Annotated in this window: 205 protein-coding genes and 3 pseudogenes (2 of these 208 only partly in view); 96 read left to right on the top strand and 112 right to left on the bottom strand. The window is 42.9% G+C overall.

Annotated elements, in window-relative coordinates:
* The 12 genes from trpS to pilM form a co-directional block, all read right to left on the bottom strand.
* Positions 1 to 836 carry the 5' portion of a tryptophan--tRNA ligase gene (trpS, locus tag MCT08_RS03030; RefSeq protein WP_274677874.1) on the bottom strand. Its footprint begins 181 nt before the window's first position, so 836 of the gene's 1,017 nt are visible here — the first part of the coding sequence; it begins with the start codon at positions 834 to 836; its stop codon lies beyond the left edge, outside the window.
* Positions 837 to 974: 138 nt separating this feature from the next.
* Positions 975 to 1,661 carry a phosphoglycolate phosphatase gene (locus MCT08_RS03025; RefSeq protein WP_168786512.1) on the bottom strand — a complete coding sequence of 229 codons (687 nt, stop codon included), beginning with the start codon at positions 1,659 to 1,661 and terminating at the stop codon, positions 975 to 977.
* Between the two features lie 80 nt (positions 1,662 to 1,741).
* A complete protein-coding gene (gene rpe, locus MCT08_RS03020; RefSeq protein ID WP_053309559.1) occupies positions 1,742 to 2,413 on the bottom strand; it encodes a ribulose-phosphate 3-epimerase in 672 nt (223 codons plus the stop codon).
* Between the two features lie 113 nt (positions 2,414 to 2,526).
* The gene (locus MCT08_RS03015; RefSeq protein WP_274677873.1) at positions 2,527 to 3,354 is read right to left on the bottom strand and encodes a Dam family site-specific DNA-(adenine-N6)-methyltransferase; all 828 of its coding nucleotides are present in this window, start codon (positions 3,352 to 3,354) and stop codon (positions 2,527 to 2,529) included.
* 69 nt (positions 3,355 to 3,423) lie between these two features.
* Positions 3,424 to 4,923, bottom strand: coding sequence for an SPOR domain-containing protein (locus tag MCT08_RS03010; protein ID WP_274677872.1), 1,500 nt, complete (start codon positions 4,921 to 4,923; stop codon positions 3,424 to 3,426).
* Positions 4,924 to 4,971: 48 nt separating this feature from the next.
* Positions 4,972 to 6,060, bottom strand: a complete 1,089-nt coding sequence (aroB, locus tag MCT08_RS03005) for a 3-dehydroquinate synthase (RefSeq protein WP_171979780.1) — start codon at positions 6,058 to 6,060, stop codon at positions 4,972 to 4,974.
* Between the two features lie 24 nt (positions 6,061 to 6,084).
* On the bottom strand, positions 6,085 to 6,606 hold the full coding sequence (aroK, locus tag MCT08_RS03000) for a shikimate kinase AroK (RefSeq protein ID WP_053309563.1): 522 nt from the start codon (positions 6,604 to 6,606) through the stop codon (positions 6,085 to 6,087).
* Positions 6,607 to 6,792: 186 nt separating this feature from the next.
* Positions 6,793 to 8,439, bottom strand: coding sequence for a type IV pilus secretin PilQ (locus tag MCT08_RS02995; protein WP_420911159.1), 1,647 nt, complete (start codon positions 8,437 to 8,439; stop codon positions 6,793 to 6,795).
* A gap of 89 nt (positions 8,440 to 8,528) precedes the next feature.
* Positions 8,529 to 9,047 carry a pilus assembly protein PilP gene (locus tag MCT08_RS02990; protein WP_261927586.1) on the bottom strand — a complete coding sequence of 173 codons (519 nt, stop codon included), beginning with the start codon at positions 9,045 to 9,047 and terminating at the stop codon, positions 8,529 to 8,531.
* Entirely contained in the window at positions 9,034 to 9,627 is a 594-nt protein-coding gene (locus MCT08_RS02985; RefSeq protein ID WP_168520835.1) for a type IV pilus inner membrane component PilO, read from the bottom strand. The genes MCT08_RS02990 and MCT08_RS02985 overlap by 14 nt, the downstream gene beginning before the upstream one ends.
* Positions 9,620 to 10,222 carry a PilN domain-containing protein gene (locus MCT08_RS02980; protein ID WP_274677871.1) on the bottom strand — a complete coding sequence of 201 codons (603 nt, stop codon included), beginning with the start codon at positions 10,220 to 10,222 and terminating at the stop codon, positions 9,620 to 9,622. The genes MCT08_RS02985 and MCT08_RS02980 overlap by 8 nt, the downstream gene beginning before the upstream one ends.
* Complete coding sequence (pilM, locus tag MCT08_RS02975) at positions 10,206 to 11,222, bottom strand: type IV pilus assembly protein PilM (RefSeq protein WP_274677870.1); 1,017 nt, start codon at positions 11,220 to 11,222, stop codon at positions 10,206 to 10,208. The genes MCT08_RS02980 and pilM overlap by 17 nt, the downstream gene beginning before the upstream one ends.
* Positions 11,223 to 11,365: 143 nt before the next feature.
* Here pilM and MCT08_RS02970 point away from each other — a divergent pair, with 143 nt between their 5' ends.
* Positions 11,366 to 13,885: a penicillin-binding protein 1A gene (locus tag MCT08_RS02970; RefSeq protein ID WP_261915063.1), complete on the top strand. Its 2,520-nt coding sequence runs from the start codon at positions 11,366 to 11,368 to the stop codon at positions 13,883 to 13,885.
* Between the two features lie 59 nt (positions 13,886 to 13,944).
* On the opposite strand, the gene oxyR is transcribed toward MCT08_RS02970, so the two are convergent.
* A complete protein-coding gene (gene oxyR / locus MCT08_RS02965) occupies positions 13,945 to 14,835 on the bottom strand; it encodes a DNA-binding transcriptional regulator OxyR (RefSeq protein WP_274677869.1) in 891 nt (296 codons plus the stop codon).
* Between the two features lie 158 nt (positions 14,836 to 14,993).
* Here oxyR and MCT08_RS02960 point away from each other — a divergent pair, with 158 nt between their 5' ends.
* The 3 genes from MCT08_RS02960 (at position 14,994) to MCT08_RS02950 (ending at position 17,678) form a co-directional block, all read left to right on the top strand.
* Positions 14,994 to 15,722, top strand: coding sequence for a redoxin family protein (locus tag MCT08_RS02960; RefSeq protein WP_168520824.1), 729 nt, complete (start codon positions 14,994 to 14,996; stop codon positions 15,720 to 15,722).
* Between the two features lie 81 nt (positions 15,723 to 15,803).
* Complete coding sequence (locus MCT08_RS02955) at positions 15,804 to 17,276, top strand: dihydrolipoyl dehydrogenase (protein ID WP_274677868.1); 1,473 nt, start codon at positions 15,804 to 15,806, stop codon at positions 17,274 to 17,276.
* 141 nt (positions 17,277 to 17,417) lie between these two features.
* Complete coding sequence (locus MCT08_RS02950) at positions 17,418 to 17,678, top strand: DUF3624 domain-containing protein (protein ID WP_053309573.1); 261 nt, start codon at positions 17,418 to 17,420, stop codon at positions 17,676 to 17,678.
* 200 nt (positions 17,679 to 17,878) lie between these two features.
* Here MCT08_RS02950 and argH read toward each other — a convergent pair whose 3' ends face one another.
* The 4 genes from argH to argC all read right to left on the bottom strand — a co-directional run bounded on the left by argH (position 17,879) and on the right by argC (position 23,132).
* Positions 17,879 to 19,753, bottom strand: coding sequence for an argininosuccinate lyase (gene argH, locus MCT08_RS02945; RefSeq protein WP_274677867.1), 1,875 nt, complete (start codon positions 19,751 to 19,753; stop codon positions 17,879 to 17,881).
* 239 nt (positions 19,754 to 19,992) lie between these two features.
* The gene (locus MCT08_RS02940; RefSeq protein ID WP_168520820.1) at positions 19,993 to 21,213 is read right to left on the bottom strand and encodes an argininosuccinate synthase; all 1,221 of its coding nucleotides are present in this window, start codon (positions 21,211 to 21,213) and stop codon (positions 19,993 to 19,995) included.
* Between the two features lie 99 nt (positions 21,214 to 21,312).
* Entirely contained in the window at positions 21,313 to 22,107 is a 795-nt protein-coding gene (argB, locus tag MCT08_RS02935; RefSeq protein ID WP_172531883.1) for an acetylglutamate kinase, read from the bottom strand.
* A 23-nt stretch (positions 22,108 to 22,130) separates the two neighbouring features.
* The gene (gene argC, locus MCT08_RS02930) at positions 22,131 to 23,132 is read right to left on the bottom strand and encodes an N-acetyl-gamma-glutamyl-phosphate reductase (RefSeq protein WP_261915061.1); all 1,002 of its coding nucleotides are present in this window, start codon (positions 23,130 to 23,132) and stop codon (positions 22,131 to 22,133) included.
* Positions 23,133 to 23,288: 156 nt separating this feature from the next.
* On the opposite strand from argC, the gene argE reads away from it, so the two are divergent.
* The 3 genes from argE (at position 23,289) to MCT08_RS02915 (ending at position 28,196) form a co-directional block, all read left to right on the top strand.
* The gene (gene argE / locus MCT08_RS02925) at positions 23,289 to 24,425 is read left to right on the top strand and encodes an acetylornithine deacetylase (RefSeq protein WP_274677866.1); all 1,137 of its coding nucleotides are present in this window, start codon (positions 23,289 to 23,291) and stop codon (positions 24,423 to 24,425) included.
* A 236-nt stretch (positions 24,426 to 24,661) separates the two neighbouring features.
* Positions 24,662 to 27,295, top strand: a complete 2,634-nt coding sequence (ppc, locus tag MCT08_RS02920) for a phosphoenolpyruvate carboxylase (protein ID WP_168520812.1) — start codon at positions 24,662 to 24,664, stop codon at positions 27,293 to 27,295.
* A gap of 361 nt (positions 27,296 to 27,656) precedes the next feature.
* On the top strand, positions 27,657 to 28,196 hold the full coding sequence (locus MCT08_RS02915) for a PadR family transcriptional regulator (RefSeq protein WP_053309580.1): 540 nt from the start codon (positions 27,657 to 27,659) through the stop codon (positions 28,194 to 28,196).
* Between the two features lie 45 nt (positions 28,197 to 28,241).
* Here MCT08_RS02915 and cysE read toward each other — a convergent pair whose 3' ends face one another.
* From cysE to epmA, 5 genes are all read right to left on the bottom strand, one after another.
* Complete coding sequence (gene cysE, locus MCT08_RS02910; protein WP_168780560.1) at positions 28,242 to 29,063, bottom strand: serine O-acetyltransferase; 822 nt, start codon at positions 29,061 to 29,063, stop codon at positions 28,242 to 28,244.
* A 92-nt stretch (positions 29,064 to 29,155) separates the two neighbouring features.
* Positions 29,156 to 30,184 (bottom strand): NAD(P)H-dependent glycerol-3-phosphate dehydrogenase, encoded by a 1,029-nt coding sequence (gene gpsA, locus MCT08_RS02905; protein WP_274677865.1) that lies wholly within the window; start codon positions 30,182 to 30,184, stop codon positions 29,156 to 29,158.
* A 280-nt stretch (positions 30,185 to 30,464) separates the two neighbouring features.
* On the bottom strand, positions 30,465 to 30,932 hold the full coding sequence (gene secB, locus MCT08_RS02900) for a protein-export chaperone SecB (protein ID WP_053309583.1): 468 nt from the start codon (positions 30,930 to 30,932) through the stop codon (positions 30,465 to 30,467).
* Positions 30,933 to 31,100: 168 nt separating this feature from the next.
* Positions 31,101 to 31,535: a rhodanese-like domain-containing protein gene (locus MCT08_RS02895; protein WP_053309584.1), complete on the bottom strand. Its 435-nt coding sequence runs from the start codon at positions 31,533 to 31,535 to the stop codon at positions 31,101 to 31,103.
* Between the two features lie 150 nt (positions 31,536 to 31,685).
* Positions 31,686 to 32,660, bottom strand: coding sequence for an elongation factor P--(R)-beta-lysine ligase (epmA, locus tag MCT08_RS02890; RefSeq protein ID WP_274677864.1), 975 nt, complete (start codon positions 32,658 to 32,660; stop codon positions 31,686 to 31,688).
* Between the two features lie 248 nt (positions 32,661 to 32,908).
* On the opposite strand from epmA, the gene frdA reads away from it, so the two are divergent.
* Genes frdA through frdD form a run of 4 tightly spaced genes read left to right on the top strand, consistent with a single transcriptional unit; the run spans position 32,909 to position 36,273 of the window.
* Complete coding sequence (gene frdA, locus MCT08_RS02885) at positions 32,909 to 34,723, top strand: fumarate reductase (quinol) flavoprotein subunit (RefSeq protein WP_053309586.1); 1,815 nt, start codon at positions 32,909 to 32,911, stop codon at positions 34,721 to 34,723.
* Positions 34,723 to 35,496 (top strand): succinate dehydrogenase/fumarate reductase iron-sulfur subunit, encoded by a 774-nt coding sequence (locus MCT08_RS02880; protein ID WP_053309587.1) that lies wholly within the window; start codon positions 34,723 to 34,725, stop codon positions 35,494 to 35,496. Before frdA ends, MCT08_RS02880 begins: the two co-directional genes overlap by 1 nt.
* A gap of 2 nt (positions 35,497 to 35,498) precedes the next feature.
* Positions 35,499 to 35,882, top strand: coding sequence for a fumarate reductase subunit FrdC (frdC, locus tag MCT08_RS02875; protein WP_053309588.1), 384 nt, complete (start codon positions 35,499 to 35,501; stop codon positions 35,880 to 35,882).
* Between the two features lie 13 nt (positions 35,883 to 35,895).
* The gene (frdD, locus tag MCT08_RS02870) at positions 35,896 to 36,273 is read left to right on the top strand and encodes a fumarate reductase subunit FrdD (RefSeq protein WP_053309589.1); all 378 of its coding nucleotides are present in this window, start codon (positions 35,896 to 35,898) and stop codon (positions 36,271 to 36,273) included.
* A 139-nt stretch (positions 36,274 to 36,412) separates the two neighbouring features.
* Here frdD and efp read toward each other — a convergent pair whose 3' ends face one another.
* Positions 36,413 to 36,979: an elongation factor P gene (gene efp, locus MCT08_RS02865; protein WP_053309590.1), complete on the bottom strand. Its 567-nt coding sequence runs from the start codon at positions 36,977 to 36,979 to the stop codon at positions 36,413 to 36,415.
* A 33-nt stretch (positions 36,980 to 37,012) separates the two neighbouring features.
* Between efp and epmB the strand changes: the two genes are divergently transcribed.
* A complete protein-coding gene (gene epmB / locus MCT08_RS02860; protein ID WP_053309591.1) occupies positions 37,013 to 38,035 on the top strand; it encodes an EF-P beta-lysylation protein EpmB in 1,023 nt (340 codons plus the stop codon).
* 124 nt (positions 38,036 to 38,159) lie between these two features.
* Positions 38,160 to 38,669: an MgtC/SapB family protein gene (locus MCT08_RS02855; RefSeq protein ID WP_053309592.1), complete on the top strand. Its 510-nt coding sequence runs from the start codon at positions 38,160 to 38,162 to the stop codon at positions 38,667 to 38,669.
* Positions 38,670 to 38,762: 93 nt separating this feature from the next.
* Here MCT08_RS02855 and MCT08_RS02850 read toward each other — a convergent pair whose 3' ends face one another.
* The 4 genes from MCT08_RS02850 to MCT08_RS02835 all read right to left on the bottom strand — a co-directional run bounded on the left by MCT08_RS02850 (position 38,763) and on the right by MCT08_RS02835 (position 43,615).
* Positions 38,763 to 40,523, bottom strand: coding sequence for a hypothetical protein (locus MCT08_RS02850; protein ID WP_274677863.1), 1,761 nt, complete (start codon positions 40,521 to 40,523; stop codon positions 38,763 to 38,765).
* Positions 40,524 to 40,782: 259 nt separating this feature from the next.
* Entirely contained in the window at positions 40,783 to 41,340 is a 558-nt protein-coding gene (locus MCT08_RS02845; protein ID WP_274677862.1) for a VC2662 family protein, read from the bottom strand.
* A gap of 277 nt (positions 41,341 to 41,617) precedes the next feature.
* Positions 41,618 to 43,255: a chaperonin GroEL gene (gene groL / locus MCT08_RS02840; protein WP_053309595.1), complete on the bottom strand. Its 1,638-nt coding sequence runs from the start codon at positions 43,253 to 43,255 to the stop codon at positions 41,618 to 41,620.
* A gap of 69 nt (positions 43,256 to 43,324) precedes the next feature.
* Entirely contained in the window at positions 43,325 to 43,615 is a 291-nt protein-coding gene (locus MCT08_RS02835) for a co-chaperone GroES (RefSeq protein ID WP_053309596.1), read from the bottom strand.
* A 251-nt stretch (positions 43,616 to 43,866) separates the two neighbouring features.
* Between MCT08_RS02835 and MCT08_RS02830 the strand changes: the two genes are divergently transcribed.
* Positions 43,867 to 44,484 carry a helix-turn-helix transcriptional regulator gene (locus MCT08_RS02830; RefSeq protein ID WP_274677861.1) on the top strand — a complete coding sequence of 206 codons (618 nt, stop codon included), beginning with the start codon at positions 43,867 to 43,869 and terminating at the stop codon, positions 44,482 to 44,484.
* Between the two features lie 115 nt (positions 44,485 to 44,599).
* Positions 44,600 to 44,938, top strand: a complete 339-nt coding sequence (locus MCT08_RS02825; RefSeq protein ID WP_168520794.1) for a DUF3135 domain-containing protein — start codon at positions 44,600 to 44,602, stop codon at positions 44,936 to 44,938.
* 47 nt (positions 44,939 to 44,985) lie between these two features.
* On the opposite strand, the gene MCT08_RS02820 is transcribed toward MCT08_RS02825, so the two are convergent.
* Positions 44,986 to 45,411, bottom strand: a complete 426-nt coding sequence (locus MCT08_RS02820; RefSeq protein ID WP_053309599.1) for a DUF805 domain-containing protein — start codon at positions 45,409 to 45,411, stop codon at positions 44,986 to 44,988.
* Positions 45,412 to 45,462: 51 nt separating this feature from the next.
* Positions 45,463 to 45,810 (bottom strand): 5-carboxymethyl-2-hydroxymuconate Delta-isomerase, encoded by a 348-nt coding sequence (locus MCT08_RS02815; RefSeq protein WP_053309600.1) that lies wholly within the window; start codon positions 45,808 to 45,810, stop codon positions 45,463 to 45,465.
* A gap of 289 nt (positions 45,811 to 46,099) precedes the next feature.
* Here MCT08_RS02815 and tpiA point away from each other — a divergent pair, with 289 nt between their 5' ends.
* The 3 genes from tpiA (at position 46,100) to MCT08_RS02800 (ending at position 50,591) form a co-directional block, all read left to right on the top strand.
* Entirely contained in the window at positions 46,100 to 46,873 is a 774-nt protein-coding gene (gene tpiA / locus MCT08_RS02810; RefSeq protein ID WP_053309601.1) for a triose-phosphate isomerase, read from the top strand.
* A gap of 134 nt (positions 46,874 to 47,007) precedes the next feature.
* Entirely contained in the window at positions 47,008 to 48,366 is a 1,359-nt protein-coding gene (locus MCT08_RS02805) for an MATE family efflux transporter (protein WP_274677860.1), read from the top strand.
* Between the two features lie 896 nt (positions 48,367 to 49,262).
* Complete coding sequence (locus MCT08_RS02800) at positions 49,263 to 50,591, top strand: hypothetical protein (RefSeq protein ID WP_274677859.1); 1,329 nt, start codon at positions 49,263 to 49,265, stop codon at positions 50,589 to 50,591.
* Between the two features lie 78 nt (positions 50,592 to 50,669).
* Here the strand turns inward: MCT08_RS02800 and rraA are convergent, their stop codons facing one another.
* The 7 genes from rraA to priA all read right to left on the bottom strand — a co-directional run bounded on the left by rraA (position 50,670) and on the right by priA (position 58,488).
* Entirely contained in the window at positions 50,670 to 51,188 is a 519-nt protein-coding gene (gene rraA, locus MCT08_RS02795) for a ribonuclease E activity regulator RraA (RefSeq protein ID WP_053309604.1), read from the bottom strand.
* A gap of 76 nt (positions 51,189 to 51,264) precedes the next feature.
* Positions 51,265 to 52,182, bottom strand: a complete 918-nt coding sequence (locus tag MCT08_RS02790; protein WP_053309605.1) for a 1,4-dihydroxy-2-naphthoate polyprenyltransferase — start codon at positions 52,180 to 52,182, stop codon at positions 51,265 to 51,267.
* 110 nt (positions 52,183 to 52,292) lie between these two features.
* Positions 52,293 to 53,624: an ATP-dependent protease ATPase subunit HslU gene (gene hslU / locus MCT08_RS02785; protein ID WP_172533537.1), complete on the bottom strand. Its 1,332-nt coding sequence runs from the start codon at positions 53,622 to 53,624 to the stop codon at positions 52,293 to 52,295.
* 37 nt (positions 53,625 to 53,661) lie between these two features.
* The gene (gene hslV, locus MCT08_RS02780) at positions 53,662 to 54,228 is read right to left on the bottom strand and encodes an ATP-dependent protease subunit HslV (RefSeq protein WP_168520786.1); all 567 of its coding nucleotides are present in this window, start codon (positions 54,226 to 54,228) and stop codon (positions 53,662 to 53,664) included.
* A gap of 123 nt (positions 54,229 to 54,351) precedes the next feature.
* Positions 54,352 to 54,894 carry an SPOR domain-containing protein gene (locus MCT08_RS02775; RefSeq protein ID WP_053309608.1) on the bottom strand — a complete coding sequence of 181 codons (543 nt, stop codon included), beginning with the start codon at positions 54,892 to 54,894 and terminating at the stop codon, positions 54,352 to 54,354.
* Between the two features lie 101 nt (positions 54,895 to 54,995).
* Positions 54,996 to 56,003 carry a DNA-binding transcriptional regulator CytR gene (gene cytR / locus MCT08_RS02770; protein WP_168520782.1) on the bottom strand — a complete coding sequence of 336 codons (1,008 nt, stop codon included), beginning with the start codon at positions 56,001 to 56,003 and terminating at the stop codon, positions 54,996 to 54,998.
* 283 nt (positions 56,004 to 56,286) lie between these two features.
* Positions 56,287 to 58,488, bottom strand: a complete 2,202-nt coding sequence (priA, locus tag MCT08_RS02765; RefSeq protein WP_274677858.1) for a primosomal protein N' — start codon at positions 58,486 to 58,488, stop codon at positions 56,287 to 56,289.
* 267 nt (positions 58,489 to 58,755) lie between these two features.
* Here priA and rpmE point away from each other — a divergent pair, with 267 nt between their 5' ends.
* On the top strand, positions 58,756 to 58,974 hold the full coding sequence (rpmE, locus tag MCT08_RS02760; protein WP_053309611.1) for a 50S ribosomal protein L31: 219 nt from the start codon (positions 58,756 to 58,758) through the stop codon (positions 58,972 to 58,974).
* Between the two features lie 216 nt (positions 58,975 to 59,190).
* Positions 59,191 to 60,468, top strand: a complete 1,278-nt coding sequence (locus MCT08_RS02755) for a malic enzyme-like NAD(P)-binding protein (protein WP_172533540.1) — start codon at positions 59,191 to 59,193, stop codon at positions 60,466 to 60,468.
* 156 nt (positions 60,469 to 60,624) lie between these two features.
* On the opposite strand, the gene metJ is transcribed toward MCT08_RS02755, so the two are convergent.
* Positions 60,625 to 60,948, bottom strand: coding sequence for a met regulon transcriptional regulator MetJ (metJ, locus tag MCT08_RS02750; RefSeq protein ID WP_168520775.1), 324 nt, complete (start codon positions 60,946 to 60,948; stop codon positions 60,625 to 60,627).
* A 284-nt stretch (positions 60,949 to 61,232) separates the two neighbouring features.
* Between metJ and MCT08_RS02745 the strand changes: the two genes are divergently transcribed.
* The 3 genes from MCT08_RS02745 (at position 61,233) to metF (ending at position 65,934) form a co-directional block, all read left to right on the top strand.
* A complete protein-coding gene (locus MCT08_RS02745) occupies positions 61,233 to 62,399 on the top strand; it encodes an O-succinylhomoserine (thiol)-lyase (protein ID WP_171980958.1) in 1,167 nt (388 codons plus the stop codon).
* On the top strand, positions 62,399 to 64,810 hold the full coding sequence (locus tag MCT08_RS02740; RefSeq protein WP_274677857.1) for a bifunctional aspartate kinase/homoserine dehydrogenase II: 2,412 nt from the start codon (positions 62,399 to 62,401) through the stop codon (positions 64,808 to 64,810). The genes MCT08_RS02745 and MCT08_RS02740 overlap by 1 nt, the downstream gene beginning before the upstream one ends.
* Before the next feature lie 233 nt (positions 64,811 to 65,043).
* Positions 65,044 to 65,934, top strand: coding sequence for a methylenetetrahydrofolate reductase (gene metF, locus MCT08_RS02735; protein WP_053309616.1), 891 nt, complete (start codon positions 65,044 to 65,046; stop codon positions 65,932 to 65,934).
* 75 nt (positions 65,935 to 66,009) lie between these two features.
* Here metF and zapB read toward each other — a convergent pair whose 3' ends face one another.
* Positions 66,010 to 66,252 carry a cell division protein ZapB gene (gene zapB, locus MCT08_RS02730; RefSeq protein ID WP_053309617.1) on the bottom strand — a complete coding sequence of 81 codons (243 nt, stop codon included), beginning with the start codon at positions 66,250 to 66,252 and terminating at the stop codon, positions 66,010 to 66,012.
* A gap of 317 nt (positions 66,253 to 66,569) precedes the next feature.
* On the opposite strand from zapB, the gene glpX reads away from it, so the two are divergent.
* Complete coding sequence (gene glpX / locus MCT08_RS02725) at positions 66,570 to 67,577, top strand: class II fructose-bisphosphatase (RefSeq protein WP_053309618.1); 1,008 nt, start codon at positions 66,570 to 66,572, stop codon at positions 67,575 to 67,577.
* A 192-nt stretch (positions 67,578 to 67,769) separates the two neighbouring features.
* Here the strand turns inward: glpX and pfkA are convergent, their stop codons facing one another.
* From pfkA to MCT08_RS02710, 3 genes are all read right to left on the bottom strand, one after another.
* Positions 67,770 to 68,732: a 6-phosphofructokinase gene (pfkA, locus tag MCT08_RS02720; RefSeq protein WP_274677856.1), complete on the bottom strand. Its 963-nt coding sequence runs from the start codon at positions 68,730 to 68,732 to the stop codon at positions 67,770 to 67,772.
* Between the two features lie 259 nt (positions 68,733 to 68,991).
* Positions 68,992 to 69,900, bottom strand: coding sequence for a CDF family cation-efflux transporter FieF (fieF, locus tag MCT08_RS02715; protein WP_176246604.1), 909 nt, complete (start codon positions 69,898 to 69,900; stop codon positions 68,992 to 68,994).
* Between the two features lie 105 nt (positions 69,901 to 70,005).
* On the bottom strand, positions 70,006 to 70,506 hold the full coding sequence (locus MCT08_RS02710) for a CpxP family protein (protein WP_053309620.1): 501 nt from the start codon (positions 70,504 to 70,506) through the stop codon (positions 70,006 to 70,008).
* Between the two features lie 189 nt (positions 70,507 to 70,695).
* Here MCT08_RS02710 and MCT08_RS02705 point away from each other — a divergent pair, with 189 nt between their 5' ends.
* The 3 genes from MCT08_RS02705 (at position 70,696) to trmL (ending at position 73,352) form a co-directional block, all read left to right on the top strand.
* Positions 70,696 to 71,382 (top strand): response regulator, encoded by a 687-nt coding sequence (locus MCT08_RS02705; RefSeq protein WP_053309621.1) that lies wholly within the window; start codon positions 70,696 to 70,698, stop codon positions 71,380 to 71,382.
* A complete protein-coding gene (gene cpxA / locus MCT08_RS02700; RefSeq protein WP_274677855.1) occupies positions 71,382 to 72,785 on the top strand; it encodes an envelope stress sensor histidine kinase CpxA in 1,404 nt (467 codons plus the stop codon). Before MCT08_RS02705 ends, cpxA begins: the two co-directional genes overlap by 1 nt.
* Before the next feature lie 90 nt (positions 72,786 to 72,875).
* A complete protein-coding gene (gene trmL, locus MCT08_RS02695) occupies positions 72,876 to 73,352 on the top strand; it encodes a tRNA (uridine(34)/cytosine(34)/5-carboxymethylaminomethyluridine(34)-2'-O)-methyltransferase TrmL (RefSeq protein ID WP_053309623.1) in 477 nt (158 codons plus the stop codon).
* Between the two features lie 86 nt (positions 73,353 to 73,438).
* On the opposite strand, the gene cspE is transcribed toward trmL, so the two are convergent.
* Both cspE and MCT08_RS02685 read right to left on the bottom strand, forming a co-directional pair.
* Positions 73,439 to 73,651 carry a transcription antiterminator/RNA stability regulator CspE gene (gene cspE / locus MCT08_RS02690; RefSeq protein WP_013855834.1) on the bottom strand — a complete coding sequence of 71 codons (213 nt, stop codon included), beginning with the start codon at positions 73,649 to 73,651 and terminating at the stop codon, positions 73,439 to 73,441.
* A gap of 341 nt (positions 73,652 to 73,992) precedes the next feature.
* A complete protein-coding gene (locus tag MCT08_RS02685; RefSeq protein ID WP_274675851.1) occupies positions 73,993 to 74,487 on the bottom strand; it encodes an FxsA family protein in 495 nt (164 codons plus the stop codon).
* A gap of 395 nt (positions 74,488 to 74,882) precedes the next feature.
* Between MCT08_RS02685 and aspA the strand changes: the two genes are divergently transcribed.
* The 14 genes from aspA to MCT08_RS02615 all read left to right on the top strand — a co-directional run bounded on the left by aspA (position 74,883) and on the right by MCT08_RS02615 (position 92,749).
* Positions 74,883 to 76,331 carry an aspartate ammonia-lyase gene (gene aspA, locus MCT08_RS02680; RefSeq protein WP_168520761.1) on the top strand — a complete coding sequence of 483 codons (1,449 nt, stop codon included), beginning with the start codon at positions 74,883 to 74,885 and terminating at the stop codon, positions 76,329 to 76,331.
* Between the two features lie 162 nt (positions 76,332 to 76,493).
* Positions 76,494 to 77,801, top strand: a complete 1,308-nt coding sequence (locus MCT08_RS02675; protein ID WP_168520759.1) for an anaerobic C4-dicarboxylate transporter — start codon at positions 76,494 to 76,496, stop codon at positions 77,799 to 77,801.
* A 529-nt stretch (positions 77,802 to 78,330) separates the two neighbouring features.
* A complete protein-coding gene (locus tag MCT08_RS02670; RefSeq protein WP_053309628.1) occupies positions 78,331 to 79,776 on the top strand; it encodes a YfcC family protein in 1,446 nt (481 codons plus the stop codon).
* A gap of 1,062 nt (positions 79,777 to 80,838) precedes the next feature.
* Positions 80,839 to 82,062, top strand: a complete 1,224-nt coding sequence (gene arcA / locus MCT08_RS02665) for an arginine deiminase (protein ID WP_176313055.1) — start codon at positions 80,839 to 80,841, stop codon at positions 82,060 to 82,062.
* A gap of 78 nt (positions 82,063 to 82,140) precedes the next feature.
* Positions 82,141 to 83,052: a carbamate kinase gene (arcC, locus tag MCT08_RS02660; protein WP_053309630.1), complete on the top strand. Its 912-nt coding sequence runs from the start codon at positions 82,141 to 82,143 to the stop codon at positions 83,050 to 83,052.
* A gap of 116 nt (positions 83,053 to 83,168) precedes the next feature.
* Entirely contained in the window at positions 83,169 to 84,179 is a 1,011-nt protein-coding gene (locus MCT08_RS02655; RefSeq protein ID WP_053309631.1) for an ornithine carbamoyltransferase, read from the top strand.
* A gap of 416 nt (positions 84,180 to 84,595) precedes the next feature.
* A complete protein-coding gene (pyrB, locus tag MCT08_RS02650; RefSeq protein WP_053309632.1) occupies positions 84,596 to 85,525 on the top strand; it encodes an aspartate carbamoyltransferase in 930 nt (309 codons plus the stop codon).
* A gap of 15 nt (positions 85,526 to 85,540) precedes the next feature.
* On the top strand, positions 85,541 to 86,005 hold the full coding sequence (pyrI, locus tag MCT08_RS02645) for an aspartate carbamoyltransferase regulatory subunit (protein ID WP_053309633.1): 465 nt from the start codon (positions 85,541 to 85,543) through the stop codon (positions 86,003 to 86,005).
* Positions 86,006 to 86,483: 478 nt separating this feature from the next.
* Positions 86,484 to 86,942 (top strand): arginine repressor, encoded by a 459-nt coding sequence (locus tag MCT08_RS02640; protein WP_168523919.1) that lies wholly within the window; start codon positions 86,484 to 86,486, stop codon positions 86,940 to 86,942.
* 210 nt (positions 86,943 to 87,152) lie between these two features.
* Positions 87,153 to 88,949 carry a protein-disulfide reductase DsbD gene (locus MCT08_RS02635; protein ID WP_274677854.1) on the top strand — a complete coding sequence of 599 codons (1,797 nt, stop codon included), beginning with the start codon at positions 87,153 to 87,155 and terminating at the stop codon, positions 88,947 to 88,949.
* Between the two features lie 176 nt (positions 88,950 to 89,125).
* A complete protein-coding gene (locus tag MCT08_RS02630; protein WP_176246549.1) occupies positions 89,126 to 89,761 on the top strand; it encodes a response regulator transcription factor in 636 nt (211 codons plus the stop codon).
* A 176-nt stretch (positions 89,762 to 89,937) separates the two neighbouring features.
* Positions 89,938 to 90,561, top strand: coding sequence for a MarC family protein (locus MCT08_RS02625; RefSeq protein ID WP_053309637.1), 624 nt, complete (start codon positions 89,938 to 89,940; stop codon positions 90,559 to 90,561).
* Between the two features lie 205 nt (positions 90,562 to 90,766).
* The gene (locus tag MCT08_RS02620; protein WP_053309638.1) at positions 90,767 to 91,033 is read left to right on the top strand and encodes a DUF4212 domain-containing protein; all 267 of its coding nucleotides are present in this window, start codon (positions 90,767 to 90,769) and stop codon (positions 91,031 to 91,033) included.
* Between the two features lie 12 nt (positions 91,034 to 91,045).
* Positions 91,046 to 92,749: a sodium:solute symporter family protein gene (locus MCT08_RS02615; RefSeq protein WP_053309639.1), complete on the top strand. Its 1,704-nt coding sequence runs from the start codon at positions 91,046 to 91,048 to the stop codon at positions 92,747 to 92,749.
* A gap of 118 nt (positions 92,750 to 92,867) precedes the next feature.
* Here MCT08_RS02615 and MCT08_RS02610 read toward each other — a convergent pair whose 3' ends face one another.
* The 10 genes from MCT08_RS02610 to MCT08_RS02565 form a co-directional block, all read right to left on the bottom strand.
* Positions 92,868 to 96,302 (bottom strand): hybrid sensor histidine kinase/response regulator, encoded by a 3,435-nt coding sequence (locus tag MCT08_RS02610; RefSeq protein ID WP_274677853.1) that lies wholly within the window; start codon positions 96,300 to 96,302, stop codon positions 92,868 to 92,870.
* A 159-nt stretch (positions 96,303 to 96,461) separates the two neighbouring features.
* A complete protein-coding gene (locus MCT08_RS02605; protein ID WP_274677852.1) occupies positions 96,462 to 97,649 on the bottom strand; it encodes a 3-phenylpropionate MFS transporter in 1,188 nt (395 codons plus the stop codon).
* 695 nt (positions 97,650 to 98,344) lie between these two features.
* Complete coding sequence (locus MCT08_RS02600) at positions 98,345 to 98,653, bottom strand: PTS sugar transporter subunit IIB (RefSeq protein WP_274677851.1); 309 nt, start codon at positions 98,651 to 98,653, stop codon at positions 98,345 to 98,347.
* A 10-nt stretch (positions 98,654 to 98,663) separates the two neighbouring features.
* Complete coding sequence (gene chbA, locus MCT08_RS02595; RefSeq protein ID WP_274677850.1) at positions 98,664 to 98,981, bottom strand: PTS N,N'-diacetylchitobiose transporter subunit IIA; 318 nt, start codon at positions 98,979 to 98,981, stop codon at positions 98,664 to 98,666.
* Positions 98,982 to 98,993: 12 nt separating this feature from the next.
* Positions 98,994 to 101,633: a glycoside hydrolase family 38 N-terminal domain-containing protein gene (locus MCT08_RS02590; RefSeq protein ID WP_274677848.1), complete on the bottom strand. Its 2,640-nt coding sequence runs from the start codon at positions 101,631 to 101,633 to the stop codon at positions 98,994 to 98,996.
* Positions 101,634 to 101,683: 50 nt separating this feature from the next.
* Entirely contained in the window at positions 101,684 to 102,970 is a 1,287-nt protein-coding gene (locus tag MCT08_RS02585) for a PTS sugar transporter subunit IIC (RefSeq protein WP_274677847.1), read from the bottom strand.
* A gap of 184 nt (positions 102,971 to 103,154) precedes the next feature.
* Positions 103,155 to 103,910: a MurR/RpiR family transcriptional regulator gene (locus tag MCT08_RS02580; protein ID WP_274677846.1), complete on the bottom strand. Its 756-nt coding sequence runs from the start codon at positions 103,908 to 103,910 to the stop codon at positions 103,155 to 103,157.
* A gap of 8 nt (positions 103,911 to 103,918) precedes the next feature.
* A complete protein-coding gene (locus MCT08_RS02575) occupies positions 103,919 to 105,421 on the bottom strand; it encodes a DUF4127 family protein (protein WP_274677845.1) in 1,503 nt (500 codons plus the stop codon).
* A gap of 54 nt (positions 105,422 to 105,475) precedes the next feature.
* Positions 105,476 to 106,411 carry an ROK family protein gene (locus MCT08_RS02570; protein WP_274677844.1) on the bottom strand — a complete coding sequence of 312 codons (936 nt, stop codon included), beginning with the start codon at positions 106,409 to 106,411 and terminating at the stop codon, positions 105,476 to 105,478.
* A gap of 15 nt (positions 106,412 to 106,426) precedes the next feature.
* A complete protein-coding gene (locus MCT08_RS02565) occupies positions 106,427 to 107,131 on the bottom strand; it encodes an N-acetylmannosamine-6-phosphate 2-epimerase (protein ID WP_274677843.1) in 705 nt (234 codons plus the stop codon).
* A gap of 358 nt (positions 107,132 to 107,489) precedes the next feature.
* On the opposite strand from MCT08_RS02565, the gene MCT08_RS02560 reads away from it, so the two are divergent.
* Positions 107,490 to 108,566: a hypothetical protein gene (locus MCT08_RS02560; protein ID WP_274677842.1), complete on the top strand. Its 1,077-nt coding sequence runs from the start codon at positions 107,490 to 107,492 to the stop codon at positions 108,564 to 108,566.
* 383 nt (positions 108,567 to 108,949) lie between these two features.
* Here MCT08_RS02560 and MCT08_RS02555 read toward each other — a convergent pair whose 3' ends face one another.
* Positions 108,950 to 109,831 carry an IS982 family transposase gene (locus MCT08_RS02555; RefSeq protein ID WP_274677840.1) on the bottom strand — a complete coding sequence of 294 codons (882 nt, stop codon included), beginning with the start codon at positions 109,829 to 109,831 and terminating at the stop codon, positions 108,950 to 108,952.
* Between the two features lie 103 nt (positions 109,832 to 109,934).
* Between MCT08_RS02555 and MCT08_RS02550 the strand changes: the two genes are divergently transcribed.
* From MCT08_RS02550 to acs, 5 genes are all read left to right on the top strand, one after another.
* Entirely contained in the window at positions 109,935 to 110,135 is a 201-nt protein-coding gene (locus MCT08_RS02550) for a hypothetical protein (RefSeq protein ID WP_274677838.1), read from the top strand.
* Positions 110,136 to 110,145: 10 nt separating this feature from the next.
* Complete coding sequence (locus MCT08_RS02545) at positions 110,146 to 111,048, top strand: ROK family protein (RefSeq protein ID WP_274677837.1); 903 nt, start codon at positions 110,146 to 110,148, stop codon at positions 111,046 to 111,048.
* Positions 111,049 to 111,280: 232 nt separating this feature from the next.
* Positions 111,281 to 113,107, top strand: a complete 1,827-nt coding sequence (locus tag MCT08_RS02540) for a DUF294 nucleotidyltransferase-like domain-containing protein (protein ID WP_274677836.1) — start codon at positions 111,281 to 111,283, stop codon at positions 113,105 to 113,107.
* Positions 113,108 to 113,120: 13 nt separating this feature from the next.
* Complete coding sequence (locus tag MCT08_RS02535; RefSeq protein WP_274677835.1) at positions 113,121 to 113,753, top strand: 3'-5' exonuclease; 633 nt, start codon at positions 113,121 to 113,123, stop codon at positions 113,751 to 113,753.
* 246 nt (positions 113,754 to 113,999) lie between these two features.
* Complete coding sequence (gene acs / locus MCT08_RS02530; protein WP_274678644.1) at positions 114,000 to 115,949, top strand: acetate--CoA ligase; 1,950 nt, start codon at positions 114,000 to 114,002, stop codon at positions 115,947 to 115,949.
* Positions 115,950 to 115,996: 47 nt separating this feature from the next.
* Here the strand turns inward: acs and MCT08_RS02525 are convergent, their stop codons facing one another.
* Both MCT08_RS02525 and MCT08_RS02520 read right to left on the bottom strand, forming a co-directional pair.
* Positions 115,997 to 116,125, bottom strand: a complete 129-nt coding sequence (locus MCT08_RS02525; RefSeq protein WP_274678683.1) for a hypothetical protein — start codon at positions 116,123 to 116,125, stop codon at positions 115,997 to 115,999.
* Positions 116,126 to 116,215: 90 nt separating this feature from the next.
* Entirely contained in the window at positions 116,216 to 118,990 is a 2,775-nt protein-coding gene (locus MCT08_RS02520) for a glycoside hydrolase family 3 protein (RefSeq protein ID WP_274677834.1), read from the bottom strand.
* A 146-nt stretch (positions 118,991 to 119,136) separates the two neighbouring features.
* Between MCT08_RS02520 and MCT08_RS02515 the strand changes: the two genes are divergently transcribed.
* Positions 119,137 to 120,018, top strand: a complete 882-nt coding sequence (locus tag MCT08_RS02515) for an AraC family transcriptional regulator (protein WP_274678643.1) — start codon at positions 119,137 to 119,139, stop codon at positions 120,016 to 120,018.
* 78 nt (positions 120,019 to 120,096) lie between these two features.
* On the opposite strand, the pseudogene MCT08_RS02510 reads toward MCT08_RS02515, so the two are convergent.
* Together MCT08_RS02510 and MCT08_RS18650 are read right to left on the bottom strand one after the other, a co-directional pair.
* Positions 120,097 to 120,240: pseudogene (locus MCT08_RS02510) on the bottom strand (carbohydrate porin); the annotation flags it as partial.
* Positions 120,241 to 120,488: pseudogene (locus MCT08_RS18650) on the bottom strand (helix-turn-helix domain-containing protein); the annotation flags it as partial. It lies immediately after the preceding pseudogene.
* A gap of 124 nt (positions 120,489 to 120,612) precedes the next feature.
* On the opposite strand from MCT08_RS18650, the gene MCT08_RS02500 reads away from it, so the two are divergent.
* A complete protein-coding gene (locus MCT08_RS02500) occupies positions 120,613 to 121,623 on the top strand; it encodes a LacI family DNA-binding transcriptional regulator (protein ID WP_274677833.1) in 1,011 nt (336 codons plus the stop codon).
* 114 nt (positions 121,624 to 121,737) lie between these two features.
* Here MCT08_RS02500 and MCT08_RS02495 read toward each other — a convergent pair whose 3' ends face one another.
* From MCT08_RS02495 to MCT08_RS02480, 4 genes are all read right to left on the bottom strand, one after another.
* Complete coding sequence (locus MCT08_RS02495; RefSeq protein WP_274677832.1) at positions 121,738 to 123,015, bottom strand: carbohydrate porin; 1,278 nt, start codon at positions 123,013 to 123,015, stop codon at positions 121,738 to 121,740.
* A 418-nt stretch (positions 123,016 to 123,433) separates the two neighbouring features.
* Positions 123,434 to 123,895, bottom strand: a complete 462-nt coding sequence (gene tnpA / locus MCT08_RS02490; protein WP_088731499.1) for an IS200/IS605 family transposase — start codon at positions 123,893 to 123,895, stop codon at positions 123,434 to 123,436.
* Positions 123,896 to 124,144: 249 nt separating this feature from the next.
* Entirely contained in the window at positions 124,145 to 124,606 is a 462-nt protein-coding gene (gene tnpA, locus MCT08_RS02485; protein ID WP_088731499.1) for an IS200/IS605 family transposase, read from the bottom strand.
* A gap of 215 nt (positions 124,607 to 124,821) precedes the next feature.
* On the bottom strand, positions 124,822 to 127,386 hold the full coding sequence (locus MCT08_RS02480; protein ID WP_274677830.1) for a glycoside hydrolase family 3 protein: 2,565 nt from the start codon (positions 127,384 to 127,386) through the stop codon (positions 124,822 to 124,824).
* 544 nt (positions 127,387 to 127,930) lie between these two features.
* On the opposite strand from MCT08_RS02480, the gene MCT08_RS02475 reads away from it, so the two are divergent.
* The 12 genes from MCT08_RS02475 (at position 127,931) to fis (ending at position 140,122) form a co-directional block, all read left to right on the top strand.
* The gene (locus tag MCT08_RS02475) at positions 127,931 to 130,060 is read left to right on the top strand and encodes an ADP-ribosylglycohydrolase family protein (RefSeq protein WP_274677829.1); all 2,130 of its coding nucleotides are present in this window, start codon (positions 127,931 to 127,933) and stop codon (positions 130,058 to 130,060) included.
* Positions 130,061 to 130,103: 43 nt separating this feature from the next.
* Positions 130,104 to 131,354: an ABC transporter substrate-binding protein gene (locus MCT08_RS02470; RefSeq protein ID WP_274677828.1), complete on the top strand. Its 1,251-nt coding sequence runs from the start codon at positions 130,104 to 130,106 to the stop codon at positions 131,352 to 131,354.
* Between the two features lie 89 nt (positions 131,355 to 131,443).
* On the top strand, positions 131,444 to 132,544 hold the full coding sequence (locus tag MCT08_RS02465) for an ABC transporter ATP-binding protein (RefSeq protein ID WP_274677827.1): 1,101 nt from the start codon (positions 131,444 to 131,446) through the stop codon (positions 132,542 to 132,544).
* Between the two features lie 2 nt (positions 132,545 to 132,546).
* Positions 132,547 to 133,539, top strand: a complete 993-nt coding sequence (locus tag MCT08_RS02460) for a carbohydrate ABC transporter permease (RefSeq protein WP_274677826.1) — start codon at positions 132,547 to 132,549, stop codon at positions 133,537 to 133,539.
* Between the two features lie 2 nt (positions 133,540 to 133,541).
* Positions 133,542 to 134,378 (top strand): carbohydrate ABC transporter permease, encoded by an 837-nt coding sequence (locus tag MCT08_RS02455; protein WP_274677825.1) that lies wholly within the window; start codon positions 133,542 to 133,544, stop codon positions 134,376 to 134,378.
* A gap of 178 nt (positions 134,379 to 134,556) precedes the next feature.
* Positions 134,557 to 134,889, top strand: coding sequence for a hypothetical protein (locus MCT08_RS02450; protein ID WP_274677824.1), 333 nt, complete (start codon positions 134,557 to 134,559; stop codon positions 134,887 to 134,889).
* Positions 134,890 to 135,362: 473 nt separating this feature from the next.
* Positions 135,363 to 135,812, top strand: a complete 450-nt coding sequence (gene aroQ / locus MCT08_RS02445; RefSeq protein WP_274677823.1) for a type II 3-dehydroquinate dehydratase — start codon at positions 135,363 to 135,365, stop codon at positions 135,810 to 135,812.
* Positions 135,813 to 135,870: 58 nt separating this feature from the next.
* The gene (gene accB / locus MCT08_RS02440) at positions 135,871 to 136,332 is read left to right on the top strand and encodes an acetyl-CoA carboxylase biotin carboxyl carrier protein (RefSeq protein ID WP_274677822.1); all 462 of its coding nucleotides are present in this window, start codon (positions 135,871 to 135,873) and stop codon (positions 136,330 to 136,332) included.
* A gap of 15 nt (positions 136,333 to 136,347) precedes the next feature.
* Entirely contained in the window at positions 136,348 to 137,694 is a 1,347-nt protein-coding gene (accC, locus tag MCT08_RS02435; protein ID WP_274677820.1) for an acetyl-CoA carboxylase biotin carboxylase subunit, read from the top strand.
* A 112-nt stretch (positions 137,695 to 137,806) separates the two neighbouring features.
* Positions 137,807 to 138,694: a 50S ribosomal protein L11 methyltransferase gene (gene prmA / locus MCT08_RS02430; protein WP_274675207.1), complete on the top strand. Its 888-nt coding sequence runs from the start codon at positions 137,807 to 137,809 to the stop codon at positions 138,692 to 138,694.
* Positions 138,695 to 138,833: 139 nt separating this feature from the next.
* Positions 138,834 to 139,802, top strand: coding sequence for a tRNA dihydrouridine synthase DusB (gene dusB / locus MCT08_RS02425; RefSeq protein ID WP_053309797.1), 969 nt, complete (start codon positions 138,834 to 138,836; stop codon positions 139,800 to 139,802).
* A gap of 23 nt (positions 139,803 to 139,825) precedes the next feature.
* Positions 139,826 to 140,122, top strand: a complete 297-nt coding sequence (gene fis, locus MCT08_RS02420; protein ID WP_010320338.1) for a DNA-binding transcriptional regulator Fis — start codon at positions 139,826 to 139,828, stop codon at positions 140,120 to 140,122.
* 296 nt (positions 140,123 to 140,418) lie between these two features.
* Here fis and MCT08_RS02415 read toward each other — a convergent pair whose 3' ends face one another.
* The 4 genes from MCT08_RS02415 to zntR form a co-directional block, all read right to left on the bottom strand.
* Positions 140,419 to 142,554: a lysine decarboxylase CadA gene (locus tag MCT08_RS02415; RefSeq protein WP_053309655.1), complete on the bottom strand. Its 2,136-nt coding sequence runs from the start codon at positions 142,552 to 142,554 to the stop codon at positions 140,419 to 140,421.
* A 117-nt stretch (positions 142,555 to 142,671) separates the two neighbouring features.
* Complete coding sequence (gene cadB / locus MCT08_RS02410) at positions 142,672 to 144,012, bottom strand: cadaverine/lysine antiporter (protein WP_053309656.1); 1,341 nt, start codon at positions 144,010 to 144,012, stop codon at positions 142,672 to 142,674.
* 522 nt (positions 144,013 to 144,534) lie between these two features.
* Complete coding sequence (gene cadC / locus MCT08_RS02405) at positions 144,535 to 146,118, bottom strand: lysine decarboxylation/transport transcriptional activator CadC (RefSeq protein WP_274677819.1); 1,584 nt, start codon at positions 146,116 to 146,118, stop codon at positions 144,535 to 144,537.
* Between the two features lie 144 nt (positions 146,119 to 146,262).
* Positions 146,263 to 146,673, bottom strand: a complete 411-nt coding sequence (gene zntR / locus MCT08_RS02400) for a Zn(2+)-responsive transcriptional regulator (protein WP_053309658.1) — start codon at positions 146,671 to 146,673, stop codon at positions 146,263 to 146,265.
* Positions 146,674 to 146,837: 164 nt separating this feature from the next.
* Between zntR and purH the strand changes: the two genes are divergently transcribed.
* Together purH and purD are read left to right on the top strand one after the other, a co-directional pair.
* The gene (gene purH, locus MCT08_RS02395; protein WP_274677129.1) at positions 146,838 to 148,448 is read left to right on the top strand and encodes a bifunctional phosphoribosylaminoimidazolecarboxamide formyltransferase/IMP cyclohydrolase; all 1,611 of its coding nucleotides are present in this window, start codon (positions 146,838 to 146,840) and stop codon (positions 148,446 to 148,448) included.
* A gap of 95 nt (positions 148,449 to 148,543) precedes the next feature.
* Positions 148,544 to 149,839: a phosphoribosylamine--glycine ligase gene (purD, locus tag MCT08_RS02390; RefSeq protein ID WP_053309660.1), complete on the top strand. Its 1,296-nt coding sequence runs from the start codon at positions 148,544 to 148,546 to the stop codon at positions 149,837 to 149,839.
* A 51-nt stretch (positions 149,840 to 149,890) separates the two neighbouring features.
* Here the strand turns inward: purD and MCT08_RS02385 are convergent, their stop codons facing one another.
* A complete protein-coding gene (locus MCT08_RS02385; protein WP_053309661.1) occupies positions 149,891 to 150,574 on the bottom strand; it encodes a DUF1481 domain-containing protein in 684 nt (227 codons plus the stop codon).
* A 42-nt stretch (positions 150,575 to 150,616) separates the two neighbouring features.
* Positions 150,617 to 150,889 carry a nucleoid-associated protein HU-alpha gene (hupA, locus tag MCT08_RS02380; RefSeq protein ID WP_010320328.1) on the bottom strand — a complete coding sequence of 91 codons (273 nt, stop codon included), beginning with the start codon at positions 150,887 to 150,889 and terminating at the stop codon, positions 150,617 to 150,619.
* Between the two features lie 315 nt (positions 150,890 to 151,204).
* On the opposite strand from hupA, the gene MCT08_RS02375 reads away from it, so the two are divergent.
* Both MCT08_RS02375 and MCT08_RS02370 read left to right on the top strand, forming a co-directional pair.
* Positions 151,205 to 152,260 carry a CNNM domain-containing protein gene (locus MCT08_RS02375; RefSeq protein WP_274677818.1) on the top strand — a complete coding sequence of 352 codons (1,056 nt, stop codon included), beginning with the start codon at positions 151,205 to 151,207 and terminating at the stop codon, positions 152,258 to 152,260.
* Between the two features lie 15 nt (positions 152,261 to 152,275).
* Positions 152,276 to 152,467, top strand: a pseudogene (locus MCT08_RS02370) (hypothetical protein); the annotation flags it as partial.
* A 150-nt stretch (positions 152,468 to 152,617) separates the two neighbouring features.
* On the opposite strand, the gene MCT08_RS02365 reads toward MCT08_RS02370, so the two are convergent.
* The 3 genes from MCT08_RS02365 to MCT08_RS02355 all read right to left on the bottom strand — a co-directional run bounded on the left by MCT08_RS02365 (position 152,618) and on the right by MCT08_RS02355 (position 157,587).
* Positions 152,618 to 153,577, bottom strand: coding sequence for a Wzz/FepE/Etk N-terminal domain-containing protein (locus MCT08_RS02365; RefSeq protein WP_274677816.1), 960 nt, complete (start codon positions 153,575 to 153,577; stop codon positions 152,618 to 152,620).
* A 61-nt stretch (positions 153,578 to 153,638) separates the two neighbouring features.
* Positions 153,639 to 156,275, bottom strand: coding sequence for an SLBB domain-containing protein (locus MCT08_RS02360; RefSeq protein ID WP_274677815.1), 2,637 nt, complete (start codon positions 156,273 to 156,275; stop codon positions 153,639 to 153,641).
* Between the two features lie 52 nt (positions 156,276 to 156,327).
* Entirely contained in the window at positions 156,328 to 157,587 is a 1,260-nt protein-coding gene (locus MCT08_RS02355; protein ID WP_274677814.1) for a capsule assembly Wzi family protein, read from the bottom strand.
* A gap of 264 nt (positions 157,588 to 157,851) precedes the next feature.
* Here MCT08_RS02355 and MCT08_RS02350 point away from each other — a divergent pair, with 264 nt between their 5' ends.
* From MCT08_RS02350 to MCT08_RS02335, 4 genes are all read left to right on the top strand, one after another.
* Positions 157,852 to 158,076: a hypothetical protein gene (locus tag MCT08_RS02350; protein ID WP_274673383.1), complete on the top strand. Its 225-nt coding sequence runs from the start codon at positions 157,852 to 157,854 to the stop codon at positions 158,074 to 158,076.
* Positions 158,077 to 158,169: 93 nt separating this feature from the next.
* Complete coding sequence (locus tag MCT08_RS02345) at positions 158,170 to 158,850, top strand: YjbF family lipoprotein (protein ID WP_168520704.1); 681 nt, start codon at positions 158,170 to 158,172, stop codon at positions 158,848 to 158,850.
* Positions 158,851 to 158,866: 16 nt separating this feature from the next.
* Complete coding sequence (locus tag MCT08_RS02340; RefSeq protein ID WP_274677813.1) at positions 158,867 to 159,646, top strand: capsule biosynthesis GfcC family protein; 780 nt, start codon at positions 158,867 to 158,869, stop codon at positions 159,644 to 159,646.
* Positions 159,643 to 161,868 carry a YjbH domain-containing protein gene (locus tag MCT08_RS02335; RefSeq protein WP_274677812.1) on the top strand — a complete coding sequence of 742 codons (2,226 nt, stop codon included), beginning with the start codon at positions 159,643 to 159,645 and terminating at the stop codon, positions 161,866 to 161,868. Before MCT08_RS02340 ends, MCT08_RS02335 begins: the two co-directional genes overlap by 4 nt.
* Positions 161,869 to 162,330: 462 nt before the next feature.
* On the opposite strand, the gene MCT08_RS02325 is transcribed toward MCT08_RS02335, so the two are convergent.
* Positions 162,331 to 162,918, bottom strand: coding sequence for a YjaG family protein (locus MCT08_RS02325; RefSeq protein ID WP_053309670.1), 588 nt, complete (start codon positions 162,916 to 162,918; stop codon positions 162,331 to 162,333).
* A gap of 71 nt (positions 162,919 to 162,989) precedes the next feature.
* Between MCT08_RS02325 and MCT08_RS02320 the strand changes: the two genes are divergently transcribed.
* Positions 162,990 to 163,916: a D-2-hydroxyacid dehydrogenase gene (locus tag MCT08_RS02320; protein WP_274677811.1), complete on the top strand. Its 927-nt coding sequence runs from the start codon at positions 162,990 to 162,992 to the stop codon at positions 163,914 to 163,916.
* Positions 163,917 to 163,929: 13 nt separating this feature from the next.
* Here the strand turns inward: MCT08_RS02320 and MCT08_RS02315 are convergent, their stop codons facing one another.
* The 22 genes from MCT08_RS02315 to MCT08_RS02215 form a co-directional block, all read right to left on the bottom strand.
* The gene (locus MCT08_RS02315) at positions 163,930 to 164,250 is read right to left on the bottom strand and encodes a nucleotidyltransferase family protein (RefSeq protein WP_274677810.1); all 321 of its coding nucleotides are present in this window, start codon (positions 164,248 to 164,250) and stop codon (positions 163,930 to 163,932) included.
* Positions 164,240 to 164,665 carry an HI0074 family nucleotidyltransferase substrate-binding subunit gene (locus tag MCT08_RS02310; protein ID WP_172533261.1) on the bottom strand — a complete coding sequence of 142 codons (426 nt, stop codon included), beginning with the start codon at positions 164,663 to 164,665 and terminating at the stop codon, positions 164,240 to 164,242. Before MCT08_RS02310 ends, MCT08_RS02315 begins: the two co-directional genes overlap by 11 nt.
* Positions 164,666 to 164,765: 100 nt before the next feature.
* Positions 164,766 to 166,082 (bottom strand): MBL fold metallo-hydrolase RNA specificity domain-containing protein, encoded by a 1,317-nt coding sequence (locus MCT08_RS02305; protein WP_274677809.1) that lies wholly within the window; start codon positions 166,080 to 166,082, stop codon positions 164,766 to 164,768.
* 181 nt (positions 166,083 to 166,263) lie between these two features.
* The gene (locus MCT08_RS02300) at positions 166,264 to 168,201 is read right to left on the bottom strand and encodes a polysaccharide biosynthesis protein (protein WP_274677808.1); all 1,938 of its coding nucleotides are present in this window, start codon (positions 168,199 to 168,201) and stop codon (positions 166,264 to 166,266) included.
* An 81-nt stretch (positions 168,202 to 168,282) separates the two neighbouring features.
* Complete coding sequence (locus MCT08_RS02295) at positions 168,283 to 168,831, bottom strand: sugar transferase (protein ID WP_094151050.1); 549 nt, start codon at positions 168,829 to 168,831, stop codon at positions 168,283 to 168,285.
* 3 nt (positions 168,832 to 168,834) lie between these two features.
* On the bottom strand, positions 168,835 to 169,749 hold the full coding sequence (locus MCT08_RS02290) for an NAD-dependent epimerase/dehydratase family protein (RefSeq protein WP_274677807.1): 915 nt from the start codon (positions 169,747 to 169,749) through the stop codon (positions 168,835 to 168,837).
* A gap of 3 nt (positions 169,750 to 169,752) precedes the next feature.
* The gene (locus MCT08_RS02285; protein ID WP_274677806.1) at positions 169,753 to 170,514 is read right to left on the bottom strand and encodes a glycosyltransferase family 2 protein; all 762 of its coding nucleotides are present in this window, start codon (positions 170,512 to 170,514) and stop codon (positions 169,753 to 169,755) included.
* Between the two features lie 101 nt (positions 170,515 to 170,615).
* Positions 170,616 to 172,049 carry a phosphomannomutase gene (locus tag MCT08_RS02280; protein ID WP_274677805.1) on the bottom strand — a complete coding sequence of 478 codons (1,434 nt, stop codon included), beginning with the start codon at positions 172,047 to 172,049 and terminating at the stop codon, positions 170,616 to 170,618.
* A gap of 10 nt (positions 172,050 to 172,059) precedes the next feature.
* The gene (locus tag MCT08_RS02275) at positions 172,060 to 173,466 is read right to left on the bottom strand and encodes a mannose-1-phosphate guanylyltransferase/mannose-6-phosphate isomerase (protein WP_274677804.1); all 1,407 of its coding nucleotides are present in this window, start codon (positions 173,464 to 173,466) and stop codon (positions 172,060 to 172,062) included.
* Between the two features lie 7 nt (positions 173,467 to 173,473).
* Positions 173,474 to 173,959 (bottom strand): GDP-mannose mannosyl hydrolase, encoded by a 486-nt coding sequence (locus tag MCT08_RS02270; protein ID WP_274677803.1) that lies wholly within the window; start codon positions 173,957 to 173,959, stop codon positions 173,474 to 173,476.
* 41 nt (positions 173,960 to 174,000) lie between these two features.
* Complete coding sequence (gene fcl, locus MCT08_RS02265; protein ID WP_274677802.1) at positions 174,001 to 174,960, bottom strand: GDP-L-fucose synthase; 960 nt, start codon at positions 174,958 to 174,960, stop codon at positions 174,001 to 174,003.
* An 83-nt stretch (positions 174,961 to 175,043) separates the two neighbouring features.
* A complete protein-coding gene (gmd, locus tag MCT08_RS02260) occupies positions 175,044 to 176,156 on the bottom strand; it encodes a GDP-mannose 4,6-dehydratase (protein ID WP_274677801.1) in 1,113 nt (370 codons plus the stop codon).
* Between the two features lie 18 nt (positions 176,157 to 176,174).
* A complete protein-coding gene (locus tag MCT08_RS02255) occupies positions 176,175 to 177,140 on the bottom strand; it encodes a glycosyltransferase family 4 protein (protein ID WP_274677800.1) in 966 nt (321 codons plus the stop codon).
* Positions 177,141 to 177,243: 103 nt separating this feature from the next.
* Positions 177,244 to 178,401 carry a hypothetical protein gene (locus MCT08_RS02250; protein WP_274677799.1) on the bottom strand — a complete coding sequence of 386 codons (1,158 nt, stop codon included), beginning with the start codon at positions 178,399 to 178,401 and terminating at the stop codon, positions 177,244 to 177,246.
* On the bottom strand, positions 178,370 to 179,578 hold the full coding sequence (locus MCT08_RS02245) for an oligosaccharide flippase family protein (RefSeq protein ID WP_274677798.1): 1,209 nt from the start codon (positions 179,576 to 179,578) through the stop codon (positions 178,370 to 178,372). Before MCT08_RS02245 ends, MCT08_RS02250 begins: the two co-directional genes overlap by 32 nt.
* Complete coding sequence (locus MCT08_RS02240; protein ID WP_274677797.1) at positions 179,568 to 180,584, bottom strand: glycosyltransferase; 1,017 nt, start codon at positions 180,582 to 180,584, stop codon at positions 179,568 to 179,570. The genes MCT08_RS02245 and MCT08_RS02240 overlap by 11 nt, the downstream gene beginning before the upstream one ends.
* Positions 180,581 to 181,810, bottom strand: a complete 1,230-nt coding sequence (locus tag MCT08_RS18645) for an EpsG family protein (RefSeq protein ID WP_425609319.1) — start codon at positions 181,808 to 181,810, stop codon at positions 180,581 to 180,583. The genes MCT08_RS02240 and MCT08_RS18645 overlap by 4 nt, the downstream gene beginning before the upstream one ends.
* A 4-nt stretch (positions 181,811 to 181,814) precedes the next feature.
* Complete coding sequence (locus MCT08_RS02235) at positions 181,815 to 182,540, bottom strand: glycosyltransferase (RefSeq protein WP_274677796.1); 726 nt, start codon at positions 182,538 to 182,540, stop codon at positions 181,815 to 181,817.
* A 1-nt stretch (position 182,541) separates the two neighbouring features.
* A complete protein-coding gene (locus MCT08_RS02230; protein WP_274677795.1) occupies positions 182,542 to 183,273 on the bottom strand; it encodes a 3-deoxy-manno-octulosonate cytidylyltransferase in 732 nt (243 codons plus the stop codon).
* Positions 183,274 to 183,275: 2 nt separating this feature from the next.
* Positions 183,276 to 183,935 carry an HAD family hydrolase gene (locus MCT08_RS02225; RefSeq protein WP_274677794.1) on the bottom strand — a complete coding sequence of 220 codons (660 nt, stop codon included), beginning with the start codon at positions 183,933 to 183,935 and terminating at the stop codon, positions 183,276 to 183,278.
* On the bottom strand, positions 183,919 to 185,538 hold the full coding sequence (locus MCT08_RS02220; RefSeq protein ID WP_274677793.1) for an aldolase catalytic domain-containing protein: 1,620 nt from the start codon (positions 185,536 to 185,538) through the stop codon (positions 183,919 to 183,921). Before MCT08_RS02220 ends, MCT08_RS02225 begins: the two co-directional genes overlap by 17 nt.
* Before the next feature lie 164 nt (positions 185,539 to 185,702).
* Entirely contained in the window at positions 185,703 to 186,830 is a 1,128-nt protein-coding gene (locus MCT08_RS02215) for an LPS O-antigen chain length determinant protein WzzB (RefSeq protein WP_274677792.1), read from the bottom strand.
* 371 nt (positions 186,831 to 187,201) lie between these two features.
* Here MCT08_RS02215 and rfaD point away from each other — a divergent pair, with 371 nt between their 5' ends.
* From rfaD to MCT08_RS02200, 3 genes are all read left to right on the top strand, one after another.
* The gene (gene rfaD / locus MCT08_RS02210; protein ID WP_172533647.1) at positions 187,202 to 188,143 is read left to right on the top strand and encodes an ADP-glyceromanno-heptose 6-epimerase; all 942 of its coding nucleotides are present in this window, start codon (positions 187,202 to 187,204) and stop codon (positions 188,141 to 188,143) included.
* Between the two features lie 114 nt (positions 188,144 to 188,257).
* A complete protein-coding gene (locus tag MCT08_RS02205) occupies positions 188,258 to 190,024 on the top strand; it encodes a bifunctional glycosyltransferase family 4 protein/polysaccharide deacetylase (protein ID WP_274677791.1) in 1,767 nt (588 codons plus the stop codon).
* 9 nt (positions 190,025 to 190,033) lie between these two features.
* Positions 190,034 to 190,594: an acyltransferase gene (locus tag MCT08_RS02200; protein ID WP_274677790.1), complete on the top strand. Its 561-nt coding sequence runs from the start codon at positions 190,034 to 190,036 to the stop codon at positions 190,592 to 190,594.
* On the opposite strand, the gene MCT08_RS02195 is transcribed toward MCT08_RS02200, so the two are convergent.
* Positions 190,584 to 191,771, bottom strand: a complete 1,188-nt coding sequence (locus MCT08_RS02195) for an O-antigen ligase family protein (protein WP_274677789.1) — start codon at positions 191,769 to 191,771, stop codon at positions 190,584 to 190,586. The two genes, MCT08_RS02200 and MCT08_RS02195, sit on opposite strands and share 11 nt — an antisense overlap.
* Positions 191,772 to 192,497, bottom strand: a complete 726-nt coding sequence (locus MCT08_RS02190) for a glycosyltransferase family 25 protein (protein WP_274677788.1) — start codon at positions 192,495 to 192,497, stop codon at positions 191,772 to 191,774.
* A 192-nt stretch (positions 192,498 to 192,689) separates the two neighbouring features.
* Between MCT08_RS02190 and waaF the strand changes: the two genes are divergently transcribed.
* Genes waaF through MCT08_RS02150 form a run of 8 tightly spaced genes read left to right on the top strand, consistent with a single transcriptional unit; the run spans position 192,690 to position 200,472 of the window.
* Positions 192,690 to 193,724, top strand: a complete 1,035-nt coding sequence (gene waaF / locus MCT08_RS02185; RefSeq protein ID WP_274677787.1) for a lipopolysaccharide heptosyltransferase II — start codon at positions 192,690 to 192,692, stop codon at positions 193,722 to 193,724.
* Positions 193,724 to 194,773, top strand: a complete 1,050-nt coding sequence (locus MCT08_RS02180) for a glycosyltransferase family 9 protein (RefSeq protein ID WP_261916541.1) — start codon at positions 193,724 to 193,726, stop codon at positions 194,771 to 194,773. The genes waaF and MCT08_RS02180 overlap by 1 nt, the downstream gene beginning before the upstream one ends.
* 2 nt (positions 194,774 to 194,775) lie before the next feature.
* Positions 194,776 to 195,570, top strand: a complete 795-nt coding sequence (locus tag MCT08_RS02175; RefSeq protein ID WP_274677786.1) for a glycosyltransferase family 32 protein — start codon at positions 194,776 to 194,778, stop codon at positions 195,568 to 195,570.
* A 1-nt stretch (position 195,571) separates the two neighbouring features.
* On the top strand, positions 195,572 to 196,837 hold the full coding sequence (gene waaA / locus MCT08_RS02170; RefSeq protein WP_274677785.1) for a lipid IV(A) 3-deoxy-D-manno-octulosonic acid transferase: 1,266 nt from the start codon (positions 195,572 to 195,574) through the stop codon (positions 196,835 to 196,837).
* Positions 196,838 to 196,851: 14 nt separating this feature from the next.
* Positions 196,852 to 197,232, top strand: a complete 381-nt coding sequence (locus tag MCT08_RS02165) for an HAD-IIIC family phosphatase (RefSeq protein ID WP_274677784.1) — start codon at positions 196,852 to 196,854, stop codon at positions 197,230 to 197,232.
* Positions 197,223 to 198,806 carry a capsular biosynthesis protein gene (locus MCT08_RS02160; RefSeq protein WP_274677783.1) on the top strand — a complete coding sequence of 528 codons (1,584 nt, stop codon included), beginning with the start codon at positions 197,223 to 197,225 and terminating at the stop codon, positions 198,804 to 198,806. Before MCT08_RS02165 ends, MCT08_RS02160 begins: the two co-directional genes overlap by 10 nt.
* Positions 198,803 to 199,546: a glycosyltransferase family 2 protein gene (locus tag MCT08_RS02155; RefSeq protein WP_274677782.1), complete on the top strand. Its 744-nt coding sequence runs from the start codon at positions 198,803 to 198,805 to the stop codon at positions 199,544 to 199,546. The genes MCT08_RS02160 and MCT08_RS02155 overlap by 4 nt, the downstream gene beginning before the upstream one ends.
* Entirely contained in the window at positions 199,543 to 200,472 is a 930-nt protein-coding gene (locus tag MCT08_RS02150; protein ID WP_274677781.1) for a WavE lipopolysaccharide synthesis family protein, read from the top strand. The genes MCT08_RS02155 and MCT08_RS02150 overlap by 4 nt, the downstream gene beginning before the upstream one ends.
* Positions 200,473 to 200,612: 140 nt before the next feature.
* Here MCT08_RS02150 and MCT08_RS02145 read toward each other — a convergent pair whose 3' ends face one another.
* A complete protein-coding gene (locus MCT08_RS02145) occupies positions 200,613 to 201,317 on the bottom strand; it encodes a 3-deoxy-D-manno-octulosonic acid kinase (RefSeq protein WP_274677780.1) in 705 nt (234 codons plus the stop codon).
* Positions 201,318 to 201,432: 115 nt separating this feature from the next.
* Between MCT08_RS02145 and MCT08_RS02140 the strand changes: the two genes are divergently transcribed.
* Both MCT08_RS02140 and MCT08_RS02135 read left to right on the top strand, forming a co-directional pair.
* Positions 201,433 to 202,509 carry a glycosyltransferase family 9 protein gene (locus tag MCT08_RS02140; RefSeq protein ID WP_274677779.1) on the top strand — a complete coding sequence of 359 codons (1,077 nt, stop codon included), beginning with the start codon at positions 201,433 to 201,435 and terminating at the stop codon, positions 202,507 to 202,509.
* On the top strand, positions 202,500 to 203,285 hold the full coding sequence (locus MCT08_RS02135) for a glycosyltransferase family 2 protein (RefSeq protein ID WP_053309707.1): 786 nt from the start codon (positions 202,500 to 202,502) through the stop codon (positions 203,283 to 203,285). The genes MCT08_RS02140 and MCT08_RS02135 overlap by 10 nt, the downstream gene beginning before the upstream one ends.
* Here MCT08_RS02135 and MCT08_RS02130 read toward each other — a convergent pair.
* Positions 203,254 to 204,288, bottom strand: coding sequence for a glycosyltransferase family 9 protein (locus MCT08_RS02130; RefSeq protein WP_168787085.1), 1,035 nt, complete (start codon positions 204,286 to 204,288; stop codon positions 203,254 to 203,256). The genes MCT08_RS02135 and MCT08_RS02130 overlap by 32 nt on opposite strands.
* 119 nt (positions 204,289 to 204,407) lie before the next feature.
* Between MCT08_RS02130 and coaD the strand changes: the two genes are divergently transcribed.
* Complete coding sequence (gene coaD, locus MCT08_RS02125; RefSeq protein ID WP_170899570.1) at positions 204,408 to 204,899, top strand: pantetheine-phosphate adenylyltransferase; 492 nt, start codon at positions 204,408 to 204,410, stop codon at positions 204,897 to 204,899.
* 16 nt (positions 204,900 to 204,915) lie between these two features.
* Here coaD and mutM read toward each other — a convergent pair whose 3' ends face one another.
* From mutM to radC, 5 genes are all read right to left on the bottom strand, one after another.
* Positions 204,916 to 205,725 (bottom strand): bifunctional DNA-formamidopyrimidine glycosylase/DNA-(apurinic or apyrimidinic site) lyase, encoded by an 810-nt coding sequence (gene mutM / locus MCT08_RS02120; protein ID WP_171980911.1) that lies wholly within the window; start codon positions 205,723 to 205,725, stop codon positions 204,916 to 204,918.
* 175 nt (positions 205,726 to 205,900) lie between these two features.
* Entirely contained in the window at positions 205,901 to 206,368 is a 468-nt protein-coding gene (locus MCT08_RS02115) for a hypothetical protein (RefSeq protein WP_168787088.1), read from the bottom strand.
* Positions 206,369 to 206,619: 251 nt separating this feature from the next.
* Positions 206,620 to 206,787, bottom strand: a complete 168-nt coding sequence (rpmG, locus tag MCT08_RS02110) for a 50S ribosomal protein L33 (RefSeq protein ID WP_010318992.1) — start codon at positions 206,785 to 206,787, stop codon at positions 206,620 to 206,622.
* Positions 206,788 to 206,800: 13 nt separating this feature from the next.
* Positions 206,801 to 207,037: a 50S ribosomal protein L28 gene (rpmB, locus tag MCT08_RS02105; RefSeq protein ID WP_004728407.1), complete on the bottom strand. Its 237-nt coding sequence runs from the start codon at positions 207,035 to 207,037 to the stop codon at positions 206,801 to 206,803.
* A 277-nt stretch (positions 207,038 to 207,314) separates the two neighbouring features.
* The gene (gene radC / locus MCT08_RS02100; RefSeq protein WP_274677778.1) at positions 207,315 to 207,989 is read right to left on the bottom strand and encodes a RadC family protein; all 675 of its coding nucleotides are present in this window, start codon (positions 207,987 to 207,989) and stop codon (positions 207,315 to 207,317) included.
* A gap of 315 nt (positions 207,990 to 208,304) precedes the next feature.
* Here radC and coaBC point away from each other — a divergent pair, with 315 nt between their 5' ends.
* The 4 genes from coaBC (at position 208,305) to lpxM (ending at position 212,246) form a co-directional block, all read left to right on the top strand.
* Positions 208,305 to 209,519 (top strand): bifunctional phosphopantothenoylcysteine decarboxylase/phosphopantothenate--cysteine ligase CoaBC, encoded by a 1,215-nt coding sequence (gene coaBC / locus MCT08_RS02095; RefSeq protein WP_176246615.1) that lies wholly within the window; start codon positions 208,305 to 208,307, stop codon positions 209,517 to 209,519.
* A gap of 187 nt (positions 209,520 to 209,706) precedes the next feature.
* On the top strand, positions 209,707 to 210,297 hold the full coding sequence (gene slmA, locus MCT08_RS02090; protein ID WP_053309714.1) for a nucleoid occlusion factor SlmA: 591 nt from the start codon (positions 209,707 to 209,709) through the stop codon (positions 210,295 to 210,297).
* Between the two features lie 23 nt (positions 210,298 to 210,320).
* Positions 210,321 to 211,268, top strand: a complete 948-nt coding sequence (locus tag MCT08_RS02085; protein WP_168524729.1) for a Kdo(2)-lipid IV(A) acyltransferase — start codon at positions 210,321 to 210,323, stop codon at positions 211,266 to 211,268.
* Between the two features lie 21 nt (positions 211,269 to 211,289).
* Positions 211,290 to 212,246 carry a lauroyl-Kdo(2)-lipid IV(A) myristoyltransferase gene (lpxM, locus tag MCT08_RS02080; protein WP_274677777.1) on the top strand — a complete coding sequence of 319 codons (957 nt, stop codon included), beginning with the start codon at positions 211,290 to 211,292 and terminating at the stop codon, positions 212,244 to 212,246.
* A 110-nt stretch (positions 212,247 to 212,356) separates the two neighbouring features.
* Here the strand turns inward: lpxM and pyrE are convergent, their stop codons facing one another.
* Together pyrE and rph are read right to left on the bottom strand one after the other, a co-directional pair.
* Entirely contained in the window at positions 212,357 to 212,998 is a 642-nt protein-coding gene (pyrE, locus tag MCT08_RS02075) for an orotate phosphoribosyltransferase (RefSeq protein WP_176246614.1), read from the bottom strand.
* Between the two features lie 227 nt (positions 212,999 to 213,225).
* Positions 213,226 to 213,942 carry a ribonuclease PH gene (rph, locus tag MCT08_RS02070; protein WP_053309718.1) on the bottom strand — a complete coding sequence of 239 codons (717 nt, stop codon included), beginning with the start codon at positions 213,940 to 213,942 and terminating at the stop codon, positions 213,226 to 213,228.
* Positions 213,943 to 214,111: 169 nt separating this feature from the next.
* On the opposite strand from rph, the gene MCT08_RS02065 reads away from it, so the two are divergent.
* Positions 214,112 to 214,978, top strand: coding sequence for a YicC/YloC family endoribonuclease (locus tag MCT08_RS02065; protein WP_053309719.1), 867 nt, complete (start codon positions 214,112 to 214,114; stop codon positions 214,976 to 214,978).
* A gap of 104 nt (positions 214,979 to 215,082) precedes the next feature.
* On the opposite strand, the gene MCT08_RS02060 is transcribed toward MCT08_RS02065, so the two are convergent.
* Positions 215,083 to 218,223 (bottom strand): DEAD/DEAH box helicase, encoded by a 3,141-nt coding sequence (locus tag MCT08_RS02060; protein ID WP_274677776.1) that lies wholly within the window; start codon positions 218,221 to 218,223, stop codon positions 215,083 to 215,085.
* 10 nt (positions 218,224 to 218,233) lie between these two features.
* Positions 218,234 to 218,518: an HVO_A0114 family putative DNA-binding protein gene (locus MCT08_RS02055; protein WP_274674890.1), complete on the bottom strand. Its 285-nt coding sequence runs from the start codon at positions 218,516 to 218,518 to the stop codon at positions 218,234 to 218,236.
* A gap of 156 nt (positions 218,519 to 218,674) precedes the next feature.
* On the opposite strand from MCT08_RS02055, the gene MCT08_RS02050 reads away from it, so the two are divergent.
* Positions 218,675 to 219,988 carry an ATP-binding protein gene (locus tag MCT08_RS02050; RefSeq protein WP_274677775.1) on the top strand — a complete coding sequence of 438 codons (1,314 nt, stop codon included), beginning with the start codon at positions 218,675 to 218,677 and terminating at the stop codon, positions 219,986 to 219,988.
* Positions 219,989 to 220,133: 145 nt separating this feature from the next.
* On the opposite strand, the gene MCT08_RS02045 is transcribed toward MCT08_RS02050, so the two are convergent.
* From MCT08_RS02045 to MCT08_RS02030, 4 genes are all read right to left on the bottom strand, one after another.
* Positions 220,134 to 220,481 (bottom strand): hypothetical protein, encoded by a 348-nt coding sequence (locus tag MCT08_RS02045; protein ID WP_274677774.1) that lies wholly within the window; start codon positions 220,479 to 220,481, stop codon positions 220,134 to 220,136.
* A gap of 64 nt (positions 220,482 to 220,545) precedes the next feature.
* Positions 220,546 to 221,250, bottom strand: coding sequence for a hypothetical protein (locus tag MCT08_RS02040; RefSeq protein ID WP_274677773.1), 705 nt, complete (start codon positions 221,248 to 221,250; stop codon positions 220,546 to 220,548).
* 10 nt (positions 221,251 to 221,260) lie between these two features.
* Positions 221,261 to 222,265: a YecA family protein gene (locus MCT08_RS02035; RefSeq protein ID WP_274677772.1), complete on the bottom strand. Its 1,005-nt coding sequence runs from the start codon at positions 222,263 to 222,265 to the stop codon at positions 221,261 to 221,263.
* A 147-nt stretch (positions 222,266 to 222,412) separates the two neighbouring features.
* Positions 222,413 to 223,081: a response regulator transcription factor gene (locus MCT08_RS02030; protein ID WP_071233025.1), complete on the bottom strand. Its 669-nt coding sequence runs from the start codon at positions 223,079 to 223,081 to the stop codon at positions 222,413 to 222,415.
* 298 nt (positions 223,082 to 223,379) lie between these two features.
* Between MCT08_RS02030 and MCT08_RS02025 the strand changes: the two genes are divergently transcribed.
* The 6 genes from MCT08_RS02025 (at position 223,380) to MCT08_RS02000 (ending at position 229,299) form a co-directional block, all read left to right on the top strand.
* A complete protein-coding gene (locus tag MCT08_RS02025) occupies positions 223,380 to 223,883 on the top strand; it encodes a hypothetical protein (protein WP_053309726.1) in 504 nt (167 codons plus the stop codon).
* Between the two features lie 86 nt (positions 223,884 to 223,969).
* Positions 223,970 to 224,464, top strand: a complete 495-nt coding sequence (locus MCT08_RS02020; RefSeq protein ID WP_261916373.1) for a hypothetical protein — start codon at positions 223,970 to 223,972, stop codon at positions 224,462 to 224,464.
* Positions 224,465 to 224,524: 60 nt separating this feature from the next.
* Entirely contained in the window at positions 224,525 to 225,238 is a 714-nt protein-coding gene (locus tag MCT08_RS02015; RefSeq protein ID WP_420883294.1) for a fimbrial biogenesis chaperone, read from the top strand.
* Between the two features lie 86 nt (positions 225,239 to 225,324).
* Entirely contained in the window at positions 225,325 to 225,957 is a 633-nt protein-coding gene (locus MCT08_RS02010; protein WP_274677771.1) for a molecular chaperone, read from the top strand.
* Entirely contained in the window at positions 225,954 to 228,422 is a 2,469-nt protein-coding gene (locus MCT08_RS02005; protein ID WP_425609318.1) for a fimbria/pilus outer membrane usher protein, read from the top strand. Before MCT08_RS02010 ends, MCT08_RS02005 begins: the two co-directional genes overlap by 4 nt.
* Positions 228,412 to 229,299, top strand: a complete 888-nt coding sequence (locus MCT08_RS02000; protein ID WP_274677770.1) for a hypothetical protein — start codon at positions 228,412 to 228,414, stop codon at positions 229,297 to 229,299. The genes MCT08_RS02005 and MCT08_RS02000 overlap by 11 nt, the downstream gene beginning before the upstream one ends.
* A 116-nt stretch (positions 229,300 to 229,415) precedes the next feature.
* On the opposite strand, the gene murP is transcribed toward MCT08_RS02000, so the two are convergent.
* Positions 229,416 to 230,686 carry the 3' portion of a PTS N-acetylmuramic acid transporter subunit IIBC gene (gene murP, locus MCT08_RS01995; protein WP_053309730.1) on the bottom strand. Its footprint extends 181 nt past the window's final position, so the window shows 1,271 of its 1,452 coding nt (coding positions 182–1,452); its start codon lies off the right edge, out of view — the gene reads right to left on this strand; it ends in the stop codon at positions 229,416 to 229,418.

The raw sequence follows: 230,686 nt of genomic DNA, 5'->3' as shown, positions 1-230,686 counted from the left end.
TTCTTAAATGGTCCGTACATTTCTACGCCTTGATATTGCGCTTCAATTTCAGCAAAGGTTTTACCTGTTGCCGCCGAGTACAAGCTCATTAAGTTCGAAATACCCGCTTTACTTTCGGTATCAAAAGCAATACGTGGCGGTGTTTCAGTGTCAGTCTGCGCTTTATTGATCTTCTTAATGATCGATTTTGGATCTTCAAGCAGAGTAATGACGTTCTTACGGTTATCATCCGACTTCGACATCTTCTTAGTCGCGTCTTGAAGGCTCATTACGCGTGCATTCACTTGTGGAATGTATGGCTCAGGAATGGTAAAGATTGGGTTTTCTGGGCTGTAGATATTATTAAAGCGTGTCGCGATATCGCGTGCCAGCTCAAGGTGTTGCTTTTGGTCACTGCCTACTGGCACTTGATGCGCTCCGTACAGCAGAATATCTGCTGCCATCAGCACTGGATAACCAAATAGCCCCGCATTCACATCATTCGCGTAACGTGCTGATTTGTCTTTAAACTGAGTCATACGGCTCAGTTCACCCATTTGCGTGTAACAGTTAAGAAGCCAACCCAATTGAGCATGCTCTGGTACATGTGACTGAACAAATAGCGTGCTCTTCTTAGGGTCAACACCAACAGCAAGACAAATTGATAATGCGTCTAAGGTTGCTTCATGCAATGCTTTCGGGTCTTGACGAACCGTAACAGCATGCAGGTCAACCACGCAATATTGGCAATCATAGTCATCTTGCATCTGTTGCCATTGACGTAGAGCACCCAAGTAGTTACCGATACTTAGTTCACCAGACGGTTGAACACCACTCAATACAATGGGTTTGCTCATGGGATGATTTCCTTGTTACTTAAAATGAGATAGGACTGAAAAAGTCTGTTAAAAAACCGCGCCAATTCAATCAAAGAATTGCGCGGTTATTGCAGTGTACTCATTGACGAGTATTTTACTAGCGTCTTGTGCTAACTTTTATGCAGAAACTGGTACTAAATCGAGCAACTGATCAATACAATCAGCGACATAATCCGGCTTTGAGTCAGAAATAGGCTCACCGTGGTTGTAACCGTAAGTTAGACCAAACGAGAAACAACCTGCATTTTTCGCCGCCAAGATATCGTTTTTAGAATCACCCACCATCAGCATATCGCTTGCTGTCATCTGGTGTTTATCCAACAACCAATTGAGCGCCATTGGGTCGGGTTTTTTGATTGGGAACGTATCACCACCAATAACATCGGCAAAAAAATCCGCAATACCATGCTGCGCTAATACCTCAGGGACAAACTTTGACGGTTTATTGGTCACCAAAGCCAGCGTGAAACCAGCTTTGTGTAGCGCGGCTAAGGTCTCTTTCACTTGTGGATACAAATGGCTAAGCTTGTGACCCGTTTGCGCATAGAAGTCATCAAAACGCTCGCGAGCGGTCGATTTCAGTTCATCGCTCAACTCAGGATCAATGGTTAAACTTTGGCTTAATGAACGAGCAATCAGCACATCGGCGCCATTGCCAACGTAGTCACGAACTTGTAGCTCAGACACCGCCGGGTAACCTAACGATTGCACCGCTTGGTCAGCAGCAACAGCTAAATCTGGCACGCTATCAAGCAGTGTGCCGTCTAAATCAAAGGCAATTAATTTTATTGAGCTTAAAGACATCTTTATTTCCGAAAATAGGCCAAGGGCAGTAATAGATAAGGGGCATCAAGCCCCTTTGAATATGGTTATTATTGTGTAATTTAACCTGCGTTAGCTAGCTCTGCACGCATCTTATCAATCACGGCTTTGTAATCAGGCTCACCGAAAATGGCAGACCCCGCGACAAACATATCAGCCCCAGCTTCAGCGATTTCTTTGATGTTATCTACCTTCACGCCACCATCGATTTCAAGGCGAATATCTCGGCCAGACTGTTCAATCAATTGACGAACCGCACGCAGTTTATCCAACGTATGTGGAATGAAGGATTGACCACCAAAACCAGGGTTAACCGACATCAGCAAAATCATGTCCACTTTATCCATGATAAATTCGAGGTGAGAAAGCGGTGTTGCAGGGTTTAATACCACACCCGCTTTACAGCCGTGTTCTTTAATCAATTGCAAAGTGCGATCGACATGATCAGACGCTTCAACGTGGAAAGTAATCATCGAAGCGCCCGCTTTCGCGAAATCAGGGATGATGCGATCAACCGGTTTTACCATTAAATGCACATCAATCGGTGCGGTAATGCCGTAGTCACGCAGTGCTTTACAAATTGGCGCACCAAATGTCAGGTTAGGCACGTAGTGGTTATCCATAACATCAAAGTGAACTACGTCTGCCCCAGCTGCGAGTACTTTTTCAACGTCTTCACCAAGACGTGCAAAATCTGCAGAGAGAATAGATGGGGCAATAAGGAAATCTTTCATACCTGACCTCTTAGGCTAGTGAGAGCAAAATGCGTGATGAGCAAAATTCGCCCGCAATTCTACCTAAGCTGGCAGGCAGATCCTAGCTTGATGGATGATTTAGGATGTAAATGTTAGTCGTGGCTATCATTTGCATTAAATAATGCCAACAGTTCATCCACTTTATTACGCCCAGCCCCATTGCGGCTAATGGTACGTTTGACTTTGACCACGTTAAGCTCAGCGCCGTGATACAAGCGACGAGTTAGCTTGGTGTCATGGTTAGAAATGAGTACTGGCACACCACGTACTGCGGCTTTTTCTGCAACATCAGCCAATGCGGCTTGATCGTCTAATGAAAATCCATTACCAGCATAAGAGGTAAAGTTGGCGGTGCTAGAAAGCGGAGCATACGGCGGATCACAATACACCACACACCCTTTACGAGTTCGGCGAAAAGTCTCTTCGTACCCTTCACAAATAAAGGTGGCTTTTTGGGCTTTTTCTGCAAAAAACTCCAATTCCGCTTCTGGGAAATAGGGTTTTTTGTAAGAACCAAATGGGACATTAAACCCGCCTTTTTTGTTATAACGGCATAGGCCATTAAAACCAAAGCGGTTCATATATAAAAATGCCAAAGATCGATACAGCACATCATCGCTCTGATTAAACTCTTTACGTACATCGAGATAGGCTTCTTTGCGATTATTTTCAGCCGTAAACCAACGTTTCGATTCAGTAATATAAAGTTCAGGCTGCTCTTTGAGAAGATTATACAAGTTGATCAGATCTGGGTTGATATCAGCCAACAAATACTGTTCGAAATCGGTGTTGAGGAAGATAGAACCCGCGCCGACAAATGGCTCGACCAATTTACGAGCAGGCGGCAGGTGACGTTGAATATCTTCTACTAGGCCATATTTACCACCAGCCCATTTAAGAAAGGCACGCTGCTTCTTCATTTACTGCTCTATCTTTCAACCACAAAATAAGGCTGCGGAATGTAACATATTTTTGCGCCAAGCTCAGCGTTATTTCGCACGTTCAATCTCTCGGTGTACCTGACTTAGCGATTTAGCCCAAGGACCTACCGATTGCAGCGCCTTAGGTAACGTAGCCACCGCATCACGAGCAAACTGGATCGTTGGGTAGTTATCGTAAGTAATGATGTACCATTCCACGTCATTACGTAATGTTGGGTAAATGCGTATATTTTCTTTCAATTGGTACTGGTCAATAAACTTCTGCGCCTCTTCTAATGAATTAACAGCCGCTAATTGCAAAGTATAACTGCGAGGAGAAAACGCTTTTAGTTCGTCTCTTGCAAAAGAAAATGTAATCTTAACCGGAGCAACATTTTGTGTAATCTGTTCTGAAGGTGTTGTGTTCTCTTGCTCATTTTGACGCTGCGCATCGGCAAGCGCATTATCGATAACCGAGGTATCAACCTTAGTTTGATTACCTTCAAGTAAAGCATCGACAACATCCGATTCAATCACTACACGTTGTTGATCTTCTTCTGTCACACCAACACTTGCGATACTGTCCATTACATCTGGTGGTAATGCACTTGAATCATCGATTGCGCCAACATAACTAGGATCAGTAGGTGTATCTGAACTGCCCGAGGCTGTCTCTGCCGGCTCTGTCGCGAGCTTATTGTCCGTATCGGTTGCAGCAATGGCTAAGGTTGGGATCACCGTTTGTTCAACGTTGCTAGCGGTTTGCTGCGCTTCGTCCCCCGGAGTCGGTTGATTCAATAGCCACCAATAACCACCGCCAATCACAACTAATAACAACACAACCAAAGCGGCAATTTTGGCTGGAGAGCCAATAATAGAGCGGATAATAATCCTTCTTTCCATTTTCTGTTCTCCTAATGCCATAATTTCCCCCGGTACTCGTTTTACTTTCTTGTAAGCATTACGAATACGACGTTCCATATTGTCTTCAACGTAGCGCATGACCAAATTTTCGAATAGGCGATCCGCTTCTTCATTGGTCAGCGGTTCAATTTCAAGCTCAACAGGTTTTTGCTCTTGCCCATAGCTCAGACGCGTTAAAAGTGCATCAAGGCTATTGGCTTGTGCAAATAAGACCACGTTAATCGTCCATAGCGGATTAGATTGTGCTTCTAACACTAACATCCACAATTCAGAAATAAGCGCTTCCGACAATAAATGAGCATCGTCGACAACAATCACCACATCACAGCCGCCACCATCCAGTAGATGAGTCAGGCTCTCAGCAAGTGAATCATGAGGATTAAATAAGGGACCGGAGACGATCTGAGTGAGAATGGTCGCGCGACGCTGCTGTTCATCTTGATTAGGATGGCACGATAACAGTGATTGGTTTTTATCTTCCGCCCACGCTTCAAGATATCGCTGAGCAAGCCATGATTTGCCATAGCCTTGGCCACCACCAACCGTAATAACATTAGAACCAAAATTAGTTAAAAGCTGCAAACGTTCTAGCAGCTCTACTTGAGAATCTAATTCTAATACTCGTAACTCATGCGCCAAACTCATTAGGCCATCCTACTGACAAACAATGATCAAATTTGTATCAATGAAGATCTATAGCGTGCGGCAGAAGTCTATCGCTTGTTCAATAATGGCTTCCGGTACACCTTTCACGACTTCTGAAGTACCGATACTCGTCGGCAACACCAAACGCAATTCACCTGAAAGCACTTTTTTATCACGCATCATATGACGCATAAAGTCAGCAAAAGACATGCTTTGCGGTGTATGCACCGGTAACTTCGCTTTCTTGAGTATAGAAATAATTCGCTCAACTTGCTGCTCATCAATCAAACCTTGCAGTTGAGCCGTTTTTGCCGCCATTACTGTACCTGAAGATACCGCTTCACCGTGCAGCCAATTACCATAACCCAGCTCAGCCTCGATCGCATGACCAAATGTATGACCCAGGTTCAATAACGCACGAATTCCTGACTCTTTTTCATCTTGAGCCACAACATCCGCTTTAATTTGGCAACAACGAGCAATCGCATACGCCAGTGCTTTTTCATCTAAAGCGTATAATTTGTCTAGGTTTTCTTCTAACCAAACAAAGAAATCATAATCGTAAATAATGCCATACTTGATCACCTCAGCCATGCCCGCAGAAAATTCGCGTTCAGGCAAAGTGGATAAGCATTGTGTATCGATAATCACCGCTTTAGGTTGATAAAAAGCACCAATCATATTCTTGCCCAAGGGATGATTGACTGCGGTTTTTCCACCGACAGAAGAATCAACTTGAGAAAGTAACGTGGTTGGAACCTGAATGAAATCAACGCCGCGTTGGTAGCATGAGGAAGCAAAACCGACTAAGTCACCAATAACTCCACCACCGAGTGCAATAATCACAACATCTCGGCTGTAATTACCCTCTAAAAGGTAACTCATTACAGTGTTAAAGGTATCTAAGGTTTTGTACTGCTCACCATCTGGCAGTTCAAGCAAAGAAGCCTGACAACCATGATGCTCAAGAAGCGCTAAAATTTTTGCTGCATACAAAGGGGCAACCGTAACATTGCTGATCACGACTACTTTTTGTTTTGCAGAGAGGAAAGAAAGGAGGGCCGGATCATTAAATAATCCGGCGCCAATTGAGATTGGGTAGCTACGCTCATCTAAACTGACCGTAATCCGTTCCATGGTTTGCACTCCAAAATAAAGAACTTAAGAACGTTCTTCTAGCATTTTTACGATCTCGTTGGCTACCACTTTTGCACTTTGATCGTCGGTACGAACGGTGAAATCTGCGACTTCGTCGTAAAGGTCATTACGCTCACCGGCCAAAGATTCTAAGACTTCACGTGGATTGTCTGTTTGAAGCAATGGACGTTTTTTGTCACGGTTCGTACGTGCAAGTTGTTTTTCAATCGTCGTTTCAAGGTAGACCACAATACCACGAGCAGATAAACGATTACGGTTCTCTTTACTCTTAACAGAGCCACCGCCTGTTGCGAGTACAATACCTTGTTTCTCGGTTAGGTCATTAATTACAGCTTCCTCACGTTTACGGAAGCCCTCTTCACCTTCGACGTCAAATACCCAAGCGATATCTGCGCCTGTACGCTCTTCAATGACTGTATCAGAGTCTAAAAACTCCATATGCAGTTGTTGAGCAAGGTGTCTACCAATTGTACTTTTGCCGGCACCCATCGGGCCAACAAGGAAAATATTGCGTTTCTCAGCCATGTTTAGCAGTAATTTACAACGTTAATTCAATGACATCGCCACAAGATAGGCCAGTATTATACTAACCGTTACTATGTCTGTGGCACCTATTCCTCACAGATAATTCGTGATAAGACCCGAAATTATCTAGATATGGTGGCACTAATGCAACTTTATTTTTTAATCAAGGGCAATATCGTCAGTAAGTTATTGAATGACAACCTTGGGAGTCACAAAAATAAGTAGCTCACTTTTGCCCACCTGTTCATAAGAACGACGGAATAAAACACCGAGTAAAGGCAAGTCCCCCAACAGCGGTACTTTATCAACCGTATTACTAATGCTGTGTTGAAAAATCCCACCCAAAACAACGGTTTCACCATTATTAACCAGTACTTGTGTGCCAATACGCTGTGTGTTGATGGCTACCGCCTCTCCTGTACCTGTTTTGACCACTTCCCCTGGTCTATCTTGAGTCACACTCAAATCCAACACTAAACGGTTGTCTGGAGTGATTTGTGGTGTGACTTTTAGGCTCAGCACTGCTTTTTTAAAAGAAACGCTGGTTGCCCCGCTAGAGGAAGATTCGAGATAAGGAATTTCTGTCCCTTGTTCGATATAGGCTGGTTTTTTATTGGTAGTGATCAAACGAGGACTCGAAATAATTTCTGCTTTTGATTCGCGCTGTAGAGCTGAAAGCTCTAAATCCAACAACAAATCAGACCCGAGCTTCGCCACCTGAAAAGCGATACTTGAGGCATTAGCTGATGTTGCGGCAAGGTTTACATTCAAAAAATCATCAACTGGCAATGTACTTTCATTTAACAAACCGGCTTGGAACAAATTGCTTTCAATACTTCCTCCTACCGTGTTGTCACCATTGGTCGATGTAAAACCCCAACGCACACCGAGTTCATCTAAGTTACCTTCATTGACGGCCACAATTCTTGCTTCGATTTGCACTTGTTTCACCGGAATATCAAGTGCTGCGATAATGTGCCGAATTACACTAATATTATCGGGAAGCTCGCGGATTAGTAGCGAGTTTGTTCGTTCATCAACGCTAATTGAACCGCGCTGAGAAAGCATGCTCAGGGGACCTTCGCCACCGATCATTTCGGCAATATCCGATGCTTTAGCAAAGTTAATATTAATAATCTCAGAGTGAAGATCCCCTAACTCTTCAGCCAAACGTGCTTTCTCTAGTTGCTGCTTTTCTCTACTGTCTAACTCCTGCTTAGGAGCCACTATAATCACATTACCCTCAACGCGCTTATCTAACCCTTTAACTTGTAAGATAATATCAAGGACTTGCTGCCAGGGTACACCATCAAGGCGCAGTGTCAGGTTGCCAACAACCGAGTCAGACACCACTAAATTGAACTCGTTATAGTCCGCGATAAGTTGCAACACACTACGCACAGGAATGTCTTGGAAGTTAATCGAAATTAATTTGCCTTCGGCTGCCAATAGTTGTTTATTTTGTGGCGCTTCTTCTTGAGTGAGTGGACTCATGACCACCTCAAGATACTTTCCCTTTAAACGGTAATCGTACTGGTATTGACCATTGATGGTAACCAATAACTGTGTGTTCGATTCTTTACGAAAGACTTCTATGCTTTCAACTAACGTTGCAAAATCTTGCACATCCAATACAGATAGCTTTTCGTCTTGCACCTTGGTTTCTAGTAATTCAATGCTTAGGCCTTTTGTCGCTTTTTGCACATTAACCGCTACCGATGGCGAGACAAGCTCAACAATCAATACCGCCTCTTGGTTTTTATTGACTCGAAAATCGATATGCTTGAGTTCATTATGCAACTGAGCCTGCGCAGCAATACTTAGGCTAACCATACTCAAAAGCAGGCTGCATAGAAGACCCCGAAAGACCATGACCATCTGTATATAATCCTTTATTTTTAATTGATTTGATTCACTGTCTATTACAGAGCCAATTTGACATTGCGTTTATTCCAACAGCCCAAACCATCTGGCACGATTTCATTAATGAGTAAGTAATTGGCGTCGACACGGGTCACCTTGCCGTGATTTTCACCTACATATTGCCCGGCTTTAATTATGACCACATTGCCTTGTGGGGTCTGTATCAAAGCGGATACCGAACCATCGCGGCTCATCAATCCTTTTAGCCTCAGTTCGCTCAAAGTGTAACGCTCAAGCAAACCACTTCTTGAACGACTTGGCGGTTGCCAACAATCAGCTTTCGCCGTTGGGTGGTTCGCCACTATAGCCTCAGGAGGCAACAGAAAAGGTTCGCGGCCTGCACGCTGCTCATAGCGTGCCACGTTCAATGGAATCAACGGTTTTAGTTCTGCCGTCTCTTTTAACGCTTGACCTTCCACTTGCGAGACATAATCACTCAGCGAATCTTGATTGGCTTTACAGCCAACCAACCCACTGAACATGAGAAAAAACATCACCAAAAACCTATTGAATTCCATCGTCAACCTCAGGCTTAAACTGATAGGTATAGGCACGTACCCTAAAATGCAGCGTGCTACTTTCCTGACTAACTCTCTGCCAATCAGCATCATCAAAATTGATGATGCGCGGCAACTTGGCAATTGCTTGTGAAAATTCACCAATATCGTGATAGTCACCAGTCAACTCGATATTCAAAGGCAAGCGGTATAAGAAATCTTGATTTTGCTTTTCACCCCAATCAATGCGAGTAAATGTCAGTGAGCTTTCTAACCCTAATTGATTAACCGCAGCCAACATACTGGCTAACTCCTGTTGCACGGGTAACTGGCGTAGTAAAAAATCATAGCGTAGAGCCAATTCATCAAGCTGAGCTTGCAAGTACGGTAGAGTTGCCGCTTTACTTGCTTTTATCTTTAGTGTCGTTTTTAGCAGCGGCTCTTGCTGCTTTAAAAGCTGTAATTGATCATTTTTAGGCATCAAATAAAACCAAGCACCGATGCCTTGGAGAATCAGTATCAACAGTACAATCACAAGTAACTGAGGTAACAAAGGCCATTCTGTTATCTCATCTAAATCCAAATCTTGAAAACTAACCACGCCGACCTCCCTCATTGGTGCTCTCCATTGAAGGGCGGCTATTCGGTGTAGGAGCATGAAACATAAAAGAGAGACTAAATGTCTGGAACGCTTTACCAAATCGTTGCTTACCATGCACTATCGAATGCATTTCCACTTCAGCTAATAACGGTGATTTTTCTAAATTGTCTAACATAGTGGCCAAGCGCGCTGTACTATCACCAATACCCATCACTTCAATTTTTTGCCCCTGCATTTTGAGCTTATCAATATAAACGCCTTCAGGTATCAACTGCGGCATCAGGTTCATCAACTGAGTGGTTGTATTGCGCTGCCGCTGTAAAGACTCGACCACAGACAAACGAGTCAATAATGCCTTGTGTTCTTGTTCGGTCAGTTTTAAAGCATTAATTTGTGTATCGAGCTTTTGAATATAGTGATTGAGGTAATCTAAACGCGACTGCTGATACTGCGCTTGCTCCGTAAGATAAAGACTAATCCCCCACTGAATACCTAACGCGCATATAACTCCTAGCATCGTCAGTCCAATAAAGCGGCGTTGATGTGCAGCTCTTTGTTGTTCACGCCAAGGCAATAAGTTAATACGCTGCAACATGCCGATTCTCCCACCACTCAATGCCTCGCAGTGCCATGCCAGCGGCTGTACTAAAACGCGCCCCTTCAGTTAGCATTCCCTTTTTCGGAGAAGCTTGCAGATCAAACAAAGAAAAGGGGTTTAAAATTTCACATTGAAGATTCAAACGGTAAGTAATTTCAGCGGCTAATTTTGGAGTGCTTGCTCCTCCACCGCAAAGCCAAACCCCCGATAGTCGACCCGCGCCATTGATTGACGTAAACAGTTGAATCTGCCTTTGTAAGCGCTCAATTAACTGATCAATAAATCGCTCTGCGTTATCCACTGGTTTGGCGTTAGCACCATGCGCATCCGATTTCTGTTCCAACCACTGACAACCAAGTGCAATGGTTTTATGAAAAGGAGCCTTATCACTAAAGTCGATACACAACGTTATTTGCGTATAGCCCACGTCCATGAGTAACCAATCGTTGCGCTGGTTGGTTTGGCTGGCTAACTGCCAAATGTGTAATAAACTGTGCGCTTGCATGTCGATATTGATGGGTGTAAAGCCCGCTTTTTGCACAGCTAAAACTCGGCAATCCACCACTTCTTTGCGGATTGCATATACTTGATAATGCTCTGTTGGACCCCGAGAATGTTTTTTTTCGGCTACTTTGACAAAATCGAGACTTAACTCTTGCATTGGAAAAGGAGATTGATGAGAAAATGCCTGATAAATGGCGAACTCTTTTTCACGAACATCAAGAGAGCTATCTATTTGTAATACTTTGCTAATTACTGCATTGTCCGGTACTGAAACTGCGACTTTATGACTAAATAATGGTAACCCCTTTCTTAGTTCTTTGAGTTTCTTTACAATTTTCTGATAATTCAGTGTGTGGTTATCGAAGAAAATGTCTTCAGTAATAGGTAATTCGTTGTACCCAACCAGTACATACGACCCACTCACTGGCTTTAAGACCACCGCTTTAATACTATGGTGGCCAATATCTATACCCGTAACTAATGATTTACCCATGCGGCTTAGCTCCAGTGACTATGCTCGGCTCAACGCGCTTATTTTGAGGTTAAATAAGCAATAATTTATTTTTAGAGCTAAGTTTTTAGCCTAGAGTACAAGGGTTTGCATTAGGGCAACCTCTACTAAACAGGGATTATCCGGTGAAGTTCATAAAGCGTTTGTTCATACTGTCATTGATTTGCATTATTCTTGGAGTCACTACAATATTTGGCTTCTATTTTTACGTGAAGCCAGATCTTCCTGATGTCGCGACTTTGCGCGATGTTCAATTACAGACTCCAATGCAAGTCTATAGCCAAGACGGCAAGCTCATATCTCAGTTTGGTGAAAAGCGCCGCATTCCATTGCGCCTTGAAGAGATGCCACCCGAACTTATCGAAGCAATCATTGCCACCGAAGACAGTCGTTTCTATGAACACTATGGTTTCGACCCAATAGGTATCACCCGTGCCGCAATTGCCGTTGTCGCATCAGGCAGTGCTAAGCAAGGGGCAAGTACGATTACTCAACAACTTGCGCGCAACTTCTATCTCTCAAATGAGAAGAAGATTATGCGAAAAATTAAAGAGATTTTTATTGCCATTCATATTGAGCAATTGCTGAGCAAACAAGAAATTTTAGAGCTTTATCTTAATAAAATTTACCTTGGTTACCGTTCATATGGAATTGGCGCGGCTGCACAGGTTTACTTTGGTAAAGAAGTGAAGGATTTGACGCTGAGTGAAATTGCACTGATTGCAGGTCTACCAAAAGCCCCATCCACCATGAACCCTATTTACTCTGTTGAGCGAGCCACCAACCGCCGCAACGTTGTACTACAGAGAATGCTCGATGAACGATACATCACCCAAACACAATATGAGCAAGCGCGTAATGAACCTTTGATGTCGAAATATCACGGTGCAGAAATCGAGCTAAACGCACCTTATGTGGCTGAAATTGCCCGAGCGTGGATGGTTGAGCGCTACGGTGAAGAGGCTTACACATCAGGTATGATTGTGACCACCACCGTCGATTCTAAGCAGCAACAAGCCGCCAACAATGCGGCGATCAATAACCTACTTGCGTATGATGAACGCCATGGTTATCGCGGTGCAGAAAAAATCGTTTGGAAAGAAGACCAAGCCGCTCTTAGCCAACAGCAAATGGACGACCATTTGAAAAATGAACCGACTTATGGTGATTTGTCCCCAGCCATTGTAACAGCGGTGAGTAATAAATCAGCAAGCGTATGGGTTAAAGGACAAGGACAACAAGATATTCAGTGGGATGGCATGAACTGGGCACGCCGCTTCTTGAGCGATGAACGTCAAGGACCTGTTCCCAACAAAGCGAGCGATATTTTAGCGGTTGGCGAACAAATTTGGGTACGTAACGTAGCCAAAACCAACAGCGATGCGAATAGCGACACTGAAAATGAGATACAAAACTTAGAACCACAATGGCATTTAAGCCAAGTTCCTAATGCTAACACCGCTTTTGTTGCCATGGATCCTGAAAATGGCGCAGTATTAGCATTGGTTGGTGGCTTTAACTTTGTCCACAATAAGTTTAACCGTGCCACTCAATCAGTCCGTCAAGTTGGTTCCAGTATTAAGCCATTTATTTATTCAGCAGCGATTGATAAAGGGATGACTTTGGCGACTTTAATTAATGATGCGCCAATCAATCAATGGGATAAGAGCCAAGGCACGGCATGGCGTCCCAAAAACTCGCCACCGACTTATATTGGTCCAACACGTTTACGCATTGGTTTAGCACAGTCGAAAAACGTTATGGCCGTGCGAGTACTGCGTGCTGTCGGTCTTGATGAAACGCGAGAGTACCTGACTCGATTCGGCTTCGACATTAACCAAGTACCACGCTCAGAAACCATAGCATTAGGTGCTGGGAGTTTAACGCCAGTTAAAATGGCGCAGGGTTACTCGGTCTTTGCTAACGGTGGTTATTATGTTGAACCGTATTACATCAGCAAAGTCGAAGGTCCATTTGGTGATTTAGAATACCAAGCTACGCCCAAAGTGGTCTGCCACCAACAATGTACGACGGTGGTAGAAAACGAATTTGCAGAACAAGATGTTGAAACCAACTATGCTCCACAAGTGATTTCAGAGCAAAATGCCTTCTTGGTTCGCGAAATGATGTACAGCAACATTTGGGGGGGCGGTAACTGGCGTGAAGGCACTGGCTGGAATGGTACAGGTTGGCGTGCACAACAACTCAAACGCAGAGATATTGGCGGAAAAACCGGTACCACCAATGACTCTAAAGATGCTTGGTACAACGGTTATGCACCAGGTGTCGTCGCCATTGCATGGGTCGGATTTGATGATCACAATCGTAATTTAGGTAGAACCACCGAAAACAGTAACGTCGATGATGACGGTGTTTCTGGGGCTGAAGCCGGAGCAAAAACTGCGCAACCCGCTTGGATCGAGTTCATGCGTCAATCATTGGTCGATGTTCCTGCGCAAAATAAGCTGGTGCCAGCCAACATCGTACGGGTACGTATTGATAGAGAAACTGGTTTATTAACCAACAAATTTGATTCAAGTTCCATGTTCGAATACTTCGTTCAAGGTACTGAACCCAAAGAATATGTTGCAGAAAGAGTAACCGACAGCGTGTACTCATCTTCTGCTGGTGAAGAACTGTTTTAATACCAATAGTAGCCAATAACGGTTAGCAAAGAGGCTGATATTCCTATCAGCCTCTTTTTTTATTTTGCTTTTAATTTCAATGTGATCGCATTGGCAAGTTGTTCAAAGCGCTGTCTCAGTGGGGAGCCTGGACGATAAGATAAAACCAAACTGCGCGATGGAACTGGGTTGACTGCTTTCACGTAGCAGACGCCATCTTTTTCTTTTTCGGCAGGTAAAGATAACTCTGGTAATAAAGTAATACCCGCCCCCGCCGCCACCATATTACGCAACGTTTCCAAACTGGTCGCTTTAAAGCGTTCGTCATCTTTTGCACCAGCAGCAAAGCAAAAGCCTAGCGCCTGATCTCGCAAGCAGTGGCCATCACCTAATGCCAATACTGTGCGACCATTTAGCTCAAGCATGTCCAATTCATCTTTCTGCGCCCATTCATGGCCAGTAGGCACAGCAATGCTCAGTGGCTCGTTATAAATCTCTATCTCTTTAAATGGTGCCGTTTCAGCAACAGAAGCGAGAATTAAACAATCGAGTTTTCCTTCTTCTAATTGACGAACCAACTGCTGAGTTTGAGCTTCATGTAAATACAGCTCTAGATCAGGAAACTGCTCTTTTAGATAAGGAACAATGCGCGGCAAAAGATAAGGCCCCACCGTAGGAATAAAGCCGATATGAATGGGTCCACTCATTGAGCCCCCTTGACCACTGGCCATATCTTTGAACGTTTTGACTTCACTAAGAATACGTTTTGCCTGCTCAACCAACTGCAAACCTGAATCGGTAAACAATACTCGGCGACTACTGCGTTCCAGTAATACCGTTCCTAATTCATCTTCTAATTTACGAATTTGGCCACTCAACGTGGGCTGACTCACAAAGCATGCCTCTGCCGCTTTGCGGAAATGTTTATGCTCAGCTAATGATACTAAGTATTCAAAATCACGGATGTTCATTTTTAGCCTCAATAGAACCCACCTATCAAAACCATAGCATCAAACGATTAGAGCTATCAAAGAATTTCTTTAATAATAGCTTCAACAGAGCAGAGTACGGTTGGGAATAAAACCACCACGCTCAACAATAATTACTCACAAATTAAAAGGAAACGACTATGTTCGCATCAAAAGAAGGCCAAGCTGTTCCACAAGTTACTTTTCCAACACGTCAAGGTGATGCTTGGGTCAATATCACTACTGATGAACTTTTCAAAGGTAAGACAGTGATCGTATTTAGCTTGCCTGGTGCATTTACACCAACTTGTTCATCAAGCCATTTACCACGCTATAACGAATTGTTCCCAGTATTTAAAGAGCATGGTGTTGATGAAATCCTATGTGTATCAGTCAACGATACCTTTGTCATGAACGCTTGGAAAGATGACCAAGAAGCTGACAACATCACCTTCATCCCAGATGGTAACGGTGAATTTACCGATGGTATGGGCATGCTAGTTGACAAAAATGACCTAGGTTTTGGCAAACGTTCATGGCGTTACAGCATGCTAGTGAAAGATGGTGTGGTAGAAAAAATGTTCATCGAACCAAACGAACCGGGTGACCCGTTCAAAGTATCTGATGCAGACACTATGCTAAAACACGTAGCACCAGAGTATAAAACACAAGAATCGATCACTGTATTTACCAAGCCTGGCTGTCCTTTCTGTGCCAAAGCGAAACAAAACCTGATTGACCACGGTCTGCAATATGAAGAAGTGATTCTAGGTAAAGATGCAACGACTGTAAGCTTACGAGCTATCACAGGTCGTACGACGGTTCCTCAAGTATTTATCGGTGGTAAACACATCGGCGGTAGCGAAGAACTAGAAGCTTACTTAGGTTAATCACCCTCAGTCCTAGGGAGTACTCCCTAGGACCTCCCCCAACGAAAACAATGACATATCCAGAATAAAGAGAAGAGCATTATGAAACAATTAAACGTTGATGTTGCCGTAATTGGTGGAGGTACCGCTGGGCTTGGTGCTTACCGTGCAGCAAAAGCACATACCTCAAGCGTAGTTATGATTGAAGGTGGCCCGTACGGTACAACTTGCGCTCGAGTTGGCTGTATGCCCTCGAAGTTACTCATTGCCGCCGCTGAAAGTGCGCACAACATTGAAAAAGCGCCAGCGTTTGGTGTGCACCCACAAGGTGAAATTGTGATTAATGGCCGCGAAGTGATGGATCGCGTTAAACGCGAGCGTGACCGCTTTGTTGGGTTTGTACTGGAAGGGGTAGATGAGATCCCTGCTGAAGATAAGATCTCTGGCTATGCTCAGTTTGTCGATAACCATACATTGACCGTTGATGATCACACTCAAATTAATGCCAAACGCATCGTGATCGCCACAGGATCGCGCCCCGCTTATCCTGCTATCTGGAATGAATTAGGTGATCGTCTTGTTATTAACGATGATGTATTTGAATGGGATGACTTACCACAAGCGGTTGCCGTATTTGGACCGGGCGTTATTGGCTTAGAACTAGGTCAAGCGCTGCACCGCTTAGGTGTTAAAGTAAAACTGTTTGGTTTAGGCGGTCAAGTTGGTCCATTAACTGACCCTGAAATCATGGCTTATGCTGATAAAGCATTCAAAGAAGAATTCTATTTAGATGCAGATGTTAAAGTAGAAAGCATGAAACGCATCTCCTCACTTGATGGGCAAGGTGAAGATAAGGTTGAGATTCAATTTATCAACCATGAGGGGCAGCTTGAAATTTTCATTGTTGATTATGTATTGGCCGCAACGGGACGTCGTCCAAACGTTGATAAGCTAGCAATTGACAATACCGATATAGCCCTGGACGAACGTGGCATACCAACCGCGGATCATTACACGCTGCAAACCTCTGTCGATAATATTTTTATCGCTGGTGATGCAAGTAATCAAATCCCACTACTGCATGAAGCGGCAGATCAAGGTCGTATTGCTGGTGATAACGCCGGGCGCTATCCTGATATTCGCGCTGGGCATAGACGCTCAGTGATTTCCGCAGTATTTTCTGACCCACAGATTGCGATGGTTGGCGAAACCTATAAACAGTTAACGACACGTTTGGGCAATTGCGGCTGTTTTGCAACAGGTGAAGTATCATTCGAGGGGCAAGGTCGTTCACGTGTGATGCTACGTAATAAAGGGCTATTGCATGTTTATGGCGAGCAAGGCACAGGCCGCTTCTTAGGCGCAGAGATGATGGGGCCAAACGCTGAACACTTAGCACATTTACTCGCTTGGGCGCATCAAAACCAAATGACGATTTCACAAATGTTGGATATGCCATTTTACCATCCAGTCATTGAAGAAGGCGTTCGCACCGCACTGCGTGACTTAAATGCCAAACTGCATCTGGGGCCAGAGATGATCAAACACTGTTTGGATTGTGGTCCTGGCTGTTAATTTACCCTTCGATTACCACGGTCGCTGCAATGCGGCCGTTTTTGATCGTGCTTCTGTTCTGACTGAATTTGTGGCCACTTATTTCTTGAGACGGATTGAAAGGTATATACTGCTGATATCTATTGTCTACGCTCGGTCACTATGTCTTGTAATCACTGCAAACAATCATGGTTTTGGAAAAAAATAGGCCGCTGTCAACGTTGTATGGACCAACTCACAACGCTGTCTGTACTGTGCTGGGTCGTGTGGTGGTGGCTATGCAAGGACAATCCGAAAAGCATCGAATCAATAGCATTACTAATGGCAGGATTTACTTTTAATGGGCTTTTATTTCTACATCTATGGATGAAGTTTGTGATTCTTCCTTGGCGTAAACGTAATGGTAGCCAAGACAACCATTGATCGCCCTGCCAACACTTCTTCTCTTTCCGACTAAAAGAAAAAAGCCCCAAAACCAATATCAGGTCTGGGGCCTTCTTAGATTCTTCTAAGAAAAAGCAGTGGTATTTGTATAGACCGGGCTTTTCCTTATTTGTTCCCCAAAAATCGATCTTTTTTAGATCTTTTCAAGAAAATACATTTAACCTATAAGATTCATTGTGTTATGCAACCTTAACCTTAGCGATAACTTGTTCGACCAAATTAATTTCTAGGGCAACTTCATCACACGCATGCTGACGAGGACATTGCTCACAATCTTTCAGCACTTTCTCTGGCAGTAATGTTTTTGAGGTCGGGATAAAGTCATGCTTCATAAAGAACTCTGGCGTACGCGTTAATACAAAGACTTTTTTAATCGCCATTTGACGAGCTTTGTTAACTAAATACGAGACAATAGCTCGCCCTTGTCCTTGACCTTGCCAGCCAGCTTCCACTCCCAATGAGCGAATTTCCGCTAAACCTGAATCATAGACATATAACGATGCGCAACCTGTAACTTCACCATGATGCTCAGCAACCGCAAACGAACCAATATCTCGCACTAGTTCATTGCGTGAACGAGGTAAGTTTTCACCCATATTCGCCCAGTAAGTCACCATGCTTTCTAACGTTTCGATATCAGTCAAACGCGCAGGACGAACTTTCACCGCCGTAGTGTCGCGTTTATCTAGCCGTGCTTGTGCTTGCTCAACCGCATAAGCCACTTGAGTCGGCGAGACACCACCCAACGCGCTACGTTTTTCCAAACACGATTCAATGGTCAAAATGGCGTACACGTCATCTTCAATTACTGGCGAAAATTCTTGCAGTTCAGCAATCGATAATTCTTCTAATGCACAACCTTTAGCGATAGCACCGACCACCGCCACACCCACAATATGGTGAGCTTCACGGAAAGGAATCCCTTTAGCGACCAAGTAATCAGCGAGTTCTGTTGCGTTGGCATAACCTTGTTTAGCGGCTTCAAGTGTGCGTTCACCATTCACTTTGATACCATCAAAACACAAGGCCGCCATTTCCATGCAATCATTCCAAGTGTCGAGCGCATCAAACAGCCCTTCTTTGTCTTCTTGCATATCTTTGTTATACGCCAATGGTAGCGCTTTAACGGTCATCATCATGCCAGCCAACGCCCCATAAACCCGACCCGTTTTACCCCGAATAAGCTCTAACGCGTCTGGGTTTTTCTTTTGTGGCATCAAGGAAGAGCCAGAGGTCACGGTATCCGCCAGTTCAATAAAGCCAGACTCACCAGAGTTGTAGAAGATCATATCTTCAGCCAAACGCGATAAATGCAGCATAGAGATCGACGCAATCGACATCAATTCCATCACATGATCCCGATCCGACACAGAATCTAGTGAGTTACGCGTAGCACGACGAAAACCTAAGTTATGAGCTAACTGCTGACGATCAATAGGGTATGCCGTTCCTGCTAGTGCACCAGAACCCAATGGGCAGGTGTCTAAACGCCTAATTGCATCGTGTAGACGAGAATAATCACGCTCAAACATTTCTACATAGGCTAAGCACCAGTGAGCAAAGGTCACAGGTTGAGCGCGTTGTAAGTGCGTATAACCTGGTAATACTGTCGCTTGATGTTGCTCCGCCACTGAGACCAGTTGCGTTTGTAAACGGTCTAAGCCAAGCAGTAGCTGTTGCCCTTGCTGGCGGCACCACAATTTTAAATCCGTCGCGACTTGGTCATTACGAGAACGTCCCGTATGCAGTTTTTTACCCAAATCACCGACTTTGCCGATCAATTGCTGCTCTACCCACGAGTGAATATCTTCAGCATCAGAGCGTAGGATCTGCTCTGGGTCTTCCATCACTTCCAGTTTTAACTCATTGAGCGCAAGTTCTAGCTTTTGTTGCTCTTCTTCGCTTAATACGTTCACCGACAACAGGGCTTTAGACCATGCTATAGAACCCACAATGTCTTGCTCAGCCAATCGGTAGTCAAAGCGAAGTGAATCGTTAAACTCTTTGAACCTAGTGTCTGCTGCTTGGGTAAATCTGCCGCCCCATAGTGCCATTGTGTCTCTCCTAAATGCTCGCTATTCACTGCGTGTGCAACGATGGAATCTGATTGAACTCAGTTTCTTTTTTGTATGGTGATAACTTACCGCAGCCTGAAGGAAAAACAAAGTAAAAATTCACTTATTTCACATAATTATTCATGAATTTTAAATTTTAATTTATCATTCAAGGTTACTGTAACAACAAAGCCCATTTGCTAAGCAAATGGGCTTCATAATACGCTAATCAACGAAGGTTATTGGTTTTTCTTTGCTTCGTTAAGTGCTCTGATTCTGCTTGCTAGTGAGTAAAGGCGAATGAAACCACCAGCATGACTTTGGTCATACACTTCATCTTCACCGAAGGTAGCAAACTCTTCAGAATACAAGCTGTTTTCAGAACGTTTTTGAGTCACTGTCGCTTGGCCTTTATACAGCTTAACCACCACCTCGCCGTTGACGTCTTGGGCTAACTGGTCAGCCGCTGCCATGATCGATTTACATAGTGGAGTAAACCAACGACCATCGTAAACAAGGTGTGATGCTTTAACGCCTAATTCTTCACGGAATTCAAAAGACGCTTTATCCAACACTAATTGTTCAACGGCACGCAGCGCTTCCATCATGATGGTGCCCCCTGGAGTTTCGTAACAACCACGAGACTTCATACCAACCAAACGGTTTTCAACGATATCAATACGACCCACACCATGTTTTGAGCCCTTCTCATTGAGATAAACCAGTGCGTTATATGGCGTCATCAGCTCTCCATCAACACCCACGACTTCACCTTGGGCAACTTGCAAAGTCACGTATTCTGCTTCGTTAGGCGCTTGTTCTGGATCAACTGTCCATACCCAACAATCTTCGTTTGGTGCATTCCACGTATTTTCAAGCACGCCACCTTCGGTTGAGATGTGCCATGCGTTGGCATCACGTGAGTAGATCTTAGTTAAAGAAGCGGCACACGGAATGTTACGCTCTGCTAGGTAATCCAGACACTCTTCACGGCTAACAAGATCCCATTCACGCCATGGTGCAATCACATGTAGGTCCGGTGCTAACGCGGCAAACGCGCCTTCAAAACGCACTTGGTCATTACCTTTACCCGTACAGCCGTGGCACAGTGCATCCGCGCCCACTTTACGCGCAATTTCAACTTGCGCTTTGGCAATGATTGGACGAGCCATTGACGTTCCAAGTAGGTATTTACCCTCGTAGTAAGCGCCTGTTTTTAGTGTTGGATAGATGTATTCAGCAACCATCTCTTCTTTTAGATCCACTACGTAGCATTCTGAAGCGCCTGACGCTTTAGCTTTCTCTTCAATGCCGACTAATTCTTCTTCACCTTGGCCAACATCAGCGACAAAAGCCACGACTTCACAATCATAATTCTCTTTTAACCACGGAATGATCACTGATGTATCTAGACCGCCAGAGTATGCGACAACTACTTTATTAACTTGAACTTTGCTCATTTTACTTCTCCAATTTTCCCGGCGCTGCGCTTGGCGGTCAGTGCTCTGGGTTACTTCTTATCGAAAGTCGTTATTAAACAACTTACCAAAATTTTTAATTTATGACTGAGGCAAGAATTGTGTACCAATGCTCTCGCCCGCAAATAATTTGCTTAGCTTATCTGGGTAGCGCCATGTAGCGACTTGAATAGGACGACCTAAATCATTGGCGGCTTCTAATGCTGCTTTGACTTTGACGATCATGCCGTCGGTAATCACTTTACCTGCAATCAGTGCATTAGCCTGTTGTTCATTGAGACTAGCAAGAAGGTGCCCCTTACCATCCAATACACCACTAACGTCTGAAAGCAGTACCAACTCAGCATCTAATGCGCCTGCCACCGCAACCGCAGCTTGGTCCGCATTAATATTCATCATCTGACCTTCAGCAGTCAGACCGATCGAACTAATGATTGGCAAACCACCAGCAGCAAGAATGGCTTGTAGAATTTGCGAATCCCCTGGTGATGCTTTCCCCACCGCGCCGAGTTCTGGATCCAACTCTTCCACTTTACACAACCCACCGTCAGCCAGAGATAAGCCAACCGCGTTCAAACCATCTTTAATCGCCTGACCCTGTAGCATCTTGTTAGCAGTTCCTGCTAACGCACCAACAATCAACGGAATTTGCTCGTAAGGCGTTACCCGTAAACCGTCTTTTTTCACAGTTTTCAGTTGTAGTTTCGCCATTAGCTCGTCCACTAGGTAGCCCCCACCGTGAACGATGACAATTCGTCGCTGAGCTTGGGCTTGATACTGTGCGATTGCGCCAAACAATTTGCTTAGCGTGTCCGAACAAGACAGCGCCGCGCCGCCTAACTTAATCACTAATGGATTTTGCTTTGTATCTGTCATATTTAACCCTTACGCTTGGTGGCTTACACCAAAGCTGTTAGCTCAGAAAAACCGTAATGAATGTTTAAACACTGCATCGCTTGGCTTGATGCACCTTTTAATAAATTGTCTATCGCCGAGACGACGATAATATGCTCACCTTGTACTCGCCAGCCGAGGTCACAAAATGGCGTAAACTCGACATCTTGAATTCTTGGTAATGTTTGCTTAATTCTGACCGCTGGTTTATTGGCATAAGCCAGCTCAAATGCTTCAAGCACTTGCTGCTCAGAGACACCGTGAGCCAGTTTCATGGTGATAGTCGCTAAAATGCCACGCTTAAAATTGCCAAGGTGAGGAGTGAAAATCACCTCACAACCAAGATGCGTCGCAATTTCTGGTTGATGACGATGCGTAAATACACCGTAAGGCTGTAAGCTGACTTCGCAAAAGCTATTGGTTAAGCTCGCTTTTCTGCCTGCACCAGTCACACCACTGATTGCGTTGATAACTGGCCACTGCTTACTATCAAGTAGTCCAGCTTCCACCAATGGTTTAATCGCGAGTTGCGATGCCGTTGGGTAACAACCTGCAACAGCAATCAGTTGGCTTTGTTGGATCGCCTCAGCATTCCATTCAGCTAAACCGTAAACAGCTTGTTCTAGCCACTGCGCATGTTTGTGCTCAAAGCCGTAGTAATTTGTGTAGAAATCATCACCTTGAACTCGAAAAGCACCAGAAAGGTCGAAAACCTGACAACCTTGCTCAAGGAAAATCGGCGCCAAATCATGGCTAACCTCATGAGCGGTTGCTAAAAACACCACATCACATTCACTGGCTGCTTTGGCTGGATCAACCAATGGTTGAATCGACATATCCACAACACCCGCAAGCTTGCCATGCAGCTCTGCCATTGGCTTTCCTGCATCTAGACTATTGGCGGAAACATATAAACCTGATAGCGTGAGTTGTGGGTGCTTTTGCACCATGTAAGCCAACTCAGCTCCGGTATAACCGCTAGCTCCGATAATTGTGGTTTTTAACATCTTGTGACATCCAGTTTCAAAGTAAAAAAGACAATTCAAAAATGACTATAAATTTCAGAAAACACCGCATATTTCGGTTTTTTATTCACACAAAGTGATTTAATATGTGTTTTACCTTCTCGCGATTACTCTGTCAATACTAGGAGCAAAGATAATATGCAATTACCCAGTTTTCTTGAGGTCTATGAAGGCCTGATTTCGACCTCTTCCATTAGCTCCACTGACTCGAGCTGGGATGAAGGTAATGAAAATGTGATTAATAAGATGTCAGAGTGGTTTTCCAGCTTAGGTTTTACAGTTGAAACCATTGCCGTTGCTCCTGGCAAATACAACCTAATCGCGAAAAAAGGCAGCGGTGAAGGTGGATTGCTGCTTGCGGGGCACAGCGACACAGTCCCTTTTGATCAAGGACGTTGGAGCTTTGAACCTCACGCACTGACTCAAGCCAATGATCGTTTCTATGGATTAGGAACGGCCGATATGAAAGGATTTTTTGCATTCATTTATGAAGCGGTGAAGAAGGTCGATTGGAGTAAACAGAGTAAACCGCTGTATGTACTGGCAACGTGCGATGAAGAAACCACCATGCTTGGTGCTCGTCATTTTACTGAGAATGCCCCCTTCCAACCGGATTACTGCATTATCGGTGAACCCACCAGTTTGGTGCCTATTCGTGGTCATAAAGGACACGTAGCGAATGCCATTCGAGTGACGGGTAAATCTGGCCACTCATCTGACCCAGCTTTGGGGGTAAATGCGATAGAGATTATGCACGAAGTGATGTATGCATTAATGCAACTGCGTGACAAACTGGTCAAAGAGTATCATCACCCGGGGTTTGCCATCCCTAATCCAACCTTAAATTTGGGCCATATTCATGGTGGCGATAGCCCGAACCGTATCTGTGGTTGCTGTGAGCTGCATTATGATGTTCGCCCGCTACCAGGCATCAGCTTGGATGGATTAGATAACATGCTACGTGGCGCACTCAACGAAGTTGCGGCTAAATGGCCGGGCAGGATTGAAATTACCGCATTGCATGAAGCGATCCCAGGTTATGAATGTCAGCATGACCACCCCTTTATCGGAGGGGTTGAAGAGATCTGTAACACACCTTCTGAGACAGTTAATTATTGTACCGAAGCACCGTTTTTACAGCAGTTATGTCCAACGTTAGTACTTGGACCAGGTTCCATAGACCAAGCCCATCAACCTGATGAGTTCTTGGCCTTCGAATTTATTGATCCAACCATCAATGTACTGTCAAAAGCGATGTACAAATACTGCTTCTAAGAACGACATTCTCGAAGATGAAAATATACAGCGCCTTAAAGGGTCCACCTTTAAGGCTTTTTTTGTAATAAAATTTCAGTAATTAATGCAAATTATTCATCAAGACGTCAAAAACCGTAACATAAGCAATAAATGGAAACTTAGTCTGCTTTATTTGACTCGGAAGGGATCTTTTCGCTAGATTGTGTACCTAGCAAGGAACATTGGATGTAATTTTTTTACAAGGCAGGACGACAATGAACGAAAAATACGCTGCGCTCAAAAGTAACGTGAGCATGCTTGGCCGGTTGCTAGGCAATACCATACAGGATGCTCATGGTGACGTTATCTTAGAGAAAGTGGAAACCATCCGAAAGCTTTCCAAATCAGCACGTAACGGTAATCAAGCCGACCGAGACAGTTTGGTAGAGGAAATTAAAAACCTTCCTAATGAACAGCTCACTCCCGTTGCTCGCGCTTTCAACCAATTTCTAAACTTAACCAACATGGCTGAGCAATACCATACTATTTCTCGTCACTGCGAAGAACACGTTTGTGAACCAGATGCCATCAGCTCTCTGTTTGCCAAACTTAATCAAAATAAAATCAGCAAACTGGATGCCGCTCAAGCGGTACGTGATCTGAATATCGAGCTCGTTCTCACCGCTCACCCAACAGAAATCACACGCCGTACCATGATCAACAAATTGGTTAAGATCAATGAATGTCTATCGAAACTTGAATTGAGCGATCTCTCTTTCAAAGAGCGTCAAAAAACCGAGCGCCGTTTAGAACAATTAATCGCCCAAAGCTGGCATTCCGATGTTATCCGTAAGCAGCGCCCAACCCCTCTTGATGAAGCAAAATGGGGGTTTGCGGTAGTAGAAAATTCATTATGGCAAGCCATACCAGAGTTCTTACGTGAATTCGATGAGCGCCTAGAAAGTTACTTAGGCGAAGGGCTACCGATTGATGCGCGCCCAGTGCATATCTCATCTTGGATGGGTGGAGACCGCGACGGTAACCCATTCGTTACTCACACTATTACCCGTGAAGTGCTGTTACTTTCTCGTTGGAAAGCAGCTGACCTGTACCTTGGCGACATCAATGAATTAGTCAGTGAACTATCAATGACTAAATGCAGTGATGCATTGCGAGCGCTTGCTGGTGAAGATGAACACGAACCTTACCGTGCAATTCTAAAGCGTTTACGTACGCTATTGACTGAAACCACGGAAGTACTTGAAGCGAAAATCAATGGTCAGCAATTGGCACGCAAAGCGCCGCTTCAGCATATCGACCAATTATGGCAGCCGCTGCTGGCATGCTATCAATCACTGCATGAATGTGGCATGGGTGTCATCGCTGACGGTTCGCTACTTGACACACTACGCCGTATCAAAGCTTTTGGCGTGCATTTAGTACGTTTGGATATCCGCCAAGAAAGTACTCGTCATTCCGATGTACTGTCTGAGCTGACACGCTATCTAGGCATTGGTGATTACGACCAGTGGAGTGAGCAAGACAAAATTGCTTTCCTAACTAATGAACTCAGCTCAAAGCGCCCCCTATTGCCGCGTGACTGGCAACCATCAGAGCCAGTTCAAGAAGTGCTCGATACCTGTAAGATTATTGCCGCACAACCTCGTGAAGCCTTTGGAGCATATGTCATTTCCATGGCTCGTACCGCATCAGATGTGCTCGCAGTACACTTATTACTGCAAGAATCTGGCTGCCCTTATCGCATGGATGTCTGTCCACTATTTGAAACATTGGATGACTTAAACAATGCCGAAGCGGTCATCAACCAATTGATGAGTATTGATCTCTACCGCGGCTTTATTCAAAACCATCAAATGGTGATGATTGGCTATTCTGATTCTGCTAAAGATGCAGGTGTAATGTCAGCCGGTTGGGCGCAATATCGCGCAATGGATGCTCTGGTTAAAGTTAGCGAAGAAGCGGGCATTGAACTGACACTATTTCATGGCCGTGGCGGTACGATTGGTCGTGGTGGTGCGCCAGCGCACGCAGCGCTACTTTCCCAACCACCAAAAAGCTTGAAAGGTGGCCTACGCGTAACCGAACAAGGCGAGATGATTCGTTTTAAACTTGGTTTGCCAGAAGTGGCCATTAACAGCTTCAATATGTACGCTAGTGCAATTTTGGAAGCCAACCTACTTCCACCGCCAGAGCCAAAACAAGATTGGCGTGATTTGATGGATGTTTTATCAGAAGTATCTTGTGAGTCATACCGCAACATTGTGCGTGGCGAACCAGACTTTGTGCCTTATTTCCGTCAAGCAACCCCTGAACTAGAACTGGGTAAATTACCTCTCGGTTCTCGTCCCGCCAAACGTAATCCAAATGGTGGGGTTGAAAGCTTACGTGCTATTCCTTGGATTTTTTCTTGGAGCCAAAACCGCCTAGTACTTCCTGCATGGTTAGGGGCTGGTGAAGCGATTCAATACTCGATAGATAAAGGACACCAAGCGCTACTTGAAGATATGTGTCGTGAATGGCCGTTCTTCTCCACACGCTTAGGCATGCTGGAGATGGTGTATTCTAAGTGCAACATCGAAATTTCACGCTACTACGATGAACGCTTAGTCGATGAATCGCTGCGTCCACTAGGTGATCGTCTGCGCACTCAACTCCAGAAAGACATCAAAGCAGTGCTTAATGTGGAAAACAACGAGAATTTGATGCAAAGCGACCCTTGGGGTCTTGAATCAATTCGTCTGCGTAATATCTATGTTGAGCCATTGAATATGCTGCAAGCAGAGTTGCTCTATCGTACCCGTCAAACAGAGACCCCATCGGTAGAATTAGAAGAAGCACTAATGGTAACGATTGCTGGCATAGCAGCAGGAATGCGTAATACAGGTTAAATGGTAGTTTTTTATTCCATAAAAACAAAAAAAGGTCGCATTATGCGGCCTTTTATTTTGACCGAATAAAATTATTGAGAATATTATCAGCTTTTTAGGTATTCACACCCAAAGTATTCCACTTTATGCTTATTATTTAGATATAATACCGCTCCTCTGCGAAACCATATAAACACAACAAATCGCAGATTGGTATGCGCAATGCGTACTACCTCCTAGGTGATAAACGGCTTTTAAGGTGACACAACCAACATACGATAAGTTGGTGTTGCTTAAACTCAACCAAGATTGATGCCATCAGAAGCACAACAAGAGTTTACGCGATTGGTTTCATCGTTTATTAACCATTTGGATTGAAGACATGTCATTACCACACGTTATCTTAACCGTTCTGAGCACACGCGATGCCACAGGTTACGACATCACGAAAGAGTTCTCAGCTAGCATTGGCTACTTTTGGAAAGCCAGCCACCAGCAAGTTTACCGTGAATTAAATAAAATGGGTCAAAATGGCCTTGTTACTTGCGTATTAGAGCCTCAAGAAGGTAAGCCTGATCGTAAAGTTTACTCCATCACGGATTTAGGTCGTCGAGCATTAGGTGAGTGGTTTGATCAACCGACTGCACACCCGACTGTTCGTGACGAATTCAGTGCTAAGCTTATCGCTTGTGCTGTACAGCCAGCAACGCCTTACCGAGTTCAACTGGGTGAGTTAATCGAAGAGTCAAAGAAATTAGTTGCTCATTACCAAGAGATTGAATCTGCGTACTATGCAACGCCTGCGACCTTAGATAAGCAACAACGTCTTGAACGCCTGACACTGCGTCGCAACCTTTTGCTTCGTCAAGCTTGGGTTGAATGGGCAGAAGAAGTGCTTGTTGAACTTGACGCCATGGCTTAACGCCAGCGATAAAAAAAGGTGATGCAAAAGCATCACCTTTTTTATTTAAATACCATCACCGCCGATAAAGCTTTGCGAGCGACCATTAAACTGCTGATCCATATCTAAAGAAGGCTTATCGGTTTGCGGACGACCGACAATTTTAGCCGGAACGCCAGCTACCGTGGTATGTGGGGGAACCGCTTGCAGTACCACAGAGCAAGAACCAATTTTAGCCCCCTCACCCACTTCAATATTGCCTAGAATTTTGGCACCAGCACCAATCATCACACCTTCACGAATTTTCGGGTGACGATCACCACATTCTTTACCTGTACCGCCAAGTGTCACATCCTGCAAAATTGAGACATCATTTTCCACCACAGCGGTTTCACCAATCACAATACCTGTCGCGTGATCCAACATAATACCGCGACCAATTCGAGCTGCTGGATGAATATCGACCTGACAAGCCACTGAGATTTGATTTTGGAAATAAGTTGCCAAAGCGACACGCCCTTGTTTCCATAACCAATTGGCAACACGATATCCTTGCAATGCATGATAGCCTTTCAGGTAAAGCAGAGGCATCGAGTACATAGAAACCGCAGGGTCACGATTAACCGTCGCGCAAATATCACACGCCGCCGCTTCGGTAATGCTGCAATCAGCGGCAAAAGCTTCTTCAACCACCTCACGTACTGCCATGGCTGGCATCGACGCAGTGTTCAGCTTATTGGCTAATATGTAGCTCAGTGCTGAACTTAAGCTATCATGCTTGATGATGGTGGCATGATAAAAGCTAGCCAGCATCGGTTCTTGTTCTGATTGCTCACGTGCCTCTTTGACTATCGCTTGCCAAACTTTGAATTTTTCGCAATGTTTCATCGTTGGTTCATTACCCTTACCAATTCAATCCCTAGAGCGTCAATGTAGATTGCCGTGCGATGAGTCTCCTCACCGATACTATGGGCAATGAATTATCGTTCCGCTTTTTTATCGCGTGCCAGCAGATCTTGAGCCGCCATACGTGCATCTTTACCTTGATACAACACTTGATAGATTTGTTCAACTATTGGCATCTCAACACCCATTCGCTGTGCTAGCACCCATACTTCTTTAGTATTACGGTAACCTTCAACCACTTGGCCAATTTCTTGTTGAGCAGTATCCACCTCTTTGCCTTGTCCCAATGCTAAACCAAAACGACGGTTGCGTGATTGGTTATCAGTACAAGTCAGTACTAAATCGCCTAACCCAGCCATGCCCATAAAGGTTTCCGGCTGTGCCCCTAGCGCAGCACCAAGGCGACACATTTCCGCCAAACCGCGAGTGATTAACGCTGTACGGGCATTGGCACCAAAACCGATACCATCAGACATCCCGGCTCCAATTGCTATCACATTCTTAACCGCACCACCTAATTGCATGCCGATAAAATCACTATTGGCATAAACTCGAAACGTTTTGCTACAGTGGATTTTTTCTTGCAGCTCTTTCACAAACTGCTCATCAGGCGACGCAACAGAAATTGCCGTAGGCATGCCCATCGCTAGCTCTTTGGCAAACGTTGGACCAGACAATACCGCTAATGAATAATGATCGCCTATCACATCGTGTGCTACATCTTTCAATAAACGTCCAGTTTCCGGCTCCAACCCTTTGGTTGCCCAGCAGATCCGAGAGTTCTCTCTCAAATACGGTTTGAGACTCTTCAAGACAATACCAAACACATGACTTGGTACCACAACCAATAGATCTCGGCTCGCTTGCACCGCTTTTTGTAAATCAGACTCGATAATTAGTGACGGTGGAAAATCAATATTGGGCAAAAACTCATGGTTAGCACGATCAGCCTCAAGGCGAGCCATATGCTCAACTTCATGTCCCCAAAGAACAACATTTGCGCCATTACGCGCCAGAGAAATCGCCAGAGATGTACCGTAAGAACCAGCACCAATCACTGTCATTGCAATCTCTTTGCCGTAAATACTTTTAGGATCTGTCATTGTTTCGCCCATTAACTATTAGTGTATTTATTTTATACCTAAACCATTTTCAGTGTTGCTCTTAAACAATTTATAAAATGGCTTAGGTATCATTCTGCTGATGCTGCTTACCATTTATTAGCCTTGGGCAGTCAAACAAACTAAGCCTTGGTAATAAAAATTAAACAGAGACAAATAAAAAATGCACATCGCACCGTCAGTCTTTGGGATGCTTTGTGCATTTTTAATCATTAAGAGCCGTGAAAATAAACCGCCCCTTAAATGCTAACGCTGATAGCGATTAAGCCTCAGCTTGTTCACCTTGAGACGCTTGCTGTTGTAGATAGTTCATAAACAATGCATCAAAGTTAACTGGTGCAAGGTTAAGTTGTGGGAATGTACCCTTAACCACCAAGCTAGAAATAGTTTCACGAGCGTATGGGAATAGAATGTTAGGGCAGAATGCACCTAAACAATGAGCCAATTGGCCTGCTTCCATTTTATCTGCAGTGAAGATACCACCTTGTTGAACTTCGCATAGGAATGCGTTTTCTTCAGCATTTTTTACAGTAACCGTTAGACGCAGCACAACTTCGTATACACCTTCACCAAGCTCACGGCTTTGAGTGTCTAGATCCAGCTTCACATCTGGATTCCACTCTTTTTGAAACATCGTTGGTGAGTTTGGAGCTTCAAAAGAAACATCTTTTAGGAAGATACGTTGAATTGCGAAATTTTGTTGTGCGTCTTGTTGTGCTGCTTCAGCCATTGTTTAATCCTTAAATACTTACAAATTCTGTGTTGTCTTGAGACTAACCGAGCTAATTTTGAATGACTAGATGAACTCACTATTACGTGGAAAACATCACAACTCTTCAGGTTAAATGATGAATTTTCACTCAAGCAAGTTCAATTCTAGAGAACCACTGTCAGTGAATTACTTCTTGCCGCGAACCAATGGTAGGTTAGCTTCATTCCAAGCAACCAAACCGCTTTTCAATAGATTCACGTTTTCAAAACCAGCTTTAGCGAGTAAGTTTGCACTCTCTTGCGCAGTTTGACCCGTTTTGCATACAACAATGATTGGGTCTGACTTGCGATTTTCAAGGCTAGCAAAGTTACCTGCTTTAATATCCGACGGTAAAATGTGAACCGCATCAGTTATATGACCTTTTTTGAACTCTTCTTTAGAGCGAATATCAACAACCACACCATTGTCACGATTCATCAGATAAGTGGTTTGTGCTGCGGTGATTTCTTTGTATGCCGCAGTGGTCGATTTTACGATGCTCATAATTAAGGCAACGAGAATACCTACCCATGCCAAAGATAGAATCATATTTTGTTGGAAAAACTCGATGTACTCTTGCATATGTTGTGCTCTTGCAATGTGGGCTTAAAAACAGACAAGGAGTATAGCGAGGTTGAAGGCATGACGCGAGTGCTTAGACGGCAGAATAAACAAGTGTTGCATTTTTCCTCATTCATCAAGAGTGAATGAAGAAAAATACCGAGATTCAAATTAAGCGATTGGAAATGGGAAAGCCGTCACTTTATCGATATGATCTTGGCCAAGCGCCAACATAATCAAGCGATCAATCCCTAAAGCCACACCAGCGCATGCAGGTAAGCCCGCTTTTAATGCTTCAATTAAATGATAGTCAATAGGCTGCTCGGCAAGTCCCATCGCGTAGCGTTTTTGGTTATCCGCTTCAAAACGTGCCAATTGCTCTTGTGGGTTATCCAGCTCATGAAAACCGTTAGCAAGCTCAATCCCTTTAAAATAGACTTCGAAGCGATCCGCAACACGAGGATCTTGCACATTAATTTTTGCCAATGCCGCTTGAGAGGCGGGGAAATCATAAACAAATACGGGCGCTTGTTGACCAATTTTCGGTTCAATGCCAATACTAAATAGCAGCTGTAATAACGTATCTCGGTCTTCTTCTGGCTGCGCAATATCGTTCAGACCAAGCTTACTAGCAACGCGTTTAAGCTCCGTCATCGAAGCTTCTAAAGGACAAACACCGAGCACTTGAATAAAAGCTTGCTGATAAGTCATGCGTTCAGCCATCGCACATTGCAGAACAAGCTGCAACAACGTATCCATTTCATCCATAAGATCATGGTGGTTAAACCCAATGCGATACCATTCCAAGAGGGTAAATTCTGGGTTGTGGTAGCGGCCGTTCTCTTCATTACGAAATGCTTTATTGATTTGATAAATAGAGCCACTACCCGCCGCCAACAAACGCTTCATATGAAACTCAGGGCTAGTCATAAAATGCAATCGACGCCCATCAGCGTAACCTGGGCCAATAAACTCTGTTGCAAAGGTTTGCAGATGGATATCAGTCACCGTGGCGTGACTCATCGCAGGAGTGTCGACTTCCAGCACGTCTCGCTCATCAAAGAATTGTCGGATCTGCTTGATGAGGCGGGCTCTTTGTCGCAGTTGTTGAATTGATGCGGTTGGCATCCAGTATTGTTTGCTCATTTTTTGACTGATACACAAGTTGAAGTAAGGCAAATTCTACTCTGCTAAGAGCAAATTCCCAATCCGTACGTGATTATTATCACACAAAGAAAAATAATTATGCTTACACTTGCACTTCCGAAGCAAAAACCTAACAGAATCAATTTTTTCCTAACTAACCTCTTCTACACTAGCAGCACCCAAAGTAAGGCTTATTAGCTTTTAATTATAACAAGCGGAATTTCCGCATCACTCACTGGAGGATAACTGTGCAAATTATCACCACAGATATCGCAGTCATCGGCGCAGGCGGCGCTGGTCTTCGTACTGCAATTGCAGCAGCTGAAGCAAACCCTGATTTAGAAGTCGCTCTGATTTCAAAAGTCTATCCAATGCGTTCTCATACGGTCGCAGCAGAAGGTGGCTCAGCGGCAGTTATCAAGGAAGAAGATAGCCTAGATAACCACTTCAACGATACCGTTGGCGGTGGTGACTGGCTATGTGAACAGGATGTTGTTGAATACTTTGTTGCCAATTCGACGCGCGAAATGGTGCAAATGGAGCAATGGGGCTGCCCATGGAGCCGTAAAGAAAATGGTGAAGTCAACGTACGCCGCTTTGGTGGTATGAAAGTTGAACGCACCTGGTTTGCGGCAGATAAAACCGGCTTCCACATGCTTCACACCCTCTTCCAAACTTCAATGAAATATCCACAAATCAACCGCTTTGATGAGTATTTTGTGGTTGATCTGCTTGTTGAAGACGGTGAAGTACAAGGCCTTATCGCCATTCACATGTCTGAAGGTGAATTGGTTACTATTAAAGCGAAATCTGTTGTATTGGCAACCGGTGGCGCAGGGCGTGTTTACCACTGTAATACCAATGGCGGTATCGTAACAGGTGACGGCATGGCGATGGCTTATCGTCACGGTGTTCCTCTGCGCGATATGGAGTTTGTTCAATACCACCCAACAGGCTTACCGGGTACTGGTATTTTGATGACCGAAGGTTGTCGTGGTGAAGGCGGTATTATCGTCAACAAAAATGGCTACCGTTATCTGCAAGATTACGGCATGGGCCCTGAAACTCCCGTTGGTCAGCCAAAAAACAAATATATGGAACTGGGTCCTCGCGATAAAGTTTCTCAAGCGTTCTGGCATGAACAGCAAAAAGGCAACACTATCAAACACCCACTGGGTGATGTAGTGCATCTTGACCTTCGCCACCTAGGTGAAGAGTACTTACAAGAACGTCTACCATTCATTTGTGAGCTAGCTAAAGCTTACGTCAATGTCGACCCAGCCAAAGAGCCGATCCCAATTCGCCCTACCGTGCACTACACCATGGGTGGTATTGAGACCGATGGTCAATGCGAAACGCGTATTAAAGGCCTATTTGCGGTCGGCGAATGTGCATCCGTTGGTCTTCATGGTGCAAACCGCTTAGGTTCAAACTCTCTTGCTGAATTCGTGGTATTTGGCCGCGTTGCTGGTGAACAAGCGGTGAAACGTGCTGCTGAGTTTAAAGGTTGGAACGATGAATCTATCGCTAAACAAGTGAAAGCGGTTGAAGAGCGTATTGCTGCCTTGATGAACCAAGAAGGCGATGAAAACTGGGCCACTATCCGTACTGAAATGGGTCACACCATGGAAGCAGGTTGTGGTATCTACCGCCAAGAAGATTTAATGCAAGCGACGATCGATAAAATCACCGAGCTTAAAGAGCGTTACAAGCGCATCAGCATCAAAGATAAAGGCAAAGTATTCAACACTGACTTGCTTTACGCGATTGAAGTTGGCTACGGCTTAGAAGTTGCCGAAGCGATGGCGCACTCTGCGATTTTACGTAAAGAGTCTCGTGGTGCTCACCAACGTTTGGATGAAGGTTGTACAGAGCGTGATGACGTCAACTTCCTGAAACACTCTTTGGCTTTCTACCAACCAGATGCAGCGCCAACCATCGATTACAGCGATGTGAAAATCACCAAGTCACAACCGAAAGCGCGTCTATATGGTGAAGCCGCAGAACAAGCGGCCGCGGCAGAAAAAGCTGCCGAAGACAAACGCGCAGAGGAGCAAAAATAATGTCAGCAAATCGTATTCAAAAAGTAGATATCTTACGCTACGACCCAGAAGCGGATGCTGAGCCGCATCTACAAGCCTTTGAAGTACCCTTTGATGAGACCATGTCGGTACTCGACGCCATTGGCTACATCAAAGATCACCTAGATAAAGACCTCTCTTACCGTTGGTCTTGCCGCATGGCGATTTGTGGTTCATGTGGTGTGATGGTGAATGGTGTACCAAAACTGGCTTGTAAGAGTTTCCTACGTGACTACCCGAATGGGGTGAAAATTGAGCCATTAGCCAACTTCCCTATCGAAAAAGATTTAATTGTTGATATGACGCCGTTCATCGAACGTCTTGAAGCGATTAAACCTTACATTATCGGTAACGACCGTAAACCTGAAGATGGCACCAACCTGCAAACGCCAGAGCAAATGGCAAAATACAAACAGTTCGCAGGATGTATCAACTGTGGTCTTTGCTACGCAGCTTGCCCTCAGTTCGGTTTAAACCCTGAGTTCATTGGCCCTGCAGCATTAACACTTGCGCATCGCTATAACTTAGACAGCCGCGACAATGGTAAAGCTGAACGTATGAAGCTTATCAATGGTGATAACGGTGCTTGGGGTTGTACCTTTGTTGGTTATTGCTCTGAGGTCTGCCCAAAACACGTAGACCCTGCAGCAGCAGTAAACCAAGGTAAAGTAGAGTCTTCGATGGATTTTGTCATCGCGATGCTAAAGCCTGACGGTTCAACTAGCCATTCAGACAAAGATTCAGGGGAGGCGTAATCATGAGTAACCGTAAACCTTATGTACGTGAGATGAAGCGTACTTGGTGGAAAGATCATCCTTTCTACCGCTTCTACATGATGCGTGAAGCCACTGTTTTACCTTTGATTCTATTTACCCTATTCCTAACTTTCGGTTTGGGTTGTTTGGTCAAGGGCCCTGAAGCGTGGCAAGGCTGGCTGAGCTTTATGGCAAACCCAATTGTGGTTGCCATCAACATCGTCGCTTTAGCGGGCAGCTTGCTGCATGCTCAAACCTTCTTCAGCATGATGCCGCAAGTAATGCCTATTCGCCTGAAAGGTAAGTTGGTCGACAAAAAAATCATCGTACTCACTCAGTGGGCAGCGGTGGCATTTATTTCTCTCATCGTTCTGATTGTGGTGTAAGGAGCTTATAGTAATGAATAACAATTATAAGGTAAATCGCACCCCAAAACGTTCTGACGAACCAGTTTGGTGGGGACTATTTGGTGCTGGTGGTACATGGTTTGCTATGATCACGCCAATCACTATTTTAGTGTTGGGTATCCTAGCGCCACTCGGCATTATTGACGAACAAGCCATGAGCTATGAACGTGTTGCAAGCTTTGCAACTAGCATTATCGGTGCACTGTTCATCATTGGCACATTAGCGCTACCAATGTGGCATGCCATGCACCGTGTTCACCACGGTATGCATGACTTGAAATTCCATACTGGTATCGTTGGTAAAATTGCTTGTTACGCTTTTGCTGGTTTAATTTCAGCCCTAGCCGTTGTATTTATCTTCATGATTTAATCCAACGCTTATGCGATAAAAACAAAAAAGCTGATGAGAAATCATCAGCTTTTTTATTTGTTTGTCGTTCACTGTAAATATCAAATAGTTCAGCGACAAAAAAGGCCGCAACCGCGACCTTCTTAGCGTTAGTAATGATTTACTTAACACGACCTACATATTCACCAGAACGAGTGTCAACTTTGATCACTTCACCAATGGTAATAAATAGTGGAACGCGAACTACAGCACCAGTAGTCAATGTTGCTGGTTTGCCCCCCGTACCCTGAGTGTCACCTTTTAGGCCAGGATCGGTTTCTGCCACTTCTAGTTCAACAAAGTTTGGCGGTGTAACCGCAATTGGGTTACCGTTCCAAAGTGTTAACATACAAGTGTTGTTTTCTACCAACCACTTAGCGCTATCACCAACCGCTTTTAAGTCTGCAGCGATCTGCTCAAATGTTTCTGCATTCATAAAGTGGTAGAATTCACCGTCGCTATATAGATAATCTAGGTCGATATCCATAACGTCAGCCACTTCAACTGAGTCACCTGATTTAAATGTTTTTTCCAGAACTTTGCCAGAAAGCAGTTTACGGATTTTTACACGGTTGAATGCTTGACCTTTACCTGGTTTCACATACTCGTTTTCGAGAATGACACAAGGCTCATTATCAAGCATAATTTTGAGACCGCCTTTAAATTCATTCGTGCTAACAGTAGCCATTTTTTCCTCTTACCATTCTTCGAGTTAAATTCAATGCCGCACATAATAACCCGAAAAGTCGAATCTGTTGAGCAAAACTGGCTCCAACAGTTAACGAATGCGATCTCAAACCCTGCAGATTTATTACAAATACTGGAGATCGATCCTTCACTTTGGCAAAACGGCTTTGAAGCTCGCAAGCTTTTCGCCCTACGAGTCCCACAAAGTTTTGTCGAACGTATGGAAAAAGGGAACCCTTATGATCCACTGTTGCGCCAAGTGCTTCCGCTCAGCGAAGAGTTTGAATGGCATCAAGGCTATTCAACTGACCCACTTGAAGAGCAAAATAACGCGATTCCAGGTTTGCTGCATAAGTACAAAAACCGAGCACTGATGATCGTAAAAGGCGGATGTGCGGTGAATTGCCGATACTGCTTCCGTCGTCACTTTCCCTACCAAGAGAATAAAGGCAGTAAAACGGTTTGGCAGCAAAGCTTGGATTATATTGCCGCACATCCTGAATTGAATGAAGTCATTCTATCTGGTGGCGATCCACTGATGGCAAAAGATCACGAGCTTAAATGGTTGATCGATGCGATTAGCCAAATTCCACACATCAAACGCTTACGTATTCACTCGCGCTTGCCTGTCGTGATACCAGCGCGTATTACCGACTCGTTATGTGAGTTACTGCAAGATACTCGCTTGCAAGTCATTCTCGTCACGCACATCAACCACGCTAACGAAATCAGCCTTGAGCTTAAACGGCAAATGAACCGTCTGCGTGCTATTAATGTCACCCTACTAAACCAAGGCGTACTACTTAAAGGGGTCAATGACAGCATCAAAGCGCAAGTTCAATTAAGCGAAACATTATTTGATGCTGGCATCCTGCCCTATTACCTGCACGTATTAGACAAAGTTCAAGGCGCCGCACACTTTTTTGTTTCAGACCAACAGGCTAAAGACATTATGGCCGGTGTTATCGAACAAGTTTCTGGTTACTTAGTTCCTAAATTAACACGAGAAATTGGCGGTCGTTCAAGTAAAACACCACTCGATTTGCATTTAGAATAGATAAATAATTACGCTGACAAATCACTGTCTCTCGCCATAAATTTTACTTATCTAGACAAACAAAAGCTTTTGTTCGATCAAGATTCGCTTTCTCTGCATACTCGACGTTTTTTAGGAGGTCAGCATGCAACCCATCGAACAACTTCTCAATCTTGGACCTTTTAGTTGGCCAGCTCTGCTTTGCTGCGCACTCAATGGACTATTAATCGGTATTGAACGCCAAACTAGGGGGAAACCGGTAGGCATTCGAACCTCGATATTAATTATTTCTGGTACATACTTTTTCCTAGCGATGGGGGTATCTTTGTCACCGAATACACTCGACCAGGCTCGAGTCCTTGGACAGATCATCACTGGGGTTGGGTTTTTGGGCGCAGGGGTGATGATGACTCAAGATGGTAAGATTCATGGTGTGACCTCTGCGGCCGTTATTTGGGTGCTCGCTTCGCTTGGTTTGATGATTGGCCTTGGGTACTTGCAACAATCCGTGATTATCACCATTTTAGTGCTGAGCGTACTTTACGGAGTAGATAAAGTTGAGAATAGCTTTAAAAGCCTGCGCCGCGGTGTACATCAAAAGTTTCAAAACAGGAAATCATCGCATCTATTAAATAAAAAGCGTATAGAACAATAAAAATAAACAATGGGAACTAGATAGAAAATGCCAGAACCTTCATTCTGGCATTTTTATAGAATCAAAAACTAGAATTGACTGTCTTTGTGTTATTTAATTAACCAATTCCCATCCGATATGATCATGTGGTGCGGCTTCACCAGCATTAATCCACCACTTACTGCGGTACTCTAAGTTATTAAATGGATCCGCCACTACAGTTCCAGCAGTAGGATAAGCGGTAAACTCGTTCCAAACACCTTTGATTGCAGCTTCTGGTTCCTTGTACTCAGTTTCATAAATATTACAATTTGAATTCGTCGGTGCTAATGTGATCTGAATCGTCGGCTCATTCCTTGGGGTAAAGTTATCCTTGGTCTCAGCAAACACATTATTAAATTGCGATGTACAATCTAAACCTCTGTACGATAACGTTACCATCGACGCATCCAATGGCAACATAGTATGTGAATTGGGTGTTGCCCAACCATTCATTAAAATAGCACCATCAGACTTTCGAGCTACCATGTACATTGAATCTGATGCGACAGACTTATCTACATAGACAGGAATAAATTTACTCGCATCAACATTACCGGCATTACCTTGCTCACCAAAAGTTCGCACCGGCACGCTGGTAAACACAGCTTCAAGAACTTTCCCAAAATGCTGCGTATACTTAATCTTATTGTTGACTTGTTTATCTTCAAATACTTTACGTACTGCAGTTGTAATTTTTTGGATTTCTTGGTTTGAATAAAAACCATAATTTTTCAATAGCTCAATATAACCGCGTAAATCATTCCATGTTAACGATGCATTATAATTTTTACCAGATTCAGAAAGTTGTCTAGAAACATCCGGGATCTGACGAATATAGCGAGAACCAAAATCATTTTTCTTTATAAAACAGCTCCAGTCATTTTCTAGATCTTCAGTAACATTCATACAATGCTGAAAAGTTGCTTCATTTTTTAATGGTTGAGATTTCGCTGCATAAGGACCACGGTTGTACATAAAGCTTAATATCATAGCCAATGCATCAGGGTCTTTCGCACCTTGTAAAAACTCATGAATGCGATTGCCTGACTCATTTTGTGCCGCTTCATTTTGCTGCCAAGAAAAAGAGCCAGTATTAATAGCAATAGCAGAAGCGTTATAATAGGCACTGGTAATTGCAGAACCTAAAATATTACGAGCAGGGCCATTATTAGAGCTAATGATTTTTTCTGGGTTCATAGCGGCAAATACAGAAGGAAACCCACCTTCCGCTGCGCCTTGAAGTTCGGCCCAAGCACTGCCCGGATATTCAACTTGCAGAACACCGTCATCATCACCTTTGCCCATTTCCATATACGGTAAGTCATCGCCCAATGTGCTCTCTTGCAATGCTTTTGAAACATAGTAATTTGGGCCCATGTTCCTTCTAAAATATTCACCAAATGATTCACCAGTCGCAAATGGCTTATCTAAGTCAAATGTACCATGCTCTTTTTTTAAGCCATATTGAATTTGTACCATGCTCTGCATAGAGGCATGAGCAAATGCCATTGCCCACAGCTTATGTTCCAGAATTTTTCGATTAGAATCAGAATTTAATAAACTCAAGTCAACTTTATTAGGATAGTTTTGTTTCCAATTAATAGTACGTTGGTAACAAGTAGCAGGGTTTAATACCAGCTTGTCACCTTCAGCTTTAATATTACAGTGATAATTAACCGTAGTTTGATCAGCCAGCTTCAAGCTGTAATCCACTCTGCCATTTTTGGTTGGCAATAATGATTGATATTGTTTCAATGTAATGGACTCAGCAGCTATTGTACTTGTACAAAGTAAAGCTGAAGCAATACAAAATGTTAACTTATATAGTTTCATTGTATTTCCTATAAATTTAATTGTTCATTAAAAATTAATTTCCATCGCCATTAAATAGGAAAAAATATTCCAATAAAACTCCAAGATTATTGATAACATTAAAATTCATAATTTATATGTTTTTACTATAAATCGTACGCAATAAAGATAGGAGAACAAGAGGTAGAAGTAAAAGAAAGGTGAAAAACAAAAAATGCCGCCAACAAAAAGTTAACGGCATTTTTAAAAATATTATTATTTTTTTACTTAAAAATAGTGGTTATTTAGCAAAGTTAATTATAGGAAAACATTTAAAGAAGCCATTGTCAGCGCAGTTAATCAAACCAACTTGTACACCTTCAATTTTGGCTGTTTTATTGAATACGCCAACTTGAACCGTAGAGGTTTCAGAGAAGTTAGCTGCACCAACATCAACCATGGTATTGCCTTCAGAATAGTTAACAAAGCTCACGTTCGCACCACGTACATCATTCGTTACGTTCACAGCACCGATGTTTGCCCCCGAAGCGGTTCCTGTATTCCAGTTAAGGAATCCCAGTGATGCGCCTGTCATGTCTTGGTTGACTTTTGATGCACCAAAAAAACCAAGGTTAACACCAGTAGTTGAATTAGTTTCAGAAAGTCCAATAATAGCCAAATCGACACCTTTTACCTCATCGACTTTGCCATAAAGCGCTGCAACGCGTAGACCTGATACAGCATTTTCATCTGGTGCATTAAAATTGTTGATAGAAGAAAACATAACTGGAGTTCCAGCCATGGCAACAGAAGATGATAAGGCCGCAGTAACCGCTAACATTGATAGCACTTTTTTCATAAATATCCCCACTGATATATAAAACCTTACTATTGACTAAGTAAAGCCGTTAAGTAATTGCCTAGCACAGAACGAAACTGCTTTCGCCAAGCACTTAATTAAGAATCAACAACTCAGCCAATTTCCTTCCCCTCCAACGTAGGAAGTAATACTAAAAATGACAAGTCAACGTCAGAAGTCTAAAATACCGCCTTCGAATAAACGTCAGAATTAAGACAATTATAAAAAAACCGGAGCCAAGCTCCGGTTCTTTACATTAATGGGGATGATGCAAAATTTACATCATGCCACCCATTCCACCCATGCCGCCCATATCAGGCATGCCAGCAGATTCTTTCTGTGGTAAGTCGGTTACCATCGCTTCTGTTGTGATCATAAGCCCAGCAACTGACGCGGCAAATTGCAATGCGCTACGAGTCACTTTGGTTGGGTCTAAAATACCCATTTCGATCATGTCGCCATACTCACCCGTTGCCGCGTTATAACCGTAGTTACCTTCGCCTGCACGTACGTTGTTTGCGACCACTGACTCTTCATCACCAGCATTGGTCGTGATTTGACGAATTGGCGCTTCCATTGCACGAAGTGCTACACGGATACCGACATTTTGCTCTTCGTTATCACCTTCAAGACCTGCCACTTTAGATGCCGCACGGATAAGCGCAACACCACCACCAGCGACTACGCCTTCTTCAACTGCAGCGCGAGTTGCATGTAGCGCATCTTCTACGCGGTCTTTCTTCTCTTTCATTTCAACTTCAGTCGCAGCACCGACTTTGATCACAGCAACACCACCAGCAAGTTTTGCAACGCGCTCTTGTAGTTTTTCTTTGTCGTAGTCTGAAGTTGCGTCTTCGATTTGTTGGCGAATTTGAGCAACACGACCTTGAATAGCCGCTTCATCACCAGCGCCATCAATGATGGTTGAGTTCTCTTTCGTGATAGAGATGCGTTTCGCTTGACCTAGGTCTTCTAGTGTCACTTTTTCAAGCTCTAGACCGATCTCTTCAGAAATAACCGTACCACCTGTTAGCGTTGCGATATCTTGTAGCATCGCTTTACGACGGTCACCAAAACCAGGCGCCTTCACTGCAGCAACTTTCACGATACCGCGCATGTTGTTGACAACTAACGTAGCCAGAGCTTCGCCTTCCACGTCTTCAGCAATAATAAGCAGCGGACGAGAAGCTTTTGCAACAGCTTCTAATGTTGGTAACAACTCACGAATGTTCGAGATTTTCTTATCAACCAGTAAAATAAATGGGCTTTCTAGTTCAACACTGCCCGCTTCTTGGTTGTTGATGAAGTATGGTGATAAGTAACCACGGTCAAATTGCATACCTTCGACAACATCAAGTTCGTCTTGTAGTGCTTGACCTTCTTCAACGGTGATTACACCATCACGACCTACTTTTTCCATTGCTTCAGCAATGATGTTACCTACACTCGTGTCAGAGTTGGCTGAAATTGTACCTACTTGAGCAATCGCTTTAGTGTCAGCACATGGTACAGACAGCTCTTTCAATGCTTCAACTGCTGCGATAACCGCTTTATCGATTCCGCGCTTAAGATCCATCGGATTCATACCCGCAGCAACTGCTTTTAGGCCTTCAGTGATGATCGCTTGCGCCAACACTGTTGCCGTCGTTGTACCGTCACCCGCCGCATCATTCGCTTGCGAAGCAACTTCTTTCACCATTTGAGCGCCCATGTTCTGGAACTTGTCTTCCAGCTCAATTTCACGCGCTACAGAAACACCATCTTTGGTGATGACAGGCGCACCAAAAGATTTATCTAAAACAACATTACGCCCTTTAGGACCAAGCGTTACTTTTACTGCGTCAGCTAGAACATTGACACCTTCTAGCATTTTAATTCGTGCGTCGTTACCAAATTTAACGTCTTTAGCAGCCATCTTTAATTTCCTTTTCTTAATTCTGTTTTAATCAATCGTTTTTGAATCAGAGCAAAAATTACTCAATGCTTACTCTACAATTGCCATGATGTCGCTTTCAGACATTATGAGCACTTCTTTACCGTCAATTTTTTCCGTTTTGGTGCCATAGCTTTCAGCGAAGATAACAGTATCACCTACTTTGACATCCAACGGTTGAACCGAACCGTTCTCTAGAATGCGGCCTTTACCTACTGCTACGATGGTTCCGCGAGTTGATTTTTCTGCGGCTGAACCAGTTAGAACAATGCCACCAGCAGATTTAGATTCAACTTCTTGGCGTTCAACGATAACTCGGTCGTGTAATGGACGAATGTTCATCGGTCGTCTCTCCTGATTTTATTTTCCGTGAGGTTTATGAAAGGCTGATTACTCAGCTCGTGACAGATATGTGGGGGGTGGTAAGTGTAATCCCAAGGGGGAAATAAGAATTTTTTGTGACGAAATTAACGAATTGGTCGTCAATAGCTTATTCATGCGCACAAAACTAAACACTTACCTATGCGGCATAGTAAATGATTTGCTTTATTAACCTGCTTCTTCATAATAGATAAAGTTATGAGAGGAATACGATGAAAACCATTGATAGAATACTCCAAACCTTAAAACGTGATGGCGCAGTAACCGCAAAGCAATTAGCCGATGACTTAGGTATCACTACCATGGGGGCTCGTCAGCACCTACAAAGTTTGGAAGATGATGGCATTCTTACTTTTCACGATGTGAAAGTAAAAGTCGGGCGTCCTACTCGTCATTGGTCATTGACGCAAAAAGGCCATGATCAATTCGCAGATCGTCACGGAGAACTCACCATCCAACTGATTGATGCGGTTGAACATTTATTCGGTCAAGAGGGGCTTGCCAAAGTGGCCGCTGAACGCGAGGCTCAAACGTTGGCGCAATATCAACAAGCGTTAATCAACTGCAAAAATTTAGAAGATAAATTGAATACCTTGGTTACCCTACGTGAGCAAGAAGGCTATATGGCGGAACTGGAATCAACGGAAGATGGTTTTATGTTAATCGAGAACCATTGTCCTATCTGTAAAGCCGCAACCCGCTGCCCTAACCTTTGTAGATCCGAACTGAATATCTTCCAAACACTGCTCGGTAGCGAACATTGCATTGAGCGGAGTGAGCATATTATTCAAGGTCAACGTCGTTGCACCTATAGAATTACCACTCGCTAGCATTGTCTCATATTTAAGAATTGCGCATTTCGTTCCAACACAGCACTCGTTCCTCAGTTATGCTTGGGGTATGTTGATAAAACAATCAACATACCCAAATGTAAAGGAGTGACATATGGTGCCCCCTCAAAAACAGGCTTTACCCTCTTTTGATGAACTGGTTGAACTTGCACAGCACAACCCAGAAGCCTTTACACAACTAAAAAAAGACATTTGTGAGGAGTTGATTCTCTCTGCTTCGTTCAATATGCAAGATAGACTTTGGGCTCAACAAAGCCACATTGATTTAGTCGTCAGCCAGTGCAAAAATCCCATTCACGCTAACGTCACCTTAATGCGCGAGCTTAGTCAACAGATGATAAAATTCCAAAATGCCTTAGATGGTGAATCTGAAAAAGAGAAGGTTAGCGCCGAAATCGTACCTTTCACACCTCGCGATAATGGATGGCGATAAACTTAAGCTGGCTCACAACGCCTGCTTAAGTTTAATCAAGTTTGAGCTCATTCTGCTTCAGGCCCATAGGCATTACTGCCTGGCGAACCTTTCATAAATCCACACTCAACCAGTATCCATACTCCGCATACTAGTGCGACTAGAGAAACCAAGGCTTCCATCATACCGGCTTGAGCCGCCACATCGGCATTGCCAATTGGCATCGTCATACGTCCCAAAACCAGCGGAACATTGAGCACTAACCACCACACTGACTTGTTTCGATCATGCCAACGCTTTGCTGTGATCGCCAAGTCAGGAATGAGCACAATCAACAAAAATACCGGCAAGATAAGGTAAGCAATATTGGGAAATATCTTATTAGCGACGGTAGCGAAACCGATAATCAACGCATAATAAGTGACGTTCCATAGCCAAAAAGTTTTTCGACCAATACGGCCTTGAAATGAAAATAGCAGTTCTTTAATCGACATTTTATTACCTAACAATGATTTATTTAACCTGAACTCGGATTAGAGATGAGGTTAATTTACGACCTTCTGGAAACTGTCTTTATCCATGTCTCGTACATTGATGGTCAAGCTTCTTACTTGACTAGCTTGCTGCTGCAAAACTTCCATCAACTGACGAGATAAGTCACGCTTTTGTTCTGGCGTTCTACCTGACAGTAATTCAAAACTAATATGAATAAAATCAACACTGTCACCCTCTTCACCAATAAACCAATGGTGGCAGCGCAACGCACGAGATTTAACCGAATCAGCATCAAATAACCCGCACTTCAGAGCCACATGGTGCAGATCTTCCAACAAACCTTGGACATTAACACGTTCATCTACCGAGTTTGAGTATTCCATAACAAGATTTGGCATTTGCATTCCTTTTATCGGTTATCTGATCTGTCATACGGAGTTAACCGTTTAGCATGATAAGTATTCTTTCGGATTATGGGTATAGCAACTAATCGAGCAAAATCCGAGTGATAGGCTACTATTCTGCCGATGGGATCACTGACAAGCTGCACAGACCATTGATGAAGATCCAATAAAGTCATGACTCGCATCATGATCTGCTGAGTTTTATCTGTTATATTCTTTCGCAATCACGTTTATTTTTTACATTCATTGGCTTTAATATTTGATAATTAATGGAGATATTCCTATGCGTCATCCTGTAGTTATGGGTAACTGGAAACTAAACGGCAGCAAAGAAATGGTTGTTGAACTACTAAACGGTCTTAACGCTGAACTTGAAGGCGTTACAGGCGTAGACGTAGCAGTTGCTCCACCTGCACTATTTGTAGACCTTGCTGAGCGTACGCTTACTGAAGCTGGTAGCGCGATCATCCTAGGTGCTCAAAACACTGACCTACACAACAGCGGTGCATTCACTGGCGACATGTCTCCAGCTATGCTTAAAGAGTTTGGTGCAACTCACATCATCATCGGTCACTCTGAGCGTCGTGAATACCACAATGAATCAGACGAGTTCGTTGCTAAAAAATTCGCATTCCTAAAAGAAAATGGCCTAACGCCTGTTCTTTGTATTGGTGAGTCTGAAGCACAAAACGAAGCTGGCGAAACAGTGGCAGTATGTGCACGTCAACTTGACGCTGTTATCAACACTCAAGGCGTTGAAGCTCTTGAAGGCGCTATCATCGCTTACGAACCAATCTGGGCTATCGGTACTGGTAAAGCGGCTACAGCTGACGATGCACAACGCATTCACGCTCAAATCCGTGCTCACATTGCTGAGAAATCTGAAGAAGTTGCGAAAAACGTTGTGATCCAATACGGCGGTTCTGTTAAACCTGAAAACGCAGCAGCTTACTTTGCACAACCAGACATCGACGGTGCTCTAGTTGGCGGCGCAGCTCTTGACGCGAAAAGCTTTGCAGCTATCGCAAAAGCGGCAGCTGAAGCGAAAAACGCATAATTATTACGATCATCGTATTTCTTTAATTGAAAAAGGTCAGCTCTGCTGGCCTTTTTTATTGGCTAACATTCCCAACCTAGCCGCTAAGATCATAATCTTGTATCCTAGCGTTTTGCCTACCAAGCCTGTCAGTTATGCACCAACCCGCAAGCAACGATAAACACGGCCTACTTACAGCCCCCATTTCCGATGTGTTGCGTCAAATGACGATTCCGATGATTTTCGGTTTAGTCGCTATTTTGATGTTTAACTTGGTCGATACTTTTTTTATCTCACTACTTGGTACTCAATCTCTTGCCGCTATTAGCTTTACCTTTCCGGTCACCTTTGCCATTAATTGCATTACTATGGGCATTGGTATTGGTTTATCCACCAGCATTGGACGCTTGCTTGGACAAGGCGATGCACAAAATGCCGCGCGTTTTTCTAGCCATGGGGTCTTACTGGCCGTCATATTAGTGACGATCGCCTCCGTGATCGGTTTGCTTACCATTGAACCACTATTTTTACTACTTGGAGCAACGCACGAGCTCATTCCTCTCATTAAGCAGTATATGCAAGTATGGTATCTGACCATTCCGCTATTGGTGATACCAATGGCTGGCAACAGTGCGATTCGCGCGACAGGCGATACCACAACACCGGCTAAAATAATGATGTTATCAGGCTTAATTAATGGTGTGCTCGACCCACTACTGATTTTTGGTTACGGGCCATTTCCTGAGTTAGGTATTCAAGGTGCGGCAATTGCAAGCGCCTTTAGTTGGTTAGGTGCTTTATGTGGTTCGTTTTACGTATTAGTCACAAGAGAGCGACTCTTAGCTTGGCCCTATTTGCCAACTTTATGGCATGATTGGAAACAGATATTAAAAGTAGGTACCCCCGCCGCTCTTTCCAATGCGATGAACCCGCTGTTGGGAGCACTATTGATGATAATGCTGGCCAGCCATGGAACAGCCGCAGTCGCTGCCTATGGTGCTGCGCAACGTATCGAGTCGATTTTAATTTTGGTGTTGATGTCTTTAACGTCTGCACTTACGCCTTTTATGGCACAAAATATTGGAGCCAAAAATACACAACGCAGCTTTGCAGGTTTATTTATGAGTATGCGTTTCTCGGTTGTTTTCCAATTGATGATTTTCGCAATGATGGTGCCACTGAGCATCCCTTTAGCGGCACTATTTTCACAAGAACAGTCAGTACGCGATCTTCTATGGCATTACTTACTTGTTGTCCCCTTTAGCTACGGCTTCCAAGGCATTGTGATGATGCTGATTGCTGGTTTAAACGCACTGCATAAACCGATACGAGCCTTTCAATGGAGCTTTATGCGGTTATTTGTATTTACCCTGCCAACAGCTTGGTTAGGTTCTTATTGGTATGGTGTTGAAGGACTATTTATTGGCATTGCGCTAGGGAATGTTTCAGGCGGTATACTAGGCTATGTCTACGCGCTGCGTTTACGGCGCAACTGTCAACCGATAACTCAGTAATAGAGCCCTCAGTCGATGGCTTTATTTTAGTTCAATCGATACCAATTAAGTCAATATCGTTCTATACCCAAACCACTTGGAGTTGCAGGTAGGCGGTAAGTAAATCCCCATGAGCATAGACAAACTATGTGAGTGGGGTGAGCAAACGTAGCCAGCACCGCTGCGGCTTCAAATAGAAAAGGATATAAGCTTACATATGCATACAAAAAACAATACGGAACTTTATATAACAGTCATCAATGGCCATGCTAACGATATTTTACCGATGAATCGACAGCGAATTTAATAAACAATTATAACCAATACACACCAACGACCACCAACCCCAACAGACATCCCAATATTACTCGCTTTGCTCTCTTGTTGAATGGATCTTTAGTAGAGCAATAACAACAAACGTTTATTTCTGACGAAAGTAGCTCATGGCACGCCTTACAATAATTTAATTGCATAACGAGCATCCTATATAGGTGATTATGGAGAGTTCATTATACATATACGCTCTAGTAAGGAATTAAAAAAAAATTATTTTGGGGCTGCGCTGCAAATAAATTATGTTGTGTAAATTTTGATAATCTCCGTTATTGATTTGCACTTAAGGTGACCAAATCTCTACAATAGAAATAAAAGCATTTAAAAACAAACAATTAAATCGTTCATTAAGCATGAACTTCAAACATGCTTGGACAACTAAGGTCATTCACTCTCATCGTTATCCACACAATTAATCAACCACCTTGCAACACAAACCAAACAAAAAGTATGATTTTTTCATTTTACCCCCCTAAAAAATTAAGATATTTTGGGTTGTTTTTTTAATATTAAATAAATCGGAAATGGGTAAAGTGAGAAAATTAATTTTAATGCTATGTTTAATATTAAATTCCAATTCATTGATGGCAAATAATAAACTTACTACAACAGAAATAAATGAGCTATCCAATATAAACATAGAATTCGAAAATAAATACAATGATGCAAATATTGACAACCTAACTAAAAATTACAATAAGTTAAAGTCAGAAGTTCAAAGTATTAAAGAAAAAATCGATGATAACAAATATCATATTGCTGATAGTATGGAACTGATTCAGAGAGAACTGATTTCTGGAACTTCTAATGACGAGCTTATATCCTCATTGAAAAATGCATCATCTTCTATAAAAGAATTAAATGAACAACTCAATGAAAGTGAAAGCAAGTTAGAAATATCGCATCGTGATATGGAAAAGTCCAAAGGTTTATTATTGATAATAGAAAAGATAAAAAACCAAAAGATACTAGAACTATATAATAGAATAAAAACTAGATTAATCAATGAAGAATCAATCCTACATGAGCAAGAATACAGTGGAAAAATAAAATGTGGTTCCCGCGAAACGATTAGCTTGTGCATAGAAAGAAATCGACGTTCTATAGAGCAATCTTTTTCTTTAATGAATGGTGATATTGATTCTATAAAGATCAAATCTTTTGACTTTGTTGATGCATATCTAGATATGCAAGGTGTTCTTAAATATAGCGTAAACACAAAATACACAAAGTTATTTTCGAAAGCAGATGAAAAAGCGATTAGACAAGAACTTGGTCTTAACAAGCACTTTTTATTGTTAACATCTAATGACGAAAATACTGAATATTATGTAAATAATGAATTCGCAGGCAAGGGAAAAGTCGTTGAATTTAGCGGTACTTTTTCTGGTGTTATCGATATTTTAGCCAAAAATGGCGATAAGAAAGAATCAATAAAGACAACTTCTTACTCGAAAAATGAATATCACTTTAAATTCTCAGCTAGAAACGGTAGTAAAGTAACAACTTCAAGTTACTCGGAGCAAGAGCAAGAGCAAGAAAATAAAACTCAAGAAGCAGCACATTCAAATGACGATACATCAGACATTGGTGTGGACTTAAATAAATTTCTAGATCCAATAAACATAATAGTATATGAAGATAACAAATTCTTTTATATACAACCTAAAATATACAAAGAAATAGAAAAGATCCCACTGCAAGACACAATTGCAGAATCAATGAACTATTGTAAAGAAAATTTTGATGCACTCCTAGTCACAGCCGATGATTTAAATTATTTAGATAAGCAAAAATCTCTACCTGAAGGAAAGTTCTGGACGTCAAAAGAAGAAAATAAGCCTAGTTCGGAGAAAAAACAATTTATCTGCAAGATGCCAAAAGTCGAGGTTACTGAACGTTTTAAAGATTAAGCGTATAGGGGATGGAAGTTGTAAAAAAGCCGACGCAATAAACGTCGGCTTTTTTGTGATTCAAATTAGAGCTAAAGATTACTCATCCACTTGGTCGTCTTCATCTAAGTCCATTTCAACATTTAATGGCTCTTGCGACAAAATAATGCCAGTGTTGTCGGCATAGAGGTAATCTTCAGGTAGGAAAGTCACACTGCCAAAATTGACCGCAACATCAACCTCACCAATACCCTGTGCAGAAGCACCAACAGGAATAGACGCTAAGGCTTGAATACCAATACTCATATCTTCAAGTTCATCGACTTCACGCACGCAGCCGTAAACGACAATCCCTTCCCATTCGTTTTCTTCAGCAAGAGCCGCTAATTCCGCATCAATTAAAGCACGGCGCAGTGAGCCACCACCATCAATCAGTAGTACCCGGCCTAAACCATCTTGCTCTAGTACTTCACGGATCAACCCATTGTCTTCAAAACATTTAATGGTTGTTAGTTGGCCTGCAAATGAAGCGCTACCACCAAAGTTGCTAAACATTGGCTCCACAACATCGACTTGGTCGAGATAAATATCACATAACGCTGAGGTGTTGTATTCCATATCCGTTCTTCTCTTGCCGAAAATCATCTTCAACGAGTATATAGGGTCATTAAGTCATTGCAATGACAAGACACAATTAACTCGTCAGAGTTTGAGCTATAACAATTCCAACAAACAACAGGTTGGTGATAAGCGAACATTTCACCACAACCGGCATCATGGGCGCGATTTGCGCAGGCTTATCGCTCACCCACACCGCCTTACCATGCTTCACCACCACGACAATACTGAGTAAAAATGGCAAGCTAATCCACAGCGGGCTAGATTGCATAACGAGATACCCAGCAAAGGCTGTGACCGCTCCGGCCAATAGCATAAAGTGGTATTGTTTGGCTCGGGTTTGCCCTAAACGCACAGCTACTGTGCGTTTTCCACAGATTGCATCGTTTTCAATATCTCGCATGTTGTTGATATTGAGAACGGCAACTGCCAATAAACCACAACCGAGCGCCGGTAAAAACAAGCTTGGCTCGATGTTTCCGGTATGCAAAAAATAAGTGCCCGAAACACCCAACAAACCAAAGAAGATAAAAACGGAAAGATCGCCCAAACCAACATAACCGTAAGGTTTGTTACCGACGGTGTAAGCAATGGCGGCAATAATAGCCAACACGCCTAGCCCCAGAAACGCCAGAATACTTTGCAAACTATCCAGCGCATAAAAAATAAGCACTAATCCTGATAACACCGTAAGCACAATGTTAATCATCATCGCTTGCTTCATGTCAGTCAGTGTCACCGCTCCAGATTGAATGGCTCTCATGGGGCCTAATCGCGCCTCATTATCGGTGCCTTTTATCGCATCCCCGTAGTCATTAGCTAGGTTGGATAAAATCTGCAATAAAGTTGCGGTGAGCAACGCAAGCAAAGCAATGGGAGCAGAAAAGTGACCAGCAGAAAACGCCAATGCACTACCTGTTAAAATGGAAACTAGGGCTAGAGGGAGTGTTTTCGGTCTGGCGGCATCAAGCCAGATATGGAGCGAATTCTTCATGCAAAGTCATAACCTATGAATAATGCTGAGAGTATACGCTCAATTCCATGCCAATAAAAAGCCCGTCGTATTTGACGGGCTACAAGCTTATTTTGGAAAAACGCAGCGAATTAAAGAATAAAGCGGCTTAGGTCTTCATTTTCTACTAGCTCACCGAGGCGCATTTTCACGTAAGCGGCATCAATGGTCATTGACGAACCCGGCTTATCGGTGGCATCAAAAGAGATTTCATCCATCAAACGTTCCATTACGGTATGCAGACGACGAGCACCAATATTTTCAGTGGTTTCATTAACCTGCCATGCCGCTTCTGCAATTTGTGTAATTCCATCCTCGGTAAATTCAATATTTACATCTTCGGTTTTCATCAGTGCAATGTACTGCTCTGTGAGTGATGCTTTGGGTTCAGTCAGAATACGTTTGAAGTCGTGACTAGATAGCGCTTCTAACTCAACTCGAATCGGCAAACGACCTTGCAGCTCAGGAATAAGATCTGAAGGTTTCGCCACTTGGAAAGCGCCCGAGGTAATAAATAAGATATGGTCGGTTTTTACCATGCCGTGTTTTGTCGAAACGGTGCTGCCTTCAATCAATGGTAATAAGTCACGCTGCACCCCTTCACGAGAAACATCTGGGCCAGAACTTTCACCGCGCTTACAAATTTTGTCGATCTCATCAATGAAAACGATACCGTTATTTTCAACGTTATAGATAGCTTGATCTTTCAACTCTTCTTGATTAACCAGCTTGGCGGCTTCTTCTTCGGTCAATGCTTTAAAAGCGTCTTTAATTTTGAGTTTACGTTTTTTCTTGGTGTCGCCAGCCAGGTTTTGGAACATGCCTTGTAGTTGGTTAGTCATCTCTTCCATGCCTGGAGGAGCCATAATCTCAACCCCCATTTGTGGCACAGCTACATTGACCTCAATTTCTTTATCGTCCAGTTTCCCTTCACGCAATTTTTTACGGAAAACCTGACGAGTGTTCGAGCTTTCTTCGCTTTTTTCGTTCTCACCCCAAGCATCACGAGCTGGTGGCAATAAAGCATCTAAAATTCGCTCTTCTGCTTGTTCTTGGGCACGAAATTGCACCTTTTCCATCGCCTGTTGGTGAGTCATTTTTACCGCAACATCGGTCAGGTCGCGGATAATGGTCTCAACTTCTTTACCTACGTACCCCACTTCGGTGAACTTGGTCGCTTCGACTTTAATAAAAGGCGCGTTAGCAAGCTTAGCCAGACGACGAGCAATTTCCGTTTTACCAACACCCGTTGGGCCAATCATTAAAATATTTTTAGGCGTGACTTCAACACGCAAGCTTTCTTCAAGCTGCATACGACGCCAGCGGTTACGCAATGCGATAGCAACGGAGCGCTTAGCTTTATCCTGACCAATAATGTGTCGATTGAGTTCATGGACAATTTCACGAGGGGTCATTTCAGACATAGTAGTTTCCTTAATTCTTTTACACTAAATACTATCTTTATTTTTCGACTGACTGTGGTTTTTCCAATAGCAGCTCAGTGGGAATTTCTAGTTCTTCGATAGTATGGAAATGGTTGGTGAACACACAAATATCGCCTGCAATTTTTAGTGCTTTTTCGGCAATTTCACGTGCGTCTAATTCGGTATTTTCTAACAGCGCCGTAGCAGCGGCTTGTGCAAAATTGCCACCTGAACCAATAGCAATCAAGTCGTTTTCTGGCTGAACAACATCCCCGTTACCAGTGATAATGAACGATGCAGTTTCATCTGCCACCACTAAAATAGCTTCTAGCTTGCGCAAGGCTCGGTCGCTTCGCCAGTCTTTCGCTAATTCAACCGCAGCTTTAGTCAGGTGACCTTGGTGCATTTGTAATTTGCTTTCGAAACGCTCAAACAGCGTAAAGGCATCAGCGGTGCCACCAGCAAATCCCGCTAGTACTTGGTTATTGTATAGACGACGAACTTTGCGGGCATTGCCTTTCATTACGGTATTACCGAGCGATACTTGTCCGTCACCCGCGATGACAACTTTATTATTACGACGTACAGATACGATAGTAGTCACGACAGGGCCTCTTATTTATTTTCTCGATGGAGTTGACAAATATATGAGGATGCGAAGAAAAGATTTCAAGTCGAAGAGGATAACTCACCGCAAGCAATAGCTAACTTACGGTGAGAATAATATCTATTGCTGCTCTTTCCAGATAGCACAAGGCTCGATTTTAGCACGCTGTAATTTATGCTTATCGCGCTCAGCATCACGCTTAAATTTATACGGACCAAGCACAATACGATACCAACTGCTATCTTCCTTCTTGCGGATTTTACTGCTTAACCCTTGGAAAGCGATATCGAGTTTACGCGCTTCCGCCTGTTGCATAGTTTTGTAAGCGCCACACTGCATAATGTATGGAATATCAGAGACTTTCTGCTCTTTGGCAACAACTTCAACTTCTCGCTTCGGCAAACTGTCTACATAATCCCACTTTTCTTCAGGAGGAGGAGGAATAACATCGGTTGGCTTTGGCTTTGTTACTGGCTTAGGTTGCACCACGACAGGTTGCGGTGGCTCAGGATCTTTACTCAGAAGGTATAAACCATAACCAAAAGCAGAAACCAGTATTACTGCCAATAAACCACTACGCCAAGGTTTACGACGTGAGGCTGCTTTTTTAGGGGTCGGCTTTTTTGGACTACGACCGCGCCTTACATAATCTTTATTAGCCACAGAAAATTCAAAAGTTGATGGTTTGACCCAATGTTAATGCAGTTTCCTGCCACTTAACAGCGCTGAAATGGAAGCAGCGCATCAAAAATGCGCTGCCAACGTTACACTAAACGAGGAGGAGCGGCACTTTCCCGAACCACTAGGCTCGTTTCTAGCAATCGAGAACCTGCACCAACTTCATGACCACGCAGCAGCTCGAGCATCATCAACATCGCTTGACGGCCAATTTCATAACGAGGCTGGGAGATGGTTGTCAGCGGTGGATCACAATAGCTCGCAAATTGAATATCATCGAAACCAACAACAGAGAGGTCTTGTGGTACACGCAACCCTAGCCTCTTAGCTTCTTGAATGGCACCTATCGCCATTGTGTCATTATGGCTAAAAATGGCAGTAGGAGGCTCAGGTAAAGCCAGCAACTGTCTTACCGCTTTAGCGCCAGCCTCAAAAGTAAAGTCACCATAAGTACAATATGCTGGATTCAAGCTTATCCCTGCGCGACGCAGTGCCTGCTGATAACCTTGATGCCGAAATTGGCACAATGTGGCCGCTTCCGGTCCAGAAATCTGTGCAACCCGTTTATGCCCTAACTGAGTTAAGTAATTCACCGCTTCAAATGCTGAGGTGAGGTTATCGATGTGTACTGTCGGTAGTTCTAATTCCGGAGCAAATTCACACGCCATCACCATCGGTGGCAAATTTTTCTGTTCGGGTTTGCTGACATCAAAAGGAAGATCCGTTCCAAGTAGTAGCATGCCATCCGCTTGTTTGGTGAAAACTAAGTTAACCAAAGATCGCTCGCGCTTTTTCTGCTGGCCACTGTCACCCAATAAAACAAGGTAACCATGCTCCATAGCTGCGTCTTCAATGCCACGAATGATCTCTGTGAAATAAGGGTCACAAATATCAGGGACAATCGCCACAATAGTTTTTGATTCATTTCGACGTAAGTTTCGAGCGAGAGAATTTGGTGAATAACCAGCCTCCAAAACGGCATCTTCTACACGTTTACGCGTTGAGGATGACACTTTTTCTGGGTTCATCAATGCCCTTGATACTGTGGCTGTTGATACACCGGCAAGCTGGGCAACATCCTTCATTGTCGCCATAGAAATTAACCCTCTTATCAAGTCTTTCGTTGGTGGAAAATCCACACATTATTATTGCTATAAAATAAATGCCGTTACCCGCCATTTACTTCAAAGGTATGTTGGATAGTCTATTCATTTCCAGACAGAAAGTTACGGTCAGATTAACAAATTTTGCATAATAAGCGTGAACTTCATCACAGTGATGATGATTCATTTTCTTGATAAAAATAACAGCATGATTTTTTAGCACTCGTTTGCTTCAATGCGTTACAGCTTATTACACAAAAAACGATAGCCAGGTTTAACTGAGATCTTGCGGTTCAATATCTAAAGACCAACGAATTTTTTTAGATAATGGCAACATAGTGATCGCTGGCTTAGCACTCATTAATAACTTTTGCATCAACGAACGAGTCTGAGTTTGCAACAGCAGTTGCCAACGAAATTTACCCGCGCGTTTAGCCAGTGGTGCCGGAGTAGGCCCAAGCACTAAACAGCTCCCATCAAATAAAGGGTGAGCCTCTAGAGTATGACGAACTTGACGCAAAAACTCTTCAACCATCTGCGCTTGATTGCCCTCCGCTTTAAATAAGGTCAAGTAAGTATAAGGTGGCAGCATCGCGATTTTTCGTTCTTCTAGGGCGGTTTGCGCAAAGTGGTGATAGTCCTTGTTCAGTAACGCTTGCAGCAAGCTGTGCTCGGGGTGGTGAGTTTGCAAAATAACCTCCCCTGGTTTACTGGCTCGCCCTGCTCGTCCCGCCACTTGAGTAAACAGCTGAGCCAAACGTTCCGAGGCGCGGAAATCACTGCTGTATAGCGATCCATCGACATCCAATAGTGCAACCAAAGTGACATCGGGAAAATGGTGTCCTTTAGCAAGCATTTGAGTGCCAATTAATATTTTATATTCACCATTGCGAATCGAAGCTAACGCGTTTTCCAAGCTGCCTTTACGACGCGTGCTGTCGCGATCAATACGAATGGTCTTGTAATCAGGAAAAATCTGCGCCAGTTGCGCTTCGAGTTGCTCAGTCCCAACGCCAACGGTCACCAATTGAGTTGAGCCACATCCTTGGCATTGATGCACCACAGGACGCTGTGAACCGCAATGGTGACAGCGCATCTCACTGCTGTATTGATGGAAGGTATAGTAAGCATCACAGCGCTTACATTCCGCTATCCAGCCACATTCATGGCACATCAGCGCCGGAGAAAAACCACGTCGGTTAAGAAACAGCATCACTTGATTGCCCGCACTCAGATGTTTTCTCATCTCGGCAATTAATGGTGCTGATAAACCACTTTCTAAAAACAGACCTTTGACGTCCAACACTTTATTCTTGGTTGGAACCGCCACACCAGCGCGCTGGGTCAGCGTTAGGTGGTGATATTTGCCCGTTAACGCATTATGTAATGTTTCTAAAGCCGGAGTGGCCGAACCAAGTACAATTGGGATTTGCTCAAGATGAGCACGCATCACCGCGACATCGCGTGCGTGATAACGCAAACTATCTTGTTGCTTATAAGACGCGTCATGCTCTTCATCAACGATAATAATGCCAAGGTCAGCAAAAGGAGTCAGCAGAGCTGAGCGGGTGCCAATAACAATACCCGCTATTTTGTCGCGAGCCGCGAGCCACGCATTAAGGCGTTCAGTATCATTGAGCCCAGAGTGCACCACCTCCACAGGCACATTAAATCGCTTACGAAAACGGTTGATCGTTTGTGGAGTTAGGCCAATCTCAGGCACTAAAACTAACGCTTGGCGTCCTTTTTCTAATACTGGTTTAATGAGGTTTAAATAGACTTCTGTTTTCCCAGAACCTGTAACGCCTTCGAGCAGATAACAAGCAAATTGGGTGTGGCTGTTGATAGAGGCAATCGCGATCACCTGCTCATGGTTTAGCTTAGGCTTTTCAACTGCCGCTTCTAATTGTTGTGGCCACGCTTTGGCAATGGGTTTCTTTTCAACAGATTCAATCCACCCTTTTTCCTCTAGCGTTTTTAATACTGCGCTGCTTACTTCTTCATCAATAAACTGTTGGTGTGAAACCGCCCCACCTTCGAGCATTTTCATTACTTTGGCTTGTTTAACCGCTCGACCAAAACCTTGCATCAATTGATTGCGTCCGGCAACCGTCAATTGCCATTCCAGTAAAGTAGAGAAATCGGCCGCTTTGCCTTTGCGTAATGCTGAAGGTAGTGCATTAAACAAGGTTTCGCCCAATGGGTATTGGTAAAATTGACTGCTCCACGACAGTAAACGGTAGAGTTTATCTGACCATACGGGTTGGTTATCTAATACTTGCTTGAGCGGCTTGAGCTGATCTAATGGAAAATCCGATTCACTGACCAATGCCGTCACAACCCCAACTAGAGTCTGACGACCAAACGGCACCGACACTCGTCCACCTACAATCGGAAACAGATGCCCAGGGATCTGATAATCAAACTGTTTATCCAGTGGTACAGGTAAGGCAACTCGTGCAATGGTGGGGCGCATAATCGTCCATTAGTGGTACAAAAAGTAAGAAAACACAGTCTACTGGATGCTTCCATTAAATTCGAGCTTCGTCACTGTACAAAAATGTGGCGAAAATAGCGGCGAAATGGCTTGATCCACTGCAGATGATTCATTAATATATCGCGCCTTGATGATATGGCTTAGTGCTCACTATTGAACATGAAGCGGTATCAACATTTTTTATTAACTACGTGTGGTGTCCGGCTCAGATTCGGATAGCGACACGGCCCAATTTGAGGTTATCCCATGAAAGCTGGTATCCACCCAGAATACAAAGCAGTTAGCGCAACTTGTTCTTGCGGCAACGCATTCGAGTTCAGCTCAACTCTAGGCAAAGAATCTATCCACCTAGACGTGTGTGACAAATGTCACCCATTCTACACTGGTAAGCAACGTATCGTTGATACAGGCGGCCGTGTAGATCGCTTCAACAAGCGTTTCGGTGCTCTATCTAGCAAAAAGTAATTATTTACTATTTTGTAATAGAATTAAAAAAGGATGCTTCGGCATCCTTTTTTATTGGCATTTTTTTTATATAGTGATTTTTGTCATCACTCTCAGGTCTTATCAGCACGGTTTTCAGCCATTTTTAATGAAGCACGTCGCGTTCCTACCTAGGAAGTTTGACTGACATCCATTAGAATCATTGACCTTTCCAACCCAATACGAGCACCTAAACCTATGTCAGATGACCATAATCAAGAATTGACTGCAGAAGAACAATTTCGTCAACGTGCGCTCGATTACCACGCTTACCCGACGGCAGGTAAAATCGCGGTATCTCTCACGAAACCAGCAGACTCAGCTGAAGATCTCGCGCTAGCTTACAGCCCTGGCGTTGCTGAACCGGTTCGTGAAATCGCACAAAATGTAGATAACGTTTATAAATATACAGCGAAAGGCAACATGGTCGCAGTTATCTCTAACGGCACTGCAATTCTTGGTTTAGGCAACTTAGGGCCAATGGCTTCTAAGCCAGTAATGGAAGGTAAGGCACTATTATTCAAACGTTTTGCTGGCCTTGATTCAATCGACATTGAAGTAAAACACCGTACCATTGATGAATTCGTCGATACCGTCGCCAATATTGCCGATACGTTTGGTGGCATTAACCTCGAAGACATCAAAGCACCAGACTGCTTTGAAATTGAACGTCGCTTAATTGAGCGTTGTAATATTCCAGTTTTCCACGATGACCAGCACGGAACGGCAATTGTTACGGCAGCGGGCATGCTCAATGCTATTGAACTACAAGGCAAAAATCTAAACGAATGTACCATTGTCTGTCTTGGTGCAGGTGCAGCAGCAACAGCATGTATGGAACTGCTGATCAAATGTGGGGCGATGCGTGAAAAAATCTACATGCTTGATCGTAAAGGTGTGATTCACACCCGCCGTGATGATCTGAATGAATATAAGCAGCTTTTTGCGAGCAACACCGATAAGCGAACCTTGGAAGACGCCATCACTGGCGCTGATTTATTCCTAGGGGTATCAGGCCCGAATCTACTGCCAGCGGAAGCATTGAAACTGATGGCCGACAAGCCGGTTGTGTTCGCTTGTTCAAACCCAGATCCTGAAATTAAGCCAGAACTTGCCAATGCAGTACGTGATGATTTAATTATGGGTACTGGCCGCAGTGACTATCCAAACCAAGTTAATAACGTATTGTGTTTCCCATTCATCTTCCGCGGTGCTTTAGATGTACGCGCCAGTGAAATCAATGATCAAATGAAGCTAGCGGCTGTCGAAGCCATTCGCCAGTTGGCCAAAGAAGAAGTACCTGTTGAAGTACTTAAAGCAGCTGGAGTTGAATCTCTAAGTTTTGGTCCTGACTACATCATTCCAAAACCAATGGATCCTCGCCTACTACCTCGCGTAGCAAAAGCCGTCGCTCAGGCAGCGGTTGACTCAGGCGTAGCTCGCATTGAAATGCCAGAAGGCTACATGCAAGAGTAACGTTGTCGCTTGAAAACAAAAAAACCGCAGCTTTCGTTCTGCGGTTTTTTTTGTTTTTGAGTGATATCAGAAAAATCATGTGCAGGTTTTGCAGATCAGCACACCATTGTGGTCACTTTTCCAAAAATAAAGACAAAGTGTTATCGATGTGGCGCGTTACGCTTCATCATCGTATGCTTCAAACTCAATGCCCATCGCGGTCATCAATGCTTTCGCTTCTGTTGGAATATCATCTGGGCGATCTTTTCTTAAATCTTCATCGGTCGGTAAAGGTTGGCCGGTATAAGCATGCAAAAAAGCTTCGCATAGCAACTCACTGTTGGTTGCATGACGTAAGTTATTGATCTGACGGCGAGTGCGTTCATCAGTTAATACTTTCAGCACTTTCAATGGGATTGAAACGGTGATTTTTTTCACCTGCTCACTTTTTTTACCGTGTTCAGCGTATGGGCTAATGTATTCCCCATTCCAGTCTGCCATTGCGCACCTTCGTTATCGTAATTTGTCAGAAAAAGTTTGATGGCTGATTTTAGCGGGATTTACCGCCATAAGCAAAGACATATAGACGTCCAGAAGTGTTGACGTCTTATTTTTTGATCGGTAAAGTGTAACGCTATCAGTCTGGGAAGCAGCAATATCAAACATTATCAGATATGGTGTATACCCAAAGTAACTTGAGTTTCTCTCGGCGGCAACTCTAAAGAAGATAAGAATACCCCTGTAGGATGTCACTCTCAGTGAGTTTATTAGGCAAGGAAACCGTTATGACTACTCGCAAGCCAGCCACCATCGCTGTTCGTACTGGTATTGAATCAGATTCTCAATACCACGCTGTTGTACCACCAATTTATCTTTCGACAAATTATGGCTTTCCTGCTTTTGGTGAAGTACCTCAATACGATTACACCCGTTCAGGGAATCCAAACCGCGGCTTGCTTGAAAAAGCGCTGTATGAGCTCGAGTCCGGTCTTGGCGCTGTCGTCACTAACTGCGGCACTTCTGCACTCAATTTATGGGCGTCTGCATTTCTTAGCGCAAATGATCTAATTGTTGCCCCCCATGACTGTTATGGCGGTACCTATCGTCTATTTAATACTCGCGCCAAAAAAGGCGATTTCAATGTCTTGTTTGTTGATCAATCTGACCATGAAGCTTTAAGTGCTGCGCTGGCTAAAAAACCGAAATTGGTATTGCTAGAAACCCCCTCGAACCCACTTGTGCGCGTTGTCGATATTGCCGACATTTGTCACCAAGCGCATCAAGTTGGTGCACTCGTAGCCGTCGATAACACCTTCCTTACCCCTATATTTCAAAAACCATTGTTGCTTGGGGCAGACTTCGTTATCCACTCCACTACAAAATACATCAATGGTCACTCTGATGTGATCGGTGGCGTTGTTATTACCAAAACCGAGCAACACGCTGAAGAATTAGCCTGGTGGGGCAACTGCCTTGGCGCAACGGGGACACCATTTGACAGCTATATGACACTGCGTGGTATTCGTACGTTGGGTGCTCGCATGCGTGTTCATGAGGAAAATGCGGGTGCAATTTTAGCTTATTTGCAACACGAAGCATTGGTGAAAACGATTTATCACCCTAGTCTGCCACAACACCCAGGCCATGAAATTGCGAAAAAACAGCAGTCAGGATTTGGCTCAATGCTCAGTTTTGAATTTGCCGGAAGCTTTGAGCAGTTGAAGTTTTTTGTCGGCCAGTTAGAGCTGTTCTCACTGGCTGAATCTTTGGGCGGTGTCGAAAGCCTCATTTGCCATCCAGCATCAATGACACATCGCGCTATGGGTGACGAAGCTTTGGCTGAAGCCGGCATTTCAACGCAACTATTACGCCTGTCAGTGGGTTTAGAAGATGCTCATGATTTAATTGCCGATCTACAACAAGCCTTTGCCAAAGCCAAGGAGGCATTTTAATGACGGCATTGCGACAACTGCATAAATTTGGTGGCAGTAGCCTTGCTGACCCTGAATGTTATAAAAGAGTGGTGAATATCTTAAAAGAGTATTCACACAATAACGACTTAGTGGTGGTTTCTGCGGCAGGCAAAACCACCAATCACTTGATCGCCTTTCTTGAGGCTCTCAAAAAAGATGGTCGATTAGCGCATGAGAACCTACAAGCGGTTCGTCAATTTCAAACTAACTTAATCGACGCACTACTTGATGACAACTCAGCCAAGACGTTGCGCGACCTATTAAATGCCGAAATACGCGCGTTAGGTGAATTGTCTGCACCGCTAAGTGCAGCCCAACAAGCCAGCGTATTGGGCCATGGTGAAGTTTGGTCTTCGCGCTTACTAGCCGCATTACTCAACCAAAATGATCTCGCCGCAGTTGCGCAAGATGCACGTGCTTTTCTGCGCGCTGAAACAGGCACACAACCGGAAGTTGACCGTTCTCGCTCCTATCCTCTTTTAAAAGAAGTTTTGGCACAGCATGTTCATCATCGCATCATCATTACTGGTTTTATGGCACAAAATGAGCAAGGCGATACCGTATTGCTAGGCCGTAATGGTTCTGACTATTCCGCCACCATGATCGGTGCATTGGCCGAAGTTAACCGTGTTACGATTTGGAGCGACGTCGCTGGGGTATACAGCGCAGACCCACGCATTGTCAGCGATGCTTGTTTGCTGCCACTGCTGCGCTTAGACGAAACCAGCGAACTGGCGCGCTTGGCCGCGCCAGTATTGCACAGCCGAACTTTACAACCTGTCGCTCAAAGCTCGATGGATTTGCACTTACGTTGCAGTTATCAACCCGAGTCCGGTTCAACCCATATCGAGCGTGTGCTTGCTTCTGGACGTGGGGCTAAGATCATCACCTCGTTAGAAGATGTCTTGCTGATTGAGCTTTCCTTTAGCCACGGTCATGACTTCCAACGTCTGCAAAGCAGCGTTTTGCGCAGCTTACAACGTGCCCAACTTGAACCGCTAGCGTTTGAAGCCCAAGCTGATCAACACCGCTTACGTCTAGCCTACACCACTGAAATTTCAGGAGGCGCTCTCGCCCACCTTCAAGACACGGCTTTCGAAGCTGAAATTAAACTCAAAGAAGGGTTTTCTTTAGTTGGCGCGGTTGGCGCTGGCGTCACCAAAAACCCAAATCACTGCTACGGTTTTTACCAACAGTTGAGATCATCCCCGGTTGAATTTATTTGTGAGTCAGAGTCTGGGCTTAGTTTAGTTGCCGTGCTACGCAAAACCGCAGTAGAACCACTAGTAATAGGAATGCACAATCAACTTTTCCAAGCGCAAAAACGTGTTGCGTTAGCGTTATGTGGTAAAGGTAATATTGGTTCGAGTTGGCTGAAATTATTTGCAGAGCAAAAATCAGAGCTTGAAAAGCGACGTGGAATGAACTTTGAACTGGTGGCGGTTATCGACAGCCAAACCTATTGGTTTGATGAACAAGGCATCAATGCTGAATCGGTACTCGAACGATTTAATGATGAAGCCATCTCTTACCAAGGTAAGGAATGGCTACAACACCTGAGTAATATCCAAGGATATGATGATCTCATCGTGTTAGATGTCACAGCCAGTTCTGAACTCGCAGAGCGTTACCTCGATATTGCCGAGCATGGCATGCACTTAATTTCCGCCAACAAAGTCGCAGGCTCCGCCTCTAGTCAGTCGTATCATCAAGTGAAAGATGCTTTTGCTAAGATCAGCCGCCATTGGTTATACAATGCAACGGTTGGCGCAGGTTTGCCTATCAACCATACCGTTCGTGACCTACGTGAAAGTGGTGATGATATTGTCGCGCTGTCAGGCATTTTCTCTGGCACGCTATCATGGCTATTCCAACAATTTGATGGTTCGATTCCTTTTAGTGAGTTAGTCGATCTTGCTTGGCAACAAGGCTTAACAGAACCCGATCCTCGTAGTGACCTCGATGGCTCTGATGTGATGCGCAAGCTGGTCATTTTAGCTCGTGAATCTGGCCTACACATTGAGCCAGAAAACGTAAAAGTCGAATCACTGGTACCTGAAGAGCTTAAAGATCTATCGTTAGATGACTTCTTAGATAAGAGCCAACTACTGAGTGAGAGATTGGCTGAACGTCTTGAAAAAGCACAACGTGAAGAAAAAGTGCTGCGCTACGTAGCAAGGCTTGAAAAGAATGGTAAAGCCACTGTTGGGGTTGAAGCGCTGGATCGCGAACACGCTTTAGCTAATCTCCTGCCGTGTGACAATATTTTTGCTATCGAGAGTAAATGGTATCGTGATAATCCATTGGTTATTCGCGGGCCAGGAGCAGGCCGAGAAGTCACAGCAGGAGCAATCCAGTCGGATTTAAACTTGCTGTCTAGTTTTCTTTAACTAAAGGAGCCATTGGCTCCTTTGTTTGTTTTTGGCCAACAAAGAATGCTATAACTGATTACGAGTTATATTGGTGTTTCACTTGAGTTCTGCTCACATTCAACATGAATATTCTTCATGATTACAGTGTTGACATTAAAACGTATTCAATACATTCTGTGGACATATAGACGTCCAAACGTCAATTCAAGGGATTTTAATTTGGCGGGAAGTTCGCCACAGGGAGAAGTAAGATGGGATACACACACGCCAGTCATATCGATGCACTAAACCAAAACATTGCAGAGCTGTCTGACAATATTAATGTGTCATTTGAATTTTTCCCACCGAGCTCTGAAAAGATGGAAGAGACGCTGTGGAATTCGGTACACCGCTTAAAAACGCTGCAACCAAAATTTGTTTCTGTCACTTATGGTGCAAACTCTGGCGAACGCGACCGTACTCACTCCATCATTAAAGAGATCAAAGATCAAACCGGTTTAATTGCAGCCCCTCATTTGACTTGCATCGATGCATCACGTGAAGAGCTTATTCAAATTGCTGACGATTACTGGAACAACGGCATTCAAAGCATTGTGGCATTGCGTGGGGATATTCCTGTCGGTGGTGGCAAGCCAGAAATGTATGCTTCAGATCTGGTTGAGTTACTAAAAGCACGTCATGATTTTGATATCTCTGTTGCCGCCTTTCCAGAGGTTCACCCTGAAGCAAAAAGTGCACAAGCTGACCTACTTAATCTAAAACGTAAAGTTGATGCCGGTGCCAACCGCGCGATTACCCAGTTCTTCTTTGATGTAGAAAGCTACTTACGTTTTCGTGACCGCTGCGTGGCGGCGGGTATTGATGTTGAAATCGTACCGGGAATTTTGCCTGTATCCAACTTCAAACAAGCCTCGCGCTTTGCTGCACAAAACAATGTCAAAGTACCTGGTTGGATGGCAAAACAGTTCGATGGATTAGATGATGACCCAACCACTCGCCAGCTTGTCGGGGCAAGTCAAGCTATCGACATGGTCAGAATTTTAAGCCGTGAAGGGGTAAAAGATTTCCATTTCTATACACTAAACCGTGCCGAAATGACCTATGCGCTATGTCATACATTGGGCGTAAGACCGAAAGCATAACCATCCAGTAAAAGAAACTTAAAATAACAATGCCGACATTCGTCGGCATTGTTATTTTAATCGTAAGCAGAAAGATTACTCTACGTCATCCATCTTACCTAATAGGTTACGAATACGGTCTTGCCATGCGGCATGTTCTTGCTGCATTTGTTGTGCTTTTTGCTCAAGCTCTTCACGACCCGCTTTTAGCTCATTAGCTTCAGTGATCAACTGCTGTTTCTCTTCTTTTAACTCTTCAACTTCCATTTGCAGAAGTGCAATTGTGTCAACAGCGGTTTGAATTTTTGCTTCTAGTAGTTCTAATACTTCAAAAGACATGGTGCATACCCTTAATGATTCGGTTGAGGTGAACATAATTTCACTTATTGAGCCATTCTACTCAGCCCGGCGCTTATAAACACTCACTATATGCGAAATTTTTCACTATTCGGTTAAAAAACAAACTCAAATTGACCCTAGCCTAACTTAAGCCACACAGCGACTCGGAAAAACTGTATTTCTCCACGCTGATTTCGCAAATTTAACGCTTGGATTTGATCAAGTGCAATCCTTACGAACTAAAAAAGCAAACGTTTCCGATTTGATATGTTAAAATCGCCGCCGAAATTTCCTATTCCCTTTTCTTTGGAGTTAGCATGAAACGCGATTTAGCAATGGCATTCTCTCGAGTAACCGAAGGTGCTGCACTGGCTGGTTATAAATGGCTTGGTCGAGGCGATAAAAATGCCGCAGACGGCGCGGCAGTCGAAGTCATGCGTAATCTTCTCAACAAAACCGAAATCTTAGGTGAAATTGTCATTGGTGAAGGCGAAATCGACGACGCGCCGATGCTTTATATTGGTGAGCAAGTAGGCCTAGGTGGCGACAAAGTTGATATCGCAGTCGATCCCATTGAAGGTACTCGCATGACCGCTATGGGGCAATCTAACGCGCTGGCTGTATTAGCCGCTGGCGAAAAAGGAAGTTTCCTTAAAGCCCCAGATATGTACATGGAAAAATTGGTGGTTGGTCCTGGTGCAAAAGGCTGTATTGACCTCAACAAACCATTAAAAGAGAACCTAGAAAATATCGCCGCAGCACTCAATAAACCACTCGATACCCTAGTCGTCACCACTTTAGCCAAACCTCGCCACGATGCGATGATTGCACAGATGCAACAGATGGGCGTTCGCGTTTTCGCTGTGCCTGACGGTGATGTGGCTGCTTCTATTTTAACTTGTATGCCAGATAGCGAAGTGGATGTGATGTATTGTATCGGTGGCGCACCAGAAGGTGTGGTATCTGCCGCTGTCATTCGCGCTCTTGATGGCGATATGCACGGTCGTCTACTGCCTCGTCATGAAGTAAAGGGCAATACCGAAGAAAACCGCATTTATGGCGCAAAAGAGCTCGCTCGTTGTGCTGAAATGGGCGTTGAAGCGGGTGTAGTGCTGAAAATGGAAGACATGGCGCGTAGCGATAATGTCATTTTCTCTGCAACCGGCATCACCAAAGGTGATTTATTAGAAGGTATAACGCGTAAAGGCAATATTGCGACCACTGAAACTCTATTGATCCGTGGCCGTTGTCGTACCATTCGTCGTATCAAATCAATTCACTACTTGGAACGCAAAGATCCTGAAGTACGTGAAATCATCCTATAGTGTGAAAAGACAAAAAGACCGCAAATGCGGTCTTTTTTTCAAGTTCAATTTACAACATATCCCCAAACAACTTGAAGTTTCAGGTAGGCGGCAAGTGAGTGAATCCCCATGAGCATAGATAAACTATGTGATTGGGGTGAGCAAACGTAGCCAACACCGCTGCAACTTCAAGTAGGAAGGGTATAGCTCAGATTAGAACAACTCTTCAGCCACTTTGAACAAGTCATGACGTACTGGACGCTTCATGTTTTCGATAGCATCAATGATGTCATGATGAACTAACTGCTCTTTTTGAATACCAACACAACGACCACCTTGGCCATCAAGCAGTAGGTGGACAGCGAAGTTACCCATGCGTGATGCTAATACACGGTCAAATGCTGTTGGACGACCACCACGTTGAATGTGACCAAGTACTGTCGCACGAGTTTCACGACCCGTCGCTTTTTCAATTTCTTTCGCCAGTTGGTTAGCGTCCATCATTAGCTCGGTTAAAGCAATAATCGCGTGCTTTTTACCTTTCTTAATGCCATCTTGGATATTGGCGGTAAGCTGCTCCATATCCAGGCCAGTTTCAGGAGTAATGATGTACTCACAACCACCAGCAATGGCAGACATCAGCGTCAAATCACCACAGTGACGGCCCATGATCTCAACAATAGAAATACGTTGGTGAGATGAAGAAGTATCACGTAAACGGTCAATCGCATCAATGACTGTATTTAATGCTGTTAAGTAACCGATAGTGTAATCGGTACCTGCGATATCGTTATCGATAGTGCCAGGCAGACCGATACATGGGAAACCCATCTCAGTCAGTTTTTTTGCGCCCATATAAGAGCCATCACCACCGATAACCACAAGAGCATCGATGCCGTGTTTTTTCAGGTTTTCAATCGCTTTCTCACGAATCGCTACTTCACGAAACTCCGGGAAACGTGCCGAACCAAGGAATGTACCACCCTTGTTGATCACATCAGAAACACTTGAGCGGTCAAGTTGCTTGATACGGTCTTCGTACAGGCCAAGGTAGCCATCATAAATACCATATACTTCCAAATCAGCACCTAGCGCAGTACGAACAACACCACGAATTGCTGCATTCATACCAGGTGCGTCACCGCCACTTGTCAAAACACCGATTTTCTTAATCATGCTCACCCTCGATTTTTTGTAAACTTAATACTAATTTTAACGCTGCCTGTTAACGACAAACAGGCAACAAAATCTTGATAATCTACGCGCAATGTTACCTTTCCTAAAAAGGAATACTACTGTTATTTGCGTGAAATTATGTAACTTTGCTACTTATGTAAGAGTATTACAGCTTTGCGTTAATACTTTGTTGATTCACATCAGAATCACACTTGTTTATTACTCACACAAAAGATAGCCAATAAGCGTATTTCTGTCGCTACCAGCCTTGTGTTTTTTGCTTTTTTTCTGAGCCAAACACAACTGAGTAAGGATCTTGATGGATTAATACATCTGCCCCAGGAAAAGCGTCGAGCAATTTATCTTCTACATCATCAGCAATGCGATGCGCTTCAATCAATGGCATGTTGTCATCTAATTCCAAATGCAATTGAATGAATCTTACAGGTCCTGACATTCGTGTTCGCAATTCATGAACCCCTAATACCCCTTCAACAGACAGACACTCGGCATGGATCTGCGCTAATTCTTCATCAGGTAGTTTTCGATCGAGTAAGGTTTGAATCGCTTCCATCACCATACGAAATGCACTGTATAAGATATAAAGACCAATCCCGACCGCAAATACCGCATCTGCCTGCTTAAAGCCATACCAGCTCAGTGCTAGCGCCAGCATAATAGCAGCGTTCATGAAAAGATCAGTTTGATAATGTAGAGAATCAGCGGCTATCGCCTGACTGCCGGTTTTCTTCACCACATGCTTTTGGAACATCACCAAACCGGATGTTACTACCATGGCAAAGAAACTAACGTAAACCCCATATTCGGGAGAGGTTAATTCATGTGGGCGGAAAAATCGGTCAACACCATTAAGAATGAGGAAACAGGCAGAACCTGAAATAAACATCGCTTGCGCCAGTGCGGCCAAGGACTCTGCTTTACCATGCCCAAAGGCATGCTCTTTATCTGCCGGTTGTAATGCATAGCGCACCACAATCAAGTTGACCACCGAGGCAGCAATATCGAGTAAAGAATCGATCAGTGAGGCAAGTAAACTGACAGAGCCTGTGATCCACCAAGCGATCACTTTGACAATCAGAAGCACGGTTGCAACCATTGTGGCTGTCCATGCGGCAAGGGTAACCAAGCGGGCGTATTCTTGTTTCATAGCACCGAAATCATGAAGAAAGTGTAGTGAAAGTATACCTTCTCCAGCTGACAATGAATATGCCACAAAAATGAACAGGCCTCATAGAGAGGCCTGTTGTGGTAATTAACCGTTTTTCTTCATCTTTTTTTGGCCATTTGCCATACATTTTTGCATGCGTTCTTGCTGCAACTCTTGGAATTTAACTTTTTGTTCTGGAGTGAGCACACTCAACATGTCATGACGCTTTTCAAGCATTTTCACACGATGAGATACTTGCTGGTCAACCATCTCTTTTGCAAGTTCATTCGCAGCAGCTTCATCAAAGTTATCGGCTAGCACCAAGGCTTGAACTTTAGCGTGATGCGCCTGCATCTGAGCTTGCTTTTGACCTTTAAATTCATTTTTCATTTGATCACGGTTTGCGCCGCGCATCTCTTTGAGTTTTGCTTGTTGGTCAGCCGTAAGGTCTAATTGCTGCATAATGCCGCGATCTGCTCCACGACCACATTCATCATCAGATCCTTTGTGTTGCCCTTTACCACCACCGTATGCGAAAACACTAGCAGTACCAAGAGTAAGAGGAAGTACAACCGCAGCAAGTACCATTTTTTTTGTCATGTTCATAATCTATTCCTTCACCAAGTGGATTGTTAAGAGGCTGTGTTCTCAGCGCTTGAATATAGAATAGATGCTACAAGGTAAAGCGACGTATAGTGAGCGTAAAGAATCGTAAAGAGCGACTCACCCACTGAATATCTGCGCTATTTCACAGTAAACTATACCCAAATAACCTGATAACGCACGAGGCTGCACATGGCACATATTCTTCTAATTGATGACGATACCGAGTTAACAAGCTTACTCAAAGAAGTTCTAAGCTATGAAGGCTTTGAAGTATCAGAGGCCAATGATGGAGAAGCCGGTCTCGCTACGATACATAGCGGCATTGACTTAGTGTTGCTGGATGTGATGATGCCCAAGCTTAATGGCATGGAAACACTCAAACGGCTACGAGAGAACTGGTGTACTCCAGTGTTAATGCTGACCGCTAAAGGCGAAGAAATCGACCGAGTAATTGGCTTGGAATTGGGCGCTGACGACTATTTGCCCAAACCCTTTAGCGACCGCGAATTACTGGCCCGCATCCGCGCTATCTTGCGTCGATCACAGCCCAATAACAGCACTAAATCGAGTGATGTTATCGAATGTCAGGACATTCAGGTCTATCCGAGTAAACAAGAAGCTTATTGCCAAGGTCAATTACTCGACTTGACCACCACTGAATTTGCGCTACTTACACACTTTGTGCAAAACCCAGGAGAAACACTCACTAAAGAAAACCTCAGTATCGACGTATTAGGTAAAAGACTCGCCGCATTTGACCGCGCTATTGATATGCACGTTTCAAATTTACGAAAAAAATTACCAGAGCGCATTGATGGTAAGCCACGCATCAAAACGCTACGTGGTCGTGGCTATTTAATGATTTTGGAGGATTAATGCACCTACCCAAAATAAATAGCCTCTATGGCCGTATTTTTGCCATTTTCTGGCTCACGATGCTACTGGTACTGATTGCAGTGCTAGCTTTGCCACACCTTGACCCTCGTAAAACACGCGATCTTCCTAGTGATGAATATCAACGCCTTGAGATGCTGAAAGAAAAGATTGAGCATACCTTTAAAAACGACAGCGAATTAACGCGAATTCTTTTTCAACTAGAAAGCAGTAGCAACATGCAACGTGGAGAAGGTCATAAACGCGATAATATTAATCGTCCCCATTTTTTTATCACCCAGCAAGATGGCACCATTTTAACCACAAAGACTCAAACCGACTTCAAATTGAAGGTGTTACAGAATTTTGTCACTAGTATTGAATCGATTGATAAGCCACAACAAAAGCTTTACGGCAAATACATGTTGGCAGGTCCGGTACCGATCACTCTCGCCAAACAAGATTTATTACTTTACGTCGGTATTCGCTGGAATGAGCCTCCCCCATTCTTACTACAACTGTTTGATCGCCCATTTCAGTTGCTGCTTGCGGTGATGCTCGTCAGTACCCCACTATTATTGTGGCTAGCATGGGCATTGAGCAAACCAGCAAGCCGCTTAGAGCAAGCAGCCAAACGGGTTGCTCGTGGCGAATTCGTGGTTGATCCACAATTGGAAAAAGGCACCAATGAATTTCGTCAAGCAGGAGAAAGCTTTAACCAGATGGTCGAAGCCGTGAACCAGATGATTTCGGGACAGCAACGGTTGTTATCTGATATTTCTCACGAGTTACGCTCACCACTAACACGGCTGCGCATGGCAAATGCACTTGCGGTTCGCAAACAAGGTGAGAGCTCTGAATTAGAACGGATTGATACCGAAGCGCAACGCCTAGAACAAATGATCGGAGAGCTATTGCAGCTTTCGCGCATGCAAACCGACAGCCATTTAAGTCGCGAAACACAGCCTTTGTCTAGCTTATGGGAAGAACTACTGAATGATGCTCAATTTGAAGCGGAGCAAAGAAATAAGGCTCTCAGCTATAACCCCATTCCCGATAGATCAATTGTGGGCAACCCGAAACTCTTAATGAGTGCGCTAGAAAACATCGTACGTAACGCTATTTACTATGGTGAAGATCAGATAAAAGTGACCTTTTCTACCAACAAGGCATCGCTTTTGGTCAGTGTTGAAGACAACGGTGAAGGGGTTCCTGACAATGAGTTGGACGATATTTTTCGTCCATTCTATCGCGTATCAACCGCGCGAGATCGCCACAGTGGCGGAACCGGCTTAGGTCTTGCCATCACAGAAAGTGCTATTCGCCAACACTGCGGAGCCATTACAGCCAGTCGTAGCGAGTTAGGCGGCCTAAAAGTACAAATTACATTGCCACTTAACACCTGATTCAAACTCACCCTATAAAGTGGTTGCTTGTAACCAATGCGGCGACCCCTTTATACTGGCCACACATATTCCCTCAAGAGCCGTTATAAGATGTTTGATATCGCACTTTACGAGCCTGAAATCGCCCCTAACACTGGCAATATTATTCGTTTATGCGCCAATTGTGGTGCCAACTTACACTTAATTGAACCACTTGGTTTTGATTTAGAAGAAAAGAAAGTGCGCCGTGCAGGTCTCGATTACCATGATTTAGCGCGAGTAACACGCCATAAAGATCTTAATGCGTTTATGGAATACCTAAACAATGAACGCCAAACCTACCGAATTTTTGCCTGTACCACCAAAACAACCGGTCATCATGTTGATGCAAAATTTCAAAAAGGTGATGTGCTAATGTTTGGCCCTGAAACCAGAGGATTACCAGCAGAGGTGATTGAAAGCTTACCGATGGAGCAGCGTATCCGTATACCGATGATGCCGGAGGCTCGCAGTTTAAACTTATCGAATGCAGTCGCCATTATTGCGTTTGAAGCATGGCGTCAAATGGGCTTTGAAGGCGCACAATAGCAGCCCCAAATAGTTAAGAAACAAACCTGCAGATAGCAAAAAGGTCGCCTAGGCGACCTTTTCTATATTCTGTATATTGGACAGAATTACAATACGGTTACTTGAGCCGCTTGTAGGCCTTTTTGGCCGTTTTCTACATTGAAAGACACTTTTTGGCCTTCAATTAGAGTTTTGAAACCGTCAGAAGCGATTGCATTGAAGTGTACGAACACGTCAGCGCCGCCGTTGTCTTGAGTAAGAAAACCGAAACCTTTAGTTTCGTTAAACCATTTTACAGAACCAGTTGTTTTGTTAGACATAATGTGTCCCTTTTATTTAAATTCATAGAGTTATCGTGCTTATGCACAATGCACTGAAAGATTGAATTATTTAATGTTACTAATAAGGTAAGGGAAACACTGAGGACAACAACTTTTACGATGGGATTCTGAGAATTTACTTTTACTTTTATTTTTTGTTTCATTAATAACCCTGAACAACAGAGCGAGGCCACTATAGGCCTTTAAATTTAACTAAGCAAACTATTTCGGCATTTAATTTTTAACATTTATTTTAAAAGCGTAAACAATAACAGTAAAAAGACCCGCCCCCCACATCACTTGAAGTTGTAACTTCAGTGATGTGGGGCAACGAGCCTTATTTAATTGAGTTTATTGCGGTCGTTATCTTTACGTTCAAACTCACCTTCAAATGTATCGCCTTGCTCTGACGAACGATGGGAATCGTGATGGAAAGGGTCATGTTCATAAGGGTTAGAATGAAAACCACTCGCCATACCTTTTACCACCATTTTACTCATCAGATACTTGGCGATTATTGCTCGTGGCGCAGGTAGCAATACCAACATCCCGAGCGCGTCCGTCATAAAACCGGGGGTTAACAACAACACGCCAGCCACCGCCAACATAACCCCTTCAAAAATCTGCTGTGCGGGTAATTCCCCTTGTTGCAAACGATTTTGCACACTAAGTAAAGTTTGTAGACCCTGGCTACGAACTAAAGATGCGCCAACAAATGCGGTAAGCAGCACTAATGCGATCGTTGGCCACAATCCTAAAATGCCACCAACTTGAATAAACAGACCAATTTCTATAATCGGTACAAAAATAAAGAGTAAAAGTAAGATAGGAAACACACGCCCTCCTTTGTTGCTCTACACATTAGCGCCTACGCTCTGTGGCCGCAAGTGATGAGCGGTTTCCGTAACAAGATCTCACACAAATTTCAGTAACTATTTGTGATCCTCTCCCTTTTAGACTGCTACTTTTTCATCACAGTATCTAGGCAAACATCCAACGTAAACTAGCGTTTGAAACATAAATTTAACGCACATTGATGCTTATGAAAATTTAATCAAATATTGGCTAAAAAAGTGATCAAGTTACTATTTTTTAATTATAGGTTGCGTATTATGTGCCACAGAAGTCAGGATGGATTTTCCAGCCAAAAACTCTGACGAATGGATTCTTAAACTGCAGAAATGGCTAATAATTCCACTAATTATCAGAATAATTCTCTAAGGATCCTGTTATGGCTACCCTATCTGAAGCAGCTATCGCTAACCAAGCCACTCGTATTGAAGAAGATCTATTAGGTCAACGTCACGTTCCAGCTGATGCGTACTACGGTATTCACACTCTACGCGCTATCGAAAACTTCAACATTTCAAAAGCAACCATCTCTGATGTGCCAGAATTTGTGCGCGGCATGATCATGACTAAAAAAGCAGCCGCATTGGCAAACAAAGAACTAGGCGTGGTGCCAAGCCAAGTAGCTAACTACATCATCCAAGCGTGTGATTTGATCCTTGAAACAGGTAAGTGCATGGACCAATTCCCATCCGACGTTTATCAAGGTGGTGCAGGTACTTCTGTTAATATGAATACTAACGAAGTTATCGCCAACGTAGCGCTTGAGCTGATGGGTAAAGAAAAGGGTCAATATGAGTTCATTAACCCTAACGACCATGTGAATAAGAGCCAATCAACCAACTGTGCTTACCCGACAGGTTTCCGTATTGCGGTATACAACAGCATTCGTAAATTGATTGATTCAATCGAATACCTTAAAGGCGCATTTGAGCTTAAAAGCCAAGAGTTCTCTGGTATTTTGAAAATGGGCCGCACTCAGTTGCAAGACGCGGTACCAATGACTGTGGGTCAAGAGTTCCATGCTTGGGCTGTGACCATTAACGAAGAAATTCGCAACCTTGAATATACCTCAAAGCTGCTACTTGAAATCAACCTTGGTGCAACAGCAATCGGCACCGGCCTTAATGCCGCTCCAGGTTACCAAGCGGCAGCAGTAAAACACCTAGCGGCAGTCACGGGGATCGATGTTGTTCCCGCTGAAGATTTGATTGAAGCAACCTCTGACTGTGGTGCCTATGTAATGACTCACGGCGCACTAAAACGCCTAGCCGTTAAATTATCTAAGATCTGTAACGACCTACGTCTACTTTCTTCTGGCCCTCGTGCTGGTTTAAATGAGCTGAACCTACCAGAGCTTCAAGCTGGCTCTTCTATCATGCCAGCAAAAGTTAACCCTGTTGTTCCTGAAGTGGTTAACCAAGTTTGCTTTAAAGTTCTCGGTAACGACAACACCATTTCATTCGCAGCAGAAGGTGGTCAATTACAGTTAAACGTAATGGAACCAGTGATTGCACAAAGCATGTTTGAATCTATCGAAATTCTGTCTAATGCTTGTATCAACTTGCGTGACAAATGTGTCGATGGCATCACTGTGAACAAAGAAGTATGTGAAGCTTACGTATTCAACTCTATCGGTATCGTTACTTACCTGAACCCATACATTGGCCACCACGAAGGTGACATTGTCGGTAAGATTTGTGCAGAAACTGGTAAGAGTGTGCGTGAAGTTGTACTTGAGCGCGGTCTGCTCACCGCTGAAGAGTTAGATGACATTCTGTCTGTCGAAAACTTTATGCATCCTCAATACAAAGCGAAACGCTACGAGTAAAAATGCAAGGCCCCTACGGGGGCCTTTTGTACAACATATTAGGTTTCCTTTTACTGACACTTTTAACCGTGCTCAGTCACCCTCTGATAGCCTAATTATCTGAATCTTTAATAGATTGAATTTTCAGATAATTAAATTAAATAAAAATAACGAGGTATCCACATGGTAGCAGTTGAACTATTCATTGTTCTGCTCTTTATCTTCTTAGGAGCAAGAATGGGCGGCATTGGGATCGGTCTTGCAGGTGGTGCAGGGGTTATTGCCCTTTCATTACTGTTAGGCGTTCCAACTAGCCAATCTTTTATTCCTGTCGACGTCATTTTGATCATCATGTCTGTCATCACAGCAATTGCAGCCATGCAAGTTGCAGGTGGCATGGACTGGTTAGTTCAAATCGCCGAAAACTTTTTACGCAAACATCCTGAACGTATTACCTTTTATGCCCCTATTGTCACGTTCTTAATGACGTTATTGGCAGGTACTGGCCACACTGCGTTTTCCACGTTACCAGTCATCGCAGAAGTAGCAAAAGGGCAAGGTATCCGCCCTTCTCGACCGCTATCTATTGCAGTTGTTGCCTCACAAATTGCTATTACAGCTTCGCCAATTTCAGCGGCGGTTGTTGCCTTTGCTGCAATGTTGGCACCGTTCGGGGTTGATTACCTCACTTTATTAGCGGTGTGTATTCCAACCACGTTTGTCGCTTGTATGATTGGTGCCTTTGTCGCCAACTTTATGGGCAGTGAATTAAAAGATGATCCTGAATACCAAGATCGTTTAGCCAAAGGCTTAATCAAACTCAATACCGAGGAAAAACGTGAAATTCTGCCAACAGCAAAACGCGCAACCTTCATCTTCCTTGGCGCAATATTCTTTGTTGTTTGCTATGCCGCCGCTATTTCTGGATCTGTTGGTCTTATCGAAAACCCAGCATTAGGCCGTAACGAAGCCATTATGACCTTTATGTTAGCGGCCTCAGCAGCGATTGTGCTATTTACTAAAATTGATGCCGCGAAAATTCCAGCAGCTGCGACATTCCGTTCTGGTATGACGGCGTGTGTGTGTGTATTAGGTGTGGCATGGTTAGGTTCAACTTTCGTCAACGCACACGTCGATGGTATTAAAGAAATCGCAGGGGCGTTATTGTCTGACTACCCTTGGATGCTTGCGTTGGTTCTATTCTTTGCTTCTATGCTGCTTTATTCACAAGGTGCAACAACCGTTGCATTGATGCCAGCCGCGTTAGCCATTGGCGTCGCACCATTAACGGCTGTGGCTTCTTTTGCTGCTGTCAGCGCATTGTTTGTACTACCAACCTACCCAACACTGCTTGCAGCCGTTGAAATGGATGATACAGGTTCCACCCGTATTGGTAAGTATGTGTTCAACCACCCGTTCTTTATCCCAGGTGTTGTAACTATCACTTCAGCCGTCGCTTTAGGCTTTGCCTTTGGTAGTTTATTTATTTAACGACTTACCAAACATTACACTTAGGGAGCTTCGGCTCCCTTTTTCTTATGCTCATCAATCAAGGCTTTCATTTAAATTTGATATAAATCAATGAAAGTACGGAAAATGAATTTTGATTAAAGATTCTATACTTTGAATAAAATTCCAAGCAATTGACTCACAGCTAGACAGCAGCCCTTTACAAAGCAAGCCCACATAATTAATAAGAATATAATTCCATTATTTACACACAATTACCCTCTATAAACACAGCAAAAAAAACAAGGCCAATTTTCACTCTACTTTTTTGTGAAGCATCCCTAGGTTAGTTATAAGCACTCACTTTAAAATCCACACATACACTTTTAAAACAAGAGCCTAAAAACTCAAAAATAATAAACAAACCTTATTAACCATCTTATTGATTTTTAATATCCAATAATTTTTATTCACTCATTTATTTCATGATAATAAATAATTGATGAGTTAAGAATATTAGCCGATGAAAACACTCAGAATATTTTTACTCTCTGGGTGTAAGGAGAACATTATGACAACCCAAACTGTATCTACGGAACCGAAAGGTGGCTTCTTTGCCAACTTCAAATTCCCTTCAGCTTATACTATTTTATTTATTCTTATTGCTCTGGTTGCGTTGTTAACTTGGATTGTTCCGGCAGGTCAATACCAGCGCACCATGAATGAAGATTTGGGCAAAGAAGTACCCATTGCTGGTACCTATCAGGCCGCTGAAGGCAACCCACAAGGTGTGATTGATGTTCTGATGGCTCCGATTGATGGTTTTTACGACCACAATAGCTATGAAGCGGCGGCAATTGACGTATCACTATTTATATTGGTGATTGGTGGCTTCCTCGGCTTAGTAACCAAAACAGGAGCAATTGATGCAGGGATAGAAAGAGTAACCGCGCGCCTTGAAGGCCGAGAAGAGCTCATGATCCCTATATTGATGGCCCTATTTGCCGCTGGCGGAACTATTTATGGCATGGCTGAGGAATCACTTCCCTTCTATACGCTTCTTGTACCCGTGATGATGGCCGCGCGTTTTGACCCACTCGTTGCAGCCGCAACGGTATTGCTTGGAGCGGGTATCGGTACATTAGGTTCGACCATCAACCCATTTGCAACCGTTATTGCCGCGAACGCTGCTGGCATTCCATTTACTGACGGCATTATGCTTCGCGCTGCAATGTTGGTTGTTGGCTGGATCATCTGTGTAATGTACGTTATGCGCTATGCAAAAATGGTTCGCGCCGATCAAACTAAGTCAATTGTCTACGACAAGTATGAAGAGAACAAAGCGCACTTCCTTGGTAATCAAAACGGTGAAAAACTTGAGTTCACTGCGACTCGTAAAGTGATTCTATCAATTTTTGCTGCCGCTTTTGGTGTGATGATTTACGGTGTATCCGTTGCCGGATGGTGGATGGCTGAGATTTCCGCCATGTTCTTAGGTGCTACCATTATCATCGGTTTAATTGCTCGCATGAGCGAAGAAGAGTTCACTACAAGCTTCATTGATGGTGCGCGCGACCTACTGGGTGTGGCGCTGATCATTGGTATCGCTCGTGGCATCGTAGTTATTATGGACCGCGGTATGATAACTGACACTATTTTATTCTCAGCCGAACAAATGGTGACTGGCCTTTCATCAATCGTTTTCATTAACGTAATGTATTTATTAGAAATTCTTCTTTCATTCCTTGTACCATCATCTTCTGGCTTAGCGGTACTTACCATGCCTATCATGGCTCCATTAGCCGATTTTGCTGGCGTTGGTCGTGACTTAGTGGTTACTGCTTATCAATCTGCATCTGGTATTGTCAACCTTGTAACACCAACCTCTGCAGTAGTAATGGGCGGCTTAGCAATCGCTCGCGTTCCTTACGTGCGCTGGGTGAAATGGGTTGCTCCACTATTGGGTATTCTATGTGTATTCATCATGTTGTCTCTCAGCATCGGTGCCATGCTATAACTCAATAAACTGGTTTCCTCTCACTAATTCAAAGCCGCTTCATTGCGGCTTTTTCGCATCTAATATATTGATTAATATACCGTGTAACTCAAGCCAACCACCTTTCTTTCAACTTGCATACGCATCAACCAACGCCTGTTACCACCACTTAGAATCAGATACCTCGCCACTACTCTCCCATAGCAATCAATCATCACAACACTAGATAATAGGTCTGCTCTTAGCGAATGAACAAAACATCGATTAACAAATAATACCGAACTCAGCGAATATGAAGAATGCATATACCCAAACCATTTGAAGTTGCAGGTAGGCGGCAAGTGAGTTCATCCCCATGAGCATAGATAAACTATGTGATTGAGGTGAGCGAATATAGCCAACACCGCTGCAGCTTCAAGTAGGAAGGCTATACCCAAGCAACTTGAAGTCGTTGCTTGGATAAATAACAACTTTTTATGACTAAATACGCCTCACCGTTATCACTGATTTGTTTGCCTTATTAGCAAATATCATCCGAGAACAAATTAAACTTATTAAAAAGTAAAATTCCTTTCCGAACTATTGAATTTTCAAACCTGACCATGATCAACTTTCATTAAAAAAGTTTTGTTAAAAACACACTAACCACTAGGTTACATTCAATTACATACCCTTTAAAAATGCATAGAATTGACAACTCACCCCATTTTTAAACCTACTGTTAATGCATAAAATTCCCACCAACACCCAAACCATTATAAATAGTAGGCACTTAGTAGGTGATTCGTGAATTTTAATCCAAAGAACGAGATGTAAAAATCAAAATAAAAAATAACAAACCGATGCATAAACATTGTTAAAAATAGACGATTACAGTTCATTTTTAATATAAATCATTCTGTGATGCACCTCTAAGAACATCTTTCAATCAAGGGTAATATTAATTTCAGAACACGGAAGTGAACAAATAAATTAATACTGAATTCCCTACAGAAATAATTATGTATTTATCCAAAATAAGTTGAATTAAATTTCAAAAAAATAAAATGGAATAAATACATATAGATTAAGAGAGATAATATTATGAGTAAGTTATATGTTGGTTCTGAAATTGGTCAATTACGTCGAGTTCTTGTTCACCGCCCTAGACGTTCACTCACTCACTTAACACCATCAAACTGTCACGATCTTTTGTTTGATGATGTTTTAGCCGTAGAGCGTGCTGGCAAAGAACATGATGCATTTACACAAACGCTTCGCGATCAAGGTGTTGAGGTCCTACTGCTGACCGACTTATTAGCCGACACACTAGCCGTTCCCGTTGCGAAAGATTGGCTGCTCACTCAACAAGTATCAGATTACCGCCTTGGTAAAAGGTTTGCCAATGACGTGCGCTGCTACTTAAGCGACCTACCAAACCTCGAACTGGCAAAAATTCTAACTGGTGGCTTGTCTTACGCTGATATGCCAATGAAATCCTCTTCAATGAAGCAAGGCTTGCATGCACCAACAGATTTCATTATTGAACCGCTACCAAACCATCTATTTACTCGTGACACTTCTTGCTGGGTATACGGTGGCGTGTCAATCAACCCGATGGCCAAACCTGCGCGTCAACGCGAAACCAACCATGTCCGTGCGATTTACCGTTGGCACCCAAGCTTCGCAGGTCAAGACTTCATTAAATACTTCGGTGATGATGAAAGCATTAATTACGACAACTCAACCATTGAAGGTGGTGATGTTCTAGTGATTGGTAAAGGTGCGGTACTGATTGGTATGTCTGAACGCACAACCGCGCAAGGCGTTGAGCACTTAGCGGCAGGCCTATTTAAACACGGCCAAGCTAAACAAATTATTGCTATGGAACTACCAAAACACCGTTCTTGCATGCACTTAGATACCGTTATGACACACATGCGTGAAGACACCTTCTCAGTTTACCCAGAAGTAGTGCGTAAAGATGTGAAATGCTGGACCCTAACAGGCGATGAGTCTGGTGCCGTTAACGTCAAAGAAGAAGGTTACTTCGTTACCGCCATCGAAAAAGCACTTGGCGTCGATAAACTCAACCTAATCACTACTGGTGGTGACAACTTCAACGCAGAACGCGAACAGTGGAACGATGCAAACAATGTTCTAACCGTTAAACCTGGTGTGGTAATTGGCTATGAAGGCAACACTTACACCAACGAAAAATACGACAAAGCGGGTATTACAGTATTGCCGATTCCAGGCGATGAACTTGGCCGCGGCCGCGGTGGCGCTCGCTGCATGAGCTGCCCAATTGAGCGTGACGGTATCTAACACCACTTTCACTGGTTAACAAATGAGTTGGGGCTATTTCCTCTGCGAGCCTCAACTCACCTTTAAAGAGACATGATTATGACCAAACAAACTGTTGTTGTTGCATTAGGCGGAAACGCATTGCTTCGTCGTGGTGAGCCATTAGAAGCCGATGTTCAACGTCGCAATATTGAAGTTGCAGTGAAGACCATTTCCGAAATTGCTAAAGAATATAACGTAGTGCTTGTGCATGGAAATGGCCCTCAAGTGGGTTTACTTGCACTACAAGGTCTTGAATACAAGAAAGTCGCACCATATCCACTCGACGTATTGGGCAGTGAAACCCAAGGAATGATTGGCTATATGTTAATGCAAGAATTCAAAAACATGCTGCCTGAACGCAACATCTCTTGCATGTTGACACAAATGACGGTTGATCCAAAAGATCCTGCATTTGCAGACCCAACCAAACCAATTGGCCCAGTTTACCAAGAAGCGGAAGCACGTGAATTAGCAGAAAAATACCACTGGACCGTCAAACCTGACGGCCAATATTTCCGCCGCGTAGTCCCTAGCCCACAGCCAACCGGCATTGTTGAACACGAAGCAATCACTCAGCTTATCGATGCAGGTCACCTAGTGATTTGTACTGGCGGTGGCGGTATTCCCGTCAAGCGCGAAAACGGCAAATTAGTCGGTGTCGAAGCGGTTATCGACAAAGATATGTCTGCAGCATTCCTCGCCAAACAATTGAATGCTGACGCATTGCTTATTTTGACCGATGCCGATGCTGTCTACCTTGATTGGGGCAAACCAACTCAACATGCACTACGCAGCACAACACCAAGCGAACTTGCGAACTACCAATTTGATGCCGGTTCCATGGGACCAAAAATTGAAGCTTCTTGTGAATTTATTAAACAAGGAGGCAAGGTCGTGGGAATTGGCGCGCTACAAGATGGCTTACGCATTCTAGAAGGTCAAGCGGGCACCAATATCACTCGTGACTAACCGTGTTGTTGAACAAACCTATTTTATAAACCGAATCTGTTTTTAACTTTAAATAAATATTGACGCTTTCTGCCACTCTCTCATTAGGAGAAAGCGTTACAAATGAGGATAAGATCATGGCTTTTAACCTACGCAATCGTAACTTTCTAAAACTACTAGACTTCACCCCACGCGAAATCCAACATTTATTGGATCTGTCACTTGAGTTGAAAAAAGCCAAATACAACGGCTACGAACAGCCACGCCTAAAAGGCAAAAACATCGCGCTTATCTTTGAAAAAACATCGACTCGTACTCGTTGTGCATTCGAAGTCGCGGCGTTTGACCAAGGCGCTCAAGTGTCTTACTTAGGCCCTTCAGGCTCTCAAATCGGCCATAAAGAATCAATGAAAGATACCGCTCGCGTATTGGGCCGTATGTATGATGGCATCGAATACCGTGGCTTTGGTCAAGAGATCGTTGAAGAGCTTGGCGCTTATGCTGGCGTACCAGTATGGAACGGCTTAACTGACGAATTCCACCCAACGCAAATCTTGGCTGACTTCTTAACCATGACTGAACATGGCCGTGGTAAACGTCTGCATGAAATGAAATTTGCGTACCTAGGCGATGCGCGTAACAACATGGGTAACTCACTCATGGTTGGTGCTGCGAAAATGGGTATGGACATTCGCCTTGTTGCGCCAAAAGCATTCTGGCCAACCGATGAATTAGTCGCTGAATGTCGCGCCATCGCACAGGAAACCGGTGCAAAAATCACGCTAACTGATGATGTACAAGAAGGCGTTCAAGGCTGTGATTTCCTTTACACCGATGTGTGGGTATCAATGGGTGAAGCGAAAGAAGCATGGGCTGAGCGTATTGAAATGATGCTCCCTTACCAAGTTAATATGGAAATGCTTAAAGCCACAGGCAACCCACATGTGAAATTCATGCACTGCTTGCCAGCTTTCCACGGTGAAGACACAACCGTTGGTAAACAACTTGCTAAAGAGTACCCAGTATTAGCAAAAGGTGTGGAAGTGACCGATGAGGTGATCGAATCTGAGTATTCTATCGTGTTCGATGAAGCTGAAAACCGCATGCACACCATCAAAGCAATTATGGTTGCAACCTTAGGTAATTAATCAGCCATTACCCTCTCTTCGATATTTAACTCAATGCGGGCTTGAATAAAGCTCGCATTTTTTTTCATCACTAAATTCCGAAAAAACCACTTCACGCTTGTGTTTGCAACGTAATTGAAAACACAACAAAAACGAGCCAATTTCGCATAAAAATCCATTTTTTGGATATTTTCAAAACCCTATTGCAAGGCAGGTTTTTGTCCGTATAATCCTTCGCAATTTGTCAAAACAGAGCAGAAAATGAACCGATACTGTCACTATCAACGCCATTTATTACGCCCGGCACTGGTGGAATTAGCCGTTTTATTTTTCTGTTTTGATCGTTTTTGAAGCCTCCTATTTTAGGGGGCTTTTTTTTGAGCAAAATTTCTCTTCAACCCTACGCTGAAGAGAATGACATAGAGGGAAGACACGTTATGGCGCATTCGTTATTTAATAAACATATCATCTCCATTCCAGAACTAAGCCGCAAAGAACTGGAACTGATTGTAGATACCGCAACTAGGCTCAAGGCTGAACCGAATCCAGAACTGCTCAAGAATAAAGTGGTAGCAAGCTGCTTCTTCGAACCTTCAACACGAACTCGTTTATCGTTTGAAACCGCGGTGCAACGTTTGGGTGGCACTGTAATTGGGTTTGATAATGGTGGTAACACCTCTCTCGCCAAAAAAGGCGAAACCTTGGCCGACTCAGTACAAGTCATTTCTTCTTATGTTGATGCGTTTGTGATGCGTCATCCACAAGAAGGGGCAGCTCGTTTAGCATCTGAATTTTCCAACGGTGTCCCAGTGGTCAACGGTGGTGACGGTGCAAACCAGCACCCAACACAAACCTTGCTCGATCTGTTCTCTATTTACGAAACACAAGGCACACTCGACAATCTGAACGTCGCATTCGTTGGTGATTTAAAATATGGCCGCACCGTACACTCTTTGACTCAGGCGTTATCAAAATTCAACAACGTGCGCTTTTTCTTTATCGCACCAGAAGTGCTCGCCATGCCAGATTACATCTGTGAAGAACTCAGTGAGGCAGGCATTCGCTTTAGTACCCACAGTAACATTGAAGAAGTCGTAGCGGAGCTGGATGTGCTTTATATGACTCGCGTACAAAAAGAACGTTTTGATGAGTCTGAATACGCACACATGAAATCAGCGTACATCCTAACCACTGACACCCTCAAAGAAGCGCGTGATAATTTGAAAGTACTACACCCACTGCCACGTGTTGATGAAATTACTACCGACGTCGATAAAACACCTTACGCCTACTACTTCCAACAAGCCGAAAACGGTGTCTACGCGCGTGAAGCGCTACTGGCTCTCGTCCTAAACCCAAACCTATAAGCAGGAGACAATATCATGGTAAAAGAAACCCAATTGCAAGTTGAAGCGATTCGTAACGGTAGCGTAATTGACCATATTCCTGCCAACCTTGGGATCAAAATTCTCTCTTTGTTTAAGTTAAATGAAACTAATCAGCGTGTGACCATTGGCCTCAACTTACCTTCTTCAGCACAAGGTCATAAAGACCTAATTAAGATTGAAAACGTCTATTTAAGTAAAGAGCAAGCCAACCAATTAGCACTTTATGCACCGAAAGCAACCGTCAACCAAATTGAAGAATACAAAGTGGTGAACAAACTGACTTTGACACTACCAGAACGAATTGATGGGGTATTCAGTTGCCCAAATAGTAACTGCATTTCACACGGTGAACCTGTCGCAAGCCGCTTTAAAGTGCAGAGCAAACAGGAAAGTGTCCAGCTTAAATGTCACTACTGCGAGAAAGTTTTCTCTCGTGAGATCATGACCGAACATCGCTAATTCCACATACTTACCCAACGCATGCCAAGTGCGTTGGGTTCTCCGCTCACATCATTCATTTCACAATGAATAATCTTCCATAAAAACCAGATAAAACACCAATCAAACACCAATAATCCAGTTTATTATTTGGTGATCCCCAGCAACAATAAGATAATTTATTAATGATACTCTACCAGCATAATGTGGTATTCATTTAATGAATAGGAATAATCACGGTCAGTTTCACTCCGATATACCCCTAAAAAATTTGCAGTTACAAATACGCAAATCAATACCGCTGCCATGTTAAGTAATAAGGGGATAACGAGTTTATTTTTTCAACCGTGACACACTACTGCACACAAAACGAATGATATGAACTCACACTCTATGGCTTTGGGAGTGTGCTGGCATGGTAAGGATAACCAACACCCTCAGACGCTATTGCGCGTATAGAAAGGAACAGCCCGTGAATAGAAAAATTCCCCACGGTGCAATGCAAACCGATGACAAAACATTAGCTGCCGCTTGCAAAAAACTGTTACAGCAGCAGAGTTTCTCAAATCAAAATGAGCTTCGACTTAAATTGGTCGAACTCGGCTATGAAGGGATCAGTCAATCCACGGTTTCACGCTTACTCTCCCAACTGGGTGTAGTAAAAGTGCAAAATGCGTGTGGCAAAAAAGTGTACTGCATTACCGTAGAAACTGCGCCGGTTCGAGTTGAGTCCTCTATCTCATCGCAAATTGAATTTATCACCCATAACCAATCGATGGTGGTTGTAAAAACTCACCCCGGTAGCGCGCAATTAGTCGCGCGGTTGGTTGATATTGATCCTCACACAGAAATTTTAGGTACCGTAGGGGGCAACGACACGGTATTAATTATCCCTAAAGACACCAACAATATTGATGCCTGTGAAACGGTAGTAAAAGCACGCCTTGGTGTGCGTTAAATCGAATGCAATCAACAGCCAACAGCAAATAACCCCATTTTTTGAAGATGGGGTATTTACTGTTTTTAATTTCAATAAATTAAAAATCATCCCATCTTCGTCAGTGCTTACTGAATCAGCAAAACATTTGCGGTTTGATGAAACTTATTCCACCTACAATCGGTCTGATTGGGTTAAGATGCCTCTAACCTTGTGAAGACTCGACTTTTTATGCGCTCATTCTTTTCATTTTTACTACTCGGTTTATTGACCCTTTCTCAACCCGCATTAGCCGTGTTTGGTAACGACAACCCATTTGACAATAGCAATACCATTAGCCTTGCTTCGTCTAATAATCAATTTGTTCCAGTTGATAAAGCTTTCCCATTTAATGCTTATCAGCAGGGAAACCAAGTCTTCATTGATTGGCAGGTAAAAGAAGGTTATTACCTGTACCAAGACCGTATCAGTATCAGCGGAGAAAACGCGACTGTCGGCAAAATCGATATGGTCGATGGTCAGCCTTATCACGATGAGTTTTTCGGTGATGTAAAGATCTACACTCAGCCTCTGTTTGTGAATGTAGCGCTTGATAATGTGCAGACCAATGGCAAGCTAATGGTGCAATATCAAGGTTGTGCAAAAGCTGGCTTTTGCTACCCACCAGAAACTCGGGTAGTTGATCTGCAAGCGATTGCCAGCACCAATATTGCACCACCAGCAGCATCGAAGCCTCAACCTATTTCAACAACAAAAACACCTCCTACCACAGAGCAAGATAGCCTCGCCTCTAGCTTGGCAGATAACTGGTGGACGCCATTACTGTTTTTAGCGCTTGGGGTTGGCCTTGCTTTTACACCATGCGTGTTGCCTATGTATCCAATTTTGACCAGTATTGTGTTGGGTGGCGGTAAACTTTCCCATCGTCGTGCGCTCGGTTTATCGTTTATTTATGTGCAAGGTATGGCTTTAACCTATACCTTGCTCGGCCTTGTTGTCGCTTCAGCTGGTTTACAATTTCAAGCGGCGATGCAACATCCTTATGTGTTGATTGGCCTCAGTGCCTTGTTTGTATTACTCGCCCTTTCGATGTTTGGTCTTTACACCATTCAACTTCCAAGTGGCATACAAACCTGGCTCAATAACCTCAGTAATAAACAGCAAGGTGGAAACAGTGCCGGTGTATTCGCTATGGGTGCTATTTCGGGTTTAGTTTGCTCACCCTGCACTACCGCACCGCTATCGGGTGCATTGCTGTATGTGGCTCAAAGTGGTGACTTACTCACTGGTGGTGTTGCGCTGTATGCATTAGCGATGGGGATGGGAATCCCACTAATGCTAGTGGCCGTATTTGGTAACAAACTACTGCCCAAAGCTGGCGGCTGGATGGATAAAGTCAAAACACTGTTCGGCTTTATATTGCTTGCAGCTCCGATATTTTTGCTTGAACGCCTACTACCAGAATTCTGGTCAACAGCGCTGTGGTCAGCACTAGGTATCGTCGCTTTTGGCTGGCTTTATCATTGCAAAAACACCCTGCCTTTTGGCGGTTGGAGACAGAGTGTTATCGGCATTATTGCGGTGCTTGGGCTATTTGCTTCTGCGCAACCTGCGCTTGATATATGGTTTGGACATGATCAGCCAACTAGCCAACAGCAAGCTAGTATTGAGTTTATTCGCATCAATAATGTGTCAGAACTAAACCTGCAACTGAGCCAAGCAAAAATGGCGGGCAAACCCGTCATGCTCGACTTCTACGCCGACTGGTGTGTGGCGTGCAAAGAGTTTGAGAAGTACACATTCCACCAACAAGAGGTGGAACAAAAGCTACAGCACTTTGTGTTATTGCAAGCTGACGTGACCAACAACCAACCTCAAGATATTGAGCTACTAAAAACAATGGGAGTGCTCGGCTTACCAACGATTGAGTTTTGGAACGCACAGGGTGAAGCACTGCCAAGTGCTCGAATTACTGGTTTTATGCGCGCTGATCGCTTTTTAACGCATCTCACTGACCACCAACTTTAAACGAAACGTTAGCCTTGTTAGCCGCTCGTTTGAAGACCAAAACAAACGAGCGGTAAATATTCATTCTGTCTCAGATAAAAGTGGATAAGGTTCAGACTTTTAACGCATAACGATTGTTCAATAAGCCATCGCGGACAATAATCTATTTAACGAAATTGTTAAAAGTGTAAAACGTCATGGATTCGACCTACACCATCATTATTGCTGACGACCACCCATTATTCCGCAATGCTCTGTTTCAATCCGTGCATATGGCGATAAGTGGCGCCAATCTACTCGAAGCTGACTCGCTTGATGCACTGCTCGCCTTGCTTGAGAAAGAGCCAGAACCAGACTTGCTACTGCTGGATCTAAAAATGCCGGGAGCCAACGGTATGTCGGGGCTGATTCATTTAAGAGCGGAGTACCCTGACTTACCGATTGTGGTTGTCTCTGCCAGTGAAGAATCCTCCGTGGTATCACAAGTAAAAAGCCACGGCGCTTTTGGCTTCATTCCTAAATCAACTGATATGCGCGCCCTGATTAACGCCTTAAATCAGGTATTAGCTGGTGACCCATTCTTCCCTGAAGGCTTAATTACCAATAAAGCCGCGTGTAATGATTTGGCCGAAAAATTAGCCGCCCTTACGCCTCAGCAATATAAAGTGCTGGGTATGCTATCTGACGGCTTGCTAAATAAGCAGATCGCTTATGAACTGCATGTTTCAGAAGCAACCATCAAAGCACACATGACCGCTATTTTCCGTAAGTTGGGGGTAAAAAACCGCACCCAAGCGGTAATTTTGTTACAACAGATGGAAACCGAGCAATAAGACTAACAAAGGGCTAACACGCCCCTTAGATTGCTCGCTATACTTAGGCTCATCATTATTTTGATGTTATGACCATCGGCTGCATTTTGCAGCCGTATTTATCCCTCTGTTTCACGTACTCAAACCCAATAATTTTATAGTCATTGCTTGAGGCCCAACTCTGGGAGGCATCTCTGTTGCTAAGTATCCTTGTTACTCAATTCGTCGTTTTATGGGCAGTCATCGACCCTATAGGTTCTGTGCCTGTTTACCTTTCGCAAACACAACATTTAACCCCTAAACAAAGGCGGTTAGTGGCATTAAAGGCTATCGCAATTTCAGCTGGGGTACTGCTGTTTTTCCTAGCCGTAGGGCAAATGTTGCTCGAAGCGATGCAAATTCCCCTCCCTGCTTTTCAAGCTGCTGGTGGACTAGTACTGCTTTTGTTCGCTCTCACCATGATTTTTGGTGAAAGCAAACCGGAACAAGAACAAAAGCTGATGAAAGAGATGAGCCGCTCGGAACTGGCAAACCTTGCCGTTTACCCGCTGGCCATTCCATCGATAGCCTCACCCGGAGCCATGATGGCTATCGTCTTATTGACCGATAATCATCGATATTCTTTTGCTGATCAAAGTATTACAGCCGCTGTCATGCTCGTCGTTCTGATCATCACTTTATTGCTTCTACTCGGTGCGACCACCATTCAGCGCTTAATTGGCAATGTAGGAGCTGCAATCATCAGTCGTGTCATGGGCCTGATCCTTGCCGCGGTAGCGGTTAATAATTTATTGCTCGGCATTAAAGATTTTTATTTCTAACCTTAGACCTTAGGCTAAGTTAACAAAACGTTAACATTGAGATTTTCACCTTATCTACCACTAAGCGCCCATTTTACGGGCGCTTTTTGTTTTCCAACGCCCGACTAAAGTTGCACAGATCTGTTGATTTTTCGCTGCTATCTTAAGCATGTAACATTACGTTAACACGATAAATATCACCATATGCAAACGGAAGGAGAAGGCCATGTCGTTCGAATCTACAGAACACGCGCAAGCCTACTGGAAGGAAAACTTAGGAATAATGGGGTCACTCTTAGCGGTGTGGTTCTTGGTATCGTATGGAGCTGGCGTTTTATTTGTCGATGCGCTCAATACGATTCATTTAGGCGGTTTTAAATTAGGATTCTGGTTCGCACAACAAGGGTCAATCTACACCTTTGTTGCCTTAATCTTTATTTACGTTGCGCGCATGAATGCGCTCGACAAGAAATATAACGTACAGGAAGACTAAGAGGTTTTAGAAATGGATATTCAAACTTGGACGTTTATTCTTGTCGGTATTACGTTCGCACTTTATATCGGCATCGCAATTTGGGCTCGCGCAGGATCCACCAGTGAATTCTACGTTGCAGGAGGCGGTGTTCACCCTGTTGCTAACGGCATGGCAACCGCTGCAGACTGGATGTCGGCAGCATCGTTTATCTCTATGGCAGGTATCATTTCATTCGTCGGTTACGACGGTGCGGTGTACTTGATGGGTTGGACGGGCGGCTATGTATTACTGGCGCTTTGTTTAGCACCTTACCTTCGTAAATTTGGTCAATTCACCGTGCCAGATTTCATTGGCGAACGTTACTACTCAAAAACTGCGCGCATGGTTGCAGTGTTCTGTGCCATCTTTATCTCCTTCACTTATGTAGCTGGTCAAATGCGTGGTGTGGGTGTGGTGTTCTCTCGCTTCCTTGAAGTAGACATCAACATGGGGATCATCATCGGTATGGGTATTGTGTTCTTCTACGCAGTACTTGGCGGCATGAAAGGCATCACTTATACGCAGGTTGCTCAATTCTGTGTACTCATTTTCGCTTTCCTTGTGCCAGCTATCTTTACCTCGATTATGATGACAGGTAACCCGTTCCCACAAATTGGTATGGGGTCGACCATCACCGGCTCAGATGTGTACTTACTCGATAAACTTGACGGTCTGACGCAAGAACTTGGCTTTACCGCGTACACCGAAGGTAATAAGAGCATGGTTGATGTGTTCTTTATCTGTGCAGCACTTATGGTCGGTACTGCAGGTCTACCGCACGTTATTATTCGCTTCTTTACTGTACCAAAAGTACGCGATGCACGTATCTCTGCAGGTTGGGCGCTACTCTTTATTTCACTACTTTACACCACGGCACCTGGCGTAGCGGCATTTGCTCGCGTCAACATGATCGACACTATTAACGGTCCAGACATGCAAGGTGTACCGGGTGAAGAAGCACCAAGCTGGTACAAAAACTGGGAAAGCACAGGTCTTGTCGGTTGGGAAGATAAGAACGGCGATGGCAGAATGTTCTATTCTGGCGATGAACGTAACGAGATGAAAATCAACCGTGACATCATTGTATTAGCATCACCAGAGCTTGCAAAACTACCGAACTGGGTTGTGGGCTTACTGGCAGCTGGTGGCTTAGCAGCGGCACTATCAACTGCGGCTGGTCTATTGTTGGTTATCTCAACATCCATTTCGCATGATTTGCTGAAGAAAGGCATTAAACCTGATATGACCGACAAACAAGAGCTCTTGGCTGCGCGTCTTGCAGCGGTAGTCGCCATTGTTGGTGCGGGTTACTTGGGTATTAACCCCCCCGGCTTCGTAGCTCAGGTGGTGGCATTTGCCTTCGGCTTGGCAGCCGCCTCCTTCTTCCCTGCCATCATTCTAGGTATCTTCTATAAGAAGATGAACAAAGAAGGGGCGATTGCAGGTATGTTGGCAGGTATTGCTTTCACTGCGGCTTACATCATCTACTTCAAGTTTATCAACCCAACAGCTAGCACTCCGGACAACTGGCTATTCGGTATCAGTCCAGAAGGAATTGGTACGCTAGGTATGTGTTTGAACTTCGTAGTATCGATTGTGGTCAATAAGTTCACCGCAGAAGTGCCAACAGAAGTACAAGATATGGTTGAGTCTATCCGCTTCCCTAAAGGTGCAGGCCAAGCTCACGACCATTAATCACGGACACTGACGAGTTCAATTGTAGGGATTAGCTCTGAAGTACAAATAATGTTGATAACAATAAAGCCGATGCTCTGCATCGGCTTTTTGTATTATATCGCTACGATTGGCATCATTAGCTCACGCGATTCAATACCGCTCGCAATTTCAGTGGCTTAACAGGTTTAGGGATAAAACTAAATCCGTTTGATTTAATGCCTTCCAGCATATCATCGGTGCGATCCGCGCTGATGATAACGCCTTCAAAACAGTCGCCTAGGCGCAAGCGACACTGCTGCAACACTTCTAAGCCAGTGCGCCCATTATCTAAACGGTAATCCGATAAAATCACGTCTGGAACCCAGTTATCTTCCAATGCTTTTAAGCTTTGCATCAAATCAACGGCGACCTTAACATCACATCCCCACCTTGCTAGTAAATCTTCCATTCCCACTAAAATATCGGGTTCGTTATCCACGCACAACACGCGCAAATGATTGAGATCTGATTGAGCTTGTTGTGCGATCGGCACTTCTGGTTGTTGCTCTGCGGGCTCAGATTTATCCAGAGTGATCGAAAATACGCTCCCTTTGCCAGCCCAAGAGCGCATTGAAATTTGATGACCAAGCACATGAGCAATCCCTTTCGAGATCGCTAACCCCAAACCAAGACCTTGATCAGAGCGTACCTGGCTACCACGGTTGAACTCTTCAAAAATTTCCTGCTGTTTATCTTCTTCTATACCGATCCCGTTGTCCCACACATCAATCCGTACTCGGCCTTCAACTCGTCGCACTCCAAGCAGCACTTTGCCGCGTGGATTATAACGAAAAGCATTGGTGAGAAAGTTTTGTATGACTCGGCGTAGTAATTTCGGATCAGACATCACGTAGAGTGACGATGGGATCAAGGTAAAATCAATCCCCTGCTGTTTAGCTAACGCACTGAACTCAGCATTAAGATTGGCAAGCACGTCATTAATCGCAAAACTATAGCGATGAGTATCAAGCTTACCAGACTCCAAACGAGAGATATCCAGCAAGTCACCAATCAAATCTTCCGCCGCTTCGAGCGCACTTTCGATGTAACCGGCTAATTTTTTCTCTTCAGCCTCTTTCGCCACTTCCGACAATGAGGAAGCAAACAAACGCGCCGCATTAAGAGGCTGCATTAAATCATGACTAACAGCCGCTAAAAAACGCGATTTGGATTGTGATTCTTGCTCAGATTTTTGGGTTGCGGTAACCAAGCGTTTATTGAGCGCTTCAAGCTCTTGAGTTCGCTCATGCACGCGCTCTTCTAGCGTCTCATTGGCTTCTTTAAGTGCTTGTTCTGCATCACGAAATACGGTGATGTCGGTAAAGCTCATCACAAAACCGCCACCGGGCATTGGGTTACCTTGCACTTCGATCACTCTTCCATCAGGGCGGATACGTGATGAGGTATGACGCGAACCCTGCTCAAGGTAATAAACACGACGCCGCACATGTTCTTCAGGATCCCCCGGACCACACAAACCTTGTTGTGCATTGTGCCGAATAACATCCGCTATTGGTCGCCCGACTTGGATAAGCCCAGCCGGAAATTCAAACAGCTCTAAATAACGTTGATTCCATGCCACCAGCCGTAGCTGTTTATCAACCACCGCAATTCCTTGACCAATATGTTCTATCGCCCCTTGGAGCAAGCCGCGACTAAAGTCGTACAGCTCGGATGCTTCATCGACGATGGTGGCGACTTCTTCCAGCTGCATATTGCGACCTTGCAGGGCGGAAGTGAGCACTAACTTGGCTGACGATGCACCAAAAACACCAGCCAGAACCCTTTCGGTATGACGAATTAAAGTCGATGGTGCTTGTTGATTTGGCAGCATGGTTTCACGTTGCAAACTCCAATATTGCCGAAAAGCAGTGCGTACGCGCGTTCGTCCGACAAAACGTGAGGCCAGCATTTCAAGCTCAGCCACCGTAACGCGGCTTTGGTACAAGCTGATATTTTCGCTTTCTGGTAGTGGCGTACCGACAAATGCCGCCGATTGTAAGCGCTCACTCAGGCTTGGGCGAGTGAGTGATGACACCACGACATAGCACAGAGTATTTAGCGCCACACTGAGCACCATCCCCCAATCTGAATTCGCAAGCCCCCACGAACTCAAAGCTTCAGGAGGGGTGATCACCCACAATAAAAAGTTACTCTGCGCATCTCCGGCCAGCATGTCGGTTTGAGTCATTAAGGTGATGATCCACAGGGTAAACCCTACCGCAAGGCCAACATAAACCCCTTTACGATTGCCCTCTCGCCAATACATACCGCCAACCAATGCTGGGGCAAATTGTGCAATCGCTGCAAATGATAGAAAGCCAATCGCTGACAATGATCGAATAGAGTCCAACGCTTGATAAAAGCCCCATGCACCAAATAGCAGCAGCAAGATTAACGCTCGGCGAATAATCAGCAACAAACCAGAGAAATGACGATAATTACGCTGAGTTAAGCGCATACGCCGAAGAAGTAACGGCATCACCAAGTCGTTAGAAACCATAATGGCTAAGGCAATCGTCGATACAATGACCATACCACTCGCCGCTGAAGTACCTCCGACAAAGGCCAACAAGGCAATATTTTCAGCGCCAACAGACATCGGCACGCTGATCACATAAGTATCTGCCGGACTGCCACTGAGTAGACTCTGACCGACCCAAGCGATGGGCAGGACAAATAGCCCCATCAAAATCAAATACAAGGGGAACAACCAACGCGCGGTATGTAAATCTTGTGCTCGCTCATTTTCCACCACCATAGTATGAAACTGACGCGGTAGACAGATGATAGCCATCATGGTGAGCAGGGTGTGGATCAGCAGTGTTGGCCAATTCGGTGCTTGGTAGGTTTGCTCTGCAATCGTCTGTAAATCAACACTATCTCGTTGCCAAGCTAAATAGACGATGAATACTCCAACCGCTAGAAAGGCGAATAATTTAACGATCGACTCAAAGGCGATGGCCATCATCATACCGCGGTGGTGCTCCGTATTATCGATATGACGCGTGCCAAACAGCATGGTAAATACCGCTAATGCAGCGACCACAAACCATGATACGTGGTAATCCTGATAACCAAATTGTTCAGCCAAATTGGGCGCAACAATATTGAGCCCCATAGTGATCCCACGCAGCTGCAACGCGATATAGGGCAAAATGCCGACCACGGCAATAAGGGTAATGGCAACCGCTAATCCTTGCGATTTGCCATAACGAGCACCGATAAAATCAGCAATAGAGGTAATGTGTTCACGCTTGGCGATAAGAATCAAACGGGCAAGCATGCGCCAGCCTAATGTAAAAACTAAAATAGGCGCAATATAGATAGGTAGGAATGACCAAGGGTTATTGCTTGCTTGACCGACCGTGCCGTAGAAAGTCCAAGAAGTACAGTACACCGCAATCGATAGGCTATAGATCCACGGTCGCCATTTCGCCAACCACTTGGTTTGCCGATCACCGTACCAAGCGACGAGAAACAGTACACCTAGGTAAGCGAGTGAAACAGGAACAACGATCCATCCTTGCATTCGATATCCTTATCTATCCCCTTCCTACTTGAAGCTGCAGCGATGTTGACTACATTCGCTCCCCCCAATCACACAGTTTATCTATGCTCATGGGGATGAACTCACTTGCCGCCTACCTGCAACTTCAAGTGGTTTGGGTATAATCTCTGTCTGTTGAGGTTAATTCTGTGCTTCAGGCTCCGCTTTCACACCCTGATTTTTCACTATCGATTGGGCTGGCTCCACTTTGATGAACAATGCCAACACGCCCATCAACGCCATTGCCCAAAATACGTTCGCGCCCCAGTACTCATACCCCCACCCACTCAAGGTGGTCATCAAGGCGATAAATGCACCCAGTGGAATTGCGTTATACAACGCCTGCAAAGCCACCATTTTATTTTGCGGCGCATGTTGAATATATTGAATAGCAGCAATATGTGCCATTGCGAAAGTAACCCCATGCAATAGCTGGATAGCCGCCAATGCAATGATAGCCGTTGTCGAAGCCATCAAGCCCCACCGCGCAATAACACCGATAGCTGCCGCCACAAATAAGGCGCGTAATGACCAACCTGAAAATAAACGCTTGCTCAAAGCAAACACAGCCACTTCAGCAACCACACCTAAGCTCCACAAATAGCCAATTAACTCTTCAGAGTGGCCTGCACTTTTCCAATAAATAGAACTAAAACTGTAGTAGGCAGCGTGGCTTCCTTGAATAAGCGCTACTAACAGCAAAAATTTAATCACTGGCCATTCGCGCAGTAATTGGCTCAATTTAGGGCGCTCAGCATGCTCTTCACTGACGGTAACTGGCATTGGATTCGGGGTGCGCAGACTCAGCAGCAGCGACACAAATATCCCTGCCAACGCGGTGTACAGAATCATATCCGTACCGTAACTTGCCACAAGCAGACCAACTACCGTTGAACCTGCAATAAACGCGACCGATCCCCATAAGCGCGTACGGCCATAATCCAACATTTGTAGACGAGCATAGTAGTTCGCCATTGCATCTGACAACGGTATTGCAGGGCCACAACAGAGGTTAAATAACACGGTGGCTAACGCCATCAACCAGAAACTACCGCCGGTAAAGAAGTGGAAACCTATAAATAACAGCGCCGCTAAACTTAACCAACGCAATGTTGGCAACAAGTGCTCTACCTTATGAATACGCGGCGTGATGACAAGGTTCGCCACACAACGAGTCGCAAAACCTATACCGATGAGTAGGCCAATATCCGTTGCTGATACGCCTTGGTTTTCAAACCACAGCGCCCAAAAAGGGAGGTAAACGCCATAGGCAAAAAAGAAACCAATAAAATATTGAGATATCCAGCCATGCGGCGAGGGATTTAACATGATTCATCCTGAAAGAGAGAAAAGAAAACTGACGTATTATGCAGTGTGTTGATAGTTGTAAAAAGGGAATATTACGCAATGCTATGTTTCCCTATTCGCCATTAGCACATACAACACATACCTTCAGGACAGGATTCTACTTTCTTAAACCAAGTAACAAAACCAGTATTAGATCATAAAAACTCAATGCATGACTAAATTGCACCCCGTTTTACTTCAAGTTTTAAAAACATCGCTACAACACCTAAATTGTTAGTTCACATGAAGATCGAAATCGAGTTGCTGAAGGAACACTTCTAGTGTCAGTAATGTGTTGATTCTGGCGAACGTTGGGTTCCCCTCATTGATGACTGGAATCCAATAATCCAAATAGGTTTGAGTCAACGCTTCTGGAGCAATTGGTGATACAGCAACGGTGACACAATCACTTAGCGATAATCCTTGTAATACCGCTAACCACTCTTCATTCGGAGCAAAGATATATTTATAAGTAGTAACATCGCTTAATGAAGTGTCTAGTGTGACTGAAGCAGATCACTTGCAGTGAAACTTCAAACACTGACAAGTAGCCCCGCGGGTTGATGGGCCGAATACATTTACAGCTTTTACATCCTGACACTCAAGAATAGAGTTGAGAACAAAAAAGCACCTAGCTATACGTAAAGCCTAGGTGCTTTGTTTACACTAAGTTAGGTTTAGCCTTCGATCAACGAAAATGCAAAATCCAACACTTTATCTGCACGTTGCATACCGTAGTCCATCATATCAATGGGCTCGACTTTAATACCAAGCGCTTCAGCACGCTTTTGTAAATCAGCCTGCATGTACTTGATTTGAGGGCCAAGTAAAACAACTTGATAGTGTGGAGCTTGCTCGTCAAATTGCTGAGCGCCAAATGCTTCGATTTGAACCTCGACACCACGGGTTTCAGCTTCAGTTCGCATCTTTTTCATTAGCATACTTGTAGAAAGTCCTGCAGCACAGCAAAGCATAATTTTTTTCATCGTATTTCTCCTATGATGCGTCCGCTAAACGACGGTGCATATCAATCATTTCAGTGATTAGTTCTTTCGCTAACATACTCGTCATTAGGTGATCTTGGGCGTGAACCAAAACAAGTGTCATTTGAGTTTTACCTTCACCTTGGTCTTGCTCAATCAATTGAGTTTGAACTAGATGTGCTTCATTTGCCGCTTCTGAAGCTTGCGACATCAGATCTTGAGCACCATCAAAGTCACCGGCTTTCGCTTTAGCCAACGCTTCATAGCACAAACTACGACATTGACCGGCATTGATGATGATACCCATTACAATTTCTTCTAAATTATCCATTGAAATTATCTCTTAAACATTTTGCCAAGCTAAAGTGATAAAACTTTGAGCTGGAATGGTGACATGATTGTCTAAATTTTTACCAACTTCTTCCTTCAATGAACAGCGGTACCAATTTCCTTGGCCTGGTAAACGAACTTCTTTACTTTCTGTCGCTCTGTTGACCATTCTAAATATAGTGTAGTCAGAGCTATCTTCTGGTCTTTTGACTGCAAGCAACTCAACCCCAGAGATATCATTTAACTGATACGTCCCTGACTGATCTTTATTCTTCTTTCTTGTGAAACATTTTAGGTGGCGAGTTTGGATCTCAACGTTCAAACGGTCTGCGTGTGAAGACAAAATTTCGACATCTGGCTTCCCGGACTCAAAGACAAGTGCGTAAGTTGATTTCACTGACTTTCCGTTCAATTGTGATGAAGGGGTCTCCAATTTGTAGCCTGAAGCGCGTCCTGGACGAACCGTCAGATCCGCTTTACCCAACATACCGACACTACGTAACAGCGTTAAAGCAATAGTTTGGTTATCATAAACTTCGTATTCTGCAGGGCCTGCAGAGACAAATGCTACCGTATGCTCTGTATTGGCTAAGGTTACAAAGCGCTGCATCGGGTAGATTGGTAACTCAAGCTCTGTCGCACCTTCAGACAATGGCTTCGCATTAAGAATACAGTTCGTACGCTCAATTGCTGTAAAGTGGTCTTCACTGAAGTTGTGCTCGCTTACCTCAGCATGAGGAAGTAGCACTCTCATCATATGATCATTTACAGTGTTATCGATGGTAGACTCTACTTTAATTGATGAACTGTTACGCTCAATGCTCACCACGCTCACAATATATACAGGCACTTTTTGTGAAGAACGCTCAGAGTTCGCAACTTCAAGTGGTAGTTCTAATGTATGTGCAATCTCAACTGACACTCGATGTGCATTGTTCTCAAGTAACTTCACTTGAGCTTGCCCGTTTCTGGTTGTAAAAACTTGGTCTTCCGCAGGAGGTGAGTAGTTATACTCATCACCTTCATCCCCCTTATCTTCGAAAATAAGAACATTGGGGTACAATTGGCCGTTAACTTTGTTAGTCACATTTAACGAACCATCACCGTTGATAATAACGTCAAGTTTGCTGTTACCGAAGTTGCTCTCTGAGCAGTACAGGTCTGTCGAATCTAATTTAGCCAACGGTTTTTGATCATAAACCACTTTATAAGCTTTAAATCCAAGGCTTGGGACATGTTCAGCTGATACTAAAATCTGCACTTGATGCTGTGTACCTTCACGGGTATCAGCAACATCATTAAGATTGAGTAGACCATTATAGTACTCAATCTCATTATTGATTGGCTGTTTATTCTCAACAACACTGTAAGGAACCTCTTCGCCTTCTAGTGTAAATAATGAAAATAATGGTTTTTTAACATACAAGTTGATCATCATGCTGTCATCACGCGTTTGGCTCAGCGTGTTAAAAGCAATGACGACATCTTCTTCATCTTTTACTGATGAGAAGTCAATCGTATCTCGTAAGAAACGGAAGTTTAGCCAGATAAGCTCATTGATACCATGACGTAACTTAGTTAAACGATGATACGCTGAGTGGTTAACTGTCTCTGGTGAAGACTGATAAATCGTGTCATGAAATTGGTTGCGAAATACTTGTTTCCAGAAGTAATTCGTCAATGCTTGATCGAACTGACCACCAAGAGCATGTGTTATCACACTCATTGGCTCCACAACGCGGGCAAGTAAAGTTTCAAAATGCTTCATTGCATTTTTTAAATCGATATTCGTTGACGAAATACCCGCGTGAATTCGCCCAAGATCGGCTGAACGGGCTTCACCTTTATAAGTGGTTAACTCACGGCCTGACCCTTTAATTGCTGCCGTTGATTCCGCAATAAATTTCTCAGGATTTGAGAGTGTGAGTTGATATTCCGGCGATAGCTTGTCGTTCAATGCTTCAAGAATATTTGGCACTTCAGGCTGAACTCGGGCATGATCACTTCCGCCCATAAATAACAACTGATCTTCATGGAAACGGGGTTCTAGCTGCTCAATGACCTTGTTGGTATCTTCAAGTGCTTTATCGATCTCTTCAGGTAGGTAACGATAATGTCCATAACCTAGCGGAAAATGAACAGAACGAAGAATATCGCCATTTGGAGATTCCCATAAGAACACAGAGTCATCGAGTTCTCGGTAGTTAAAACCACGCCAAACAAACATCGCTTCCATACCAAGTGCTTTGAATATTTGTGGCAAGCTTTGTGGCTGCCCGAACGCATCAGGAACCCAACCAACCTTCATACATCCACCTAAAGCATCCGCATAGTTACTACCTAGAACAAGGTTACGTAGGATACTTTCGCCTTGTGCTAGATATAAATCAGGCTGAGTGTACCAAGGACCAATCAGTAATTTTTTGTCTTTAATTAGACGCTCAATCACTTCTCTATTTTGAGGTCTAATTTCCAAGTATTCTTCAATAATACATGTCTGACCATCAAGCGTATAACAGCTAAATTTTGGGTCACTAGCCAAAGTATCGATGAGCTTATCTAACGAATACACTAAACGAATTCTGAACGCATCAGATGAACGATACCACTCACGATCCCAGTGAGTGTGGGGAATAAAATGGATGTTTTTCATAGTCACTATCCTAGCCCCAGCAGCTGTCTGGGGCGGTATTTGAATTAAGTTTAAACCGTTTGTGGCGTTAGCTCTTCTGCTTTACGTTGCTTAAGTAACATCTTTACAAATGGTGCGTACATCACGCAGTCAACTATGAAAAGCCCTAGCATAAGCAATACAGGTGATAGGTTGAAGTTACCCAGTACAAAGGCATTAAGTAATACTGGCTCCACGCCAGCATTTAATACAACCATCGGCGCCACAAGGCCAGTCGAGATTGCAAAGTAGGCGACAACAGCGTTAAACAGTGGGATACAAACAAACGGGATAAACATCATCGGGTTTAATACGATAGGCAAACCAAAAATGATAGGCTCGTTGATATTGAATAAGCCAGGCACGCTACTCATTTTAGCGACTGAGTGTTCTGCGGAATTTTTGGGCGCTAAGAGTAGCAGCATTGCAACAAGAGCTAGCGTAGAGCCAGAGCCACCAATCATGGCGTAAATATTAGAAATAGTATTTGGCGCAACCTGCGTAATTAACGAGTAATCTTGTGTTTGAGCAAAAGTGTCAATTTGCGACAAGAATAATGGCAGCCACAAGGTAGAAATCACACCCCACATGATTGAGAAACCGTGTAAACCAAAGAACCATAATAGCTGCATCAAAAAGATAACAATTAGAATTGCTGGCAACCCAGTACCTACGGAGTTAAGCGGAGATACAATCAACTGTTGAATAAATGCTTGTAAATGCTCAAACCCAAGTGCAGCTACCGCTTCTCGAACTAGAGAGAACAGAGTCAATATCAACGTAATTGGGATCATGGCCATGAAAGCTTCCATGATTGCTGGAGGCACACTTTCATGTAGCTGGATTGTAAACTTGGCTTTAACAAGACGATTGTATAAACGTGCTGTCAATAAACCGATAACCAGCCCTGAGAATAGACCTTCATAGTTAAAAAACTGTAAAGAGAATCCAGAAACGGTATCACCACTAGGCAAATAGATGGTCGAAGGCGCCGTGACCATATACGCTACTAAACTAATTAAAGCTGTCGTAAGAGGGTTAATTTTTGTGTTTTCAAATTTAAGCTGGGTAGCATAAAAATAAGAAGAAGCTAACACGACAACGATACCAATCATTCCTAGTGTCGTTGTATTAATATATGCCAATATATCAATCAGCAATTGCACTAAAAAATTAGGCTCGTTAGAAGAAAAATACTCAACCTGGCTTTTAATTAAGCCCGAAAAGGAACCAATTACAGTAAAGGGAATACCAATAATAAACGCATCTTTAATAGACATTAAAACTTTATTACTAGTTAATACCTGAGATAATCTCATCAAGGGTTCTTCGATCATTTTGAATATGGATTGCATAAAATTAAGTCCCAAAGTTTGTATATTCGTTAATTTTAACGAAAGAAAGCGCACAAGCCAAAAGGTGCGACAGCATTTGTCAACTAAGCGATATAGTGCACATTATTTGTCAGCATTGAGGAAAACAGTCAACCTAGATCACATTCGGTCATATTGAAACGACCAAATCTAACAATATATCTATTACCATAATGTGACCGACATACCGCTCTGAACGAACTTCATTATTGTCGGTCTCTATGATCGGAATATGGATATCAATATCAGAAAGCTTCTGTATTTTTGTGTTAACTGCATTTGAAAACCTTACTAACATTGCATTCGTCAAATAACTTTTTGTTAGTAATGAAACCACTACTTCCTCATCACCATTCTGTTCAATAGAAACAATTAAATCCTTATGTTCTAAAACGTTCACATCAAAACTAATTTTGGGAACAACTAGTACACTTTTATCCAAGCATCTTAACTTACGCTCTAAATAATCTAAGATAAAATTATCCTCTCCCGTTTGAAGTATATATATGCGTTCTGATGATGATATATATTTTGCGACCTCGTTTAACAGAGTTCTATCTAAGGACTGATGTGCTAATTTCGCAGCTTGAGTAATGTTATTGAGTACGCGAACTGCTGGATCTGATGTCACTTGTTTTTTAATTACATTTCCACTGTTAATATCTGACTTCATAGCAAACTTGAATGCAGTAAAGCTCTCAAAATCGAGCAGTTTGATAAACCTATGTAGCGTCGAAATACTAACACCTGCCGATTTGGCTAATTCCGCACCAGAGTAGTTTGATACATGCTCAAAGTTTTCAATTATATAATCGCAAAGTTTGCTGTGCCCTGAGCTTAGTTGTGGCTTCATGCTCGACAGTTTTATCTGTAGATTTAACCCCATATATCCACCTATCTTACTATCTCAAGGTCAATTTCAAACGTTCGATGCCAAGGTGCTGATGCTGTAAAATCAATATGTTCCGGTAACGTATTTGCCGTAAGCTTTCGGTATTCCTCAAGGATGCGCTCTTTTACGAATTGCATTACCTCATACTCCACACTTGGATCATAGTTATAGTGACCATAAGGTGAATCTGAAAAGTAACGGTTGATCAATTCACTACGCACTACTGACTGATAGCAAACATCTTCCATAATGTGGTAGACAATATTTGTTGTCAGTTCTGGTGAGTATCCTTCAGCTAAGAATCCTGCACCGAGTGTCGTCCCAAGAGTATTACAGTTGGTGTTCCACCCCTTGTAAGAATGAATTCTATCTAACAACCTCATCTGATCTAGATACTTCACCAGTTGCATTTCGCCACCATTAGCATAAGCGCTATCTGCAATGATGATTTTTTTTCCGGCCGTTAAATAGTCCTTAACTTTGCAAACGAAGTGTTGTAAATGTCTGAACGAGCTATAAGTAATATCTCGGTTTAGCTGTTGTGATGCCTCCTGCATGATTTTACCTGGCGCGTTTATAGCCAAAATATATTCAGCTTCGTCACTGCTATCACAAATTTCACCACCGGCTGCTCTGATATGAGCTTTGACTGATTCATGCATCGGGCGATCTTCATAAAGAGGAATGATTTGTGGACCCAGTGTCGAAGAATAGAATGGATATACCTTAGGTTTTCGACTGTGGAAATCATTGTAAGCACGAGCAAGTAAAGTCACACCTACTTCATCAGCGCCAGGGTAGATATCAACGTCAAAAGACAAACCCAGTTCATCGATCATCTCAATCACAGTTTTCTGATCAAGCGCGGTATATCCGTATGGGCTAGAGTCGTCTTGTGGAATAACCATATGGTCAATAACGCCTTCACTCCTTAACTTAACGACCTCTTTATTCATGGTTAAGTTAAACTGACGACGTGACTCATAGTCATCGAGGATGTGCACAGGAATGGCGTTTTCTAGTGATGTATATCTGTCTTGTTCTTCTATGGATAGTTCTTCACGAGACTGCTTATCTTGAAGGTACTTACGTTGAAAAATGTCTGAGCCATATAGGTCGTAATAATCCGGCTCTTCATCACTACTGCTGTAGTTAGGGCAACGCATGATACACGGGTAAGCGTAGATTTTAACATCTGGATTCGCTTTTTTAAGACCACGCATTTTCGTGATAAATTGCTTGAACTCTTCACTGTTCAACGTATGAATTCGCGAAGGAATCAAGCCGCCGTAAGCAAGCATATCAATAGATAAAATTGCCGAATCTACCGATGCAATATTATCGTAGATAAAATCCCATAAAGCATCGCGATTAGCCGCTTCTTTTTTTTTGCTAAGGATATCCATCGGCGGAGTGACTAGTTTCAGGTTAGAGGTTTGCGCCATATATTGTGGATATTTAAAATTACATGGCCTCTCATCTAACGGGATAAATAATATTTTCATAGTAGGTCTCTATTTGGCAGTCGTTACGAGAAGATTTCTTATATCAATAAGTACTTAAAAGTTTGTATTTTTCAGTTCATCAAAATGGTCAAAAACCATCTTTGCAGCCCCGTACATACCGGCATCATTGCCTAGCGTCGCAGGACGCACTGCGGCATATACATTTTCTTTCGCTAGATACTCTTTCAAAAGACTCCACCAAACATCTTTTGAATTGATCATTCCACCGCCAATCAAGACAAGTTGAGGGTCAACTGTCCAACGAATATTTGAGATTGTTTTAGCCAATAACTTAAAAAAATCTTCTATTGCAGCGATAACATTTGGGTCTCTATCCGCATATGCATTAATAATGGATAACCCATCTGGATATAAGTGTTGTTTTTCTTTTGGTAGTTGGAACATCAACGCTTCTTTCAATCCGGTACCCGAAAGTAATGATTCTAAGGGTACCCAATGTTGTGGGCGGTAAGGGTGAGGGATTTCCATGCGCCCCCAATGGCCAGAGACAAACCCAGTACCGTGAACAAGTTGACCACCAACCGTTAATGCTCCGCCAAGACCAGTACCCAACGTCAACATGACGATGTCTTCAAAGTCTTTAGCATTTCCTTGCCATAGTTCGCCCATCAACGCACAATTTACGTCATTATCAGTACTAATATGGACACCAAACTCTTCTTCCAACACGTAACCCAATCGTGTGCCCTTCCAGTTAGGTAAACTGTCCGTCGCATCAACCACCTTGCCTGAACGCACGTTGATTACACCGGCTGCAGATATGCCAATACCTTCTAATAATAATTTCTCTCGTCGCGCACGAGTCAGTAGAGGAATGATCGTCTCTTTGATACTCTCTAGGATACCTTCTCGTCCAGAGCGCGTATTGGTTGGATAGGTATTCGCAACAACCAGCTCTCCACTTCTTTTTATTAAACCTGCACGAATCTTTGTCCCGCCCAAATCTAGTCCTAACGCCACACCTGACATAATTACCTCTAATTACTACTTAGTTGTTTTTAGCGCATCTGAAAAACGTTTTGCAATCAATTGTGGTCGTGTGATAGCAGAACCCACTACAACAGAAAATGCGCCATGCTCTATTGCCTTCACTGCTTCTTCTGGTGTCCAAATTCGGCCTTCAGCAATCACTGGTAAATTACAGTTACGACTAAGTTGCTCTACCAACTCAAAATCAGGGCCGTCGCACTTATGCTTTGTTTCATTCGTGTAACCCGATAACGTTGTCGATACACAGTGGGCTCCTAGCTTAACTGCAGCCATTCCTTCTTCGTAGGTAGAGACATCGGCCATAACTAGTACCCCCTTGTTGGTTGCGTGTTGAACCAACGTAGATAATTGCTCACCATTCGGACGAGGACGATCGGTCATATCCAACGCAACAATGTCTGCGCCAGCTTCAATAACGTCATTAACTTCATTCAACGTTGCAGTGATGAAAACTTCTGAATCTGGGTAATCTCGTTTAATAAGACCGATAACCGGAATCTCTGGAAATGCTGCTTTAATCGCAGCAATATCACGGCTTGATTGTGCTCTTAGTGCGACCGCCCCCCCCATCAAGGTCGCACTTGCCATTTTGACCATAGTTTCTGCACCATGAAGAGGCTCATCAGGTAAAGCTTGAACTGACGCAATCAATTGACCTTTAACAATATTTAGTAAGCCACTGGACATTGAATTAAGCATGTTTACTCCAAAAAGATAATCTTTGATTTGATGTTAATTCACGATCTCTTCAAACAATCACTAGTTGAAATACAAATATCACCAGAGTGATATTCATCACAATAAAATCCTATTAAGACAAACGTATAACGATCAAGATCACACAAGAATTGGCAAAAGTTGTTTTTGGTGCCAAATATGTCCGTTTTTCTAACAAAGTATTGATCTGCGTCACACGTCCAATAAGTTGTGTCACGCGGCGTACACTACATCTCTCAATAAAAAATCTTTAAAATATAATTTGTGCCAATCCATATTTTTTTCTCGCATGATTGATGACACCAATAACAATCCTTATAGAAATAAAGTGGTGGTATTTATGGAAAAAAGCGCACTGATCTTAAGCCTACTGGCTACCTTTACAACTAGTGTTGTCCTTGCGAACACCGCAAGTGAAGAGCTCCCCATCGACAACGAATCGGAGTTTTTACAGCTAGAGGCTGAAGCAAAAAAAGAAGTTGCCTCAAATAACATCGGATGGTTGGCAAATGAAACCGAGTTTCGTCATTTCAGAATGGATATGAATGAGGGCGGAAAGCATAACGATGTTGAAATTAACTGGATGCTTCTACACGGCTCCGTTCAATTTACCGAAGATACTTCATTGTGGATGGATTTGCGTAAGATTGACTATTTCAGCGATGCTGAGTCTAGTGACATAAAACGTACGGGTTTCGCGTGGGACCATGAAGCGCTTTTATATACTAAAGTGGGTAAAACTAACTGGCTGGGCAAAGATTGGGATCTACATGCCGGTTTCGGTTGGGAAGGTGATTGGAACTATTCAGGTAACCGTCTTAACTGGAGTAGCCAAGACTTTTACCCGTTGTTTGATATGAACACAAGCTTTGAAAATGGTCTTACTCCATGGGACAGCGGCCAACACCACCTTACTTTCCGCCCTATTCTTTCTGAATTTATCACTTTTGGTGAGGTGAGTAAGTTTCATAGTGGGGGAAATTACCACGGGAATAGACAACAAATTGCCAGCTTTTTCCTATCATCTCAATGGACAGAAAAACTGAGTACTTTCTTAAGTTTTCGTAACTATTTAGATACGTTGGCTGATGACGGTATTCAATATCACTATGGCTCAGAGAGTTATCTACATTATGACTTTTACCGTAATAATGGTTTCTTCGTTCAGTGGAAAAACAAGCTAGAGTTTTACCTAGGTATGGAAGATGAAGCGAAGACAGGTAAAGATGAATTCGTAGAGTTTTATACTCGTATTCAAGCTGGATATGAAAAAACACTTGAGAACAAAATTTCGGTAAGAGCTTACATTGGACAAGATCTCTGGGATTACCATTACAATGGGCGTCCTTGGATTGATGGCAAGTACAACCGACTAGAAACAATAGCCTCATTAAAATTTAATATCCCATTAGGATAATTCAAATATCAATAATTTGTTAGAGCCTACACCCAAACAGCTTGAAGTTTCAGGTAGGCGTCAAGTGAGTGAATCCCCATGAGCATAGCAAACTATGTGATTGGGGGGAGCGAACGTAGCCAACACCGCTGCAACTTCAAGTAGGAAGGGTATCTACTGAACACACCATCTCGTAGGGTGAAGCATCTCCACCTCCCCCATCTCACAGAACCGTACGTACGGGCCTCGTATACGGCTCATGCATACTCCATATCACCATTATTAGTAGTGTTTTTCTCCCTTAGCCGTAAGCTTGAATCGTATTGTTCAAAGGTGCTCTACCAAGGAGAGAAAAATTAAAATCAATGCGTTGGGATGGATGACCTAAGTAACCTCAGATCGGTTTAAGCCATCGCCATCAGTCCTGTTTTTTCAGTGTTCGTAATATTAAGCGATGGCTTTTCTGGCTTCAGACAGTACGCGATTAACCCGCCAAGTAGGTTCAGCATGAATCCATGTAGGCTCCGATGACGAGAGTGCTCTATCTGAGAGATGTTTTTCAGTTGGTCATTGATGGTTTCGATAATAAACCTTTTTGACAGCATCGCTCTATCCCAAGCAGCAAGTACCTTCGGCTTCATGTTCTTGCGGTGGGTGGTAATTAGGGTGATTCCGTCTTCTTTTAAATCTTCGGTAAGTACTTTACTGATATAGCCTTTGTCTGCATAGAGCTTGTCAAGAAGGCCTTTTGATAGTTCCCGGACTGGCTTTCTATCATCGGTATTGGCGGGGGTAAGTTTGGCTGCAACGATATCGCCAAGATGATTGGTTATGATGTGAAGTTTAAATCCATAAAACCAGCCCATTGTACCTTTACCCCTTGCCGCCGTTCCTTTGAAAACCTTATGTCTCGGAATGCGTAAGTTGTGGCAGACTTTTATACTCGTAGAGTCAATAAATTCAATGCCTGTCGGTTCACCTTTGACATGGCTAAAGAAAGAGCTGAGTGGCACAAGAACTGAAGGCATTACTTCAAGAAACCGTGTGTAACTGAGCAGAGTTGGGAAATAACTCTTGTAGTGGCGACGCACGATCCCAAGGTAAAAGTTTTTGAAATCACGCTGATGAGACATATGGAAAGCGATAATGATTGTCATGATTTCGCTTTCGGACATCCTGCGGTTGCGCTTTCGTTCGCCGCTTTCAAGCTGAAGTTTTTGCCACTGAGGTAGAAAAGCCTTACAAAAGTCATCGACATGGCAAAATAAGTCTACTAGTTTATGCATAGCTGGTTCCTTTGCGATTGTTCTCTCTTGGTCGAAAGATCTGATCGCAGAACCAGCTTTTAGTTCCCTTCTTTTTTATCCCGAGTTCAGGTTAAGTAAAGTATTGCGCGATAAGTTCGTCGAGTTCTACACACGTTTAGAGGCAAGCTACAGCAAAACGCTAGAAAACGGCGTCACAATTAAAGGCTTGGTGGGACAAGATCTATGGGATTACCACTACAACGACAGCATGTATGTGGGTGGCGACTATGGTCGTAGCGAGACGATTGCAACCCTTACATTCAATGTCCCATTAGGTAAATAGGAGTCAGTTTATGCAGTACCTAGGCTTAGATATCGGTGGAACCAAAATTGCCGCAGCGTTGTTTAACGAAGCTGGAGAGCAGCTTTATTACCAACGCTATAACACCATAAAAAGTGATTACGACGCGTTTTTAACTCACGTTATCGCCATCATAGAGCAAGCAGCATCATGTGCAGATGAATCGATATCTATTGGTATCGGACTTCCCGGTGCCATCTGTCCAAGTACGCAAAAAATCAAGAACTCCAACATTTTGGTATTAAACGGACAGGCTCTAAAAGAAGATTTGGAAGCGCATTTAAAGGCAACGGTACATATTGCCAATGACGCAGATTGTTTTGCACTGAGCGAAGCGTTGTTTGGCGCAGCAAAAAATCATAGTTCAGCGTTCGGTGTCATTATCGGCACAGGTTGTGGCGGTGGCGTGGTTTACAACAAGCAATTAGTGAAAGGGCCGAATAATGTTGCTGGCGAATGGGGACACAATCAACTCGCTTTTTACGATGTAGAAAAAGATGGCAAGACCGAAAACTGCTACTGCGGTCGTGCTGCTTGCAATGAACTATTCCTATCAGGAACCGGATTTGCAATGCTGTACAATGGCAAGCATGGAACCAGCCTCACCAGCCAAGAGATTATCGTACTGAAAAGTAATTCTGAATCAGCTAGACGCCACTATACGCTTTACTTAGACCAACTAGCCCGCGCACTCTCGCAGGTTATCAACTTTTTTGACCCGCAAGCCATTGTGCTCGGTGGCGGCATGTCAAATGTGCTATCTATTTATGATGATTTGCCTGCTTATTTGCCTCAATACGTCTTTGGCGGTTACTGCAAAACACCGATTCTAAAAGCAGAACTTGGTGACGACAGCGGAGTAAAAGGCGCGGCGTTTCTTGGCCTATCCTCATAAGACAAGGATTATTCGATGAAAATTAAATTATTATTATTGTTCTCAAGCACAGCAATGATGGGCTTCGCATCACAACTCGTTGATTCAACGGCTATTAGTGACTTCTCACCGCCCTCATCGGGCGAGGGTTTACGGCGAAATTGCTAAACCATGCCTTAGACCAAAGTCGTCTGGAGCTCGTGAGGATTTCAGCCACACTTAGATAGAGATTTTTTGTGAGTGAACATCCGCTATGCCTGATAAATTTAACATGCAGTCGCCCCCATTTGACCGCCTGACACAGCAACAACAAAACCACCTTCGTGCTTCACTCGACGTGGCGTATTTTCGCACCAAAGAGGTACTGCTGCATTGCGAAAAACCAAGCCAACATTTACATATTTTGATCAAGGGCGCGGTTGAAGAACGTTCAAAAGATGGCAAAGAGATCTTCGCTCATTACGCCAACGACGACATGTTCGATGTGCGAGCCCTATTTGATGAGCAGACCAAGCATCAGTACGTGGCATTAGAAGACACTTTAAGCTATCTGCTGCCTAAAACGATCTTTCTCGAACTGTATAATGAAAATGGCCAGTTTGCGGCCTATTTTGATAACAACCTAGCGAAGCGACAAGAACTGATCGAAGTCGCCCAACAGCAGAAAAACCTCGCCGAATTTATTCTGACTAAGGTCGATGACTCCATTTACCACCCACCGATGATTTTAAGCCCAGAGCAACCAATTAATGAAGTAACTCAGCAGCTTAAAGATAACGGCGTTGATTCAGCCTTAGTACGTTTAGCTGACAGTGATGTGCGCCTAATCGATGCTCCTCATGTACACCCTTACGCGATTGTAACTCGCACCAACATGCTGCATGCGGTAATGCTCGACAACCACCCACTCGATACTCCGGTGGGTAAAATAGCCACCTTCCCAGTACTGCATGTCGACGATGGTGATTTTCTGTTTAACGCGATGGTTGCCATGACGCGTAACCGTATTAAACGCGTGATGGTCTGTGATGGCAACCAGGCTGTCGGCATGTTGGATATGACCCAAATACTCAGCGCGTTTTCTACTCATTCACACGTTTTGAGCCTGAGTATTGCACGCGCTACCACTGTCGAAGAGTTAGCACTCGCTTCAAACAAACAGCGGCAATTGGTCGAAAGTTTAATCAACAATGGTATTCGTACTCGCTTTATCATGGAGCTCATTTCCGCAGTCAACGAGCAGATCATCGAAAAAGCGTTCCATTTAGTGGTACCGCCCGCACTGCATGACCACTGCTGCTTGATTGTACTTGGCTCTGAAGGTCGAGGGGAACAAATCCTCAAAACAGATCAAGACAATGCCTTAATCATCAAAGATGGTTTGCAGTGGCACCAATGCGAAACGGTGATGAATACGCTCACTCACACCTTGCAACAACTAGGTTACCCATTGTGCCCCGGCAATGTCATGGTTAACAATCCTAAGTGGGTTAAAAGCCAAAGCGAATGGAAAAAGACGCTCACGCAATGGGTCAAAGCCGCCAAACCCGAGCAAGTAATGGATATCGCGATCATGGCCGATGCCCACGCTGTCGCGGGTAATACCACCCTACTTGCGCCCATCAAACAGCATTTAAGTCATTTAATGGCAGGCCAAGAGTTGATCCTCACCGAGTTCACACGCCCTGCGCTCAGCTTTTCTGTGCCACTGACTTTGTTTGGCAACGTAAAGCACTCCAAAACGGGTTTAGACATCAAGCAAGGTGGCATTTTTCCGATTGTGCACGGAGTGCGAGCGCTCAGCCTTGAACATGAAATTTCTGAAAACAACACGTTTGAACGCATTGAAGCGTTAGTCAAACACAAAGTGCTGGAAAAACAGACCGCCGACAACCTCACCGAAGCCCTCAAACAGTTTTTTAAACTGCGCTTAGCCCAACAACTGAGTAATCAACACAGCACCAATAAACTTGATATCAAACAGCTTGAACGAACCGAGCGAGACTTATTACGGCACAGTTTACATGTGGTGAAAAAATTCAAGCAATGGCTTGGTTATCACTATCAAATTCGCGAATAGTAAGGACAAACAATTGAATTGGTTTACTCGCCAGTACTGGTTTCACAAGTTGAAAGGCTCACCCTATCAGCCACTATTTAGCACGCCGATACAGGGAGAGTATGTGTCGCTCGACTGTGAAACCACCAGCCTTGACCCTAACCGTGCGGAACTCGTGACGATTGCCGCGACAAAAATCATCGACAATCGCATTCTCACTAGCCAACCATTTGAGGTCCGATTACGAGCACCGCAATCGCTTGATTCAGGCTCAGTCAAAATTCATAAAATTCGCCATCAAGACTTAGCCAATGGTATTGGTGAACAAGAGGCCATCACTCGCTTACTGGCTTTTATCGGCAACCGACCATTAGTGGGTTATCACATTCGCTACGACAAAAAAATTCTCGATCTAGCATGTCGGCGACACCTAGGCTTTCCATTACCTAATGCCTTGATAGAAGTGAGTCAGATCTATCACGACAAGCTAGAAAAAATGCTGCCCAATGCTTATATAGACTTGAGCCTCGACGCCATTTGCCGTCACCTTGATCTTCCTATGCAGGATAAGCATGACGCTCTGCAAGATGCAATTGCCGCAGCATTGGTGTTTGTACGCTTAACCAAAGGTGAGCTGCCACCATTCGTTGCTCCAAACCACCATTAGTTTTAAACACTTTCACGCCATGGCAAACCAGTTCTAGCCGCGAACCCGCTCGCAAATTTAAACATATACCCAAACAACTTGAAGTAGGAAGGGGATAAGTTTCTATAAAAGTAACCCACTCATCCTAAAGTCTAATTGTAGAAAATCGCTGACTGGCTGACAGTTAGAGGTATACAGATTTTCCAAACTGCTCTGTTTACGTCAAGCAACAAGGAAAATTGAGTGAATTCACAAGGAGAAGAAGCAATGAGTGAAGCCCACGTTTATCCGGTAAAAGAGAATATCAAAGCACAGACCCACGCGGATAATGACACTTACCTAGCGATGTACCAACAATCAGTAACCGACCCAGAAGGTTTCTGGAGTGAACACGGCAAGATTGTGGATTGGATTAAGCCATTCACCAAAGTGAAGCACACCTCTTTCGATACCGGTCACGTGGATATTCGTTGGTTCGAAGATGGCACATTAAATGTGTCTGCCAACTGTATTGATCGCCACCTAGCCTCGCGCGGTGATGAAGTCGCGATTATCTGGGAAGGCGATGACCCTGCCGACGATAAAACTCTGACTTTCAAACAATTGCACCAGGAAGTGTGTCGCTTCTCTAATGCTTTAAAAGAACAAGGCGTACGCAAAGGCGATGTGGTTTGTCTTTATATGCCAATGGTTCCAGAAGCAGCGGTAGCAATGCTAGCTTGTACTCGCATTGGCGCTGTTCATACCGTGGTATTCGGTGGTTTCTCTCCTGAAGCGTTGTCAGGACGCATTATCGATTCAGATTCCAAAGTAGTTATCACCGCCGATGAAGGCGTTCGTGGTGGCCGCGCGGTTCCATTGAAGAAAAATGTCGATGAAGCACTCACCAACCCTGAAGTGAAAACTATCAGCAAAGTCATCGTTCTTAAACGTACCGGTGGCGATATTGATTGGCATGATCACCGTGATGTATGGTGGCACGAAGCGACAGCGAAAGTCTCTGACCACTGTCCACCAGAAGAGATGAAAGCAGAAGACCCGCTATTTATTCTTTATACTTCTGGCTCAACTGGTAAACCCAAAGGTGTATTGCATACCACTGGTGGCTATCTTGTTTACGCTGCCATGACCTTCAAATATGTCTTTGACTACCAACAAGGTGAAACCTTCTGGTGTACCGCTGATGTGGGTTGGATCACCGGCCACACTTATTTGGTTTATGGGCCACTGGCTAATGGTGCAAAAACGATTCTGTTTGAAGGGGTGCCAAACTATCCAGACACCAACCGTATGAGTCAGGTTGTCGACAAACATCAAGTAAACATTCTATATACCGCACCGACAGCAATTCGCGCCTTAATGGCCAAAGGTAATGAAGCGGTCAAAGATACTTCACGCACCAGCTTGCGCATTATGGGGTCAGTGGGTGAGCCGATTAACCCAGAGGCCTGGGAGTGGTATTACAAAACCATCGGTAACGAGAATTCTCCTATTGTCGATACATGGTGGCAAACCGAGACCGGCGGCATTTTGATCTCACCACTGCCGGGCGCAACCGCACTAAAACCAGGCTCAGCAACTCGTCCATTCTTTGGTGTCCAACCTGCGTTGGTTGATAACATGGGCAATGTCATTGAAGGTGCCGCCGAAGGTAATTTAGTGATTTTAGACTCATGGCCGGGGCAGATGCGCACCGTATACGGTGATCACGAGCGCTTTGAGCAAACTTACTTCTCAACCTTTAGAGGCATGTACTTCACCAGTGATGGCGCTCGTCGTGATGAAGATGGCTACTACTGGATCACCGGTCGTGTCGATGACGTATTGAACGTATCCGGACACCGTATGGGTACTGCTGAGATTGAATCGGCACTGGTCGCGTTTGATAAAATTGCTGAAGCGGCGATTGTGGGTGTACCACATGATATTAAAGGCCAAGCGATTTATGCTTATATCACGTTAAATGATGGAGTATACCCAAGCGCTGAGCTGCACAAAGAAGTGAAAGATTGGGTGCGCAAAGAAATTGGCCCGATCGCCACTCCAGATGTACTGCACTGGACAGATTCTTTACCAAAAACACGTTCAGGCAAAATCATGCGTCGTATTTTACGCAAAATTGCGACAGGAGATACGAGCAACCTCGGTGACACCTCTACCCTCGCCGACCCAAGTGTAGTGGATAAGTTGATCGCTGAAAAAGCCGAAATCGCTTAACTGAAGCCAATAATACAAATTTGACCATCAGGAAACTGATGAATCAGTTAGATGATGGTCAATCGTAACCATGCTCCCCCGACATCGGGGAAGACAAGGTTCATTAATGCTGCAAGCTCTGTGTAATCCGATTGCTCAATGGTGCATAAAGAGAGCTGATGAGAGTTGGTATCCATTTCCTACTGTCCATGTATCCTTTTTAAGCAGTAGGAATGAGGATGCCATATTTTAACCCACTAATACCTCTCTTTTCATACATCACTCTGTTACTTGTTGGTAAATACAAGCTGCTCTAGCATGACGCCTGGCTTCACAAAATCCAACGCCAATTGATAAACACCAGCTTCTAATCGCACTTGTAATCCTTCCACTTCAACCGACTTCCCATCGGTCCCATTGATCGGCAAGGTTTGGCTAAACTCACCGTTGATCCACAAACTGCACGCTGACTGAGCCAGCGAATCTCGTTCGTAATTCATTACGCCACGACATTGGTAAATACCTTCTTTCGCAACATATAACTCAATGGTTTGGTTTGTTTTACTGTTCACACTGATAGGTTGTTCAATATTCGCACTGTTTTCCGACGGAGCTTGCTTTAATGAAGCAAAAGCTTTGATCGGTTCATAGGCCACTAGCGGACGATCCATCGCAGGCGTATCTGAAATGAAGCGACAAATATTGCTCACACAACGCTGAAGCTCACCTAACTCAAGCGTCCCTTGCTCTAGGGCTGCGAGAGTATCATCGCCCATCGCATTCGATTCTGCTCCGTCATTCTCAACCACCATGTAAATGTCGTTCTGAGAGCGGATCATAAATGAAGTGTAGGTTTTTGCTTCTTCTCCGGCGCTGATAGGGTCATTCATTTTCGCCCACCAATCGGTCATCACGATACCTTGATACCCCCATTCATCACGCAAAATAGCGGTGTTGAGATCGTAGTTCGAAGCCGCCCAATGGCCGTTGACTGGATTGTAGGATGTCATAATCGTCGATGCGCCACCCTCTTTCACCGCCATTTCAAACGCTTTGATATGAACTTCGCGTAGCGCTCGTTGTGACATCACACTATCCACAACGACACGTGCTGTTTCTTGATCATTCGCTGCATAGTGCTTTATCGTGCCAGAAACGCCCGCTTGTTTTAATCCACGAGTCTGCGCCGCAGCCATCGTTCCTGTCATCAATGGATCTTCAGAAAAATACTCAAAGTTACGTCCATTGAGTGGGTGACGATGAATATTGATACCAGGACCCAGTAGCGTATCAATGTTATTCGCTTTTAGCTCTTTACCAACTAAATGGAACAACTCTTGGTTGAGCGCTTTGTTCCAAGTACAGCCAAGCAAAGTACCGATTGGAACTTGTGTCGCTTTATGTCCACTATCCATACGGATACCCGATGGACCATCTGCAGCGGCTACAACAGGAATACCAAGATCAAACAAACCATCACAAACACCACCAAAGGCAGCAGCCGTTCCCGGCGTCACTTTCGGGCTGCACATGCCTTCACCACGCACGATGGTTGCCATAAGTTCAGGGCTCATCTGAGCGACGAACTCCTGCATTGTGGCTTGGCCATTTTTCACATCAATAAGCTTGATGCCTTTGTCTCCAGTGATGACCAGATTTTCAGGCAGATTGCTCTTAATTCTCTCTTCAAGAGACACCATTCGCTGAGGAACCGGCTCATAGACTTCAGCGTACACACCTGCCGATGTTGGGGCGCCAGGCTTAATTCTGTCGAACATCTGAATAGGAGCACCCGCTTCACTCAACGCTTCAAGCTCAAACGTTTGCTCAACATTCCACTCAGCATCTATTTTTACTGCTTCACGGACACTTTCCCCAAGATAAAACGCATAATCACCCGATTCGATCACATAACTGTTCTTGAACCCAGTGACACCGCTATCATCAAATGAAGCGAGACGATCTAAGGTTAACTCAATGGTCACAACTTGTGATTCCATTGGGTGTAAATATTGGGTTTTTTCGAATCCAACTAAAGTGCGAGCTGGCTTTCCGAGCTCACCTTGAGGCGCAGCCACATAAAGTTGAACGACCTCTTTCGCTTTATGAGTATCGCCAATGTTAGTGACTCGAACATCAAAGACCAGCTTAGCTTGCGTGCCACTACCAACAACTTCGAATTTTTCTAGTTCACGTTTAAACTGCGTGTAACTTAAACCGGCACCGAATGGGAACTGAACCGCTTCAGGCTTGAAGGTCTCAAAATAACGGTAGCCAACATAGATATCTTCCACATAAAGGTTGTAGTCTTTACGGCCAAAATATTGATATGATGGGTAGTCTTCCAAACGATAAGCGATAGTGTCCGTTAGACGTCCACTAGGCGATTGTCTGCCAGAAAGAACATCGGCTAATGCATGTCCCCCTTCCATGCCCGCAGCCCAGCTGTATAGGACGGCGCTGATCGAGTCTTTGTGTTCCAATGTTGTCAACCAAGACATGTCCATAATATTGGTGGTATTCATGATCACGATGACATCATCGAAACCCTCAGTGACCTTGTTGAGCATATCCATCTCTAGCTCGGTCAGTTGATAACTGCCCACTTCGTCTGCATTGTCTTGGTCTTCACCAGCCGTACGGCCGATAAACACTAACGCTTTATTTGACCGGTTGGCAGCCTCTTTTACCAATGCCTCTGTTACAGGCATCTCCTTTTGAAACCACGGTTCTGCAGCCCAGCCACCGCCACCATCATCAAATGGGTTATGTACCAACCACTCTTGGTATTTGGCTACTAATTCTTGATTTAGCGTGATCATAGGGTTTGCCTTCAGGCCTTCTAGCGCACTCACGGCATAAGGGACGTTTACCGCACCACCAGAGCCCGTCCCACTGCGATAAGTATCAATTTGGCATCGACCAAACAATGAAACCGTGTCCGTTGTTTTTAGCGGGAGAACCGATTTCTCATTTTTCAGCAGCACAATGCCTTCCGCAGCCGCTTGGCGGCTCACTGGCGCTAGCTCACTTTGTACTTGGGTAATAAGGTCTTTGTTCATTATTTAGACTCTGATAATCACGTTAAAAGACTCGCGCTCGACTTAGTTCAAACCACATAAATCCATACGCATTTTATAGAAGCATGGTATGCTTGCACTATGCGCAAATCTACGATTTTAGCGACAAAAAACAGGAAAAATACGACATGACACCGCTTTATCTGCTCAGCTCACATCAGCGCCATCAGCATCTTAACTTCGCTTTTGTTGACGGAGACCACAAAACGGATTTCGGAATGCATAAACATGATTTTTCTGAGCTATTTCTAGTCATGGAGGGCACAGGGAAACACGTTGTCTCTGAGTACGAATATCCACTAAACACTGGCGATATTTTTGTTATTAAAGGCGATACCGAGCATGGTTTCAAAGAGGTTGACCATCTCAAGCTCATCAATCTCATGTTTGATGATTCATCCCCTTTTTTTGAATTGCCTTCAATGCGAGCACTGTCTGGCTATCAAGCGCTATTCAAAATCGAGCCCATTGCGCGACAAACGAGTGAGTATCGAGCCAAGCTCACACTCGACAGCGACCAACTTCCGATCATTGCTTCACTACTTAAGCAGATCAGAGACGAATACGAACAAGCACAGCCCGGGTTTGAAATAATGATCAACAGCTTGATGCAGCATCTCATCGTCAAACTCGCACGACTCTATCAACATCAACAACTCGACACCCCACAAACCACGTTTGCACTTAGCCGTGCGTTGGTTTTCCTTGAACAACACTATACTCAAAGCCACATAGACATTGAGCAAGTTGCCAATGCCGCTTACATCAGTCAAAGACAACTTCAGCGGCTGTTTCGTCAGTACTTCAACAGCTCACCCATTCAATACCTTAGAAGCTTGCAGCTGCAACATGCACAACGGCTGATTTTTGACGAGCGTATTCAATCGGTACAGTTAATTGCTGAACAAAGTGGGTTTGGTGACAGTAACTATTTTTCGAAATGCTATAAACTCCAATTTGGCCAAACGCCACGGGAAAGTATAAAAAAAGCCGCTACAGAGAGCGGCTAAAAGGTTAAAATGATAAAAATATTAATCAAAACGAATCGAATGGTGTTGAAGAATGAACAATAAGTTTTTGCTGCTAGGTTACCACCAAGCCTCAAACATCGCGCCAAACGTAGCTGTATCTAGATCAGTTGGCTCTGTTTTTATACCTGTGTACTCGTTATCTTGGTTACCCACTGTGGTATAGAATCGCAGCATAGGACGAGCCCATGTCTGGCCGCCAATTGGACTCCAATTATTAGTGAGGAAAAACTCGATAAAATCTACGTACTGTTGAGGTATTCGATACTTATCCGCTTGTTGTCACTTCGCAACTGAAAGTTGTTGATGTGCTTTGTCTGGCAGACAAAGCTCTTTATTTGCAACTCACGATAAATGGTTGAGCGATGGCATTTAACGGTCTTAGCAATTTCTGATACTGAAATTCCCCATTCCAAAAGGGCAGAAATCTGATATCTTCTCCCTTCAGTCAACTACTGATAATTCATTGTAGTACAGCTTGTTTCTTTGGCGAGAAGATCGTACCACTTTAACAGTTGGCTTCTTCTACTACGCCTTTCCATGAATGTCGCTGTTATTATCTGAAATCGGGAGTAAATGAAAACTATGGGAAAAGTAACATCGAGAATGATAGCTGCACACGCTAAGGTTTCACCTAGCACAGTTTCTAGATATCTTAATCGCAGTTCATTTATTGTGAAGGAAAAAGTTCAGGCTATTGAAAATGCAATGAGTGAACTTGGGTATGAACAAAAAAAACTTCACACTCAAGCTACGTCTAGAACCATGGTTATTGGCGTACTCTCTCCTAGTTACGATAGCACTCATGTATCAAGTATATTTGCAGGAATGAATCGTGCAGTTTCAAAACATGTTTATCGACTTAATGTAGAAGCGAGTAACTATGAAATTGATCGTGAGCGTCGAATCCTTAAAGGTATGGTTGCTAAAGGAGTGGATGGCATAATTATTATTGGCCCATCTCTAAGCGAGAAGGAAATTAGCCAGTTACTAAAAGGTGTACCAGTATTAATATTTTGCGCATCTGCATTACCGACAAATAACCATGAAGAAAAATGGTTACCGCAATTAAATATGGATAATGAATTGGGTGCATATTTAGCTGTAAACCATTTGATTCAAAAAGGTCACCGCAAAATTGTACACCTTAGAGGACCAAAAGATAACAGTGATGCCGATGCGCGTTATTCTGGCTTTGTAAGGGCAATGGAAAGTGCAGGCTTATCAGTGGATCATGATTTGGTCATTTGGGGCGATTATGATTCTGAAAAAAGCAGCCAAGCCATTCGTCAACTTGTGTCGAGTAACCATGAATTTACCGCAATATTTGCTTGTAATGATAAAAGTGCATTTGGTGCCATGCACGGTCTCTATAGAGAGGGAATGTACGTACCAAGAGACGTGGCTCTAATTGGGTATGATGACATGCCACTTTCAAGTTATACAATTCCACCGCTCACCACTGTTCGGTTACCTTTCGAGGAAATGGGCGAGTTATCTATTGCTTATATATTGGATCTGATATCTGGTAATAAACCGAAATATAAGATGCCCACAATGCAGCTTATTATTCGAGAATCGACCTAGGGGATAAATTCTGGATTTTCGCAGTGACAAAACAGGCCACTATTCATAAAAATAGCGGCCTATTTTCTTAATATGCTGTATGGATCAGACAGCAAATGAGAGGGGGATGAATTATTACCACCAAGCTTCGAATTGAACACCGAAGCTAACAGAGTCAAACTTGTCGTTTGCTATTGAAGAGTGCACACCATAAGATTCTTCTTCCCAATGCGTATCTTTCTCAGCGTAAGTTACGTATATACGTAGATGAGGTACATCACCAAAATGGAATTTTTGAGAAAGTGTTGCTTTAGCTGATGTGTTAGTGCCGTCATACGTTTTTGATTCTGCTTGCTGGTAGCCAAGCTCTAATTCAGTTTGTGTGAATGTGCTCCAGTTATAGCGAGGGCGAATACCGGCGTTGAACCAACGTTTACCATCTTTATTATCGAAATCCATATCAATGTCTTCGAATGCGATAGAGTAGCCAGCACTCCATTTGTCGTTGTACGTGTAGTTACCGTGGTTAAACAGCCGTACACTACTACCAGGAGCTTCAACGTTAACAATTTGTGTTCCAGACCAACCCGACACACCGATACCATCGGTATATTGTAGTGTTAAAATGTTGTTGAAACCTGCGAAATTACCACGGTGAGAAGCCGTTAGCATGTAACCTGTAGTTTGAGCATTACGAACCGTTTCTTTTAGGTCCTCATCATCTACGACACTCGCAAAGTTAACACCCAATGCTAATTTACCACCGGGGACAGCGATATCGTGCACACGAATTTCTGGTAGGTGAACAGCGGTGATTAATCGCTGAGGACCGCCGTCCTCATCATCGAGTTCGTCAGCTGGAGCACTTCGCATCATTTCGCCGTTATTATAGTTATAGGTTATATCCATCAACATGCCAGGCAGTTCGATGTCTCGGATACCGAAACCACGACCGTAGTTATCCCAATACTCGTAATCCAACATGTCATCGGCGATGGAACGAGGGTAGAGTTTACCCGCCCACATGCTTGTTATGTCACTGCCGAACACACCGTGCAGTTGTCCCCAAACCTGCATCACATCGAATGAATCAGATATACGGCCACCAAACTCTTGAACATCATGCCAAGAACCAATCATGACGCCAATTTCGCCTCGTTGACCACCTTCAGATACAAGGTCGGATTTTAGTCCGAACTCTAGCCAATCGTCTTCATTACCTAGACGATACTTACCAGCTGCACCTTCCGCAGAAACGTAGTCAGGGTGACCGTTTCCGTTACTGCTGTTTGGTGAAACATGAGCACCCGCACGCATGTAACCGAAGAAATTAATATCAGAGGTTGCCATTGCACTTGATGTAAAAAGCATAGCACCACAAATTAAGGTGATTTTGGCTGGTTTAAATTTCATTTTATACCTATGTTTACTTAAGGATTAATATCGGTAATTTATAGTCATTATTTTTGTATTTAAGCGGATTTTTCATCGAATAATTCCACTAATTTTCGGATAAATTCTATATTTAAATGCAGGCTATTTAATGTGACAGACATAGACTTTCAAAAATAGTTCACAACTTTCGCAATAAAATAATTTCACATATAAGGCATTGTTTTTAATGAGATTTAAATAATTTATTTAGATTAATTTCATGAGTCACTCTGTATTTCAGATAAAAATCAAAATATATTTAATAGCATTTTCTTTCGATAATTTCCGTAAAAAAAAGTATCCACCGGCATAGCCGGTGGTTTTTCATATGCGCCTATAAGGCTTTCCTACTGGCAGCGCCCTAGCAGGCGCGTAGTGATCTGACATTTGCATATGACTATTTCCTGCGGCCCGTAAACGGGCTACCTGAGTACGGGATCGATAATTGCTCTCCCATTTTATCCTGCTCTAATTGGTGCTTTATGTAACTTTGTATCTTCTCGGTATTTTTTCCTACCGTATCTACATAATACCCTCGACACCAAAATTCTCGATTCCTGTACTTGAACTTCAAATCTCCAAATCGCTCATAGAGCATCAGGCTACTTTTTCCTTTCAAATACCCCATAAAGGATGAAACACTCATCTTCGGTGGTATTTCTAAAAGCATATGAATATGATCTACGCAGCACTCCGCTTCAATAATATTCACACTTTTCCATTCACATAGTTTTCTAAGTATCTCGCCTACTGCCCTTCGTTTCTCACCATAGAACACCTGCCTTCGGTACTTAGGTGCAAAAACTACATGATATTTACAATTCCATCGCGTGTGCGCTAAGCTCTTTTCGTCCCCCATTGGGACCCCCTTTCAATTCTTAATTAACTCTTGCAGTTGCCAGACCACAAGACGTTTTTATCAAATTGAAAGGGGTTATATAACTGGCTTATAGCTGTAAGCTTTACGGAACCCCCAGCCTAGCTGGGGGTTTTCTCGATACAAAAAAAGTATCCACCGGCATAGCCGGTGGTTTTTCATATGCGCCTATAAGGCTTTCCTACTGGCAGCGCCCTAGCAGGCGCGTAGTGATCTGACATTTGCATATGACTATTTCCTGCGGCCCGTAAACGGGCTACCTGAGTACGGGATCGATAATTGCTCTCCCATTTTATCCTGCTCTAATTGGTGCTTTATGTAACTTTGTATCTTCTCGGTATTTTTTCCTACCGTATCTACATAATACCCTCGACACCAAAATTCTCGATTCCTGTACTTGAACTTCAAATCTCCAAATCGCTCATAGAGCATCAGGCTACTTTTTCCTTTCAAATACCCCATAAAGGATGAAACACTCATCTTCGGTGGTATTTCTAAAAGCATATGAATATGATCTACGCAGCACTCCGCTTCAATAATATTCACACTTTTCCATTCACATAGTTTTCTAAGTATCTCGCCTACTGCCCTTCGTTTCTCACCATAGAACACCTGCCTTCGGTACTTAGGTGCAAAAACTACATGATATTTACAATTCCATCGCGTGTGCGCTAAGCTCTTTTCGTCCCCCATTGGGACCCCCCTTTCAATTCTTAATTAACTCTTGCAGTTGCCAGACCACAAGACGTTTTTATCAAATTGAAAGGGGTTATATAACTGGCTTATAGCTGTAAGCTTTACGGAACCCCCAGCCTAGCTGGGGGTTTTCTCGATACAAAAAAGGCCAACTTAATAAGTTGACCTTTAACTCTAAAAATATCAGTTTATATTAAATATAAAGTTATTTACTACGCACTCCATGAAACATTTGCAAGAACAGCATTAAACCTGCCTTTTGTATAGATCATAAATGGTGTATCTAAATAGCGTAAGTCAACACCTTGATCGATAAACTCCTGGCAAGGGACTGAAACTTTAATAAAGTCATTACCAGCAACTAATTGATCAGTAATATCAACTGACGCAACGCCAAACGGTTCTTCGTTTTTAGTCCATTTCTGTAATGACAGTTTAACGGATTCTGTTGGCACTTTTAGAACTTTTATTTCAAAATGAATCGAACCATTCCTATGCAGGGAAAAGTCTTCTACAGAACCATCGCCTACTTGGATATAAATGGCCCCAAATTTGTCATTAAAGTTGATATTAATAGCATCTTGTTGCTGTTCATAGTTATAAGGTGCTGTATTAATCGCTTCGATAGCCATTGGGTTATTTCTTGAAACTTCAGAGCCTATCCAGTGAGCGAGATCTGATATTTTTAATTTGTAGTCGCCGATGTTCGAACGCACGCCATATAGATGTTTGGATTCGGTTGCTGTATCGGCTTGGTGAACAACATCAATATCTAATTCAATGTTATCAAGGTCGCGTGTTTGTTTACGATCTGAATAGTTTAGTCCATATCCATACTCAAATAGAGGGGCGTGTTCGCCATTTGGATCTTGTTCGTTGTCTGGGCAAACATAGTTAGGTATATGCTGTGGAATGCGATTTATCGTTACACTACGTTTCTTGTTTGGCCAAGAGTACGAAAGTTGACCAACAAAGTCATAACGAATGTTATCTTTTTCATCACGAACAAGCACATCGGTGATACCCATGCCTTCACTACCAGGAAGGAAGGCTGCAACGAATGCTTCCGAGCGAGCTATTTCTTCATTGATGTAAAGAGGACGACCACTAAAGAAGATGCTAATGACTTTAACGCCTAACTTATTTAATTTAGCGATTTTCTCGCAGTCAGATTTATAGATGCGCTTGAGCTTTGAGAATTCCAGCGATTGCCAAGCTTTAATATCGCCCATCATTTCGGCATAAGGATCTTCGCCAAATACAACGATAGCGATATCTCCTGCGTTATAATTAGAGTTCAATTCTGGATCAAAATGAATATTCTCTGACCCCATTTCAGCTTCAAGAGCCATTTTAACGGTGGTTGCACCTGGGAAGTCATCGAGTGTATTTTCATCCCCTTGCCATGTTAGGTTCCAACCACCGGATTGTTTTTGCAAATCGTTTGCAGCACTACCCGTTAGAATGATTTTTTGATCACGAGATAGAGGAAGAATATCGTTGTTATTTTTAAGTAACACTAGTGATTTACGTACTGCTTCTCGGGCTATCTCACGGTGAGGTTGAGCGCCAAGTTGAGCTTGTTTTCCCGCAAATTTACGTAAGCTAGGGCGTGGTTTTTCCCATAAACCAGCACGCATTTTCACACGTAGAATACGAGTAACCGCATCGTCAATACGATCCATAGAAATAGCGCCACTATTAACCGCAGCCAAGGTTGACTCGATAACCCCTTTCCAGTGCTCTCGAACTGGAACCATAAGAACATCGTTGCCCGCATTAATAGCGTAAACGGCATCAGTATCAGTACACTTACTCACCTCAGCATGACCATTCCAATCGGTAACGATCAGGCCATCAAAGCCCATCTTGTCTTTTAGAATATCAGTAAGCAGGTACTTACTTCCGTGAATTTTTAAATTGTATTCTTCACCTAACTCTGGTGAATGATCGTAGTTTGCTTTATTTTCCCAACTATTGAAGGAAGACATCACAACCTGAGCACCTGCCTCTAAGCCACTGAAGTAACCCATCGCATGGATGTTGATTAGGTGCTCTTCACTGTAACCATTAACACCACGGTCAATGCCTGTACGAGTACCACCGTCACCGACAAAGTGTTTAACATTTGAAAGAACGCGCTCTTCGCTTTTTAGCTGCTGCGCGTTGCCTTGTAATCCCTGTACCATTTTAGCTGCGTACTCGTAAGTCACTTCAGGATCTTCAGAGTAGCCTTCATAAACTCGGCCCCAGCGATAGTCTCGTGGTGTTGCAACCGTTGGTGCAAACGTCCAATCAAGTCCCGTTGCAACAACTTCACGAGCCGTGACTTCACCTATACTGTGGATCATTTCAGGATCACGAGCACATCCTAATCCGATGTTATGCGGGAATACTGTCGAACCGAAAACGTTGTTGTGTCCATGAACGGCATCGGTAGCCCATACAAAAGGAATTCGAAAACCACGACCTTTAAACATTTTTTCTGTTGCTTCCCAGAACGTATCTGCGCAATCAACCCAATCTTGAGCAGAAGAATGTTTGTTTTCATTTGGCCAAGCGCCACCACCGTTAAGAATAGAACCCAGTTTATATTCATAGACTTCTTCAGGAGTGACTTCTCGAAGATTAGGTTGGACCATCTGTCCAATTTTCTCTTCTAGTGTCATTTGTTGAAGAATTTCATCTATTCTATCTTCAATAATAGGATCTTTTTTAATGGCCGATTCAATCTTTGGCCAATCCTTAAAAAAAGGAAGACTATTTTTAATTTTCATCTTAAACATCTCAGTAATATATTTTTAAAAATTCCCAATAAAGCGGATACTATCTTTGAAAACAGCCCTTAGTTTGCGATGTAAGTCTCATTCTTAGGACCCAAGTATTTATATTGCTCAAAACAAAAGTCGGTACGCATTTTTATGCCATGCCATGAATTCTTTTGATTTATTTGCAATAAAAAACATATATTACAAAAGTTTAGTGTGAAATTTTTTATTCTTCTAGCTCGATGTGTAACTACGTTAACTAAATTCAATAGATGCAAAGCATGAGATCGTATGAATTTCATTCAAACATAGGATTTATTGGTGTGATGTAAATCTCTTTCAATAATTATTGGGTGAATTTTTTTTAATTTAATCAATTTAAAGCAATAAGAATCATAAGCTTACCATGAAACAAATATTAGTCATTGAAATGGAAAGATAACTACTTTCAATGTTTTGATCACAATTTTTAGATGTGGAACTTTGTATCATCCACATCAGATTAGAAGTTGTTTACTGCTTCCTTAAATATAAGATTAATAATGTTGGAGATATGATGTATAGCGAAGGTTTATATCGTAAAATATATTCTGGAATACTAGGGAAGATTGTCGGTGTATATATTGGAAGGCCTTTCGAAGGCTGGGATCACAGTCAAATAAGTAAAAACTTTGGCGATATTAATTGTTATGTTAACGAAGAAGTAGATCACCCTTTAATTTGTAGCGATGATGATATCACCGGTACATTTATGTTCACTCATGCTTTGGAAGACCATTTATTTCGTAAAGACTTCTCTTCAGTGCATGTTGGTCAAACTTGGTTAGATATCCTAATCAAAGGAAAAACCGTTCTTTGGTGGGGCGGGTATGGGCAATCAACAGAGCACACAGCGTGGCAAAATCTAAAAAATGGTATTCCTGCGCCACAAAGCGGCTCTATCGAGACGAACGGGCAAACCGTTGCTGAACAAATAGGCGCTCAAATTTTCATTGATGGCTGGGGAATGTTAAACCCAAACATGCCAGATAAAGCTGCAAATATGGCTCGTGAAGCTGGTCTGGTTAGTCACGATGGTGCTTCTGTTGACGCTGCTATCGTTATTGCCGTTATAGAATCCTTGGCATTTAACGAAGCAAACCTAGATACATTGATTGATTCTGCTTTAAGTTATATTAGCCAAGATAGCATCATCCAGAAGGTCATTACAGATGTGCGCCAGTGGCACAGTGAAAATCCACAAGATTGGCGTTACGCGTTCACGAAGCTTCGTGACAAATATGGTTACGATAAGTTTGATGGTACGTGTCACGTTGTGCCTAACCACGGATTAATCATTCTTTCTCTACTTTATGGAGAAGACAACTTCCATAAAGCGATGATGATTGTGAATACAGCAGGATGGGACACTGACTGTAATGCAGCAAACGTTGGCTGTATTAACGGTATTCGTTTAGACCTAGACAGTATCAATGATGGCTATGATTGGCGCGGTCCTGTGGCTGACCGTATCCTGCTTCCGACAGCGCATATCCATGAGCATATCTCAGATGCCCTTCGTGAAGCCGATAAAATGATGGAGTTGATCGTTCGCTGGCATACGGGTAAAACACTACCAAGAAAACCTCGTTTTCACTTTTCTCTACCAGGTGCTGTCCAAGGCTTCCAATTAGATAGCAAACATAATCACGTAAGAACGGCAACACTGTCTAATTCGAACAACGCGCTGACTATTGATTATAAAAACCTGATCGCTGGCATTCCACTAAAAGTGAAGACAGCCACGCACACTGATAAAGAGTGCAAAGTTAATGAGTCGTCTTACCACGTTGTTGGCAGCCCAACGCTTTATCCAGGTCAGGTTGCGATTGCAGAGATTGAACTAGCCAAAGAAGCGAATGCTGATGTTGAAGCATGCTTGTTCATTGAAATGTATGACACTGCATTAAACATCACAACTCAGTCAAGTGACACTGTTCGCTTAAAAGTGGGTGAACGCAACACGATTGAATGGACCATACCGACCGCTGATTTCCATATGATCGCTAATGTTGGAATTGAGATCACAGGTACGACTGAAAGAGCCCAGCACGGTCAGGTTAGGCTTCACCAGCTTGATTGGACGGGGACGCCAACTCAAATTATTGGTTTTGATAAAACAAAGCATCATGAAATTTGGGAAAGCAGTTTTATCAATACGATGGACACCAAAATCAAGTTTGATAATCAAGATATATATCGTCTTGTTAATGATGACATCACAAACCCTGGCGTGTTCACGTTTGGTAGTAAAGACTTCAAAGATTATGAACTGAGCATTCGGTTAGTACCTCAAACAAAAAATGCGTTTGGCCCTATCGTTCGATACCTCGGTCTAACTCGTTATTACCGAATAGAACTGACAAAAGATGACACTGCCATTTTGATACATGAATCATTCGGTGAGTCCCGTATTATCGCGGTCGCGCCGTTTGAATGGCAACCTCATAAAGCCTATGAGTTTAAGGTGAAAGTTGTAGATGATTATTTCAAATGCTCAATAAACGGTGTCGATACGTTTAGCGTAAGGGATGCAGCTATGCCAGAAACGTTCAAATGTGGTGGTGTTGGATTCTACAATTCATTAGGACCCGTGCACTTTACTGATATGAAGATTACTTCTGTTACATCCATTAATAACTAACACGGCGTGAAAACCGAATACTCTACAAATAATAAGGATAGGTATGAAAAAATTACAATTAAGCACTGTGTTTGGCGCTATCGTTACAGCTCTGTTTTCTACGGCTGCGCTTGCTGAAAAACAAGTGACTCTTAATGTCGCCGCATTTGCGAACTATGACCAAGTTGTTCGTTTGATTACCCCTGATTTTGAACAACAATATCCGAATATCAAAATTAACTTAAGATCGCTGTCGTTCCAAGATCACCATACAGCCCTGACAACATCACTTTCTACAGGTGCTAACGTTCCTGACGTCGCAGCCCTAGAAGTGGGGTTCATTGGTCGTTTAGCGAACGCTGGCGGCTTAGAAGATCTAAACCAAGCACCTTATAATGCGGCTGCTTTTGCCGAAAATTTCTCACCGTTTACAGTGCCTCTAGGCAAAAATTACCGTGGTGAGCAAGTTGCAATTCCTGTTGATATTGGCCCTGGTACTATCTTCTACCGTTCTGACGTATTGGATTCAGCAGGTGTTACCGCTGAAGAGATGCTGAAAGACTGGGACAGTTTCATTGAAACAGGTAAAAAAATCAAAGTTAACAACGGCAGCTATATCGTAGATAACGCATCGACAGCAATGAAAATTGTACTTCGAAGCGGCTTAGATGAAGGTCAATCAGTTTACTTTGGTAAAGACGATAAGATCTTGGTAGAAAGCGATCGCTTCAAAGAGGCTTTCCGTGTTGGTAAAGAGCTGTTTGACAATGACTTGTCAGCAGAAGTAAACCAGTGGAGTACGGAATGGAACGAAGGTTTGCGCCGCGGTGATATCGCGACTCAAATGTTCGGTTCTTGGTTTGTTGGTCACATTCGTGATTTCATCTCCCCTGGTACGGATTATTGGCGTACTGCGCAGCTTCCTGGTGGCACTTACGCGAGCTGGGGCGGGACTTTCTTATCGATTCCGGCAAGAGCCGAGCATAAAGAAGAGGCGTGGACATTCATTAAGTACATGTCAGATCGTGTAGAAACTCAGATTGCAGCACTAGAGTTCGGTACATTCCCTTCTTCCATTAAAGCGCAACAAGCGCCTGAAATGAAAGAAGAGATGGCGATTCTTGGTAATCAACAAGCACGCTTAGTCTGGCGTGAATCTGCAGAGCGTATTCCTGCAATTTCAGCTCACCGTCACGATCCAATCGCAGAGCGCATTATTGATGATGCATTTGAAAAGGTGATCAACCATAACGTCGATATCGATAAAGCGTTGTCTGATGCGGCTAAGTTGATCAAACGCCGCGCTCGTCGCTAATTAAAAATAAATAAACTTTGCAGCTACGACTCTTGTAGCTGCCTTTCTCGCTAACAAGACCCACTTTTATAAAGTATATAGGTACAAAAATGAGTTCCGTCACGTTCGAAAACGTAAAAAAAGCGTATGGTCAAACACAGGTAGTAAAGCAATTCGACCTTCATATCGAGGATGGTGAATTTGTGGTTTTCCTTGGCCCATCGGGTTGCGGTAAATCAACGACACTTCGCATGCTTGCTGGTCTAGAAGATATAACTTCAGGAAACATTCGAATTGGAGATCGTTTGGTGAATGATCTTCACCCAAAAGATCGTGATACTGCTATGGTATTCCAAAGTTACGCGCTTTACCCGCACATGACTGTTGAGAAGAATATCGGTTTCCCAATGAAAATGGCGGGTATTAAAAAAGAAGTTATCGCTGCACACGTTAAAGAAGTGGCTGAATCGCTAGAACTCACACCACTTTTGAAGCGCTATCCGAAAGCACTCTCTGGCGGTCAACGACAACGTGTTGCCATGGGTCGTGCAATGGTTCGCATACCATCTGTATTCTTGTTTGACGAGCCATTATCTAACCTTGATACCAAACTTCGTGGGACGATGCGTGCTGAAATTAAAGCAATGCATAAGAAGATTAAAACCACCACATTGTATGTTACTCACGATCAAGTTGAAGCAATGAGCTTAGCTGACCGTGTTGTTATCTTAAAAGACGGCTATATTTCACAAGTTGGTACGCCAAAAGAGATCTTCGAGTCGCCACATTCTAAATTCGTTGCAACCTTTATTGGTTCACCAGAGATGAACATCCTTTCGGCGACAGCAACTTCGTCAGACAACACGGTTGTTACCGTAGGTAAGCAATCTGTTACGCTAAACAAAACGCACATCTTGCCATCACTTGATATTGAATATGGAATTCGCCCTAGTGACTTCTATCTAAACCGTCAAACGGTTCAGTCTGATAATATAGGCACCTTAACGGTAACAGTTAATATGGTTGAGTTACTGGGGTCTAACTACCACCTTCACTGTTCAGTAGACGGACAAAATATACTTGCGGAAGTTGAATCTCCAACTGGTTTGGAAGAGCTAGAAAATCAGCAAATCGAACTTTACTTCGATCTAAACCGTACACACCTGTTTGACCAAGAAGGTCTAACCATTATTGGCACTGCGCAGGGGTAATTATGTCTGACACTATCATTACTAAGCGAGAGCCAGTACAACCAATCTCTCGGATAGAGAAGCTGAAGGCCAATAGCCATAAGTGGATACCTTATGTATTCATCAGTCCGTTCTTTATCGTATTTGCAATTTTTGGCTTATTCCCAATGTTGTTCTCTCTGTTCCTCTCTTTCCACTACTGGGAGCCAGCAGCAGGGTTTGGTGCAATGGAGTGGGTAGGGCTAGAGAACTATATCTTTACTCTTGGTGATGATTGGTTCCATACCTCACTATACAACACGTTTTGGATGGCGCTAGCTTCGGGTATTCCACAGCACTTAGTGGCGATTCCTCTGGCGTTCTTTATTCATACAGCTTTTAAACGTGGTCGTAACACGATCATGGGCTTATATTTCTTGCCATACATTACCTCAACGGTAGCGGTAGCGATGATCTTTACTACGCTATTCTCTCGTGACTATGGCTTGATCAACATGATGTTGACTTCAATCGGTACTATCAGTATTGGTGATTTCCAACCGTTTGCAATTCTATTCCCAACGGAAAATATTGATTGGAACCAGCCTGAGTACACCAAGACGATGGTTTCGTTTGTTGTTTTCTGGCGCTATGTTGGTTGGAACACAATCTTATACTTATCAGCGATGCAGACGATTCCTAAAGATCTGTATGAAGCAGCGACAATTGATGGTGCAACCAAGCTTAAACAGTTCTTTTACATTACGCTGCCAATGCTTAAGCCAATGATGTTCTTCGCTGTAACACTTTCAATTATCGGTAGCCTGCAGATCTTTGAAGAACCGTTCATTATTACCGATGGTACCGGTGGTATTGACCAAGCTGCAAAATCTGCCGCAATGCATATGTATATTACTGCATTCCAAGAGGGGGATTTTGGTACAGCGTCAGCAATATCTTGGTTCTTATTCCTAATTATTGCGGTCCTCACATGGGGTAATAACAAAATCTTTGCTGATAAAAAGAGCGAGAGTTAATAATGAAAATCAAATTTACACTTAGTGAGCTTGTCGCGTATGGTTTAGTCATCATGGGCGCGTTGATGATGCTGATACCATTTTACTTTATCTTCATCTTTGCTACTCACGACAACCAAGCGATTCTTTCTGTACCGCCACCAATGTGGTTTGGTGATCAATTGAGCGTTAACCTTAACGCGCTAATCGGTTATCTTCCGCACTTTTGGAAAAACCTAAGTTGGTCGTTTTACATCGCACTGATTACGACGATTTTGAACCTATTATTTTGTTCATTGGCGGGTTATGCGTTCGCAATGTTTGAGTTTAAACATAAGAACCGTTTATTCGTGTTTGTGATGGCGACCATGATGCTGCCAGCGTTCTTAAGTATGATTCCTACCGCATTGATTATGTCTTGGTTAGGCTGGATGAATACACCAAAAGCGCTTTATATTCCAATGGCAGTTGGTGCGATGGGTATCTTCCTAATGCGTCAATACATCAGCTCTGCAATTCCTAGAGAGTTAATTGAAGCAGCTCGTATGGATGGATGTGGTGAATTCTCGATTTTCTTCAGAATAATTTTTCCCCTAATTACACCAGCATTAGGAACATTAGGTTTGGTGACGTTTATCGGCCAGTGGAACAACTTTATGGGCCCGCTTGTTGTTATGAACGATATGGAGATGTTCACGCTTCCATTAGCGCTTCGTTCACTGCAGGGCAGTACGGCGCTTATTCCTTACGGTGCAATGTTTACCGGTATTGCAATAGCGGTTCTGCCATTGATGATTTTGTTTGCAATCAGCTCACGCCAATTAATTGCAGGATTAACCTCTGGTGCAGTTAAAGGCTAAATAACCCTATCTGATGGTCTTCCCACCCTAGTCGGCATCGTAATGTGCCAAGATAGAGTTGTAATATCCACTATCTAAAAACGAGGGAAGGCCATACCTCTTTAACGAAGGTTAGGTGATTCTGTTTTAGAAGGTAAAAGAAGAGGTTCTCACACGCTTTGTCGAACTCGGCATTGAGGTGAAAGATGGCGCGATTAGCATAAACCCAACGCTACTCAATCCAAACGAGTTTCTTCGCCACGATGCACAGTTTGACTGTCTCAATGTTAATGGCGAGGCATGCAGCTACCGCGTTGAAGCTAGCCAGTTAGCGTTTACCTACTGCCAAGTGCCGTTCATCTACGAAAAAGGCGACACGGCAAGCATAATGTGCCAATTGAGCGACGCTTCAATTCAAACGTTCAACACCCTGGCGTTAACCAAAACACTGAGTCAAAGCATTTTCGACCGTGATAATGTAGTTGAGAAAGTGAAAGTCATTGTGCCAGATACTATATTGCGACAATCATAAAAACTAGAGAATACTATTGAAGTTATGCGGGCAACCATCGGGGGAAGTTTGGGTTGTCCGCTTTTTTTGGTTCTGGACATACCACCATGATGAAGCCCCAGATTGAACGCTCAACACCTAAAGTATGATCAAGAGCTCGAGATCACATTGCTTATGTCAATAGGGCTTGGTGAACACTTACCTTCTCTATTCCCCTTTTTCCATCGATGCATTAGAGATAGACTTTATGCGAAATTGCTAAAATCATGCCCACAGTGATTAAATGGTTAATTCTTATTCTGTTAACTTGGTTACAAAATTAAATGGGCAAACAATCTGATAAGACCAGTAAATTGCTGCCATTTGCGCTGAATTAGCTATAATCTGGAGCAATTTCTTAAATACAGGGAATTTTTTGCGAAAAATTAACTCTGACATTAAGATTATATGGGAATATTAATATTCGTTCCACAAAACGGGGAGATGTCTACACAATGGCTGCAAAATCTCGCATTCTAGTCTTAAATGGTCCAAACCTTAACCTATTAGGGCTACGTGAACCTGCGCACTATGGGTCAAACACCTTAACGCAAATTGTCGAGACATTACGCGAACAAGCGCAAAAAGCAGACATTGAATTAGAACATCTTCAATCGAACCGCGAATATGAATTGATTGAAGCGATCCATAATGCTTATGGCAAGGTCGACTTCATCATCATTAACCCTGCCGCATTTACGCATACCAGTGTCGCACTGCGAGATGCGTTATTGGGCGTTGCCATCCCATTTATTGAAGTGCACTTATCTAACGTTCATGCACGTGAAGCGTTTCGCCACCACTCATACTTGTCCGATAAAGCACAAGGGGTGATTTGTGGTTTAGGTGCTCAAGGCTATGAATTCGCTTTGTCTGCAGCTATTAAAGCATTGCAGGCAAAGTAAACAAACACTCTGCAGCCCACTGAGGCTGTCTTATTCACAAGATAAAGAGAAAGAAAAGATGGATATTCGTAAAATCAAGAAGCTTATCGAACTGGTAGAAGAATCTGGCATTTCTGAATTAGAAATCTCTGAAGGTGAAGAATCAGTACGCATCAGCCGTAATACAGCTCCAGCGCAAATGGCACCAGTACAGTATGCAGCCGCTCCTGCACCAGCCGCTGCGCCTGCAGCCGCTCCTGCGGCGGCTTCTGTAGCAACGGAAGCTGCGGCTCCTGCCGCTCCAACTGGTCACCAAGTTCTTTCTCCAATGGTTGGTACTTTCTACGGCGCTCCAAGCCCTGATGCAAAACCATTCGTTAAAGTTGGTCAATCTGTCACTGCTGGCGAAACGCTATGTATCGTTGAAGCAATGAAAATGATGAACCAAATTGAAGCTGATAAATCTGGTGTTGTCACGGCTATCCTAGTTGAAGACGGTCAACCAGTAGAATTCGACCAAGCTCTAGTCATTATCGAATAATAGAGAACACTCATTATGTTAGATAAATTAGTAATCGCAAACCGTGGTGAAATTGCACTGCGTATTCTGCGAGCATGTAAAGAGCTTGGCATCAAAACGGTAGCGGTTCACTCAACTGCTGACCGCGATCTTAAGCACGTACTGCTTGCCGACGAAACTATTTGTATCGGCCCAGCTCGTGGTATCGATAGCTACTTGAACATTCCTCGTATCATCAGCGCGGCTGAAGTAACAGGTGCAGTGGCTATCCACCCAGGTTACGGCTTCCTATCTGAAAATGCAGACTTTGCAGAACAGGTAGAGCGCAGTGGCTTTATCTTCGTTGGTCCTAAAGCTGAAACCATTCGCATGATGGGTGACAAAGTGTCAGCTATCACGTCAATGAAGAAAGCTGGCGTACCTTGTGTACCTGGCTCTGACGGCCCTCTTGACGACGACGACGCGAAAAACAAAGCGCACGCTAAACGCATTGGTTTCCCTGTAATCATCAAAGCATCGGGCGGCGGCGGCGGTCGTGGTATGCGTGTGGTTCGCTCTGAAGGTGAATTGATTCAAGCTATTGCTATGACTCGCGCTGAAGCAAAAGCGGCTTTTAACAACGATGTGGTTTACATGGAAAAATTCCTTGAAAACCCACGTCACGTTGAAGTACAAATCATTGCTGATGGCCAAGGCGGTGCAATCCATCTAGGTGAACGTGACTGCTCAATGCAGCGTCGTCACCAAAAAGTGGTGGAAGAAGCTCCAGCTCCAGGTATCACTGAAGAGATGCGCAAATACATCGGTGAACGTTGTACTCGTGCTTGTATCGAAATCGGCTACCGTGGTGCTGGTACTTTTGAATTCTTGTACGAAAACGGTGAGTTCTACTTCATTGAAATGAATACTCGTATTCAGGTAGAGCACCCAGTAACAGAAATGGTAACTGGCGTTGACCTTATCAAAGAGCAGCTTCGTGTTGCCGCAGGCCAACCACTGTCATTCACCCAAGATGATATTAAGATTCGTGGCCATGCTATCGAGTGTCGTATCAACGCTGAAGATCCAGTGCGCTTCCTACCTTCACCGGGTAAAATTGAACACTTCCACGCGCCAGGCGGCATGGGTGTTCGTTGGGAATCACACATTTATGCGGGCTACACCGTACCACCGCATTACGATTCAATGATTGGTAAGCTGATCACTTACGGTGAAAACCGTGACGTAGCGATTGCGCGCATGAAGAATGCTCTCAATGAAATGATTGTTGATGGTATCAAAACCAATATCACGCTTCAGCAGTCGATCATGCAAGACGAAAACTTCCAACACGGTGGTGCGAATATCCACTACCTAGAGAAGAAGCTTGGTCTGCAACACTAATCTCGTATAGCGAAATTCCAAATGCTCACTTCGGTGAGCATTTTTGTTTTCGGCAGCCGAGTAACTTTCTGCTAAACTCTGCGCCAATTGACGATATGAAAGAGCAACTGACATGCCTTGGATTCAAATTAAACTGAACGCAACTAACGCCAATGCGGAACAAATTGGCGATATGCTGATGGAAGAAACTGGAGCATTATCAGTTACTTTCCTTGATGCACAAGATACTCCAGTATTCGAACCACTACCGGGTGAAACACGCCTGTGGGGCGATACCGACATTCTGGCATTGTATGATGCCGAAGCCGATACCGCGTGGGTACTTGAACAAATTCAGGCAAGCCAGCTACTCAGCAAAGACTTTGCCTACAAAGTTGAACAACTCGAAGACAAAGACTGGGAACGTGAATGGATGGATAACTTCCACCCAATGAAATTTGGTCAACGCTTATGGATCTGCCCAAGCTGGCGCGACATTCCAGAACCAGATGCAGTAAACGTAATGCTTGACCCAGGCCTTGCCTTTGGCACAGGTACTCACCCAACAACAGCGCTCTGCTTAGAGTGGCTAGAAAGCTTAGACCTATCAGGTAAAACCGTGATCGATTTTGGTTGTGGCTCTGGTATTTTGGCGATTGCCGCCATCAAATTAGGCGCAGCAAAAGTTGTCGGTATTGATATCGACCCACAAGCACTGCTGGCGTCCAAAGACAACGCACAACGTAATGGCGTGGCTGACCAACTCGAAGTTTACTTACCCCAAGATCAACCTGAAGGGCTGATTGCCGATGTGGTTGTCGCTAACATTCTGGCAGGTCCATTGCGTGAACTAAACGCCATCATCAAGAGCCTAGTGAAGCCAAACGGTGTGCTAGCGATGTCTGGCGTGTTAGATACTCAAGCTGAAGATGTTGCCAACCATTACCGTGATGAACTTCACATCGATCCAATCATTGAGCAAAGTGAATGGTGTCGAATCTCTGGTCGCAAGCAAGGCTAGATAAGACTTTGCGCGCTAATTGACTGTATTTTATACAAATTACTAAAACAAATAGTAAATGCTCAAATATTAGTCTTTTCACGCAGTAAAAAAATGCGTAAAATGCGCGCCCTTGCTGGTACAGAACTGTGATGACGTTTTGAAAATCGGAAACTATCAACTTAAGAACAAACTTATCGTTGCTCCCATGGCGGGAGTGACCGACAGACCGTTTCGAGAGTTGTGCCTTCGCTATGGAGCGGGAATGGCCGTCAGTGAAATGATGTCCTCAAATCCTGCTCTATGGAAAACGTCAAAGTCGAAACAACGCATGGTACATGAAGGCGAATCGGGCATTCGCTCTGTACAAATTGCCGGAGCCGACCCACAGTTGATGGCAGATGCCGCCCAGTTCAGTGTTGAAAACGGTGCTCAGATCATCGATATCAACATGGGTTGTCCAGCAAAAAAAGTGAATAAGAAGCTAGCAGGTTCTGCATTGCTACAATTTCCGGACACGATAGAACAGATCCTGAAAGCGGTAGTGAATGCAGTCGATGTCCCAGTGACATTAAAGACCCGCACTGGCTGGGACACAGACAATAAAAACTGTGTCCACATCGCTAAATTAGCCGAAGACTGCGGCATACAAGCCTTGGCCCTGCATGGGAGAACCAAAGCATGTATGTACAAAGGCGAGGCCGAATACGACAGCATTAAAGCGGTGAAACAAGCCATCTCCATTCCGGTTATCGCTAACGGTGATATCGATAGCCCAGAGAAGGCGAAGTACGTACTAGATTACACTGGTGCCGACGCTTTAATGATTGGACGCCCTGCCCAAGGTCGTCCGTGGATTTTTCAAGAAATCCAACACTATTTGGAAAACGGCACCACAATGCCTGAACTTCCGGCTGCGGAAGTGAAAGACATTATGCTTGGCCATGTTCACGCTCTACATAGTTTCTATGGCGAGTATTTAGGCCCCCGTATTGCACGTAAGCACGTGGGTTGGTACCTAAAAGAGCATCAACAAGCGAGTGAGTTTCGCCGTACCTTTAACGCTATTGACGCAGCGCCGCTGCAAATAGACGCGTTAGAAGGTTATTTTGATAACGTTGCATCATAATTAAGAGAAGAGCTAGACCGCATATGTTCGAACAAAATCTGACTTCAGAAGCTTTCACAGTAACAACCGTAACTTCACAAGATCAAATCACGCAAAAACCATTACGTGATTCAGTTAAAGCATCTCTTAAAAACTATCTTGCTCAGTTAAACGGCCAAGAAGTAACAGAACTATACGAATTAGTTCTCGCTGAAGTTGAACAGCCACTATTAGACACCATCATGCAATACACTCGCGGTAATCAAACTCGCGCAGCAACCATGATGGGTATCAACCGCGGTACTCTGCGTAAGAAGCTAAAAAAATACGGCATGAACTAATCTAACCGTTAAATACCATCGCTTTCAAAGCCGAGCCTCAGTGCTCGGTTTTTTCGTTTTAAACACTTTTCTGTACTGATATTTAAAAATGAAACGATAAATAAGCTGATGTTTTATTCCTCCTTTAGTCGCATTTACGTAACAAATGTACTCTGTTATGTTCAATTTTTTAGAAATTCAACCAGTTATGTGCAAACTTCAACCATAATAGAATAAAAAAAGAGAGAGCCAAAAGGCTCTCTCTGCTCGACGTACGTTGGTGAATGGGGGCACGCTCGAATTAATTTTCTATTTTATTAATCTTTCAGCACTTTCACTGTGTAACTACCATCGGCCTGACGATACAAACCGTGAATATCCGTTTCAAAGCCAGGATAATGAGCACCGATTTCACACAGCATTTCTAAAAACTCTAATACTGGACGAGAACTTTCTGTGACCATTTCACCAGGTAGCACTAATGGAACACCTGGAGGGTAAGGCAAGATCATATTAGCACTGACACGATTAACCATTTCATTCAACAGCACTTCTTCCGTTTGACCACGAAGCTCTTGTTGCCATGCCGCGTGTGGCGTCACTTTCATCTCAGGCAATACATCAAATGCTTTGTACATCAATTCTGGCAATGCATATTTCTTAGTCAGGTCATGAATACCTTGCGCCAATTGTTGGATACGCATGCCCTCGTAAAAACTTGGATCTTCTTTATAAAGCGAAGGCAACATTGTACGAATGGTCAGGTTCAAATCGTAGCCACGTTTAAACTCTGTTAAACCACGCAGCAACTGCATCGCTTTCGATTTATCAATACCGATCGAGAATAAGAACAGCAGGTTGTATGGGCCTGTTTTTTCGACCACGATGCCGTGCTCATCCAAGAATTTAGCCACTAATGAAGCCGGAATTCCTGATTGCTCAAGCTGACCATCTTTACTCATACCGGGAGTTAATAGCGTAATTTTGATTGGATCAAGATACATGTGGTTGTCATCCATATTCTTGAAGCCGTGCCATGTATCGCTAGGGTCCAGTTTCCAACATTCAGTCGTATCGATATTTTCTGGTTGCCATACATCGAAGAACCAGCTGTCGCTTTCAGCTTCTAGACGTTTGATCTCTTTACGGAAGCGGATTGCGCGATCGATAGAATCTTGCATTAACTTCTTACCAGTATTGCCGCGCATCATTGCTGCCGCAGTTTCGGTAGAAGCAACAATGCCGTACTGAGGTGAAGTTGAAGTGTGCATCATGAATGCTTCGTTGAAAGATTCTTTATCGAAATCACCTTTCACGTGAATCATTGAAGCTTGTGAGAACGCTGCCAGCAGTTTGTGTGTGGATTGTGTCTCGTAAAACACTTTACCAGGCATCGCTTCACCACTCATACCACATTTACCGTCGTAAATTGGATTGAAGTTAGTGTAAGGCACCCAAGCACTATCGAAGTGGATGTGTTTACAATCTAACGATTCTTTGATGAATTGCGTGTTGTACAGCAGACCATCGTAAGTCGAGTTAGTCACGACAGCGTAAGATGGAGCAGTTGCACCTGGTGTTTTCGCTACTTTCTCTGCAATCACGTCACGGCTGAATTCACTTTGTGGAATACCGCCAAGGATGCCATATGCGTTACGAGTTGGGCGGAAGTAGATTGGCGTTACGTCGGTCATCATCATTAAATGAGTTAATGATTTATGGCAGTTACGGTCCACTAACACAGTGCTACCCGCTGGCGCAGAATACATGCCCACGATTTTGTTCGATGTAGAAGTACCGTTGGTTACGATGTAAGAACTGTCGGCATTAAATGTGCGTGCAATGTACTCTTCCGCTTCTTTATGAGGACCAGAATGATCGAGCAGTGAACCCAGTTCAGGCATCGAGATCGAGACATCAGCTTTGAAGGTATTGGGGCCATAAAAATCATAGAAGATGCTACCAGCAGGGCTTTTTTGGAAAGCCGTACCGCCCATGTGGCCTGGGGTACAGAAGGTGTATTTACCCTCTTCGACATACTTAAACAATGCTTTGGTGAACGGAGGCATGATCGCATCTTTGTATTGCTGTGTTGCTTGGTTAATTTTTATCGCAATATCGTCTGCCATACCTAAAGCATATTCAAAGAAGCTGACATTCAAACGTAGATCAGTCAGTGAGATATCAAGTGTTGATTGGTCATTAGCAAATGCATGTACTGGCAATTTTTCATTAACGTTACTAATGCGTTCACACAACTCTAGCGAGTATTTATCCCAGTCAAATAACACACCACAAATACGTGGGTTCATTTCGATAAGTTTGATCAAATCTTTATCATCGACAGGGTAAACCACTTCGTAACCCGCTTTTTCTAATGCAGTGTGAAGTTGGCGAACAGGCTCTTCTTTAAAGAACACACCCATATGGTTCAAGATAGCAAAAATATTCATCAGGACATCTCCAAGGCGAAAAAGGGCGCTCTCCATCAATTGAGATGGTGAGTAAGACGAGCGCCAAATTTAAAATTAAGGGCTAACGTGCCGTGAATAACACGCTAGCTTGAGGAATTACGCGGCAGACACAGGTGTGTCATTTTTGTGTTGTTCGATGTACTGAGCCAAACCCACTTTCTTGGTGTAGAACATCAAAATAATAAGTGAAACGATGAAGGTAGCAGTCAGTGTTGAGCCTTCTGCGCCAGCGAGAGCAATCATGCAAAATACACAGGCAATTCCAGAGAAAAACATGATAAAACCGTTGCGTGTTGTCATACCTTCGAATCGAATTAAGTTAATACTTGAATAGAAGTAAGGCAGCATTGTGAGTAACACGGCATCAGTCGTTAACTGATTAAATAAGTCCGCAGTATGTGCTGATTGAGAGCTGAAGGCAGTCAATACAATCATTAACGTCGTCATTTTTAGCGAAGCGAGTATCAAACCTTTTTTCGCTACACCGTTTTTATCAGTCTCACCGTAAATTTTAGGGAAGTTACCATCATGAGCCGCACGTTTACCTGCCTCACCAACCAACATCATCCAAGAGCCAAGTGATGTGAAGCAAGCTAATGCAGTGAATGCTGCAACGAATGGTGCTGACCAGCTACCAAAGATTTCTGTTGTTGCTAGAGCAAACGGAGCGCCGGATGCCGCGACTTCTGCAGCAGGAAACATACCGCTAATGACTTGAGTTGATAGGATATAAATAACGCCAGCAATAGCAGTACCTAACATCGTAGCTAAGGGAACAGTGCGTTTTGGATTTTTGACCATACCAGATGATACGGCTGCTGATTCAACGCCAACAAATGACCATAGACAGATAAGCACTGCACTAATCACAGCATGGCTATTTGTGCCTGAAGATACATTCCAGTTTTGGTTATATAGCGCGGGATCAAAATGCCCCCAACCAACAACAGCAGTACCAACGACAGGAATAAGAATTAGACCCAGACCTAGAGTACAAAGACGGCTGACCCAGCTACCACCGAGTAAGTTAACTAAGGTAAATAGCCACACCGATGCAATCGTCGCTGCAGCGGCAGGGATAGGATTATTTAAAGCAGGGAAAAAAACTGAGAGATATGAAACACCAGTAATCGCGATTGCTAGGTTACCAATCCAGTTTGCATGGTAGTAAAGAACACCCGTTTGAAAACCAAATACAGGTGATACTTCACCAGCGTAAGCGATTGGGCCGCCTTCTTGAGGATTCTTTGTTGCTAAACGGGCAAATACAAACGCTAAACTTAATGCACCAACTAAACAGATAATCCAACTAAAGATTGATACTGATCCAACAGCAGCCAATGAAGAAGGTAATAGTGCAATACCACTTCCCATCATGTTGCCGGCAACGACTCCTGTACAGGCAATCAAACCGATTTTTTTTGCATTCGATGACATAACGTCTCCCAATATTTTTCAATAAGCCAACAAGCTCAAATCATAAGTTGGCTGTCATCACGCATAACTTTGTCGGTATACACAATGAACGACACCCCACTGAATTTGGCAGCAGATTACGCTTAAAACTCATAAAAAAAATAAGGATATCGTTATCAATAAAACAATGAGTAAATCGGTAGGTTTTTTAGAAAACCTTGATAATGAGTAATATAAAAGTCGTTATTTTTCATAGTGATAGAAAATAGAGAATCAAAATTGTAAAGGTTATAAAAAACTCAACCAGCAAGACGAACCATATCAACGGCAATATAAACTTATACTAAAAACACGTGGAGCTGCGGGTAGGCGGCAAGTGAGTGAATCCCCATGAGCATAGACACGCAATGTGATTAGGGTGAACAAACGTGTAGCCAACACCACTGCAGCTTCAAGTAGAAAGAGGATATCAAGCAAGAGGAAAGGAGTGAATCCGGATGGGACGCAACCATTCATCCGGACTTAGAAGGCAAGGCAAGGAAGTTAAATCACTGGCACTACAGAAGGGTGCACCGAACGGTAAAGCGCGTAATCGATCGATTTTAAATTGCTATAAAATGCTAAGTTTTCACATAACATGTAGGTTTCCATAGAGGTATTCATATAAAACGCTTCACTGTAAGCATCACTCGCACGTTCCCTATCCCCTTTCAATTCAGACAACTTACCCAGCAACACGTACGACAACACCGATGAACGCTTCTCTAATGACAGTTGCAAGTAGACCTGTGCTTTGTCTGGGTTATCGCTAACCATCTCATGCAGCGCTAACGCTTCATAAACTCGGGCTGGTAAAGTGTGCTGCGTTTGTTCAAGTTCATTACTCAAGGTCTGGCTGACCACGTTAATCTGTTCATTAACAGACATTAACGCAGGATCGAGTGCTAACTGTACATAATACGCAATTAACAGCTCAGCTTGAACATAAGCATTATGCGGCTCTATCTTCAATACACGTTCAAGCAAGGCGATAGCATGCTTGAAGTCTTGAGGCTTAGACAAATTCAGATAATGATTGGCATGAATCAATAACGTGAGCGCTTGATGATCCGAAGGTAAACCTTGCATTAGTTGGCTTGCTTTCTGCTCAGCGTTGGGCACATCTAACGCTTGCATCAAATCAAATGAGGCTTGCTCCATAACTCGGTGCAACTGCGAAGTGGCGAGTGAATACTGACGACTGAATAAAATCGTATTTGATGCATTGCTACGATACTCCACATCTAAATAAGCTTTGTTGGCTTGTTCTTTCACCTCAACCGTCACTGATTTACCCGGCACAATACCTGACGAAAAGGGAGTTTGACTTAAATGAACTCGGTAATCACTGACTTGAATAATATCCGCCATCAACTTCTGCACGACACCATCAGCCAACTCATCATTCGATGCCTGTTTGGAAAAACTGTTTTGCAACCGAAACTCAATCAAATGTGTATCCATTGCTTGAGTAATCTTGGTTGCTGACTGATGATAAGTGAATAGTGCAAAAGCGACGATCAATACACTCACCCACATAATGTCTAAAGTAATCGATTTCCAACGCGACACCTGACCCGTTTTATTCAGCCTTGAATTGGCTTTACTGCGGTAACTCAATGCACGCGTAAGCGGAGCGGCGGGAAAAGAGACTTCATTGATAATTTCTGAGGTTTCACTGTGTGACGTTTCGGAAACAAACGAATCTTTTACTGGTTCATTTGATGCGACAACGCCAACGCGTTGCTGTACAAATTGTTCTGACGTAATTTCAGACACATTCGCCATTAATTTATAGCCGCGTTTCGGCACGGTGGTGAGATAATTAATGTTCTCCTCACGCCCATCACGTAGTAGTTTTCGCAGCTCAAAGATTGATTGAGTCACCACTTGGTCGGTCACAATCGCTCCATTCCAAACGTGCTCTATCAACTCTTCACGACAAAACACTTCCCCTGAATTTCTTGCAAGAAAATATAAAAGGTTTATTAATCTCGGTTCGACCGCAACTTCCCTATCTTGGCGATACAACTTATTTTCATCAACGCTCAAAATCCAGTCGTTGATTTGAAAATACATTCCAACCATGTGTGCACCACAAGTAATAACAGCAATGAGATAAATTTCACATATCTATTTAATTTAGATATCAAAAGGCTCAATAAAATAAGCGGGCGATTATATAAAGGTTTATATAACGTCCCTAACACTCACTGTTATCAAAAATGCAAACTAAGGTTTATTGGTAGCTAACGCGGTCAAAATAGAACAGTGACTGGCGTTATCTTCAGCATGACCGCAACACGCATCATTAATTTTCTTTAATGCTTGACGAATAGTGGTCAGTTCAGCAATTTTTTGGTCGATTGACATCAATTTTGCTGAGGTGATCGATTTCACTTCCGCACAACTGTGTACCGTTGCTTCCAATTTAATTTCTAATAGTTCTTTTATCTCATCTAAACTCAGTCCGACTCCTTTCGCCTTAAGAATAAAACTGACTTGTTGCTGGTTTTCTTCATTATATAAACGGTAACCAGACTCACTGCGCCCTGCTGGCTTAATCAACGCATTTTTTTCATAAAAACGTAATGTATCTGTCGATACACCACACCGTTTTGCTAATTCACCGATCTGAAACATAAACACCTCAATTAACCTTTTCGTAACTTTTATTGCCTATCCTCGCCATTTCTACAATTATTTTTGCAATGGCAAACGATTGCGCGAGCTTTTTTGTAATTATTTGGTTAGAATGTGCGCCATCAAATTTCCCATTAACTCCATGATTTGAGGAAGACCGAAGCATGAATAACGCTCGTCCTATTCACCGCGCATTGATCAGCGTATCAGACAAAACCGGCATTGTTGAGTTCGCTCAAGCATTAACGAAGCGTGGTGTCGATATTCTTTCTACTGGCGGCACCGCTCGCCTATTGGCAGACCAAGGTATTGCAGTAACAGAAGTCTCTGACTATACCGGTTTCCCTGAAATGATGGATGGCCGTGTGAAAACACTACACCCGAAAGTGCATGGTGGCGTTCTGGGCCGCCGCGGCCAAGATGATGAAATCATGCAAAAACACGGTATTCAAGCCATTGATATGGTGGTAGTGAACTTGTACCCATTTGCAGAAACCGTAGCAAAAGCAGGTTGTACCCTAGCCGATGCCGTAGAAAACATCGATATCGGTGGCCCAACCATGGTTCGCTCTGCGGCTAAAAACCACAAAGACGTAACTATCGTGGTGAATGCACATGACTATGACCGTGTAATTGCTGAGATGGACGCTAACGATAAGTCTCTTACTCTAGAAACTCGTTTTGACCTTGCGATTGCGGCCTTCGAACATACTGCAGCTTACGATGGCATGATCGCCAACTACTTCGGCACTATGGTTCCTTCTTACGGCGCCTCTTTACTTGATGACGAAGGAAAGAAGGCCGATGAAGAGAGCAAATTCCCTCGCACCTTCAACCAGCAGTTCCTCAAAAAACAAGATATGCGCTATGGTGAGAACAGTCACCAAGCGGCCGCTTTCTATGTTGAAGCCAATCCAGAGGAAGCCTCAGTCTCGACTGCACGCCAAATCCAAGGCAAAGCGCTGTCTTACAACAATATCGCCGATACCGATGCAGCACTTGAGTGCGTGAAAGAATTCGCCGAGCCAGCATGTGTGATAGTAAAGCACGCTAACCCATGTGGTGTTGCACTGGGCGGTGACCTTCTTGAAGCATACAACCGCGCTTACCAAACTGACCCAACGTCTGCATTTGGTGGCATCATCGCGTTCAACCGTGAGCTAGACGCCCAAACTGCAGCCGCTATCGTGGAACGTCAATTTGTTGAAGTGATCATCGCTCCTTCTGTTTCAGCGGAAGCGGTAGAAGTAGTTGCGGCGAAGAAAAACGTTCGCCTACTTGAATGCGGTCAATGGTCAACTAAGACAACAGGCTTTGATGTCAAGCGCGTTAATGGCGGCCTACTGGTGCAAGACCGTGACCAAGGCATGGTTTCAGCCGAAGAGCTTAAAGTTGTCTCTAAACGCCAACCAACCGCAGAAGAGCTAAAAGACGCACTATTTTGCTGGAAGGTAGCGAAATACGTGAAATCTAACGCAATTGTTTACTCTAAAGGTGATATGACCATCGGCGTGGGCGCTGGCCAAATGAGTCGCGTCTACTCGGCGAAAATCGCTGGGATTAAGGCCGCAGATGAAGGACTACAAGTAGAAGGTTGTGTGATGGCATCAGACGCTTTCTTCCCATTCCGTGACGGCATCGATGCCGCTGCAGAAGCGGGTATAAAATGCGTGATCCAACCTGGTGGTTCAATGCGTGATGACGAAGTGATTGCCGCCGCCGACGAACACGGCATGGCGATGATCTTTACCGGAATGCGTCACTTCCGCCATTAATACTCTCTTCGTATTTGGCAGTGTGGCGTCGTTAACGACGCCACAGCAGCAACTACTTTGAGTGAACGATATTTTAAGATTAAGGAATTTTAAATATGCGAGTTTTAATTATTGGTTCTGGCGGTCGCGAACACGCTCTTGGTTGGAAAGTCGCGCAAAACTCTCAAGTTGAAACTGTATTTATTGCGCCAGGCAATGCAGGAACAGCACTTGAGCCTAAACTAGAAAACGTCAACATTGGCGTAGAGAGCATCTCTGAACTAGTTGAATTTGCCAAACAAAAACAGATTGAACTGACCATTGTTGGCCCTGAAGTTCCATTGGTTCTTGGCGTGGTTGATGCTTTCCGTGAAGCTAGATTACCTATTTTTGGTCCAACTCAGGCAGCGGCGCAACTTGAAGGTTCTAAAGCTTTCACTAAAGACTTCCTAGCTCGTCATCAAATTCCAACCGGGGCTTACGCCAATTTCACTGAAATTGACCCAGCTTTAGCATACGTACGTGAGCAAGGTGCACCGATTGTTGTCAAAGCTGACGGCCTTGCTGCTGGTAAAGGCGTTATCGTGGCAATGACCCTACAAGAAGCGGAAGATGCGATTAAAGATATGCTGGCAGGCAATGCTTTTGGCAATGCAGGCAGCCGCGTGGTCATCGAGGAATTTTTAGATGGCGAAGAAGCAAGCTTTATCGTGATGGTTGATGGTGAAAATGTGTTACCCATGGCCACCAGCCAAGACCACAAACGTGTCGGCGACAAAGATACCGGCCCCAACACTGGCGGTATGGGCGCTTACTCCCCAGCGCCAGTTGTGACCGCTGAAATTCACGACCGTGTGATGCAAGAAGTGATTTACCCTACCGTACGTGGCATGGCAGCTGAAGGTAACCCATATACGGGTTTCTTATACGCAGGTTTGATGATTGATGCTGCTGGCACACCAAAAGTGATCGAATACAACTGCCGTTTTGGTGACCCAGAAACCCAACCGATTATGATGCGCATGCAATCTGACTTGGTTGAACTCTGTTTGGCAGCTATCGACGGTAAACTTGATCAGATGGAATCGAAATGGGACCCTCGTGCGTCTATCGGTATTGTTCTTGCTGCTGGCGGTTATCCGGCTGATTACGCTAAAGGTGATGTCATTTCAGGCTTACCACAACAAGAAGTGGAAGGTGAGAAAATTTTCCACGCAGGTACAACCAACAACGATGCTGGCGATGTAGTCACTAACGGCGGCCGAGTACTGTGTGCAACAGCACTCGGTAATAGCGTATCAGAAGCTCAGCAGCGCGCTTACGCTCTTACTAAACAAGTGAGTTGGAATGGTATGTTCTACCGTAACGACATTGGTTACCGCGCGATTGCACGTGAGCAAGAGTCAAACTAAAAACAGCTCATCACATCTTGTCAATAAGGCGTTCGATGAACGCCTTATTTTTTAATCTTCTATCAATTGAGGCTTATTTACACAACCATGGTTTTCATCGGCCTGCATTAACAGCTTCTCAACATACATGCGGTTATTGCGAACCTTACCAAGAAAAGCGAGGTAATGCTTCGGTGACGAAGAGCTTGTATCAACGCGATGCAAGTTCTGATTGAATTCAACTTGACTGTATTGATTGCCAGTGCAGCTTGCAAACACTTCACCATCCCAAACACCTTGGATTAATGACAAACCGCGATTGTCTTTAGTAACAGAAGCAACATACTGAGATTGCGCAAGGTAAATAGATAGCTGCTCTTTACTCAATGGCAGCACTTTTCCATCAACACGATATTGTTGATAAACCGCTTCACCATCTTTATTAAAACGCAGATGAATACTATAAGGCACCAAGTTATTGTTGCTCGGTAATGAACCTTCTCGCTTTAACTCTCGCAATGAGCCTTCGTCCCAACGGTAATTGGTTTGATAGCCACCATACTCGCCAGAATTAACATAGTCAGCAGCGCTGTTGGGCAAAACCAGACGCTCGGTATACCAATAAAAACTGGTGGCATCACCCATCGTTTGTCCACTGGTATAATTTACGTATTGTTCAATATTGGGCGTGTGGCTAGAAGCGGTGCATCCGATAAGGAAAAGAGAGCACAGAGATGGTAACAGGAATTTTTTCATGGGAAGAATCTACGCCAAGAGAGTATCTCGGCGTAGTATAAATTATTTCACTGAATCTTTCAGCGCTTTACCTGCTACGAATGCTGGAACGTTTGCTGCTGCGATTTGGATCTCAGCACCCGTTTTAGGGTTACGGCCAGTACGCGCTGCACGGTGGTTTACTTTGAATGTACCAAAACCAATTAGTTGAACTTGGTCACCCTCTTTGAGAGCGCCTTCAACTGCGCCTAAAGTCGCTTCAAGAGCAGCTTTTGCTTGTGCTTTAGATAGGTCTGCTTTTTCTGCGATAAAGTCGATTAATTGGGTCTTGTTCATTAGGTTTCCCTTCTTATAGGTTATCGAATTGCGATCACTCTAAATCATAAAGCCCCCGTCTGGCAAAGGTTTGTCACCGAACTTTTGTCTCTATGCCTTACTTTTAACCACAATATGAGCATTAACTCACAATTTGTTACTGATTAACAAAGCACATTGGCTTGTTTTTCATGCTTGAAAGCCTTATTTATAGCGTGTCTATACTTGAATAGCCTGATATTTCAAGTCAGTAGACGACTTAAAATATCAGCACCAGTCATGTTCAGGTATCGTGAAACGCACTATTGGTATGGTATATCTTACTAAGGATCATTCATGTTTTTGCTTACGGTTTATATTACCGTTGCTATCGGTGTCTCTTTTATCTGTTCGGTTTTAGAGGCGGTGTTATTAAGCATTACACCAAGCTATCTTGCTCAACTACGTCAACAACAGCACCCTGCTGCTGAAAAACTCAACCAGTTAAAAGCGGATATTGATCGCCCGCTGGCTTCAATTTTAACGCTAAACACCATCGCTCATACCATCGGTGCAGCTAGTGCTGGTGCACAAGCTGCTGTGGTATTTGGCAGCGAATGGCTGGGGGTGTTCTCTGCAGTATTAACGTTAGGTATTTTGGTACTTTCTGAAATTGTCCCCAAAACCCTAGGCGCTACTTACTGGCGTCAACTGGCACCGGTTGCTGCCACAATACTACGTTGGATGGTTTGGGCATTGACTCCATTTGTCTGGTTTTCAGAGCAGATCACCAAGCGTTTGGCTCGTAATATTGAACAACCTAAAATGCGCGATGAATTATCGGCTATGGCACTACTTGCCAATGAAAGTGGTGAGCTTACCGAAGGCGAATCAAAAATACTCAATAACTTGTTGAGTATTCAGTATGTCCCGGTCACCCAAGTAATGACGCCACGCACGGTACTATTTCGCGTCGATGGCGAAATGACCATCAATGAATTTTTACAGCAACACAGTGAAACACCTTTCTCACGTCCACTGGTATACAGCCAAAGCAAAGGCAATATTGTCGGCTTTGTGCTTCGTTTGGAGCTATTTAAGCTGCAACAAAAAGGACAAGGTGAGAAACGTTTAGAAGAAGTGATGCGCCCACTGCATGCGCTTTTAAACAAAATGAGCCTGTTTAAAGCGTTCGAGCAAATCATGAAAAAGCGCCTACAGCTAGCCTTAGTTGTCGATGAATACGGTACAGTACAAGGCATTTTGACTTTAGAAGATATCTTTGAATATTTACTAGGTGAGCAAATTGTAGATGAGGCTGACAAGATCACCGACATGCAGCAGTTGGCCTACCAACGCTGGGAAATGTGGAAAAAGAAACACGGTGTCATTGAAAATCGAGATGAAGAATAATCACCAATAAGCTCGATGATTGAAAAAGGTGAAATGCAGAAAATTGATGACAACACCATACAAATGAACATCACTTACAACAACGGTGAGAAAGCAACGCTTTTAGGCGTGCGCAACGGAAATGATGTGGCTTGTTATCTTGACTGTGAGCTAGTGACCCAAACTTCAATGGAAGTGTTGGAAGCGTATTTACAAACGCACGCTTAATTCACGTTAAACTGAATATCAAAAATCCGATATCGAAACAAAGATATCGGATTTTTTGTTTTTACATAATCAAGGCAGGCAACTTGCTGCTGTTATGAAAAGCAGTAATAAGGGGTTGTTCAATTTCTCTTAAACGAAATAGCAAGTAATCTACGGCCTTCTAAAGGCAAATCTAACTAACACAATCGCAACACCAAGCATTCCACCAAGTAGCGTAGCCAAAACACAAATCAAGGCCCGTTTAGGCCCCGCTTTTTCTTCAGGGACAACGGCTGGATCAATGGTTTTAAAGGCAAACTCATCTTTAACTTCTGCTAACATTAAGCTTTTCATCTGCTCTTCAATCAACTGATAAAAGACCGACTGCATATCGACTAATTTGGTTTTTTCTAATTGCTGCTCAAGATAAGCAATATTCTGACGGGTTTCCGTCAATGTTTCATTTTTAATCCAATCATTTAGGTCTTTAACGAGCAACTCAACCCACTGCTGAGCTATAAGTGGGGAAAGGTGAGTAATTGATATTGTTACCAATCCATTATCCTTAGCTTCAGAGACCGAAAAGATTTTTTTGAATGCTTTATGAGCCTCCCAATCACTAGGAATAGTAGAAAGCGGGGGGGAAGTTTCTCGAACCCATTGTTGTGTTTCTATATCATAAAGAGTCGGGTCGATAATCATATTACCAGACACGCTATCCCAAGAGTCAGCGGCCATCAAAGGAACTAATAATTGGTGGCGATTGATAAAAGCATTGATAAACTGGCGAGACTGTAATATGGCCAAAGACATCGCTTTATCTCCAGAACGGCCACTGCCTAGATTAATACCCGCCAAAGAAGCTAAACCACCCAACTTTCCGGCCATCGCAGCTAACCCTCCGCCACTCTCTTCGTTAGCGGCAACTAGGCTTGCTTGCGCTTGGTAGGTGTTTGGTTTTGATAGTGCAACGATGACACCGCCAATAGCAAAGGCTGCTGTACATAATACAATGATCAGTTTTCCCTTCCATAACGCCCCAAAAAGCTCTCGTAAGTCAATCTCATCATCTGAAACATTCAGTCTATCAACATGACTAAATATAGGTTGTTGTAACATTGGTTTATTCATAATCACACACTATCAACCAGTGGCGCACTCACTGCGCCAACATAAAAATGACAAAGGCCTATTAATCTTTGATGGCACTCCAAGCAACACCAATTTGGTACAGTATCTGAGTTGCAGACGTTAAAGTACTTAACCCATCCAAGTAATCAGTATCAATTGGCACCACAACCGTATCACCAGGCTCTAGCGGTTTTGATTTTCGACTAAACCAGAAAGAACTATTTGGCAACATCACCGAACCATCGGCACGAATCACATAGACTCGATCAGTATCAGCTTGCTTTTTCGTTCCACCAGCTGCAGATATATAATCTTCTATACTCATTCCTGGGCGATAAGTATGATTCGAAGCAAATTGAACCTCCCCCATCACACTGAGTATTGGTTGAAGAGCTGGAACGTATAGCTTATCACCGTTCTCTAGCATAATATTGTTGACGCTATCACCTGCCACAGCTTGCTTTAAATCTATAACTAACCGACCAAGGGCTTCTGTTTTGGCTAACTCTTCTGTAATGGCCATAGCATCATTAGGGCTAGTGGTATAGCTAGCCGAAGAACTTTGACGGCGCAGCGCTAAACTACCGATTTCCTGCTTTAGTTGAGCATTAAGTAACTTTAATCGCTCTTGCTCTTGGCGCTTTAAACTTTCACGGCTAAATACCGCACCTTTCGGATAGGCAAATCGAGTAAAACCTCCTGCTCGTTCAATAATATCAGAGAGCGTTTCACCGCGAGCAAAGGCATATGTTCCAGGAAATTTAACCTCACCTTGCAGTTCAATAGATAGATCACGCTGCCAATTGGGTTGACGTTTTACCATAATCGAATCTTGAGCAACAAAATCAAACGACATATCGCCATCGATCAGTTTGCGAGGGGAGATCGTATAGTGCTCAACATCAAAACTATCATTAATACGCTGAGAACGTGTTACTTCCGCCAGAGTAAGGTAAGCATGTTCCGCAAATCCACCAGCCGCATCAATCAATGCTTTAAAATTCGCTTGATCAGGTAAGGGATAAATACCTGGGTACTTAACTGCACCCGTTATCTCAATAAGTTGTGCAGGAGAATCAAACGTTGCCTGTGCTTTCAGACGCTCAATGATAGGTTCAAGTAATAATTCCCGACTGCTTTTTTTAAGACGATCACTCTTAGAAACCTTTTCTACTCCTGAAGACTCAAGTTGAGTAGTGGTGTCGACCTCCACCAACGCGCCAGTCGTTTGGTCAACGACCTCAACAAATTTAGCTTGCTCACTAACCGCTACATCGACCTTTTTATTTTTATCTTTGCGATACCAATATTCCAAATCAATACCATTATCGAATATGAAAATTTGATCACGGGCTTGAAGAACTAAATTATCCTCAGATGAAGGATGAGAGATCGCATTAAGCAAACTGAATTGTTTAACTCGAAGCTTACGAGGAGCTATGCTCTCTCTCACTAAGAGTGCATAACGAAGATCGGCCGTTTCTTTTAAATCTTGTTCGATGTTTTTAATCACATCATTAACTTTCATTCCAGGAACAAAAGAATAAACACCTTGCCTAATGGCTTCACCACGAACAGCAATAACATTACTAAAACTTTGGTTAACAGGAGCAAGAGACACTTCATCCCCTGGCTGGAGAACAAATGAACGGTGAGAGTTATTTAAAAAGTCTAAGGTTATGAGTTCCACACCACTAGTACTTACTCGGCGGACATTAACCAATGAAAGATACGCATCAGGCAAAGCACCACCAGCCATTTTTAGCATAGACTCAAGAGTTGTCTTTCCTTTAAGCTCATACTTTGCCGGACGAGTAATCTCACCTTTAACTGAAACGCTGGCTTGTCTGGTGGGAATGAATAAAGTATCGCCCGCTTGCAACCGCACATCTTGTGAATTATCACCATTAAGCAATAAATTATAAGCATCAAAATATTGAACTACCTTCCCTTTACGCTTTAGCTGAATGTTGCGTAAGCTTCCGTTATTTTTGACACCACCACTTGCCACAATAGCTTGAGTTAGCGTAGTAAGCCCATTGACATTATAAGCCCCTGGTTGAATCACCTCACCCGCAACATATATTTGGATTGTTCTCATGCTTCCTAAAGAAACAATGGCTTCAACACCAATAAGCTTTCTTTCAACCAAACTCACGATGTATTGCTTAATTTCTCCAAATGTTTGTCCTGCAATGTATTCGGCACCTAACTCTGGAAAATCCACTTTACCATCACGATCGATAGTCACTGAATAACGCTGATTGGATTTACCATAAAGCTGAACCAGTATTTCATCACCAGGTGCCATTACATAATCTAAAGGGATTGGAAGATTATCCACTGGTGTAAAATCCATTGGAGTACCAACAAATAAATCGTAACCAAATAGCGGAAGTTCAGATTCATCAGATTCTTTTAAGTTTAACGACTCAACATTCGAATTGTCTTGAATGGAAGTTGCTCTTTTCGGCTCAGCAATTTTTTCTTTTTCATTTTCTCCGTTTGATGCAGATGCTGAAGAGATAGTATTTAAATCAACCCCATACTGCTTTGCTAACTGCTCTTGCTGGGCCTTTGGAAGCGATTTAAATTGAGATATTTGCGCTGCTGTTGGAGTAAAACTTAACGCAGTGCTTGGCAAAATAGCCACAAACACCAGCAGGAAAGAGTTAAAGAAAAAATTACACTTCATCATTTTATGCTAGCCATCATCTTTAATTAGTTATTTTTTATCTAAAAGAGCTACGTTAAAATCGAAATTCGTAGTTCGACCAATAATTCGTCTGATTACTTTCACTTTGCTCTCTGTCCACACCAAAGGTAAGTCTTCCACTCAACGCTGGGAGTCGATAACTTACCTGATACAATTCTTTGCCCTGCTGTTGGTACTGTGTTTGCTCTTGATATGTCGCTTCTATTTGATGGTCATTCGCTAGCTGCACGTAACCAGACACAGACCAACCATCTTCCACTAAATAGCTATTTCTCATTAACTTATCATTAAATAACTTCATGTCTGTCAAGACATGTAAATCATCATCACGACCTTGTTGTCGTTCAATAACCAAACGAAAAGAATGTTTATCGAAGGGTATAAAACCAGACCAACCAAACAATAATGCCCCAAGCTGAGAGGCTCTAAAATCCGAAGCAACTTCAACATAAACGCTATGATAAAAATCACGAACGCTAGGTAGCGATAACTTAGCATCGAAGGTTACTTGCTCATCTAGATAATCACTGTCATCAATAGGTTTCAGCCACTGATGGTAAGTAAGGCCATATTCCAGTATAGAAAATGGCTTACTTATTAATCGAGAAGACCATTGATATTGGTAAATATCGTCAACATCACTGACTAATGTTTCCAAACTCCAAACACCCAACCAGTTATTTTCGCTCGTATAGCTAAGGCTAATCTCAGGTACCGACTCGTGTGTATTCAATACCAAATTATGCTGCCAACCTTGTCCCCACCAGCGAGGCAAAGTACCAATGCTAAAAACCCACCCACCAGCATTGAGCGCTAAATAACTGTCTTTCCAACGTATATCTCGATCTTCACCATCATCAGAATAGCCAGTCGACAAACGGAAGGCGTAATGTGGCTTAAGCATTTCATAGCTGGCATAAACACCCCAGTGATCATTATTCACTTGGCCAAAAGCATTCTTTATCAACGGTTCGCTATTCATGGCTACTTCAAACTTGCGATTTCCACGCTCCAACTGAGCAGCTTGATAAAGGTATTTGATATGAGAATATTCAGAGCGTAAGGAGGGAGAGCGAATATTAAACTGAGAAATAGAACTATCTAACATCGACCAGAGCATTGGAAAGTGGTTGATAGGACTATTGATGGCGCCCGAATCTGACAAGGCGGTGAGATCTGAACGCACAAAAGGATCAGATGCTTCTAACCAAGGAGAAGCAAAAGCTTGACGGCAAATAGCACCCAACCCTAGCAGTACAACCAGTGATTTCATCGCTCGTCCATAATTAATCACTGCAAAATCCTAAATGCTAATGTTGCCAACTCAAATGAATATCGACACATAGCATACTAAATACCTTATACCTACTCAACTAATTAATAGTGACCGTATTTATACTTTAAAAACAAAGAGATTAAATGGGATAGAACTCTTTAAAAAGCTCAATGAATGTTGATAATTTTTTACTTTGGCACTTATTTTGAATACTATGTCAATAGGTGTGCTTATGCATTACCGACATCGATGTTTTTATTTGTAAATTTACAAGGATATATTATGAGAAAAATTGCATTAGCAGCATTAGTTGCTTTAGGTTTATCAAGCACGGTGTTTGCTGAAGAAGCTGTTGTTGCAGCTGGTGCTGAAGGCGCATCGGCTACAGCAGCTGGCGCTGCTGCTACATCTAGTATTGTAGCTGGTGCTCTTGCTGTTGCCGTTGTAGCAGTTGCTGCTGCATCAGACAGCGATGGAACAACAGGTACTGACGGCACAACAAACTAAGTTTGAGCCTACAAACATCCTTAATACTTTGTTAAGGATGTTTTTTTATGCCTAGCATAAACAACAACTTACTGATGTAAACGGATAATATCGATGTCGAGAAAAATAAAAACAGCTAAGCCCCTGGTCCTTACTCTGCTATCTTTGGGATTAATGACTGCTAGTGGCTGTTCAACTAAGTTTTCTAGTATTAATGACTCTATTAAATTTGCGGCATTCGGTGTCGATGATGTGACATTAACCAAGCAGCAAATCGAGCAGATCCCTTATTTAAGCAGCTACGTGACTCTCAACGATAAAGCACAAATTTTTATGGTGTTGGCATTCATTGACATAAATCCAGTGTCCAATGCAAAACAGTATAAGTGGCTCTCTTCTGACCGCGCAATGATTGTCACTGAAAATGGCAGAATCATCAAAACCGTCAATATGCCTAGCGCAAACCTTGATAACCTATTGCCTCTAAAAAACTTTCCATCTTTAACCAGCAATGATAAGTGGCAAGCTCAATACGATTGGCAGCCTGGATATCAATTCGGCCAACTCGCTACAATCTCAACCCGTCAAGTTACCACCGAATATATTGAATCAGTGCTGTGGCAAAAAAACACCACTGTTTGGCAAGAAAACGTTCAATTCAATAACAGTGGTAAAAGCATGAACAATACCTTCTGGGTTGATAGTGACGGCAATGTCGTCAAGTCATCACAATGGTTAATTCCTGATGCCTTAAAAGTCGACATGGAAATATTAAAACCTTATAAATCTCAGTAATCATAGGTTGTCATTTATGAATCATTGTCTTTTAGCTCTAATTATGGCTGCCTTTTCGGCCAGCAGCTTTGCTTCCGTACTAACAATACATTTACCCAATGAAAAGAAAGTACTTGAATACAACCAACCAGAACGACTTGAAAAAATATTCACTGACATCATTAACCAGCAAAAAAACGTAGAAATAGCTTATGACGGCCAAAACGGACCACTAGCTGCGTTGCTTGGTTATCCATTAAACAATATGCTTTTTAATCAAGATAAAGAGAGCGAGGTAGAAAAAAGAAAACAAACCTTACTCCAACGCTTGAGCGCATACACACACGTTCATCCTAAATCTAAAGCAAGTATTGCTTTATTGGAGCAACAGATAAACCGCTGGGATGTTGGTTATCGTGAATTCATCAATCTCGATTATGATACGATACGGATCACCCCCCAGAATAACCCGCAACTTAAGGGCAATTTTGAGTTAATAACACCGAAAAGACCAAAAACAATTCATATTGAAGGGTTACTTTTTGTGCCTGTCACTAAACCATTTATCGGTGGATTAACTGTCGCCGATTATCTTAAGCAAACAACATTGCTATCAAGTGCAAACAGCAGCAATGTTTGGGTGATTTACCCAGATGGCCATACAAAAAAAGTGGGATACGCCTACTGGAATGATGAACAAACTATCCTAGCGCCAGGCAGTATTATTTTTGTGGGATTTAACAGACCAAATGCTCAGTTATTAGATTTCGAAAGCGAGATTATTTCGCTGCTTCAGTCAAGAAAAGGCTTTCTATGAAACTTCAATATTCTTCATTTTTTATTTCATCTCTAAGCCTGTTCTCTGTTAGTTATGCATCGGTTGTCATGAGCAGCACAAATGATTGGAAACCGTCACAAATGGACTTTGGTGGTACTGGTTTAATGCAAATGCCTTCCGGTCGCATGGCTGAAGAAGGTGAATTTAATGTCGGGATCAGCGTTAATAACGACTACCACCATTACGTTGCTTCCATGCAAGTGATGCCATGGCTTGATGCGACCATTCGTTATACCCGCTTACCCAATGTTCTCTATAATTCTAATCCTGACTACAGCGGCGATAACCTGTATACAGACAAAGGCATGGATTTTAAAGTTCGCCTCATTGAAGAAAGTTACTGGTTGCCAGAAACGTCAATTGGCCTACGAGATTTCGGTGGTACCGGCATGTTTGATGGTGAATTTGTTGCTGCTACCAAACGTTTTGGTAACCTTGATTTCACCCTGGGACTCGGCTGGGGATACATTGGTCAAAGCGGTAATGTCAGTAATCCAGTCTGTAAGATAAGCGACCGATTCTGTAACCGCCCGAGTGATTTTAAAGACAAAGGTGGCATGGTTGACTATGGACGTTGGTTTAAAGGCCCTGCGGCATTGTTTGGCGGTATAGAATATCAAACACCTTACGAACCACTGCGAATTAAAATTGAATACGATGGCAACGATTACTCTGAAGATTGGCCACAAATAAGAGCTAACTCAGATATGACTCAGCATACACCATGGAATATCGGTATTAATTACCGACTAGGTGACTGGGGAGATGCTAAAGTCAGTTATCAACGAGGCGATACACTCACGTTAGGCTTTAATTTTTATACCAATTTTAATCACATGAAAGCAAGTTGGTTGGATACCCCTAAAACCAAGGTTCAAGCCTCTCCTACATCCAACGATTGGCAACAAGCATCGGCTGAACTTCAGCATAATGCTGGCTATCAGCAAAACACTATCGCCGTGTCAGACAACAAGATCATCGTCACCGGTGAACAAGTAAAATATCGCGATAGAGATGAAGCACTTGAACGGGCGGCAGCGGTTTTAACTCGATACGGTAATGATGACATTACGGAATTTCATATTATTGAACAAAACAATAGCATGGTATTGACTGAAACCATCATTAACCGGGATGATTATATCTCGGCAGCCAATTATGACCAACTTGGGGTTACGCCTTCGTCGACCTTCGATAAATACCAAGAACCAACCCCATTATCTTCACCGATAGTAGCTCAGTCTATCAAACGTTGGGATTACGGTTTATCGCCCTCATTACAACAATCTCTTGGTGGACCAGAAGCTTTCTATTTATTCAGCCTAGGTCTAAGTGCACACTCCAATTATTGGATCACGCCTAAGCTTGAGCTTGGCGGTGCAATCTATATCAATATTGTCGATAACTACGACAAATTCAACTACGGTGTTGATAGCCCACAATCACCACACGTCCGCAATGAGGCAACGCCTCGAGTTCGTACCATGTTCCGTAGTTATGTACAAGATCCAGTACGCCTGAGTCAATTACAGTTAACTTGGTTTGAACAACCAACAGAGAACATTTACACACAAGTTTACGGGGGTTATCTAGAGTCGATGTTTGCTGGTGTGGGTGGTGAAATATTATATCGTCCGATGAGATCAAATTGGGCAGTAGGAGTTGATATGAATTACCTAAGTCAACGAGAGGCTGATTCTTGGTTTGGAATTTATTCAGACGATTATTTCTACTACGATGGTTCAAATCCGAACTCTACTACTTGTATTAATAATCCAACAAGTTGCCGAGCTTATGTATTAAACCAAGGAACAACAGGTCATCTAACCACTTACTACACACCTGATTGGGCATTTCTTGAAAGTACATTATTTAAAATCAGTGCAGGAAAATTCTTAGGTGGAGACATTGGTGCTCGAGTTGATTTTTCTAAACAATTCAAGTCAGGTGTGATTGCCGGCGTTTATGCGGTATTTACAGACTTAACGGCCGATGAGTATGGGGAAGGAAGCTATAATAAGGGATTTTATGTATCAATTCCTTTTGACATCATGACCGTAAAACCGTCCACGAACAGAGCAATACTTAACTGGGAGCCAATCACTCGCGATGGTGGGCAAATGTTGAGGAAGAAACATCAATTATACGATAGAACGGATGCTCGCTCTCCTTGGTCACAAAGACCTAACACCTCACAGTAATCATGTAACCCAATAAGTATAAGTGCCGTTTTTATGCCCGGCACTTATACTTAACTCAAGCTTTTACATCTCACCATTATTGGATAACAATCTTCTAGTCGCGTGCTAACCCAACGTATCAAACCAAGAGATTGGTTTTAAAATAGAAGAGAATCTATTTAACCCTTAACAGTTGGTGTGTTTGATTGCCAACCGTAAAGATATGAACTTGGGAACATTTCATATGCTCGACTTGCGCCAGCATAACCGATGAATAGGATCTTCTTTTCATCCATTGCAAAGGCTCGTTAAAGCTATCTTCATTGATGATAAAAGATTCATCTTTCAAACGAGTTTCTGAAATTCTCACCACCCAAATCCTAGAACGAAAATCCATCGCCTCTAAAATCGTATGTTTGAATTTAAGCCATCGATCTCGCCAGTTAGTTTTCATCGTGATAAATGTTCGCTATTTCAATGGAGCTAAAGACTTACACCAATGTTGCTCACGCCTTCATCACGCAGCTCTTGACGTAGATCTTTAATTAAATCAATGTCGCGTTCAACCGCTTCACGAAGTGGACGGAAAATAGCCCACTGGATATCCCATTCTTCGCAAACCGCTTCATTCTGCTTTTGGTTTTCGTTATTAATAGCTTCGCCGGTTTGCGCTTCTTCTAATTGAGCGACTGTCAGCACTGAAATTTGACTGATTTTTTGCATGTTTTCATACAAATAATCACGGTCAAGCAAGCCATGCAGCAAGTTAGATAACGCTACGCACGCATCAATTGCAGGATAAACAGCGTAAACATCAAAATCTTCCGAGCTTGGAATGATCTCTTCCAACTTCTCTAACTGATTCTCGAAATTAATTTTGGCACTTTTTACCGTGAGCAATTCCCAAACGCTGTCTAGAATATCGCGATATACTCGCGCATGAGCAAATTCAGCATTATCGCAAAACATGGCATAGTTCGGGTACATACGTTCACACAAACACGCCATAAAAGTAATTTGTTGCCAAGGTTCAAATTTCTCAAGACGAACCTGTAGAGGGTTTTGTAGCATAATCACTCAATCGTTGCAGAAAAAGACAGCGGAAGTGTACTTGATAAACAACAGGGAAAAAAGCAAAGCTGATGAACAATTTCACCGATAAAGTGTATATTCTTACCGAGCATGATGAGATTTACCGCCAAGCTCTAGAGAAAGCGGGTTTGACAGACTTGGTTATCACTACAGAGCGCCACCAAGCAACTATTCTGCTAGCAGCTCCCCCAATGGCCGCAAAGTGTCTGCAAGACTTCCCTAATCTAGAGTGGCTACAATCAGCCTATGCCGGTGTGGATACTTTAATTGATCCTAATTTGCGTCAAGATTACCAATTGACCAATGTAAAAGGCATCTTCGGCCAACAAATTGCCGAGTATGTACTTGGCTACACTATTGCACATTTCAGGCACTTTCCACGCTATCAAGTTCAACAGCAACACAAACAATGGCTACCGCATGCTTACCAGTCAATTAATGGCAAAACCATGGTTATACTCGGCACGGGTGCGATTGGTAGTCACTTAGCACAGGTAGCAAAAGCGTTTGGTTTAACGGTTGTTGGGGTTAATAGTACTGGGATCCCTGCTAGAAGTGGCCAATTTGATCAGACCTATCATGTCAATGAACTTGGCGCGGCCTTTGCCCAAGCCGATATTGTGGTCAGTACCTTACCCAATACGCCTCAAACGCTCGGTTTGTTAAACCAGAATACGCTGAGTCATTGCCAACAGGCATTATTGTTTAATGTCGGACGCGGCAAAAACCTCGTCGAGAGTGATCTCATTACCGCGATTGAACTGGGCCACATTCAACACGCCTATCTGGATGTATTTGAGCAAGAACCGCTCGATAGGGAACATCCGTTTTGGCAACACCCGAGCATCACGTTAACTCCGCACATTGCCGCTGTCAGTTTTCCTGAGCAGGTGGTAGAGATTTTCACACGCAACTACCAGTTATGGCGTGAAGGTTTCCAACTGGAAAACCGTATTGATTTTGATAAAGGGTATTAAGGGGGTTCGGCTTTCACTTGATCTGCAAGCCATGCTGTTCGATATGGGCCAACAATTCAGGTGAAGTGATTTTATGCTTAATCAACAAATCGACCTTGTATGGTAAAGATGATTGATCCAAGGTATCAAGCATCAGCGCAATCTCATTTAAGGTGAGCGCTTTCCCTTCTAACGCAATGTCGATATCTGAACTCTCTTTAAATGTACCCAGCGCCCGAGAGCCAAAAACCCACGCACGCTCAACCAAAGGGTTGGACAATATTACGTCGTTCAATAGCTGATATTGATGAAGTTTTAAACCAATTTTTATTGAGACAAGGGCTTTACTGACCACTTTTTGCCTCTAAATTTTTCACTTCTAAATAGTCGGTAATCTCACCAATTACCGGAGAAAAACGTTCCACAATAAGCTGTTGTGCTTCAAGGACATTTTTTTCATCGTAGGTATGTGATAGCAGATTTCGCTTCATCAATGCTTCAAGTAGCACCTCACATTGTTCAGAAGAAAGATGTCTCGCCTCTAATGCGGTACGAATAACACTTCGTGGTGAAGCAACATCAAAACCTTCAAATTCAAGTAAATCTTTTAGCGTTTTCCAAGTTAACTCAAATGAAAACTCGAACGTTTGCACTAACCCAGCAAGCTCTAGTTCATTGTAAGTTTTTTGAGAACAAGCTTTTTCAAGACGATGCTGCGCTTTGGATAAGTTTTGTAGACGCTGTTTCCAACGTTGAGGGTTTAAAGTCATCGTATTCACCTTAGCACGGGATGCTCGAATTCTAACGGATGAAGTATGATACCTTCCCACCAAGGAAAGAGAAACGCAAACCTTCGTTCGCTGACTCACCTCAACTCACAACCTTATACCCCGCACTTCTGAGCTTTACAGCAAAAGCTTGCTTTGTTTCCGGCTCTCCGTGAATTAGATGGATCTGCTTTGGTTTTTCAGCAATACCTTCAATAAAACGCAACAGGTCTGCTTGATCTGCATGGGCTGAATAGCCAGACATGGTATGAATGAACGCGTTAACCTGCGTTTGTTGACCATCAATCCACACCTGGTTATCACCTTGCTGTATTGCGCGACCTAGCGTTCCTTCAGCTTGGTAACCTGCAAAAATGACGTCGGTGCGCTGATCTGGCAATAGCGCTTGTAGATAGTCCATCACTCGCCCACCCTCACACATACCAGAAGCAGCAACAACAATTGCGGGCTCACCCGTTGAGGCTAAGCGGTTCACTAAAGCATGATGTGAGCGATTATCTTCAACCGTTATACACTGCTCGAAAGCCAATGGATGCCGCTTTGCGTCTAAACGCACTTTCGCTTCTTTGCCCCACAGTTTTTTAAAACGGCGATAAGACTTGGTTACTTTTTGCGCCATCGGCGAGTCTAAAATAATCGGAATATTGCCAGCAATACCATGTTCGAAAATCAATTGCTCGATATCAAACAGTAATTCCTGAGTTCGACCAACACTAAACGCAGGAATCAAGATCGTGCCGCCATCTTGCAGTGAACGGTTGATAATGGCCTGCAGGCGCTGCGACCTTTGCTCGACACTTTCGTGAACTTTATCGCCATAGGTCGTTTCAATGTAGAGGTAGTCCGCACGTGGTGGCGAAACTGGGTCTGGCAGCAGTGGTGTATGGCTTGGACCGAGATCACCAGAAAAAACCACAATCTCGTTATTTGGTAATTTAAACTCGACAAATGCCGAACCTAATATATGACCTGCTGGGTTGAAGCGAAAATAGCAATGAGGGAGATCACGAGAAAGTGGCTGCCACACGCCGTATTCAATCGGCTTAATCAGTGACTTGACGCGATCCAATACTCGATGGCGCTGCCCATGGTTAAGCCCCAGTTGAAGCTTTAAGCCATCTTCGAGCATCAGTGGCACAAGCTCTGCGGTTGCGGGAGTGCAGTAAATCGGTTGGTTAAAGCCGGCGGCCAATAGCCAGGGAATACGCCCGATATGATCAATGTGCGAATGTGTTAACACCAACGCTTTGATATGACGAACCGCAAATTCGATGTTGACCGACTTTGGACTTTTCCCCTGCACTAAACCACAATCAATGAGCACTCCAACACCATTAAGATTGAGTTCATGGCAAGAGCCAGTGACCGTATGTTTTCCGCCATGATGAATGATGTTCATAAATTACACCCCTTAAATATCGACTCACAATTATGAAACCACACGAGCAATAAGTAAGCTCATCACTATTATTCTTCGAGTTATATCGAAAAATAATCTGCCGGCTTTATCGTCAAAAGCGCATCCTGTTCAGATCAAACCCTATAAACCAAAAGAGCCCCAACAATGGGGCTCTTTTAAATTAATGTCGTATCTCGCAGGGTGGCTCACTACCATCATGCAACCGATGCCAAACTAGATCGCAAATACCATCAGAAGGATTAAAGTCAGTCGGTGCTGAGATCAATAATTCGCGAATTTTTTCATGGTCAAAATTATGACAAGCAGAATCTAATTGCTCTAACAAACATGTATAGTCCGACAGGGGTAAAAACCGCTCACTCGCGGTCATGATCCTTTCATGAGCCGTTTGCTCGACATTATCGCCAATAAGAAGCTCTTCGAATAACTTTTCACCTGGACGTAGGCCTGAGAATTCAATTGAGATATCACCATAAGGGTTTTCTTCATTTTTAACTTCAAGGCCAGATAACCGGATTAGATTTTCCGCAAGATCAATAATCTTGACTGGTTCACCCATATCCAAGACAAATACATCGCCCCCTTTGCCCATTGCTCCAGCTTGAATTACCAACTGGGCCGCCTCAGGAATCGTCATAAAATAGCGGATAATATCAGGGTGAGTTACCGTTAATGGCCCACCTTTCAAGATTTGCTTCTTAAATAACGGGACAACAGAACCTGATGAACCAAGAACATTACCAAAGCGCACCATGCAAAAACGAGTGCCATCACTTTTCATTTTCTCTTGTTCAGCTAAAGCTTGAAGGCCTAATTCTGCCATACGTTTTGTCGTACCCATCACATTAGTCGGTCTGACGGCTTTATCAGTCGAAATCAACACAAATGATTCAACTTTAGCTTCAATGGCCGCTTTTGCAGTGTAGTAAGTACCAAACACATTATTACGTACCCCTTCAACAACATTGTATTCCACCAAGGGTACGTGCTTATAGGCAGCGGCATGATAAATGGTTTGGACTGCAAAACTTTTCATCACCACGGACAAGCGGTTGATGCGTTGAACAGACCCTAACAGTGGGATAATTTCAACATCGAGCCCTTTTTCTTTTGCAAGCAGATGTAGCTCACGATCTATTTGGTACAAGCCAAATTCAGACAATTCGAACAGGATAAGGGTTTTCGGTTTACATGAAAGAATTTGACGACACAATTCAGAACCGATCGAACCACCAGCACCGGTCACCATCACGACTTTGTTTTTTATATTGGCTTCCAGCAATGACCGTTGTGGTGTGACTGCATCCCTACCGAGCAAATCATCTATCGCAACGTCTTTCAACTCATCAATTGTTGCCTTGCCTTCTACAATATCTTTCATATCCGGCACCGTGAGCACTTCAGCGGAAAGAGGCACTAGTCCATCTAAAATTTGCTTACGACGCGCACGCGACGCACTCGGCACTGCTAATAGAATTTGATGTACATTGTATTTATCAACGGCAGCAGAGGCCTCTTTGAGATTTCTTACCGATAACCCCATGATCACGGTATTTTCAAGAGTCGAATCTTCATCAATAAAACCCACGACTTTATGGGTTTCAGATGAACGCAACGCCCAAGCCAATTGCCTACCAGCAGAACCGGCACCATAGATAAGAACGTTTTTCTTCCCTTTGCCATTAACTTGCGCAACCAGTACACGAACAATGAGCCGCGAACCACCACATAACAAACAAAGAAAGGTGCCATAGATAATAGGCACTGAACGCGGTATTGACGCATCAAAATAAAATGCAAGTATCGCAACCGTTGCCGCCGAGATTGCCGTACCAGCACTCACCACCGCTAGCGCATGAAAGGTCAAATAACGAAGCACAGCACGATATAGCCCAAGTCGCGTATAGACAAAAAGCGTCACCGCTAACGTACCTAGAATTACATAGCGAGTAGAAACATCATCAAGTGACTGAATATGACCAATGCGAGTCCAATACGCGGCATAGAAAGAAGCAATAATAAAAAATGTGTCTATACATACGCTGATAATGCGTTTGTTAAACCTTGAGAGGGTCCAGATAAAATTAAGCCTAGCCATGTTATTTCTCTAATACAAACCAACGCCAGTATTGTACTGGCGTTGGTTTAAAAAGTCTTTGTAGATAAATTGAAAGCAGTGTTACTTCACAGCATCACCACTACCACTGCCCGTTGCTGTCATTAATATGTACTTGAAGTAATCTTTTAACGTCAAGGTATCAATCATCTGCTTATCTGTTTTTGCCAATAGCTGCGGTGTAGACATATCAATATTTTGCACCTGAGCAAGGCCAGTGATACCGGGTAGAACATCATATACCCCTAGGGCATCACGTTCTTTAATCAGTTCTTCTTGGTTGAACAAATTTGGACGCGGCCCCACCAAGCTCATTTCGCCTTTCACCACGTTAATCAACTGAGGTAATTCATCGATTTTGGTTTTACGAAGAAAAGCACCGAGTTTAGTGATTGATGCATTGTTCGCTAAGTGGCTTGCTACAGACTTGGTTTCTACCGACATGGTACGAAACTTAATCAACTTGAATGGCTTTTTATTTCTGCCTACTCGAGTTTGAACAAAAATCGGAGAACCTGTGTCAAAGAGGCCAATAATGGTGACAATCAATAGCACTGGCCACAGAAACAGCAAGCCAAAGAATGCGGCTAGGAAATCTAAAAGACGAATCATATATTATTTTGTTCCGGTATCACGCAATGTTGCCATTGCTTGCTTCATTGTTAGCGGAGGTATCCAACCTAACACATCGTTGATGTTAGAAGAGTCCACTTCTAAGTTGCCATACAACTGTTCAATCATAACTGATTTTCCGGTTAATGTTCCGATGAGACGCATTAGACTCACTGGAATTGGCAATTGGATAACTTTCTTCCCAAGTCCTTCAGCTATGGCATTTGTAAATTCTTGGATAGAAACTGTTTCACCGTCGCTCGCTAAAAAGGTATGACCTGCGGCATCTGGGTGCGTAGCACAAGTAATTAAAAGATCAGCCAAATTCTGCACGGCAATGAAGTCACGTCGATTATACGCTAAACCAAAGGGTAAAATCGGCAACTTATTGACTAGCTTCGTGAGCATACCAAAATTACCTGGTGCATTCGCTCCGTAGACCAACGTTGGTCGCACAATCACAACTTCAAGTCCCGTTTCTTCAGAAATTTTCTTTAAACCAATTTCCGCATCGTATTTAGATTGTGCATAAGCATTGTGGGGGTTTTCTTTGGCATTTGATATGAATGGTTTATCAGTGGTTGATGTTCCATTTACACCAATGGAGCTAACAAAAACAAAGCGTTTTACACCAGATTCTGCAGCTTTTAAAGCAAGCCTCAAAGTCCCATCTGTATTTACAGCTTTATAGTTAGCCACCGAAAAAGAATTATTGTGCGCTAGCCCCGCCAAATGAATTAGCGAATCAACCTCATCAAAGCAACTCCCCCATTCAGTATATGAGTCGATGCCAGGTACGGTGTATATATTTTTAAATGGATGGTTTTCACCTAAACGAACAACGCAGCGAAAATCCCTTTTCAACTTTGTCAATTCACGTCCAACAAAGCCAGTAGGGCCTGTAACTAGAATTGTCATAACTTAAACACTCACAAATTTTCGAATCAGTAATGTGAATATTTTGTAAGGCAGCTTAAGCGCAACCATAGCAAGGTTTGTATAGATCCCATTTTCTCGACAGGCTCTAACGATCTCTGCATTTTGATGAATTCGCCACATAAAACCACTAGAGCTTATTCCGCCCTCTCTCATCTTTACAGTTATCTTAGGTACCCGATTGAATATCATCCCTTTTTTCACACAACGGGCTATAAACTCAAAATCGGCTGCTACTCTATAATTTAATTTATAGAAACCGCATTTTTCATAAACAGACTTTTTAGCATAGAAAGTAGGATGCGGTAACATTAAGCCAAATCTAATCAGTGACTTTCTGAAAATTTTAGAACTGTAAAGCCTCGTGACTTTGCCAGTGTCATCGGCTTGTACATAAACGAGATCAGAATACACTGCATCAATATTCAATTGATTAAAACCCGACATTAAATCAGATACACTCGATTGAGAGACAAAAAAGTCATCTGAGTTTAAAATACCAATGACATCACCACTAGCCAGTTTTATTCCTTTATTCATAGCATCATAAAGACCTTCATCTTTTTCACTAAGATAAACATCCACATCACCAGAGTACCTTTTAATGATGTCATTAGTACTGTCTGTTGAGCCACCATCGATAATGATATACTCGATATCTCTATATGTTTGCGAAGCTACTGAATTGATAGTATCCCCTATAGTTTTTTCCGAATTGTAACAAACCGTTATTATTGATACTTTCATTTTATGTTAATACTACCTAGCAATAGGTTCGTGCAACTATACCCTAGCTATTACACGAACAATTCGAAATAAATCAGAAAAGACAGGAACAAAAACACTCCTTATAAATTATCGAGTTCAATCGTCCTTAATTTTTCTAACGTGCATGCTACGATTTGATTTGCCTTTTCGATTGAATTTGATTCTGCATAACAGCGAAGTTCAGGAGCATTACCGGACGGACGCAAATGAATGATGGTATGATTCGATAACTCTAACCTTAGACCGTCGGTATTATCCACACAGACAACATCAAGATCATCAAAACCTAGGAGCTCTAATAACTGTTTAGTATTTTGACGACCATATTCCAATACCGACAAGCTCTTTTCTATCGCAAAATTCTGAATGCGGTCACTATGTGTAAAGCGCTGTGGTAGATTACTTACCAAGCTTTCAATCGCTGAGTTTTTCGCTAGGGAAAGTAACATTAACGCAGGCAACACCGCATCACGAGTAGGAAGCGCTTTTAAACAATGACCATTGATCGTGATGTCAGAGCCTAAAAGAAATCCACCGTTTGCTTCAAAACCAGCTACTGTTTGATAGTTTGCCAATAATTCGCCAAACTCAGCAATCACATAAGGCGAACCAATCTTGGTTTTGGAGACCGTCTTGAATATTGGCGAACTTGCAATCACTGAGTTACAACTCACTGGTATCGCTAATGCTTCGATGTTCATCTCTTGTGCACAAAGGAGCCCTAAGATATCGCCACGCAACCATGCACCGTTTTCATCTGCCACAAGCGGCCTATCACCATCACCATCGGTTGAGAAGATAAAATCAAGATTATACTCTTGCGACCAAGCACGCGCTTTCAACCGGTCTGATTCAGCTACGGCTTCGGTATCAATTGGCACAAACTCATCGGTTCTCTCTAGAGCAATTACCTCAGCACCTAATGCTTCAAATAACCCTTGGTATATATCACGCCCTGCACTTGAATGTTCATATACTCCAATGCGCTTACCTTTCAGCAAATCGGATTCAAACAGACTTGTATAACGCTCAACATATTGCTCGGCGGCTCTCGAACTTTCTAAGAGTTTGGGCTGGATGATTTCTCTGTCAAAATCAACTTCTGCGTTGAGAATCGCCTGTTCATCCACTTTGGTGATCTCACCATCTGGACGATAAAATTTTAGACCATTGCGGTCGAAGGGGATGTGACTGCCGGTGACCATGATACACGGAATATCATCTTGCATCGCCGAGTAAGCTAGCGCTGGAGTAGGAATAACACCGTAGTAGATGGCTTCGAAGCCTTCAGCTTCAATCGCAGCAATACAAGCTTGCGCCATAGCTGCGCTGCTTGGACGATTGTCAATGGCAAGCGCCACTTGCTTGAATACAAATCGTCCAGATAGCCCGTGTAAAAACGCATGAGCAAAAGCCGCGCAGACCTCTGGAGTAAACTGCGTGACCAACCCACGAGCCCCACTGGTGCCAAATTGAACACCCGATTCTGCAATGACCTCTCTCGTATTTAACATCACCATAGTTTTAGTACCCCACTCCATATTCTTCCAAGCGCACAATGTCATCTTCTTGCAGATAACTGCCTGAGCGAACTTCAATCAAATGCAAATCAACTTTACCGGGGTTCTCAATACGATGCGCCGAGCCCAACGGGATAAATGTCGATTGATTTTCACTGACTAAATAGCTTTTATTACCATTGGTGACTTTCGCGGTTCCTTGCACCACAATCCAGTGCTCCGCTCGATGATGGTGCATTTGCAGAGCCGTTTGCTCACCTGGTTTTACACACAAATGTTTCACATGGTAGCGTTCACCTTCAGCAATTTCATCATGCGATCCCCAAGGGCGGTAAACCTCTCGATGTTGCTCACATTCGCGACGTTGTTGAATTTTAAGTTGATTAACCACATTCTTCACATCTTGCACTTTGTCTCTATTGGCGACCAAGACAGCATCTTTGGTTTCAATAATCACCAAATTATCGACACCCACGGTTGAAACCAATTTATTCTGTGCATAGATATAACTATTTTGGGTTTGCTCTGCGATCACATCCCCCACGACCACATTACCATGAACGTCTTTGGATGAAACCTCCCACAGTGCGCTGAATGAGCCAACATCACTCCAGCCGGCATCCATCGGTACAACGAGTGCATCTTGCGTTTTTTCCATTACTGCGTAGTCAACAGAGTCATCAGGGCACTTTGTAAATGCATCTTCGTCTAGACGAATGAAATCAAGATCGTGTCGAGAGCCCTTCATGGCTAACTCACACGCTTGTAAAATATCTGGGCGATGGATTTTAAGCTCTTCAAGGAAACGAGAGGCTTTAAACAAGAACATACCGCTGTTCCAGTAGTATTGACCAGAAGCAAGGTATTGTTCTGCTGTGATTAAGTTCGGTTTTTCTACAAATTGGGCCACACGAAAAGCGCTCTCGCCTACGGCCTCACCTTGTCTGATGTACCCATAGCCAGTCTCCGCAGCTGTTGGCACAATACCAAACGTAACCAACATACCACCTTGTGCTGGTTTAATAGCATTGCTAACCGCCTGGCTAAATGCCACTTGATTCTGGATCACATGATCGGCCGCTAATACTAATAGCAAAGGATCATCACTATTTTTAATTGCATGCAGTGCAGCGAGCGCAATGGCAGGTGCGGTATTACGGCCCACGGGCTCTAATACGATGCCACCATGCTGGATACGTTGCTGCCTAAGTTGCTCTGCAACAATGAAGCGGTGCTCTTGATTGCAAATAAGCATAGGAGCTTGGTGATCTAAGCCAGAAAGTCGCACAATGGTCTCTTGTAACATAGACTTATCACTGGTTAAACTAATAAATTGTTTAGGGTATAAGCTACGAGACAGAGGCCATAAACGACTGCCAGAACCGCCGGCCATAATTACTGGAATAAGCATAGTCAACTCATTGATTTTTATTAAGTGTTCGTTTAGTTATTTTTTGAAAATACCACTTGGTATGGATATGTATGTCATCACTAGACAATAGTTCGTATTTATCATACCAGCGGTAACGAGAGTGTTGTACATCCATAGGTAAATTCAATTCGGAGCGAATGACGATGAGTTTATAAGCAATAGCGACATAATGAGTTGTAAACCCATTACCAAATACATTGTCATCATAGAGGTGTGTATAAGGTCCCAACAGTTTTGCTTGAGAGAGCTTAAACTCATGTCCAAGCTCCTCTAAAGTTAAGCGAGCAAAGGCATCTTCAAGTTTTTCATCCTTAAGAATACGACCACCAGGGACGAACCAGAAACCTTGAGCAGGTCGATTTAAACGCTCTCCAAGTAAAACTTGACCACTTTCGTCCTCAATAACTAAGTCAATTGAAACTAATGGTGTACTTTCAATCACTTGAGAAAAACGTTGTTTGCTTAAAAACATATGCTTTGTTTAACCCTTATATTAGCTCTACCCTAGGTACTTTAACCGCGATAATTTTCTTGATTCTCTAGGAACCACTGGTAAGTCATAGTTAAACCATCTTCTAGGCTCGTCTTCGCTTCCCAGCCTAGACTCTTTAAACGTGAAACATCCATTAACTTACGAGGAGTGCCGTCTGGTTTCGCAGTGTCAAATTCAATTTCGCCGTCAAAACCAACCACTTTTGCAACAGTTTCAACAAGTTCACGGATAGTACAATCCAGACCTGTACCTACGTTTATGTGACTAAGCATTTCTTGCGTATTTTCTAGATACACCTCTTGAGCAAGATTCATTACGTAAATTGACGCTGCTGCCATATCATCTACATGCAAAAACTCTCGCATAGGTTTACCGCTACCCCACGCAACAACTTTACTGTCGCCATTCAATTTTGCTTCGTGGAAGCGACGCAACAACGCCGGAATAACGTGAGAGTTTTGAGGGTGAAAATTGTCATTCTCGCCGTATAAATTGGTTGGCATTACCGAACGGTAGTTACGACCATATTGGCGGTTATAAGACTCACACATTTTGATGCCTGCAATCTTAGCAATTGCGTAAGGTTCGTTGGTTTCTTCCAATGTACCTGTCAATAAGGAGTCTTCGCGCATCGGCTGCGGAGCAAACTTTGGATAGATACAAGATGATCCCAAAAACAGTAAGTCTTGTACATCATGTAAGTGTGCTGAATGAATAATATTGTTTTGAATCGTCAAGTTTTGGTAAATAAATTCGGCAGGGTAAGTATTGTTAGCGACAATCCCACCGACTTTCGCAGCCGCGAGATAAACTTGGTCAACATTGTGAGTCGCAAAAAACTCCTCGACGGCTATTGCATCTAGCAGGTTAAGCTCATTACGAGCTTTGGTAATAACTTCTACTGAGCTGTCTTTAGATAGTTGGCGAACAATAGCAGACCCAACCATCCCCTTATGACCAGCTACAAATACTCTTTTCATACTAGTACCGATAATATAAATAGAAAAAGCAGAGCCTGAAATGAGGAGCTCTGCAATATAAACGAATCAGTATTACTGATTAATTAGCTTTCTAATGAGATCGCAACGTCAAAGCCGTGCTCTTTTAGAACTGCGTGCTGCTTTGCCTGATCGATATCAGACGCTACCATTTCTGCACACATTTCTTCAACAGTGATCTCTGGAGTCCAACCAAGTTTGGCTTTCGCTTTACTCGGGTCACCAAGTAGTGTCTCTACTTCTGCTGGACGGAAGAAGCGAGGGTTTACTCTTACAATAACATCGCCAACTTTCACTTTTGGTGCTTTTTCTTCATCGATAGCAATCACAGTAGCAATCTCATCAATACCTTCGCCGGAAAACTCAAGCTCTATACCTGCTTCCTTCGCTGACAAACGAACAAACTCACGTACAGAGATCTGCTTACCAGTAGCAATAACAAAATCTTCAGCTTGCTCTTGCTGAAGCATCATCCATTGCATGCGAACGTAATCTTTAGCATGACCCCAATCACGTAGTGCATCCATGTTGCCAAGCTCTAGACAAGATTCCAGACCTTGAGAGATGTTAGCGATCGCACGAGTAATCTTACGAGTCACAAAGGTTTCACCACGGCGCGGCGACTCGTGGTTAAACAAAATACCATTGCACGCATACATACCGTAAGATTCACGATAGTTAACCACAATCCAGTATGCATACATTTTAGCTACAGCGTATGGAGAGCGTGGATAAAAAGGAGTTGTTTCACGCTGAGGAATCTCACGAACTTCGCCATAAAGCTCTGAAGTTGAAGCTTGATAGAAGCGAGTTTTCTTTTCCAAACCGTTGATACGGATCGCTTCCAGAAGACGAAGAGTACCCATGCCATCTACATCAGCAACATATTCTGGTGATTCAAAAGAAACCGCTACATGTGACATTGCGCCTAGGTTATAGATCTCGTCAGGTTCGATCTCTCTGACCAAGCGAATAAGGTTTGCTGAATCCGTAAGATCACCATAGTGCAATTTTAAATCAGCACCACTATTAATTAATGCATCAATACGACCAGTATTATATGAAGATGCTCGACGAATAAGCCCATGAACTTCATAACCTTTCTCAATCAATAATTCAGCAAGATATGAACCATCTTGCCCGGTAATACCAGTAATTAGTGCAACTCTTTTATTCATTTCATTTTGTTCCATTTATCACATTAACTCTTCATAGACTTGAAGTGTCTCTAGAAAACATTTTTCCCAAGAAAACTTGTTTGCTTGCTCAAAGCCTGCTTTTCTGAGTTGATCTCGCATATCACAAACTTTCAATATCGCTTCGGCAAACAAATTCGCGTCAGCATAATCTGTCAAAATTGCCGCACTACCGGCAACTTCTGGAATAGACGATACATTTACAGCTACAACAGGGCATCCTGCACGCATAGCCTCAACAACAGGAATACCAAACCCCTCATAGCTAGATGGGTACAACAACGCATGGGCTCGATTATAAGCGACGTTCAACTCTTCATCACTTAATCGGCCTAACCATTTGTAGCGACCAGGAATATTGCTCTCTAACTTTTTCATCTCTTCAGAGCTAAGTTTACCACCACCAACAATACTAAGCGAAAAGTTGGGCAACTTCCTGAGTACATCAACAGCCACATCGAAATTTTTATAACCTGAACGGGCACCTACAAAAATAATTTCATTACTACTTTCATCAAAATCACTTAGAGGATGGTAAATTTCAGAAACTCCATTATATATAACCTTTATCTTTTTTGAATCAATAGGGCAATATTTTAACAAATCATTTGCGGTATTTTCTGACACACAAATAACAGTATCACTGCGCTTAATCGCACGATATTTTTGCCAGCAATGCAACCATTTTGCAGGACCTTTTATGAATCTCTCATAAGTAAAGTCATGCACTGTTGTGACAATTTTAAAGCCAGAGGTTTCTGGTAAACGGTAATAACTAGAATGAAAGACACCACTTTTATCTTTAGTGGGACAATTTAAATACCTAGTTATCTTAGGCATTTTTATCTCATCTACAATGCAATATTTTTTGTCCGTTTTGGAAATCCTTTCAAGAATATTATTATAATAAACCGTAACCCCACCACCAGATTGTAAGTAGTGGATAATTGGATCAAATACTATCAAAACAAACCCTCTAAAACAAATTTTAAAATACTAAGAAAAGCGCCAATCCCACTTTGACATTAATCAAAAATCAAAAATCAAAAATCAAAAACAGTAGAATATTTTACTTATCTATAAATCCCATAACAGTAACACTATCTATCGCAGTTTTATAGTTATTAACCGATTCCTGACCAATAGAGCTGAGGAATTTTTTTGAACAATTTAAAAAATAATAATCGTCAAATGTCTTTTCTAAGATATGATTTAGATCATCTAAATCCCTAAAAAGAATCTCCTTTGGGAATGGTAACTTAGGAGAACTAGTATCAAAGACAAAAACCTTCATATCTAACATCATAAGCTGAACGATATAACTAGTTGTATGCGCGAGAACAAATTTTGAACATTCGCATGGCAGATCAAAGACCGTGGAATCTTCAAATAAATAGTCATTTGGTTCATTTCTAGGATGCAGTCTTACATTTAGTCTTACGTCTAATCTTTTAGCTAAATTACAAGCAACATTGTAGATTAACTGATTTTCTTTAATAAATATATTCTGATCAAATATAACTGAGATGTATTCAAATTCAGAGCTTTCTTTACAAATTAAAATATTATCAAAGGGAAAACCACAATCAATAACCTTAACTTTAGGGTTATACTTAACAATAAGATCTGTAGTATTCTCCCCCCAAGAAAAAAAATAATCAGTGGATATATTAGTGTAATTTAATATATTTATATTTTTACTTAATGAGTAATCAACATACAATCCGTGCTGTAAAGTAATCGTCTTACAATTGTGAGTCTTAAAATATTCAGCAAGATAATTTTCAATTGGTTGCATTTCAGCATGACAGATCAATGTAGAAGTATTAGTAAGCTCTGAAAAATTCACTCCAAGATATCTAGAAATAGACAAGATTATATATAAACGTTTAAAAAAAGAATATTCTTTCAAAGAAAGAAATAAATTTACTAAGAATTTAACACTTAATAATAAATTAAAATTAAAAGAAAAAACCTCACTAATTTTAATCTTATTAACATCAAAACCTTTAAAGACATCCTCCCAAAAGGAGTCATAGTCAGCTCGAGTCATGGACTTAACCGAGTAAATACTAGAAAATTTCCTTGATTGCTCTACTGATATTTGATATGGAAAAAACAACGCTTTAAAACAGACTTTATTTAAATACAACTTTCTAAATAAACCAAAGGATTCCCACTCAAAAGAATAAAACTCAATCTGCTTTCTTAAACTTTTCAAATTCATAGTAATTTCTATATTTAATTGAATAATAAGTTCTATACATAGCACCGGAAAAATCTGCAATTAAAATTAAGAATGAAAAAGTAATTATACTTGTCTCGTTTGTAATTACAGAAATCATAAATAGAAAAAAGTAAGTGCAAGATGATAAAAATAACCCAATATGCGAATACTTCTCTTTTCCTATTGGTGTTAGATATGGGTAACCAAAAAATGAAGAAAGTATCACAAAGAATAAGGATGAATAAAAAACTAAGCACGATATATATAAATAGGAACTAGAGTCAAAAATGTAGTTCAATATATACTCGCCAAAAAACAAAACAACTATAAAACCTAAAAAATAGCATATGAAAACAGTTTTCACTGTCACCATCAAAGTCTCGAGATTTCTGTTCTTTAGCATATTTGTATAAGAGACCTTCGCTATCGAGCCAATAATAGATTGAGCGACTTTATATAGCTGATTACCTAAAGAATATACACCTGTAATATCATGACCATTATAGATAGATACAAAAAAAACACTCGATTGTTGATATACATTCACAAACATTTTTGAAAAGTGAAATTTAAGACAGTCTTTAAAAATTTCAATATTATTTTCTCTATTATCTATATCATAACTTTGTTCGTTGATAAGCGAAAAAAAATAAAGCACATTCAACAGAAGATAAGAAAAACCATATGAGATAAATATTGAGTAAATCTCACCATCAAAAAAGTATATAAATAAAACTATCACACAGTATATAGACTTACATATGAGCTGAAGTGATAATATTTTCCTATACTTCTCAGCACCATACATTATAGGCTCTAGAGAAAATGTTAGAGAAATACTGATAAATATTATAAATATAGCATCTTCTTTATTAGAAACATATAAAACGATAATACTAGATATTATTATTAATGGTATTTTAGATAAAACAAGCAGCTTGATTGCTTTATTTATAGTAATTCTATTATCAAGTAGATGTTTTGGAATACCTTGTGTAAAGCCCAAATCTAAAATTAAAGATATAATCACAGCACTTGAAAGAATAGTAGCGAAATATCCATACCCAGAGAGACCAAACGAATCAATTATTATAGGAATTATTAAAAGTGGAAAGGCAATATTAACCAAATTAGAGAGCAAGCTGTAAATGGTATTTTTAAGATTTTCAGAAGCCATCTAAAACCTTTATCCAACTTTCTGAGTATTTTTCCAGGTTATAGTTTTTAGAGACAAAATTATAACCTCTCTCTCCAAGAGAAAGATAATTATCGTCTTTTAGCATCAAGTCAATTTTTTCGAAAAACTCTTGTCCTGTTGAAACAATAAAACCACATCCTGCTTTTGATAAAACACTTTCAGTCCCACCACTTTGGTCAAAAGAGACTATCGGTAAAGATAATGACATAGCTTCTAAAATTGATATCGGAAAACACTCATAATAAGAACCAGAAACAAACACTTTAGACTGAGAAAGTATTTGAGCTATATTATCTCTCTGCCCAAGAAAAATCACATTTTCTTTATTTTTATATTTATATTTAAGTCTTTCCAATTCATCACCATCACCTACAATTTTCAAATTAATATTCTCAGGAAAGAACTCTAAAAAAGCATCAATTAACCTTTCAACACCTTTGTCTTTAGTTACTCTCCCGACATAAACTAACCCTTCTTTATTGTTAATACTTGATTTATACAATTCGTTTCCATTCGTAGATATTGCATTATTAATAATAAGAATTTTCTTCGCCGATGGATTATTCCACTTGCTATATTCTAGTTCACTTAAGGTAACGATCGTATCAGCTTTAGAGCTCAGAGAAAAAGCATGCTCCAAAGACAACCAAAATTTACCATTTCTATCTTTTGGAACATGCTCCCACATTATTATATGCTTGAATTTCTTTTTAAAAAAATTAGCGATAACCAAAAGACAATAAGTAGCGTAGTCCGTTGTAATGCAGACATCTTCAAACTTTAACTTAAATAGTATTTTAAAAAACATTAAACACTGGTCAATTTTATTAATGTTATTTTTTGTCACGTTATCAAAAAGATATTCTATATTACATCTGTATTTTGTAGATAATACATTCCGTAAGTCTGAAGCAGCTTTCTCTGTACCTCCCACTTTATTACCATGCAATGTAATTATTTTTATTCCTTTTTTATTATTCATCATTCAACCTTAATCGAGTCAATATCTTCTTTGCTATAGATTGGAAAAAACACCGATGGAGTATAAAGCACTCTAGACCACGAAGGAATTATAACTAACTTATAAGCATTCGTTTTAACAAGCGTTGTAATTGTTATAGACAAAAGTAAGACAAAATATAATAAAGTTCGTTTAAGCACACTATACTGGAATATATTATAGTTAAAAATATATAAAACACCTATAACTGTAAATGCAAAAGAAAAACGAGAAAAAATAGTTTCTGAAGGTGATACAATAAATATAGTCAATAACAATAAGTACAAAAAATTATTTATCAATCTCTCTTTTTTGCTTGAAATTTTACAATAAAAGACATAAAAGAAGGCAACGCAATAAAATAGCATAGGGTTAACTATAAACTTTACGACATACTCGAACTTAGATAATGAATCTATAGATTCCATTATTATCGATTTATCAAAATACAGTGCAAAGTAAAAGCCATTTTCAACTAAAATATTTTTAAAAACATTTATTACAGAGAAAAATAAATCTGAACTCAGGCCAGAAACCATTAACAACATAAATAAAATGGAGGAAAATCTCTTTATATTGTCATTTATTTTTAACTTACATGCGAACATGATAATTAAAAGAACAATAACAGAAGAATGGATTAATAATGCTACAAAGAAATACAATAAGTATTTGGATTTGCTTTTTAATACATAATTCCACATTCCATAAATGAAAATTATTATTGCCAGATGCTGTCTCAAGGAACTTGCTATCCCAATAAATGGAACAGCACACCATATTGAAATCGTTAAGATGAGGAACTGAAAATCAGTTAATCTCTTTGATTCATGGATATTTACAAGAATCGTTAGTAGAGTTATATAAGAAAAAAATATTGATATTGCAGGCAATACTTCCTTTGGTAAACCTATAGATGCAATAAACCACATGTAAAAATGGAGCGGTAGATACCTGATATGCCCATATTCAAATAATTCACTAAAAGGCATATTGCTAATAGTTAAAAAGGATTCATAATGTCTAGCCAAATCCCAGACATTATAAGGAATCAATAAAAATGCAAAGCCAGAAAATATTAGAGAGATAAAAAAAACACTTTGATATCTTGGTCTTAACAAAAAACAAAATATAGATAATATACTGATCGGCAGATATATTAATGATGATAAATCTAATAGCAACCTAGAGAGCGTGAGTTTATTCTTCACAACATTAACTTCTTTTTATCTCTTTGTATTTATAATAAATACTAGCAATTACATTCTCAATTATAGTATTATGTTCTAATCTAGCTAATTTAGCTTCTTTTAATCCCAAGCTTTCATATTCATCACTAACGCCACCATCCCTCATCATAACAAGTACTTTATCAATCGAACATATTTTATAACCATCTTTTTTTATTCTTAAAAGCACATCATAATCACCAGCGATCTTATACTTCTTCTCATAATAGTATTTTTTATGTAGATCACTTTTAAAAATGGTTGCTGGATGATTTAGGCTCATGGCTAAACATAGTTTATTAACTGATGATTTTCTGGTCTTAATGGTTTCTAATGTATCTCTTTCAACCAGATCAACAAGCCCACTGAGTACGTCTATTTGTGGGGACTTCTTCAACATTTCACTAATATAGCTAAGTGCATTAGAAACATAAATATCATCAGCGTTGAGAAAACATATATATTCTCCTTTAGCAAGGTTCAAACCCTTGTTCATAGCGTCATAAATACCTTCATCACTTTCACTGATTATAACATCAATACTCTCCTTGTATTGATTTATGATCTCCATCGTTCTATCGGTTGAGCCCCCATCAATAATAATATACTCGATTTCATCTATATTAGGTTGAGTGATAACACTTTGAATGCAAGATGATACGTAGTCTTCACAGTTATATACTACTGTCACAACAGTGATGTACTTTCCCATATTATTTACTCAATTTATACTTTATTTTCTCAACATCTCCCGGAACATCAACGGCGAGAGAACCGGCTTCAACTTCAACCATATCTACAACATAATCTGATTCCAAAAAGCGCAGTATCTCAATGTCTTCTACTTGCTCATGGCGAGTCTTCGCTTTGTTGCTGTAGAAGAAGGCCAGCTGCTCTTTTGAAAAAGCGTAGATACACACTTGCTTGTAACCAAATTGATATTCACCCGTTTTAGTCTGAGGGATGCCTGCTCGGCTCATGTAAAGTAACTTACCAGATTGGCTGAAAGTTACTTTCGGCACAGTAAAAGAGCGAAACTCTTGCTCTGAAGTAATGGCACACATAGCATTGGTCACATTGCCACTCTTTAAAAAAGCCTTAATCACCGTATTGATGTCATCTGGATTAATAAGTGGCTCGTCACCTTGGACATTAACGATGAAGTCACAGTTAAGCTGTAAGTTGGCTTCTGCCAGTCTGTCGGTGCCAGTTAAGCATTCCGAGCTTGTCATCACGACCTGACCACCAAAGGTTTCAACCGCACTTTGGATGCGAACATCGTCGGTTGCCACGTATACTTTTTCTTGTCCCACAGCTAAGCAGCAACGCTCCCAGACGTGCTGTATCATTGGTTTACCACAAATATCGACTAATGGTTTACCCGGGAATCGACTTGATTCGTAACGTGCTGGAATAACGACAGCAAAGGTTTTCTCATTACTCATGATTAGAATCTCACAGTTGAAAAGTCATCGATAATCAAGTGTTGTTGCAAGTGACATTGCTCAATCATCTTCTCTTTTACATTGGAATAAGGTGCGTAAAACACAAAGTCGATGTGGTTCTGTTGGGCTGACAACATGTCGGATTCAGCATCACCAAACATGACGGCATTTGTGTTGTTTTCTTGCTTAAGAATATTGCGGATAAGCTCAGCTTTTGGCGTTGGTGAGCCAAACACACCATCAAAGTGAGTATCGAGACCTCTCTGGAAAAAAACGTCTCTGAGTTCATTTTGCTCTGAGCCACTTGCGACATATCGTTTACCTTTGCACTTCTCAATAAACGACATAAAGCCGGGCGTCAGCTGCGCCGTTAAGTATAAAGTACGGCACTGTTTGGAGAAATCTGCCAAAATCCGTTGCTCTAGCTCACTTCTTTTTTCTTCTTCAATAGTTAGGATGCTATCTAGAAAGTGAGCAACGTGGTGAAAGCGAGATTTTCCAAAGTTATGGCGAAAGTAATCAACACACTCCGCAATGAGGTCTTGAGCTGAAAAATGCGCCTTCAGTGCATTTTTCATAGCTTCGATTTTCAATTGGTTGGAATCTAAAATGACACCATCACAATCAAAAATGTATACCTCGTATTCACTTAACAGGGGCATAAACAGAGCCTTTAGCAATCGGGTAGCTAGTTGGAGTCAAAGAGGTAATTTCTAGGCTTTTCTCATGAGCATGGTAAAGGTTCAATATGTCTACCATCTCTTGTTGACGAACGTCATCTTGAGCATAACCATCAAAACCAACCACTGAAATCGTATTCACGTTTGATTCCAGTAAAGCACCAAGAACGTAGGCCGTTGTGATGTCATAGGGAGTAGTCGTGTAAGTACCCTGAGTTGCAAACGTCTCTTTTACAACTTCGAGTCCGTAATCAATTAAGTTTACACCTTCAAGCTCTGACAGTTCAGAAGTCGTAAAGCGGCACTTTGGAAGGATGATTGGTTTATCTAACCCTTTGTAGAGTTTTGATTCTGACAAGAACTTTGAGTTGTGAGAAATTGCGTAGTAATCCACTAACTCAGGGGCAATATGCGCTGTTGTATTGATAGAGATAACAACTGGTTGAGTGCTCTTAATGTACATCTCAATTGCTGTTGCGTACTTCTCTGTATTTGGAGCATTAGCAATAATGAGGACATCTTTGCCATCAAAGAGAGCTTGTAAGTCTTGGCTTCCGGTCACTTCAGCCTTACAGTCAGAGAAGCTCAGCGCCGTATCAAGTACAGCACCGTTGTACGATGTTGTACCCTCTAGCTTACTAAGGTAGTCAATCGCACCAATGATTTCGTCAGTGCCGTAGTGGGTACTAGACAACAAATTCTGAATGTAAGTCGGATGCACATCATTTTGAGCGCCTAAGAAGTACAATAAGTTGCTGCCCCATCCATATTCTTTTTGCATCGCCTCAAAGTGGCGAATAACCAATTCATAGATTGGCTTTGGTTGGTATTTAGAGTCACCTTTATCTAGGTAAGCTAACAGACTTTCAGTTTGAGTATTACCTGCACCGCGTCCCATGCCAGTCACGGTTGTATCTAACCAAGAAACACCGGCTTCCATTGCTGAAAGTGTGTTATCTAAGCCTTTGCCCATGTTGTTGTGAGTGTGGATACCCAAAGGGCCCGTCCAATGAGTACGAAGCGCTGTTACGATACGTTGGACTTCTTGGCCATCCATGTTGCCTAGTGAATCCGCAAAGTAAAGGACATCGAGACCTTCCCAGCTGACCGCTTGACGGGCTTTATCTGCAATCACGTCATCAGGCTTACCGCCAGCTTGCATAAGGTTGAAGCCTACGATGTAGCCCAGTTTTTTTAGGTGAGCAACGATAGGTGCTGAAAATTCCACTTCATTGAAGTGTGCGGCAACACGGACTAAGTCAACTTTACTGTTCGCCGCTGGAACAAATAGTGCGTCAATTGCTTCTTTGATTGGCATGCCGGACTCAAGGATAGTTTTGGCATCAACCATCACACCATAGGTCGGACCTTCAGGTAAAGTTAAGGTATTGATGAAATCTTCAGTCGTGTAAGCAAATGCTCCCAAGAAGCCTGATTTAGCGAAGTTGCGTAATCCCAGTTCAACATAATCAATTTTGGCGCTCGCGACACTATTGAGATATTGGTTAACGACTTCAGGTTCGAAGTCCCAGTTATTGTAGTAGCCGCCATCGCGAAGGGTACAGTCTAGTATTGAGAAGCTCATAGGTATTTCTCTCATGCTCGTTTTAATTTTTTAACCTCAGTTGTCACAAGCAACTGAGGCACTTTTAATTCATTTTGAGACAGTCTAATTTCACTATCTCTCTGTTATTATTTGATTTCGACTATTTTCTCTAACCCGCCCAAATAGGTACTGAAAACAATCAATTACTTAGATTCTTTCCTAAACGCAAACCTAACCAACACAACCGCTACCCCCAACATTCCGCCCAACAACGCCCCTAGCACTGCAATAAGTGCTCGTTTGGGTTTATCTCTGTTCAATGGCATTTGGACATCATCTAAATATTGAAAGGTAGCAAACTCTATATCAGGGTTTATTTTTGTGTTGTTAATTAGCGTTAGTTTTGAGTCTATCTGCTGTAAACGCGGTTCAATAACACTCAAGTTTGATATGGTTTTTAACGCATTAATTTTTGCTTCAATAGCTGCACTTCCTAGATTTATGGGAAAAATTTCTTTCCCGCCTAAGTTTTGTATAGGAGTGTCAACCTTTGCTGCTGTCGCTATTTGCAGTGCGTACTCAGCTCGTTGAATTTCAACTTCAAGGTTTTGTTTCGCTTGTAAAGAAAGTGCGGCTTTTTGCTGTAATAGCTCATTCTTTTTAGTGCTAATAATCGCATTTAGGTTTTGCAAAGCATCACGACGCACAATATCACCAACATAAGCAATATAGTTTTGTAATATATTATAACTATCACGCTTTGTTGTTGCCTGCACCTTTAGTTCCATAATGTTTTTATTGCTTTTATCAGGTTGTGACGCAGTTAGTTTACTAAACCATTCATTATACAAACGACGTGTAGCTTCATCGGCATCGGCATCGGCATCTAACTTATTCTTGAAATCTTGAAAAACCGCATTGCTGTCTAAAAAATTACGTTTATTTTTATTCGACTCAAAAGCAATGACAAATGACTGAAATAGCTGTTGAGGCATAACCAAACCATCTAAATAGTTATTCACCAACATCGTACCGTCTTCTTGATAAACGTCAAAAATCGGTTGGTACTGCTTAACTTGAGACTGGTATTGCGTGAAATCTTGAACTTGCGGCACTGCAATCTTCGAGCTACTGCTCCACCACTCTTGCGCCGTTAACGCGTAAGTAATCGCGCCTATCGCAAACACTAGGGTAGTTAAAATGATGATCCACTTCCCTTGCCAAAGAGCGATAAAAAGCTCTTTGAGATCGATTTCATCATTCTGCTCGTAAAAGTTTGGGATTTGTGGGTGAGAAGGATTTGGGTTGGATGACTGGTAATGGTTATTCACAAACTTCCCTTTTTTCTGACATTTAGGCATGCTACCGCCCTTGGGTATAGCCCCAATACGATAATACTTCACTTGGTGTAACAGTTAGTCACAGCATTAATTGGCGAAATTGTACCTTAATCGAGCCAAAGTGGCGATAGTCAGATAGCGAGCTCTTAAACCATCCACAATGTAAGTCCTTTTTCGATCCTCAACTTTATCCAATCTGAACTCTATTTTTTAACTGCGCGAAATAACTGTGATGAAACCGACATATCAACAGCAACAATTGCTCACTCTATAATCAGCTGGTACATCATCTATGCCGCTCTTCCTAATACTTCTTGAAATGTTATACTTCCATGCAGCTAACATTTATTTAGGACAAATCTATGATCATCGTAACTGGCGGCGCTGGCATGATTGGCAGCAACATCATCAAAGCACTTAATGAAAAAGGCATTAGCGACATTCTTGTTGTCGACAACCTTAAAAATGGTCGTAAGTTTCAAAACTTGGTCGACCTTGATATTGCTGACTATATGGACCGTGATGACTTTCTTGCTCAGGTTATGGCTGGTGATGATTTCGGCCCTATTGAAGCGGTATTCCATGAAGGTGCTTGCTCTGCGACCACCGAGTGGGATGGTAAATACATCATGCTCAATAACTATGAATACTCTAAAGAGTTGCTTCATTACTGCTTAGAGCGTGAGATTCCATTTTTGTATGCCTCTTCTGCTGCGACCTACGGTGATACCGACACCTTCGTCGAGGAAAAACAATACGAAGGTGCATTAAACGTTTACGGTTATTCAAAACAGCAGTTTGATAACTATGTACGCCGCGTTTGGCAAGATGCACAACAACATGGCGAGAAGCTTTCTCAAGTCACTGGTTTTCGTTATTTCAATGTTTATGGTCCGCGTGAACAACATAAAGGCTCTATGGCTTCTGTTGCTTTCCACCTTAACAACCAAATGAATGCAGGGGAAAACCCTAAACTGTTTGCAGGCAGTGAAACCTTCCAACGTGATTTTGTTTACGTTGGTGACGTTGCTGCGGTGAACTTATGGTTTATGGACAGTGGCGTATCCGGTATTTATAACTTAGGGACGGGTAATGCTGAATCTTTCCAGGAAGTTGCAAAAGCCGTTATCAAACACCATGGCAAAGGTGAAGTGGAAACCATTCCATTCCCTGAACACTTAAAAGGTGCGTATCAAGAATTTACTCAAGCCGACTTGAGTAAGCTCAGAAGCGCTGGTTGTGATCACAAATTTAAAACCGTAGCGGAAGGTGTGGCTGAATATATGAGCATTATTAACGCTTAGTGATTTTAAGAGGGAGAAATTAACGTTATATTCCTCCCTCTTTACCAAATGTCGCTTTTCCAGAGGAAAGGCTGCGGGACATTTTTAGAGTTCACCAAGCTATAAAGAGAATGTATGAATATTTTGATGGCCTTGTCCCAGTTGGAAGTCACAGGGGCTGAAGTGTATGCAACAACTGTTGGCGATGAACTGACAAATAGAGGACATCGTGTATTCTACGTTTCAGACACCCTAACCAAGTCACATCAAGGGCTATTCTACAAACTCCGCTTTAATAAGCGTAGTATTCCTCGCCGTTTTTGGCACGTTGGCTATCTTATTTATCTGATACAAAAGCATAACATCCAGTTAGTACATGCTCACTCAAGAGCATCGAGTTGGAGTTGTCATATTGCGTGTAAAATCACAGGAACACCCATGGTTACGACAGTACATGGTCGTCAACCGGTACACGCATCTCGCAAGAAATTTCATGCAATGGGCGACAAAGCCCTACCAGTTTGTGAAGCCATTGAACAACAACTCATTACTGAATTGGATGTTCCACAAAGTTCGCTAATCGTTAGTCGAAATGGTATTGAAACTCAAGAGTTCGCTTGGCAAAACGCTCCTCAAAATAGCAAACCTGTTATCAGTATTATTGGTAGGTTAACCGGCCCCAAAGGGGAGCTTTGCTATCGATTACTCGATGAATGTTTAGACTCAGCGAAATACCATATTCAGGTCATATCAGGCTCTAAAATTGAAGCGCGTTTTGATAAGTTTACTTCTGACGTTCATTTTCTTGGTTATTCACAAGATGTTGTCTCAATACTAGCCCAGTCAGACTTAGTCATAGGTGCGGGTAGAGTTGCAATGGAATCCTTGCTGTGTGGAAGACCCACACTAGCAATAGGTGAAGCGAGCGCAGTTGGTATTGTCGATGACAATAATATCACTGCAGCCATGGCAAGCAACTTCGGTGACATCGGCCCTAAAGATCTCGATATTGACTTTACGCAAACTAACCGACACGTAGAGCAAGGGTTGAAAATGAAACACTGCTCACCACAGGTCAGTGAGATCATTAAGCATAGCTATAGCTTATCGAATATAGTCGATCAAATAGAAGATATTTACCAAACAGTTTACGTTGAAAAACTGCGTAAAGAGATGCCAATCATCATGTATCACCGCTTTATCAAAAATGATAGTGAAAAAGGTGTACATGGAACTTATCTTCATATCAATATGCTTGAAAAACACTTCAAGTTACTCAAGCGCATGGGCTTTGAGACTCTGACATTTAAAGACTTGGTAGATAAAAGGCTGATACACCGCCTTGAACCAAGTAAGCGCTATATCATGTTAACGGTTGATGATGGTTATCAAGACAATTACGAACTTCTGCTCCCTTTATTAAAAAAATATAACTTCAAAGCCATTATCTATGTTGTCACTGGTGAAAAGTTTAACCGTTGGGATGTTGAAGTGCCTAACAACCCAGAAAAAGCGGTAGCTTTAATGAATGAAAGCCAATTAAAGAAATTGCATGCATCAGGCTTAGTTGAAATTGGCGGCCATACGATGACTCACCCACGTCTAAGCCAGTTGTCTTATCAACAACAGCAGCATGAAATTATGGAAAATAAAAATCAACTGGAAGCCCTCATTGGTGAATCTTTGGTTTCATTTGCCTACCCTTATGGTGACCATAATCAAGATTCAAAACTCTTAGCGCGCGAGTTAGGCTATCAATTTGCCGTCGCAACCAACAGTGGCCCTTTAGTTATCCATCACGATCCGTATCAAATCCGACGTATTGCCATTTTTCCTAAAACCTCAGTGCTAGGATTGTGGAGAAAAGTTACCGGTAATTATGTATTTAGAAAGAATAAATAGAAGGTTTCTATGGCGAACTTTTCACTACTAGCACGTCTTCGCAACAAAATACGCATTGGTTCAGATAATACTGTCGAAATTGGTAAAAAAACCAGAATACGCTACTGTGATATCCATGTTACAGGTAGTGGCAATAGGTTAGTATTTAAAGATGGAGCTAATTTAAAAGGCGTCTGTATTGAATTAGATGGTAATGATTGCACGCTAATTATTGGCAAAGACTGTGTTATTGGTGAAAACTGCTTTATTTCATGTCGAGAGCGAGGCACTCAACTTACGATCGGTGATAACTGTATGTTTTCACGCAACGTAAAAGTGATGACCAGTGATGGGCACGACATTGTTAAACAAGGTCAGCGAATTAACCCTGCGAAAAGTATCCATATTGGAAGCAGGGTCTGGCTTGCGGATAATGTCACAGTCTTAAAGGGTGCATCTATTGGTAATAACTCTGTCGTAGGTATTAACTCTACATTAACCAAGAGCATTAACCATAACGTAGTTGCTGTTGGCAACCCTGCTAGAGTGATACTAGAAGACACTAGCTGGGCAAATGAGCTTACTTACTAGGTTCACCTGATGATTGTTTATCTAATAATATGGAGCCTCCAAGAAGTAAACTAATTAGATAGACAATATGACTATGGATGAAAGGAACATCTGTTAAAGAAGCAATAGAAAATAGTACCAAAATTGAACAACAAAGGGCCTGATAATGAAAATCTAATGCGTAGCTCCTAAAACATATCAAAGATGAAGCAAACCAAACAGTAACAATCATCAGCCCAATCAATCCGTTTTCCACAAGCAGTTGTAAGAACTGGTTATGTAAATGTGCAAAGCCCCGTATCCACTTCTCCGAACTTGTATCAATACCGAGTCGTAATTGTTCGGAACCAACACCAACAAACAGCCCATCGGTTACCATATCTAATCCATTTTCCCATAGGGTTAACCTTATTCCGATCGATGAACCGTAATCTCCTTGGCTAATTAGGTGAAACTCTTGTATCGTTCTATCCCAGCGCTCTTGCACTAAGTTAGTCGATACAATACCGATGAAAGTAATCAAGATAAGAGCAAATCTTACGATACTATTTTTATCAGTTAAATTGAAAGAAGACTTTGTAACAAATAACGGTACTATAGCGAAAGGTAGTGCTAACCAAACCCCCCTAACATCAGTTAGCAACAGTGCATAACTACAACCTAGAGACGCCATAACTAACATCACTTTTATTAATAACTTTAACTGAGTAGCCCTTAGCGTATATATACAACACAAAAACATAGATGCACTATATAAGGCATATGGTATAGGATTGACCGCCTTGCCAATTCTAACATTACCTATAAAAAAATGCTCATAAATAGCCCAACCACCATTTACAAGAGCCGCACCTAACATCAAGTAGACAACGGCACTTCGACCGACTCTGTACCAAGGCACTAATGTTAAATATAGTGTGGTTACCAATAACGACCTAGCAAACGAAAAAACATCACCTCTTACTATAGTCAGCAGAGAAAAATAACCAATGACCATAAAGGATACTGTTATAAAAAACTTGAATCGATGGTTCTCAAGATTATAAAATGCCGCCTTCCTATGAAATAACAAACAATAAAGGCAAACTAAAACAGTCAGTCTCGAGACGATAAACTTTGTATCTGGGACATTGAAGATAACTGCAAAAACCATGATTGCAGGCGACAACAAAAATAATTCTTCAAATTTTCTTTTCATTTATTTGTATCGTTTATTATATATACTCATCATTACCTTTCGGTATATAACATATAATTCTCTAGTTAATTTTCTATAAAATGGTGGGTGTTTCTCCTCCCCAAGCTGAATCGTCGTATCGAAGTCTTGAACGCTTTCAACCATACTAGGGGAAAATAGGTAGCTTGGTGCATCATGTAAGTATAATGAACCTACATAGTTATCAACCGGAAGAGTCCATCTCACACACCCGTCTACCAATTTTTTGGCAGCTATTGGTGAAATTGCATAACAGAGTAGTCCACCAAAATTATTATCCAAGAAACTAACAGAAAACTCGTCACTTTTTTCTTTCGTATATGTTTGGCTTCGTTCGCCTTTTTCCTGAAGACGGACAAATCCATACTCTTGTGTTACTCTGCTTATAGATTCAAGGAATTGGGTCAAATGAGATCTTACGACAACGTCATCTTCCAAGACTAGGATAGGCTCATCTATATCAATACATTTCTGCCACAGAAGATAGTGACTTGCATAACACCCCATTTCACCTTTGGAAGGCATACGGCCATTCGTCAGCCACAACCGCTTAAAATAATCATATTTCGCAAACAGTGGATGCGGTGGTTCTGCCCGCCCATCAACGGCATCAAAGAACTCAAAATCCAACCCAAGTGCATCTAACTGCTTTTTGATGTTCTCCCTTCTTTCCGGAGAACGCTTTAAACTGATAACGCAGATTTTCATGGATAGACGTCTCACTCTCAAGTGCTGGTGATACAGAAATAGGTCGCCAATTAGACCATAATCATGCTTTTGTTTGAAACGTTTTCAGCACTAGAACACACATTATCGATAAAAGTCGATAAAATAGTGCCGTTATCATCATATCAACATTATGCTATTCTCAGCGTCGATTTGTGAGCAGATAAAAGTCAGATGAAAATTCTTATCATTGGCCCATCTTGGGTGGGAGACATGGTCATGTCTCAAAGTTTATATATGTCACTCAAGCAGCAGCACCCTGAGGCTGAGATAGATGTACTTGCACCAGCATGGTGTAAACCTATTCTCGAACGTATGCCTCAAATCACTAATGCTATCGAGATGCCGATTGGTCATGGTCAGTTCGACTTTTTCGCAAGAAGAACGATGGGTAAAGAGCTAGCAAGCCGCCATTATACTCACGCATTCGTACTACCAAATTCGGCTAAATCAGCACTTATCCCACTCTTTGCAGGCATTCCAAACCGTACCGGTTGGAAAGGAGAGTTTCGCTACGGTTTGCTGACAGATCTAAGGCCAGATAAGCGTGTTTTCCAATATATGGTGGAACGCTATGTCGCGTTAGCTTCACCTAAAGAAGCAATGCAAGAACAAGTGCGATTGGATAATTGCCCAAAGCCTGAGCTGTTCGTTAATATGGTAAGTCAACAATCTGCAAGAGAACGCTTACAACTCTCCTCTAACAAGCCGGTTATTGGTTTGTGCCCAGGCGCCGAATTTGGCCCTGCCAAAAGGTGGCCGGATCAATATTATGCTGAGGTCGCCAAACACGCTATCGATAACGGTTATCAAGTGTGGCTTTTCGGCTCCGCGAAGGACAACGATGTTTGTGAACTTATCCGCAACGCCCTTACTGCTGAGATGAAAAGCTCAATACATAATCTAGCAGGACAAACCTCACTTATTGAAGCCGTGGATCTGTTGGCGGCTTGCCATACCGTCATCAGTAATGATTCAGGATTAATGCATGTCTCCGCCGCCGTAGGTTGTAATATCGTCGCAATTTATGGTTCAAGTTCACCGCAATACACGCCACCGCTAACTGAGCGCTTAGAAATGGTGTATACCGATATTGAGTGCCGCCCATGCTTTAAGCGAACCTGCCCATTAGGGCACTTAAATTGCTTAAATCAGCTGCAACCGGTGCAAGTTATTCAAGCTTTAAATAGATTTATTGGGAAAGATTAATGAAACACCTCTGGTTTGAAAAAGGGGCTTATGCCTCGAAGGCCGCCCGCCAATACTTGAATGGTTATTTTAATCCTTTAGCAATCAAGAAAATTGCCGTCATTCGCCATGCTGCGCTCGGTGATCAAGTCATTGTGCGCCCATTTTTGATTGAAGCTCGGAAGTTCTTCCCTCATGCAGAAATAACATTGGTCACCGTTTCAAACTACCTCTATGGAACACCAACAGAGTTAGCGGATAAAACAGTGGTAATGAAAAGCCGTGAGGATTCAAAACACTTATCACTCAAGCAAAAATGGCAAGACTACAGCCAACTGGAAGAGCAAGATATTATATTTGATGTCGCTGGGACAAATCGCTCTTACTGGATGACATTACTGACTAAAGCAAAACTCAAAGTTGGCTTTCCTTACACGCCATTTTTATGTGGCACCCTGTATAACTTGGCAGTATTTCGCTCTGACTTCCAACCAGAAGTAGAATGCATGCTCGACATGCTTAAAATCCTTGGCCACAACCCAAGCTATCCTCTCGATTTTGCCTACCCAGACAACAGGCAACTTTGTGATTTTGAAACACCTTACCTTGTCTATTTCAGTGGTGCTTCACAGCTGAGAAAAATCTTATCTAAGCCTGAAATGCGTGCTGTCATCGAGCAAACTATTGAGCAGCAGCCCAATGTAAAACATATCTTCCTTGAGGGAAAAAATGAGTTTGAAAAAGGTGAGTATCTACAGGATCTTGCAGAGGCTGGAAAATTAACGATTCAGCCATGCTTACCTTTAGATGAATTAGTCACGTTTATTGCGAAAGCAACGTTAGTGATTGCTCCAGACACTGGCATACGCAATGTGGCCATATCGACCCACACACCAACTGTTGGTATTTTTTACGCTACCGTCCCTTTTCGTTATACACCATTGTATGAAACACATACGATCGTGATGAATGCCAATGGTGAAAAGCCTTCTACTGAGCAAATTACTGCAGCGATTACTGCCACATTGAAACTACGCTCGATAACCGTAAAAAGCAGACAGGACCAATAAATATGAGCCAAGTAACCGTATTAATCGCCAACCGACTAATCCGCTTGACCGGGAATATTTTTAAAATGCTCGCTTACCCATTTCATTGGGTGTTTCCAAAATTGCGTTTTACCATTCCGGCTTATTCATCAGCAAAATGGGCACGCTCCAATCGCAGCGCTATTCCACGTACAATTTGGCAAACCAACTTTACCGATCAAGCCTCCCTACCCGTTTATATTAACTACTTATTTAATCGATTAATGTCGCTCAATTGTGACTATCGTTATGTAAGTACTGAAGCCCGTGGTGAGTATTTACGAACCCACGCATCAACTGAAATCTATGACGCTTACATGCGGCTAACCAACGGCGCTGCTCAAGCCGATTTATGGCGTTTAGTCGTACTCAATAACGAAGGGGGCGTCTATATGGACATTGACGCAACTTTGGTATGGTCTCTCGATAAACTGATTGGCGATGAACAAGAAGCGGTTTACATAAAAATTGATAATAATACCCGTTTTACCAACTACTTTATCGCCTCAGCACCTAATAATAACGACCTCAGCCAAGCAATTGAAAAAGTACTACATAACATTGAGAACTATGACCCCAAAATGGGCGTTTATTATTCAACCGGGCCTGGCGTATTTGATGAATTACTAAAAGGCAGAGAAGACCTTTGCACAAAAGATAGAAAATACGTTTGTATTCAAGGTAGTTTTACCAATGAACATTTTCAATATATAGATCGCCCTCGTTCGAAATGGACTCACATTAATCCAGATGATTTGGTAAAGAAAAAGGAACAGTAGAGTGGTGATTCGTACTCTCTATACCTTACTTCTCTGTGTAGCTTCTCCTTTTTTAATGTGGGGCTTGTACAAAAAGCGGCCGGGCAAGCCGTGCGTTGGTGCTCGCTGGAAGGAGCATTTTGGCTTCACACCACCGCTTAAAACTAATCAATCCCCTATTTGGATCCACGCAGTATCGGTTGGAGAAACGCTTGCCGTTTCTCCACTGATAAAAAAACTCAAATCACAATATCCCGATCAACCGATTGTGATTACCACCACAACCCCAACAGGTGCAGAACAAGCGGCTAAATTACGAGGCATCGCCGAACATCGTTATATGCCATTTGACTTTTCTTTTGCCGTGCGCGCTTTCATCAAACGTATAAAACCGAGTCAAATGCTGATCATGGAAACGGAATTGTGGCCAAACACATTACATACGGTTTCAAAAGCAGGTATTCCTATTACTGTTATTAATGCTCGCTTATCTGAGCGCTCATGTCGACAGTATGCTAAATGTCAGCCGATTTTTAATTTACTAGCATCTAACTTAACGCGTGTACTTTGCCAATATCCAGATGATGCACAGCGCTTCATGCGACTCGGATTACCTGCGGACAAAGTAACAGTCACCGGTTCGATGAAGTTCGATATCAATATCGATCAACAAACCATAGAAAAAGGCCAGCAGTTAAGGCATCAACTAGGTAAAGAACGACCAATTTGGATTGCCGCAAGCACTCACCAAGGTGAAGATGAGCAAGTGTTAGCAGCCCATGCAAAAGTGCTGAAAAAACAATCTAACGCATTGCTTATTCTTGTCCCGCGCCACCCTGAGCGATTTAATGCTGTTTTTGAGTTGTGTAAAACACAATTTATTAGTGTGCGACGAACTGAAACAGAGACTGAACTTGATCCAGAAGTACAGGTCTATCTGAGTGATACAATGGGAGAAATGCTAGTACTCATGGGATCTGCTGACATTTGTTTTATGGGTGGAAGCTTACTGGGTGACAAAGTCGGTGGGCATAATTTACTCGAGCCAGCTGCGCTTGGTTTACCCATGTTGACTGGCCCAAGCTATTACAACTTCAGTGAAATCACTCAAGCCCTCAATCAAGCCGATGCTTGTGTGATCACACAAGATGCAGAGCAAATTGCACAAAGCCTTTGTGAATGGTTCACTGATAACAAACAGCGTATTCATCGAGGCAAGCAAGGTTATCAAATCGTAGAACAAAACCGTGGCGCTCTTGCCAAAACACTTGAATATTTAGATTTATAAAGAGAAAACTCTTAATGAAACGACTAATTGTTGATCTTGATGGGACACTAACTCAAGCCAATACTTCCGATTATAAAAACGTCCTACCGAGAATGGATGTGATTGAACAACTGCGGAATTATAAGCAAAAAGGGTTTGAGATTGTGATTTCAACGGCGCGTAATATGCGCACTTATGAAGGTAACGTCGGCAAAATCAATATCCACACTCTTCCTATCATTATTGAGTGGCTGGATAAACACCAAGTTCCGTATGATGAAATTTTAGTGGGCAAACCTTGGTGTGGGCACACCGGCTTTTATATTGATGATCGCGCCGTACGCCCTACCGAATTTGCCTCAATGAGTTTGGAAGAGATCCACCAACTCCTCGAGAAGGAAAAATCATGTTCCTGATAATGTCTGGTGCCTATGTCGGGCAAGAATTGGAATCTGAATTTGGGCGTATTCCACCTAGCTTTCTACCTTTAGGCAATCGACCTCTTTTCCAACATCAAGTCGCTTTAGCGCCGCAGGGGGTGCAGATCTATCTCTCCTTGCCCGAGTCGTTTACCATCTCAGAAATCGACAGTCAGTGGCTTGAGCAGCATCAGGTGACGATTATCGCTACGCCTGATGGACTGAGCCTTGGCGCTTCTTTGGTTGCTGCACTCAATATTAGTGGCCACTCACTTAATGCACCACTGCACATCCTCTACGGTGATACGCTTTTTAATCAACTTCCTGTTGGAGATGATATTGTCAGCGTTTCCACCGCGAAAGACAGTTATAACTGGGCCGTATTGACTAATGATGAAGTTGATTGGCTACAAGATACCAACACTCCAATGAATCACGAAAGTCAGCGGATTATCGATGGCTACTTTAAATTCAGCCGCCCACGTGAACTGGTTCGCAGTATTACACAGAGTGAGTGGCAATTTATTGCTGGTCTTAACCGCTATCATAAAAACGTAGGCTTAAGTGCCGTCAACTCGATTGGCTGGCTCGATTTTGGTCATGTGAATACTTACTACCATTCCAAAGCTGAATTCACAACTCAGCGCGCCTTTAATGAGCTCACTATAACCGCCAAATGGATTGAAAAATCGAGCATAAAGAACCAAAAAATAGCCGCTGAAGCTTACTGGTTTGACAATCTGCCGATGACAATGCGTGGTTTCATCCCACAATATTTAGGTAGTCAAAACAGCGAGGGGAAAATTTCCTATCGCTTAGAATATCTCTACCTCACTGCGCTGAATGAGTTATTCGTTTTTTCCAAGCTGCCGAGTCAAATCTGGCAAAAAATCTTAGCCAGCGCGGTGGAGTTTTTAAGCCTGTGCCTTGAGCAACCTACCAAGCCGGATGATCCCATCAATACTCTCGACATACTGTTTGCCGATAAAACCGCTCTACGCCTTAACGAATTCTGTGCATCGCGGCACATCTCTTTAGACGATAAATGGCAGTTTGCAGGACAAGAGGTTTCGCTCGCGCAAATTCTGCGTGATAGCCAAAAACATCTGCCTGATGGCAAACCCTTGTTAGGGGTCTTACACGGTGATTTCTGCTTTAGCAACATTTTGTATGACTTCCGAGCCAACAAAATTAAGACGATTGACCCTAGAGGGATGACGCCTGACGGGCAGAAAACACTGTATGGTGATATCCGCTACGATTTAGCCAAGCTGAGTCATTCAATTCTTGGTTTGTATGATTGGATTATTGCCGGTTACTACCATGTTGAGATTGGCGACAAAGCGATCGAATTAAAGATTGCCGAACAGAGTCATCATAAAGAGATACAACAAGGTTTTATCGAACTAATTGAACAGACTTTCGGACTAACAGCCAAAAATCTCTACGCGATGCAAATTCAACTATTCCTTTCCATGTTGCCTTTGCATGCAGATGATCGCCGTCGCCAAGATGCCTTGTTTGCCAATGCGTTCCGTCTCCATCAAATGTTATTGAGGCTTGATCAATGATTGTGATCCCAATGGCGGGAATGAGTTCTCGCTTCTTTAAAGCCGGTTATACCCAGCCCAAATATATGCTTGAAGCCCACGGTCAAACCCTGTTTGAACACTCAGTCAACAGCTTTGCTGCCTATTTTGCTAACACTCCGCTTCTGTTCATTGTGCGCAATGTTTACGACACCGCGGCGTTTGTGCGCGAAAAAGCCACCCAGCTTGGCATTAAACAGTTTTACATTGCTGAATTGCATACAGAAACTCGCGGCCAAGCCGAAACGGTGACTTTAGGCTTAGAAGAACTAGCAAAACAGGGCGTAGACCATCAGGGCTCGATCACAGTGTTTAACATCGACACATTCCGTCCGAATTTTGTATTCCCTGACATTAGCCAGAACAGTGATGGCTACTTAGAAGTGTTTCAGGGCAGCGGTGACAACTGGTCTTTCGCCAAACCAGAACATGCTGGCAGCACCAAAGTGATCCAAACCGCGGAGAAAAATCCGATCTCCGATCTCTGTAGTACAGGGCTTTATCACTTCAATCGTAAAGAGGATTACTTGGAAGCGTATCGCGAATACGTTGCCAGACCGAGCCAAGAATGGGAGCGAGGCGAACTATACATTGCGCCACTCTACAATTTGCTCATTCAAAAAGGGTTGAATATTCACTACCACTTGATCGCACGCCATGAGGTCATTTTTTGTGGCGTGCCTGATGAGTACACGGACTTTTTGAGGCAACCACAACCATGATCAAGATTGATGATGAAGCGATCACCTTTGTTGTGCAGGGACCGGTGCAAGCCAGTGCCGGTCGTCAGCAAATAGCCGGCATCACAGAGCAGTGTTTGAACTCTATACGGCGCTTTTTTCCTAAATCGACCATCATTCTGTCGACTTGGAAAGGGCAGCCGCTGGATGGGCTCGATTACGACCAAGTGTTGGAATTGGATGATCCCGGCTCAAATTCCGTTTTTTATGACGGTCAGCCGATCAAACTTAATAATAACCGTCAAATGTACAGTACCCATATGGGGCTGAAAGTGGTAAAAACGCCTTATGCGGTTAAGCTACGTACCGATAACCTGCTTACTGGTCGCCAATTTGTTGAGCTGTATGAACAATATGCCGATATCCCCAGAGCGCAGAATTATCAATTTTTGACTCAGCGAGTGCTCACCAGCAGCACGTTTTTTATTTCGAGCCACTATGGGCATCCGGTTCATTTTCATAAAAGCGATCTGTTTGACTTTGGCCTGACTCAAGATCTCCTGACCATTTGGTCTGATCGCTGGATACCAGAACTCCACTTCACGCTTAAACCAGGCTACAAAGCACGCCACCCAGCAACAGAGCAAGTTTTATGTCTGAATTGGATCTCAGCGCTACTCGGTGAAGAGCATCATATCGAGAGTAAAACCGGCGATCATGCTGGCTTAGGTGAAGACTTTTGGCCACAATTTATGGCCAATAACTTACTCATGGATAGCCCAGAAAAAATCGGATTGGACGTAACTGACCGCTTCTATAAACGAGGTAATCTTGCACTTGAGTATGATCTTAAAGATTGGCTGTATCTTAACCAAATAACATCAATACCACGTGATAAGAAACGTCTGTACCGTTACTATAAAAATAAAGTTGGCCGTATACTTAAAAAGCTCCATTCTCTGAGTTAAATATCACCCTCTAACGGCTGTGTTGCCTAATTTAAAGAAAGGTAAATCAGCCCAGAGTGCATACCTTTTAAACAGCATAACGAGTTTCAGGCATACCTAGCCCTGCAAGTTTGTTCAACACTTTGATCATGGAGTAATTTTTATTCTTCAGTTTTACAATTAGAAATAATAATAAACGCTTCAGTACTCCAATGAATCCCTCGCTTACCCACTTCTTTCTCAAACGATCGCTTCAATCGTTCCAGATTTCCTTGTTTCCAGCTATTCCCGCTCTGTTGATAACATTTATCAAAATCAATAATCCATACCTTCTCTTGGTCATCAATTAAGATGTTATGAATATTGAGATCGGTGTGATTGACTTGTGCATCGTGCATTTTTCGGATTTCTCGACCTATTTTTTCATACATTTCGGTCGGTAATGGGCGTTCTTGTAAAATAGACACCAGATCGCGGGCGTTCGGGATTTTTTCGCTGAGTAAATCGGCCTGATAGCAAAAAGTACGCTTCACTGCTCGCGCTGCAATCGGCCGTGGAACATTCACCCCAGCCTCTCTCAGTGTATTGAGTAATTCGAATTCTTGAAAACTGCGAGTTTTCGGCCAACCAGAAAAAAGGTAGTGGTCATTAACTAACTTACCGAACAATCCACCACGCTTATAATGGCGTAGTGCAGCCTCTACCTTTTCAGCTTGTACAAACCATGTTGTGCCACGTCCAGTGGCACTCCCAATCACTTTACCGGCTTGTTGCCAAAATTCAGGACTGAAACAATGCAGAGGATTTTCCGCCAACAAATGCTCATCATACCAAATCGTTTGATTCTCTTTTTTCAGCGTTTTCATTGTTCCACTTTTGCCATAACGGTATCAACTTAACCCAACCATTTCTCTTGGTATTTTACATTTATCAGCGCTGTCTGCATAATTCTTACTAACTTTCTCTATACCGATGTCACTTATGGCTCTTTTTTCTTCCGCTCCTTGCTCTATTTGTGTATTACGACTGTCAGCTATTGGTGATGTTTGCAATGCAGTAGCCGCTGTGCAGGCGATTCAACATCAGTGGCCTGAAACCCAAATCACATGGATCACCGGAAAGCTAGAAGCACAATTGATTAATGACTTGCCGAATGTGAACGTGATTGTATTCGACAAAAAACAAGGGTGGAAAGCGTATAAAAAACTGTGGGCAGAACTCAAAGGGCAATCATTCGATGCCCTATTGCATATGCAATATGCGTTTCGCGCCAGTATTGCCACGCTTGGCATTAAGGCTAAATATAAACTCGGTTTTGATGTAGCCCGCAGCCAAGATTTCCAACACCTATTTACCAATGTAAAAGTGACATCGCCTCAAGCACCTCATGTATTAGATGGCTTACTCGCGTTTGCAGAGTGCCTTGGAGTCAAAAAACAAGAACCTAAGTGGTCACTAACTTACTCGGATTCTGATCATCAATGGGCTAAGCTGCACCTTTCAGATTCAAAGCGTAATTTAGTTGTGGTTCCTGCCGCGAGTAAGGCCTATAAAAATTGGACCGCTGAAGGTTATGTAGAAGTGATAACTCATGCTCAACAACTCGGTTGGCATGTCATTTTAGCGGGTAGCCCTGCGCAAATTGAAATTGATCTAGCGGCCAAAATAACGAGTAAACTTACTCAGCCGATATTTAATCTAGTCGGCAAAAGCCAGCTTAAAGAGATGTTGGCCCTACTCGACTTCGCCGATTTAGTGATAGCCCCAGATACAGGCCCAACGCACATGGCCAATGCGATGAATACACCTGTATTGGGGTTGTATGCACACCATAATCCACAGCGTACTGGGCCTTATCAATACCGCGATTATGTGGTGTCGGCCTATGAAGAAGCTCTGCTTGCAGAAACGGGCAAAACGAAAGACCAAGTAAGTTGGCGTACCCGCGTAAAAGACAAACAAGCGATGCAACGCATTCAACCGCACAATGTGATCCAAATGTTCGATAAAATGGTCACTGATTTTCAGCTAGCCCCAATTTCAGAGGAATTATTGTGAGCAAACCTACTTTAGCCGTTGCGCTGATCGTTAAAAATGAAGCGCAACATCTGCAAGCTTGCTTGGAAACTGTTCATCAATGGGTAGATGAAATCGTCGTCTTAGATTCAGGTAGCAGTGATAATACCGAAGAGATCGCGCGCCGTTATACTGACAAGTTTTTTGTCAACTCGCAGTGGCCCGGGTTTGGCCCACAGCGCCGCTTAGCGCAGTCGTATGTCGAGTCTGATTATGTGTTGTGGTTAGATGCAGATGAACGCGTGACCAAGGAGTTAAAAGATAGTATTCAACAAGCGGTCGCTGCTAATAAACCCAATACACTGTATCAATTTGCCCGTTTAAGTTGGGTTTTTGGCCGCTATATCCGTCATTGTGGCTGGTATCCTGATCGGGTATTACGCCTCTATCCGACTCAATTAACTCAATACAATGATGCCTTAGTACACGAAAAAGTCGAAGTGGCTGATGGAATGAAAGTCGCTAAGCTTTCTGGCGACGCGATTCACTATACCTACAACGATATTCATCACTACTTGGTAAAATCCGCTGGTTATGCTAAAGCTTGGGCGGAACAACGAGAAAAACGCGGTAAAAAAAGCAGTATTAGCCAAGGTCTTTTGCATGCTATTGGCTGTTTTTTGAAAATGTATGTTGTAAAAGCAGGCTTTTTAGATGGTAAGCAAGGCTTCTTGCTCTCTTTATTATCGGCGCACTCAACCTTTGTTAAATACGCCGATTTATGGGTTAGAACCAGTACTGAGCCACCCAAGGATTAAGCTCAGCTAACACTGCATTAATATCAATGCGGCTCATATCAGCCTGAGTTTCTTTGTCCGCTGCTTGCGGTGGACAAAATGCAATGTGGCGGCCTTGTGAGTTCAATGGCCGCCAACGAAGTGGTGTGGCTGAACGTTTGGCGGGGAAAAATCCAACGGTTGGTACATCAATCGCTGCCGCAATATGTAAAGGCCCAGTTGAGCCTGCTATAAAAATATCAGCGCAAGCAATCGAGCGTGAGAAATCAACAAGCCCTTCATTTTTATCATACAGTGCCGCTCTTCCACCTTTTTCTGCAATTAATGCGTTTAATTGCGCCGCTTTCGCCTCTTCACCAGGCCCTGCCGTGAGGATAATTTCTTTCTCGCCATCAAGCCCCATCACTAACTGCGTGTATTGCTCTAGCGACAAATTATTCGCCGAACCTCCGCTTCCGGCGTGTACAAACACCCACGGTTTACTGGTATCGAGATGAAGTTGCGCTGCCAGCTTGCTTTTTTGTTCAGCAAGCATCGCTTGGTCAAATTGCAAATAAGGTGCGCTCGGCTCGACAACCTCTTTACCAATATCATGTAAAAAAGCGCGCACCAAATCCAAGTTATATTCATATTCCGGTTTTGCCGATTGAGAACGTTTTTGCTTAATTCGTTTGTTGTAAAAAATTTGAGCAAATTTAGTCGCTGGCGCTAAACGATAAGGAATACGAGACTTCCAAACTAATAGTGCATTGTAAGTGGTCGAGAATAGGTTGATAGAAGCATCAAAGCGTTGCTGTTTAATCGCTTGAATACATTGCTTTTTCTGCGCAGAGGACGCGTTATCTGTTGGGTCGACCATCACTGCATCAATCCATGGGCAAAGCTTTGCCAAAGCTACCGTATAATTGGGCACTAATGCGGTAATATGACAATCAGGCAGCGATGCTTTCAACATTGCAAAACTTGGCCATGCCAGCATAAAGTCACCAATTTTGTCGTTACGGATCACCAACAACTTCTTCATCGTCTCTTCTCTCGTTTTGTCTCGCTGTCTATTGCGGGTTACATCATACCGAGTTCAATAGGTTATTTTGAGTCTTTTTGTTACTATCAATGCGAGCTAACTGTTATGAGTCTTCCGTTGTGAGTCAAAAAAGAATCTCTCGCGTTATTTACCCAGGCACTTTTGATCCCATCACCAATGGTCATTTAGATCTTATTGAGCGTGCCGCCAGCATGTTTGATGAGGTGATCATCGCGGTTGCCGCCAGCCCAAGCAAAAATACCATGTTTACTTTAGAAGAACGGGTCACGTTTGCCAGCCAAGTGACTCAACACCTAGGCAGCGTTACTGCTAAGGGGTTTTCAGGGTTAATGGTCGATTTCGCACGCAATGAAAAAGCCAATGTGCTGATCCGAGGTTTGCGTACTACGGTCGATTTCGAGTATGAATTTGGTTTAACCAATATGTATCGCCGCCTAATGCCAGGGCTAGAAAGCGTATTCCTAACGCCATCTGAAGAGTATGCGTTTATATCTTCAACTATTGTGCGTGAAGTGGCTATCCATGGCGGCGAGGTGGATCAATTTGTCCCTGAGATCGTCGCTAAAGCGCTACATAGCAAAAAAATCTAACACTTATTGGTCCAACCTACTTTTGGCAAGAAGAGCAAAAAAATGTATTTCGTTGAGCTATTTTTTGCTCTTCAATTGCTTCACCACACACAGGGCAAGGCTGCTTTGCTTTGCCGTACACATTGAGTTCTTGAGCAAAATAGCCCGGTTTACCATCCGCTTGAGCAAAGTCTTTTAAGGTGGTACCACCTTGTTGTATCGCGCTCGCCAGTACTGATTTTATCTCGCTCACGAGACGAACCCACTCACCCTCTGAGATTGAATTGGCAGGTCTTGTTGGGTGGATTCGCGCATTAAACAGTGATTCACTCGCATAAATATTACCGACCCCAACCACCACTTTGTTTTCCATAATAAATTGTTTAACGGCAATACGCTTACTCTTCGCTTTATGAAGCATATAATCGGCACTGAATTCTTCGGTTAATGGTTCAGGCCCAATATTACTGAGCACCGAGTGACTTTGCCCTTTTTCACACCATAACCATGCACCGAATCGACGCGGATCGTTGTAACGCAAAACTTTACCATTGGTCAGTTTGAGATCAACGTGATCATGCTTACCCGCAGCAAAATCGCAATCGAGTACACGCAATGAACCCGACATGCCCAAATGAACAATGGCACTGCCAATATCCGTTTCTATTAATAAATATTTCGCTCGGCGCGAGATGGTGCGAATCACTTGCCCTTCTAACTGTTTCAATTCTTGCGGAATATCCCAACGCAATTTAGGGGTGCGAAAAGTCATTAATTGGATAGTTTGCCCAACCAAATGAGGGGTAATTCCCATTTTACTGACTTCAACTTCTGGTAATTCAGGCATAGTACTTCTCGGCTGTGTGTTGATTCAACGGACGATAAAAAATATCTCCTTCCTACTTGAAGCGGCAGCGGTGTTGGCTAGGTTTGCTCACCCAATCACATCGTTTATCTATGCTCATGGGAATGAACTCACTTGCCACCTACCTACAACTTCAAGTTGTTTGGGTATCGAAAGTTTATTGTGGAAAAAGAAAATTCCTATCCGCAGAAACGGCTATCCATTTGTCTTGCCAATTTTTTAATAGCCAAAATTGCGGTGTTTGATAATAGGTGATCCTTTGTGGCTCTTCCTGATCGGTATACCAAACTTCGACCGTTTGTGGATTACGCAATATAGGAGATAGTGAATCATAAGTCGCATCATCGACTTCCGTTCCCACTAAATCTTGCCAGCGTTGAGCCAATATTTCAGGTGCCACCGATACCGGTTGGCTTGAACGCCAACGGCTTTGATTCAGTTCGAGTGACCAATCAGTAAAATGCAGAGCCTGTAACTGTGCTGTTGGGTTCAATAGATGAGGATATGGGTTAACAGGCGGGTCAATAAGATAGGTTTTGATCACGGTTGGTAAGTTAAGAATGGCAATAAAGGCGACAATGGCCAATATAAGAATGTTATTCCAACGACGGCGATTAATATGCATGACGGCTATCCCTAAGAGTTTCTCTTCTCAATCCCACGAGCGAAGGTTGTTCTATCGATAACTTAGCACACTCTCACCACTGCGGAAATTCTTATCCCCTCCCTAGCGGGCGAGGTTTGTGGTCAATATCACGTCCAAAGTTATACCCAAACCACTTAAAGTTGCAGGTAGGAAGGGTATATCCTAAATAACAGGCAATAAAAAACCCAGCCTAAGCTGGGTCTTTCAATACTTCCAAAGAGGAAAATCAATTACTTGATTTTGCCTTCTTTGTAAAGAACGTGCTGGCGAACTACTGGATCAAATTTCTTGATCTCAAATTTGCCTGGCATGTTACGTTTGTTCTTGTCAGTTGTGTAGAAGTGACCAGTACCTGCAGAAGATATTAGTCGAATTTTCTCACGAATGCCTTTAGCCATTGTTCAATTCCTCTTAAACGTTTTCGCCACGTGCACGGATATCAACAAGAACAGCATCGATGCCTTTCTTATCAATAATACGCATGCCTTTAGCAGTTAGACGTAGTTTAACAAAACGTTTTTCGCTCTCTACCCAGAAACGATGAGTTTGTAGGTTCGGCAGAAAACGACGCTTAGTAGCATTTCGTGCGTGTGAACGGTTGTTACCCGTTACTGGACGCTTACCAGTTACTTGGCATACTCGGGACATGAATGTCTTCTCCAAATCGTTTCAGCTCGATATCAACCTTGGTGGCCGAACCTCTTTCTCGATGAATTAAGAAGTTTGAGGTTAAAAACCGTTATGGAAAATCCATACAAGGCTATCAAAGGTCGCGTATTATACTAACTTGACATGCATTGCTCAAGACCCGAACAGATCCTTTTTACGGATTTGGTGATCTTTTTTTAAGCAGAGCTGATTTAGGTTGATAATTTAGTGGGCGAATCATACCAGAATAATCTTAACTCACAACATAAAATGTGATTCAAATCCACCCTCTTTCTGCAAAAGAAACCACCTCTCCATCCCCAACCACAAAATGATCGAGGACACGGATGTCTACAACGGCCAGAGCATCGGTTAAGCGGCGCGTTATTCTGCGATCGGCTTGGCTAGGCTCAGCAACGCCTGACGGATGATTGTGCGCTAAAATTAATGCCGCTGCATTATGCTGCAGCGCTCTTTTTACGACTTCGCGCGGGTAAACGTTGGCCGCATCAATTGTGCCCTCAAATAGCACTTCATCACTAATCACGCGATGCTGATTATCTAAAAATAATATATAGAAGGCTTCACGCTGGCGATCTCGCAATACGCTCGACAAATACAATTTGGTTTGTTCTGGGCTGATTAATGCGTCTCCTCTTTTTAAGGTTTCCGCTAAATAACGCTTGGTCATTTCCAAAACGGCCTGTAATTGAACGAACTTTGCTTCCCCTAACCCTTTATGACGACAAAACTGATCCTGATTAGCAGAAAAAAGCGCTCGTAGTGATCCAAACTCTCGCAATAAAAAATCTGCAAGCTCTAAAACATTCATTCCTTGCGTACCAGTGCGTAAGAAAATGGCTAATAATTCCGCATCGGACAATGCTTGTGGGCCTCGAACCAGCAATTTTTCACGTGGCATAGATTCCAATGGCAATAGTTTAAGGCTCATTGTTCAGTTTCCGTTTAACAAACAAGGCCCATTCAAGCCAATAAAAAATGAAAACCGCAATTGGTGTTCTTTGATTTGCGATTCACCATTGTGTTTGCTGAAATTGATAAAACTATTAAAGCTTAAAATTCCCCACTAGCATGCGCCTCTTTTACTTATACCGACTCAAACACCATTTACTCACCACGTTCTTGGGCGACTTTAACTATAGCAATACGTTGAATTTTGATTTTCGTCATTTTTGATGCTTGTTCTACAACCTAACAGTGTCAGTCAGTTGTGGTAATATGCCAGCAGAAATATTGGAGATAGACCATGCAAACACTCGCTGGAAAGAAGATTCTGCTCGGCATTAGTGGCGGTATCGCTGCCTATAAATGCGCAGAGCTAACACGCCGTCTGATTGAACGCGGCGCTCAGGTTCAAGTAGTGATGACTCACGCCGCCAAAGAATTCATTACCCCTCTCACTATGCAGGCTGTGTCGGGCCGCCCGGTTTCCGATAGCTTGCTTGACCCAGCAGCAGAAGCGTCGATGGGCCATATTGAGCTCGCCAAATGGGCAGATTTAGTGCTGCTCGCACCCGCAACGGCTGATTTAATTGCACGCATGGCGGCGGGAATGGGCAATGATTTGCTCACCACTTTGATCCTTGCAACCGATGCCCCTGTTGCGGTATCTCCAGCAATGAATCAGCAGATGTATCGCAATATTGCTACGCAAGAGAACATTGCAACACTTGCACGTCGTGGTATGACAATTTGGGGACCCGCAGCGGGTGAACAAGCGTGTGGTGATATTGGCCCAGGTCGTATGCTAGAACCCATGCAGTTGGTTAACCATTGCGAAGCTTTTTTCCAAGCCGATTCTCTACAGACTTCACCTTTACAAGGTAAATCCATATTAATTACCGCAGGTCCAACCCGAGAGGCGATAGACCCGGTACGCTATATCACCAACCACAGTTCAGGAAAAATGGGTTACGCCATTGCCCAAGCGGCTGCCAAACTTGGTGCTGATGTGACCTTAATTAGTGGCCCAGTCAATTTAGCGACACCACAGCAGGTACAACGTATTGATGTAGAAAGCGCGAGCGACATGTATCAAACGGTAATGCAACATGCTCAATCTCATGACGTGTTTATCAGCTGCGCGGCAGTGGCAGACTACAGACCGCAGATAGTTGCCGATCAAAAGATCAAGAAAACCGACGACAGCGAACAAATGACGCTGACGATGGTTAAAAACCCAGATATCGTCGCCAGCGTTGCAGCAATGACAGAACATAGACCATTTACTATTGGCTTTGCCGCAGAAACACAAGATGTCGAAAAATACGCACGCAATAAGCTGATTAACAAGAAATTAGATATGATCTGTGCCAACGATGTTTCTGTTGCAGGACAAGGCTTCAACAGTAACGATAATGCGTTGACCGTTTACTGGCAAGGTGGCGAACAAGCTTTACCTTTAAGTTCAAAAGCGGAATTAGCGCGCGCTCTGATGCTATTAATCAACGACAAAATGTAAATGTATCCCAACGTTCTTTGCGTGCTTACTGTCGCGGTTTAAGAACGTTGGGTGCTAAAATCATCATCAAGTTCAATCATTTTCATTTTTACGCTACGCAGTCCGAAGGCTGTCCGTTAAACTAACTAGCTTAACGAACAATAACTTCGCTGAAAAAAGCACGTGGTAACTAAAAGGAAATCGGGTCATGGCCGTCAATAAAAAAAACAATCGTCGTGAAGAGATTCTGCAAGCTCTTGCTGAAATGCTCGAATCAAGCGAAGGTGCATCTCGTATCACCACGGCAAAACTGGCTAAACAAGTGGGGGTGTCAGAAGCCGCTTTATATCGCCACTTCCCAAGCAAAGCTCGTATGTTTGAGGGCTTGATTGAGTTTATTGAAGAGTCATTAATGTCGCGTATTAATCGCATTTTGGATGAAGAAAAAGATACCCTCAACCGCATTCGCTTAGTACTGCAACTGATCTTAGCCTTTTCAGAACGCAACCCCGGCCTAACACGCATTTTATCTGGCCATGCTTTAATGTTTGAAAACGAGCGGCTGCGCGAGCGCATTAACCAGTTATTTGAACGCATTGAAACCTCACTACGTCAGATACTGCGTGAACGTAAACTGCGTGAAGGAAAGTCATTTCCCGTTGATGAAACCATCTTGGCCGCTCAGCTGCTTGGTCAAGTTGAGGGGAGTTTGAATCGCTTTGTTCGATCTGATTTTAAATATCAACCTACCGCTAACTTTGAAGAATACTGGGCACTGCTTAGTGCTCAAATTCAGTAGCGGTTTAACAACGAAAGAAAGTTATGAGTAAAGAAAAGTACGGTAAACCTGAATTTAGCTTCTCCTTATTACATCCCAAGTACTGGGTTGTGTGGTTTAGTTTTGGCCTGCTTGCGCTGCTAGTGAACGTGCTACCTTATTCTGTTTTACTCAAAATAGGGCGTAAACTTGGTGCGTTGGGCATGCGTTTTGGTAAAAAACGGGTATTCATCGCACAGCGTAATTTGGAACTCGCTTTTCCACAGAAAAACACCGATGAAATCAATCATATCGTTAGTGAAAATTTCAAAAATACTGGCATGGCACTGATTGAAACTGGCATCACTTGGTTTTGGCCGACATGGCGTTTTGCACGAATTTTAGACATCAAAGATGTCGAGGAATTAAAACGTAAACAGGCTGAAAACAAAGGTGTATTGCTGTGCTGCGTACATGCGCTTAACCTAGAAATCACAGCTCGTGCCTTTGGCGTGATTGGTTTACCAGGCTACGGTGCGTATCGTCCTCATAGCAATCCCGCTTATGAATTCATTCAATATCGTGGGCGCACACGCAATGGCAATAAGCTTATTTATCGTACCGATCTAAAACAGATGATCCGCGTTCTAAAACAAGGCGAGCGTCTTTTCTACTTACCTGACCAAGATTATGGCCACAACAAATCGGTATTTGTGCCTTTCTTTGCGGTAGAAGAAGCCTGCACCACAACAGGGACCAGTATTCTTGCTTACACCAGCAAATGTGCCATTGTTCCTGGCTCTGGTTTTAGGAATGCTCAAGGAAAATATGAAATCATCGCCGACAAATCGATTGATGCAGACTACCCTAAAGATGATATGACCGCTGCTGCGGCCTACATGAATAAATACGTGGAAGAGATTATTCTACGTGCGCCAGAACAGTGGATGTGGCTCCATAAGCGTTTCAAATCTTTACCAGATGAAACGTTAACTAACTCTCGCTATTTGTAACTAGAAAAGGTTTTGCTTTCAATGAGCAACAACGAAAACAGCACTGATAAATATCTACACAACCCCACATTCCAATGGTCTTTTTTACACCCAAAGCATTGGGGGACTTGGCTTGGGATTGTCTTTGCCGCCCTGTTCGCTTTCATGCCCCCAGCATGGCGAGATGATTTAGCACGAAAATTATCAACATTTGCAGTACGTAAAAATGGCCGTGTGGTACGCCGAGCTCGAGTCAATCTGGAGAAATGTTTTCCAGAAAAATCCGCGCAAGAACGCCAAGCTATTTTGGAAGAAACGTTTGTCAAAGCAGCACAATACATGCTCGGTTATTCGGAGTTTTTAGTACGCTCAACCAAACACAACCAAAAACGCGGCATCATGATTGGTGAAGAAAACTTATTGCCATTGTTAGATGCTGGCGAGAACGTGATTATTCTCGCGCCTCACGCTTGGGCGGTTGATTACCCTGCCGTAATGCTCGCGGCAAAAGGTTACAAAGTAACAACCATCATGAAGCCACAGCGCAACCCTATTGGTGACTGGTTAATGCACGTCCAACGCATGCAATATGGTGGTCGTATTTTTGCGCGTGATGCTGGAGTCAAGCCGTTTGTACGTTCAATTAAAGATGGTTATCTGGGCTACTGGCTACCCGATGAAGATTTTGGCGCAGCCAACTCTGTATTCGTCCCTTTCTTTGCCACCGAAAAGGCGACCTTAAAAGGCTTTGGTAAAATGGCACGCTTATCAAAAGCGAAAGTGGTGCCTATTTTACCCGCGTACAATGACAAAACCCGTAAGTATGAGGTGCATATTCTCCCTGCCTTAGAAAACTTCCCTACTGGTGACGAAGAACAAGATGCACGTGCGATGAATAAAGCGATCGAAGATTTAGTCACACCACGCCCTGAACAATACATGTGGAATTTATGGCTATTGAAAACACAACGGGATGGCTCAAAAGTTTACGATAACTGACATTATGAAGCGATAGAATAAGTAAACTAACAACAAATAAGCCCCGAGCGACAAACTCGGGGCTTTCATTTTTCAATAAGTTGCTCTGCGATTAGCGAATAATTTAATACTTAAATTCCGTACTGCGCACGATACGCTTTTACTGCGTCAAGGTGCGCGGCATCCGTACCTTTCTCTTCAAGGTAAGTCACAAGATCAGTCAAGCTTACAATCGATATAATCGCGCAACCAAAATCACGCTCTACTTCTTGAATGGCAGAAAGCTCACCTTTGCCTTTTTCTTGGCGGTCAATAGCCACCAAGACACCAGCAAGATCGGCACCGTTAGCTTGAATGATTTCCATTGACTCACGAATAGCAGTACCAGCAGTGATCACATCATCCACCAGCATAATACGCCCTTCTAATGCGCTACCCACTAAGTTACCGCCTTCACCGTGATCTTTCGCTTCTTTACGGTTAAAACAATATGGCGTATCAACATCATGATGATCAGCTAACGCCACTGCGGTAGTGGTCGCAATTGGGATCCCTTTGTACGCAGGGCCAAATAGCACATCAAACTCAATAGCAGAGTCAACCAACGCGGCGGCGTAAAAACGCCCTAAACGCGCCAAATCACGCCCAGTATTAAACAAGCCAGCGTTAAAGAAATAAGGGCTTTTACGACCTGACTTCAAAGTAAACTCGCCAAACTTCAACACTTCTTTCTCTAGTGCAAATTCAATAAATTCACGCTGGTACGCTTTCATGTTCTTCCTCTAAATTAATTTACTTTCCAGTTCCTAACTTCCGCCACATCAGGAAGCTAATAATGATGAATTTTCTAAATAGATAGCGCTACAACAAGGCAGCAAGGTTTTTCAGCCCTATGAGCATAGGGGACCTATGTGATTAGGGGGAAAAATTGCAGCTAACGTAGGTGTAGTGTTATATATGACGAAAATAAAAAAATAGCCCCCAAATTGGGAGCTATAAACTATTCTGCCAGAGCCGCTTTCTGCGCCTCAACAATATCGGCAATGCCTTTCTTGGCAACGGCGAGTAAGTCCATCAGCTCTTCGTGGCTAAAGGGTTCGCCTTCTGCGGTACCTTGAATTTCGATCATCTTGCCGTTTTCTGTCATCACCACATTCATGTCAGTATCGGCGGCTGAATCTTCCACGTACTCCAAATCACATAAGATGTTTTCACCCAAGATACCAACCGATACAGCAGCAACATGACCTTTCATTGGGTTCTTCTTCAATTTACCTTTTGCTACCAAATGAGCAAAAGCGTCAGCCATTGCTACACTTGCGCCAGTGATTGAAGCGGTACGCGTACCGCCATCGGCTTGGATAACGTCACAGTCTACGGTGATCATCACTTCAGGCATGGCTTCCAAATCAACCACAGCACGTAGGCTACGAGCAATAAGACGTTGGATTTCCATAGTACGTCCACCTTGCTTACCATTCGCGGCTTCACGACGAGTACGTGAATGTGTTGCACGTGGCAACATGCCGTATTCAGCCGTAACCCAACCTTTACCCTGACCTTTTAGCCAGCGAGGAACCCCTTCTTCAACAGTGGCATTACACAACACTTTGGTATTGCCGAACTCAACCAATACTGAACCTTCAGCATAAGCGGTATAGTTGCGAGTAATTTTAATTGGGCGAACTTGATCTGCAGCGCGGTCGTTTGGACGCATAGTGCATCTACCTTTTATCGGGTGAGACGGAATCGATTGGGGCAAGATTATATAGGATTACGCGCCATGGTGCTAGATTAGCGTCTGTCGTGAACCTAGTACCTAAGAGCAGCTAGTGCTAACATATCTACCGTTTGATATTTCATCTTCGTCAGCAAAGGACAAATCAATGATTTACAGTATGACCGCGTACGCGCGCAAAGAAGTTAAAGGTGACTGGGGCACTGCGGTATGGGAAATTCGCTCGGTAAACCAACGTTATCTTGAAACCTACTTCCGCCTACCGGAACAATTTCGTGGTCTTGAGCCTGTGCTACGCGAGCGTTTTCGTAAACGTTTAGCGCGCGGTAAAGTGGAATGTCACTTACGTTATGAAGCCAACCCTGCCGCTAAAAGTGAGTTGAATATCAACGAAGCGCTAGCCAACCAAGTAATCAAAGCGGCCAATCAGGTCATGCATCTAACTGGTGAATTAAGCCGTATTAACCCGTTCCAAATCATGCAGTGGCCGGGTGTAATGGAAACGCCAGAACAAGATATGGACACCATTAATAAAGAATTATTAGCGGCTTTTGATGAAGCGGTGGCTGAATTTATTGATGCTCGTGGCCGTGAAGGCGACAACATGAAAGCCTTGATTGAACAACGCCTTGATGCAATCAGCGATGAAGTGGTAAAAGTACGCGCGCGCATGCCAGAAATTCTACAATGGCAACGTGAGCGCCTATTTACCAAGTTTGAAGAAGCGAAAATTGAACTTGATGCCACGCGCGTTGAGCAAGAGCTTATTCTACTTGCGCAAAAATCAGATGTAGCTGAAGAGCTAGACCGCTTAGATTCTCACGTCAAAGAAGCGCGTAATGTGATGAAAAAAGGTGGCGCATGTGGCCGTAAACTCGACTTTATGATGCAAGAATTCAACCGTGAATCAAACACACTAGCATCAAAGTCAATCAGCACCGACATCACTGCCTCCGGCGTCGAGCTTAAGGTTCTGATTGAACAAATGCGCGAGCAGATCCAAAACATCGAATAGTTTCTTGGCTGTCACGTCAGAACAATTATTGCTGCAAAGCTATTTAAAAAGGGTCTCGACCCTTTTTTCTTACTTGTTTTTCATCACCCGTATTACGGCTCAACTTAGCCCATTGCAAGTTTAGCCGCCTGTTGCCACATAAAATGCGGCATAGGCTCTTTTAACTGCCAAGTAATGCTCATTGGTTGTGAGCCTGTATGCGATACGTATTCCACTTCACCATAATTCACGAAACCCATAGTGCGGCCGTATTCATCTTTACTTTGCTCACGCACAAATAAAAATAGACGCTTACCCATTTTTTGATGCTGGATGTATTCTAAACCGCGCCCCTTGTCTGGCCTTGCACTATTTTGCGACTGCCAATGAAAGAGATGCTCATTAATCGCGTAATCGTGATACATAGTAGTGGGTGAAAACTGCTTTTCATTTTTGTCCAAGGTGACAAACATCAGTTCAATATTTTGATCTTTCAGCACAAACACACCTTCGCGTGCTGGCGGCTGGCGCTCAAACGTGGTCGCACCAAATGCCACCAATATTTGCTCACGCGCATAACGTGCATGCAACATTAATGAAACCTCTGGCAAAGCTTGCATTATTGTTTGTTCATGCTTGGTTTGAGCAAGTTGCCAATTAACAACATCCAGTAACTCTGCTTTTAACTCGCAAGCATTCAGTTTCGCTAAGCTTTGATCAATGGAATCGAATCCACATTCAGGCCCCGTTTTCTGCCAAAAATCGTAATGACACATCAAGGCATAACGTTGACTAGAATTTTCAACAATAAAGTTATTTTGGCAAAGCAGTTTTAAGAAGCTCAAATAGGCATGATCATCACAGGTCAAAATTCGGTTATGAATGGCCTTTCTAAGCATTTTCAGCAGATCTTCATCAGCTGAATTTTCGTTGATTTCATCCTTAGCTTGCTGAACCAGCTGCGACCAACTCCCTCGCTTATAAAGCTCATTCAAGTCGATGTGAGGATTTAAGGTTAAGAAATTCGACAATGTTAACGGTAGTGTGGAATGCTGAGGATATTGGCGGATCATCGCGACTAGGCGCTTCAACGTTAATGAGGCTTGACGAATATTGCTCAGTACCATTTCTTGCGTGCGCTTACTCAGCTCAATACGACAACCCAGTGGAGCGTGAGGGAACCCTTGTTTTATTTCTTCGCTGATCGCGCGATGACTTTTACCGACTAAGGCTCTAAATTTATTGGCAAAGTCATACTCTGGACGGGAATTACCAACAAAATCGAGTACTGTGCAGCACTCTTTACCATCCGCTAAACGCAAACCTCGGCCAAGCTGTTGCAAGAAAATGGTGAGGCTTTCTGTCGGTCGTAAAAACAGCAAGGTATCCACTTCAGGAATATCGACACCTTCGTTGAAAATATCGACAACACAAAGCACGTTAATGCTGCCAGAACGTATGGCTTGCTGCTTTTGTTGCCGCTCGTGGCTGTTATCACTGGTCAACACATCCGCTTTAATGCCTTTTAATAAGAGTTGCTGTGTCATGTAAGTCGCATGTTCTTTGCTCACACAAAAGGCCAATGCTTTCATTTTGCCTATATCAGTGATGATCTCCTGCATACTCAGCAAAATCTTGTCAAAGCGGACTTGGTTGTGGGTATAAAGATTGGTTAACTGAGCGATGTCATAGCGACCACGACTCCAAGGAATGGTTCGAAGGTCGGTATCATCATCAATTCCAAAATACTGAAATGGGCAAAGGTGACGACGATTAATCGCTTCCGGCAAACGGATCTCTGCGGCAATCACACCACCAAAGTCCGCTAAAATATCACCGCCATCATGACGCTCTGGTGTTGCAGTCAAGCCGAGCAATATATTGGGGGAAAAATGGCCCAGCAGTGCGCGATAGCTAGTCGCAGCAATATGATGCACCTCATCAATCACAATGTAGTCATAATAGTCAGCGGTTAGATTAAGCTGATCCAGCTGATTGTTCATGGTTTGGATAGAAACAAACAACTGGCGATAGTGCTCTGGGGTATGCCCGCCCACCCAAAGCTCACCAAAAGCACCGTTACGCAACACCCCACGGTACGCCGCTCTGGCTTGCTTTAAGATTTCTTCTCGGTGAGCGACAAACAGGAACTTAGCTTGCGGCTTGTCTTTTACAAAACGCGAAAAATCAAAGGCTGAGATCAGGGTTTTTCCGGTGCCGGTTGCCGCTACGACTAAATTGCGAAAGCGCTGGTGAACACTGCGCTCAACGGCCAGTTGTTCCAAAATGTCACTTTGGTGAGGAAACGGCAATATATCAAAGAAGTGCGTTGGACTGGCCTCAACATCTCCGCGCTGCTGGTTCAAGGCTTTTTTGAGTTTTTCACTGCTTGTTGCATCGCCACTAAAGTGTTCAAAATCATGAGAAGCCCAATAGGTTTCAAAGGTGCTCAATGATTTATTGATAATGTGTGGGATTTCTTGCGAAGTAATTTTTAAATTCCACTCTAAGCCATTGGTTAACGCTGAATGGGAAAGATTGGAAGAGCCGATATAACCAGTGTGATAACCCGTGTTGCGTAAAAATAGATAGCTCTTTGCATGTAAACGTTCCCGCTCTGTGTTGTAACTCAGCTTCACTTCGGTATTGGGTAAACTCGCCAAATACTCAACCGCTTTCGCGTCAGTCGCACCCATATATGAGGTAGTAATAATTTTTAGCTCGCGGCCGCTACCAGTAAACTCTTCTAACTCTTTGCGAAAAATTCGTATCCCTGCCCACTTAATAAATGACACTAACCAGTAAATTTTATCCGCGGATAAAATCTCGCGCTTCAATTCAGATTCAAGTGACAATCCCGCATTGCTGCCACAAAACAACTCACTTTGGCTTAAGCCAGTGAGAGGAAAAATGTCGTTAATATAGTTTTTTAAATCAGCTGCGACAGGATTTTCTAATTCGTATAGCGCGGTCAGAATTTTGCATTGACTAGCAAGTAAGTTATCTTCAATAAAATCGTTCTCTTGAATTTGTGTTTTTAGCCAGAGTAACAATTGGTTGGATAAAGCAATCTGCTGTTGTAGGCGATCATCGCTGGCGGGTACAGACTCTATGGCATACTCAAGAATGTGTGAGAGGAAACGAGATAACCACGTAGATGCTTCACTGCTATTGAGCTCACGTTCGCCGACATAGAATCGCTCTCGGTCAATTCGACTCTCGATAAGCTGCGTTATGAGCTGCTCATAAATTCCGACTTGTTGCATACTGTCCCTTTTACTCCAATGGCTGAATTAACAGTAACATGGATTGATATTGCAGCTTTACCGCTAATCCATTTGGTGATTTTTCCATTTCAACTAAGTTGTACTTGCCCAATGTTTTCAGTGTTCTCGACACATTACTGACCGCTCGGCCTGTAAGTGTTGCCAGCTCAGTCACTAATTGCAGCTGTTGCTTGTGCAAATCACGCTTAGCCATATCACCAACCCAAGGGACTATATTCCCATTTTGCTCAATATAATTGGATTTATATCCTACTTTTAGGCTTAGTTTGCGCATTGGCCAAGGCGATGATGTGAATCCCTGAATGCCAAAGGCCACCAAATTGCACTTTTATGCGCAGAAAAATGTAAAATTCCACACTTTTATGCGCATAAAAGTGCAATTCGAGTTATAGTATAGGCCGTTAACAATCTTTATTGGCGGGAAATGACTATGCAGCGTAACTTACTCAACGCCTTAATTGCATGGAAAAAACAACCTGTGCGCAAGCCATTATTAATCGATGGCGCAAGACAAACAGGTAAAACCTATCTGCTGCAAGAGTTGTTTGGGAACACCTTTGCCAACATCCTTCGTATCGACTTCCTTGAAAATCCTGCCTACAAAGAGGCGTTTGATGGCTCACTGTCACCTGACGAGCTAGTAATGAACATTGAGTTGTTAACCAACCAAGTGTTCAACCCAGAAACCGACTTGCTGATATTAGATGAAATTGGCGAATGTGAACGTGCTGTTACCTCGCTTAAGTATTTTGCCGAAAAAGCACCGTCCTATTTTGTCGCAGCCAGCGGTTCGAACATTGGTTTGCTCAACACCTTCCCTGTGGGCAAGGTAGAACAATACAATTTACGACCACTGACCTTCCAAGAATTTATTTACGCATCCAACGAGCAAGCACTGATCAAAGCATTTGATAGTCAAGCAAGCACACCGGCGGTGCACACTAAATTGATGGATAAACTAACAGACTACTTTTTTACCGGTGGTATGCCGGAAACCGTTTCTGCTTGGTATCAGTTTAAGGATTCAAGCATTCTAGAGCGTGTTGAAAAAGTCACAAAAATTCATGCCGATTTAGTTGAAGGTTATCGCCGCGATTTTGGTAAGTACGCAGGCAAGGTCGATGCCACACTGATTGAATCTGTGTTTAATAGCATTCCAGCGCAGCTATCACTTGTGAGCGATGAGTCCGTTAAACGCTTTAAATTTAAGCATGTGCATGAGCGGAAATCTCGTTATAGCGACTTTGAAACCGCGATCCATTGGCTTAACTGCTGCCGCTTAGCTTTGCCAAACTACCCTGTTGAAGGATTGCCGAAATCTCCGCTGGCGGCCTATAAAAAAGAAAATATGGTTAAACTGTTTCTGTTTGATGTGGGCCTGCTCAATCATATGCTAGGCAGCAGTTATAAAGATATTAAGCAACAAAACTATGAATACAAAGGCTATGTGGCTGAAAACTTTGTGCAACAAGAGCTCACTGCTATTGGTGTTGACCCAAGCTATTCGTGGAATGACGCCCGCGCCGAAATCGAATTTATTTTGGCAACCGATGAAGGCGATATCGTCCCTGTTGAAGTCAAAAGTGGTAAACGTACAAGAGCAAAATCGTTGGCATCCTACGTTGAAAAATGTACTCCAAGTAAAACCTTTAAGTTAACGGGTACACAAGGCTCTTCAGCGTTAGAACAAACCAATATCGTGATGCCTTTGTATTTCACACAGTATTTACCTCAGAGATGGTAAAAGCGCATTGTCTAGAAGCACTAGGTCTACACAACGTTACTTTATAGGTAATAATCTGTAGACCTTTTGGTAGGCTTACAACCTTTCAATCAACCCTCAATCAGTTTTTTGCTCACGTCATTTGGTCGGCCTATAGCCCCATCGTTTAAAGCAAATCACTCAAGCGATTTAACAGTGCTTTACGGCTATTATTCGCCACAACAAAGCGCTTAAAGCGTTGTTCAAACGCCGCTTTATCAGCTTTGAACTGATAAGCCTCAAACAGCTGATGCAGATAGCGTGATGCCGTATCGTAACCACTGGCGCAAGTTCGATTCGCTTGCTCTTGTGCTTGCTGCCAGAAGCGTTCACGCTGATTGTAGATATCCGTCAACGATTTTTCTTTTTCCGCTTTTTCGATGGCTAATTTTTTGCGAGTTCCTCTGCTTGCTCTTGCTGTAATTGGCTTTGCGCTTGCTCGATGAAAGGGGAAATCAGGTCGAGCGTTAACCAATACAGATAGGCTTCGTCTTTGCTGGCTGGTTCTTTTCGCGTCAGTGCTAAGGCTTGGTGGCGGGTTAGCTGGCCTTGCTCAAACAGCGTGCGTAGTAGCGTATTTTCTCCGCATCCGTGAGATTGTGTAGCCACGCATCAAACTGAAAATGGGGTTGTTTGGCTTGGTGACTTGGTTGTTCCTTCAGTACCATGGCCAGTGCCTTAACCAATGCTAAGGGAATATCATACAGTGCCGCAAAAGCTTGTAATTCCTTACTAAGATGCTGAAAATCGAATTGAATTAAAGGTATTCCGTCAAGTTTTTCATTAAAATCAAGCTTTTTGAGCCACATAAAGTACACAAGACGCCAATTACCTTGGATTAACTCGCTGCGTAAACTGGCTAAACATTGGAAAAAGTCGTCAGCATGTTCATCGTCAAAATATTCGTCATACTCCTCGATGGAAAAAATCAGCAACTGCCACTCATCGCTTTGATGCACATAAAGCCCATCTATTGAAAAGCCGAGTAACACATCTGGAAGCGTTCCAGCTGGTAGCTTGATGTATACATCGATTGAGCCCCAATCAGCATAATAAAAACCGATATCGAAGTATTTTACCATCAACTCAGAAGGCTCAGTCTTTAAGTCACTGTAGGTGTAATACACCTGAAAGGACGTAGCGCTGATCTCGGCACGGCTTGAAATCGATCTGAGCGCTTGACGCGCTTTAGCATCTAAATACCCATCCAAACGCTCGAATTTATAGTATTGATATTCGCTCACGATGACCTTGCTATGTATTTATTGTGAATTGGAAGGTTTGGGTCAGCAACGGTTGGATCTGTACTTTTCTGGCGACCGCTTCACCATTAACGTAGCGTCTTGGATCAATGATAACAAATCCCCAAAACTGTAAAAAACGATCAATAAAGCGCGACTCAATCAAGAGACTTAAATTCTGTTTTGGTGAAAAATAGCCATCCGATGGAAATTCACGCAACAAATCAGGAAATGCGGTTTCCATCTCATCAATCAACTGACCAACATTTCCATGGCCTTGTAAACGCCACAACATAAAGAGCCAGAAGGTTTGTAAATTCACTTCATGATCAAAACCGTCAAAATAGCCCCAATTGTATTGAGTTATCGTGGCTTCTAGCATGGGTTTAAAAAAGACTTGAAGACCATGGACCTGATACTGCTTCTGGGCGGCTTTTTTCACATGATAACGGCCACTGCGACGATAAATGATGCCTGCAATTTCAGCTAAAATACGAGCATAGTGTAGGGCATTAAATTTATCTTCATTGCTACCAGCAAAATCACTGATGCTAATATCACGCTCAAATTGAGAAACAGCAAATTGCGGCAATAAGTCACTGGCCAGTTTGACTAACTTGGCCGGTAAGTTACCTTTACTCGTGGCCTTAAACGATCCCTCGTTTTGCATAGCTTCGTCTAAAATCAGCGCCAAATATCGCATCACAGGGCTAGATGAGAGATCATCTGGCGTGGACATTGTCACCCATTGTAATTCATCAAAAGGCGCATAGAGCCAATTAGCCATTTGCGTAGATGATAAACCACAAAAATCAGAGTGTGAGCAGTTATTACGCTTCTGAACTTTGTATTGCATCACTACATTGAGTTCATCGAGCGATAAATTAGGATTCATCGCAACCATTTGCTCAACATCATCAAAGAGTTCAGCATGCAACTTTGACACTCGGTTCATGCAACAACGTTTGTATTTTTTACCGCTGCCACAAGGACAAGCGTCGTTTCGACCTGGTTTCATTGTTAGTGGTTCTAAGCTAGTTATGTTTGCTATTGCATGATTATACCCACCCGCACAAATAAAACTAAGATCAGCATGCTTGAAAATCACAGCCCTTCATAATGAATCTATTGGCAATAGAAAAGAGTTAACTAAAAAATGAGATATTCATAATTGCACTTCCACGTCACCATGTTGGCGGACAAACCTGATTGCTTCGCGGCGGCAGTTGACGTTGATCTTCTTATACAGTTTATAGATGTGTGTTTTGACCGTGCTCTCAGCAACAAATAATTCATTGGCTATCTGCAGGTTCGAGCGACCACATACTAAACGATCGAGAATTTGCTTTTCACGCTTGGTCAATTCTTCTAAACCGTGTTGAGAAGACAAAGCATAAGGTTTGAGCTGATTGAGCATGCTTGCCATTAACTCACGTGGCAGCCACAAATTTCCATTCGCCACAGACTCCACACATCGAATCAAATGCTCGACCGGAGCATCTTCATAGAGTATGCCTTTTAAACACACCCATGGCGCAATTTCTTCAGTGCACAGATCTAACGGCACATTATAAATCACAAGATTTAGATTTAAGGTCATCGCTGAGAGCAAATGGTTATATAGCTGATCATTAATATAATCATAACCGATAAGAACTACGGCAATTTCATCCACGCTCTCATCTTGGTTAAATCTTTCTATATCCTGATGTTTTATCGAAAATTTATTACATTTACATAGCTCTCTTTGGATAAGCCTAGAATGAATATTTTTCCGTCCTAAGAACAACACCTTCTTTTCAGAATTTCGTTTATCTAATACTTTTCCTTCCATGGTTAGACCTCGGAATTAGTGAGTAGACCTATAAAATTAATTTAGCAACCAAACATAAATAGCAATGCTAATAATGTATATCATGATCGACCTTTTTTCTGTCTCTAAATTGAAACAAGTCACCATCAAATAAAACAAAGACATAACAACATGAAATGTAAGGATTAAATATCAAAATCCAAAGACTGACATACTACTCCACTACTACTTTTTAAATTTACTCATTCTTCTTTAATACTCCACGTTAAATTTCCAGCCTTATAGTTACTGGCATGTTGACAGCAGGTAAGGTTGCATTATGAGGGCTATAACAAAAAGCATTGTTTTTTTTATTATCCCTCTCATGAATTTGGGCGAGCAGGCGCTTGCTGTAAATAGTGAAAATTTATCATTAACGATTTCTGGCCATATAAAAAACCAATGTGAAATGAACTTTAGAACGGGCAATAAAATGGACTTTTCGAATGAGAAGATAAAGTCCCTGCCGTTTGATGTTTATTGCAATCAACCATTAAAGATGTCGATTTATTCCAAAAATGGTGGTTTACGGTTATTACAATCCAGAACAAATTTACTCACTCAATACCAGCTAGATATCGCTATTCATTCAATCGGACTAAATGCATCGCTATCAAGTGAGGATCTGCTGTCGCCAACAGTTATTTACGGTTCAAGTGATATTCCATTTACCACAGAAGGGGTGATGCGAGTAACACTAGATGAAAACCTGCTGTATGCGGGCCATTACGAAGATGTCATTGAAATTGATGTGTATCCCTCAATTCATGACATCAGTAACTAGAAAACCTGCCTAACGGCAGAACAATGCCCTGTTTGGATTGGGGCTATAGCAAGTAACTCTTTCATTAAGTTAAAGGAATCTATCGTATGAAAAAGCTAACAATGTGTGCAGTTGCCGTATCAGCTCTATTTGGAACACAAGTAAACGCTGGTTCTCTTCAATTGACTGGTTTTATTGAGCCTGTCTGTGAAATTACTGACCTATCAAGCCAAGCTCTTAACTTTGGGGCGGTAACTTCTGTGCAAACCGCTCAAGATGATATTACGGTGAAATGTAACGATTCTGATGGTGCAACGATAACATTAACCAGTGTTGAAGGTGGTCTCGAATCAGATGATAACGAAGACTATGCCATCCCTTATACCGCTATCTTAACGCCATCAGTATCAGGTTTAGCACCCATTACCCTTAATGCACCTGGTGGCCCTGGCTTGAACAACGTGAGCGTTAGTGAGTCCTACAGCGGTTCAACAAGCTTAGCTACTGGGGTTTCAGCAACGCTATCGATTACTACAACCGCCACGGCGTTGTGGGCTGGTGGCTACTCAGACACGCTAACCGTTCAAATTACAGCGCAATAATAAAACAGCAGTAGTGATGGGAGGCGCTAGCCTCCCATTTGTAATCAAGGAGTGGTTCATATGTTCATAGCCAAATATCTCGGTTTGTTTGCATTATTGATAATGAGCTCTGTCGCTAACGCTTATAAAGTACAGCCGATGGTTGCCGAAATTACCCCGATTGGTAAGGGGTCACAAATGACAATGCGGATTGATAACACTAGCCAACAACCTTTGACAGTCGAGTTTATTCCGCTGTCGATGTCGATGGATGAGATGGGTAATGAGACCACCAAACCGGCAGACGATGACCTGCTAGTGATTCCAGTTACCGCGATAATCCCTCCTGGACGGTCCCAATCGGTGATGGTGCGCTATCTTGGTAACCCCTCTATTTCACAATCACAATCTTATCGGATTGCGGTAAAGCAAGTAAAAGTGGAACGAGCTGACACCGACGAAACGGCTAGCATCGGTGTGCTGATGCAGTTTAATACCTTGCTCAATGTCAGACCTAAAAATACTAACCCTGCAATGAAAGTTGAGCGAGTCGAGCAGAAAGATGGCAAGTGGTTAGTTGAAATAACCAATGATGGTAAGAGTTACGGCCGCCTATCCAAAACAAATTGGCGAATCACCGATCACAATCAATCCCTCTTCCTACCAGGTAGCGATATTAGTAAGTTTCTTGCTGGTACGCTCATTTTACCAAAATCAAAACGCATCTTCGTGATGCAACCACCAGAAGGCTTTGACGCACAATCAACATCGATTGAAATTGAAAACATTGACTGAATGAGGCATGAATGATGAAAGCGTGCTTACGGTTTTTTTGGACGTGTATTGTTTGTATCTTCAGTGCTTCATCGCAAGCGATTATCATGTCACCAACGGTACTAGAGATGGATACGCAAAGCGGCGGCATGGCGCAAGTGGTTGTCACCAACAACAGCACCCAAAAAGTACCGCTTGAAACTAGCCTACGTCGCCTTATTTTTCAGCCTGATGGTGGATTTATTTCACAACAAATTGAAGACGGCTCGTTACTATTTTTTCCGTTAGCAACTGTCTTGCAACCGGGTCAATCACAAGTCTTTCGTTTGCAATGGGTAGGCGCTGAACTCACTACATCTGAAAGCTATTTTTTGCGCTTAAGCCAGCCACTATTAGCCTCTGAATTTGCCAGTGATAGTAACGCTCTAACAAGCAACGTTTCTCAACATGACAGTGGCATTTCCGTACAAGTGAACTATAACGCTCTCGTACACATTTTTTCTAATAATCAGAACGCAAAGGTCAGCCTGCATGTCAGTGAAGATGGCTCCGTCACCTTGAAAAACAGTGGCAATCGTTATACCTACACAGAGCTATTGCACTTTTTTAATACTGAAAATCGTTGGCAAACAACACTTAATAAAGCGTTAGGTGAACATTTCATTCCACCGATGTCATCGATAGTGATTACTCCAGTTCAACCCATTCCGGCTGGGGATTACCGTGGAATAGTGCAATGAAAACGGCACGAGGTGGTATTTATTGGCTGATATTATTCGGGCTATGCAGCCAAATGGTTTGGGCGCAAGAAAAAGTCGTCAAATTGAACCCGACAGGGCGAGATATTGAGTTAGTATCGCTGTTGAAAGTGAGTGATGGTGTTATCGGTGAGGCGCAAATCACCATCACCGCTGATGATGACATTTTACTGCCCAAAGCCAGTACCCTAGCGCTTTTAGCTACCCTAGTTTCAGAGCAAGCCATTAATACCCTCAGTGAAGCCAGTCGTGGCGATATGCTTTCTCAGCAAGATTTTCGTGCCGCAGGTCTTGACTTAAATTTCGATTTTTCCAGCTTGGAATGTGTCATTATCGTCCCACCGGAACAACTGTTAACTCAACAACTTTCGCTATCATCATCTCAAATAAATGCCAGTAAGCTCAGCCCAGCTTTTGTCAGTGGTTACCTCAATATCAGCTTATCAGGCATGCAAAGCCAAGCTGTTGATAACGATGATTCACAACGCGAGACACTCTATAGCCACCGCTTTGATGCGGCGTTAAATATTGGCCCAGCCAATATAGAGTACGAATCAACCTATGAACACGCCAGTGATGAATCAGCCATTTATGCGCGACAAGGAACACGCCTCAATGTCGACTTTCCTTCGCAAGGTACGCGATTAGTGATCGGTGATATGTTTAATGCCGGTAAGAACTTACAAGACAGCGTGGATATTTTAGGTGTTGGCATTACCCGCGATTTCACCTTAATCCCGACCAGAAATGTTCGTCCTAAAGCGACACAATCTTTTACCTTACTGCGCACATCTAACGTCGATGTCGTGATTGACGGTGTCATCGTGCAACGCTTAACACTCAGTGCTGGCAGTTACAATTTAAATGACATTCCTTTAGCGCAAGGAAACAATGACATTGAACTTATCATTACTGACTCGACGGGTAAGCAAGAGCGAGTGCAATTCTCCGTTGCGACCGGTAATGACTTACTCAACAGTGGCGAGTTTGAATATAGCTTGGTCGCAGGTGTGCCAAGTGAATTTGACGATAAGCAATTAGATTATGAAACCTCGCAGCATGTAGTGCATGGTTACTTTGATGCCGGTGTTACGCCTTGGCTAACCTTAGGCGTCAATGCACAAAGTCGAGATAAATTATATCAATATGGTGGCTCGTTGCTGTTTGCTAGCCCTATCGGGGTGACTGAATTTATCGCCTCAACGAGCCATCATCCTGATGTGGGCAATGGACACGCATTTCGTGTTGCCTTCGATGCCGAATTTGATGATAGCCATTCGCTCAATGCACAATGGAGCATCATTTATGATTATCAAACCGATAATTTTGTTGGGATTAGAGATCTAGAAATAACCAACACGCCAGTCAATAGTGTGGAACATTACGTATCCATGTTTGGCTCACTCGATATGACTCCGCGCTTACGCGGCGCGATGTCAGCAACGTATAGTTCAGGCTCAGACCAAGATGATAACTATTGGTCTGTCAGCCCAAGTTTATCCGGCCCTCTCTTTGGAACGCCAGCAACCTGGAGTGCTCGCGTTGATTACCGAGATTATCAATACAGTGATGATGAAGTGAATACATCACTAACATTAAGTTGGCCGCTAAGCCAAGCGACTCGCATCGTTGGTCGCTACGATAGCTCGCAAGATAAAACCACCGCAGACATTACTTATCGTGAGGGCGAAGGCAACACAGGTGGCGTGCAAGCTTATGCCACACTCGTCAATGAAAGAGACAGCGATGCCAACCTTGATGCGGGGGTGAATTATACCGCCAACCGCTTTGAAGTGATCGCTGACCACACTACGCGATATCAAGACTTTAACCAAGATCAACGGACGCACAATACACGCCTAGAAGTCTCCAGTGCGATTGCCTTTGCTGGAACCTCTGTTGCGGTCGGTCGCCGAGTGGGCGAAGCATTTGCGGTCATAAAGAAACACAGCAGTTTGGCTGAAAACAAAGTAGCGATTGATCCCGAAAGAAACAGCGAATACGCACGCGTTTATGGTCAATCAAAGCGCAATTTTTTGGTCTCTGATTTGGTCGCCTATAACTCACAACTTGTGGGCTATGATGTGGAAGACCTACCGCCCGGCTATGATCTTGGTGATGGTGCATTCTTACTTAACCCTGGCTACAACCAAGGTTACCAATTGCAAATTGGGTCCGATGCGGTACTGACCGTGATGGGTAATTTGATCGATCGTCAAACCAATCAACCTATCTCTTTGATCGCCGGTGTTGCTCACTATTTAGGTGATGCAGAACAAGAACCAATCGAGTTTTTCACTAACCGTAAAGGACGTTTTGCGGTTTCCGGAATGCGCCCTGGCACCTATCTTCTTGAACTCAATATGAAACAGAAACAATCATTAGAGATCACCATCGAAGAAGGCAGTGATGTGTTGATCTTATTAGGAGATTTGTATGTGGATTAGCCGCTTAATCAATACATGGGCAATGGGCCTATTCGCACTCATTGCCTCTCACTCGCTATACGCTGGCTGCCAAGCAAGCCTTGTCAGTCTTGATGCCATTTCCTCGCAAAATACCTATGACGTTTTCGCCACCGGGCAATCAGCATTGGTACAAAATTACCGACTAAGATCGGATATTCAAGGTGAAGAATGCAGCATAGAGGTCGAACTTGATCTGGATAAAGGTGCTAGCTCTTTACGCAGCACCAATCAGCAGCAAATCCAATTCGAGTGGCAAGGCAGTAATGGCTATCAAAAAGCAGGACGCTGGTATATTACCTTGTCAGAAAGTAAGCCTATCACGACTTTTCAAATCAAGTACCCAGCAAAGCAATGGCTAGATGCTGGTCGCTTTTCTGGTGAGTTAAAGGCAACGCTCAGCGGGACATCGTTGCTACAGAATCAAAGCGAACAAGAACTGTCACTCAATATTGAAGCGGTTGTACTGCCGAGTGCCAAAATCCAGTTTTATGGCTTGTCGCAACAACATTATGACCTTGATATTGGTGAACTGACGGCGAATAAAGTCATACATTCCGCGCCCAAGCTGTGGGTACAAAGTACTGCTAGTTATTCAATTTCGATTGAATCGATGTATCGAGGTGTGATGCGCCACCAATCAGCGGATGCTCAGTGGGATATTGCTTATCAAATGTTGCTTGATAACCAACCGATCGAATTAAGCAAGACATCGTCTCAATGGCATTCCGATCAAGCCACCTCAGGCAGGCCAATTCCAATCACCTTTATTGTCGGTGATACAAACCGTAAACCCGGTGGCATCTATAATGATACTTTATATATCTCGATCGAACCGAACCTAGCACAGCAACCATAATGGGTATTTCAACCAAAACCACTAGAATAAAAAAGCACCTTTAGCGAACCCTTATCGATGAATCATCAAGGTTAACTAAAGGTGCGGCTACTTCACACCTATAGGGGTTGGGTGAATCAGCTTAAATCAACATCTTTACAGCCAAAGAAATAAGTGGCGAGAAAGCCGACAACGTAGGAAATCAAAAGCCCCCCGACAAACACCAACATCCCTGCAAAAATGCCCTGCTCAGATGTCATCAATGGAACCGCAACAATACCCGATGGGCCAAACACCGTATTCAACCCAACCGGTAAACCAAGGTAAGAGACTAAACCAATAAAGAAACCACCCGCAGCACCGCCAATACAGGCAGTAACAAAGGGTTTCACTCGCGGCAAAGTCACACCATAAATTAGCGGCTCACCGATACCCAAAATACCAGGAATAATGGCACCTTTTACCTGAGTGCGTAGCAGCGCATCTTTTTTCGCTTTAAAGTAAAGCGCTAATGACGCACCCACTTGGCCACCACCAGCCATCGCCAGAATAGGAAACAGTGAGTTAAAACCTTGCACATCCATCAACGCAAAATAAACCGGTACAAAACCTTGGTGGATACCAAACACCACCGAAATCAAGAATAGGCCAGATAACAACGCCGCACCAAACGGGTTATCGTTCAGGTTCAGAAACAGCCAGGACATGCCTTTAAAGAGTTCGCCACCAATTGGCATGATCACCAAGAAAGTCACCACCCCCATGATAAGCAAGGTCACCACTGAAGTTAAAATCATATCCAGATCATCTGGCATGTATTGGCGCACTTTACGCTCTACTTGAGCGCCCAAAATAGACGCTAATAAAACACCGATGATGTTGCCACGCGGGTCGATGGTGAACCCAAAGAACTCATTCATACCGGAATAGATACCGGTTGTGGCTTCAGGGTTATAACCAAGCACAAATAAAGAAGCTAAAATCGCACCATTAACCCCCGAACCACCAAACGCTTGCTGCGCGTTATAACCAATCAAGATGCTCAAGAAAGCAAATAGCCCTTTACCAAACACCTTCATATAAGCGATCAAATCAAGCATAAATTGACTTGGTGACTGGTCAATCACAAACATCTGCTCAAGCAATGTGGCAAAACCAAGCAATAAACCAGCAGCAATAAAACCGGGGATCAGCGGGGTAAAAATGGTCGCAAATTTGCTCAGAAAACGTTGAACACCACTGGTTTGCTTACTCTTCATCTGCTTTTTTTGTTCAGAAGCGATGGTCGATAAATCTTGGTTTTCAATATCAATCTCTGCCGCTACCGTTTCACCATTCGCCAGCATCTCATTCATCATTTCCGCTGCCGTTTGCGCTTTACCAGGGCCTAAAATAATTTGTAGCTGTT

It is taken from the genome of Vibrio aestuarianus, from assembly GCF_028858425.1.
GTDB classification, from domain to species: domain Bacteria; phylum Pseudomonadota; class Gammaproteobacteria; order Enterobacterales; family Vibrionaceae; genus Vibrio; species Vibrio aestuarianus.
This window is presented reverse-complemented; position numbering and strand designations above follow the sequence as displayed.

Bases quoted from the DNA above. Each gene is read 5' to 3' on its own strand.
- MCT08_RS02360 (WP_274677815.1), bottom strand. From the start codon at position 156,275: ATGATGAAGTGTAATTTTTTCTTTAACTCTTTCCTGCTGGTGTTTGTG.
- efp (WP_053309590.1), bottom strand. From the start codon at position 36,979: ATGGCTACTGTTAGCACGAATGAATTTAAAGGCGGTCTCAAAATTATG.
- MCT08_RS02705 (WP_053309621.1), top strand. From the start codon at position 70,696: ATGGCACATATTCTTCTAATTGATGACGATACCGAGTTAACAAGCTTA.
- MCT08_RS02540 (WP_274677836.1), top strand. From the start codon at position 111,281: ATGCCTGATAAATTTAACATGCAGTCGCCCCCATTTGACCGCCTGACA.
- MCT08_RS02815 (WP_053309600.1), bottom strand. From the start codon at position 45,810: ATGCCAAATCTTGTTATGGAATACTCAAACTCGGTAGATGAACGTGTT.
- MCT08_RS02465 (WP_274677827.1), top strand. From the start codon at position 131,444: ATGAGTTCCGTCACGTTCGAAAACGTAAAAAAAGCGTATGGTCAAACA.
- MCT08_RS02745 (WP_171980958.1), top strand. From the start codon at position 61,233: ATGACTACTCGCAAGCCAGCCACCATCGCTGTTCGTACTGGTATTGAA.
- fis (WP_010320338.1), top strand. From the start codon at position 139,826: ATGTTCGAACAAAATCTGACTTCAGAAGCTTTCACAGTAACAACCGTA.
- cpxA (WP_274677855.1), top strand. From the start codon at position 71,382: ATGCACCTACCCAAAATAAATAGCCTCTATGGCCGTATTTTTGCCATT.
- MCT08_RS02455 (WP_274677825.1), top strand. From the start codon at position 133,542: ATGAAAATCAAATTTACACTTAGTGAGCTTGTCGCGTATGGTTTAGTC.
- MCT08_RS02015 (WP_420883294.1), top strand. From the start codon at position 224,525: ATGTTCATAGCCAAATATCTCGGTTTGTTTGCATTATTGATAATGAGC.
- MCT08_RS02050 (WP_274677775.1), top strand. From the start codon at position 218,675: ATGCAGCGTAACTTACTCAACGCCTTAATTGCATGGAAAAAACAACCT.
- MCT08_RS02205 (WP_274677791.1), top strand. From the start codon at position 188,258: ATGAATATTTTGATGGCCTTGTCCCAGTTGGAAGTCACAGGGGCTGAA.
- metJ (WP_168520775.1), bottom strand. From the start codon at position 60,948: ATGGCAGACTGGAATGGGGAATACATTAGCCCATACGCTGAACACGGT.
- fieF (WP_176246604.1), bottom strand. From the start codon at position 69,900: ATGAAACAAGAATACGCCCGCTTGGTTACCCTTGCCGCATGGACAGCC.
- tnpA (WP_088731499.1), bottom strand. From the start codon at position 124,606: ATGGGGGACGAAAAGAGCTTAGCGCACACGCGATGGAATTGTAAATAT.
- rpe (WP_053309559.1), bottom strand. From the start codon at position 2,413: ATGAAAGATTTCCTTATTGCCCCATCTATTCTCTCTGCAGATTTTGCA.
- MCT08_RS02000 (WP_274677770.1), top strand. From the start codon at position 228,412: ATGTGGATTAGCCGCTTAATCAATACATGGGCAATGGGCCTATTCGCA.
- MCT08_RS02895 (WP_053309584.1), bottom strand. From the start codon at position 31,535: ATGCAAGAGTACATCGAGTTTTTCCAACAAAATATGATTCTATCTTTG.
- secB (WP_053309583.1), bottom strand. From the start codon at position 30,932: ATGGCTGAAGCAGCACAACAAGACGCACAACAAAATTTCGCAATTCAA.
- rpmE (WP_053309611.1), top strand. From the start codon at position 58,756: ATGAAAGCTGGTATCCACCCAGAATACAAAGCAGTTAGCGCAACTTGT.
- MCT08_RS02630 (WP_176246549.1), top strand. From the start codon at position 89,126: ATGGATTCGACCTACACCATCATTATTGCTGACGACCACCCATTATTC.
- argB (WP_172531883.1), bottom strand. From the start codon at position 22,107: ATGACAGATACAAAGCAAAATCCATTAGTGATTAAGTTAGGCGGCGCG.
- MCT08_RS02825 (WP_168520794.1), top strand. From the start codon at position 44,600: ATGGTGCCCCCTCAAAAACAGGCTTTACCCTCTTTTGATGAACTGGTT.
- pyrE (WP_176246614.1), bottom strand. From the start codon at position 212,998: ATGAAAGCGTACCAGCGTGAATTTATTGAATTTGCACTAGAGAAAGAA.
- MCT08_RS02635 (WP_274677854.1), top strand. From the start codon at position 87,153: ATGCGCTCATTCTTTTCATTTTTACTACTCGGTTTATTGACCCTTTCT.
- MCT08_RS02335 (WP_274677812.1), top strand. From the start codon at position 159,643: ATGAAACTTCAATATTCTTCATTTTTTATTTCATCTCTAAGCCTGTTC.
- MCT08_RS02275 (WP_274677804.1), bottom strand. From the start codon at position 173,466: ATGCTTATTCCAGTAATTATGGCCGGCGGTTCTGGCAGTCGTTTATGG.
- epmA (WP_274677864.1), bottom strand. From the start codon at position 32,660: ATGAGCAAACAATACTGGATGCCAACCGCATCAATTCAACAACTGCGA.
- MCT08_RS02850 (WP_274677863.1), bottom strand. From the start codon at position 40,523: ATGAAACTATATAAGTTAACATTTTGTATTGCTTCAGCTTTACTTTGT.
- MCT08_RS02460 (WP_274677826.1), top strand. From the start codon at position 132,547: ATGTCTGACACTATCATTACTAAGCGAGAGCCAGTACAACCAATCTCT.
- zapB (WP_053309617.1), bottom strand. From the start codon at position 66,252: ATGTCTTTTGAAGTATTAGAACTACTAGAAGCAAAAATTCAAACCGCT.
- MCT08_RS02655 (WP_053309631.1), top strand. From the start codon at position 83,169: ATGGCTTTTAACCTACGCAATCGTAACTTTCTAAAACTACTAGACTTC.
- MCT08_RS02470 (WP_274677828.1), top strand. From the start codon at position 130,104: ATGAAAAAATTACAATTAAGCACTGTGTTTGGCGCTATCGTTACAGCT.
- MCT08_RS03015 (WP_274677873.1), bottom strand. From the start codon at position 3,354: ATGAAGAAGCAGCGTGCCTTTCTTAAATGGGCTGGTGGTAAATATGGC.
- MCT08_RS02605 (WP_274677852.1), bottom strand. From the start codon at position 97,649: ATGTTAAATCCCTCGCCGCATGGCTGGATATCTCAATATTTTATTGGT.
- MCT08_RS02995 (WP_420911159.1), bottom strand. From the start codon at position 8,439: ATGGTTAGCCTAAGTATTGCTGCGCAGGCTCAGTTGCATAATGAACTC.
- cspE (WP_013855834.1), bottom strand. From the start codon at position 73,651: ATGTCTAACAAAACAACTGGTTCTGTAAAATGGTTTAACGAAACTAAA.
- aspA (WP_168520761.1), top strand. From the start codon at position 74,883: ATGGCTACCCTATCTGAAGCAGCTATCGCTAACCAAGCCACTCGTATT.
- MCT08_RS02190 (WP_274677788.1), bottom strand. From the start codon at position 192,497: ATGAAAATCTGCGTTATCAGTTTAAAGCGTTCTCCGGAAAGAAGGGAG.
- MCT08_RS02610 (WP_274677853.1), bottom strand. From the start codon at position 96,302: ATGCAAGGATGGATCGTTGTTCCTGTTTCACTCGCTTACCTAGGTGTA.
- tnpA (WP_088731499.1), bottom strand. From the start codon at position 123,895: ATGGGGGACGAAAAGAGCTTAGCGCACACGCGATGGAATTGTAAATAT.
- aroQ (WP_274677823.1), top strand. From the start codon at position 135,363: ATGGCTGCAAAATCTCGCATTCTAGTCTTAAATGGTCCAAACCTTAAC.
- MCT08_RS02280 (WP_274677805.1), bottom strand. From the start codon at position 172,049: ATGTTAAATACGAGAGAGGTCATTGCAGAATCGGGTGTTCAATTTGGC.
- MCT08_RS02830 (WP_274677861.1), top strand. From the start codon at position 43,867: ATGAAAACCATTGATAGAATACTCCAAACCTTAAAACGTGATGGCGCA.
- MCT08_RS02570 (WP_274677844.1), bottom strand. From the start codon at position 106,411: ATGTCAGGTGTGGCGTTAGGACTAGATTTGGGCGGGACAAAGATTCGT.
- MCT08_RS02590 (WP_274677848.1), bottom strand. From the start codon at position 101,633: ATGAAAAACATCCATTTTATTCCCCACACTCACTGGGATCGTGAGTGG.
- MCT08_RS02155 (WP_274677782.1), top strand. From the start codon at position 198,803: ATGATTGTGATCCCAATGGCGGGAATGAGTTCTCGCTTCTTTAAAGCC.
- ppc (WP_168520812.1), top strand. From the start codon at position 24,662: ATGAACGAAAAATACGCTGCGCTCAAAAGTAACGTGAGCATGCTTGGC.
- accC (WP_274677820.1), top strand. From the start codon at position 136,348: ATGTTAGATAAATTAGTAATCGCAAACCGTGGTGAAATTGCACTGCGT.
- prmA (WP_274675207.1), top strand. From the start codon at position 137,807: ATGCCTTGGATTCAAATTAAACTGAACGCAACTAACGCCAATGCGGAA.
- MCT08_RS02915 (WP_053309580.1), top strand. From the start codon at position 27,657: ATGTCATTACCACACGTTATCTTAACCGTTCTGAGCACACGCGATGCC.
- MCT08_RS02615 (WP_053309639.1), top strand. From the start codon at position 91,046: ATGGATATTCAAACTTGGACGTTTATTCTTGTCGGTATTACGTTCGCA.
- MCT08_RS02555 (WP_274677840.1), bottom strand. From the start codon at position 109,831: ATGCATAAACTAGTAGACTTATTTTGCCATGTCGATGACTTTTGTAAG.
- pfkA (WP_274677856.1), bottom strand. From the start codon at position 68,732: ATGATTAAGAAAATCGGTGTTTTGACAAGTGGCGGTGACGCACCTGGT.
- MCT08_RS02525 (WP_274678683.1), bottom strand. From the start codon at position 116,125: ATGGATACCAACTCTCATCAGCTCTCTTTATGCACCATTGAGCAATCG.
- MCT08_RS02845 (WP_274677862.1), bottom strand. From the start codon at position 41,340: ATGAAAAAAGTGCTATCAATGTTAGCGGTTACTGCGGCCTTATCATCT.
- MCT08_RS02675 (WP_168520759.1), top strand. From the start codon at position 76,494: ATGGTAGCAGTTGAACTATTCATTGTTCTGCTCTTTATCTTCTTAGGA.
- MCT08_RS02960 (WP_168520824.1), top strand. From the start codon at position 14,994: ATGTTCGCATCAAAAGAAGGCCAAGCTGTTCCACAAGTTACTTTTCCA.
- fcl (WP_274677802.1), bottom strand. From the start codon at position 174,960: ATGAAAAGAGTATTTGTAGCTGGTCATAAGGGGATGGTTGGGTCTGCT.
- rpmG (WP_010318992.1), bottom strand. From the start codon at position 206,787: ATGGCTAAAGGCATTCGTGAGAAAATTCGACTAATATCTTCTGCAGGT.
- epmB (WP_053309591.1), top strand. From the start codon at position 37,013: ATGCCGCACATAATAACCCGAAAAGTCGAATCTGTTGAGCAAAACTGG.
- MCT08_RS02565 (WP_274677843.1), bottom strand. From the start codon at position 107,131: ATGCTTAATTCAATGTCCAGTGGCTTACTAAATATTGTTAAAGGTCAA.
- groL (WP_053309595.1), bottom strand. From the start codon at position 43,255: ATGGCTGCTAAAGACGTTAAATTTGGTAACGACGCACGAATTAAAATG.
- MCT08_RS02235 (WP_274677796.1), bottom strand. From the start codon at position 182,540: ATGGGAAAGTACATCACTGTTGTGACAGTAGTATATAACTGTGAAGAC.
- tpiA (WP_053309601.1), top strand. From the start codon at position 46,100: ATGCGTCATCCTGTAGTTATGGGTAACTGGAAACTAAACGGCAGCAAA.
- arcA (WP_176313055.1), top strand. From the start codon at position 80,839: ATGAGTAAGTTATATGTTGGTTCTGAAATTGGTCAATTACGTCGAGTT.
- MCT08_RS02030 (WP_071233025.1), bottom strand. From the start codon at position 223,081: ATGGAAGGAAAAGTATTAGATAAACGAAATTCTGAAAAGAAGGTGTTG.
- glpX (WP_053309618.1), top strand. From the start codon at position 66,570: ATGAAACGCGATTTAGCAATGGCATTCTCTCGAGTAACCGAAGGTGCT.
- MCT08_RS02130 (WP_168787085.1), bottom strand. From the start codon at position 204,288: ATGAAGAAGTTGTTGGTGATCCGTAACGACAAAATTGGTGACTTTATG.
- MCT08_RS02740 (WP_274677857.1), top strand. From the start codon at position 62,399: ATGACGGCATTGCGACAACTGCATAAATTTGGTGGCAGTAGCCTTGCT.
- rraA (WP_053309604.1), bottom strand. From the start codon at position 51,188: ATGGAATACAACACCTCAGCGTTATGTGATATTTATCTCGACCAAGTC.
- MCT08_RS03010 (WP_274677872.1), bottom strand. From the start codon at position 4,923: ATGAGTTTGGCGCATGAGTTACGAGTATTAGAATTAGATTCTCAAGTA.
- MCT08_RS02805 (WP_274677860.1), top strand. From the start codon at position 47,008: ATGCACCAACCCGCAAGCAACGATAAACACGGCCTACTTACAGCCCCC.
- MCT08_RS02480 (WP_274677830.1), bottom strand. From the start codon at position 127,386: ATGAAAATTAAAAATAGTCTTCCTTTTTTTAAGGATTGGCCAAAGATT.
- chbA (WP_274677850.1), bottom strand. From the start codon at position 98,981: ATGGATAATTTAGAAGAAATTGTAATGGGTATCATCATCAATGCCGGT.
- MCT08_RS02225 (WP_274677794.1), bottom strand. From the start codon at position 183,935: ATGCCCCTGTTAAGTGAATACGAGGTATACATTTTTGATTGTGATGGT.
- MCT08_RS02020 (WP_261916373.1), top strand. From the start codon at position 223,970: ATGAAAAAGCTAACAATGTGTGCAGTTGCCGTATCAGCTCTATTTGGA.
- cadB (WP_053309656.1), bottom strand. From the start codon at position 144,012: ATGTCATCGAATGCAAAAAAAATCGGTTTGATTGCCTGTACAGGAGTC.
- MCT08_RS02165 (WP_274677784.1), top strand. From the start codon at position 196,852: ATGAAACGACTAATTGTTGATCTTGATGGGACACTAACTCAAGCCAAT.
- rpmB (WP_004728407.1), bottom strand. From the start codon at position 207,037: ATGTCCCGAGTATGCCAAGTAACTGGTAAGCGTCCAGTAACGGGTAAC.
- metF (WP_053309616.1), top strand. From the start codon at position 65,044: ATGGGATACACACACGCCAGTCATATCGATGCACTAAACCAAAACATT.
- MCT08_RS02350 (WP_274673383.1), top strand. From the start codon at position 157,852: ATGAGAAAAATTGCATTAGCAGCATTAGTTGCTTTAGGTTTATCAAGC.
- coaBC (WP_176246615.1), top strand. From the start codon at position 208,305: ATGCAAACACTCGCTGGAAAGAAGATTCTGCTCGGCATTAGTGGCGGT.
- cytR (WP_168520782.1), bottom strand. From the start codon at position 56,003: ATGGCGACAATGAAGGATGTTGCCCAGCTTGCCGGTGTATCAACAGCC.
- MCT08_RS02495 (WP_274677832.1), bottom strand. From the start codon at position 123,015: ATGAAATTTAAACCAGCCAAAATCACCTTAATTTGTGGTGCTATGCTT.
- MCT08_RS02240 (WP_274677797.1), bottom strand. From the start codon at position 180,584: ATGATGAATAATAAAAAAGGAATAAAAATAATTACATTGCATGGTAAT.
- MCT08_RS02790 (WP_053309605.1), bottom strand. From the start codon at position 52,182: ATGAAGAATTCGCTCCATATCTGGCTTGATGCCGCCAGACCGAAAACA.
- MCT08_RS02085 (WP_168524729.1), top strand. From the start codon at position 210,321: ATGAGTAAAGAAAAGTACGGTAAACCTGAATTTAGCTTCTCCTTATTA.
- rph (WP_053309718.1), bottom strand. From the start codon at position 213,942: ATGCGTCCAAACGACCGCGCTGCAGATCAAGTTCGCCCAATTAAAATT.
- frdC (WP_053309588.1), top strand. From the start codon at position 35,499: ATGAGTAACCGTAAACCTTATGTACGTGAGATGAAGCGTACTTGGTGG.
- argC (WP_261915061.1), bottom strand. From the start codon at position 23,132: ATGTTAAAAACCACAATTATCGGAGCTAGCGGTTATACCGGAGCTGAG.
- MCT08_RS02035 (WP_274677772.1), bottom strand. From the start codon at position 222,265: ATGAAACCAGGTCGAAACGACGCTTGTCCTTGTGGCAGCGGTAAAAAA.
- MCT08_RS02855 (WP_053309592.1), top strand. From the start codon at position 38,160: ATGCAACCCATCGAACAACTTCTCAATCTTGGACCTTTTAGTTGGCCA.
- pilM (WP_274677870.1), bottom strand. From the start codon at position 11,222: ATGGGTAAATCATTAGTTACGGGTATAGATATTGGCCACCATAGTATT.
- MCT08_RS02560 (WP_274677842.1), top strand. From the start codon at position 107,490: ATGGAAAAAAGCGCACTGATCTTAAGCCTACTGGCTACCTTTACAACT.
- MCT08_RS02575 (WP_274677845.1), bottom strand. From the start codon at position 105,421: ATGAAAATATTATTTATCCCGTTAGATGAGAGGCCATGTAATTTTAAA.
- MCT08_RS02005 (WP_425609318.1), top strand. From the start codon at position 225,954: ATGAAAACGGCACGAGGTGGTATTTATTGGCTGATATTATTCGGGCTA.
- MCT08_RS02515 (WP_274678643.1), top strand. From the start codon at position 119,137: ATGACACCGCTTTATCTGCTCAGCTCACATCAGCGCCATCAGCATCTT.
- MCT08_RS02320 (WP_274677811.1), top strand. From the start codon at position 162,990: ATGAACAATTTCACCGATAAAGTGTATATTCTTACCGAGCATGATGAG.
- MCT08_RS02340 (WP_274677813.1), top strand. From the start codon at position 158,867: ATGAATCATTGTCTTTTAGCTCTAATTATGGCTGCCTTTTCGGCCAGC.
- zntR (WP_053309658.1), bottom strand. From the start codon at position 146,673: ATGTTTCAGATCGGTGAATTAGCAAAACGGTGTGGTGTATCGACAGAT.
- MCT08_RS02755 (WP_172533540.1), top strand. From the start codon at position 59,191: ATGTCAGATGACCATAATCAAGAATTGACTGCAGAAGAACAATTTCGT.
- MCT08_RS02475 (WP_274677829.1), top strand. From the start codon at position 127,931: ATGATGTATAGCGAAGGTTTATATCGTAAAATATATTCTGGAATACTA.
- radC (WP_274677778.1), bottom strand. From the start codon at position 207,989: ATGAGCCTTAAACTATTGCCATTGGAATCTATGCCACGTGAAAAATTG.
- cadC (WP_274677819.1), bottom strand. From the start codon at position 146,118: ATGGTTGGAATGTATTTTCAAATCAACGACTGGATTTTGAGCGTTGAT.
- MCT08_RS02140 (WP_274677779.1), top strand. From the start codon at position 201,433: ATGGCTCTTTTTTCTTCCGCTCCTTGCTCTATTTGTGTATTACGACTG.
- arcC (WP_053309630.1), top strand. From the start codon at position 82,141: ATGACCAAACAAACTGTTGTTGTTGCATTAGGCGGAAACGCATTGCTT.
- MCT08_RS02115 (WP_168787088.1), bottom strand. From the start codon at position 206,368: ATGCATATTAATCGCCGTCGTTGGAATAACATTCTTATATTGGCCATT.
- mutM (WP_171980911.1), bottom strand. From the start codon at position 205,725: ATGCCTGAATTACCAGAAGTTGAAGTCAGTAAAATGGGAATTACCCCT.
- hslU (WP_172533537.1), bottom strand. From the start codon at position 53,624: ATGTCTGAAATGACCCCTCGTGAAATTGTCCATGAACTCAATCGACAC.
- MCT08_RS02245 (WP_274677798.1), bottom strand. From the start codon at position 179,578: ATGGCTTCTGAAAATCTTAAAAATACCATTTACAGCTTGCTCTCTAAT.
- MCT08_RS02820 (WP_053309599.1), bottom strand. From the start codon at position 45,411: ATGTCGATTAAAGAACTGCTATTTTCATTTCAAGGCCGTATTGGTCGA.
- MCT08_RS02365 (WP_274677816.1), bottom strand. From the start codon at position 153,577: ATGAATAAACCAATGTTACAACAACCTATATTTAGTCATGTTGATAGA.
- rfaD (WP_172533647.1), top strand. From the start codon at position 187,202: ATGATCATCGTAACTGGCGGCGCTGGCATGATTGGCAGCAACATCATC.
- MCT08_RS02025 (WP_053309726.1), top strand. From the start codon at position 223,380: ATGAGGGCTATAACAAAAAGCATTGTTTTTTTTATTATCCCTCTCATG.
- MCT08_RS02305 (WP_274677809.1), bottom strand. From the start codon at position 166,082: ATGAACATCATTCATCATGGCGGAAAACATACGGTCACTGGCTCTTGC.
- MCT08_RS02290 (WP_274677807.1), bottom strand. From the start codon at position 169,749: ATGACAATTCTAGTTACAGGCCCTACTGGCTTTGTTGGACGTGAATTG.
- MCT08_RS02160 (WP_274677783.1), top strand. From the start codon at position 197,223: ATGTTCCTGATAATGTCTGGTGCCTATGTCGGGCAAGAATTGGAATCT.
- MCT08_RS02545 (WP_274677837.1), top strand. From the start codon at position 110,146: ATGCAGTACCTAGGCTTAGATATCGGTGGAACCAAAATTGCCGCAGCG.
- MCT08_RS02310 (WP_172533261.1), bottom strand. From the start codon at position 164,665: ATGACTTTAAACCCTCAACGTTGGAAACAGCGTCTACAAAACTTATCC.
- MCT08_RS02195 (WP_274677789.1), bottom strand. From the start codon at position 191,771: ATGAAAAGAAAATTTGAAGAATTATTTTTGTTGTCGCCTGCAATCATG.
- MCT08_RS02150 (WP_274677781.1), top strand. From the start codon at position 199,543: ATGATCAAGATTGATGATGAAGCGATCACCTTTGTTGTGCAGGGACCG.
- pyrB (WP_053309632.1), top strand. From the start codon at position 84,596: ATGGCGCATTCGTTATTTAATAAACATATCATCTCCATTCCAGAACTA.
- MCT08_RS02180 (WP_261916541.1), top strand. From the start codon at position 193,724: ATGAAACACCTCTGGTTTGAAAAAGGGGCTTATGCCTCGAAGGCCGCC.
- MCT08_RS02230 (WP_274677795.1), bottom strand. From the start codon at position 183,273: ATGAGTAATGAGAAAACCTTTGCTGTCGTTATTCCAGCACGTTACGAA.
- MCT08_RS02200 (WP_274677790.1), top strand. From the start codon at position 190,034: ATGGCGAACTTTTCACTACTAGCACGTCTTCGCAACAAAATACGCATT.
- purD (WP_053309660.1), top strand. From the start codon at position 148,544: ATGCGAGTTTTAATTATTGGTTCTGGCGGTCGCGAACACGCTCTTGGT.
- hupA (WP_010320328.1), bottom strand. From the start codon at position 150,889: ATGAACAAGACCCAATTAATCGACTTTATCGCAGAAAAAGCAGACCTA.
- MCT08_RS02145 (WP_274677780.1), bottom strand. From the start codon at position 201,317: ATGAAAACGCTGAAAAAAGAGAATCAAACGATTTGGTATGATGAGCAT.
- MCT08_RS02345 (WP_168520704.1), top strand. From the start codon at position 158,170: ATGTCGAGAAAAATAAAAACAGCTAAGCCCCTGGTCCTTACTCTGCTA.
- MCT08_RS02065 (WP_053309719.1), top strand. From the start codon at position 214,112: ATGATTTACAGTATGACCGCGTACGCGCGCAAAGAAGTTAAAGGTGAC.
- argH (WP_274677867.1), bottom strand. From the start codon at position 19,753: ATGGCACTATGGGGCGGCAGATTTACCCAAGCAGCAGACACTAGGTTC.
- aroB (WP_171979780.1), bottom strand. From the start codon at position 6,060: ATGGAACGGATTACGGTCAGTTTAGATGAGCGTAGCTACCCAATCTCA.
- pyrI (WP_053309633.1), top strand. From the start codon at position 85,541: ATGGTAAAAGAAACCCAATTGCAAGTTGAAGCGATTCGTAACGGTAGC.
- MCT08_RS02060 (WP_274677776.1), bottom strand. From the start codon at position 218,223: ATGCAACAAGTCGGAATTTATGAGCAGCTCATAACGCAGCTTATCGAG.
- MCT08_RS02415 (WP_053309655.1), bottom strand. From the start codon at position 142,554: ATGAATATTTTTGCTATCTTGAACCATATGGGTGTGTTCTTTAAAGAA.
- gmd (WP_274677801.1), bottom strand. From the start codon at position 176,156: ATGAATAAAAGAGTTGCACTAATTACTGGTATTACCGGGCAAGATGGT.
- MCT08_RS02300 (WP_274677808.1), bottom strand. From the start codon at position 168,201: ATGGCTAGGCTTAATTTTATCTGGACCCTCTCAAGGTTTAACAAACGC.
- MCT08_RS02010 (WP_274677771.1), top strand. From the start codon at position 225,325: ATGTCACCAACGGTACTAGAGATGGATACGCAAAGCGGCGGCATGGCG.
- MCT08_RS02580 (WP_274677846.1), bottom strand. From the start codon at position 103,910: ATGGGGTTAAATCTACAGATAAAACTGTCGAGCATGAAGCCACAACTA.
- priA (WP_274677858.1), bottom strand. From the start codon at position 58,488: ATGCGCCCCACCATTGCACGAGTTGCCTTACCTGTACCACTGGATAAA.
- gpsA (WP_274677865.1), bottom strand. From the start codon at position 30,184: ATGACAGATCCTAAAAGTATTTACGGCAAAGAGATTGCAATGACAGTG.
- waaF (WP_274677787.1), top strand. From the start codon at position 192,690: ATGAAAATTCTTATCATTGGCCCATCTTGGGTGGGAGACATGGTCATG.
- MCT08_RS02950 (WP_053309573.1), top strand. From the start codon at position 17,418: ATGTCTTGTAATCACTGCAAACAATCATGGTTTTGGAAAAAAATAGGC.
- slmA (WP_053309714.1), top strand. From the start codon at position 209,707: ATGGCCGTCAATAAAAAAAACAATCGTCGTGAAGAGATTCTGCAAGCT.
- MCT08_RS03025 (WP_168786512.1), bottom strand. From the start codon at position 1,661: ATGTCTTTAAGCTCAATAAAATTAATTGCCTTTGATTTAGACGGCACA.
- MCT08_RS02520 (WP_274677834.1), bottom strand. From the start codon at position 118,990: ATGAACAAAGACCTTATTACCCAAGTACAAAGTGAGCTAGCGCCAGTG.
- frdD (WP_053309589.1), top strand. From the start codon at position 35,896: ATGAATAACAATTATAAGGTAAATCGCACCCCAAAACGTTCTGACGAA.
- oxyR (WP_274677869.1), bottom strand. From the start codon at position 14,835: ATGAACATCCGTGATTTTGAATACTTAGTATCATTAGCTGAGCATAAA.
- MCT08_RS02375 (WP_274677818.1), top strand. From the start codon at position 151,205: ATGTTTTTGCTTACGGTTTATATTACCGTTGCTATCGGTGTCTCTTTT.
- MCT08_RS02175 (WP_274677786.1), top strand. From the start codon at position 194,776: ATGAGCCAAGTAACCGTATTAATCGCCAACCGACTAATCCGCTTGACC.
- aroK (WP_053309563.1), bottom strand. From the start codon at position 6,606: ATGGCTGAGAAACGCAATATTTTCCTTGTTGGCCCGATGGGTGCCGGC.
- argE (WP_274677866.1), top strand. From the start codon at position 23,289: ATGCAATTACCCAGTTTTCTTGAGGTCTATGAAGGCCTGATTTCGACC.
- trmL (WP_053309623.1), top strand. From the start codon at position 72,876: ATGTTTGATATCGCACTTTACGAGCCTGAAATCGCCCCTAACACTGGC.
- MCT08_RS02500 (WP_274677833.1), top strand. From the start codon at position 120,613: ATGAAAACTATGGGAAAAGTAACATCGAGAATGATAGCTGCACACGCT.
- purH (WP_274677129.1), top strand. From the start codon at position 146,838: ATGAATAACGCTCGTCCTATTCACCGCGCATTGATCAGCGTATCAGAC.
- MCT08_RS02955 (WP_274677868.1), top strand. From the start codon at position 15,804: ATGAAACAATTAAACGTTGATGTTGCCGTAATTGGTGGAGGTACCGCT.
- MCT08_RS02270 (WP_274677803.1), bottom strand. From the start codon at position 173,959: ATGTTTTTAAGCAAACAACGTTTTTCTCAAGTGATTGAAAGTACACCA.
- MCT08_RS02800 (WP_274677859.1), top strand. From the start codon at position 49,263: ATGGCAAATAATAAACTTACTACAACAGAAATAAATGAGCTATCCAAT.
- MCT08_RS02620 (WP_053309638.1), top strand. From the start codon at position 90,767: ATGTCGTTCGAATCTACAGAACACGCGCAAGCCTACTGGAAGGAAAAC.
- MCT08_RS02670 (WP_053309628.1), top strand. From the start codon at position 78,331: ATGACAACCCAAACTGTATCTACGGAACCGAAAGGTGGCTTCTTTGCC.
- MCT08_RS02295 (WP_094151050.1), bottom strand. From the start codon at position 168,831: ATGATTCGTCTTTTAGATTTCCTAGCCGCATTCTTTGGCTTGCTGTTT.
- cysE (WP_168780560.1), bottom strand. From the start codon at position 29,063: ATGAAACATTGCGAAAAATTCAAAGTTTGGCAAGCGATAGTCAAAGAG.
- MCT08_RS02055 (WP_274674890.1), bottom strand. From the start codon at position 218,518: ATGCGCAAACTAAGCCTAAAAGTAGGATATAAATCCAATTATATTGAG.
- MCT08_RS02250 (WP_274677799.1), bottom strand. From the start codon at position 178,401: ATGAATTTGAAAAGTTTAAGAAAGCAGATTGAGTTTTATTCTTTTGAG.
- MCT08_RS02585 (WP_274677847.1), bottom strand. From the start codon at position 102,970: ATGAGATTATCTCAGGTATTAACTAGTAATAAAGTTTTAATGTCTATT.
- MCT08_RS02325 (WP_053309670.1), bottom strand. From the start codon at position 162,918: ATGCTACAAAACCCTCTACAGGTTCGTCTTGAGAAATTTGAACCTTGG.
- MCT08_RS02710 (WP_053309620.1), bottom strand. From the start codon at position 70,506: ATGAACATGACAAAAAAAATGGTACTTGCTGCGGTTGTACTTCCTCTT.
- MCT08_RS02980 (WP_274677871.1), bottom strand. From the start codon at position 10,222: ATGTTGCAGCGTATTAACTTATTGCCTTGGCGTGAACAACAAAGAGCT.
- acs (WP_274678644.1), top strand. From the start codon at position 114,000: ATGAGTGAAGCCCACGTTTATCCGGTAAAAGAGAATATCAAAGCACAG.
- MCT08_RS02285 (WP_274677806.1), bottom strand. From the start codon at position 170,514: ATGAAAGTATCAATAATAACGGTTTGTTACAATTCGGAAAAAACTATA.
- MCT08_RS02880 (WP_053309587.1), top strand. From the start codon at position 34,723: ATGTCAGCAAATCGTATTCAAAAAGTAGATATCTTACGCTACGACCCA.
- MCT08_RS02940 (WP_168520820.1), bottom strand. From the start codon at position 21,213: ATGAGCAAAGTTCAAGTTAATAAAGTAGTTGTCGCATACTCTGGCGGT.
- MCT08_RS02600 (WP_274677851.1), bottom strand. From the start codon at position 98,653: ATGAAAAAAATTATGCTTTGCTGTGCTGCAGGACTTTCTACAAGTATG.
- MCT08_RS02640 (WP_168523919.1), top strand. From the start codon at position 86,484: ATGCAAACCGATGACAAAACATTAGCTGCCGCTTGCAAAAAACTGTTA.
- accB (WP_274677822.1), top strand. From the start codon at position 135,871: ATGGATATTCGTAAAATCAAGAAGCTTATCGAACTGGTAGAAGAATCT.
- MCT08_RS02220 (WP_274677793.1), bottom strand. From the start codon at position 185,538: ATGAGCTTCTCAATACTAGACTGTACCCTTCGCGATGGCGGCTACTAC.
- MCT08_RS02835 (WP_053309596.1), bottom strand. From the start codon at position 43,615: ATGAACATTCGTCCATTACACGACCGAGTTATCGTTGAACGCCAAGAA.
- lpxM (WP_274677777.1), top strand. From the start codon at position 211,290: ATGAGCAACAACGAAAACAGCACTGATAAATATCTACACAACCCCACA.
- MCT08_RS02990 (WP_261927586.1), bottom strand. From the start codon at position 9,047: ATGGAATTCAATAGGTTTTTGGTGATGTTTTTTCTCATGTTCAGTGGG.
- MCT08_RS02385 (WP_053309661.1), bottom strand. From the start codon at position 150,574: ATGAAAAAATTCCTGTTACCATCTCTGTGCTCTCTTTTCCTTATCGGA.